Annotated in this window: 205 protein-coding genes, 2 tRNA genes, 2 other RNA genes, 1 pseudogene and 2 riboswitches (2 of these 212 running past the window's edge); of the genes and pseudogenes, 77 read left to right on the forward strand and 133 right to left on the reverse strand. The window is 63.4% G+C overall.

The genetic code is table 11. From position 1 onward, the window contains the following. The 3 genes from cysG to LSG43_RS09085 all read right to left on the reverse strand — a co-directional run. Positions 1-481, reverse strand: partial view of a siroheme synthase CysG gene (cysG, locus tag LSG43_RS09075; protein WP_231803320.1) — the beginning only. 914 nt of this gene lie to the left of the window's left edge; 481 of the gene's 1395 nt are visible here — the first part of the coding sequence; it begins with the start codon at positions 479-481; its stop codon lies beyond the left edge, outside the window. Positions 482-742: 261 nt separating this feature from the next. Continuing rightward, positions 743-1063: a 2Fe-2S iron-sulfur cluster-binding protein gene (locus LSG43_RS09080; protein ID WP_231803322.1), complete on the reverse strand. Its 321-nt coding sequence runs from the start codon at positions 1061-1063 to the stop codon at positions 743-745. A gap of 75 nt (positions 1064-1138) precedes the next feature. After that, on the reverse strand, positions 1139-1519 hold the full coding sequence (locus LSG43_RS09085) for an Hpt domain-containing protein (RefSeq protein ID WP_231803324.1): 381 nt from the start codon (positions 1517-1519) through the stop codon (positions 1139-1141). A gap of 363 nt (positions 1520-1882) precedes the next feature. Between LSG43_RS09085 and LSG43_RS09090 the strand changes: the two genes are divergently transcribed. Beyond that, positions 1883-7072, forward strand: a complete 5190-nt coding sequence (locus LSG43_RS09090; RefSeq protein ID WP_231803326.1) for an apolipoprotein A-IV repeat region-like domain-containing protein — start codon at positions 1883-1885, stop codon at positions 7070-7072. 81 nt (positions 7073-7153) lie between these two features. Here LSG43_RS09090 and LSG43_RS09095 read toward each other — a convergent pair whose 3' ends face one another. The 8 genes from LSG43_RS09095 to acs form a co-directional block, all read right to left on the reverse strand. Next, entirely contained in the window at positions 7154-8179 is a 1026-nt protein-coding gene (locus LSG43_RS09095; RefSeq protein WP_231803328.1) for a glycosyltransferase family 4 protein, read from the reverse strand. 24 nt (positions 8180-8203) lie between these two features. Then, a complete protein-coding gene (locus LSG43_RS09100; protein ID WP_231803330.1) occupies positions 8204-9028 on the reverse strand; it encodes a UDP-2,3-diacylglucosamine diphosphatase in 825 nt (274 codons plus the stop codon). 109 nt (positions 9029-9137) lie between these two features. After that, positions 9138-10328, reverse strand: a complete 1191-nt coding sequence (locus LSG43_RS09105) for an MFS transporter (RefSeq protein WP_231803332.1) — start codon at positions 10326-10328, stop codon at positions 9138-9140. Positions 10329-10409: 81 nt separating this feature from the next. Next, the gene (locus tag LSG43_RS09110) at positions 10410-11228 is read right to left on the reverse strand and encodes a UDP-2,3-diacylglucosamine diphosphatase (RefSeq protein WP_231803334.1); all 819 of its coding nucleotides are present in this window, start codon (positions 11226-11228) and stop codon (positions 10410-10412) included. A 106-nt stretch (positions 11229-11334) separates the two neighbouring features. After that, positions 11335-11871: a DUF1697 domain-containing protein gene (locus LSG43_RS09115; protein ID WP_231803336.1), complete on the reverse strand. Its 537-nt coding sequence runs from the start codon at positions 11869-11871 to the stop codon at positions 11335-11337. Further along, complete coding sequence (locus LSG43_RS09120; protein WP_231803338.1) at positions 11868-12968, reverse strand: glycoside hydrolase family 3 protein; 1101 nt, start codon at positions 12966-12968, stop codon at positions 11868-11870. Before LSG43_RS09120 ends, LSG43_RS09115 begins: the two co-directional genes overlap by 4 nt. Before the next feature lie 133 nt (positions 12969-13101). Further along, positions 13102-15861, reverse strand: coding sequence for an EAL domain-containing protein (locus LSG43_RS09125; RefSeq protein WP_231803339.1), 2760 nt, complete (start codon positions 15859-15861; stop codon positions 13102-13104). Between the two features lie 264 nt (positions 15862-16125). Continuing rightward, a complete protein-coding gene (gene acs, locus LSG43_RS09130) occupies positions 16126-18075 on the reverse strand; it encodes an acetate--CoA ligase (RefSeq protein ID WP_231803341.1) in 1950 nt (649 codons plus the stop codon). A 201-nt stretch (positions 18076-18276) separates the two neighbouring features. On the opposite strand from acs, the gene LSG43_RS09135 reads away from it, so the two are divergent. Beyond that, positions 18277-18843, forward strand: a complete 567-nt coding sequence (locus tag LSG43_RS09135) for a hypothetical protein (RefSeq protein ID WP_231803343.1) — start codon at positions 18277-18279, stop codon at positions 18841-18843. A gap of 14 nt (positions 18844-18857) precedes the next feature. On the opposite strand, the gene LSG43_RS09140 is transcribed toward LSG43_RS09135, so the two are convergent. From LSG43_RS09140 to msrA, 5 genes are all read right to left on the reverse strand, one after another. Next, the gene (locus tag LSG43_RS09140; protein WP_231803345.1) at positions 18858-20162 is read right to left on the reverse strand and encodes a lipopolysaccharide biosynthesis protein; all 1305 of its coding nucleotides are present in this window, start codon (positions 20160-20162) and stop codon (positions 18858-18860) included. Positions 20163-20169: 7 nt separating this feature from the next. Further along, positions 20170-21333 (reverse strand): lipid II:glycine glycyltransferase FemX, encoded by a 1164-nt coding sequence (locus tag LSG43_RS09145; protein ID WP_231803346.1) that lies wholly within the window; start codon positions 21331-21333, stop codon positions 20170-20172. 263 nt (positions 21334-21596) lie between these two features. Next, positions 21597-23540 carry a metallophosphoesterase family protein gene (locus tag LSG43_RS09150; protein ID WP_231803348.1) on the reverse strand — a complete coding sequence of 648 codons (1944 nt, stop codon included), beginning with the start codon at positions 23538-23540 and terminating at the stop codon, positions 21597-21599. 199 nt (positions 23541-23739) lie between these two features. After that, positions 23740-23815, reverse strand: a tRNA-Lys gene (locus LSG43_RS09155). A 108-nt stretch (positions 23816-23923) separates the two neighbouring features. Next, positions 23924-24541, reverse strand: coding sequence for a peptide-methionine (S)-S-oxide reductase MsrA (msrA, locus tag LSG43_RS09160; RefSeq protein WP_231803350.1), 618 nt, complete (start codon positions 24539-24541; stop codon positions 23924-23926). A 227-nt stretch (positions 24542-24768) separates the two neighbouring features. Between msrA and LSG43_RS09165 the strand changes: the two genes are divergently transcribed. Continuing rightward, positions 24769-25140, forward strand: coding sequence for a VOC family protein (locus tag LSG43_RS09165; RefSeq protein ID WP_231803352.1), 372 nt, complete (start codon positions 24769-24771; stop codon positions 25138-25140). A gap of 4 nt (positions 25141-25144) precedes the next feature. Here the strand turns inward: LSG43_RS09165 and LSG43_RS09170 are convergent, their stop codons facing one another. The 5 genes from LSG43_RS09170 to LSG43_RS09190 all read right to left on the reverse strand — a co-directional run bounded on the left by LSG43_RS09170 (position 25145) and on the right by LSG43_RS09190 (position 29405). Then, complete coding sequence (locus LSG43_RS09170) at positions 25145-25594, reverse strand: GNAT family N-acetyltransferase (RefSeq protein ID WP_231803354.1); 450 nt, start codon at positions 25592-25594, stop codon at positions 25145-25147. A gap of 8 nt (positions 25595-25602) precedes the next feature. Continuing rightward, positions 25603-27159 carry a 2-isopropylmalate synthase gene (locus tag LSG43_RS09175; protein WP_231803356.1) on the reverse strand — a complete coding sequence of 519 codons (1557 nt, stop codon included), beginning with the start codon at positions 27157-27159 and terminating at the stop codon, positions 25603-25605. A 359-nt stretch (positions 27160-27518) separates the two neighbouring features. Next, positions 27519-27947, reverse strand: a complete 429-nt coding sequence (locus LSG43_RS09180) for a hypothetical protein (RefSeq protein ID WP_231803358.1) — start codon at positions 27945-27947, stop codon at positions 27519-27521. An 18-nt stretch (positions 27948-27965) separates the two neighbouring features. Next, on the reverse strand, positions 27966-28859 hold the full coding sequence (locus LSG43_RS09185; RefSeq protein WP_231803360.1) for a PhzF family phenazine biosynthesis protein: 894 nt from the start codon (positions 28857-28859) through the stop codon (positions 27966-27968). A 12-nt stretch (positions 28860-28871) separates the two neighbouring features. Next, on the reverse strand, positions 28872-29405 hold the full coding sequence (locus LSG43_RS09190) for a heme-degrading domain-containing protein (protein WP_439652019.1): 534 nt from the start codon (positions 29403-29405) through the stop codon (positions 28872-28874). A gap of 147 nt (positions 29406-29552) precedes the next feature. On the opposite strand from LSG43_RS09190, the gene LSG43_RS09195 reads away from it, so the two are divergent. After that, complete coding sequence (locus tag LSG43_RS09195) at positions 29553-29675, forward strand: hypothetical protein (protein ID WP_439652020.1); 123 nt, start codon at positions 29553-29555, stop codon at positions 29673-29675. Positions 29676-29730: 55 nt separating this feature from the next. Here the strand turns inward: LSG43_RS09195 and ilvC are convergent, their stop codons facing one another. Both ilvC and LSG43_RS09205 read right to left on the reverse strand, forming a co-directional pair. Then, the gene (gene ilvC, locus LSG43_RS09200) at positions 29731-30750 is read right to left on the reverse strand and encodes a ketol-acid reductoisomerase (RefSeq protein WP_231803364.1); all 1020 of its coding nucleotides are present in this window, start codon (positions 30748-30750) and stop codon (positions 29731-29733) included. A 37-nt stretch (positions 30751-30787) separates the two neighbouring features. Continuing rightward, the gene (locus LSG43_RS09205) at positions 30788-31417 is read right to left on the reverse strand and encodes a TetR/AcrR family transcriptional regulator (RefSeq protein WP_231803366.1); all 630 of its coding nucleotides are present in this window, start codon (positions 31415-31417) and stop codon (positions 30788-30790) included. Between the two features lie 291 nt (positions 31418-31708). Between LSG43_RS09205 and LSG43_RS09210 the strand changes: the two genes are divergently transcribed. Then, a complete protein-coding gene (locus LSG43_RS09210; protein WP_231803368.1) occupies positions 31709-32038 on the forward strand; it encodes a hypothetical protein in 330 nt (109 codons plus the stop codon). Here the strand turns inward: LSG43_RS09210 and LSG43_RS09215 are convergent. The 3 genes from LSG43_RS09215 to LSG43_RS09225 form a co-directional block, all read right to left on the reverse strand. Continuing rightward, positions 32035-32556, reverse strand: coding sequence for a hypothetical protein (locus LSG43_RS09215; RefSeq protein WP_231803370.1), 522 nt, complete (start codon positions 32554-32556; stop codon positions 32035-32037). The two genes, LSG43_RS09210 and LSG43_RS09215, sit on opposite strands and share 4 nt — an antisense overlap. A gap of 92 nt (positions 32557-32648) precedes the next feature. Beyond that, positions 32649-33254 (reverse strand): NADPH-dependent FMN reductase, encoded by a 606-nt coding sequence (locus LSG43_RS09220; protein ID WP_231803372.1) that lies wholly within the window; start codon positions 33252-33254, stop codon positions 32649-32651. 302 nt (positions 33255-33556) lie between these two features. After that, complete coding sequence (locus LSG43_RS09225; protein WP_231803374.1) at positions 33557-34756, reverse strand: multidrug effflux MFS transporter; 1200 nt, start codon at positions 34754-34756, stop codon at positions 33557-33559. Positions 34757-34935: 179 nt separating this feature from the next. Here LSG43_RS09225 and LSG43_RS09230 point away from each other — a divergent pair, with 179 nt between their 5' ends. Beyond that, positions 34936-35586 carry a TetR/AcrR family transcriptional regulator gene (locus LSG43_RS09230; RefSeq protein WP_231803376.1) on the forward strand — a complete coding sequence of 217 codons (651 nt, stop codon included), beginning with the start codon at positions 34936-34938 and terminating at the stop codon, positions 35584-35586. Here the strand turns inward: LSG43_RS09230 and LSG43_RS09235 are convergent. The 4 genes from LSG43_RS09235 to LSG43_RS09250 form a co-directional block, all read right to left on the reverse strand. After that, entirely contained in the window at positions 35583-36332 is a 750-nt protein-coding gene (locus LSG43_RS09235) for a pyridoxine 5'-phosphate synthase (RefSeq protein WP_231803378.1), read from the reverse strand. The genes LSG43_RS09230 and LSG43_RS09235 overlap by 4 nt on opposite strands. A 99-nt stretch (positions 36333-36431) precedes the next feature. Beyond that, entirely contained in the window at positions 36432-36986 is a 555-nt protein-coding gene (ilvN, locus tag LSG43_RS09240; protein WP_231803380.1) for an acetolactate synthase small subunit, read from the reverse strand. A 108-nt stretch (positions 36987-37094) separates the two neighbouring features. Next, the gene (locus LSG43_RS09245) at positions 37095-38855 is read right to left on the reverse strand and encodes an acetolactate synthase 3 large subunit (protein ID WP_231803382.1); all 1761 of its coding nucleotides are present in this window, start codon (positions 38853-38855) and stop codon (positions 37095-37097) included. A 300-nt stretch (positions 38856-39155) separates the two neighbouring features. Next, complete coding sequence (locus LSG43_RS09250) at positions 39156-39431, reverse strand: YMGG-like glycine zipper-containing protein (protein WP_231803384.1); 276 nt, start codon at positions 39429-39431, stop codon at positions 39156-39158. 291 nt (positions 39432-39722) lie between these two features. Between LSG43_RS09250 and LSG43_RS09255 the strand changes: the two genes are divergently transcribed. Further along, positions 39723-41123: an MATE family efflux transporter gene (locus tag LSG43_RS09255; RefSeq protein WP_231803386.1), complete on the forward strand. Its 1401-nt coding sequence runs from the start codon at positions 39723-39725 to the stop codon at positions 41121-41123. Between the two features lie 20 nt (positions 41124-41143). Here the strand turns inward: LSG43_RS09255 and pncB are convergent, their stop codons facing one another. Continuing rightward, positions 41144-42457, reverse strand: a complete 1314-nt coding sequence (gene pncB, locus LSG43_RS09260) for a nicotinate phosphoribosyltransferase (protein WP_231803387.1) — start codon at positions 42455-42457, stop codon at positions 41144-41146. Continuing rightward, the gene (gene pncA, locus LSG43_RS09265; RefSeq protein ID WP_231803388.1) at positions 42454-43053 is read right to left on the reverse strand and encodes a bifunctional nicotinamidase/pyrazinamidase; all 600 of its coding nucleotides are present in this window, start codon (positions 43051-43053) and stop codon (positions 42454-42456) included. Before pncA ends, pncB begins: the two co-directional genes overlap by 4 nt. Positions 43054-43173: 120 nt before the next feature. Here pncA and LSG43_RS09270 point away from each other — a divergent pair, with 120 nt between their 5' ends. After that, entirely contained in the window at positions 43174-43656 is a 483-nt protein-coding gene (locus LSG43_RS09270) for a YbaK/EbsC family protein (RefSeq protein WP_231803389.1), read from the forward strand. A 12-nt stretch (positions 43657-43668) separates the two neighbouring features. Next, positions 43669-44616, forward strand: a complete 948-nt coding sequence (locus tag LSG43_RS09275) for a calcium/sodium antiporter (protein ID WP_231803390.1) — start codon at positions 43669-43671, stop codon at positions 44614-44616. On the opposite strand, the gene miaA is transcribed toward LSG43_RS09275, so the two are convergent. Beyond that, positions 44603-45502 carry a tRNA (adenosine(37)-N6)-dimethylallyltransferase MiaA gene (gene miaA / locus LSG43_RS09280; RefSeq protein ID WP_231804642.1) on the reverse strand — a complete coding sequence of 300 codons (900 nt, stop codon included), beginning with the start codon at positions 45500-45502 and terminating at the stop codon, positions 44603-44605. The two genes, LSG43_RS09275 and miaA, sit on opposite strands and share 14 nt — an antisense overlap. A 9-nt stretch (positions 45503-45511) precedes the next feature. Here miaA and serB point away from each other — a divergent pair, with 9 nt between their 5' ends. Both serB and LSG43_RS09290 read left to right on the forward strand, forming a co-directional pair. Next, positions 45512-46387 carry a phosphoserine phosphatase SerB gene (gene serB / locus LSG43_RS09285; RefSeq protein WP_231803391.1) on the forward strand — a complete coding sequence of 292 codons (876 nt, stop codon included), beginning with the start codon at positions 45512-45514 and terminating at the stop codon, positions 46385-46387. Next, positions 46384-46932 carry a GNAT family N-acetyltransferase gene (locus LSG43_RS09290; RefSeq protein WP_231803393.1) on the forward strand — a complete coding sequence of 183 codons (549 nt, stop codon included), beginning with the start codon at positions 46384-46386 and terminating at the stop codon, positions 46930-46932. Before serB ends, LSG43_RS09290 begins: the two co-directional genes overlap by 4 nt. A gap of 40 nt (positions 46933-46972) precedes the next feature. Here LSG43_RS09290 and LSG43_RS09295 read toward each other — a convergent pair whose 3' ends face one another. The 8 genes and pseudogenes from LSG43_RS09295 to LSG43_RS09330 form a co-directional block, all read right to left on the reverse strand. Then, positions 46973-47158 carry a DUF2065 domain-containing protein gene (locus LSG43_RS09295; protein WP_231803395.1) on the reverse strand — a complete coding sequence of 62 codons (186 nt, stop codon included), beginning with the start codon at positions 47156-47158 and terminating at the stop codon, positions 46973-46975. A gap of 260 nt (positions 47159-47418) precedes the next feature. Then, positions 47419-48354: pseudogene (gene hflC / locus LSG43_RS09300) on the reverse strand (protease modulator HflC); the annotation flags it as partial. After that, positions 48351-49475: an FtsH protease activity modulator HflK gene (gene hflK, locus LSG43_RS09305; RefSeq protein ID WP_231803400.1), complete on the reverse strand. Its 1125-nt coding sequence runs from the start codon at positions 49473-49475 to the stop codon at positions 48351-48353. The pseudogene hflC and the gene hflK, both read right to left, overlap by 4 nt. Before the next feature lie 143 nt (positions 49476-49618). Beyond that, entirely contained in the window at positions 49619-50140 is a 522-nt protein-coding gene (locus tag LSG43_RS09310; protein WP_231803402.1) for a dihydrofolate reductase, read from the reverse strand. Next, positions 50137-50616 (reverse strand): GNAT family N-acetyltransferase, encoded by a 480-nt coding sequence (locus tag LSG43_RS09315; RefSeq protein WP_231803404.1) that lies wholly within the window; start codon positions 50614-50616, stop codon positions 50137-50139. The genes LSG43_RS09310 and LSG43_RS09315 overlap by 4 nt, the downstream gene beginning before the upstream one ends. 31 nt (positions 50617-50647) lie before the next feature. Further along, positions 50648-51646, reverse strand: a complete 999-nt coding sequence (locus tag LSG43_RS09320; RefSeq protein WP_231803406.1) for a DUF4424 domain-containing protein — start codon at positions 51644-51646, stop codon at positions 50648-50650. Next, positions 51643-52437, reverse strand: coding sequence for a thymidylate synthase (locus tag LSG43_RS09325; protein WP_231803408.1), 795 nt, complete (start codon positions 52435-52437; stop codon positions 51643-51645). Before LSG43_RS09325 ends, LSG43_RS09320 begins: the two co-directional genes overlap by 4 nt. Before the next feature lie 61 nt (positions 52438-52498). Beyond that, positions 52499-52852 carry a VanZ family protein gene (locus LSG43_RS09330; protein ID WP_231803410.1) on the reverse strand — a complete coding sequence of 118 codons (354 nt, stop codon included), beginning with the start codon at positions 52850-52852 and terminating at the stop codon, positions 52499-52501. A gap of 140 nt (positions 52853-52992) precedes the next feature. On the opposite strand from LSG43_RS09330, the gene ssrA reads away from it, so the two are divergent. The 3 genes from ssrA to LSG43_RS09345 all read left to right on the forward strand — a co-directional run bounded on the left by ssrA (position 52993) and on the right by LSG43_RS09345 (position 54159). Beyond that, positions 52993-53346, forward strand: a transfer-messenger RNA (tmRNA) gene (gene ssrA, locus LSG43_RS09335). 102 nt (positions 53347-53448) lie between these two features. Further along, positions 53449-53940, forward strand: a complete 492-nt coding sequence (locus tag LSG43_RS09340; protein ID WP_231803412.1) for an SspB family protein — start codon at positions 53449-53451, stop codon at positions 53938-53940. Positions 53941-53949: 9 nt separating this feature from the next. Further along, positions 53950-54159, forward strand: a complete 210-nt coding sequence (locus tag LSG43_RS09345) for a ribbon-helix-helix domain-containing protein (RefSeq protein WP_231803414.1) — start codon at positions 53950-53952, stop codon at positions 54157-54159. On the opposite strand, the gene LSG43_RS16620 is transcribed toward LSG43_RS09345, so the two are convergent. After that, the gene (locus LSG43_RS16620) at positions 54154-57912 is read right to left on the reverse strand and encodes an AsmA family protein (RefSeq protein ID WP_231803416.1); all 3759 of its coding nucleotides are present in this window, start codon (positions 57910-57912) and stop codon (positions 54154-54156) included. The two genes, LSG43_RS09345 and LSG43_RS16620, sit on opposite strands and share 6 nt — an antisense overlap. 186 nt (positions 57913-58098) lie before the next feature. On the opposite strand from LSG43_RS16620, the gene LSG43_RS09355 reads away from it, so the two are divergent. After that, positions 58099-59736, forward strand: coding sequence for a chloride channel protein (locus LSG43_RS09355; protein WP_231803418.1), 1638 nt, complete (start codon positions 58099-58101; stop codon positions 59734-59736). A gap of 54 nt (positions 59737-59790) precedes the next feature. Here LSG43_RS09355 and LSG43_RS09360 read toward each other — a convergent pair whose 3' ends face one another. Next, positions 59791-61962 carry an esterase-like activity of phytase family protein gene (locus LSG43_RS09360; RefSeq protein ID WP_231803420.1) on the reverse strand — a complete coding sequence of 724 codons (2172 nt, stop codon included), beginning with the start codon at positions 61960-61962 and terminating at the stop codon, positions 59791-59793. A gap of 204 nt (positions 61963-62166) precedes the next feature. Between LSG43_RS09360 and LSG43_RS09365 the strand changes: the two genes are divergently transcribed. The 5 genes from LSG43_RS09365 (at position 62167) to LSG43_RS09385 (ending at position 67004) form a co-directional block, all read left to right on the forward strand. Next, a complete protein-coding gene (locus LSG43_RS09365; RefSeq protein WP_231803422.1) occupies positions 62167-64527 on the forward strand; it encodes an ATP-dependent helicase in 2361 nt (786 codons plus the stop codon). 197 nt (positions 64528-64724) lie between these two features. Next, positions 64725-65495: an SDR family oxidoreductase gene (locus LSG43_RS09370; protein WP_231803424.1), complete on the forward strand. Its 771-nt coding sequence runs from the start codon at positions 64725-64727 to the stop codon at positions 65493-65495. 123 nt (positions 65496-65618) lie between these two features. Further along, entirely contained in the window at positions 65619-65843 is a 225-nt protein-coding gene (locus LSG43_RS09375) for a DUF3072 domain-containing protein (protein ID WP_231803426.1), read from the forward strand. Between the two features lie 91 nt (positions 65844-65934). After that, positions 65935-66630 carry an HAD family hydrolase gene (locus LSG43_RS09380; RefSeq protein ID WP_231803428.1) on the forward strand — a complete coding sequence of 232 codons (696 nt, stop codon included), beginning with the start codon at positions 65935-65937 and terminating at the stop codon, positions 66628-66630. Positions 66631-66713: 83 nt separating this feature from the next. Then, a complete protein-coding gene (locus tag LSG43_RS09385; RefSeq protein WP_231803430.1) occupies positions 66714-67004 on the forward strand; it encodes a DUF6958 family protein in 291 nt (96 codons plus the stop codon). A gap of 18 nt (positions 67005-67022) precedes the next feature. Here the strand turns inward: LSG43_RS09385 and LSG43_RS09390 are convergent, their stop codons facing one another. The 3 genes from LSG43_RS09390 to LSG43_RS09400 form a co-directional block, all read right to left on the reverse strand. Continuing rightward, positions 67023-67865 (reverse strand): AraC family transcriptional regulator, encoded by an 843-nt coding sequence (locus LSG43_RS09390; RefSeq protein ID WP_231803432.1) that lies wholly within the window; start codon positions 67863-67865, stop codon positions 67023-67025. An 88-nt stretch (positions 67866-67953) separates the two neighbouring features. Further along, the gene (locus LSG43_RS09395; RefSeq protein WP_231803433.1) at positions 67954-68244 is read right to left on the reverse strand and encodes a putative quinol monooxygenase; all 291 of its coding nucleotides are present in this window, start codon (positions 68242-68244) and stop codon (positions 67954-67956) included. A gap of 20 nt (positions 68245-68264) precedes the next feature. After that, positions 68265-68726, reverse strand: coding sequence for a DUF5680 domain-containing protein (locus tag LSG43_RS09400; protein WP_231803435.1), 462 nt, complete (start codon positions 68724-68726; stop codon positions 68265-68267). A gap of 134 nt (positions 68727-68860) precedes the next feature. Between LSG43_RS09400 and LSG43_RS09405 the strand changes: the two genes are divergently transcribed. Further along, a complete protein-coding gene (locus LSG43_RS09405; protein ID WP_231803437.1) occupies positions 68861-69730 on the forward strand; it encodes a 50S ribosomal protein L11 methyltransferase in 870 nt (289 codons plus the stop codon). Positions 69731-69814: 84 nt separating this feature from the next. Here the strand turns inward: LSG43_RS09405 and LSG43_RS09410 are convergent, their stop codons facing one another. Then, a complete protein-coding gene (locus LSG43_RS09410; RefSeq protein ID WP_231803439.1) occupies positions 69815-69958 on the reverse strand; it encodes a hypothetical protein in 144 nt (47 codons plus the stop codon). Positions 69959-70098: 140 nt separating this feature from the next. Between LSG43_RS09410 and LSG43_RS09415 the strand changes: the two genes are divergently transcribed. Next, positions 70099-71928: an aminopeptidase P family protein gene (locus LSG43_RS09415; RefSeq protein WP_231803441.1), complete on the forward strand. Its 1830-nt coding sequence runs from the start codon at positions 70099-70101 to the stop codon at positions 71926-71928. 28 nt (positions 71929-71956) lie between these two features. Here the strand turns inward: LSG43_RS09415 and LSG43_RS09420 are convergent, their stop codons facing one another. The 6 genes from LSG43_RS09420 to ftsZ all read right to left on the reverse strand — a co-directional run bounded on the left by LSG43_RS09420 (position 71957) and on the right by ftsZ (position 81164). Continuing rightward, a complete protein-coding gene (locus tag LSG43_RS09420) occupies positions 71957-73210 on the reverse strand; it encodes a hypothetical protein (protein ID WP_231803443.1) in 1254 nt (417 codons plus the stop codon). Positions 73211-73237: 27 nt separating this feature from the next. After that, complete coding sequence (gene ligA / locus LSG43_RS09425) at positions 73238-75376, reverse strand: NAD-dependent DNA ligase LigA (RefSeq protein WP_231803445.1); 2139 nt, start codon at positions 75374-75376, stop codon at positions 73238-73240. 109 nt (positions 75377-75485) lie between these two features. Further along, positions 75486-77159: a DNA repair protein RecN gene (gene recN, locus LSG43_RS09430; protein ID WP_231803447.1), complete on the reverse strand. Its 1674-nt coding sequence runs from the start codon at positions 77157-77159 to the stop codon at positions 75486-75488. A gap of 211 nt (positions 77160-77370) precedes the next feature. Continuing rightward, positions 77371-78198 carry an outer membrane protein assembly factor BamD gene (locus tag LSG43_RS09435; RefSeq protein WP_231803449.1) on the reverse strand — a complete coding sequence of 276 codons (828 nt, stop codon included), beginning with the start codon at positions 78196-78198 and terminating at the stop codon, positions 77371-77373. A gap of 110 nt (positions 78199-78308) precedes the next feature. Then, positions 78309-79265, reverse strand: a complete 957-nt coding sequence (gene lpxC / locus LSG43_RS09440; RefSeq protein WP_231803451.1) for a UDP-3-O-acyl-N-acetylglucosamine deacetylase — start codon at positions 79263-79265, stop codon at positions 78309-78311. Between the two features lie 222 nt (positions 79266-79487). Then, on the reverse strand, positions 79488-81164 hold the full coding sequence (ftsZ, locus tag LSG43_RS09445; RefSeq protein WP_231803453.1) for a cell division protein FtsZ: 1677 nt from the start codon (positions 81162-81164) through the stop codon (positions 79488-79490). Between the two features lie 232 nt (positions 81165-81396). On the opposite strand from ftsZ, the gene LSG43_RS09450 reads away from it, so the two are divergent. Continuing rightward, positions 81397-81747, forward strand: coding sequence for a DUF2200 domain-containing protein (locus tag LSG43_RS09450; protein ID WP_231803455.1), 351 nt, complete (start codon positions 81397-81399; stop codon positions 81745-81747). 193 nt (positions 81748-81940) lie between these two features. After that, positions 81941-82420 (forward strand): VOC family protein, encoded by a 480-nt coding sequence (locus tag LSG43_RS09455; protein WP_231803457.1) that lies wholly within the window; start codon positions 81941-81943, stop codon positions 82418-82420. Between the two features lie 27 nt (positions 82421-82447). Here the strand turns inward: LSG43_RS09455 and LSG43_RS09460 are convergent, their stop codons facing one another. Both LSG43_RS09460 and LSG43_RS09465 read right to left on the reverse strand, forming a co-directional pair. Next, positions 82448-83665 (reverse strand): PAS domain-containing sensor histidine kinase, encoded by a 1218-nt coding sequence (locus LSG43_RS09460; protein WP_369412472.1) that lies wholly within the window; start codon positions 83663-83665, stop codon positions 82448-82450. Further along, a complete protein-coding gene (locus LSG43_RS09465) occupies positions 83652-84440 on the reverse strand; it encodes an alpha/beta fold hydrolase (RefSeq protein ID WP_231803459.1) in 789 nt (262 codons plus the stop codon). Before LSG43_RS09465 ends, LSG43_RS09460 begins: the two co-directional genes overlap by 14 nt. Positions 84441-84778: 338 nt before the next feature. Between LSG43_RS09465 and LSG43_RS09470 the strand changes: the two genes are divergently transcribed. Beyond that, the gene (locus LSG43_RS09470; protein WP_231803461.1) at positions 84779-85618 is read left to right on the forward strand and encodes an HlyD family secretion protein; all 840 of its coding nucleotides are present in this window, start codon (positions 84779-84781) and stop codon (positions 85616-85618) included. 1 nt (position 85619) lies between these two features. Beyond that, positions 85620-87596, forward strand: coding sequence for a glycosyltransferase (locus tag LSG43_RS09475; protein ID WP_231803463.1), 1977 nt, complete (start codon positions 85620-85622; stop codon positions 87594-87596). A gap of 9 nt (positions 87597-87605) precedes the next feature. On the opposite strand, the gene LSG43_RS09480 is transcribed toward LSG43_RS09475, so the two are convergent. After that, a complete protein-coding gene (locus LSG43_RS09480) occupies positions 87606-88679 on the reverse strand; it encodes a cache domain-containing protein (RefSeq protein ID WP_231803465.1) in 1074 nt (357 codons plus the stop codon). Between the two features lie 757 nt (positions 88680-89436). Between LSG43_RS09480 and LSG43_RS09485 the strand changes: the two genes are divergently transcribed. Continuing rightward, on the forward strand, positions 89437-90462 hold the full coding sequence (locus LSG43_RS09485) for a response regulator (RefSeq protein WP_231803467.1): 1026 nt from the start codon (positions 89437-89439) through the stop codon (positions 90460-90462). A gap of 110 nt (positions 90463-90572) precedes the next feature. Beyond that, positions 90573-92765 (forward strand): ATP-binding response regulator, encoded by a 2193-nt coding sequence (locus tag LSG43_RS09490; RefSeq protein ID WP_231803469.1) that lies wholly within the window; start codon positions 90573-90575, stop codon positions 92763-92765. Between the two features lie 149 nt (positions 92766-92914). On the opposite strand, the gene LSG43_RS09495 is transcribed toward LSG43_RS09490, so the two are convergent. From LSG43_RS09495 to LSG43_RS09590, 20 genes are all read right to left on the reverse strand, one after another. Further along, on the reverse strand, positions 92915-93388 hold the full coding sequence (locus tag LSG43_RS09495; RefSeq protein WP_231804646.1) for a hypothetical protein: 474 nt from the start codon (positions 93386-93388) through the stop codon (positions 92915-92917). 52 nt (positions 93389-93440) lie between these two features. After that, a complete protein-coding gene (gene ftsA / locus LSG43_RS09500) occupies positions 93441-94757 on the reverse strand; it encodes a cell division protein FtsA (RefSeq protein WP_231803471.1) in 1317 nt (438 codons plus the stop codon). Continuing rightward, the gene (locus LSG43_RS09505) at positions 94754-95737 is read right to left on the reverse strand and encodes a cell division protein FtsQ/DivIB (RefSeq protein ID WP_231803473.1); all 984 of its coding nucleotides are present in this window, start codon (positions 95735-95737) and stop codon (positions 94754-94756) included. The genes ftsA and LSG43_RS09505 overlap by 4 nt, the downstream gene beginning before the upstream one ends. Then, on the reverse strand, positions 95725-96645 hold the full coding sequence (locus LSG43_RS09510; RefSeq protein WP_231803475.1) for a D-alanine--D-alanine ligase: 921 nt from the start codon (positions 96643-96645) through the stop codon (positions 95725-95727). The genes LSG43_RS09505 and LSG43_RS09510 overlap by 13 nt, the downstream gene beginning before the upstream one ends. A gap of 160 nt (positions 96646-96805) precedes the next feature. Continuing rightward, positions 96806-97783, reverse strand: a complete 978-nt coding sequence (gene murB / locus LSG43_RS09515) for a UDP-N-acetylmuramate dehydrogenase (protein ID WP_231803477.1) — start codon at positions 97781-97783, stop codon at positions 96806-96808. Further along, positions 97780-99204, reverse strand: a complete 1425-nt coding sequence (murC, locus tag LSG43_RS09520; protein ID WP_231803479.1) for a UDP-N-acetylmuramate--L-alanine ligase — start codon at positions 99202-99204, stop codon at positions 97780-97782. Before murC ends, murB begins: the two co-directional genes overlap by 4 nt. Positions 99205-99376: 172 nt before the next feature. Then, positions 99377-100480, reverse strand: a complete 1104-nt coding sequence (murG, locus tag LSG43_RS09525) for an undecaprenyldiphospho-muramoylpentapeptide beta-N-acetylglucosaminyltransferase (RefSeq protein ID WP_231803481.1) — start codon at positions 100478-100480, stop codon at positions 99377-99379. Beyond that, a complete protein-coding gene (locus LSG43_RS09530; RefSeq protein WP_231803483.1) occupies positions 100477-101652 on the reverse strand; it encodes an FtsW/RodA/SpoVE family cell cycle protein in 1176 nt (391 codons plus the stop codon). Before LSG43_RS09530 ends, murG begins: the two co-directional genes overlap by 4 nt. Before the next feature lie 323 nt (positions 101653-101975). Further along, positions 101976-103061 (reverse strand): phospho-N-acetylmuramoyl-pentapeptide-transferase, encoded by a 1086-nt coding sequence (mraY, locus tag LSG43_RS09535; RefSeq protein WP_231803485.1) that lies wholly within the window; start codon positions 103059-103061, stop codon positions 101976-101978. A gap of 2 nt (positions 103062-103063) precedes the next feature. Beyond that, complete coding sequence (locus LSG43_RS09540; protein WP_231803487.1) at positions 103064-104473, reverse strand: UDP-N-acetylmuramoyl-tripeptide--D-alanyl-D-alanine ligase; 1410 nt, start codon at positions 104471-104473, stop codon at positions 103064-103066. 2 nt (positions 104474-104475) lie between these two features. Next, entirely contained in the window at positions 104476-105927 is a 1452-nt protein-coding gene (locus tag LSG43_RS09545) for a UDP-N-acetylmuramoyl-L-alanyl-D-glutamate--2,6-diaminopimelate ligase (protein ID WP_231803489.1), read from the reverse strand. A gap of 6 nt (positions 105928-105933) precedes the next feature. Then, the gene (locus LSG43_RS09550; RefSeq protein ID WP_369412473.1) at positions 105934-107646 is read right to left on the reverse strand and encodes a peptidoglycan D,D-transpeptidase FtsI family protein; all 1713 of its coding nucleotides are present in this window, start codon (positions 107644-107646) and stop codon (positions 105934-105936) included. Beyond that, entirely contained in the window at positions 107643-108032 is a 390-nt protein-coding gene (ftsL, locus tag LSG43_RS09555; RefSeq protein ID WP_231803491.1) for a cell division protein FtsL, read from the reverse strand. Before ftsL ends, LSG43_RS09550 begins: the two co-directional genes overlap by 4 nt. Beyond that, positions 108029-109027: a 16S rRNA (cytosine(1402)-N(4))-methyltransferase RsmH gene (gene rsmH, locus LSG43_RS09560; protein WP_231803493.1), complete on the reverse strand. Its 999-nt coding sequence runs from the start codon at positions 109025-109027 to the stop codon at positions 108029-108031. The genes ftsL and rsmH overlap by 4 nt, the downstream gene beginning before the upstream one ends. Positions 109028-109195: 168 nt before the next feature. Beyond that, on the reverse strand, positions 109196-110578 hold the full coding sequence (locus tag LSG43_RS09565; protein WP_231803495.1) for an MATE family efflux transporter: 1383 nt from the start codon (positions 110576-110578) through the stop codon (positions 109196-109198). Between the two features lie 351 nt (positions 110579-110929). Beyond that, an RNA gene (gene rnpB, locus LSG43_RS09570) (RNase P RNA component class A) lies at positions 110930-111325 on the reverse strand. A gap of 66 nt (positions 111326-111391) precedes the next feature. After that, positions 111392-112114 (reverse strand): TerB family tellurite resistance protein, encoded by a 723-nt coding sequence (locus LSG43_RS09575; RefSeq protein ID WP_231803497.1) that lies wholly within the window; start codon positions 112112-112114, stop codon positions 111392-111394. A 251-nt stretch (positions 112115-112365) separates the two neighbouring features. After that, a complete protein-coding gene (locus LSG43_RS09580; protein ID WP_231803499.1) occupies positions 112366-113094 on the reverse strand; it encodes a hypothetical protein in 729 nt (242 codons plus the stop codon). Between the two features lie 103 nt (positions 113095-113197). Further along, positions 113198-114118, reverse strand: coding sequence for a methylenetetrahydrofolate reductase [NAD(P)H] (gene metF / locus LSG43_RS09585; RefSeq protein ID WP_231803501.1), 921 nt, complete (start codon positions 114116-114118; stop codon positions 113198-113200). After that, positions 114115-115053, reverse strand: coding sequence for an ArsR/SmtB family transcription factor (locus LSG43_RS09590; protein ID WP_231804650.1), 939 nt, complete (start codon positions 115051-115053; stop codon positions 114115-114117). The genes metF and LSG43_RS09590 overlap by 4 nt, the downstream gene beginning before the upstream one ends. A gap of 291 nt (positions 115054-115344) precedes the next feature. On the opposite strand from LSG43_RS09590, the gene LSG43_RS09595 reads away from it, so the two are divergent. Beyond that, positions 115345-115665 carry an ArsR/SmtB family transcription factor gene (locus tag LSG43_RS09595; protein ID WP_231803503.1) on the forward strand — a complete coding sequence of 107 codons (321 nt, stop codon included), beginning with the start codon at positions 115345-115347 and terminating at the stop codon, positions 115663-115665. Positions 115666-115678: 13 nt separating this feature from the next. On the opposite strand, the gene LSG43_RS09600 is transcribed toward LSG43_RS09595, so the two are convergent. After that, positions 115679-116800 carry a DUF2336 domain-containing protein gene (locus LSG43_RS09600; protein WP_231803505.1) on the reverse strand — a complete coding sequence of 374 codons (1122 nt, stop codon included), beginning with the start codon at positions 116798-116800 and terminating at the stop codon, positions 115679-115681. A gap of 208 nt (positions 116801-117008) precedes the next feature. On the opposite strand from LSG43_RS09600, the gene LSG43_RS09605 reads away from it, so the two are divergent. After that, positions 117009-117368 carry a DUF4260 domain-containing protein gene (locus LSG43_RS09605; protein ID WP_231803507.1) on the forward strand — a complete coding sequence of 120 codons (360 nt, stop codon included), beginning with the start codon at positions 117009-117011 and terminating at the stop codon, positions 117366-117368. Positions 117369-117437: 69 nt separating this feature from the next. Here LSG43_RS09605 and LSG43_RS09610 read toward each other — a convergent pair whose 3' ends face one another. Then, the gene (locus LSG43_RS09610; protein ID WP_231803509.1) at positions 117438-118916 is read right to left on the reverse strand and encodes a catalase; all 1479 of its coding nucleotides are present in this window, start codon (positions 118914-118916) and stop codon (positions 117438-117440) included. A 151-nt stretch (positions 118917-119067) separates the two neighbouring features. Here LSG43_RS09610 and LSG43_RS09615 point away from each other — a divergent pair, with 151 nt between their 5' ends. Further along, the gene (locus tag LSG43_RS09615) at positions 119068-119982 is read left to right on the forward strand and encodes a hydrogen peroxide-inducible genes activator (protein ID WP_231803511.1); all 915 of its coding nucleotides are present in this window, start codon (positions 119068-119070) and stop codon (positions 119980-119982) included. Here LSG43_RS09615 and rarD read toward each other — a convergent pair. From rarD to ettA, 3 genes are all read right to left on the reverse strand, one after another. After that, positions 119979-120938: an EamA family transporter RarD gene (gene rarD, locus LSG43_RS09620; RefSeq protein ID WP_231803513.1), complete on the reverse strand. Its 960-nt coding sequence runs from the start codon at positions 120936-120938 to the stop codon at positions 119979-119981. The two genes, LSG43_RS09615 and rarD, sit on opposite strands and share 4 nt — an antisense overlap. 86 nt (positions 120939-121024) lie before the next feature. Then, on the reverse strand, positions 121025-121858 hold the full coding sequence (locus LSG43_RS09625; protein ID WP_231803515.1) for an alpha/beta fold hydrolase: 834 nt from the start codon (positions 121856-121858) through the stop codon (positions 121025-121027). A gap of 182 nt (positions 121859-122040) precedes the next feature. Further along, positions 122041-123696 (reverse strand): energy-dependent translational throttle protein EttA, encoded by a 1656-nt coding sequence (gene ettA / locus LSG43_RS09630; protein WP_231803517.1) that lies wholly within the window; start codon positions 123694-123696, stop codon positions 122041-122043. Positions 123697-123866: 170 nt separating this feature from the next. On the opposite strand from ettA, the gene LSG43_RS09635 reads away from it, so the two are divergent. Beyond that, positions 123867-124775 carry a TolB family protein gene (locus tag LSG43_RS09635; RefSeq protein WP_231803519.1) on the forward strand — a complete coding sequence of 303 codons (909 nt, stop codon included), beginning with the start codon at positions 123867-123869 and terminating at the stop codon, positions 124773-124775. 32 nt (positions 124776-124807) lie between these two features. Here the strand turns inward: LSG43_RS09635 and LSG43_RS09640 are convergent, their stop codons facing one another. The 5 genes from LSG43_RS09640 to LSG43_RS09660 form a co-directional block, all read right to left on the reverse strand. Then, positions 124808-126988: an FdhF/YdeP family oxidoreductase gene (locus tag LSG43_RS09640; RefSeq protein ID WP_231803521.1), complete on the reverse strand. Its 2181-nt coding sequence runs from the start codon at positions 126986-126988 to the stop codon at positions 124808-124810. Between the two features lie 87 nt (positions 126989-127075). Next, positions 127076-127819 carry an ABC transporter permease gene (locus tag LSG43_RS09645; RefSeq protein WP_439652034.1) on the reverse strand — a complete coding sequence of 248 codons (744 nt, stop codon included), beginning with the start codon at positions 127817-127819 and terminating at the stop codon, positions 127076-127078. A gap of 71 nt (positions 127820-127890) precedes the next feature. Next, the gene (locus LSG43_RS09650) at positions 127891-128646 is read right to left on the reverse strand and encodes an ABC transporter ATP-binding protein (protein WP_439652035.1); all 756 of its coding nucleotides are present in this window, start codon (positions 128644-128646) and stop codon (positions 127891-127893) included. Between the two features lie 112 nt (positions 128647-128758). Next, positions 128759-129787 carry an ABC transporter substrate-binding protein gene (locus tag LSG43_RS09655; protein ID WP_231803527.1) on the reverse strand — a complete coding sequence of 343 codons (1029 nt, stop codon included), beginning with the start codon at positions 129785-129787 and terminating at the stop codon, positions 128759-128761. Positions 129788-129941: 154 nt separating this feature from the next. Further along, positions 129942-130406: an Lrp/AsnC family transcriptional regulator gene (locus LSG43_RS09660; RefSeq protein ID WP_231803529.1), complete on the reverse strand. Its 465-nt coding sequence runs from the start codon at positions 130404-130406 to the stop codon at positions 129942-129944. 127 nt (positions 130407-130533) lie between these two features. Between LSG43_RS09660 and ald the strand changes: the two genes are divergently transcribed. Beyond that, complete coding sequence (gene ald, locus LSG43_RS09665) at positions 130534-131652, forward strand: alanine dehydrogenase (RefSeq protein WP_231803532.1); 1119 nt, start codon at positions 130534-130536, stop codon at positions 131650-131652. Positions 131653-131708: 56 nt separating this feature from the next. Here the strand turns inward: ald and LSG43_RS09670 are convergent, their stop codons facing one another. From LSG43_RS09670 to LSG43_RS09715, 10 genes are all read right to left on the reverse strand, one after another. Continuing rightward, complete coding sequence (locus LSG43_RS09670) at positions 131709-132548, reverse strand: hypothetical protein (RefSeq protein WP_231803534.1); 840 nt, start codon at positions 132546-132548, stop codon at positions 131709-131711. A gap of 433 nt (positions 132549-132981) precedes the next feature. Next, positions 132982-134973, reverse strand: coding sequence for a glycogen debranching protein GlgX (gene glgX, locus LSG43_RS09675; protein ID WP_231803536.1), 1992 nt, complete (start codon positions 134971-134973; stop codon positions 132982-132984). A 218-nt stretch (positions 134974-135191) separates the two neighbouring features. Next, positions 135192-136823, reverse strand: a complete 1632-nt coding sequence (locus LSG43_RS09680; RefSeq protein ID WP_231803538.1) for an alpha-D-glucose phosphate-specific phosphoglucomutase — start codon at positions 136821-136823, stop codon at positions 135192-135194. Continuing rightward, a complete protein-coding gene (gene glgA / locus LSG43_RS09685) occupies positions 136824-138263 on the reverse strand; it encodes a glycogen synthase GlgA (protein WP_231804652.1) in 1440 nt (479 codons plus the stop codon). Then, positions 138263-139534, reverse strand: a complete 1272-nt coding sequence (gene glgC, locus LSG43_RS09690) for a glucose-1-phosphate adenylyltransferase (RefSeq protein ID WP_231803540.1) — start codon at positions 139532-139534, stop codon at positions 138263-138265. The genes glgA and glgC overlap by 1 nt, the downstream gene beginning before the upstream one ends. An 85-nt stretch (positions 139535-139619) precedes the next feature. After that, positions 139620-141815 (reverse strand): 1,4-alpha-glucan branching protein GlgB, encoded by a 2196-nt coding sequence (glgB, locus tag LSG43_RS09695; protein WP_231803542.1) that lies wholly within the window; start codon positions 141813-141815, stop codon positions 139620-139622. 147 nt (positions 141816-141962) lie between these two features. Then, positions 141963-144422 (reverse strand): glycogen/starch/alpha-glucan phosphorylase, encoded by a 2460-nt coding sequence (locus LSG43_RS09700; RefSeq protein WP_231803544.1) that lies wholly within the window; start codon positions 144420-144422, stop codon positions 141963-141965. A gap of 390 nt (positions 144423-144812) precedes the next feature. Further along, complete coding sequence (locus tag LSG43_RS09705; RefSeq protein ID WP_231803546.1) at positions 144813-145745, reverse strand: sensor histidine kinase; 933 nt, start codon at positions 145743-145745, stop codon at positions 144813-144815. 175 nt (positions 145746-145920) lie between these two features. Next, positions 145921-146085: a DUF1328 domain-containing protein gene (locus LSG43_RS09710; RefSeq protein WP_231803548.1), complete on the reverse strand. Its 165-nt coding sequence runs from the start codon at positions 146083-146085 to the stop codon at positions 145921-145923. Positions 146086-146173: 88 nt separating this feature from the next. Beyond that, on the reverse strand, positions 146174-146971 hold the full coding sequence (locus tag LSG43_RS09715) for a response regulator (protein WP_231803550.1): 798 nt from the start codon (positions 146969-146971) through the stop codon (positions 146174-146176). Between the two features lie 16 nt (positions 146972-146987). On the opposite strand from LSG43_RS09715, the gene LSG43_RS09720 reads away from it, so the two are divergent. Together LSG43_RS09720 and LSG43_RS09725 are read left to right on the forward strand one after the other, a co-directional pair. After that, complete coding sequence (locus LSG43_RS09720) at positions 146988-147338, forward strand: NepR family anti-sigma factor (RefSeq protein WP_231803552.1); 351 nt, start codon at positions 146988-146990, stop codon at positions 147336-147338. Positions 147339-147348: 10 nt separating this feature from the next. Then, on the forward strand, positions 147349-147900 hold the full coding sequence (locus LSG43_RS09725) for a sigma-70 family RNA polymerase sigma factor (RefSeq protein ID WP_231803554.1): 552 nt from the start codon (positions 147349-147351) through the stop codon (positions 147898-147900). Positions 147901-147929: 29 nt separating this feature from the next. Here the strand turns inward: LSG43_RS09725 and LSG43_RS09730 are convergent, their stop codons facing one another. Together LSG43_RS09730 and LSG43_RS09735 are read right to left on the reverse strand one after the other, a co-directional pair. Further along, on the reverse strand, positions 147930-148145 hold the full coding sequence (locus LSG43_RS09730; RefSeq protein WP_231803556.1) for a hypothetical protein: 216 nt from the start codon (positions 148143-148145) through the stop codon (positions 147930-147932). Positions 148146-148280: 135 nt separating this feature from the next. After that, entirely contained in the window at positions 148281-148979 is a 699-nt protein-coding gene (locus tag LSG43_RS09735; RefSeq protein WP_231803558.1) for a PRC-barrel domain-containing protein, read from the reverse strand. Between the two features lie 578 nt (positions 148980-149557). Here LSG43_RS09735 and LSG43_RS09740 point away from each other — a divergent pair. After that, entirely contained in the window at positions 149558-150019 is a 462-nt protein-coding gene (locus LSG43_RS09740; protein ID WP_231803560.1) for a DUF805 domain-containing protein, read from the forward strand. A gap of 1 nt (position 150020) precedes the next feature. On the opposite strand, the gene LSG43_RS09745 is transcribed toward LSG43_RS09740, so the two are convergent. From LSG43_RS09745 to LSG43_RS09755, 3 genes are all read right to left on the reverse strand, one after another. Next, positions 150021-151199, reverse strand: coding sequence for a BaiN/RdsA family NAD(P)/FAD-dependent oxidoreductase (locus LSG43_RS09745; RefSeq protein WP_231803562.1), 1179 nt, complete (start codon positions 151197-151199; stop codon positions 150021-150023). 67 nt (positions 151200-151266) lie between these two features. Continuing rightward, the gene (locus LSG43_RS09750) at positions 151267-151935 is read right to left on the reverse strand and encodes a L,D-transpeptidase (protein WP_231803564.1); all 669 of its coding nucleotides are present in this window, start codon (positions 151933-151935) and stop codon (positions 151267-151269) included. A gap of 279 nt (positions 151936-152214) precedes the next feature. Next, positions 152215-154023 (reverse strand): ABC-F family ATP-binding cassette domain-containing protein, encoded by a 1809-nt coding sequence (locus tag LSG43_RS09755; RefSeq protein ID WP_231803566.1) that lies wholly within the window; start codon positions 154021-154023, stop codon positions 152215-152217. Between the two features lie 107 nt (positions 154024-154130). On the opposite strand from LSG43_RS09755, the gene LSG43_RS09760 reads away from it, so the two are divergent. Continuing rightward, on the forward strand, positions 154131-154664 hold the full coding sequence (locus LSG43_RS09760) for a TlpA family protein disulfide reductase (protein WP_231803568.1): 534 nt from the start codon (positions 154131-154133) through the stop codon (positions 154662-154664). Here LSG43_RS09760 and LSG43_RS09765 read toward each other — a convergent pair. Next, positions 154654-155409 carry an endonuclease/exonuclease/phosphatase family protein gene (locus tag LSG43_RS09765; RefSeq protein WP_231803570.1) on the reverse strand — a complete coding sequence of 252 codons (756 nt, stop codon included), beginning with the start codon at positions 155407-155409 and terminating at the stop codon, positions 154654-154656. The two genes, LSG43_RS09760 and LSG43_RS09765, sit on opposite strands and share 11 nt — an antisense overlap. A 127-nt stretch (positions 155410-155536) precedes the next feature. Further along, positions 155537-155648: riboswitch (TPP riboswitch) on the forward strand. On the opposite strand from LSG43_RS09765, the gene LSG43_RS09770 reads away from it, so the two are divergent. The 5 genes from LSG43_RS09770 (at position 155640) to LSG43_RS09790 (ending at position 159546) form a co-directional block, all read left to right on the forward strand. Continuing rightward, entirely contained in the window at positions 155640-156251 is a 612-nt protein-coding gene (locus tag LSG43_RS09770; protein WP_231803572.1) for a YkoF family thiamine/hydroxymethylpyrimidine-binding protein, read from the forward strand. Its footprint overlaps the riboswitch before it by 9 nt. Before the next feature lie 22 nt (positions 156252-156273). Further along, positions 156274-157077, forward strand: a complete 804-nt coding sequence (locus LSG43_RS09775) for an ABC transporter permease (protein ID WP_231803574.1) — start codon at positions 156274-156276, stop codon at positions 157075-157077. After that, complete coding sequence (locus LSG43_RS09780; protein WP_231803576.1) at positions 157074-157829, forward strand: ABC transporter ATP-binding protein; 756 nt, start codon at positions 157074-157076, stop codon at positions 157827-157829. Before LSG43_RS09775 ends, LSG43_RS09780 begins: the two co-directional genes overlap by 4 nt. 11 nt (positions 157830-157840) lie before the next feature. Continuing rightward, positions 157841-158833 carry an ABC transporter substrate-binding protein gene (locus LSG43_RS09785; RefSeq protein ID WP_231803578.1) on the forward strand — a complete coding sequence of 331 codons (993 nt, stop codon included), beginning with the start codon at positions 157841-157843 and terminating at the stop codon, positions 158831-158833. An 83-nt stretch (positions 158834-158916) separates the two neighbouring features. Then, entirely contained in the window at positions 158917-159546 is a 630-nt protein-coding gene (locus LSG43_RS09790; RefSeq protein ID WP_231803580.1) for a nucleoside triphosphate hydrolase, read from the forward strand. On the opposite strand, the gene LSG43_RS09795 is transcribed toward LSG43_RS09790, so the two are convergent. Beyond that, a complete protein-coding gene (locus LSG43_RS09795) occupies positions 159543-160796 on the reverse strand; it encodes an ROK family transcriptional regulator (RefSeq protein WP_231803582.1) in 1254 nt (417 codons plus the stop codon). The two genes, LSG43_RS09790 and LSG43_RS09795, sit on opposite strands and share 4 nt — an antisense overlap. A 377-nt stretch (positions 160797-161173) precedes the next feature. Between LSG43_RS09795 and LSG43_RS09800 the strand changes: the two genes are divergently transcribed. The 4 genes from LSG43_RS09800 (at position 161174) to LSG43_RS09815 (ending at position 165400) form a co-directional block, all read left to right on the forward strand. Further along, complete coding sequence (locus LSG43_RS09800; RefSeq protein WP_231804654.1) at positions 161174-162202, forward strand: sugar ABC transporter substrate-binding protein; 1029 nt, start codon at positions 161174-161176, stop codon at positions 162200-162202. 79 nt (positions 162203-162281) lie between these two features. Beyond that, positions 162282-163355, forward strand: a complete 1074-nt coding sequence (locus tag LSG43_RS09805) for an ABC transporter permease (RefSeq protein WP_231803584.1) — start codon at positions 162282-162284, stop codon at positions 163353-163355. Next, on the forward strand, positions 163352-164146 hold the full coding sequence (locus tag LSG43_RS09810) for an ATP-binding cassette domain-containing protein (protein WP_231803586.1): 795 nt from the start codon (positions 163352-163354) through the stop codon (positions 164144-164146). Before LSG43_RS09805 ends, LSG43_RS09810 begins: the two co-directional genes overlap by 4 nt. A gap of 132 nt (positions 164147-164278) precedes the next feature. Continuing rightward, positions 164279-165400, forward strand: coding sequence for a Gfo/Idh/MocA family protein (locus tag LSG43_RS09815; RefSeq protein ID WP_231803588.1), 1122 nt, complete (start codon positions 164279-164281; stop codon positions 165398-165400). Between the two features lie 41 nt (positions 165401-165441). On the opposite strand, the gene LSG43_RS09820 is transcribed toward LSG43_RS09815, so the two are convergent. Next, positions 165442-166938: a CoA-acylating methylmalonate-semialdehyde dehydrogenase gene (locus LSG43_RS09820; RefSeq protein ID WP_231803590.1), complete on the reverse strand. Its 1497-nt coding sequence runs from the start codon at positions 166936-166938 to the stop codon at positions 165442-165444. Between the two features lie 102 nt (positions 166939-167040). Here LSG43_RS09820 and LSG43_RS09825 point away from each other — a divergent pair, with 102 nt between their 5' ends. The 5 genes from LSG43_RS09825 (at position 167041) to iolB (ending at position 173623) form a co-directional block, all read left to right on the forward strand. Then, positions 167041-167931: a LysR family transcriptional regulator gene (locus LSG43_RS09825; RefSeq protein WP_231803592.1), complete on the forward strand. Its 891-nt coding sequence runs from the start codon at positions 167041-167043 to the stop codon at positions 167929-167931. Between the two features lie 43 nt (positions 167932-167974). Then, positions 167975-168829, forward strand: coding sequence for a MurR/RpiR family transcriptional regulator (locus LSG43_RS09830; RefSeq protein ID WP_231803594.1), 855 nt, complete (start codon positions 167975-167977; stop codon positions 168827-168829). Between the two features lie 136 nt (positions 168830-168965). Continuing rightward, positions 168966-170888, forward strand: coding sequence for a bifunctional 5-dehydro-2-deoxygluconokinase/5-dehydro-2-deoxyphosphogluconate aldolase (locus LSG43_RS09835; protein ID WP_231803596.1), 1923 nt, complete (start codon positions 168966-168968; stop codon positions 170886-170888). Positions 170889-170924: 36 nt separating this feature from the next. Beyond that, positions 170925-172781 carry a 3D-(3,5/4)-trihydroxycyclohexane-1,2-dione acylhydrolase (decyclizing) gene (gene iolD / locus LSG43_RS09840; RefSeq protein WP_231803598.1) on the forward strand — a complete coding sequence of 619 codons (1857 nt, stop codon included), beginning with the start codon at positions 170925-170927 and terminating at the stop codon, positions 172779-172781. 41 nt (positions 172782-172822) lie between these two features. Further along, positions 172823-173623, forward strand: a complete 801-nt coding sequence (iolB, locus tag LSG43_RS09845; RefSeq protein ID WP_231803600.1) for a 5-deoxy-glucuronate isomerase — start codon at positions 172823-172825, stop codon at positions 173621-173623. 33 nt (positions 173624-173656) lie between these two features. Here iolB and folD read toward each other — a convergent pair whose 3' ends face one another. Both folD and purU read right to left on the reverse strand, forming a co-directional pair. After that, positions 173657-174541: a bifunctional methylenetetrahydrofolate dehydrogenase/methenyltetrahydrofolate cyclohydrolase FolD gene (gene folD / locus LSG43_RS09850; protein ID WP_231803602.1), complete on the reverse strand. Its 885-nt coding sequence runs from the start codon at positions 174539-174541 to the stop codon at positions 173657-173659. Between the two features lie 22 nt (positions 174542-174563). Further along, the gene (gene purU, locus LSG43_RS09855) at positions 174564-175412 is read right to left on the reverse strand and encodes a formyltetrahydrofolate deformylase (RefSeq protein WP_231803604.1); all 849 of its coding nucleotides are present in this window, start codon (positions 175410-175412) and stop codon (positions 174564-174566) included. 199 nt (positions 175413-175611) lie between these two features. Further along, positions 175612-175797, forward strand: a riboswitch (cobalamin riboswitch). Positions 175798-175997: 200 nt separating this feature from the next. Between purU and metE the strand changes: the two genes are divergently transcribed. Then, positions 175998-178274 carry a 5-methyltetrahydropteroyltriglutamate--homocysteine S-methyltransferase gene (gene metE, locus LSG43_RS09860; RefSeq protein ID WP_231803606.1) on the forward strand — a complete coding sequence of 759 codons (2277 nt, stop codon included), beginning with the start codon at positions 175998-176000 and terminating at the stop codon, positions 178272-178274. A gap of 46 nt (positions 178275-178320) precedes the next feature. Here metE and LSG43_RS09865 read toward each other — a convergent pair whose 3' ends face one another. The 7 genes from LSG43_RS09865 to LSG43_RS09895 form a co-directional block, all read right to left on the reverse strand. Continuing rightward, a complete protein-coding gene (locus tag LSG43_RS09865; RefSeq protein WP_231803609.1) occupies positions 178321-178923 on the reverse strand; it encodes an SCO family protein in 603 nt (200 codons plus the stop codon). Beyond that, the gene (locus tag LSG43_RS09870) at positions 178923-179909 is read right to left on the reverse strand and encodes a copper chaperone PCu(A)C domain-containing protein (protein WP_231803611.1); all 987 of its coding nucleotides are present in this window, start codon (positions 179907-179909) and stop codon (positions 178923-178925) included. The genes LSG43_RS09865 and LSG43_RS09870 overlap by 1 nt, the downstream gene beginning before the upstream one ends. A 62-nt stretch (positions 179910-179971) precedes the next feature. Further along, positions 179972-180334, reverse strand: a complete 363-nt coding sequence (locus LSG43_RS09875) for a hypothetical protein (protein ID WP_231803613.1) — start codon at positions 180332-180334, stop codon at positions 179972-179974. A 118-nt stretch (positions 180335-180452) separates the two neighbouring features. Next, the gene (locus tag LSG43_RS09880; protein ID WP_231803615.1) at positions 180453-181760 is read right to left on the reverse strand and encodes a TRAP transporter large permease; all 1308 of its coding nucleotides are present in this window, start codon (positions 181758-181760) and stop codon (positions 180453-180455) included. Continuing rightward, entirely contained in the window at positions 181761-182336 is a 576-nt protein-coding gene (locus LSG43_RS09885; RefSeq protein WP_231803617.1) for a TRAP transporter small permease subunit, read from the reverse strand. A gap of 54 nt (positions 182337-182390) precedes the next feature. Then, complete coding sequence (locus LSG43_RS09890; RefSeq protein ID WP_231803619.1) at positions 182391-183410, reverse strand: TRAP transporter substrate-binding protein; 1020 nt, start codon at positions 183408-183410, stop codon at positions 182391-182393. A 16-nt stretch (positions 183411-183426) separates the two neighbouring features. Further along, positions 183427-184005, reverse strand: a complete 579-nt coding sequence (locus tag LSG43_RS09895) for a gluconokinase (protein WP_231803621.1) — start codon at positions 184003-184005, stop codon at positions 183427-183429. 94 nt (positions 184006-184099) lie between these two features. Between LSG43_RS09895 and gntR the strand changes: the two genes are divergently transcribed. Further along, the gene (gene gntR, locus LSG43_RS09900) at positions 184100-185116 is read left to right on the forward strand and encodes an HTH-type transcriptional regulator GntR (RefSeq protein WP_231803623.1); all 1017 of its coding nucleotides are present in this window, start codon (positions 184100-184102) and stop codon (positions 185114-185116) included. Between the two features lie 100 nt (positions 185117-185216). Here gntR and LSG43_RS09905 read toward each other — a convergent pair. Then, positions 185217-185293: transfer RNA gene (locus tag LSG43_RS09905), tRNA-Ile, on the reverse strand. A gap of 195 nt (positions 185294-185488) precedes the next feature. Here LSG43_RS09905 and LSG43_RS09910 point away from each other — a divergent pair. Next, the gene (locus tag LSG43_RS09910) at positions 185489-185764 is read left to right on the forward strand and encodes a DUF2277 domain-containing protein (protein ID WP_231804656.1); all 276 of its coding nucleotides are present in this window, start codon (positions 185489-185491) and stop codon (positions 185762-185764) included. Positions 185765-185879: 115 nt separating this feature from the next. Continuing rightward, on the forward strand, positions 185880-186596 hold the full coding sequence (locus LSG43_RS09915; protein WP_231803625.1) for an SIMPL domain-containing protein: 717 nt from the start codon (positions 185880-185882) through the stop codon (positions 186594-186596). A 24-nt stretch (positions 186597-186620) separates the two neighbouring features. Here the strand turns inward: LSG43_RS09915 and LSG43_RS09920 are convergent, their stop codons facing one another. The 3 genes from LSG43_RS09920 to LSG43_RS09930 form a co-directional block, all read right to left on the reverse strand. After that, entirely contained in the window at positions 186621-187448 is an 828-nt protein-coding gene (locus LSG43_RS09920) for a sulfite exporter TauE/SafE family protein (RefSeq protein ID WP_231803627.1), read from the reverse strand. A gap of 68 nt (positions 187449-187516) precedes the next feature. Then, a complete protein-coding gene (locus tag LSG43_RS09925) occupies positions 187517-187972 on the reverse strand; it encodes an ankyrin repeat domain-containing protein (protein WP_231803629.1) in 456 nt (151 codons plus the stop codon). A 5-nt stretch (positions 187973-187977) separates the two neighbouring features. Then, the gene (locus LSG43_RS09930) at positions 187978-188400 is read right to left on the reverse strand and encodes a secondary thiamine-phosphate synthase enzyme YjbQ (RefSeq protein WP_231803631.1); all 423 of its coding nucleotides are present in this window, start codon (positions 188398-188400) and stop codon (positions 187978-187980) included. 195 nt (positions 188401-188595) lie between these two features. On the opposite strand from LSG43_RS09930, the gene LSG43_RS09935 reads away from it, so the two are divergent. Beyond that, positions 188596-188949: a hypothetical protein gene (locus tag LSG43_RS09935; protein WP_231803633.1), complete on the forward strand. Its 354-nt coding sequence runs from the start codon at positions 188596-188598 to the stop codon at positions 188947-188949. 131 nt (positions 188950-189080) lie between these two features. Then, positions 189081-191330: an OmpA family protein gene (locus LSG43_RS09940; RefSeq protein ID WP_231803635.1), complete on the forward strand. Its 2250-nt coding sequence runs from the start codon at positions 189081-189083 to the stop codon at positions 191328-191330. Positions 191331-191374: 44 nt separating this feature from the next. On the opposite strand, the gene LSG43_RS09945 is transcribed toward LSG43_RS09940, so the two are convergent. Then, a complete protein-coding gene (locus LSG43_RS09945; RefSeq protein ID WP_231803637.1) occupies positions 191375-191989 on the reverse strand; it encodes a GyrI-like domain-containing protein in 615 nt (204 codons plus the stop codon). A 102-nt stretch (positions 191990-192091) separates the two neighbouring features. Here LSG43_RS09945 and LSG43_RS09950 point away from each other — a divergent pair, with 102 nt between their 5' ends. Both LSG43_RS09950 and LSG43_RS09955 read left to right on the forward strand, forming a co-directional pair. Further along, positions 192092-192739 (forward strand): tellurite resistance TerB family protein, encoded by a 648-nt coding sequence (locus LSG43_RS09950; protein ID WP_231803639.1) that lies wholly within the window; start codon positions 192092-192094, stop codon positions 192737-192739. Between the two features lie 74 nt (positions 192740-192813). Beyond that, positions 192814-193029, forward strand: coding sequence for a hypothetical protein (locus LSG43_RS09955; RefSeq protein WP_231803641.1), 216 nt, complete (start codon positions 192814-192816; stop codon positions 193027-193029). Here LSG43_RS09955 and LSG43_RS09960 read toward each other — a convergent pair. Further along, positions 193018-193302 (reverse strand): HlyU family transcriptional regulator, encoded by a 285-nt coding sequence (locus tag LSG43_RS09960; RefSeq protein WP_231803643.1) that lies wholly within the window; start codon positions 193300-193302, stop codon positions 193018-193020. The genes LSG43_RS09955 and LSG43_RS09960 overlap by 12 nt on opposite strands. A 129-nt stretch (positions 193303-193431) precedes the next feature. After that, entirely contained in the window at positions 193432-194007 is a 576-nt protein-coding gene (locus LSG43_RS09965; RefSeq protein ID WP_231803645.1) for a TetR/AcrR family transcriptional regulator, read from the reverse strand. A 78-nt stretch (positions 194008-194085) separates the two neighbouring features. Here LSG43_RS09965 and LSG43_RS09970 point away from each other — a divergent pair, with 78 nt between their 5' ends. Next, complete coding sequence (locus tag LSG43_RS09970; protein ID WP_231803647.1) at positions 194086-194484, forward strand: hypothetical protein; 399 nt, start codon at positions 194086-194088, stop codon at positions 194482-194484. A gap of 43 nt (positions 194485-194527) precedes the next feature. On the opposite strand, the gene rpoD is transcribed toward LSG43_RS09970, so the two are convergent. The 4 genes from rpoD to LSG43_RS09990 form a co-directional block, all read right to left on the reverse strand. Beyond that, positions 194528-196576 (reverse strand): RNA polymerase sigma factor RpoD, encoded by a 2049-nt coding sequence (rpoD, locus tag LSG43_RS09975; RefSeq protein ID WP_231803649.1) that lies wholly within the window; start codon positions 196574-196576, stop codon positions 194528-194530. Between the two features lie 209 nt (positions 196577-196785). Then, a complete protein-coding gene (dnaG, locus tag LSG43_RS09980; protein ID WP_231803651.1) occupies positions 196786-198702 on the reverse strand; it encodes a DNA primase in 1917 nt (638 codons plus the stop codon). A gap of 71 nt (positions 198703-198773) precedes the next feature. Continuing rightward, positions 198774-199376: an HdeD family acid-resistance protein gene (locus tag LSG43_RS09985; RefSeq protein WP_231803653.1), complete on the reverse strand. Its 603-nt coding sequence runs from the start codon at positions 199374-199376 to the stop codon at positions 198774-198776. A gap of 52 nt (positions 199377-199428) precedes the next feature. Next, positions 199429-199881 (reverse strand): GatB/YqeY domain-containing protein, encoded by a 453-nt coding sequence (locus LSG43_RS09990; protein ID WP_231803655.1) that lies wholly within the window; start codon positions 199879-199881, stop codon positions 199429-199431. Between the two features lie 280 nt (positions 199882-200161). Between LSG43_RS09990 and carA the strand changes: the two genes are divergently transcribed. Continuing rightward, positions 200162-201355: a glutamine-hydrolyzing carbamoyl-phosphate synthase small subunit gene (carA, locus tag LSG43_RS09995; protein ID WP_231803657.1), complete on the forward strand. Its 1194-nt coding sequence runs from the start codon at positions 200162-200164 to the stop codon at positions 201353-201355. A 30-nt stretch (positions 201356-201385) separates the two neighbouring features. Here carA and LSG43_RS10000 read toward each other — a convergent pair whose 3' ends face one another. Continuing rightward, positions 201386-201898 (reverse strand): cupin domain-containing protein, encoded by a 513-nt coding sequence (locus LSG43_RS10000; protein WP_231803659.1) that lies wholly within the window; start codon positions 201896-201898, stop codon positions 201386-201388. 239 nt (positions 201899-202137) lie between these two features. Here LSG43_RS10000 and LSG43_RS10005 point away from each other — a divergent pair, with 239 nt between their 5' ends. Then, complete coding sequence (locus LSG43_RS10005; RefSeq protein WP_231803661.1) at positions 202138-204126, forward strand: bifunctional 2',3'-cyclic-nucleotide 2'-phosphodiesterase/3'-nucleotidase; 1989 nt, start codon at positions 202138-202140, stop codon at positions 204124-204126. A gap of 46 nt (positions 204127-204172) precedes the next feature. On the opposite strand, the gene LSG43_RS10010 is transcribed toward LSG43_RS10005, so the two are convergent. Then, entirely contained in the window at positions 204173-205075 is a 903-nt protein-coding gene (locus tag LSG43_RS10010; RefSeq protein ID WP_231803662.1) for an alpha/beta fold hydrolase, read from the reverse strand. 118 nt (positions 205076-205193) lie between these two features. Between LSG43_RS10010 and LSG43_RS10015 the strand changes: the two genes are divergently transcribed. Next, positions 205194-206828, forward strand: a complete 1635-nt coding sequence (locus LSG43_RS10015) for an acyl-CoA dehydrogenase family protein (RefSeq protein WP_231803664.1) — start codon at positions 205194-205196, stop codon at positions 206826-206828. Positions 206829-206897: 69 nt separating this feature from the next. Then, positions 206898-207353: a GNAT family N-acetyltransferase gene (locus LSG43_RS10020; RefSeq protein ID WP_231803666.1), complete on the forward strand. Its 456-nt coding sequence runs from the start codon at positions 206898-206900 to the stop codon at positions 207351-207353. Between the two features lie 9 nt (positions 207354-207362). Here LSG43_RS10020 and LSG43_RS10025 read toward each other — a convergent pair whose 3' ends face one another. After that, entirely contained in the window at positions 207363-208199 is an 837-nt protein-coding gene (locus LSG43_RS10025) for an aldo/keto reductase (protein ID WP_231803668.1), read from the reverse strand. Between the two features lie 269 nt (positions 208200-208468). On the opposite strand from LSG43_RS10025, the gene carB reads away from it, so the two are divergent. The 4 genes from carB (at position 208469) to LSG43_RS10045 (ending at position 215315) form a co-directional block, all read left to right on the forward strand. Continuing rightward, positions 208469-211780 carry a carbamoyl-phosphate synthase large subunit gene (carB, locus tag LSG43_RS10030; protein WP_231803670.1) on the forward strand — a complete coding sequence of 1104 codons (3312 nt, stop codon included), beginning with the start codon at positions 208469-208471 and terminating at the stop codon, positions 211778-211780. 305 nt (positions 211781-212085) lie between these two features. Then, a complete protein-coding gene (locus tag LSG43_RS10035) occupies positions 212086-213273 on the forward strand; it encodes a multidrug effflux MFS transporter (RefSeq protein WP_231803672.1) in 1188 nt (395 codons plus the stop codon). A gap of 382 nt (positions 213274-213655) precedes the next feature. After that, positions 213656-214282 (forward strand): type B chloramphenicol O-acetyltransferase, encoded by a 627-nt coding sequence (gene catB, locus LSG43_RS10040; protein ID WP_231803674.1) that lies wholly within the window; start codon positions 213656-213658, stop codon positions 214280-214282. A gap of 244 nt (positions 214283-214526) precedes the next feature. Further along, positions 214527-215315, forward strand: a complete 789-nt coding sequence (locus LSG43_RS10045; RefSeq protein ID WP_231803676.1) for a phytanoyl-CoA dioxygenase family protein — start codon at positions 214527-214529, stop codon at positions 215313-215315. 40 nt (positions 215316-215355) lie between these two features. Here the strand turns inward: LSG43_RS10045 and LSG43_RS16625 are convergent, their stop codons facing one another. Together LSG43_RS16625 and ltaE are read right to left on the reverse strand one after the other, a co-directional pair. Then, on the reverse strand, positions 215356-216348 hold the full coding sequence (locus LSG43_RS16625; RefSeq protein ID WP_231803678.1) for a methyltransferase domain-containing protein: 993 nt from the start codon (positions 216346-216348) through the stop codon (positions 215356-215358). 85 nt (positions 216349-216433) lie between these two features. Then, complete coding sequence (gene ltaE / locus LSG43_RS10055) at positions 216434-217453, reverse strand: low-specificity L-threonine aldolase (protein ID WP_231803680.1); 1020 nt, start codon at positions 217451-217453, stop codon at positions 216434-216436. A gap of 431 nt (positions 217454-217884) precedes the next feature. On the opposite strand from ltaE, the gene LSG43_RS10060 reads away from it, so the two are divergent. The 4 genes from LSG43_RS10060 (at position 217885) to LSG43_RS10075 (ending at position 221060) form a co-directional block, all read left to right on the forward strand. Then, on the forward strand, positions 217885-218097 hold the full coding sequence (locus tag LSG43_RS10060) for a cold-shock protein (protein ID WP_231803682.1): 213 nt from the start codon (positions 217885-217887) through the stop codon (positions 218095-218097). 342 nt (positions 218098-218439) lie between these two features. Then, the gene (greA, locus tag LSG43_RS10065) at positions 218440-218913 is read left to right on the forward strand and encodes a transcription elongation factor GreA (RefSeq protein ID WP_231803684.1); all 474 of its coding nucleotides are present in this window, start codon (positions 218440-218442) and stop codon (positions 218911-218913) included. Between the two features lie 212 nt (positions 218914-219125). Further along, a complete protein-coding gene (gene trxB, locus LSG43_RS10070; RefSeq protein ID WP_231803686.1) occupies positions 219126-220076 on the forward strand; it encodes a thioredoxin-disulfide reductase in 951 nt (316 codons plus the stop codon). Between the two features lie 90 nt (positions 220077-220166). Further along, positions 220167-221060, forward strand: a complete 894-nt coding sequence (locus tag LSG43_RS10075; RefSeq protein WP_231803688.1) for a LysR family transcriptional regulator — start codon at positions 220167-220169, stop codon at positions 221058-221060. A 22-nt stretch (positions 221061-221082) separates the two neighbouring features. Here LSG43_RS10075 and blaOXA read toward each other — a convergent pair whose 3' ends face one another. Further along, complete coding sequence (gene blaOXA / locus LSG43_RS10080; RefSeq protein ID WP_231803690.1) at positions 221083-221808, reverse strand: class D beta-lactamase; 726 nt, start codon at positions 221806-221808, stop codon at positions 221083-221085. 172 nt (positions 221809-221980) lie between these two features. Then, on the reverse strand, positions 221981-223387 hold the full coding sequence (locus LSG43_RS10085) for an MFS transporter (protein ID WP_231803692.1): 1407 nt from the start codon (positions 223385-223387) through the stop codon (positions 221981-221983). A 71-nt stretch (positions 223388-223458) separates the two neighbouring features. On the opposite strand from LSG43_RS10085, the gene LSG43_RS10090 reads away from it, so the two are divergent. Together LSG43_RS10090 and LSG43_RS10095 are read left to right on the forward strand one after the other, a co-directional pair. Next, positions 223459-223896, forward strand: a complete 438-nt coding sequence (locus tag LSG43_RS10090) for a helix-turn-helix domain-containing protein (RefSeq protein ID WP_231803694.1) — start codon at positions 223459-223461, stop codon at positions 223894-223896. Between the two features lie 1044 nt (positions 223897-224940). Next, entirely contained in the window at positions 224941-225975 is a 1035-nt protein-coding gene (locus LSG43_RS10095; protein WP_231803696.1) for an NAD(P)-dependent alcohol dehydrogenase, read from the forward strand. 54 nt (positions 225976-226029) lie between these two features. Here the strand turns inward: LSG43_RS10095 and LSG43_RS10100 are convergent, their stop codons facing one another. Next, positions 226030-226779, reverse strand: a complete 750-nt coding sequence (locus tag LSG43_RS10100; RefSeq protein ID WP_231803698.1) for a DUF4386 domain-containing protein — start codon at positions 226777-226779, stop codon at positions 226030-226032. Between the two features lie 220 nt (positions 226780-226999). Continuing rightward, the gene (locus LSG43_RS10105) at positions 227000-228202 is read right to left on the reverse strand and encodes a pyridoxal phosphate-dependent aminotransferase (protein WP_231803700.1); all 1203 of its coding nucleotides are present in this window, start codon (positions 228200-228202) and stop codon (positions 227000-227002) included. Positions 228203-228358: 156 nt separating this feature from the next. Between LSG43_RS10105 and LSG43_RS10110 the strand changes: the two genes are divergently transcribed. The 3 genes from LSG43_RS10110 to LSG43_RS10120 form a co-directional block, all read left to right on the forward strand. Beyond that, positions 228359-228787: a CBS domain-containing protein gene (locus LSG43_RS10110; RefSeq protein WP_231803702.1), complete on the forward strand. Its 429-nt coding sequence runs from the start codon at positions 228359-228361 to the stop codon at positions 228785-228787. A gap of 78 nt (positions 228788-228865) precedes the next feature. Further along, positions 228866-230098, forward strand: coding sequence for an aminotransferase class V-fold PLP-dependent enzyme (locus LSG43_RS10115; RefSeq protein ID WP_231803704.1), 1233 nt, complete (start codon positions 228866-228868; stop codon positions 230096-230098). Then, a protein-coding gene (locus LSG43_RS10120) for a DMT family transporter (protein WP_231803706.1) crosses the window boundary here: on the forward strand, positions 230095-230686 show its 5' portion. It continues 329 nt past the right edge of the window; the window shows 592 of its 921 coding nt (coding positions 1-592); the start codon lies at positions 230095-230097; its stop codon lies beyond the right edge, outside the window. The genes LSG43_RS10115 and LSG43_RS10120 overlap by 4 nt, the downstream gene beginning before the upstream one ends.

The following is a 230686-nucleotide window of genomic DNA, read 5'->3' on the forward strand; positions in this document are numbered from 1 at the left end:
CGCGCATCGCGCCGGCGAGCCGGGCGATTGCGCCGAGCCGGGGCGAGAGCAGCGCCTCGATCTGCGCGCGGACGAGCCGCGCAAGAACCGGCGCTGCGCCTTCGGACGATATCGCAATCGAGATCGGCGCGCGGTCGATGATCGCGGGCGTGTAGAAGTCGCACTTTTCGGGAACGTCGACCTCGTTGACGGGAACCCCGGCAACCTTCGCCAGCGCATGCGCACGCTCGCCCTCAGCCCCGTGATCGGCGATAAAGACGAGCGCCGCGTCGGCGAAATCGGCCGCTTCGACCGGCCGCTCGACCATCTCTATCTCCAGTCCGGAGAAATCGGCTTCAACCGTTTCGGCAAAGACCCGCACGCGCGCGCTCGTCTTGACGGCGAGCCGCGCCTTGGCCAGCGCCTCGTCGTCGCCGCCGACGATCAGGATCGCGCGTCCGGCAACCTTGAAAGAAACCGGAAATGTATCGAGCCGTGCCACCGGACAGCTTGCTCCAAATAACCAGAGGTTCAGGGGTCTCGTTGCCGCCGGTTGCAAAGCTGTGCTTTCCACCGACTGCGAAGTTGCTCAAAAATAAGGATTTCCGGGACTTTCAGCAAGCGCGCGGTATCAGCAAAGCCGTTTATTTCCCTCCGCATCATGCCCATAGAACGCCAAAGAACAGCCGCTACGCATAGCGCGAAAAAAATTCCGCGATTGGGCACCCGCCGACAAAGCCGACCGGAACACTCGGGATTACATTTACCCCTGCCGCTTCGGAATCGTGACCACCAGGCCGTCCATCTCGTCGCGGACGCGGATCTGGCACGAGAGCCTGGAGTTTTCCTCCACTTCGAAGGCGAAATCGAGCATGTCCTCTTCCATGGGCGAAGGACCGCCGGTAACCGCCAGCCAGTCCGCATCGACATACACATGGCATGTCGCGCAGGTGCAGGCGCCTCCGCATTCGGCCACGATGCCCCTCACCCCGTTCCGGATGGCAGTCTCCATAAGCGTCGCGCCGGGCACGGCGTCGACCTCGTGGCGCGCGCCATCGGGTTCGATGAAGGTGATAAGGGGCATGGGCGTGAGGCTCCGGGCGGAGGAAGGAAGAATGCGCGCCCGATATAGGGGCACCGCGCCCCCTCCGCAAGCCGGTCAGTCGGTCACGATACTCTGGATATAAGCGCTGACTTCGGCCACGGCCATGGCCATATCGTCGAGCGTCTCGTCCTCGAGGGCGCCGGATTCGCGCAGTTCGGTTTCGGCCGCCTTCGCGATCCCCGCAAGGCTGACCGCGCCGATGCCGGCCGACGCACCCTTGAGCGTGTGCAGGCCCATGGCAAGCTCGTCCGGATCGGTGGTTGCACGCACGCGCTCGAAATAGAGATTGACCTGCCGGTCGAACATTCGCAGCACTTCCCATTCAAGGGCCTTGTCCCCCAGCGTCTGGCGGGCCAGATGCACCAGATCGATCGGCCGGCTCGTGCGGTCGACGCGTCCTTCAGGATGAATGGCCAGCTCGTGCGGCTGTGGCATGTCTTGCCCCTTCGCGGTCTTCTGCCGCCTCTTGGAAAATACCGAAAACCAGTCTAGCGTTGCGGAAATGAAAAGAGGCTTAACCCCACTCGGGAAGGCCCTTGAAGGTGGGGCGTTTCATCTATCTGGGGAAAGCGGCGGCGCGGCATTAACGAATTTTTAATAAAGATTTCAGCAATCGCGCCAAACCGTGTATATGTTCGTGTTACGAGCAGACGAAGATGCGGAATTGCGCCTATATGTGAACGGCATATGGGCATCAGTTCATCCGCGCTGGGGACACGTGCACATGGCCCCAGCCGCCGGCCCCGTTTCGGCGTTCGTTCGTGAAAAGCGGCGCATGAGTAAAGAGTAGTTTCGAGTATGGCGAACAAATCGACCAACCCAAAGGACGATCCGGCAGCACTGGCATTCTCTGCTGTCGAAAACGCACTGAAGGACTCGGTCTTTTCGATGGACGACAAGCCCGCCCGCAAGGTCGAGAGCCAACCGGCCAAGCGGGAAACACCGACATCGAACGAACGCCTGCGCGCCGCCGACAAGATCGCCGCACAAGCGACGACCGTCGCCAACGACGACCGCTCCAGCTTCGGCTTCGCCCCGCTTTCGCGCGCATCCAACGCGCCCATATGGGTCGCCATCGGCGCCTCGGCGCTCTGGATCGCCGGCGTCGCGCTCATCGCGTGGCTGCGCTACGGCAGCCAGTTCGCGGATGGGCTCTCCCCGGTCGAATTTACCCAGACCCTCGACTTCGCCGCGCTCGCCGCCATTATCGCCCTGCCCGTTCTGGCGATGATCGCCATCGCTTTTCTCGTCCGGCGCGCTCAGGATCTCCGCCTTGCCGCCAACTCGATGACCCAGGCGGCCATGCGCCTGCACGAGCCCGAATCCGCTGCAGCACACAAGATCGCCACCGTCGGCCAGGCCGTCCGCCGCGAGGTGAACGCCATCGGCGACGGGCTCGAACGCGCGCTCTCGCGCGCCAGCGAACTCGAAGTGATGGTCCACAACGAGGTGACCGCGCTCGAACGCACCTATTCGGACAACGAAACGCGCATGCGCCAGCTCATCGAAGAGCTCGCCAGCCAGCGCGACGCGGTCGTGACCAATGCCGAACGCATGCGCGACGCCATCACCGCGGTCCACGGCAATATCTCGTCCGACATTGATCAGATCAGCAACAGCCTCACCGACCGCCTGCGCACCGCCGGCTCGCAGATCACCGGCGACCTCTCGCAGCGCGGCAACGACATTGCCGGCGCCATCGAATCAGCAGGCGCCGCCATCGAGATGGCCTTCGACAGCCGCAGCCAGTCCTTCACCGAGACGGTTCAGAGCCGCACGTCGGACCTGATGATGGCGCTCGAAGACAGCGCCAGCCGCCTCGACGGCACGCTGAGCGATCGCGCAAGTACCCTCACCAGCGCACTCGACAGCTCGACCGAACGGCTGGATTCGACGCTCACCGCCAGCGCCTCGCTGGTGAAATCGGCGCTCGATGGGCACGCCGAGCGCGTGGAAACGGCCCTTGCCGACACGTCAGGCCGCATCAACAGCGCGCTCGAGGAAAGCACGTCCTCGCTCGGCGCAACCCTTGAATCCCGCACCTCGCTGCTCACCGAGGCGCTCGACGAGCGCACTTCGACGCTCACGCGGACGATCGAGGAAAAGACCGGTGGGCTCGCCTCGGCGCTGGACGAGCGGTCCGCCCTGTTCGCAACCTCCATCGATGAGAAGGCCGCTGCCCTCACCACAGCGCTCGACGAGCGCGCCGACCGCATCGACTCGATCTTCACCAACCGCAGCGAAGCCATCGCAGAAGCGCTCGACGCGGGCGCCAGCCGCGTCGACAACACTTTCGCGGAGCGCACCGACAAGCTCGCCGCAGCACTCGACGACCGGGCCAATTCGATCGCCCAGACGGTCGACCGCCGCGTCGACGGGCTGGTCAACGCGCTCGACAGCCATACCATCGCGATTTCGACGGCCATCGAGGACAAGGCCTCCTCGCTCGGCGAAGTGCTGCGCGATTCCGCCGATTCCATCCTCGTGGACTTCTCGCGCCGTTCCGACGCGCTGGGCACGGCCTTCGCCGCGCTTGGCGAGCGCGTCTCCGGCGACATAACGGCCCGCGCAGATGAGGCGCAGGCCAGCCTTAACCGGATCACCGACCGGCTCGACGAAACCTTCGCGATCCAGTCCAATGCCATCGACAGCCAGATCCAGTCCCTGAGCCTGCAGCTCGACGGCGCGCTGGCCGAATCTGCTGAGCAGACGCGCGAGGCCCTCAGCCGCGCCGGTGCCGATACTATCGCCCAGCTCAACGCACGGGTGGATGAGATCTCGGTCATCCTCGACAGCCGGATTTCCAGCGTCGACGCGGTCGTGGGCGAAAAGGGCGAACGGCTCATTTCGGCCCTCGACCATCATTCGCAGACCTTCGAAGGCAATGCGGACCGGCTCGGCGCCACCATCGAGGAGAAGGCCGGCGCCCTTACCGCCGCTCTCGAAAGCCGCGCCGGAGCGTTCGCCGACCTCGTCGATGGCAAGACCACCTTCCTCGGCAACGCGCTCGACGGTCGCGCCCAGGCCTTCGTCGAAGCCATCGATGCCCGCTCGAACGAACTGGCGGGCGCGCTCGATGAGCGCACCGGTCGCTTCTCGACGACGCTCGAAGCCCGCACTGCGGCGCTTTCGCAGGCGCTCGACGAACGCGCGGATGCGCTTGGCGAGAACATCAGCACCCGCGCGGGCGAGTTGAACGCTGCGCTCGAAAACGGTGCCACGGCATTCTCCAACGCTATCGAGGGCCGTTCGAGCGAGCTCTCCGAAGCGCTCGAGCGCCGCACCGAGCAGTTCGACACGACCCTGGCCGCGCGCACCACGCAGTTGCACGATACGCTTGCCGAACGCACCAGCGCGGTCAATTCGATGCTCGACATCACCGCCAGCCACCTTGCCGAAACGCTCACCGAGCGCACGCGCGTCCTCGGCAACACCGTTGACGAGGCGACCGAGAAGTTCGACACCCAAATCCGCGAGCGCTCTGGCGCCCTCGAGGCTTCGCTTGACGAACGCGCGGAAAAGATCGGGCAGATTATTTCCGAGCGCACCGGCGAACTGACCGGTGCCGTCGAGGCCTCGGGCGAGAGCTTCCGCACTGCGGTCGATACCAGCCTCGCCAGTGTCAACCAGACGATCGACAGCCGCACGAGCCAGGTTTCGAGCCTCATCAAGGGCAAGATCGCAGAGATCAACGCCAATATCGGCCGCGAGATCGACAGTGCCGTTCTGCGCATCGCAGACGCCGAGACAGGTGTCACTGCACGCATCGACAAGGCCGCCGAGAGCGTTGGCCAGAGCGCGCGCGACGCGGCTGACCTCGTGGAATCGCGCCTCGTCGAGGCCCGCGACGCGATCACCGAGATGGTGGACGACCGCCTGGGCACCCTGCCCGAAGCCATCACCACCCGCGCCGAGATCACCGCCGAGCGGCTGTCCGGCCTCAACGAAGCGATCCACGGCACGATCTCGGACACCATGCGCGACCTCGAGTCGGGCGCCGACCGGATCGAATCGACACTTACCAGCTCGATCCACACGGCAATCGGGCGCTCGATGGAAGACCTCGAATCCGGCGCGACACGGATCGAGGGTGTGCTCAACGACAAGCTCGCCAATATCACCGCCAACATCTCCGCCGATGTCGAGCAGACCGCCATGCGCATGGACGCAGTGGTCCGCAAGGCGATGGAAGAGTTCAAGACCGCCGCGGTGCAGATTGAGGATCTCGTTGAGGTTCGCGCCGTCCACACCGCCGACGAACTCGGCCGCAAGGCTTCGGAAATCAACCGCATCGTTTCCGAGCACACCGACAATTTCGCCGAACTCATCGACGCCAAGCAGAACCAGCTCACCAGCGCCCTGGGCAACCAGACCAACCTGCTGCGCGCCGCCCTCGAAACCAATGCGCGCGAAGCCGAAGAGCTCATGGCCACCTCTTCGAGCCGGATCGAGCACGACGTCACGGAATCGCTGCGCAAGCTCAACGACGCCAACCTCTTGCTCCAGCGGGTCCTCGAAAGCTCCGCCGGAAACCTGGCGCGGCTGCAGGGCGACGTCACCGAGCAGACCTCGAGCTACTCCAACGCGGTGCGCGACGCGCTCGCGGGCACCGAGCAGGCCGGCGAAGTCATGGGCCGCCACGTCGGGGCGCTGCAATCCACGATTGCTTCGATGCTCGACGAGTTCGGCCAGATGTCCGGCAAACTGTCGGCCGAGACCGACAGCTTCACCTCCGCGGCCGCAAACCTTGCCGAGGTCTCCAATTCCACCATGGATACGCTCGACAGCCGGCGCGGCGCGATGGAAGCACTGGCCGAAGGTTTCGCCACGCGCACCGACGAAATCGATGCCCGCCTGCGCGGCTTCGCCCAGTCGATCGCCGATACGGTCAACCAGACCGAGCGCCGCCTGATCGAAGCCCGCCGTGCCATGGAAGAAGCGCTGAACTCGACCTCCGACGCCGTCTCGGGCCAGATCGCCACGATCGGCGACATGGCCTCGGGCGAGGGCGAGCGCGCCAGCCAGGCGCTACGCCAGACCCAGAGCGAACTGCTCGCCGACATCGAGCGCGCCTACGCCGACGCGACCCGTCGCTTCTCCGATACCGCCGATGCCATGCGCACGACCGCAAGCCAGCTCGGTCAGGAACTCGAAGCCACGCGCAACGAACTGCAGCGCTCGGTGCTCGACCTGCCAGAGGAAACCCGCGCCAGCGCCGCGGCCATGCGCCGGGTCGTCGCCGAACAGATCGAAGCGCTTTCCGAGCTCAACGCCATCGTCCGCGCCCAGCCGGGTACGCACGAGGTTTCGGGCCGTTCCGCGCCGAGCCGTCTGACGCCCGCTCCGGCGCCGCGTGCCCAGAGCTTCGAGGCGCCCCGCCGCGCCGAACCGGCCCCGCAGCCGCGCCGTGAGCCCGAGCCGCCGCGCCAGCCCGAACCCGCGCCGCGTCAGCCCGAGCCGGCAGCCGCCGCGGTCGAGCAGCGTCCGACACCCAAATCGCCGTCCGAGCGTCTCAACGAAGCGCTGTCCCAGTCGCGCAACACGCGCGAAACCCGGCCTGCACAGACCCCCGCCCCGGCTTCCGAGGAAGATGGCGGTTGGCTGCGCGACGTCTTGCGCAATGCCTCGGCCAGCCAGGAAACCCGGCGGCCACTGAACCTCTCGAGCCTCACAGAGGACATCGCGCGCGCCATCGACGACCGCGCCCTCTCGACGGCCTGGAACCGATATCAGGACGGGGAGTCGGGCGCGTTCAACCGTCGGCTCTATACCATCACCGGCCAGGCGACCTTCGACGAGGTCCGCCGCAAGTTCCAGCGTGATGCCGAATTCAGCCGTACGGCCAACGCCTATATGAGCGAGTTCGAACAATTGCTCCGTGAGGCCGGCAATGGCCCCAATGGCGGCGATGCAATGATGGACCAGCTCGTTTCCAACCGCGGCAAGGTTTATACCATGCTCGCACACGCGAGCGGCCGGCTTGGCTAATCGGCGGTAAATTGTAAGACCTGAAAAGCGCGGTGAATGTCCACCGCGCTTTTTCTTTGCAGGGCGGGGCTTGAAGCGCGCCTACGCCGCGTGGCGTATGGCTGCCCGTGCTGATACGAGGTGCCCGGAGAACTGATCGGCGGCATTTGCCCAGGTGAAGCGCAAGGCATGCGCCCGCGCTGCCTCCCGTGACAAGGTCAGCGCCTTGAGGACCGCACCGCCCAGATCCTCGTCCATGACGCCACTGGCAGGATCGGTCAAGACGTCAACCGGCCCGGTCACCGGATAGGCGGCAACCGGCGTGCCGCAGGCCATCGCCTCGATCATGACGTTGCCGAAAGTATCGGTGCGCGAGGGGAATACGAACACGTCGGCACTCCGATAGGCCGCGCTCAAGGCCTCGCCCGTCAAACGGCCTGTAAAAATCACCTCGGGATAGGCGCGGCGCAAATCTTCGAGCTGCGGACCGTCTCCAACGACAATCTTCGTTCCCGGCACATCAAGATCGAGGAATGCCGAAACGTTTTTTTCGACCGCCACACGGCCGACGCAGACAAGGTGGGGCCCGGGCAGGCTCGTGAACATCGACTTGGGTCCCGGCGCGAACCGGTCCGCGTCGACCCCGCGCGACCAGAGCGCCAGATGCCGGAACTTGTGCCGGCGCAGATCCTTGAGCACGCTGCGCGTCGGCACCATCGTAACGGCCGCCGGACCGTGGAACCAACGCAAATAGTTGTAGCTCCATTCGGCAGGAACGGGCAGCCGCGCCGCCAGATACTCGGGGAACCGGGTGTGGTAGCTCGTCGAAAACGCCAGCCCGCGCGCCAGGCAAATGCGCCGGGCGACATGCCCGAGCGGCCCTTCGGTTGCGATGTGAATGTAGTCGGGATCGATCGCGTCGAGCTGCGCGCTGACAGCGCCTTGACCGGCCAGCGAGAGCCGGATCTCGGGATAGGTTGGCAGCGGCATGGTCCAGAACCGCTCGGGCGTGAGGTAATGGACGTCCATCCCCCGCGCACGCAATTCGTCGCCAACGCGCTCGAGCGAGCGCACGACGCCATTGACCTGGGGGTGCCAGGCATCCGTGACGATCAAAAGCTTGTCCATACCTGCCCCCAGACCCGATTGCGTCTATTCGCGCGTCGACAGGAGGCGGTTGAAAACAGTCTGCCGCTTTCGCCGCCGCGACGGGACTGGCTGCGTTTTCGCAGCTGTCCAACGTATTAATTCGAAACTCCCCTCAAAAGTTTCAATGACAGCGGTGCAACTTTCGACCCAATCGCCGCAATTTATGTAGTGCACACCGTAGGTTTCGTGCATCGTGGCGTTGTGGATGTGCCCGCAGATGACCCCGTCCACCCCCGCCACTTTCGCATCATGCGACAGTGCTTCCTCGAACCGTCCGATAAAACTCGCCGCGTTCTTGACGTTGCGCTTGGCCCACGCGGAGAGCGACCAGTACGGCATTCCGAGCCGCCGGCGCACCCAGTTCAGCACCACATTGGCGCGCAGCATGGTGTTGTAGGCCCAGTCCCCGATATGGGCGAGCCACTTCGCGTGCCGCACCACCATGTCGAACTGGTCACCATGGATGACCAGGTAGGTACGCCCGTCCGCCGCGATATGGATCTCGCGGTCGCGCAGTTCGACATCGCCGTAATTGGTGTTGAAATGATCGCGCAGGAATTCGTCGTGATTGCCCGGCAGATAAACCACGCGGCACCCCTGTCGCGCGCGCTCCAGGATCGACTGAACCAGAAGGTTGTATTGCGGCGGCCAGTGCCAGCTCTTTTTCAGCCGCCACCCGTCGATAATGTCGCCAACAAGGTAAATCGTGTCCGCTTCAATCGTCGCGAGAAATTCGATAAGCGCGTCCGCCCGGATACTGCGCATTCCCAGATGCACGTCCGAGATAAACAGCGCGCGTACGCGCCTGACATCGGTGGTGGTCCGCATCGCCCAAATCCAGCGTTGATCATCCAATGCGATTTGAGCTGATGCCTGATTTGCACAACTGTTTCGTGACACCCCGCGAAATAAGGCGGCGTGCCACAACCGTTCGCGGTTAGCGCTTCGTCTCCTTGATAACGAGCGAAATGCCGACAAGGACCGCCCCCAGCGCCGCGGCGGCTGCCGCCGCCAGGAACGCACGCAAGCCAAATGCGGCAACCAGCGGTCCGAAACTCACAAGCGCGACCACATTGGCCGCCTGGCGAAGGACGACGTAGAAGCTCTGCGCCTGCGCGGCGATCTCCTCGCGCGTCCAGTTGGCGATGAAGTTGACGATACCCAGATAGGAAACGGCAAAGGTCACCATGTGCAGCGTCTGGAGGATCGCGATCTGCCAGGCCTCCGTGGCGAACGCGACACCCGTCCAGCGCACCACCCCGGCAAGGCATGCGATGAGCAACAGGTGCCGCGCGGAGAACCGCCGCGCGATCCGTGCGAAAAAAAACATCGTCAGCAGTTCGCACGCAGGCCCGATCGCCCAGATCACGCCGATCGAAGCCTCCGGCACGCCGATACGGACCCACATCAGCGCCCCGAAAGCCATAAGCACGAAATGGCTCGCCTGCAGGATCGCCGTGCCGATCATGGTGAGCATGAACCAAGGCTTGAGCACTTGCCGCATCGTCGCCGCCGCATCGGTGTTGACGGTCTGTGCCACCGTGGCTTCCTCGCCCGCGGGCGCCCGGAAGAACGGCAGTTGCAGTGAGACCACGCCGCGCAAAAGGCTTACGATGACGACCAGCGGAACGAAAACGACGATCCCCAGCCAGCCATAGACAAAGCCGGCGATGGCCGTAAGCGCTATAAACCCGATGCTGCCCCAGATCCGCACGCGGGCGAAATCGCTGCCGCGCCGCCGTGTCATCCGCGTCGCCGCCGCATCGATGACCGGCTCGAGCGACAGGAACGGCACCATGCACAACGTCCAGACGATAAGGCTGCCCCAGAAGTCGGTAACGAAGAACAGCCCGAAGGGCACGACCGCCGCAGCAACCGAAAGCACGATGATGACGCTGCGCCAGTCATTGGCCTTGTCGGCGATCCGCCCGACCACGAGATTCAGCACGATCATCAAAAAGATGGGCGCGGCGTTGATGACGCCGATTTCCGCTTCGGAAATCCCGCGCGAATCCAGCCAGATCGGCAAAAGCAGCGTGGCCGTTGCCGGGGTCATGAACATCGAGAAGTAGAAAAGCGCAGTCCGCATCTCGGGAGATGCGAAACGCGCCGGCATGGCAAATGTCATCGCGGCGGATCCGGTTGAGGCGAACGTCCGGGTTCCCCGCGATCATTGCGGCGCACTCGTGCGGCTGGCAAGCCTGAAATGTTAGTTTTCCGGGTTTTGTGCCGCGTCCCGGCGGCGTCCGAAGCGGCGGCGCTTTTTGGGTGGCGCGGAAATCTCGCCCCAGCGGATCAGCTCGAATTCACCCTCATGGGTCTCCACGATGGCCGTGCAGCTTTCCACCCAGTCGCCCGAATTGAGATAGTGGATACCGAACTTGTGGTGCATCGCAGCATTGTGGATGTGGCCGCAGATAACCCCGTCCACCTCGCTGTTACGCGCTTCGAGCGAGAGCGCCTCCTCGAACCGGCCCATGATGCTCACAGCATTCTTGACCTTCTGCTTGGCCCACGCCGAAAGCGACCAATAGGCAAGCCCCAGCCGCCGCCGCACCCAATTGACAAGGACGTTGACCCTCAGCGCAAGATTGTAGGCCCAGTCGCCTATATGGGCGAGCCATTTGGCGTTGGCGACGACGACGTCGAACTGATCGCCGTGAATAACGAGATAGCGCCGGCCGGCCGCCGTCTCGTGAATGGCCCGGTCGACGATCTCGACGCCGCCGAAATACGTGCCGAGATAGTCGCGCAGGAACTCGTCGTGATTGCCTGCCAGATACACCATCCGCGTCCCGCGCGCGGCCTTGTCCAAAAGCAGGGAGGCGAGTTCGTCGTAGAGCGGCGGCCAATGCCACTCTTTCTGCAGCCGCCAGCCGTCGATCAGATCGCCTACGATGTAAATGGTGTCGGCTTCGTAAAGCGGCAGGAACTGGACAAGCTCGGCGACGCGGATGTTCTTCATGCCCAGATGCACGTCGGAAATAAAGAGCGCCCGCACGTGCCGTACGCTTTGGGGTTCTTCCATACGGGGGACCGCCCTCATGCTCTTGTCGACGTGCCGCGATTCGCCAACGGCCTTATCGGGGCACTATAGGGGTCACCGCCCGGATAAGAAACCAGCGCCGCCGGGTTCACACCAGCCGTTCGGCGATTTTCCGCACAGTGTTCCAATTGCGCGACGTGCCCACCCCGATCCGCGCGTTGGTCATGACTGACGCCAGTGCAGACGTGCTGATCCCATCCGGAATATGCACCCAGATATCGCCGTCGACGAACCGCAGGCTTTCCCCGGGCCGCACCCGGGCTTCGAGCAGCGCCCGGGCATCTTTCGAAACCGGCGCGCGCATCACGCGCACGGCGACCTGCGCCGGGCTGGCCGCCGAAGCCTCCGGCAGCGGGTTGCCTTCGGCGAGCCGCTGCCAGTCAGCGTCCGAGCGGACAATGAAGGCGACGGCCTTGCCGAACCGCCCGGCAAACGCGGTCTCGAGCCGTGCTTCGATCGCTCGCGGATCAGCCTCGGCGCTCTCGAAAATCACGTTGCCCGTCGCCAGCAGCGTCTCGGCACTGGAATATCCGAGCTCGGCGAACATCTCGCGCAACGGCGCCATAGTGAGGCGTTTGCCCTCGCCCAGAACGATCGAATAAAGGAGCGCGACGTACCGGGTCACCGCCCCGCTCCGAGGCCCTGGCGCAAGGCGACGATCCGCCTGTAACTTTCAGCGACGCGGCCGGCGAATTCCGCGTTCTCCCGCGCCTCGTTCACGATGATCGCATGGATTTGCGCCCCCAGGTCGGGCGTGTAGTCGGCGGTGTTGGAAAAAAGCAGGATGTCGTTGCCCGCCATGACGGCCCGAACAACCGTTTCGCGCAAATCGAACCGTGCGGTGATCGCGCCCATCTGCAGATCGTCGCTGATCACAACGCCGTCAAACCCCAGATCGCCGCGCAAGACGCCGTCGATCCAGGCGGGCGACAGGCTGGCGGGAAGCTGCTCGCCCGGATCGCGGGCATAGTTCGCGTTAAAAAGGTGCGCGACCATGACCATGTCCGCAAGGTCGTCGTCGATCAGACGCGCGAAGGGCTCGAGCTCGATCTCCCGCCAGTCTGCGGTGACATCCACAAACCCCTCATGCGTGTCCCCCGTGCTCGAGCCGTGACCGGGGAAGTGCTTGAGCGCCGTCGCAAGCCCCGCCGCGCGATGACCCTCGACGAACGCCGCGCCGAACCGCGCGACCTCGAACGGATCGGCGCCGAAAGCCCGCTCGTACCGCGCGATGATCGGATTGGCCGGGTTGAGGTTGAGATCGACGACGGGGCCGAAATTGACCGAAAACCCGAGCTCCGCGAGCCGCTCGGCAAGATCGGTATAAACGGCCTGCGCCTGCGCGACGCTCCCCTGCCCAAGCGCGGCCGCCGAGGGGATTTGCGTGAACCCCACCGCCCGCGTCAGCCGCCGGATCTGCCCGCCTTCCTGGTCTAGCGCGATAAGCGGCGTCAGCCACGGGCTTGCGGCTGCGAGCGCCTGGTTCATGGCGCGCACGTCGGCAAGGCTTTCGACATTGGTGCGCAAATACATGACCCCGCCGATCTGCCGCGCCGCCAGTTGCGCGCGAACGGCACGGAACCCCGCGTCCTCGGTGGATGTCCCCTGAAAGCCCACCATCACCATTTGCCCGGCCATATCCGAAAGCGTCTGAGCTGGTGCGCCCGTCGCCGCGGCGACCGGGAAGATCAGGGCGAAAAGCGATAAAAAGAACTGCCGCATACTGTCTCCTGCTACAGGCGGGCCTGGGCGCTTCACCACGAAGGTGCCAAAGCACGGCCCCCGCAAGAACCGGAGCATCTATGATTCCCGCAACCGGTGCCGCATCTTATCTGGAATGGATTTGCGGCGGCAATCAGCCGAACGTCGTCGTGCCGAGCCTGTCGTCCACCGGCTCGGCGATCGCCGCAAGCGTATCGGCCGCCGGTGCGGGGCGCCCGAAGAAATAGCCCTGCCCCGTACGGCACCCCGCAAGGCGCAGCAGCCAGGCCTGATCGACGCTTTCGATGCCCTCGGCCACGACCTCTTTGCCCAGCGAGTCCGACAGCATGAGCACCGCGCGAACGATTGCTGTGGCTTCGGGATCGTCGGGAAGTCCGCGAACGAAGCTTTGGTCGATTTTAAGGGTATCGACCGGCAGCCGCCCCAGATAGCTCAGCGACGAATAGCCGGTGCCGAAATCGTCGAGCGCGATCTTTACCCCGTCCCCGCGCAGCGTGTTGAGCTTGTCGATGACGTGTCCGGTTTCGGTCACCAGAAGCCCTTCGGTGATCTCGATATCGAGACGTTCGGGCGCCAGTCCGGAGCTTGTCAACGCGTCGCGGACGTCGGCAACGATATCGCCGTACTCGAACTGCATCGGTGAGACGTTGACCGAGAGCCGCACGGGGTGCGCCCAGCCCGCGACCTCCGCACATGCGGTCTTGAGCACCCAGCGGCCCAGGTCGATGATCAACCCCGTCTCCTCGGCGGCCGGAATGAACTCGCCGGGCGAAACGTTGCCAAGCTGCGGATGCGTCCAGCGCACCAGCGCCTCGACCCCTACGACCGCGCTGGTATCGAGGTCGACCTGGGTCTGGTAGTGGACCGAGAACTCGCCCCGCGCGAGCGCGGCACGAAGCGCGACTTCCATGTCCTGCTTATGGCGGATGCGCTCGGTCATTTCGCGCGCGAAGGGCACGACGGCATCGCCATGACGGTCGGCTGCCGCCGAGAGCGCCATGCTCGCATGCCGGATGATGGTATCCGGGTCAAAGCCCGACAGCTCCGAATCCGTCATGCCGACACTCGCTCCGACGATGGCGTGGTGCCCGGCCATCGCATAGGGCCTTGAAACCTGCGCGATGATCTCTTCGGCGAAGTCTTGCGCGCCTTCGGGCAAAAGACCCTCGCGCAGCACCGCGAAATTATTGCCCTCGAGCCGCGCCACTGTCGCGGCTCCCGCCAGTTGCAGCCGCGCGACGACCTGCTGAAGCAGGCGATTGCCATAGCCGTACCCCAGCGTATCGTTGACGATCTTGAGCCGGTCGATCCCGATGAGGAACACCGTGACACCGCGCTTGCGGTAGTCCGGCGTGGAGAGCATGTCCGTCAGCGTTTCCACGAAGGCGATACGCGAAAGCGCGCCCGTCTGCGGATCGTGCCGCGCCAGATAGTTGAGCCGCTCTTCGGAATGCCGGCGCTCGGTGACGTCGCGGAAGGTCAGGCACGCGACACGCCCGGAGCCGGCGCCGTTGACCTCGTCCGAAACCGCCTCGGACGTTGTCACCACATACTCGATGATGCGCTCGTCGCCGGCGCGCGGCGTAATCCTGATTTCGGCGGCCTCTTCGACCGTCTTGCTGCGGTTGAGCGCGTCGCTGAGCGCGGCGACGAAGGCGTTGGGCAAGGTGGCTTCGATCGGCTTGCCGATCAGTTCGCTTTCCATCATCTCGCACGCGAACCGGCTGGCAGCGCGGATGCGGTGACGGTGATCGACCACGACCACGCCGTCGAAATTGTCCGCCACGACGCGCGCAAGAATGCCGCGCATGGAATCGCGCTCCTGCGCGGCGCTCATAGTCGAGAGCCCGCGCGCCTCGAGTTCGCGAACGAGCGCGATCACGAGCATGCCCGCAAGGGCCACATGCACGGCAGCGGTATCGAGGACGATGCCCGAATGAATCTGTAGCGCCAGGGCGAGCAGTTCGAGCACCACCGCACAGCCCACGCACCCGAGGACGAGGGGCACCAACGGTATCCGCGCACAACCGAAAAGGAACGCAAGGACGACGGCCACGATAAGCCCGATCTGGGCCCAGATGCCAAGCTCGACGAGCGGCCGCCCCTGCTTGAGCGTTTCCGCGGCAAGGATCTGCACAAGGCTCCCCGAAACCACACCGAAGCGCGGAACGAGGACCGATTGCTGCAGCGTGGCCCCGCTCAACCCGACAAGAACCTGCTTGCCGGCCAGTCTGCCGACATCCGCGCGCCCCGTAAGTACGTCCCTGACCTCAATGACCGGGATCGTCGCGGCGTCGATCGAAAAGTCGATAGCGAAGCGCTCCTGATCCGGCAAGCTGCCCGGATTGAGCGCCGCGGCCAGCGAGGGTACGAACTTGCCATTGATAATCGTGCCGTTCCGATAGTGGCGCACCCGGCCATCGGCTTCCGGATAGACGGACGTGGTGACCGGAGGAGCGACGGCCGAGAACCGGTTGAGAGGCAACTGAAAACTCAGGGACTCGTCGCTCTGTCCGGCGACCGGCATCGCGTAGGCAACGGTTCTGACCTTACCCGCCCCGCGTGCGAGTGCGTCGGCAAGCAGGTCGTCGCCGGAGAGCCCGGTCGCTCCGCCCAGCCGCGTCTCCACAACGATATCGGTCGCACCCGCGCCCAGCGCAATGTCGACGACGCTGGCATACATACCCCGTACCGCCGATGCGCTCTGGAGCTGCATGATATCGGCTGGATCGACGTCTATGAGGACGATCTCGCCGCTCGCGGGTCTGCTGCCGGCCGCAAACCGCAGGTTCCGAAGCGCTTCGTCGATGAGCTGAAACGTCCCCAGAGCCGCTCCGCCCACGGCGAAAATGCAAACTGCAATGATCGCGAGCAGATGCCGAGACTGCGTCACCGGTTCCCCCAAACCGTTCGCGCAGTACAGCCGGCCCCTCCAGCCCGATACCGCACCACACAATATTCACCGGCCCGGATCTCGCCTCAACGGATCACCGGGCGTTTCCGCAGCGCGCCAGGAATATGCAGAAAAGCCAATGCTTTGGCACATCCTTGCCGCACAGCGCGGGCACGACTGTTTCACGGCTTGTTTAACGAAAAACAAAAATGGGGGCGCCGGCGACGCGGCGCACCCAACTTTGACTAATGGGAGGTTGATAGCTCAGCGATTTTTGCGGTTTTCGATCAGGTCGTCCACAACGCTCGGATCGGCCAGCGTCGAGGTGTCCCCCAGCGATCCGTAATCGTCCTCGGCGACCTTGCGCAGGATACGCCGCATGATCTTGCCCGAGCGTGTCTTGGGTAACCCCGGAGCGAACTGGATATGGTCCGGTGACGCGATCGGCCCGATTTCCTTGCGCACCCAGTTCCGCAACTCCCTCGCGAGGTCGTCCGAGCCGTCTTCCCCCGCCATCAGCGTCACATAGCAGTAAATGCCCTGCCCCTTGATGTCGTGCGGGAACCCGACCACGGCGGCTTCCGAAACCTTGGGATGCGCGACAAGCGCGCTCTCGACTTCCGCCGTCCCCAGCCGGTGGCCGGAAACGTTGAGCACGTCGTCCACCCGGCCGGTGATCCAGTAATATCCGTCGGCGTCCCGCCGGCAGCCGTCACCCGAAAAGTAATAGCCCCTGTACTGCTGGAAATAGGTATCCCTGAACCGTTCATGGTCGCCATAGACCGTGCGCATCTGCCCAGGCCAGCTGTCAGCGATGGCAAGGACGCCCGCCGCCTCGGTCTCGCTGATCTCCCTGCCGCTTTCAGGATCGAGCACAACCGGCTTGACCCCGAAGAACGGCTTGCTCGCCGACCCGGGCTTCAGTGGCGTCGCCCCGGGGAGCGGCGTAATCATGAACCCGCCGGTTTCGGTTTGCCACCACGTATCGACAATGCCGCAACGCCCGCGGCCCACCTGCTCATGATACCACCGCCAGGCCTCGGGATTGATCGGCTCGCCGACCGTCCCCAGAAGCCGCAGGCTGGAAAGGTCGGCGCCCTCGACGAACTGGTTGCCCGCGCCCATGAGCGCGCGGATTGCGGTCGGCGCTGTATAGTAGATGTTGACCTTGTGCTTATCGACAACCTGCCAGTGCCGGGAGGCATCCGGCCAGGTCGGCACGCCCTCGAACATAAGAGTCGTCGCGCCATTGGCGAGCGGGCCGTAGACGATGTAGCTGTGCCCGGTCACCCATCCGACATCCGCCGTGCACCAATAGACCTCGCCGTCGCGATAATCGAAGGTGAGCTGGTGGGTCAAAGAGACGTAAACCAGATACCCGCCTGAAGTGTGAAGCACCCCCTTGGGTTTGCCCGTCGAACCCGAGGTATAGAGGATAAAAAGCGGGTCCTCAGCATTCATCGGCTCGGGCTCGCAGAACGGTTCGACGCCCGCCGCCGCCTCGTGCCACCAGACGTCGCGCGCGCCCTCCATGGGAACGGAATTACCCGTATTCTCAACAACGAGCACCTTCTCGACACCCGGACAGTCCTTGAGCGCAGTATCCACATTGGCCTTTAAAGGCACCGTCTTGCCGCCGCGCCGGCCCTCGTCCGCCGTAATCACCACGGCGCTGTCGCAGTCGTTGATCCGGCCCGCCAGCGCATCGGGCGAAAACCCGCCGAAGACCACCGAATGAATCGCCCCGATCCGCGCGCAGGCGAGCATCGCATATGCCGCCTCGGGGATCATAGGCATATAGATCGTCACCCGGTCCCCTTTCTTGACGCCGAGCGATTTGAACACGTTGGCCATGCGGCACACGCGCTCATGGAGCTGGTTGTATGTGATGTGCTGGACTGCGCCGTTCGGATCGTCCGGTTCGAAAATGATCGCCGTCTGCTCGCCACGCGTTGCCAGATGCCGGTCGATGCAATTGGCCGAGACGTTCAGAACCCCGTCCTCGAACCATTTGATCGAGATGTTGTCGTAATCGAACGAGGTGTTCTTGACCGAGGTAAAAGGTTTGATCCAGTCGAGCCGCTTGCCCTGCTCGCCCCAGAACCCCTCGGGATCCGCGAGCGAGCGGGCATACATCTGCTCGTACTGCTCGGCCGTGGTGTAGGTCCGCGCGATCGCGTCGGTGGACGGGGCGTAGATGGCCTCCGAACTCATGGCTGGCTCCTCCTGAACTTGCTTCGATCTTCTTAACCCGGCACACGAAGCGCCATCAAGGCACACATGTGCCGCGCCCGCATGCCACGGCTCCCACCGCGCCGGGCATGTCGAAAAGCGGGCATCGGGCGGCAAGGTGACGCTTTTTAAAGGCCGCCCGCGATATCTTCGTCCCCCCGGGACGCTTGGAGAAAAAGGCAAATGGCAGATTTCTCGCACCGCGCGGCAACCTCCGCCGACATCGGTCTGATTCACCGCGAGTTGATGGATCTCATCGACTCGATGCCCTACTACAACGAGCGCTTCAAGACCCACGAGAAAGCGCGGTTCGACAAGCGATTCCTGCGCACCCTGCTCGCCATCGACCCGTGGCACATCCTGATACTCGAGGTCGACAACGCGCCCGGAGGCTTCTCGATTTCCGGTCCCGACTGCGGCACCATCTTCCAGTACTGGTCCTGCGTCTTTCCGGCCCACCGCAAGACCATGCTCGGCATGTACGGCATGCGCGCCTTCATCGAGCACTGGGACAACTCCCGCTTCCACAAAGCCTCGACCTATGTGCGCACGGACAACAAGATCGCGCTGAGGCTCCTCGAGCGCTACGACTACGAATGTGTCGCCGTTCTCGAACAGCACATTTTCGGGCAGGACTATTGCGTCATGGAACGCAAGTTCACCAAAGCGACCGGGGACTACGACCGGGGCGTCTGGCTACCCTTCGGCGAGCGCATCAAAATTCGCCTCCAGGACCTGTTCGACCGCTAGCACGCTTCCGGCATCTAAGCTGGCAAGGCCCTGAAACGCGCGAAGATCGAGACGTCCACGCCGGTCCGCCGCCACGCCGTGGCCCACAGCGCCGCCGACCAGAGCGTGATTGCGATGAAGGCTGAAATCGCCGCGCCCGACAGGCCGTAAGGCGGCACCAGCAATGCGTTGCCCGCAACCAGTGCGACGAGCCCCAGCCCCACGGCCGGCAGACTATCGAACGGCTTGTCGCGCATCGAGAGCACCATCGAGGCGGGCCCGAACGCGGCCCGCACCACAAGCGCCAGGCACAAGATGCTCATCGGCCACGCACCCGCCACAAACTCCTCGCCGAACAACAGCAACAGATAACGTCCGAACAGCGCGACGCCGACGAAAAGCGCGCCTGAAAGCAGGATCGCGACGATGTTGGCCTCGCTCAGCCGGCGCGAGAGCGCCTCGGCGTCTTTTTTACTTTCCGCCTCGAACATCTCGGGCAGGGTCATGGCATAGACGGCGACGACGCCGAACGACACGAGCGCGAAGATGCGCGTACTCACCCCGAATATCGCCAGCTCCGCCCGCGGCAGCAATTCGGCCAGCATCAGAAGATTGATGTCGAAAAAATAATCGGCAGCCAGTGTGATCAGCACCCATGGCGCGGCGAAGCGCCACCAGCGCCGGGAGGGCGCCGGGGCGTATTCGTCCGAAACCGGCACCTGCCGCACCGCACGATAAAGCAGGAAGAAATGCCCCAATTCCAGCGCAAGGAGCGAGAGCGCAAACAGCCACAGCATCGCGTTGAGGTCCGCCCGGCCGGCGGTCAACGCAATGATGGCGAAGCTCGTGATCACCAGCGCCGGGCGCAGGACCATGTCGGGCAGGTAGCCCATCAGCGGACGCTTGAGCCCCACAAGTGCGGTCGTATTGACGAAGGTAAACGCGGTTCCCATCGCAATGAGCGCGGTCGGCACCCACAGCGCCAGAAGGTGTTCGCCCGTCTCGCCCATGAAATAGGTCACCGGCCAACCCAGTGCCGTGATCGCGGTTCCCACGATCCCCACATGCGCGAACGAGCGCGTCAGGAACCGCCGCAGGTTGCGCCCGTCGCCCTTGGCGCCGTATTCGGCCGCGAAATAGGTGCCGACCGTCTGGAACCCCAGCGGCATGACCACGGCCAGGAGGTTGGCAGCCGCGATGGCCAGAAGATAGTCGCCCAGTGCCTCCGCGCCCCAGGCCCGGGCGATGGCGGCCTGAACGAGGAATATGAACCCGGCCCCGCCGACCCGCAGGCCGAACATGATAACCGAGCGCGATGCCAGTCTTTTACCGATGGACATTCGTTTTTCAGGCCCTGCGCAGGCGGCGCATCAGCGCCAACCGTGCGGCATTGATGGAATCGCGCGTGCGCGTCGCCTTCGAGCGCGCCTCGTATGCGAGCGTTCCGAAAAGGCGCGCCCGCATGGACGTGGCGTAGTTGGCCACCGGCGGCAGGTCCGCCATGTAACCCGCGCTGCCTACCATGCCGCTCTTGAACTGGTGCAGCCCCTGAAACCCGTCGGTGCCGCCAAGATCGTAGAGCTTGGCCCGCGTGTTGTCGCGCAGCCAGCGGATGATGTTCCAGTGCAGAAAATAGCCCGCCCGCAGATCGAGCGCCGCGTCGTTGGTCGCGCCGTAAAGGTAGGTTGCCGTATCCCCGGCGGTGAAAATCATCGCGCCGGCCACCGTCTCGCCCTCATGCGTGACAAAAAACATCTCCGGCCGCGCCGTGCCATCGGGCATCGCCATCAGCGCATCGACGGAATCGATCGCCGAATAGTCGGGAAACTGCTTGCGGTCGCTCATGGCCTTGTAAAGCACCATGAAGCGCTCGAGTTCATCCGCCCCCCCCTCCTCGAAGCCGAGCCCGGCCTTGAACGATTTGCGCAGGTGGTAGCGCCATTTCTGCGCGAACGCAGCAAGCCGGGCGTCGTCGTCCAGCCGGACGTCGACCACATAGCGCTTGGGAAATTTCACCCCCACGCCCGGGGTGAATCCGCGCGCCAGCAGCGCCGCAAGCCGGGCATTGTCGTCGGTCGGTTCGACCTTGGGCATGATCGACACCATCATCCCGCGTTTGTCCGCATATTCGGCGATGAGCGCCTCGACCATCCCGTCCATGACCGTATCGGCATCGGGCCGCGTATTGTCGGCGAGGAAGGGTCCCCACTTGACGAGCGCGATCGTCGCAAGGCCGAGCGGCAACCGCTGCAGCATGACGAGCGCACCGCCCACCGGCCCGTTCTCGTGGGAAAACAACACCGGCTCGAGCGTCAGCCCCGGCCAGCGCGTGCTGGCATAGGCATAAAGCTGCTCCTGGCAGACCCCGTCGAAGTCCGCGATCGCCCTATCCCATGCCTCCGGCCCCAGCAGCGTCTTGCGCAACGCCGGCGTTGCCGCACCACGCGCGGCATCACGCCCACCGCTTCGCGCGTTAGCCCCCACGGGCAGCGAATTGGCTGAAAGACTCATGATCGTGTGCGTCCCGTCATTGATCGGTACGCGGACCATACGCCAGCCGGCCTTCCCAAAAGTTTTCGCGTAAGGGACAATTTTTCCGATGGTGAACGGGACGTTACGACGGCAGCTTGAATGCCCTTTTTCGGCGCTGTGCGGCGGCGTCTCCCGGCGCTCCCGGTAGACCCGAACAGGTTCCGGCCACAGATCGATCGCCCGCACAACCCGGATAAGCTATGCCCACTTATCCGGGTTGCATACGATCCGCGCGCGACCGGCTACTGCCCGGTCGAAACGAGCGCCAGTTCCGCGTCGGTGGTCAGCACGGTCCACCAGCGATGGGCCTCCTGGCCCGCGTCATATCCGACCAGGGGCGCGCTTTCGCAGGTTTCGCTCCGGGCCGGGGGGCTCTGGATATAGGCCGCGTCAAAAGCGCCCTCGATTACGCACTGGTTCGGGGCCAGGGCCTGCCAGCCGTCATCTCCCCGCATGCCGAGAGTCAGGCCGGCTACGTCACCGCCTTGCGAGGCGGTGAACTGAACCGCGTAGGCATCCGAAACCGCGTTTGAAATATCCCAGGATTTGGTTGCCCCTTGCGGCAGAACGACGGGCGCTTTGGGTTCGCCGTCCGTTTGGGACATCGGCAGTCCTGCATCGGTTTCGATGTCTTTTTGCACGCCATAGCCGTCCTGATAGGTTCCGGTCTGGTTCTGCGTACCGCTGATGATGACGATGTCGCTGGCCGTCCCGGCTTCGGCGGGAAGCCAACTCGTGGTCACGTGCTCTTTGAGATCGATCGTGGTTGCGGGAACGATCAACTCGTCGGCCTCGGGATCGAGGACGACGCGCTGGGCGCTGTTGAGGTTGGGGCTCCACCGCTCATGGACCTGGAACAGCCACTGATAGGACAGGCGCATCAGGTCGTTCAGCGATTCCGCGCGGCTCAGGCCGGGCGTATAACCCATGGTGCGGGTGGTGGAGTCGGTGCGGTTGAACGTGTCGTTGACCCCGCCGACCAAGCTGACGCGGCTGCCGTCGTCGGCCAGGCAATCGGCGGTTTCGTAGCGCGGGTTCAGCACGAGAACCGGCCGCGTCTCGGGCAGCATCGAATTGGGATAGACAATGGTTTCGCACCGGTTGGTGGTGCGCGAGAACGCGTCCATCAGGACCCAATCGGCATCGAAATCCTCCGCCGGATCGTTGCTGGTGGCCGTATGTTCGGCAAGATAAGACGCGTAGTCGACCCTGTCCCCGGTAAAGGTCAGAAGCGAGGCATTGACGTCGAGATAGGGGACGCCCTCTTGCAGGGTTGCGTTGCGGTGGGCGACCACGGCCTGCACCAGATCGCGTTCGCCATAGCGGTATTCATAGCCCTTGTACGACGCATTGCCGATGATGATCTGGGTAAACACATTCATGCGGTAATTGCCGGTGGCGGGGGTGGACCCCGAGGGCATGGTCTGAAGAATGGTCGTGTCGGAGATCACCGAGCGCTGATACTGATGCTCATGGCCGGAAACGAAAATGACGTCGTGATCGGCAAAGAAGCTACGGATATCTTGCTGGACGCCGAAAACCCAATCGTCGTCCTTCGTGCCGTCGACGATCTGCTCGCGCGTCTGGCCATACTTGGCGCCGATAAGGCTGTCATGGCTCGCGACCACGATATGGTCCGTCTCCGATCCCACGGTCTCGATCGTCTGTTTGATCCAATCGAAAGCGATGGGGAGATTGTAGTAGGAGATGCCGAAAATCAGCACATTGTCGCGCACGACGTAGTAATTCACCCATTCATAGCCCGGCATGTGAACGGCATCCGCGGGTATGAAGTCGCTCATATACGACACCCAGTCCTGCATGGTGGCATAGCTGGTTTCGTGATTGCCCATAATGGGCAGGAATTCGATGCCCTGGTCCCGATACTCGGCAGCCAGCTGCGTCCATTCCTCAAATTCGACCGGAGAGCCATGATCGGTCATGTCGCCCACATGGATGATCGTGTCTGCGCCATTGGCCGCGAGCTGCGCGAGGACTTCTTCCATCGGGTGCAGCGAAACGTGCGCCTGCCCCTGTTCGTCGGTGCCACCCTGCGTGTCGGGCAGAAGGCCGAGCACAAAGGAATCCGGTCCGGCCTGGGCGAACACGGCCTGCGTAAACGCGCCGCCGAAAAGCGCAAGCAGCAGCGTAGCGCCCGCAGCGAGCGCCGGTTGACGTTTTTTCATCTGGGAGGACCCTTCCGCGTTGTCGTATGCGACGACGCACTAGGTCCACTCGATTGCAGTTTAATGTCGGCTCTATGATAGTTTGATGGAGCGCGCGTCCCGATTCATACAGTGGCGCTGCGCATACCGGTCTGGGCAAACCGAGGTGGCATGTCCAACGGAAAACCCGCATAAAGCGCTGAAATCGGAGGAAAGGTTTTGGTGGGTGTACAAGGACTCGAACCTTGGACCCGCTGATTAAGAGTCAGCTGCTCTACCAACTGAGCTATACACCCAAACACAACGAGCGGCGCGCGGGGCACGCCGCTGAGGTGGCGCTTCTCTAGCAAACGCGTTCCGGCCTGTCCACTCCCCTTTTCCGTGAAAATGATCAGGCCGGAGACTTATTGCGGCAAGGGGTTCTCGACGGTACCTAAAAGCGCCATGTCGCCCCAGACCTGCTCGAGCCGCGCGTCGCGGCGGCAGCCGATGCGGTAGGCGTTGTAGCGGTCCGGGTTGTTCGCGGCGAAATCCTGGTGATAATCCTCGGCGGCATAGAACGTCGCCGCCGGCAGGATTTCCGTCGCGATTTCGTAGCCCGATTGTGCGGCCAGCGCGGCCTTGCTCGCCTCGGCGATCTGCCGCTGCTCGTCGGTGAGCGCGAAGATCGCGGGCAGGTAGTTGTCGCCCCGGTCGCAGAATTGCCCCGCGCCGTCGGTGGGGTCGGTCGAATACCAGTAGATCGTCAAAAGCGTCTCGTAGTCGATCACGTCCGGGTCGTAGGTGATCTCGACAACCTCGTAATGCCCGGTGTCCGAATAGATCACGTCGTTGTAGCTGGGGTTTTCGACATGCCCGCCGGCAAACCCGGAGACCGCGTTGGTGACCCCCTCGACCTTCTCGAAGTTCGATTCGACACTCCAGAAACACCCTCCGGCAAAAAGCGCCGTCGCCCCCATCGCCTGCCCCGACATCATGCTGGCCGCGACGACGCACGCGCCAACGGCAATCTTCCGGTTCATCGGTTTCTCCTCTTTGAAAGCCGGTTCACATTCGAACGCCGCCGGTCTCACCCGCAAGTCAATCCGGCGTGAGCGCGGCGCTCCTACCGCCCAATACGGGTGCCGCCCCGCACGTGTTACGCCCGCGCAGGTCACGAAGCCATGAGGCAAGCGTGAGCGCCGCGATTGCACGCGCGTCCTGGCCGCCGTAAGCTCCGGGTCCAGCTTTGGACCGGGAGGCTCATCCGATGAGCATGGGTGCGTTTTCGCTCAGCCTCAATGTCAGGAATATTGAAACGTCCTTCGCCTTCTACCGGAAGCTCGGCTTCCGCCAGCTGGGCGGCAGGATCGAGGACAAATGGCTCATCCTCACCAACGGCGACACCGTCATCGGCCTGTTCGAGGGGATGTTCGAAAAGAACATGCTCATCTTCACCCCCGGCTGGGACAAGGAGGGCAGGAACGTCGATCCGTTCGAGGATGTCCGCGATATCCAGAAACGCTTGAAGGCCCAGGGTATCGCACTCGATGCCGAAGCGGACCCCGGCACCAGCGGCCCGGCCCACGTCATGCTGACCGATCCGGACGGCAACCCGATCCTCATCGATCAGCACAGGTAGGCCGCTAAAGCGCCTTGCGCATCTGGACGCAGTCCGCAGCGAGCCCATCGAGCTCCGATGCATCCCACGCGTGGCGCGACCACCCCGTCTTTTCATAATAGCCGACGGCCTCGGGGGCGGCATTGACGAACAGCGTCGTCATTCCGCTCGAGTGTGCGCGTTCCGTAATCAGTCGATCGAGGGCACGCCCGTGGCCCCGCCGCTGCTCGTCGGCAACCACCGCGACAAGGCGCACCACGCCCGAACCGTCACCACGGTCGTCAAACCTTACGCACCCGACAGGCCGCCCGTCAGCCGTCAGCAAATAAGGCTGATTGCCGGGCGTACGGTCATCGTGATGGTTTTCATCGTAGACCACATCCGCGTGCCGGCCTTCGAACAGCACGGCTCTGCGTATGCTGTGCAGTATGGCCCACTGCTCCGGTGTTTCCACCGGAGCCAGTTCATGCCGCATGGTCTGTCCTAACCCGCCAATGCCCCCTGCGCCGGCGCACCGCGCTCGACGAGCAACCGGTTGTACGCGTTGAGATAGGCGCGCGCCGAAGCCATGAGCGTGTCGGGCTCCGCCGCGTTGCCCGAGGAAATCCGGCCGTTCATTTCGAGCCGGACATGCGCGTTGGCCTGCGCATCGGTACCCCCGGTCACGCCGTCAACCGCGTAGAGCACCAGATGCGGGTCGGCGCCGACCGCCGCCTTGATCGCGTTGAAGATGGCGTCCACGGATCCCGTGCCGTCAAAGGCCACCTCGACCGGAGCGCCGTCGACAGAGACCTTGAGTTCGCAGCGGTGAATGCCCCCGGTCTTGGAGGTGACGCTCATGTCGACGAGCTTGATCCGATCCGCCGCCGAGCCGATTTCGTCGTCGACCAGCGCGATGATGTCGTCGTCGTAAACGTTCTTCTTGCGGTCCGCGAGGTCCTTGAAGCGCTGGAAGGTTTCCTGGAACTGGTTGTCGGCCAGATCATACCCCAGATCGAGCAGCTTCTGCTTGAACGCATGGCGCCCCGAATGCTTGCCCATCACCAGCGAGGTGGATTTGATCCCGACGCTCTCGGGCGTCATGATCTCGTACGTCGAGGCGTTCTTGAGCATGCCGTCCTGATGGATGCCGCTCTCATGCGCGAACGCGTTCTTGCCCACGATGGCCTTGTTGTACTGCACCGGGAAGTTCGCTGCCGCCGCGACAACCTTCGAGGCGCGCGACAGATGCGTCGTCTCGATATCGGTATGGTACGGCAGCGCGTCCGCCCGCGTGCGGATCGCCATCACGACTTCTTCGAGCGCAGCATTGCCAGCGCGTTCGCCCAGCCCGTTGATCGTGCACTCGACCTGCCGCGCACCCGCGCGCACACCGGCCAGCGAATTGGCGACGGCCATGCCTAAATCGTTGTGGCAGTGGGTGGAGAAGATCGCCTGGTCCGAATTCGGCACCATCTCGATCAGCTGCTTGATGAGCTGATAATAGTCCTCGGGCGTCGAATACCCTACCGTATCGGGCACGTTGATCGTCGTCGCCCCGGCCTTGATCGCCGCTTCGGTGCAGCGCGCGAGAAATTCGATCGGCGTGCGGGTCGCGTCCATCCCCGACCATTCGACGTCGTCGATAAGGTTGCGTGCCTGCGTCACCGTCTTGGTGACGATCTCGAGCACCTCGTCCTCGGACTTTTTCATCTGGTGCGCCAGATGGATCGGCGAGGTGGAAACGAAGGTGTGGATGCGCCCGCGCCTGGCATGTCGCACAGCCTCGCCGGCCCTGTCGATATCGGCGGAAATGGCGCGCGCGAGCCCCGCGATCACTGCGTTCTTGGCGCGCTTGGCAATCGTTGCGACCGCCTCGAAGTCGCCGTTCGAGGCAATGGGGAACCCTGCCTCGATAATGTCGACGCCCATGGTGTCGAGAATTTCGGCGACCTGGAGCTTTTCTTCCAGCGTCATCGTCGCGCCCGGGCTCTGCTCGCCGTCGCGCAAGGTCGTATCGAAGATAAAGACCTTGTCGGTGTTGGGTGTATCGGTCGTCATGCTCGTTTGTCCTCAAAATCGGCCGCCTGCGCAAAAAAGTTTGGGTGCAGCAGGAATTGGGCCGGACACATTTTCGTTGTTCGGCGTGTGGCATACTCCCCTGACGACCCGTTCGCGCTTTTGGCGAACCGCCGGTGGTCAGGGGCTGATAAGGAGGAGTAGGAGAGCGGCAGGCAGAAGAAGTGCCGTACCCAAAAGGATACGGGCCCGCAAGGCATCCTGCCTGCGAGCAGCTATGGCGACGGCGGCGCTTTGACTTTTGCGGCGCATCGTTGGCGGCCTGACCTTTCTTCCAAGTCTTTGGCTAAGAATGAGCCAAGTGCGCCCCGGATGCAACCCTCGACAGCGGCAAAAGCGCCTTAGTTGAACGCAAAGACAGCCGAGAAGATGGCCAGCAGCCCGAATATGCCGCTTCCCATTCCCGCCAGCTTCACGCGCTTCATCGCATCCGCGTCGCCCGTTTTGGCCTTGGGGTAGGACGCCGCGCCCACCGCGATCGAAATCGTGAGCGCCACGACAAACGCCATCTTGACCCAGAACCAGGCCCCGAGCCCGCCGGCCCCACCATATCGCAGCCAGACGATGAGCGGCCCGGTAATCCACAAAAGCGCGATGCCGGCATAGCTGTTGACGCGCAGCATTTCACCAAAGCGCAGCAACCCCGTCCGCAGTTCCGGCCCCGCGCTTGCCATCAACCGCCCCTGCATCGAAAGCGCAATCCCCGCGCCCATGCCCAGAACCAGCGCAAATAAATGCAGAAACAACAATATATTGGCGAGAATTTCCATGCCAGCCTCCCCTGTCGCCTATTCGCTCAGATCGAGCACCCCTTCGCCAAGAACGACAGCCGATCCTCCGATACCCGGATGCCTGAGCCTGCCGTTCTCGATATTGATCTGCAATTCGATAAGGCTCGGCCGCCCCATCTCCCGCCCCTGCCGCAGACGGACCGTGTGGAAGCCGTCATCATAGCGGCCGCTTTCGGCCAGAAGCCCGATGAGCGCGGCAGCGGCAGAGCCGGTAGCCGGATCCTCGTCGACACCTGACCCCACCCCGAACATGCGTGCGGCATACGCGTTGCCGCGCTCCTCCGGCGTCTCGGTAAAAACGTAGGCGTTGTTATGGTCGCCCGGAAACGTCGCGTCCCAGCCGCGCCGGTCGAGCGCAATCGCCTCGAGCACGCGGGTATCCCGCACCGGGATGAGATAGAACGGCAGCCCCGCCGAATATTGCGCGGGCTGCAGTCCGCCGCACCCGATATCGCTTTCGCCAATGCCCAGCCGCTTGGCGATATCCGCTGCGCAGGGCGCCTCGCCGATCCTTTCGGGAAGCTGCGGCAGGCTGAATTTCGCGTCGCCCGTGCGCTTGTCGACCCGCTCCATCACGGCGGTCACCAGCCCCACGCCGAGTTCGAGCCGCACGGCGCTGAGCCTGTTCTGAAGCCCTAATAGCACCGACGTCCCGATTGTCGGATGGCCAGCGAACGGCAATTCGGTCCGCGCGGTGAAGATCCGCAGCGCCGCCGTATGCCGCTCGTTCCTGGGCTCGCGGACGAATACGGTCTCCGAAAGATTGAACTCTCCTGCAATCGCCTGCATGCGCGCGGTGGAAAGCCCGTCTGCCTTGAGCACCACGGCCAGCGGATTGCCGCACAGCCGATCGCGTGTGAACACGTCGAGCAGGAAATAACTCAGCTTCATGGGGGCCCTCGGCTATTGGACGCGGGGGAGCGCCATCGAATCCGGATCGATGCCAAGGTGCCCGCAAATGCCTTTGACCACAAGCATGTGATCGACATCTTCTGGCGCGCCCGAAACGATGATCGCGCCCACGACGCCCACCCCATCGATCCGCACCGGAAACCCGCCCCCGGCGAGCACGTACTCGGCCGGCGCAAGCCCGCTATCGGCGGCAAACGCCCGATTGCCCTCGCCCGCGCCCCGTTCGAGCACCATTCTGTAGGTACTCTTGCCGAACCGCCTGACGACATTGGCCTTGCGACGCACCCAATCGGGATTGTCCGCGCTCGTACCGGGCAGCGCCATATAAAAGAGTGGCCGGTCCCAAAGCCGGATATCGCAAACGATCGAATGCCCCTCTGCAATGGCCGCGTCGCGGATGGCGGTACCGATTGCAAAAGCCGTGCTCTCGTCGAAGCGCTCGAAAACAAGCGCTTCCTCCTGCGCAACAATGCGGTCGAGCGTATTCACTGCCGTTCCCCCTCTCCGTATTCCCGCGCCCGTCATACCGCACCATGCGGCGCGACAACAACCGGGTGTTTCAGTTGGAAACGGACAAATGAAGCGGGTCCGGATCGGGTATCGGGTGCGAAACGAAGACTCCGCATCCGATCGGCCTCACCGGCCGAATCGTCCGACAATCACGAGGCTCCGATGTGGCCTCGGGTCGAGTACGATCTGACCCCCGACGCCCAGCGGCTCGTGCCCCTGATCGACGCGCTTGGGGATTGGTGGGCCGAAACGTCCACCCCCGCGCTCGCCCAAGCGCCCCGGTAACAAAAAAGGGAGGCATGCGCCCCCCTTTCTGCATATCGGAAATCCTTGGGCCGGATCAGTTCCGGCTCTTGTCCACCAGCGCACCGGCCTTGATCCAAGGCATCATATCGCGCAGCTTGGTGCCGACTTCCTCGATCTGATGGTTGTCGTTGTTGCGGCGGGTGGCCTTGAAGCGCGCCGCGCCCGAATGCCACTCCTGCATCCACTCGGAGGTGAACCGGCCCGACTGGATGTCGCCCAGAACCCTCTTCATCTCGGCCTTGGTTTCCGGGGTGATGATGCGCGGGCCGGTGACGTATTCGCCCCACTCGGCGGTGTTCGAGATCGAGTAGTTCATGTTCGCGATGCCGCCCTGATAGATCAGGTCGACGATCAGCTTCACCTCGTGCAGGCACTCGAAATAGGCCATTTCCGGCGCATACCCGGCTTCGACCAGCGTCTCGAACCCGGCGCGGATCAGTTCCACGAGACCGCCGCAAAGAACGGCCTGCTCCCCGAACAGGTCGGTCTCGCATTCTTCGCGGAACGTCGTCTCGATAATGCCCGAACGCCCGCCGCCGACGCCCGAGGCGTAGGCGAGACCGATGTCGTGCGCGTTGCCCGTCGCGTCGTGATGGATGGCGATCAGGCACGGCACCCCGCCGCCCTTCTCGTATTCGCCGCGCACCGTGTGACCCGGCCCCTTGGGCGCGATCATCAGCACATCGACGGTATCCTTGGGCTCGATGAGCCCGAAATGCACGTTAAGCCCGTGCGCGAACGCCAGCGCGGCGCCGTCGCGGATGTTGGGCGCGATCTCGTCCTTGTAAATGTCGGCCTGCAACTCGTCAGGCGTCGCCATCATCATCATGTCGGCCCAGGCCGCCGCTTCGGCCACGGTCATCGCCTTGAGCCCGTCGGCCTCGACCTTCTTGACCGTCGAGGAGCCCGCGCGCAGGCCGACCGCGATGTCCGTCACACCGGAATCGCGCAGGTTAAGCGCGTGCGCGCGCCCCTGGCTGCCATAGCCGATAATGGCGATCTTCTTGGATTTGAGAAGGTTGAGATCGGCATCCCGATCGTAATAAACGCGCATTGGTTTCTCCCACTTATCGCATTGTCTTGAAGTGATTTCACGCCCCGTAGAGCGTAAAGAACTGCTCCCGCGCCCGTTTGACGTCGGCCGCGATTTCGGTCTCGCCCAGCTCCAGATGCTCGCCGAGCAGCAGTCGCAGCTGCACGTCGCGCACCACGAGCCCGTAATAGGTCCGGAACGCCGTTTCGCTCTCTTCGAAGCTCAGCAGCCCGGCATCCCGCCCGGCCTCGAGCACCGGCTTGAGCCGCTTGCCCATCGCGAACCGCCCGTTTTCGAGCACGATGGCCCCGAGATTGCGCTTTTCCTGCCCGGCATGGCTGATCGCCAGCCGGTTGAGCGCCACCGAAACATCCCCCGCAAGAACGCTCAAGAGATTGCGTCCGAACTTTTCGAGCGCCAGCGCCAGCGTCCGCTTGTCGAGCGTCTCGCGGTCGACCGCCACCATGCGCACCTTGGCCGCCTGCCACTGCACGGTCGCGGTCAGGAGCCCGTCGCGGTCGCCGAACCATTTGTAGAGCGTTTCCTTCGAGCAGCTTGCCCGCCGCGCGACACCCGTCATCGTAAGGCCGTCCCCGCCCTCGACGAGCAGCGACAGGGCCGCGTTGAGCACGTCCTTCTGACGGTCCGAAAGCGTGTCGTCGCTGATGGTCAGTGCCAATGGGGTCATGGCAGTGTCGGTGTCTCTCTGGTATCGGAGGAAGCCGCGCCGCACCGGCAACGCACTGTGCGCCTTCCGCGCGCACGAGCGCACCCCCGGAGGATCTCTCAGCCTCTGAAAGCAGACCGTACCGTACGGTACGGTTCGGCAAAATGCAAGCCGGAATTATGCCGCTTTTTCGGCTAGGCTAGGCCTCGTTTCACTACCGCCCTGCCGGTTCGAAGGACCCTCTATATGCGCGCCCTTTCCACTCTTTGCCTTGTACTTGCCTCTGCCCTCCCCGTCTGTGCGCAGGAAGGTATGACCTCCGCCCCGATGGTCGGCGTTTCGTTGACCGAAAAGGTGTGGGTGCGGACGGATCGCCCGGACATGCCCGGCACGATGCAGCTGTTTTTGAGCGACGGCACGCTGATCTCCGATTCATGCTGGGAAACCTACAGGCTCTCGACCTGGCGCATGCTCGACGAGGACCATATCGTCTGGCACGAAGACACCGCCGAGATCGCGGCCACCATCGTATCGCTCGACGAGGCGCAATTGACGCTCGAACTCGATCTGGCCGAAGGTCCCCGGATCCGGCAATTCGAGGTCGCGCCGGTGCCCTTCGTCTGCCCCGACATGCCGCGCTAGGTCGAGAAATCGCAGTAGTACTGCGTGATCCCGTTGAACGTTCCGAAATCGGTCGTGAACGCGACTAGGTTGTCAGGATCGGCCGCCATTGCCGCGCTCGAGGCCTCCGCCAGCGGCCCGAACGTCGCCGCGAGTGCGGGCTGGCCGGGCGCGAAATGCACGCTGAACGAACTGATGCCGTTGTCGTTCCCGGCGACCACGGTCAGCGCGTTGACCGCGTAGTCCTTCCAAAGTCCCCGTACCGGCAGCCGGATCTCCCGGTAGTCCTCCGCGATGCGAACTTCGGCCGCGTCGAAATACTCAGCCCCGTCAGCCGGCAGTACAGGCGTCTCCCCGTGCGCCATCGATGCCCAGAGCGATTCGAGATCGGGCGAGATCGCGCAGGCCGTCTCGAACCCCGCCAGCATGCCGTCGAGCGGATAGTAGGCCGGCGGCTCCTCGCCGATACCGACCGCGCCGAGCGCAGCCACGGCGGCGCCCTTGACGAAACTGCCCGCCTCGCCGATCCATTCGAACATCAGTGCCACCCCTGCACAAAAAGAAAGGGCCGCCGGATGGCGACCCCATTAATCAGTGTCACGAGAATGGCCAAATAGAGGCCGCGCCCTGATTACTCGGCGGCGACGCGCGCCTCGTCCTCACGGGCGACCTTCAGCGCGTTGGCCCACCAGACAAGATTGTCGAGCATGTCCTTGGCGCCGGGCAGGATGGCGGCTTCGATGTCCGAGATCGGACCGTTGGCGCCCAGCGGATGCACCTTGAAGAAATCGGACCCGCCGATATGCACGCCCGCGCGCACCGGCGCCATCTGCGTTTCGACGTTGATCAGCCGCAGGTGCTCGATCGCGCGTGCCGCGCCGACCGCACCATAGCCGACATAGGCGGCAGGCTTGCGGTTCCACTCGTTGTACGCCTGATCGATCGCGTTCTTCAGAACGCCGGTGATCGAGCGGTTGTACTCGGCGACAACGAAGATGAAGCCGTCATATTCGGCAATCTTGTTCTGCCACGCGACAGCACGCTCGTCAGTGCTCGGCATCCAGAGGTTCGACGCGGCCTCGTTGAAGAACGGCAGGTCATAGTCGCGCAGGTCGATGAGTTCGGCATCGAGATCGTCGCGCTGCTGCGCGAGGTCGAGAATCCACTGCGCCGGCTTGTCGGCAAAGCGCGTGTCGCGCGTGGAAGAGATGATGATACCGATCTTTGGCTTGGACATTTCGAAGTTCCCTAATGCCTGGTTACGAATAGTAAGTAACGCTGCATATGAAACTTTATCGGCGCCACTCAAGTAGGCACATTGGTGTGCCCAAAGCACACAATCTTGCCTTCCTATTCCCGATGTGATTTCCCCACATGGGGTGCAAACAACTGCAATATAGGGATATTTCCCGCATCGGAACCGGATCGAATGCCCATTCGTTCGCAATAAAGAAACAATGTGATCGCCCATCCCGAACCACAAAAAGGGGGCGGCTCGCATGCGAGCCGCCCCCGGCAGCGGTCGGTCGATCGGGTATCTTATTCGGCGGCAGGCACCGGCTCGCGCCGGCGCACGGTGACGACCGCCAGCCCGTAGGCAATGATCGAGCACGCGGCAATGCCTGCGATCATCGGCGTGGACGTTCCGTTAAAGAAGAACCCGATAATGCCCATCATCACCGCCGCGGTCAGGAACTGCAGCGTGCCCATGAGCGCCGATGCCATCCCCGCGATCTCGCCGTATTCCTCGAGCGCGAGCACCGCCGAGCTCGGCACGACGAGCCCGAGGCACGCATACCCGGCAAACAGCATCACGATCATGACTTCGAGCTGCCCGACGCCGGCAAGGGTCAGCGCCAGAAGCGCGAGCACGATGATCACATTGGCCGTCATCGCCGTGCGCATGGCCCGGCGCAGCCCGACCCGCCGTCCGACAAAGCCGGCGAACTGGGAGACCCCGATGAACCCCACTGCATTGACCGAGAAGGCGAGGCTGTAGAGCGTCGGGTTGAGCCCGTAATAGTCGATCAGAATGAACGATGAATTGGCGAGATAGACCATGAAGCTCGACATGGCGAAGGCTCCGATGAAGACGATGCCGAGATATTTCGGCTGCCCCATCAGATACCGGTAGCCCTTGAGCGCGGCCCCGAGGCTGCCTTCGGTGCGGATTTCGCGCGGCCGCGTTTCCTTGAGCCCGAAGGCCAGAAGCACCGCACCGGCGACGGCGGCGGCGGTCATGACCCAGAAGATGGTGCGCCAGTCGCCCGCAAGCAGGATCAGGCTGCCCGCCAGCGGCGCGAGGATGGGCGAAACGCTGAAGACAAGCATCAATAGACCCATCAGTTGCGCTGCATCGGGCCCGGTATGCAGATCACGCACCACAGCCCGCGAGATCACCATGCCCGAGGCCGCGCCGAGCCCCTGCAGCACGCGCGCCGCGATCAGCCATTCGACGCTGGGCGCCAGCGCGCAGCCGATACTGCCCAGCCCGTAGAGCGCGAGGCCGAGATAGATCGGCCCCTTGCGGCCGTACATGTCGGCAAGCGGCCCGTAGACCACCTGCGAGAGCGCCATGGCGATGAAGAAAGCCAAAAGGCTGAACTGGGCCGTTGCGGTATCGGTCGCAAGGTTCTCTTCAATGGTTGGCAGCGCTGGAAGATACATATCGATCGCGAACGGCCCGATTGCCGTCAGCAATCCAAGAACGATTGCCAGAAAAATGAAATTCGTACGCACGGGGAGGACCTTTCCGGGCGGACGCGCAACCCGGAAAATGACCAAGGGCGACGCGCCAGGAGTTGATGGTGGCTGCGATGAGTCCCATCTGCTGAATAGGAAGAACGGGGGGGTGACTCATCTGTCCACAAATTTGGACACTATTGTCCAATCTGTCAATGGGCACTACATTGGGTAAAATGGATTCACCGCACATGCTCTCCCATCCCGAAGCGCCATCCGACGAACCGCGCTCCAAGCGCGCGGCCATTCTCGACGCTGCGGCGGCAACGTTCTGCAAGGAGGGATATGCGGGCGCCTCGATAGACGCGATCGCCAACACCGCCGGGGTTTCGCGCCAGACGATCTACAATCAGATCGGCGACAAGGAGAAGCTCTTCAAGGCCGTCGTGGCCCAGCTCACCGAGTATTCGAGCGCACGCTTCTTCGCCATTCTCGAGACCTTCCCCACCGAACCCCGAAATCTCGAACAAGAGCTTACGGCCTTCGCCAAACGGCTCCTCGAAATGTCGTGCTGCGACCAGCACGGCAAGTGGCTCCTGCGCCTTGCGAACATGGAAGGCCAGCGCCATCCGGATCTCTTCGCCGCCTGGCGGCAATACGGCCCCGGCCGCAAATACCCCGCCATCGCCGCGCGCTTCGCCCAGCTTGCCCATGCGGGTTATCTCGAGGTCGACGATCCGACCCTTGCCGCGCGCCAGTTCATGGCCCTGGTCAGTGCGGACATCCGCTTCGACATGCAGTTCGGCACGCGCCCGAGCCAGGCGGAGGTCGAGGCCAACGCCGAAAGCGCGGTCAGAACCTTCCTGCGCGCCTTCGCCCCGCGCTAACCGGCCGCACCGAGCGCCGCCTTATACTGCCGCACCGCATCGGCGAACCCGTAAATCAGCGCATCCGCCGTGATCCCGTGCCCGATGGACACCTCGTCGACCCCCGGCACCGCGGCCTGGAATGCCGGCAGGTTGGCCAGCGTCAGATCGTGCCCGGCATTGACGCCGAGCCCGGCCGCCCGGGCCGCCTTCGCAGTCTGTGCGAGCACCATGAGTTCGACCTCCGCCTGCGCCGGATCATCGTGGCACGCGCCGTAGGGCCCGGTGTAAAGCTCCACCCGGTCCGCACCCGTCGCACGGGCGGCAGCAACGCCCACCTCACCCGCGTCCGGATCACAAAAAAGCGACACCCGCCGCCCGGCCCCCTTAAGCCGCCCGACCACATCGGTGAGGAAATTGCCCTTCCCCACGAAATCCCAACCATGGTCCGACGTCGCCTGGCCGGGATCGTCGGGCACGAGCGTCACCTGCTCGGGGTCGACCGCCTCGATCAGCGCGATAAAATCTTCCGTCGGATAGCCCTCGATATTGAACTCGACCTCGGGCGCTTCCTCCGCGAGCAGCTTTGCGAGGTCGTAAACGTCGCTGCGCCGGACATGCCGCTCGTCGGGCCGCGGATGCACGGTCACCCCCTCGGCCCCGGCTTCGATCACGATCCGCGCCATCCCCGTAACGCTCGGCCAGGGCAGATCCCTGCGGTTGCGCAGCTGGGCGACGGCGTTGAGATTGACGGAAAGCTTGGTCATTGCGGAGAGGCCTTGGATGAAAAAGGACCGCGCGAAACACGCGCGCGGCCCTTCATCTATCGCGAATTAAGCCGCGGGCAAACCGCAACTTTCAGCCCACTACATTCCCTCTTCGCCGCGAGTGATCGCCGCAAGACCGGTGCGCACCACCTCGACGAGCCCGAGCGGTGCCATGAGCGTAATGAACTGCTCGATTTTCGAGGTCTTCCCCGTCACTTCGAAAACGAAGCTTTCCGTCGTCGCATCGATCACCTGCGCCCGGAACGCATCGGCAAGCCGCAACGCCTCGACCCGGTTTTCGCCGGTCCCCGCGACCTTGACGAGCGCCAGTTCGCGCTCGATCGCGTTCCCCTCGGCGGTGAGGTCGTGCACCTTGTGCACCGGCACCAGCCGCTCGAGCTGCAGCTTGATCTGCGCGAGCACCTTCGGCGTCGCCACCGTCACCACGGTAATGCGCGAGCGGTGCTTGTCGTGCTCGGTCTCGCTGACAGTGAGCGAATCGATATTGAACCCGCGCGCGGAAAACAGCCCCACGACCCGCGCGAGGACGCCCGGCTCGTTATCGACGAGAACCGTCAGCGTATGGCGCTCGGCTTCCTGGGTTTGGGGGGCGAGAAAATAGGCCGACCCCGTCGGCAGAAGATTGGCGTTCATGTTCATTGTCCTAACCGGCCTTTAGGGGTGTTGAGATTCGCGCGAGGATGGGCCGGAAATGGTGGTTGAAGCCATTTTCAGGCCACCCTCGGGTGAATATCGACGCCCTTAAACGAGCACCTTCCCTTTCTCATCGATGATCGATCCGATATTGGCCGTATCGGGCAGGATCATCTCGTTATGCGGCTTGCCCGACGGGATCATCGGGAAGCAGTTCTCTTCCTTGGAGACCCGGCAATCGAAAATCACCGGCTTTTTGACGTTGATCATCTCGTCGATGGCGTCGTCGAGCTTCGCGGGGTCCTCGCAGCGGATACCGACACCGCCATAGGCCTCGGCAAGCTTGACGAAATCGGGCAGCGATTCCGAATACGAATGCGAATACCGCCCGCCATGCAGCAATTCCTGCCACTGGCGCACCATGCCCATATATTCGTTGTTGAGGATGAAGATCTTGACCGGCAGTTCGTACTGCATCGCGGTCGACATCTCCTGCATCGTCATCTGCACGCTGGCTTCGCCCGCAATATCGATCACGAGCGCATCCGGATGCGCCACCTGCACCCCGATCGCCGCAGGCAGCCCATACCCCATGGTCCCGAGCCCGCCCGACGTCATCCAGCGATTGGGTTCCTCGAAGTGGAAGTGCTGGGCGGCCCACATCTGGTGCTGACCGACCTCGGTCGTGATGTAGACGTCGCGCCCCTTGGTTGCCTCGTAGAGCCGCCGGATCGCGTGCTGGGGCTTGATCACCGTATCGGAGTTCGTAAAGACAAGCGAATTGACCGCGCGCCACTTGTCGATCGCGGTCCACCAGGGCGCGATGGCCTCCGTGCGCGGCTGGTTGGTCTTCGTCCGCCATATGCGGATCATCTCTTCCATCACCGCGTTGACGTCTCCGACAATGGGGATGTCGACAAGGATGTTCTTGTTGATCGAGGACGCGTCGATATCGACGTGAATCTTCCGGCTGCCCGGCGAGAACGCATCGATCCGGCCCGTAATCCGGTCGTCGAACCGCGCGCCGAGACAGATCATCAGATCGCAGTCGTGCATCGCCATATTGGCTTCGTAGGTCCCGTGCATGCCCAGCATGCCGAGCCACTGGCTGCCCGAGGCCGGAAACGCCCCCAGCCCCATCAGCGTCGAGGTGATCGGAAAGCCCGTCAGCTCGACCAGTTCGCGCAGATTGCGGCTGGCCTCGGGTCCCGAATTGACGATGCCGCCCCCGGTGTAGAACACGGGCCGCTCCGCCTTGAGCATCAGATCGACGGCGACCTGGATGGCCTCGAGATCGCCCTCGATCTGCGGCTTGTAGGTCGGATGGCTCATCTTGGCCTGGGGCTTGTGATACGTCCCGAGCGCAAACTGAACATCCTTGGGAATGTCGATGACGACAGGCCCCGGCCGCCCCGAGGTCGCGATATAGAACGCCTCGTGCAGGATGCGCGGCAAGTCCTTGATGTCCTTGACCAGGTAGTTGTGCTTGGTGCAGTTGCGCGTGATCCCGACCGTGTCGCACTCCTGGAATGCATCCGATCCGATGAGCGGAGTGGGAACCTGCCCTGAAATGCAAACGAGCGGAATGGAATCGAGCAGCGCGTCGGTCAATCCGGTCACCGCGTTGGTCGCGCCGGGCCCCGACGTCACCAGAACCACACCGCACTTCCCCGTCGAACGCGCATAGCCCTCGGCCATGTGGGTTGCACCCTGCTCGTGCCGGACGAGAACGTGCTGGAGTTTCTCCTGCTGGAAAATCGCGTCGTAGATCGGCAGTACCGCGCCGCCCGGGTACCCGAATATGTGTTCGACACCCTGATCGATCAGCGCCTGGACCACCATCTCCGCGCCGGTTATCTGCTCGGCCATCTTGAGCCACTCCCTTGATACAATCCCGTCGTCGCCGGGGCTTAGATAATAAAAAAGGCCCCGTTTGGGACCCTGTGTTGCGCACCGCAAATCGCACGAGAACCCTAGGTCCTCATGTTGCGATGCGCCTGCCTACTACGAGAATGTTGCCTGCCCGCATTGGGGAACACGCTCCAGTCAAATACGAAAAACGACGCTATAGGTATTCCGGGCGGCCCGAAGGGTCAACCCCAAAAAACGCATGGAAAAGGGCCCGCCCCGTTTCACCGGTACGAGCCCTTGAAAGTCCGGATCGGTAGCTTAGACGCCCGGGGGGCAGTCGTCGATGTAGAGGCTGCCGTCCGAAGCACGGAAGTAGCACTGCTCGGGCTGGCCAGCGACCTGTCCGACGAGAGCGCCGGCAACGCCACCGACCGCTGCACCGACAGCAGCACCCGCGACCGAGTTCGTCGCAACGCCGCCGATGACTGCACCGGCACCGGCGCCGACAGCCGCGGTCTTTTCGGTCGTGGTACAGGCCGTAACGGCCATAAGCGTGGTCAGCGCAACGCCGACGATGGTGAGTTTTTTCTTCATGTCAAAAAGCCTCCATTTGACAAAGTCTTGAAATCGCTCCCCGTAAATGCAGCTAACCGCCCTTTGTTCCGCATTGGCGAGCTACGACGTCAACGCCCCTTTCGTCCTGAGGTTCCGACGCCGCTGTAATGTGCTCACTCTGCGCGATTTCATTGTCATACTCAAGAGTTAGGCGGCAATCGGGCCGCCGGCGGGAAATAAAACAGCGCCCGGGCCTGACACGAGCGCGATTCGCGTGTATTCAGATCGGCTCCCCGGCAATACCGGGGCCGGGCTCGGAGAGGCCATCCCATGTCACATGCATTGACCGACCGCCCAGCGCAGAGCTGGTTCGAAGAATTCCGCGCGACATTCCTGCTCGCCTGGCCGCTCGTCGTGGCGCAGGTGGCCCAGAACGCGCTGTTCACCACCGACGTCATCATGATGGGCTGGCTCGGACCGGAATTCCTCGCCGGCGGCACGCTGGCGACGGCCTTCTTCATGCCCTTCCTGCTTTTGGGCGGTGGCATTGTGTCCGCCGTTGCACCGCTCGCCGCGCAGGCCATCGGCGCGCGCAAGATCAAGAACGTCCGCCGCTCGGTGCGCCAGGGCTTCTGGGCCGCCATCGTCGTCGCCGTCATTCTGCTGCCGCTCATCTGGCAGATCGAAGCGATCCTCCTTATGACCGGCCAGGCCCCGGACCTCGCCGCGCTCGCCGGCCTCTACATGCAGATCGCCGTCTTCGTGCTCTTCCCCGGTCTCGGGATTTTCGTCCTGCGCTCGTTTCTTTCGGCGCTCGGCTCGACCCAGGTCATCCTCTATACGACCATTGCCGGCGTCGTCGTCAACGCCATCGGCAACTATGCGCTGATGTTCGGCAATTTCGGGTTCCCGCGCCTCGAACTGCAGGGCGCGGCGATCACCACGGTTGTGACCAACACGGTAATGTTCGTCCTGCTGCTCGCCTACGCGCTCCTCCATCGGCGCTACCGGCGCTTCTATATCCTTGTGCGCTTCTGGAAGCCCGACTGGCCGCGTTTTATCGAGATTTTCCGGATCGGCACGCCGATCGGGCTGACCATCATGGCCGAAGTCGGCATGTTCGGCGTCGCGGCCATATTCGTGGGTTGGCTGGGCACCGATGCGCTCGCAGCGCACGCCGTCGCGCTCCAGTGCGCATCCTTTGCCTTCATGGTGCCGCTGGGCGTCGGCATGGCCTCGACCGTCCGCGTCGGGCTCGCCTATGGCGCGGGCAGCGATGAAGCCGTTGGCAGGGCTGGCTGGACTTCGCTCATGATCGGGGTGGGCTTCATGTGCGTTTCCTGCGCGCTCTTTCTCACCGTGCCCGGATTTTTCGTGCGCTTCTTCCTCGACCCCACTGATCCGAACAATGCCAACGCGCTGGCCCTGGCAGGCACGTTCCTGGCAATGGCCGGCCTCTTCCAGATCGTCGACGGCGCGCAGGTTGTCGCCGCACACGCGCTGCGTGGGCTTTCGGACACGACGATCCCGATGATCGTCGCGCTCGTCGGCTATTGGCTCGTGGGCATGCCGGTCGCCTATTGGCTGGGCAGCGCAGACCGCCTCGGCGGCGTCGGCGTGTGGACAGGTCTGGCAGCAGGGCTCGGTTTTGTCGCTATCGTCCTCACGGCCCGGTTCGCCCTGCGCGAACGGCTCGGCCTTCTCGCCCGCGAGCATATGGTCGCCGCATAGGGTCTTCCGGACAGCAAGGCCTAGACCAGCACGTCCTGCTCGACCATATCCTCGGCACCGAAGACCTTGAGGTACCGCGCAATCTCGCGCGCGTCGCCGACGGCCTTGGCGGGATTGTCCGACAGCTTGACCGCCGGACGGCCATTGGCGCTCGAAACCTTGATCACCATCGAGATCGGCTTGAGCTGCGGCGTATAGTTGGGCGCCACGCCCGCGAAATCGTTGGTGAGGTTGGTGCCCCAGCCGAACGTCATGCGCACCCGGCCCTGGAAATGGTGATAGGCCTCCTCGATCGCATCGACGTCCAGACCGTCCGAAAAGATCAAAAGCTTCTCGCGCGGATCGCGCCCCTTTTCCTGCCAGAAATCGATGATCTTTTCCCCGCCCTCGATGGCGGGCGCGCTGTCGGGTCGGAACCCCGTCCAGTCCGCCACCCAGTCGGGTGCGTTCTTGAGAAACGACGCCGTCCCGAATGCGTCGGGCAGGACGATCAGAAGATTGCCGCCATAATAGCTCTGCCAGTCCCGCAGCACCCGGTAGGGCGCCTTTTTCAGCGCTTCGTCGTTCTCGGCCAGCGCCGCGGCGACCATGGGCAATTCATGCGCATTGGTGCCCAGCGCCTCAAGGTCGGTGTCCATCGCCAACAGCACGTTCGAGGTCCCCGAAAGCGCATCCCCGAGCCCTTCCTTCAGCGCCTCCACGCACCAGCGCTGCCACAAAAAACTGTGCCTCCGGCGCGTACCGAAGTCGGAAATCTTAAGATTGGGCAGCTTCTTGAGCCGTTCGACCTTCTCCCACGTCTTGGCCTTGGCGCGCGCGTAGAGCACGTCGAGCGCAAATCGCCCCATCCCCCGCATCGCGTTGCGCGACCGCAACTCGTTGATGATCGCGAGCGCCGGGATCTCCCACATCGTGGTTTCGACCCATTTGCCGTGGAAGTGGAGTTCGAACTGCCCGTCCCGTGCGGAAAGCTCGTATTCGGGCAGCGAGAAGCCCTCGAGCCAGCTGAGAAAATCGGGCGTGAAGATCTGCTTGGTGCCGTAAAACGAGTTACCCGCGAGCCAGATCATCTCCTTTTTGGTGAACCTGAGCGTCCGCGCGTGATCGAGCTGTTCGCGCAACTCCCCGATATCCACCTCTTCGGCGAGCCTGACGCGGGTCGTCCTGTTGGTGAGCGAGAACGTCGCATCGACGTCCCGGTAGAGCCCCCAGATCATCTGCAGCATCAGGAGCTTGTAAAAATCCGTATCGAGCAGCGACCGCACGATCGGGTCGAGCTTGAAAGTGTGGTTGAAGACCCGCCGCGCGATGTCCGTCCTGCTGACCGAGCTCACCTGAGCGCTACTCCCGCTTCCCGCATCCGGCCCAGCATGTCGTCCACCGATCCTTCGATATCGATCCCCCGGCAGCCATCCAGCAGCACTTCGGCCTTGAACCCCTGCCCGACCGCATCGAGCGCGGAAAAAGCGACGCAGAAATCGGTCGCAAGCCCGACAAGCGTCAGTTCGGTAATCCCGCGCTCGCGCAGATAGCCGGTAAGCCCGGTCGGCGTCGTATGATCGTTCTCGAAGAACGCCGAATAGCTGTCGATTGCCGAACGGAATCCCTTGCGGATGACCAGTTCGGCTTTCGTCCAATCGAGGTCGGGATGGAAGTCCGCCCCGACCGTGCCCTGCACGCAATGATCCGGCCAGAGCCGCTGCGGGCCATAGGGCATCTCGATATCCTCGAACGGCGCCTTGCCCGGGTGGCTCGAGGCAAAGCTCGAATGCCCGGCGGGGTGCCAGTCCTGGGTGAGCACAACATGATCGTATTGACCGATCAGCCCGTTGACGACCGGCACGATTTCGTCGCCACCCTCTACGGCCAGCGCGCCGCCCGGGCAGAAGTCGTTTTGCAGGTCGATGACGAGGAGTGCATTCTGGCTCATCGGGGGCCTCCCATGGTTCGCGTGCCACTTCTGCAATCCTCGCCGAGTTCGTCAACTCCCCATTTGCATTCCGCTTGACCGCGCGCCCGGTCGCTGTATCCATTTGCATCCATGACACAAATGCCCACGCCAGACTTGCGCGCTTCCGAACGGCGTGTCGCCGAAGCGCTCGCCCGCCACGGCCTGCCGGGCCGTGTGACCGTGCTGACCGAGCTCGCCACCACGGCCCAGATGGCTGCCGACGCTCTGGGCGTCGAGCTCGGCCGCATCGTCAAATCGCTCCTTTTTGCCGGCGCGGAAACCGGAACGCCCTATATGGTCCTCGTCTCCGGCGCCAACCGCGTCCACGAAAGACGTGTCGGCCGCCTGATCGGCGAAAAGCTCGCCCGTGCCGATGCTGACCTCGTGCGCAAGGCCACCGGCTTTGCCATCGGCGGCGTTTCGCCCTTCGGCCACCCCCAACCGCTGCCGGTCTATCTCGACGAGGACCTGTTCAATTATGCCACTGTGTGGGCGGCGGCCGGGGATCCGCGATCGGTCTTCGAAATCACCCCCGAGGCGCTTGAGACGGCAACAGGCGCCACGCGCATCACCGTCACCTAGGAAGGCGTATCCATGGTCTATGTGTTCCTGATCCTTGGCCTCGTTCTGCTTGTCGCCGGGGGCGAAAGCTTCGTGCGCGGCTCGGTCGCCATCGCCCGCCGGCTCGGCATGTCTCCGCTGCTGATCGGCTTGACGCTCATGGGCTTCGGCACCTCCCTGCCCGAAATGGTGACCTCGGTTCAGGCCGCCCTCGATGGCGCGCCGGGCATCGCGATGGGCAACGTCGTGGGCTCGAACATCGCGAACATCCTCCTGATCCTCGGCGTCGCCGCGGTCCTCTATCCCGTCGCGGTGGACCGGGGCGTATTGCGCCGCGATGGCGGAGTGCTTGTCCTCTCTGCCCTCGTCACGCTCGCGATCGTCCTGATCGGCGCGCTCGGGCGCATCGCCGGCATCGTGCTGATAGCCATGCTCGCCGCCTACATCACCCGCAGCTATCTTGCAGAGCGCCAGAGCAACATCGCGCGCGATGCGGAAGAAGAAAGCGCCCACACAGCCGTCAGAAACGGCGTGGCCGTTTCGCTCATCCTTGCCGCGGTCGGTCTGGGACTGACGCTCCTGGGCGCACGCTTCCTCGTTTCGAGCGCCATCGAGCTGGCCACCGCCTTCGGCATTTCCGAAACCGTAATCGGGCTGACGGTCGTCGCCGTCGGCACCTCCCTCCCCGAACTCGTGACCTCAGTCATCGCCGCCGTCCGCAAGCACACGGACCTCGCGCTCGGCAACATCATTGGCTCGAACATCTTCAACACCTTCGCCATCCTCGGCGTCACCGCGCTCGTTCAGCCGATCCCGGTGCCCGCGGAAATCATAAGGCTCGACATCTGGATCATGCTCGCCGCCACCGTCGGGCTGATCGCCTTCGCCTATACCGCCAGACGCATCGAGCGCTGGGAGGGCGCGGTCTTCCTCCTCGCCTACGCCGGATATATCGGCTGGCTGGGCCTCAGCGCGCTCTGAACGGATCGACGAATTGCCAATCCCCCATCCGGTTGCGGAACCAGGTCGACTGCCGCTTGGCGTATTGCCGCGTCGCCGTCACCGCCTGCGCAACCGCCGCCTCGCGCGTCACGTCACCGGCAAGGTACGCCCCGATCTCCCGCACGCCGATCGCCTTCATTGCCGGCAGGCCCGGATCGAGATTGCGCGCGAGCAGCGCCTCGACCTCCTCGACCGCCCCCGCCTCCATCATCGCATCAAACCGCTCCGCGATCCGCCGCCGCAATACCGCCCGCTCGGGCATGAGCACAATTCTTTCCAGCGCGTAGCCCGCCAGTAACCCACCGCCTGTATCGCGCTGAAACGCGCTCAGCGTCCTCCCCGTGGCGCGTTTCACCGACACCGCGCGAACGACACGCTGCGGATCGGCAGCCACCAGACGCTCGGCCAGCTCCGGGTCGTATTCGCCCAAAAAAGCACGCCGCTTTTCGCCATCCATGCCTTGAATCAGTTTCTCAACCGCTTGAATCTCTTTGTCGGGGATGGGGGGAACTTCGGCGAATCCGTTTGTCAGCGCATCGAAATAAAGCCCTGTCCCGCCAACGAAAATCGGCTCCCGATTCTCTTTGTGAGCCTCTTGAATCACTTTCTCCGCATCCGCCAGCCACGCCCCGGTCGAATACCGCACCCCCGGATCGACGTGCCCGAACAGAAAATGCGGCGCGGCCGCCAGTTCCGCAGCATTCGGACGCGCTGTGAGCCTGTCGAGAACGCCATAAACCTGCATGGAATCGGTGTTGATAACGACGCCGCCCGAGGCGCGCGCCATCTCGATCGCGAGCGCCGTCTTGCCGCTCGCGGTCGGACCCGCTATCAAAACCGCTCGCCGAGAGTTGCCAGCATCCATGGTAGGTTTATGTCTGTCCTGTGCCTGATCGCCAATCCCGCCGAACCGGTCCTGACGCCCGAAGTCGTCGACGCGGTGCATAAGGAAACGCATGGCGAAATCAACTGGCTTGCGCAAGGCGTCGCCTGCGAAATCGTCGCCCCGCGTGCGGCCAGGCCCACCCAGATGGCCCGCGAGGTGATCGGCAACGCTCCCATCGACGCAGCCCTCGTCCCGCGCGCCAATCGCCGCAAGAAGCTCCTGGTCGCCGACATGGACTCCACCATGATCGAGCAGGAATGCATAGACGAACTCGCCGATGCGCTCGGCATCAAGCCGCAGGTCGCCGAGATCACCGACCGCGCCATGCGCGGCGAGCTCGATTTCGCCCAGGCGCTCGATACCCGCGTCGCGCTCTTGAAGGGCCTTGAAAAGAAGGTCGTCGAGGAGGTCCGCCGCGAGCGCATCACCCTTGCCCCGGGCGGGCGCGCGCTCATCCAGACCATGCGCGCCTATGGCGCCCATACCGCGCTTGTATCGGGCGGCTTCACGCTCTTTGCGGAATACTTCGCCAAACGCATCGGCTTCGATGAATTCCGCGCCAACGTCCTCGAATTCGACGCCGAGGGCAAACTCACCGGCACGGTCGAAAAGCCCATCGTCGACAAGGACGTGAAGCGCGCGACCCTCACCGCGCTCGCGGAAGCCCGCGGCATCATCCCGGCCCTCACCATGGCCGTGGGCGATGGCGCCAATGACCTCGACATGCTCAACGCCGCCGGTCTCGGCGTTGCCATACACGCCAAACCCACGGTCGCCGAACAGGCCGAAGTGCGTATCGACCATGGCGATCTGACGGCCCTCCTCTACCTCCAGGGCTATGCCGAAGATGATTTCGTACGATGAGGCTGGAAACCGAACGGCTCCTCCTGCGCCCATGGCGCAAAACCGATCTCGACGCCTATAGCGCGCTCATGGGCGACCCGACCGTCCGGCGCTTTTACCCCTCCACGCTCACCCGCGAAGACGCCGCGCGGAGCCTCGACCGCACGATCTCCGCGCACCGCGAAAACGGCTTCCACTTCCTCGCCGCCGAGCTGCGTGAAACCGGCGAGATCGCCGGCCTCATCGGCCTTGGCCGCATTCCCGACGCGACGAAAAAGGCCATTCCCTCCCACCCCGAGATCGAGATCGGCTGGCTCCTCCATCACCGGTTGTGGGGCCAGGGCCTGGCCCCCGAAGGTGCGAAAGCCTGTCTCGCTTACGGCTGGGACACGCTCGAGGCGCCCGAAATCGTCGCGTTCACCGCCAAGGTGAACCACCCTTCCCAACGCGTCATGGAAAAAATCGGGATGGCGCGCGCGCCCGAAGATGACTTCATCCACCCCAGCGTCCCCGATGGCCACGTTCTGCAGCCCCATACTCTGTATAGGATAGTCCGGCCCTGCTGACACCGGCTCGAGACCGTGGACGTGCAGATCCAGTGGTAGGCTAAAGCCGCACGAATGCAAGAAAAACCAGCCCTACCGCGGCTATCGCCAGCGCGTACCAGCGCAGATGCCCCGAGGGAATGTCGAGCACCTGCGTGATCATCCGCTTCATCTGGTCGGGAAACGCCGCATAGAGCAGCCCTTCGATGACGATGGCCAGCGCGAGCGCGGCAAACAGGTCACTCATATCGTCTCATCCCCTGAAAGCAAAAAAGGCGCGCCGGCTGGCGCGCCTTCCCAAATGCTGTAGGCGGCCTACTGTGCCGGCTCGGCTTCCGGCGCGACCGGGGCGGTCTCGCTCCCCTCGGGCTGGGCACCGAGGTTCTCGGTCTCGAGCAATTGCTCGAGATCCTCGATCCCCTGCTGGGCGTCGGCATCCGGGGCTCCGCCCTGATCGTCGACCAGCGTTTCGGTCGAGAGCAGCTCCTCGATATCCTGGGTCTCGACCGGTTCTTCGGTCGGCCCTTCAACGCCGATATCGATCGGCCCGGCGGTCGGCTCGCCCAGCTGGGGCAATGAACCGCCCGAACCGAACTGGCTGAAGAACGCCGAGTTGGGCGAAAGCAGCATGGTCGTCGAACCATCGCCGAGCGCCGTGCGATAGGCTTCCATCGCGCGGTAGAACTCGAAGAACGACTGGTCCTGCCCGAACGCTTCGGCAAAGATGCGGTTGCGCTCGGCATCGCCCTCACCGCGGATGATTTCGGAATCGCGGTTGGCTGCCGAAACGATTTCCACCGCCTGACGGTCGGCGATCGCCCGCAGGATCTGCGCCTGCTCCTGACCGCGTGCCCGGATAAGCGCCGCTTCCGCAAGACGCTCCGCCTGCATGCGCTCGAAGGTCTGGGCGGAGACTTCCGGCGTCAGATCGGTGACGAGAATACGAACGTCGACCACTTCGATCCCCAGCTCCACCATATCGGCGGCCACCAGATCCCGCGCCTCACGCATCATTTCCGTCCGCTGCTCGGAAAGAGCGGCGTCGAATTCGCGCAAACCGTAAACGGTACGCAGCGCGGCTTCGAAACGGGTCGCGATACGCTGTTCTGCCAGCTGCTCGGACCCCAGAACCGACTGACGGAACGCGATGGGGTCAACGATCCTGTAGGTGATGAACGCGTCCACGATGTAGAACTGACCGCCCGACACCTGCAGCCGGATGCGCTCGAGGTCGTACCGCAAGAGGCGCTTGTCGATATACTGCACCTGCTCGACGAAATCGGTCGGGATCTTGAAATACAGCCCCGGGTCGCGGATTTCCCGCGTGATCTCGCCGAACCGCGTCACGATGGCCTGTTCGCGCTCGTTGACGACGAAAAGCGAGGAGATCAGCACATAGGCGGCGATGACCAGGGCGACAATGACGATTACAAGCCGGTTCATAGCTGGTCACCTCCAGTCGTCGTTGTCGATGAGGTGGTACTGCCGCCACCTGACCGTAGCTCCGGCAGGGGCAGATAGGGCAGGACCCCGCTTCCCGATACGCCGTCCTCGACCACGAGTTTGTTGGTTCCCCCCAGCACCTCTTCCATCGTCTCGAGGAAGATGCGGTGCCGCGTGACTTCCGGCGCATTGCGGTATTCGTTGTAGACCGCCACGAAACGCGCCGCCTGGCCCTGGGCCTCGTTGATCACCCGGTCGCGATACGCCGCGGCGCTTTCGCGAATGGATGCGGCCTGCCCGCGGGCGCTACCCAGAAGCGTATTGGCGTATTGCCGGGCTTCTTCCTGGAAGCGGTCCTCGTCCTGCAGGGCGCGCTGGACTTCGTCGAACGCGTCGGCCACCTCCGCCGGCGGCGCGACGTTCTCGATCGAAATGTTCGAGATCGTAACCCCGACGCCGTAGCTGTTGAGAATACCCTGGGTGATTTCCTGAACCTCGACGGCAATACCGGCACGATCGTCGCGGAAGACGTCCTGCGCCGTGCGGCGCCCGACGACCTCGCGCATCGCGCTTTCGGCGGCCTGCCGTACCATTTCGTCCGGCTGACGGACATTGAACAGGTACTGCCGCGGGTCGGCAATGCGCCAGAGAATCGAGAAGTTCATGTTGACGATGTTCTGGTCGCCCGAAAGCATCAGCCCCTCGTCGCTCGTCGAGGAACCGCCGCTGCCGACGCGGGTCTGGTTTTCCGTCGTGCTCACCAGTTCGACCCGCTCAATCGGCCACCAGTGGAAATGCAGCCCCGGGGTCGAGAACTCGTCCTTGGGCTCCCCGAACAGCATCTCGACGCCGAGCTCCTGCGGAGCCACGGTGTAGATCGACTGGCTCGCCCAGAAAATGATGAGCGCCGCGATACCCCCGATGATGGCCCAGCGTCCGCCGGGAAGACCACCCCCGAACTGCTGACGTCCACGCGCCAGGATGTCTTCGAGGTTTGGCGTATTGTTGCCGCCGCTTGGCCGGCGCGGCCCACCGCCGCCACCGCCACCGCCGCCCGGCGTCTGACCCCAGGGCCCGCCACTGCGGGTCTTGAGGCCGCCCCTATTGTCTTCCCACGGCATTTCGTCCCTTTCGGTTTGTCGTGAAAGTCTTTTGCGCGTGCCGGTCTATATAGGAAACCCTATGCGCCCGATCAATGAAAACCGGATGGCGGGAATGTGAACGCACAAAAGTGGTTAGCGCGGTTTTCACCGCCGCAATGCGGTCATGCACGGGGTTTGCGGTCATAGATTTTGACGACAAACGGTGCGGTATCCCGTTCTCCCGCCACAATCTCCTCGCAAACCCCGACATCCCAGTCCCCCGCCGCGATCTCGGGAAAGAACGTATCGCCCTCGGGCGAAAGCGCGACGTGCGTGAGATACAGCCGGTCCGCCAGCGGCAACGCCTGACGGTAGATTTCGGCCCCGCCATTGATGAAGATCTCATCCATGCCGTCGCGCTGCGCGATCGCTTTGGCCTGCGCAATGCCGTCTTCGAGCGTGCCGACGACAATAACGCCCTCCGGCGCGAAATCCTTGCTGCGCGTCACCACGATATTGGTCCGCCCCGGCAGCGGCTTGCCGATGCTTTCGAACGTCTTGCGTCCCACGACAAGCGGCTTGCCCATCGTCACGGCCTTGTAATGCTTGAAATCGGTCGGCAGATACCACGGCATCGCGCCATCGGACCCGATAACGCCATTGGCCGCGACCGCCGCGATCATCGAGATGCGAATACCGCTCATTGCCCCGCCAGCGCCTCGAGTTCCGGCCCGCTCACCCGGCAGGTCGTCCACTCGTCATGCAGCACGGCCCCCTGCGCGCGGTAAAAATCGATGGCGCTCTCGTTCCAGTTGAGCACCCACCAGCTCAGCCGCCCCAGCCCCTCGTCCTTGCAGCGCTTGGCGAGATTGACGAGCAGCGCCTTGCCGATCCCGTTCCCGCGTGCATGCGGCTCGACGTAAAGATCCTCGAGCCAGATCCCGTGCCGGCCCTGGAACGTCGAAAATGTGTAAAACCACAGCGCGAACCCGACGGGCCGGCCTTCGAGCTCGGCGATCTCGCAAAACACCCGCGGCTCGTCGCAAAACAGCGAATTGACGATATCGCCCTCGGTCGCGCTCACTTCGTCATTGAGCTTCTCGAAGTCGGCCAGTTTAACGATGAACTCAAGCACAAGCGCCGCATCGTCTTTTCCGGCGCGTCTGATCGTCAGGGACATCGGTCCTCTTAAACTCTTATTCTGGAACGCCTTAAGCGCCCTGGTTCAACTCGTACCGCACCAGGAACAGGATCTCGATATCCTCCCAGGGATAAAAGTCCTCATAAACGACCTCGAACGTCGTCGGACCGGTCTTCTCTATCCCCTCGCCGCAGAACGAGACGAGATTTTCCGGGCGTCCCTTGTCGACGATCAGGCGAAACGTCCCGATCGGCCCGGCCCAGTTGCGGCCAGTGGAAAGCACGTATTCGAGCCAGGCCTCGGTATAGGGCGCCGACCACGGCTCCTCGGGCGACACCATATTGCGCCGCACCGCGTCGATCACCGGCGGATCGAGACAATAGCGCCGCTCGTAATCGGCCAGCGTCTGCCCGCCATCGTCGTAAAGGAATGAAACCGCCGCCGTCCCGCCTGTCCCTGGCGTATAGCGGTGTTCGACCGTCACGGTCTCGCCGGCCGGAAACACAGCCGTCCACGTATAGGCCGATTTGAGCGTCCAGGCGGGAAAATAGTAGGGCGCGTCGCCGCCAAACCCTGGATCCGATATCAATCCCAGCGCCACGAGATGGTCCTGTTCGGCAGCGGACAGCGCGTTGATCGCGTTCTCGGCAGCGCTGACATGCGGCGCGAGCGGCACACCGAGCTTGACCAGTTCCTTGGTCCGATCAACCCCAAGGGCAAAGACGCTCTGGTGCAGTTCGGCATCGACCGGCCGGCACTCGAACGTGGTTGAGAATTCGAAGACATTTTCGGGATTGTCCGACGGGTATCCGACCATGCCCTCGAATTCGCCGGTGATATCGGGCATCGGAAACGCGACGAGCACCTCCTGGTCCTCGGCCGTGAGGTTCTCAAATTTGTAGGTCACCCGCACTTCATCGAGCGAGAGATAAAGGTCCTCGCTGACCATGGCGATGTTGTCGTTCTGCGCAAAGGCCAGCCCCCCGGCCCCGAGCGTCGCCGCCGTATCGTTCCCGAGCGCGGCGCCAGCCAGCCCGGCCATAACCGCAAAACCGGCTATCCCTCTCACACCGAAACCTCCGCCTTGATGTGCGGGTGCGGATCATAGTCGATAATCTCGAAATCCTCGAACGCGAAATCGAAGATGGAGTCGCGCTTTGTCCTGATGGCAAGTTTCGGCAAAGGCCGCGGCGCGCGCGAAAGCTGCTCGCGGGTCTGGTCGAAATGGTTGGAATAGATATGCGCATCCCCGAGCGTGTGGACGAATTCCCCCACACCGAGCCCGGTCACCTCCGCAATCATATGCGTCAAAAGCGCGTAGGAGGCGATGTTGAACGGCACGCCCAGGAAGATATCCGCCGAGCGCTGGTAGAGCTGACACGAGAGCTTGCCGTTCGCCACATAGAACTGGAACAGGCAGTGGCACGGCGGCAGCGCCATGTCCTCGATCTCGGCCGGGTTCCAGGCCGTAACGATGTGGCGCCGCGAGTCCGGCTTGGTCCTGATCTGTTCGACAACCCCGGCGATCTGGTCGATATGCCCGCCATCGGGCGTCGGCCAGCTTCGCCACTGGCTGCCGTAAACCGGCCCGAGATCGCCGTGCTCGTCGGCCCACTCGTCCCAGATCTTGACCTTGCGCTCCTGCAGCCAGCGTACATTGGTCTCCCCGCGCAGGAACCACAAAAGCTCATAGATGATCGAGCGGATATGCAGCTTCTTGGTCGTCAGAAGCGGAAAGCCCTCATCAAGGTCGAACCGCATCTGATACCCGAACACTGAACGCGTTCCCGTGCCCGTCCGGTCCGCCTTGTCGACGCCGGTCTCCATCACATGCCGCAAAAGGTCGAGATATTGTTTCATGCGCCGAACGATACCCGATTCTGCATCCCCGCAACCGAACTTCGGTGGCCGGCCGCCAGATTTACCCGCTGCGCCTGAGGCCCGAAAGCCGCACCGCAACCCAGCCCGACGCGACGCCCAGCGTCATGCCGGCAAATTTGTAAACCACGTCCATCACGGCGCCATGCCGGTCGGGCCGCAGCAATTGCAAAGCCTCGAGCCCGACAATAATCGCCGCAAGGCCTGTTAAAATCAGCACGATCCGCCTGGGGTAAGCGAGGACAAATACGAACGCTGCGACCGCGAATCCCATGAACCGCTCAAGGTTGGCGTACCCGTGGATATGGGGCCGCCAGCCTACCGGACCGAGCGTAAGCAATAGAAAGGCGGCAAGAACCGTCCAGGCGAGAACTTTGGCGAAGCGGGACCCTGTCATAATGTTGTCATATGGCCTTCAGGGCCTATGGGAAAGGCATCATCCGCGATATTCCCCGCCGCGGTGGCGGATTTCGGTCGCAAGGACGGGAAGCTTTTGGCGCACGCATGACCGCTGCGCGGAATTCAAAAACCCGCGCCCCCCTTTCCATCCCCTTTCGGCCCGCCTATATTGGACCTGCCGGCAACGGCTATGGCGATAAATGGCCATCGTAATAAACCCATCGGACCCGGGGGCAGTACCCGGCGCCTCCACCATTACCCTTTTCTATAGGGCACTTATGGGGGCGAAACAGGATCGACGAGGGCGTAAAGGATGTTGCTTTCGCTCGGCATGGTACCGCCGTTATCGGACCGAACTTATAGTTGCCAACGACAACTATGCTGAGGCCCGTCTCGCTGCGTAATGCGGCGCGACAGCTTCGAATAAAAGCCCTGCACCTCTAGCAAGGTGTAGGCGGGGTCCGCAGGCACCTGGCAACAGAAGCCTGCATTTTCCTTTTGCTTGAATTTTTTGCCGCTTTTGGGTCTGTATGGGAGCCGACAGATTCTCCGCGCCAAAGCGCGGACGGCAAGCACCAGGGAGCCCAGTTCACCATGGCCGAAGACCATATCCGCTACGACATTCTGGCCCAGGAGGCCCTGCGCGGTGTCGTGCGGAAAGTCTTGACCGAGGTCTCCCGCACCGGGCTCCCCGGCGAGCACCACTTCTTCATTTCCTTCGTTACCCGCGCACCCGGCGTGCGCATCTCCCAGCGGCTGCTCGAGCAATACGACAAGGAAATGACCATCGTCCTCCAGAACCAGTTCTGGGACCTGAAAGTCACCGACACCGGTTTCGAGGTCGGCCTGTCTTTCGACGGCATCAACGAGATGCTGTTTGTCCCCTTCTCGGCCATCAAGGGTTTCTTCGACCCGTCCGTCCAGTTCGGCCTCCAGTTCGAGGTCGCCAATGCCGGCGAAGCGGACGCAAGCGAGGATGCGGCCGACGACGCCGGCATCGTGGATGCCGAAACGCCCGACGCGGCGGAACCCGAAGGCGACACCGAGGAAAAGGTCGTCAGCCTCGACTCCTTCCGCAAAAAGTAGGGCAGCAGGGTGCAAAAGCGCTCCCTGACAATTGCCGGCCACCGCACCTCGATCGCGCTCGAACCCGAATTCTGGAACGCCCTCGAGGCCATGGCCGCCACCCGCGGCCTGCCGCTGGCACACCTCATCCAGGACATCGACGAAAGCCGCGAGACCACCAATCTCTCCTCGGCCATCCGGGTGACCGTGCTCGAATGGTACCGCACCCGCGCCTCATAGCTGCGGAAAGGCGAAATTCCCTTCCGGCAGCGTCAGGATCGAAGGTGTAGCAGGAACCTCCATCGGCTCCTCGGGCAAGCTCAGATCGAGGGGCCCGAGAACCGGCGCGGAATTCACCTCTCCCGCCGGCGCCGCGTCGATGGCTTCCTGCGGCGTGTCGATGGCCTCTTCGGCGGCGGCCCCAGCCTCGTCCTCGGAAGCAGGCGCACCCTCGGCATCCGGTTCCGACGCGCCGGCTCCGAGTTCACCTTCGATCTCCTCGAGCGCCTGCTGCTGCTCGGCAGCCAGCCGCTCGGCCTCCTCCTGCTGCTGACGCAGGAGTTCTTCGGCTTGCCGCCGCGCTTCTTCTTCCATGAGCCGCGCCTGCTCCTCGGCCAGCGCCTGCTGCCGCGCCTCCTGTTCGGCCCTCAGCGCCTCGAGTTCGTCGAGTTCGACCTCCAGGGCCCGCATCTGGATGGCGTCCACCATCTGCGTGAGATCGAGCGTACGCTCGGGCGCCCCGAGCGGCCCGTCGAGCAGAACGCCGATCCGCCCCGTCGTCTCGGTGATCAGCCCGTTACCGCCGGGATTTTCCGTCGCCGCCAGCGTCACGGCCGTATCGAGCGCAAGCGTCTCGAGGTCGAGCACACCGCCGCCCAGCAGCCGCGCCTCCTCCCCGTCGATGGCAAAATTGCTCACGCGGATACTGCCCCCCACAAGCGAGAACAGCCCCCCGACCTCGTCGGCGGTAAAGCTGCCCGCATCGAGCGCCGCAACGACGATATCTTCGAGCGCCTGCGGCTCCATCTCGACGAGATTGTCGAGCCCCGCCGCGGTCTCGAAAACCCCTGGCGAAAGCCGTCCCACCGAAAGCCCGGACACCGAAAAACTCCCCTCCCCGTTGAGCGACCCGATCAGCCCCCGATAGCTGTCCCCGCTCCCCTGGAAAGTCCCGCCCGCCGTCAGCGTGCCCGAAAGCACCGCCGAAGGCGTTTCAGGCAAGAGGGCGTCAAGCGTCACCCCGTTAAGCGTGAACCGCCCCGAAAGGCTCTTGTCGGGCAATGCCGAAGCGCAGCACAGCGCCGCGTCGAGCTGGATCGTGCCGCCGCCGAATTCCCCAAAGAGCCCTCGTAGCCGGATATTCTCCGCTTCCCAGGAATAGTCGAACGCCAGCGCCTCGATGAGTGCGTCCTCACCCGCATAAAGCGCCGGCGCGGACACAGCGATGCGCCCGCGCGCCTGCCGTGGCGCCTGTCCGATCGCAACCGGCCCGTCCGGCCAGGCCCCCGGCACGCCGGAAACCAGCGCCGCGGGCCCGCCAAGCATCGCCGCGAGCGTCTCGATATCCAGCGCCTCGAACCGCAACGCCCCGCTCAAAAGCGCCGAATTGGCCTGCGTGGCATAAGTGAGATGCCCCGAAAGCCCGCGCTCGCCCGCAAGCGCGTCGATGCCCTCGAGTGTCACGCTGTCGGCACCCACGAACCCGATCTGCGCGGTCCCCTCGATGCGCGGGAACCACACGCCGTTCGCACCCGCCAGCTCCATAAGCGCCGCCGTATCCTCGAAGAGGAAGGAAACCTGCCCCTGCCCCCGCACCTCGGCGGGATCCGAAACCATGAGCGAACCGGCATAGTCGATCCGCTCGCCCCCGCCCTCGAGTGTGATCTCGGCGTCGAGCCGGTCCCGCGGGTCGCCCGAAGCGTTGACCGAAAGGATCGCACCGTCCACGCCCGCGATCACCGGTGCCAGCCCGAACTGCTCGAGCAGGACCGCGCCGCTCTGCGCCGTCGCATCGAGCGTCAGCGTAACCCTGCCCGTATCGAACGCCGCAATGCCCGCCGCAAGCCCTGCCGTCACGTCGATGTCGGCGGCACCGGCTTGCCCGGTGACGCTGATCGTCTGCGCTCCGTCCGCATCCGGCGGATCGAGCACGACGTCGAGTTCCGCGGGCAGGCTCGCAAGGGCGGCCCGGCGCAGAGGATCGTCCGGTGCGTCGCCGAAAACGGTACCGACCACGCGCGCATTGCGCACCAGACCGACATGCCCGCTCCCCGCAATCGCGGGCGCGGCAAGCGTGCCGGTCACCCGGCCCGACCCCTCGAACGCCATGCCGCCGAAGTCCTCGACCTGCAGCCCCTCGACCGTCAGCCCGTCCGCCCCCCAGCGTGAGGTGAGCGCCAGGTCGGAAAAATCCTGGCCCGCAAACGCCCCCGCCTCGGCGCGGATATCGATCCGCCCTTCGGGAAAGCTGACCCCGAACGCTCCCGCCGGATCGATGGACGGCATAAGCGCGATGAGCGCGGCACTCTGGCGCGCGTCGAGCGCGGAAAGGTCCGCATTGACCTCGAGCCGCGGCGCATCCCCGAACCGCATTTGCGCAACGACCTCGTGCGTGGTGCCCCCGAGCGCAAAAAGCCCGTCCTCGAGCCACAATCCGTCATTGGCGAGCCGGAACCGCGCGTTGAGCGACCCCGGCATGCCGAAAAGCGCCTCGGCATCCTCGGCCCGCTTCCACATGAGCGAGAGCGAATCCAGTCGCTGCGACGCCACCGCCAGCGTGCCGTCGAAGACCGGCCACCCGGCGGCGCGTCCGAGCGTTCCCGTCAGTTTGACGGTCGTTTCCCCCGGGAGCCGGCCGGAAAGCTCCTCGACATTCCAGGCTTCCCCGTCGCTCGATGCATAAAACCGCAGATCGCGCACGCCGATCCCGCGCAGCCCCAATTCCCCCACCTCGACGCTCACCTGCCCCGGCAGTTCCGGTATCAAGGGCTGCGGCATCGCGCGCAGGAGCCGCACCAGCCCGTACGGCTGCGGCCCGGTCTCCTCTTCGACGACCGGTGGCAACAGCGTCACGACGCCTCCTGAAATCTCCGCGTCGAACCCGGGGTCCGCACCGAGCGTCATCGACGCCGTCCCCGTGAGCCGCGTTGTCGCCTGGTTTTCGTCGGGCAGGTAGACGAATTCGTCGAGCACAATTGAGTCTGGCCCTGCGATGATCGGACTTTGCAACACTGCGGCCCCGGAAACCGCCTCGCCCGTGTCCACCGCCGCCTGCCGGTAGCGCAGCGTGCCGTCGAAGCGCGGCACCGTGCCGGTTTCAAGAAGCCCCTCCGCCGTTATCGAAAACGCACCCGACACCGGCCGCAGCGATGCGGTCACCTGCATGGCCCCTTCCGCGTTCATCGTCGACGTCCCGAACTGGACGCCGTAGGATGCCCCCTCGAACTCCGCCTGCGCCCGCATGGTGAAGGGGCCGCGCAGCCCCGTCATACCGAGTTCGCCGTTGAACGCGCCGGCCTGCCAGCTTTGCCCCGACCGCATGTCGCTGACCCGCACGACGCCGTCCTCGATCCGCGCGTTCTCGATCGAGACGTTCGACGCGGTCGCGGTTTCCGCCAGCGTGATCGGTGTCTCGAGCGCGCCTTGCGCGTTGACGGTGAGGTTGAGCTGCGGCCCGGTCAGCGACAGCTCGGTCACGTGGAACCGGTCGCGCAGGAAATCCATCAACGAGAAATCTGCCTCGACAAGGCGCGCTTGGGCCAGCGGCGCCGCTTCGGGCCCCAGCCGCACCTCCCGCATGCGCAAGCGCGGCTGCGGCAGCAGCACGAAGTCCATGTCGCCGGCGATCGAGACCTCGATTCCGAGCGCCTCGGCGGCCATGGCCTCCATCCGGCCCTTGTAGTCGTTCCAGGGAATGAACAGTGGAACGACGAACGCGGCCGCCAGGATCAGGATCGCCAGGGAACCGATTGCGATGTAGATGCGATTGGCCACCGGGAGCTGGCTTCCTAGAAAAGACGTTCGGCTCCGGGACTTTAGAATATAGACCCTGCACGTGGGAACCGGTTTCGGGGCGATATGCCGCTATTTTAATACCCCGGCGCGCCGGACCGCGGCCACGCCCTTGAGATCGCACCGCGACCGCCTTATCAGGGACAGGAAACAAGGCGGGACGCTTTAATGGCGCAATTGGGAAAGACAACGCGGCAGGTCCTCGGCGTCGTGCGCCGGTGGGTGCGCCCGCACTTCGCCGGCTTTCTCATGTTCAACCAGCCCCGCCTCTGGGCGCTCGCAATCGGACTCGGGCTCGCGGGCGGGCTCCTGGGCATCGCGTTCCGGCTCGCCATCGGCCTTGTCCAGTCCCTCTGGCTGGGCAGCGCTACAGAAACCGTCGTCACCGCACTGGCCGCGTTCCCCTGGTGGTGGCCCGTCGTGGGGCCGCTCGGAGGCGGCATCGTCGTTGGTATAGTCCTTTATTTCTGGCGCCCGCCGGGCCGTTCGGGCGGCGTCGCCGACGTGATCGAACTGCGCGCGCGCGAGCAGGAAAATTTCAGCTCGAAAGACGCGGCCATCGCCACCGCGATCTCCGCCATAACGCTGGGTTCGGGCGGCAGCGCGGGCCGCGAGGGTCCGGTCGTTTACGCCGCCGCCGCGGTGTCGCGCGTCTTTGCGCGTGCCTTCAACCTCTCGGCCGCCGCGCGCCGCATTGTTCTCGCCTGCGGCGTGGCCGCGGTGATTTCGTCTTCGTTCAACGCGCCGATCGCCGGCGTGCTCTTTGCCCACGAGGTCATCCTCGGGCACTTCGCCATGAGCGCATTCGTGCCCCTGGTCATCGGCGCGGTCGTCGCCGCCGTCATTTCCCGTGCCTGGTTCGGCGAAGACCCCGCCTTCGTCATCAGCGACTACCACATCACCTCGTACTTCGAGATCCCCGCATTCGCGCTCCTGGGCATCACCTGCGCCGCCGTCGCCATCCTGTTCCAGACCGCGCTCATCGGCGGCGACTGGCTCTCCAAGCGCACCGCGCTGCCCATCTGGGTCCGCCCGATGATCGGCGGACTTCTCGTGGGGATGATCGCGCTTGGCTTCCCGCACGTCCTGGGCGTCGGCTACGAGGCGACGACCATCGCCCTGGCGGGCTCCATGGAGCTCTGGCTGATGATCGCGCTCATTTTCGCAAAAACCCTCGCAACCGCGATAACGCTCTCCTCACGCGCCGGCGGCGGCGTGGTTTCGCCCACGCTCTATCTCGGCGCCATGACCGGCGGCGCCTTCGGCATCATCGCCACCTCCGTCTTCCCCCAATACGCCTCTTCGGTGGGCCTTTACGCCGTTATCGGCATGGGCGCCGTCGCCGCCGCCGTTCTCGGCGCTCCGATCTCCACCGCGGTCATGATCTTCGAATTGACCGGCGGCTTCGCCTTCTCGCTCGCCCTGCTGCTCGCCGTCGCCATTTCGACCGGCCTCTGCCAGGCGGTCATGGGCCGCTCGTTCTTTCACTGGCAGCTCTATACGCGCGGCCTGATCCTCGACGAAGGCCCGCACAAACAGTCCGCCCGCTTCATCCGCGTCCGCGATTTCATGATCCCGCCCGCCGAGGACGAAGACGGCGACTTCGACACCTCCGGCGACGCCCCCTGGCTCCGCCCCGGCGACACCCTCGAAGCCGCCCTGAAGGCCTTCGATACAACCTCGCAATCCCGCCTCCCCGTCGTCGACGGCACCTCGGGAAAACTCGTCGGCCACGCCCGCCACCTCGACGCCCTCGCCCGCTTCAACGCGGTCCTGGTCGCCCATTCGCGCGAGGAGCACAGCTGAACGAGAAAGGCCCGGGATCGCTCCCGGGCCTCAAATCGTGCACTGGCGCGGGGCTTATTCGACCGAGCCGATCGACCAGAAGAAGGTCTCGCCCGAGCTGTCGTCGACACCGTCATTGTCCGTCACGACGAACCCTTCGCCCGAGGGCGAAATCGCGAAACCTTCGACCTTGTCGACGACGTAGCCCCTGAAGCCCTGGAGGTCGGGGATGAAGTCGCGTACTTCTTCCTTTGCGACCACCGGCAACTCCCCGCCGAGTTCACCCGGCACCAGATCGGCAATCGCCACCCGGTAGAGCTTCTTGATCGCCGCGTTCTGGGCAATCTGGTTGTCGCGCTCGACGATATAGACATGGTCGCCGAAGGCCGTGATTTCGGAAAGCCCGACCCAGCCGCCATTGACAGGGGCATCGAGCGGGTAGCTCACAGCGCCCCATTCTTCGCTCTCGGGATTGTACGAGACGAGCTTGACGAACCCGTCCTCGTCGTCACGCCATTCGCGCTGCACCGCCATCCAGAGCGTCGCATCGTCGCCTTCGCCGACAACCGTCACGCCCTCGAAGCCGAAGCGGATCTCCGCATCCAGCAGTTCGGCCGGCAGCGCAATTTCGTCCTCGATCTCGCCATCGGCGTTGACGTGGTAGATCGCGTGCGGGATCAGCCGGTCGGACCGGCCTTCCGAGGCCAGCCAGAACCCGCCCTCACCGTCGAGCGCAATGCCCTCGAGGTCGAGCTTCTGTGCCGGGTTGCCGTCACGGGTGACGATCGTCTTTGCGGTGATCACCGCCGGGTGCGCCGTCGCATCGATGGTGTAGATCGCCGGTTCGGCGCCGTAGATGCTGTCCGAGACCGCATAAAGCGTGCCCTCTTCACCGGCGGCGAGGCCCGAAAGCGCACCCCAGCCGATCGGCAGCCCGTCGACCATTTCCGAAACGATGGTCGGATACGCCGCTTCACCTTCGCCGTATTCGTAGATCATCACGTGGCTGCCGCCGAGCCCGTCTTCACGCAGGTCTTCCTCATTGGCCGACACCAGAAGGTTGCGCGAAGGGATCGCCACCGCGCTCTCCGGCCCGATCCCCGATGGGATCGACTGGAGATACTCGGGCTCACCGCCCGTATCGCGATAGACCGCAATCAGCGAGGACCGCTCCTGCATGACGAAGATCAGCGTATCGTCGCCGAAATTCGCCACTTCCATGCCCTCGGGCTCGACGCCCTTGGCATCCGACCGCCCCTCGGGGTAGTGCCCGAGCGTCACCGTGATGTATTCCATCGCCGGCCCGGATTCGAACGCAACCGATCCGTCCTTGTTGTAAATGGTGAACCCGCGCGAACCGCCATTGTAGTCGCCCTCGTTGGCGGCGACGAAACGCTCGGTATCGATCCACCGAACCCCGTCAGGCTCGCGCAGGCGGCCCTCCTGGCTATCGGTAAACCGCAGCGCGCCGTCTTCCTCGGTATCGATATTGGCGAGATCGACAGCACCGGCGGAGAAATTCGAGATGATCTCGCCGGTTTCCCCGTTGATCACGACGAAATGGTTGTTCTCCTGCATGGAGACGACCAGTTCGTTGTTGGCATTGAAATCGGTGAATTCCGGCTCCGGATCGCTCGGCGCGACCTCGGCGAGCCCCGTCACATCGACTTCGATCGCGGAATCGCAGTCGGCCATGCCGTCGGCGACCGAAAAGATCGTGACATTGCCCGCCGGCATCTGCGGGATTTCGCCGTCATTGAGATCCTCGTCGCGTTCGTTCTCGATGGCGACCGCCAGCAGCGACCCGTCCGGCGACGCGGCCACCGAGTCCGGCTGCCCCGAAACCGCGCACGTGCCGAGGATCTCCTGGCTCGCGATGTCGATGATCGCGATATGCCCCGAGGGCTCGACATAGCTCTCGGACGTGTTGACGCCCGCATAAACGTTATTGCCGATCACGGTCACCGAGGTCGGCTCACCGTCCATGGCGACATAGCCGGCGGCCCTAGGATTGGCCGGATCGCTGATGTCGACGAAACCGATCCCGCCGCCCGGACTATCGGAATAGACAACCGTCATCCCGTCCTCGGACGCGGCGATGATTTCCGAAGACGTCGCCTCGGCATCCGGCGCATTGAGCGCGACCTCGAAGCTGGCGATACGATTGAAAACCTGCGCATTGGCCGGCATGGCGACCGAGGCCAGAAGGCCCGCGGCGACAGCCGTCAACAAAGTGGCTTTGGACATAGAAGGGTCCCCCGTCCATAAAATTCATGTGGATCACGGGGATGTCTCTATTGAGCCCACGCTACACTCTTGTGACAGCGTGAACCGCGCCTGTGCATATACTTTTGCGCCCAACGGGCCTATATATGTGCGGTGAGAACAAAATGAGATTCGGCGCAAGCTGTTTTTCGCATCGCCCCCCGAAAACGGACAAACCCGCCCCGCATGACAGCCGCCCCGCCACACCGTCCCTCCGGCCCCATCACGAGCCAGCTCCAGCCCAGGGAGCCTGGCTACCTCAAGGGGCTCAACGCCGAGCAGCGCGAGGCGGTGGAAACGACCGAAGGCCCGCTGCTCGTTCTCGCGGGCGCGGGCACCGGCAAGACGCGCGTTCTGACCACCCGCATCGCCCATATCCTCGCCACCCGCAAGGCGCGCGGCGGGCAGATCCTCGCCGTCACCTTCACCAACAAGGCCGCCCGCGAGATGAAGGAGCGCATCGGCCAACTGGTCGGCGCTTCGGTCGAAGGCATGCCGTGGCTCGGCACCTTCCACTCCATCGGCGCCCGCATTCTCCGCCGCCACGCCGAACTCGTCGGCCTGCGCCCAGATTTCACCATCCTCGACACCGACGACCAGATCCGCTTGATCAAGCAGCTCCTCGCCGCCGAGAACATCGACGAAAAGCGTTGGCCCGCCCGCCAGTTCGCCGGCATGCTCGACGCCTGGAAGAACCGTGGCCTCCTTCCCAGGGACATTTCCCCCGCCGATGCGGGCTTTTTCGCCAACGGCAAGGGCCAGAAGATCTACGCTGGCTACCAGGCGCGGCTCAAAACATTGAACGCCGCCGATTTCGGCGATCTCCTGCTCGAAGGCATCCGCCTGTTCCGCGAGAACCCCGAAGTCCTCGCCGAATTCCACGACCGCTTCCGCTACATGCTGGTCGACGAATACCAGGACAGCAACACCGCCCAGTACATCTGGCTCCAGCTTCTCGCCAAGGGCCCCAACAGCGGCGGTGCCCGGCCCGCCGTGGACGAGAACGGCGTCAGCACCTCCAACATCTGCGTCGTGGGCGACGACGACCAGTCGATCTATGGCTGGCGCGGCGCCGAGGTCGACAACATCCTGCGCTTCGAGAAGGATTTCCCCGGCGCGAAAACCATCAAGCTCGAACGCAACTACCGTTCGACCTCCAACATCCTCTCCGCCGCCTCCCACCTGATCGCCCACAACGAATCCCGCCTGGGCAAGACGCTCCAGACCGACGTCGGCGAGGAAGGCGAAAAGATCGCCGTCACCTCGGTCTGGGACAGTGAGGAAGAAGCCCGCCAGATCGGCGAGGAAATCGAGCAATACCAGCGCCAGGGCGAAAGCCTCAACGACATGGCGATCCTCGTGCGCGCCTCCTTTCAGATGCGCGAGTTCGAAGAGCGCTTCATCACCCTTGGCCTCAACTATCGCGTCATCGGCGGCCCGCGCTTTTACGAGCGCCGCGAAATCCGCGACGCGCTCGCTTACCTCCGCATCGTCGCCCAGCCCGCCGACGACCTCGCGCTCGAGCGCATCATCAACGTCCCCAAGCGCGGCCTGGGCGACGCGACCGTCCAGACGATCCACGACACCGCCCGCGCCGCCAATATCCCGCTTCTGGCCGCCATCCGCGACCTCGTCGCCACCGAGGAGCTCAAACCCAAGCAGCGCTCCACCCTGCGCGAACTCGTCGCCTCGATCGACGACTGGGCCGACCGCACCCGCACCATCCCCCATTTCGAGCTCGCCGAGCAGATCCTCGACGAATCCGGCTACACCGCGATGTGGCAGAACGACAAATCCGCCGACGCGCCGGGCCGGCTCGAAAACCTCAAGGAACTCATCCGCTCGATGGAGGAATTCGAAAACCTCGGCGGCTTCCTCGAGCACATTGCCCTCGTCATGGACCGCGACAGCGGCGAAGGCGCCGAAGACGCCGTCTCCATCATGACGCTCCACTCCGCCAAGGGCCTCGAATTCGACACTGTCTTCCTCCCCGGTTGGGAAGAAGGCCTCTTCCCCCACCAGCGCGCCCTCGACGAGAGCGGCCTCGCAGGGCTCGAGGAAGAACGCCGCCTCGCCTATGTCGGCATCACCCGCGCCAAAAAGCGCGCCCGCATCTCGCTGGCGCAAAACCGCCGTATCCACGGCCTCTGGCAGTCCGCCATCCCCACCCGCTTTTTGGACGAACTCCCCGCCGAAGCCGTCGAAGTCACCGACACGGGCTCCTCCTACGGCGGCTACACCTATGGCGGCCGCGCCGCCACCCGCTTCGACGCCCGCGACCCCTTCGACAGCGTCTACGAAACCCCTGGCTGGCAACGCGCCCAACGCCAGCAATCCGCCCGCAAAAGCCCCGGCCCGCTCACCATAGACGGCGACCTCGTCGCCCGCTCCTCCGGCCCCTCATCCGCCTACGCCATCGGCGAGCGCGTGTTTCACCTGAAGTTCGGATATGGGACGGTTACGGCAGTCGAGGGCAACAAGCTCTCAATTGATTTCGAAAAGGCCGGGCCGAAGAAGGTATTGGACAGTTTTGTGAAGCGGGGTTGAGCCCCCCCTTCTAGATAAACCGCTCCCCTCCCCTCGTCATCGCCGGGCTGGACCCGGCGACGTTTACGTCTTCGGGTCATCCGGAAGCGCGCTGGCGAATGCGGAGAGCCGCAAAAACCGGGCCCCAAAACCGGGTCGCGCCACCCGGCCCCATTCTGACATCCCTCCCTCCGTTCCAAACCAACGGAGGACAGAAAATGTCTCGGCTCAACGAAAAGACCGCCATCGTCACCGGCGCCACCTCGGGCATAGGCGAGGCGGCCGCCCTGCTCTTTGCCCAAGAGGGCGCCAACCTCGTCCTGTCGGGCCGCCGGCAGGAGAAGCTTGGCGAACTCGTCGCCCGGATCGAGGCCCTTGGCGCCCGTGCGATCGCGGTCGCCGGCGATGTGCGCGACGAGCGCCACGCCCAGGCCTGCGTCACGACGGCCATAAAGCAGTTTGGCGGCCTCGATGTCGCTTTCAACAATGCCGGCGCCGCCACGGTCATGGGCTCGGTCACCCGGATCGATCCCTTCGGCTGGCAGGAAACCATCGATACCTGCCTCACCAGCGCCTATCTCGGCGCCCGCCATCAGGTCCCCGCCATGCTCGAAAATGGCGGCGGGTCGCTGATCTTCACCTCGAGCTTCGTTGGCAACACGGTCGGCTTTCCCGGCATGGCCGCCTATGCCGCCGCCAAGGCCGGCCTTGTCGGCCTCGTCCAGACGCTCGCGGCTGAATACGGCGCCCGGGGCGTCCGCGCCAACGCGCTCCTGCCCGGTGGCGTCGATACCCCCTCGAACGCCGCCAACCTCCCCGACGCGGCGCCTGAAACCCGCGGCTTCATCGAAGGTCTGCACGCCCTCAAGCGCCTGGGCACCCCCGAGGAACTGGCCGAGGCCGCCCTGTTTCTCGCCTCGGACGCCTCGCGCTTCATGACCGGCGCCTCCATGCTGGTCGATGGCGGCGTCTCGATCACTCGCACGTAAGCGCCCGCCCGGCCGGATCGCCCCGGCCGGGCCCCCAAAAAGCCGCAATATTGCCCCGGCCCGGGAGGGAACTCGCGAGGATGCGCAGGTGTTTATCGTCTACCTGTGCAACGGAGCGCTCCCATGTCAGACATTCATCCCGGCATCGCCACCGCCAACCCCGACGCCAATCGCATCAACGCCCACGAGGACTACCTCACCGGCGGCGGCGTGATGACGTCCGAACAGCGCCGCGAACTGATCTACCTCGCCCAGAAAGCCGAGGAACCCGACGCCTATCGGGACGACCTGACCGCGCTCGAAGCCGAAAACCGGATCAAACTCCTGCGCAGGAAACTCGACGGATAGGCCGCCCCCCGGAGGCTCTTGTCCCACCGCCGGCACGCCCCTTGCAAGCCAGGGGGGCCCGGAGTAGCTGTGGGACAAAAGGAGCCTGCCAATGCCCACCCTCACCACGATCGGTTTCGACGCTGACGATACGCTCTGGGAAAACGAACACTTCTTCCGCCTCACCCAGCAGCACTTCACCGAACTGCTCGCCGATCATGCCGATCCCGAGCACCTCGCCGAACGCCTGCTCGCCGCCGAAAAGGCCAACCTCGCCCATTACGGCTTCGGCATCAAAGGCTTCACCCTCTCGATGATCGAAACCGCCATTGAGGTGACGGACGGCCAGGTGCCCGCCGAACTGATCGGTCGCATCCTCGACGCCGGCCGCGAAATGCTCTCGCACCCCATCGAAACCCTGCCCCACGTCCACGACACCCTCGAAGCGCTGACAGGGAGGTTCATCCTCGTCCTCATCACCAAGGGCGACCTCTTCGACCAGGAGCGCAAGCTCGCCCAATCCGGTCTGGGCGAGTTTTTCAACGCCGTCGAAATCGTCTCGGACAAGTCCCCCACGACCTACGCCACCACCTTCGCCCGCCACGGCGACGGGCCGGAAAAGGCCATGATGGTCGGCAATTCCCTGCGCTCAGACGTCCTGCCGGCCATCGAGGCGGGCGGCTGGGGCACCTATGTGCCCCACACCCTGACCTGGGACTACGAGCGCGCCGACGAACCAGCCGCCACGCCCCGGTTTGCAAAAATCGACTCGCTCGCCGAACTCAAGCCGCTGATCGACAACCTCTAGCCGCGCGCAACACTCGGGCGAAACTTGCCTGCGCTTGCGCGTGCGCAGTAGGGTCGATGCGACAAACAAAGGGGAAGTGCGCGATGGGCGATAAGATAGCGGTCGAAAACGTCAATCATCCCGGCAAGACAACGAATGTCGATGCCGAAAAATACAACGCGACCAAAGCCGCCTTTCTCAAGGGCCTGCCCAAGGCGCCTCCGGGCCTGACGCAGGCCGAGGTCAGGGAAGCCATCCGCCCGCACATGCCCGAACACCTGTTTCCCGGCGGCGACAAGATCGGCTGGTGGCAGAAATGCGTGCAGCTCGATCTTGAAGCCAAGGGCATCCTGGTGCGCGAGAACGCCAAGCCGCTGCGCTGGCACCTCGCCTGACGCCGAAACGACCAGGGGCTAGGATTTGATCGGGATCCAGATCTCCAGCCCGCCATGCCCCGAAACCGGGTCGAACGCCTCGCTGTAAAGCTCGAACAGCGCCTGACCGCCATCGGCCTCCTCTGCGCTATTGGGCATGTAATCGCTCCAAATGGCGTTCATGGTGTGCCGCAGCTCTGAAATATGGCCCTTGTGGGTGAAGGCCAGATAGCTTTGCGCCGGCAGCCTGATGACAGTGAGCGCCTCGGGCACGTCGCCCGGATCGTCCACCCTCACCCCGCTGGTGTACCGGAATGTGCCTTCGGCCTCATCGAAGCTGTCGCACAGTCCGTACCAGAGCCCGGAGCGCTCACCGAGCGTCCCTTCATACGCCTGGAACTCGGTCCATTGGGCCGGAATGCCGCCCACATCGAGATATTTATAGCGCCGGGCCAGGCCAACAATTGTTAGTCCTTCGGTCCTTTCGCGACGCGGTTCGGGGAGATCGATCGATTTTTCAGCTGCTCTTTCCATTCTTATGGGCTCCACAAGCAAGGTTTGATCCACCGCGTTTCCGTCCCGTACCGCTTCGGGGGTCATCCCGAACCGGTCGCGAAAAGCGCGGGTGAAGGCCTCGTGGGATCCGTATCCGGCCTCGAGCGCCACATGCAGGATCGATGGCGCGCCCGCCGCAAGTTGCCGCGCAGCTTCCGTGAGCCGCCGCCCCCGCAGATAATCCATCACCGAATAGCCGGTCGCCGAGATGAACCCCCGGCACATATGGAACCGCGATACGCCGCAGGCCCGTGCAATCCGGTCCAGGTCGATATCCTTGCGAAAGTGACTTTCGACGAACCACAGAACCTTGCCGACAAACCGCACCGGTCGCTCCCTTGTTGCCTTCACGCCGGCGACTATGGCGCCGCCCGCACCCCCCGGCTTGATAGGGCTTGCGCTTTTGTGCCCTGGCCTAAAGTCCGATCCCGCCGACCGGCTCGGTTTCGAACCGCTGGCCGAACCCTGCAATGATCGGCCGCGCTTTCGCGATCGCCATTTTGACGCTCTCGAGTTCGAGCGAGGCCCTATGGCTTTGCGCGCTGTCCCACACCTCGCTCACCCAGATCGCGTCATTGTTCTCGGTGTCCCGCGCGATCACATAGCTCAGGCACCCGGGCATCCCGCCCTCATTCTCTCGCAGAATGCCGATCAGCTCCTCGCGCTTGCCCGGCGCCGCCAGCATCTGCCCAATCAGCCCATACATGGAATATCCCTCCTTCCGCATCACGGCCTGATCAGGCCGCCGCAATAATCCAGCCCGTAGAGCACCACGCCGCCAATAGCGATCGTCTCGCGCCCGTGAAACTGCGCCACCGTCCCGCGCGAGACGTCGCGATAAACCCCGTGCGGCCCGTCCCATTCGAACCCGCCGAGAAACCGCCCCTCCGCATACATCGCGCAAAGCGCCGCCTTCGTCGTCTCACCCGCACGCCGGGCATCGAACATGTGCGGCCGCACGATATAGCCGTAATAGTTCATTGCCCAGACCGGCTCGCCATCGTGCCAGACGGTCTCCTGCCCCAGAAAGTCCGTGCCCCCGAAATAGCTGTCCCGGTAGGACCAGCGTCCACGGGCGTGACACATATCGTGCGCACCGGGCCGGCTCGACTCCGCCGGCGCTCCAGTGCCGACATACGTTGCCCGCTTGGCCTCCACGACAAAGCCCTCAAGCTCCGACAGGTCCATCCTCGCCCCCGAAAATGCCTTGGAACAAATAGAGAACAGGATGAACGGCTTGTCAAGCACGTCCCCGCCATTCGTGTTGACTTCCCCACCGCCCGCTTGCACAACCGCAGCCAAACGATCAGCCGAGCCCCCCGATGTCCCACGATCAGATTTCCACGCCCCTCACCAAGGATCAGGCATACGCCCTGGTCGACGCGGTCATGGAGCGCGACGATCTCGCGCTCACCGCCTCGGCGCACGAAGACGAAAAGACCGGCGAGTGGGTGTTCGAGGCGACCTGCGCTTCCCCGCCCGATCTCGACGCCTTCAAGGCCATCGCCCGTTCCGTTCTGGGCGGCGAGGTTGGCTTTGCGGTCGCCCCGCTCGACGAGGAGACCGATTGGGTCGCCCGCTCGCTCGAAGGCCTGCACCCGGTCACCGCCGGCGGCTTTTATATCTATGGCAGCCACGAGCTGAATGCGCCGCCCGCTGGCGCCATCCCCATCCGCATCGACGCCGCCCAGGCCTTCGGCACCGGCCATCACGACACCACCACCGGCTGTCTGCAGGCGATCGAGAAGATATTGAAACGCAAGCGCCCCATGCGCCCGATCGATATCGGCACGGGAACCGGCGTCCTGGCCATCGCCATCGCCAAGCGCCGCCGCGTACCCGTCGTCGCCTCCGACATCGATCCCGTCGCGGTAAAGATCGCCCGCGAGAACGCCCATATCAACGGGGTCGGGCAGTTGATCGTCGATGTCTACGCCGCCGGCCTCGACCACACGACAATCCAGGGCAATGCGCCCTACGACCTGATCGTCGCCAACATCCTCGCCGGCCCGCTCGTCGCGCTCGCGCCGGGCATCGGCCGCATTGCCGAACGCGGCTGCGCCATCGTCCTTTCAGGGCTGTTGAACACCCAGGCCCAGCGCGTCATTGCCGCCTACCGCCAGCAGGGCATGATCCTGCGCGATCGCATCGTGCGCAACGAGTGGACCACGCTCACGCTCGAAAAGGCATAACAAAAAGCCCCGACGGCGCATGCCGTTGGGGCTCTTTTTTCTCACGACCCGGGGCGCTAGCCCCAGGCAATGCGGTTTTTCAGCTTACTTCGCCACGCTCTTCTTGGACGTGCCGAAGTCGCACCCGTAAATCCGTGTGTAGCGGTCGACCTGGCGTGCAGCTTCGCGGCCGCGCGCCTCGATCATTGCGTCGAGTGCCTTGCGAAAGAAGCTCTTGTCTTCAACCATGGTCCGTCTCCGAAATCTGATCGGGTTTTCTATTTAGCGTTCGAGGCTATAGATAGACCCGTTCGCGATTGTTGGTTAGACCTTCTGGGTCAACCCAGCCATGCCAAAACCGCATGCCAATCCAGGGTCAGGAACGCCTCATGCATCAAAATCTTGCCATCCCCGACGCGGTCTTCCAGACCTTCGATGTCCGCTCCGACCCGGCCCAGGTCGCGCCCCGCCTTGCCGCGCTGCGCGCGCAGATCGCCGAGCAGGGTCTCGATGGCTTCCTTGTCCCCCGCGCCGACGTGCACCAGGGCGAATACGTCCCCGATTGCGATGCGCGGCTCGAATACGTCACGGGTTTCACCGGCTCGGCCGGCCTCGCCGCCATCGGAACCAGAACCGCCGCGCTCTTCGTCGACAGCCGCTACACCATCCAGGCGCCCCAGCAGACCGACACCGCGCTGCTGACCGTCGTCGACACCACCGACACCAGGCCCGGCCAATGGATCGCCGACCACTTCTCCACCGGCGCCCGCATCGGCTTCGACCCGTGGCTCCACACCCACGGCCAGATCACCGAACTCGAAAAGCCGCTCGCCGCCGTCGGCATCACCCTCGTCCCCTCGAAAAACCCCGTCGACGCCATCTGGCAGGACCGCCCGAAGCCGCCCCAGGGTCCGATCGAGGTGCTCGGCCACAACCGCACCGGCCTTTCGAGCGCCGACAAGCTCGCCCAGCTGCGCGAGACCATGCAGGCCGAAGGCGCCGACGCGGTCGTCCTCACCCTGCCCGAATCCTTGTGCTGGCTCTTCAACATCCGCGGCCGCGACGTGCCCCACAGCCCGTTCGTGCTCGGCTTCGCCATCGTTACGGAGAAGGGCACGCCGACGCTCTTCGTCGACGCCTCGAAACTTGTCGAAGACCACCGCGCCGCGCTCGCAGGCGTCGCCGAGCTCGCCGACAAATCCACCTTCGAAGTCGCGCTCTCGGCCCTCGCAGCGCAGGGCAAGTCCGTCTGGTTCGATCCCGCGACCGCACCCAGCCAGGTCCGCACGCTCCTTGCCGAAGGCGGTGCCAGCCTCGTCGAAAAGCGCGATCCGGTCCTCCTGCCCAAGGCCAAAAAGAACGCCGTCGAACTTTCGGGCATGCGCGAGGCCCAGCGCCACGACGCCGTCGCGCTCGCGCGCTTCCTCGCCTGGTTCGAAAAGACCGCACCCGGCGGCGCGCTCACCGAGATCGACATCGTCAAGAAGCTCGAAGCCTTCCGCCGCGACGCCGGCGCGCTCGACGTCAGCTTCGACACCATCTCGGGCTCCGGCCCCAACGGCGCCATCGTGCACTATCGCGTGTCGGAAAAGTCCAACCGCACCCTCGTGCCCGGCGAACTGATGCTCGTCGATTCAGGCGCCCAATACGCGACCGGCACCACCGACATCACGAGAACCCTCTCCACCGGCCCGGTCACTCCGGCCCAGCAGGACCATTTCACCCGCGTCCTGAAGGGCATGATCGCCATCTCCCGCGCCCGCTTCCCGGTGGGCACCACAGGCGCCCAGATCGACATCCTCGCGCGCCAGTTCCTCTGGCAGGCCGGCCTTACCTACAATCACGGCACCGGCCACGGCGTCGGCGCCTACCTTTCGGTACACGAGGGCCCCGCCGGCATCTCCCCGCGCTACGCCATCGCGCTCGAAGAGGGCATGGTGCTCTCCAACGAGCCGGGCTTTTACCTCGAAGGCCAGTACGGCATTCGCATCGAAAACCTCGTCGCGGTCAAAAAAAGCGGGATCGGCGAAGGCAGATATCTCGACTTCGAGACCCTCACCCTCACCCCCATCGATACCCGCCTGATCGACCTCTCCCTTCTCGAACAGGCCGAGCGCGACTGGCTCAACGCCTACCACACCCGCACCCGCGACGAGATCGGCTCGCTGCTCGATGGCGAGGACAGGGTCTGGCTCGAAAAGGCGACTGAAGCGATCTGAAGCGCTTAAGGCCGTCCGGCGCGCGCGTTCAGTTGAACCAGAACGCATAGCCCCAGATCGCATTCCCGAAGACCGCGTTGGCCGCTTCGAAATGCTCGGGCCCCGCCACCGTGCCCTCGCGCATGAACGGCAGCGCGCCATACCCGGTGAGGATCATCACAGCGTCGGTTCTCTCGGCCTCGGTGAAATACGCGTCGAGGTCGAAGCCGCGCTCCGGGAACCGCCAGTGCGGCAGCAGCAATTCGCCCGAAACGATCGCCTCGAAGGCATCGAGCGTTTCGAGCCAGGCGCTCACCATCGGCTTGGTGATCCGCATATCCTCGTGAACCGGCGTTTGCGCCGGCGCCGGCATGAATTCGAGATGATCGTCGGTCTCCGCAATGATCGCCTCCCAGTTCCGCCGCGACAGCGATACGATCTCGAAAAGCCGGTCCTGCACCCCCGTAAGCCGCGCGCGATCGACGACCGGCCAGTTGAGCGTATGGACCCCGGCAATGGCATCGGCCATGAGCATGTCCGTTTCGGGGTCCGACATGATGCTGCCGCGTCCGGCATTGTCCATGGGCAGCCCCGCACCGGGGAAAACCCGGTGCATAGCCGCGTTGAACGTCATCTCGAAATCGTGCGCGAGCAGAAAATCCGCCTGCGCCGCGAGCACCTGGCTGTAACCGGCCAGCCAGATCGCATCGGCCGCATCGAACGCAAAGACCGCCTCGGGCAGCTCGGCCGGCGCATCCGCGCCCAGCGCGCCGCCCAGGCTCGCGGCCTGGTTGAGGATCGCGCCCACGGTTCCCTGATCGTCGCCCACGCCGTCCCCGTCGAGGTCGAACCGGATTCGCATCACGTCGATCTCGACCGGCGCCCCGTCCTGCACCGCCGCATCGACGAGTTGCTCGTGCGCGCTGTCCATCGCCGCAACGAACGCATCGAGATGGCTTCTCAACTGCGCGTAATCGAGCGGCGCGGCCGGACGCTGCGGCGCCTCGGGCGGCGAAAATGCCCCCATGAACGGCGAAACGACAATACCGCGCTCGGGATCGAACCCGTGCCGCAGCATCGCCTGCGCGAAATCCTCGACACCGGTCAGAAAGATCAGAAACCCGGCCCCGAACGCGGCCTCCGCATCACCCTCCGCCGCCCGCGCCTCCATCTCGGCCAGCCCGTCCGCGAGCGAACCGGCGTAAAGGTCCGCCCGCAACACCGCCGCCGTATCGCTTTCCTGCGCCATCCCGGCCGAATGCAGCGCCAGGATCAGGCCAAGAACGAAAGCTATAGTCCGCATCGCGTCCTCCCATACGGCTTGCGCCGCCTATTGCACCAGATCGAACCAGTCGTCTTCCGATATTACCTGGACGCCGAGGCTTTCGGCCTGCTTGAGCTTGCTGCCCGCCCCCGGCCCGGCAACCACGAGATCGGTCTTGGCCGACACCGAGCCCGAAACCTTGGCGCCCAGCCGCTCGGCCATCGCCTTGGCTTCCGACCGCGTCATCCGTTCCAGCGAGCCGGTGAACACCACCGTCTTGCCCGCCACCGCGCTATCGGCCGCCGCCGCGACCGCGTAAACCTGCGGGGTCACCTCGGCAAGAAGATCGTCGATGGCTTTCTCGTTGCGCTCATTGGCAAAGAACGCGCCGACCGATTGCACGACCGTTTCCCCGATCCCGTCAATCCCCAGAAGCGCCGCTCGCGCCTCCTCCTCGCCATGGCCTGCCGCCTGCGCCGTCTCGCGGAACGCCGCAAAAGTCCCGAACGTCTTGGCAAAGAGCGTCGCTGTCGTTTCCCCCACGTGACGAATACCCAGCGCGAAGATAAACCGGTCGAGCTCCGGCTCCCGCCGCGCATCGATCGCGTCGAAGAGCTTTTTGACCGAGGTCTCCCCCCAACCCTCCTGGTCCTTGAGTTTTTTAAGGCTGCGCGCGTCCCGCTCCCTGAGCGTAAAGATGTCCGCCGCCTGCATGACGCGTCCGTCCGCATGGAAGGCCGCAATCTGCTTGTCCCCGAGCCCGTCGATATCGAGCGCGTCGCGCGAGACGAAATGCTTGAGCTGCTCGACAGCCTGCGCCGGACAGATCAATTCGCCGGTGCACCGCCGCCGCGCATCGAGCTTTCCGGTCTTGGGATGCGCCTCGCGCACGGCCTCGGACCCGCATTCGGGGCACTGATGCGGAAATGCGTAGGGCACCGAATCCGCCGGCCGTTTCTCGGGCACGATCGCGACAATCTGCGGGATCACGTCCCCCGCCCGCTGCACGATCACCGTGTCGCCCACCCGGATATCGTACCCGTCGCGGATCGGTGCCCCGGTACTGTCGCGCCCGGCAATATAGTCCTCGTTATGCAGCGTCGCATTTTCGACGACCACTCCGCCCACGGTCACCGGCTGCAATCGCGCCACCGGCGTCAGCGTACCAGTCCGCCCCACCTGGATATCGATGCCGGTGAGGATCGTCGTGGCCTGCTCGGCCGGGAACTTGTGCGCGATCGCCCAGCGCGGCGCCCGCGCGACGAACCCCCAGCGCTCCTGCAGCCTCAGATTGTCGAGCTTGTAGACGACCCCGTCGATATCGTACCCCAGCGTCGCCCGCTGCGCCTCGATCCGCCGGTAGTGCTCCAGCATCTCCTCGGTCGATGTCGTCCGGATCATCAGCGGATTGACGACGAAGCCGAACGCGCCCAGCTTCTGCACCGCCTCATACTGGGTTTCCGCCAGCGGCGCGCTCAGTTCGCCCCAGCCATAGGCGAAGAATTTCAGGTTCCGCTTGGCCGTGACCGCGGGGTCCTTCTGGCGCAGCGATCCCGCCGCCGTATTGCGCGGATTGACGTAGTCCTGCCCCCCCTCCGCCGCCGAGCGCGCCTTGAGCGCCGCGAAATCGGCGTGGGTCATATAGACCTCGCCGCGCACCTCCAGAACGTCCGGCCAGCCCGATCCCGCAAGCTTTTTGGGAATATCCCCGATCGTCCTGAGATTTTCGGTGATGTCCTCGCCCTCGGTTCCGTCCCCGCGCGTCGCCCCGCGCACGAAGACCCCGTTCTCGTACCGCAGCGACGCGGAAAGCCCGTCGATCTTGGGCTCGGCGGTAAAGGCCAGCTCGAGCCCCTGCTCGCGCTCGAAGAATTTCCGCCCCCGCGCAACGAAGTCCGCGACGTCATCGTCGTCGAACGCATTGCCAAGGCTGAGCATCGGCACCGCGTGGCGCACCTTGGCAAAGCCTTCGGCGGGCGCCGCGCCCACCTTCTCGGACAGCGAATCCGCCCGCCGGATCTCGGGGAATTTCGCCTCGATCTCGAGATACCGCCGCTTGGCCGCGTCGTATTCCGCATCGGTGATTTCCGGCGCATCCTCCTGGAAATACGCCTTGTCGGCGCGCTCCAGAACCGCGTGCAGCCGGTCGAGCTCGGCCCTGGCCGCCTCGGGCGTCAGATCGGTGATCGCGGTATCGGCACTCATCGTAACTCCGGACCTGGATTAATCCCGGCCGCCGCCGGAAACACAACACGCGCGCCGGCGAAAGGGCCCGCGGCAGGCAGCCCGCCGGTCGCCCCCGAACGCCGCGCCCTCACGCCGAAACCTCGCTCATCAGCCGCCTTGCCGCCGCGCGCGCTTCTTCGGTGATCGTCGCACCGGCGAGCATCCGAGCCACTTCCTCGCCACGCGCGTCCGCGTCGAGCGGTTTGACATGCGTACGCATGAACGCCCCCTCCTCGATTGCCTGCTTTTCGATCAGGAGATGCGTCCTGGCCCGCGCCGCCACCTGTGGCGCGTGCGTCACCGACAGAACCTGCACCGCATCGGCCAGCCGCGCCAGCCGTTTCCCGATCGCATCGGCAACCGCCCCGCCGACACCTGTATCGATTTCGTCGAAAATCAGCACCGGCACCGATCCCTTGTCGGCAAGCACCACCTTGAGCGCCAGCAAAAACCGCGAGAGCTCGCCCCCCGACGCCACCTTCATCATCGGCCCCGGGCTCGTGCCCGGATTGGTCTGCACGTGGAATTCGATCTGATCGTACCCGCTCGCCGCGATCTTGTTCTCGTCCACCTGCCGGTCGACGATGAACCGGGCGGATCCCAGCTTGAGGTCGGGCAGTTCCTTGCCCACTGCCTTTGAAAGCGCCGCCGCCGCCTTTTCCCGCGCCTTGCTCAGCGCCGCGGCGGCCTTGTGATACGCCGCTTCCGCCGCCTTCATCTCCGCTTCGAGTGCGGCCAGCGTCTCCTCCCCGCTTTCGAGCGCGGCCAGATCCGCCTCGAACTGCGCCAGGATATCGGGCAGCGCGTCGCACTCGACCTGATGCTTGCGCGCCGCCGCACGCAGCGCGAACAGCCGCTCTTCGACCTGTTCGAGTTCGCGCGGGTCGAACGCCATCTCCCGCCGGATGCCGTCAAGCGCCTCGTTCGCGCCATCGAGCGCCACCAGCGCCGCATCGAGCGCCTCCGCCATCGGCTCGAACAGCTTGGCTTCCGCCTCGCTCTTGCGCGTCAGCCGCCGCAACAGCATCGCCAGGGCCGGTCCCGGCGCATTGGTCCCGTTGAGAATTTCGTCCGCATCGTTGACCTCGCCGGCGGCCTTCTCCAGTCCCATCAGCCAGCCGCGCCGTTCCGAAAGCGTCTCCTCTTCCCCCGGCTCGGCCTTGAGTGCGCTCAATTCCTCGACGACGTGGCGCGCATAGTCTTCTTCCTGCGCCGCCTTTTCCACCCGCGCCCGCTGCGCCTCCACCGCACGCTGCGCCTCGGCGAACGCCGCATGGGCCGCCCGCACCGCCTCGCGTTCCATGCCCAGTCCGCCGAATGCGTCCAGCAGCGCCCGGTGCGTCGCCGCGTCGATCAGCGCGCGGTCGTCATGCTGCCCGTGCACCTCCACAAGCAGCCCGCCGACCGACCGCAGCAACCCCGCCGACACCGGCTGGTCGTTGACGAAGGCCCGCGTGCGCCCGTCCGCGTGCTGCACGCGCCGCAAGATGATATCCGCATCGTCCGCGATCTCGTTTTCGCGCAGCAGCATCCGCGCCGGATGGTCATGCTCGAGCGAGAGGACGGCGACCACCTGCCCGCTATCGGCACCCTCGCGCACCAGCGCCGCGTCGCCGCGCCCCCCGAGCGCCAGCGTCAGCGCGTCGAGCAGGATCGACTTGCCCGCGCCGGTCTCACCGGTCAGCACCGTCAGGCCCTGCTCGAAGCTGAGATCGAGCTGGTCGATAAGAACGATATTGCGGACCGAAAGCGTGCTCAGCATCGCCCAACCGGCTCCCTATCTTTCGCGGACAGGTGAGTCATATCCCCTTCGTCCCCCGCTCGGCAAACGCCCGAACGCCTCTTCCACGCCTTTCGCGCAATGAGAATAAAACAAGAACATTTATCGCAATCCGTCAAGCCGGACCAATCGACAAAAAAGCCCCGACACACATGCATCGGGGCTTGATCTTGCGAGAATGCGGTCTGGCCGGCTAGCGCGACAGCCAGTTCCCCGCCACCATCTGCGGGCTCAGGCCCCGGTCCTGCAACAGGCTGAACGCGCGGCCATACCATTCGCTCGCCGGATAGTTCGTACCCAGCACCGCCGCAGCCGTCTGCGCCTCGCTGGCCAGCCCGAGCGACAGATACGCCTCAACCAGCCGGTAGAGCGCTTCTTCCACATGGGTGGACTGCTGATGGTCCTCCACCACCGCGCGGAAGCGGTTGATCGCGGCGGCATAGTCCTGGTGCCCCAGATAATAGCGGCCCACCGACATTTCCTTGGCGGCAAGCTGGTCGCGCGCCACCACCATCATCGGCTTGGCTTCCTCGGCATACCGGCTGGTGGGATAGCTCGAAATGAGAAGCTCGAAGGTATCGATCGTATCGGCCGCGAAGGTCTGGTCGCGCGTCGCGTCCGGGATCTGCTGGAAATACGAACTGCCCTTCAAAAAGATGATATAGGGCGCCTCGGAGGACTGCGGATAGAGCGCCAGGAACCGGTCCGCCGCGAGCGCCGCCTCCTCATACCGGCCGAGCCGGAAATTGGCGAAGGTGATCATCACCTTGGCGCGCTCGTTATAGTCCGAATAAGGATGCTGCCGCTCGAGCTTTTCGAGATCCTCGATCGCCGAGATATAGCGGTTGGCCTCCATATGCCCCACCGCGTCGGAATAAAGCTCGTCCGCCGGGATGATCGGCTCTTCGGGCTTGGAAAAGAACCCGCCCCCCGAGCACGCCGCAACGATGGTCACAAGCGCCGCCGCCAGACCGAGGCGAAGACTGGCCACAAGGGTTTTCGACCTGGCTGAAATGCTCACGAAACGCTCCGTCCTCAATGCGCAACAACAATGATGCGGGGCGATTGGCCGCCCCGCGATCCCCCTGCTAGGGGCAGATATGATCAAAACTGTGACGGTTTATGGCCTATTCAGCCGATCGAACGCAAGTAAGGCTTCAAAACCATTGCCTCGGGCAGGTCCTCGAGCGCTTCCATTTCGAGTGGCAGGGCGTCGGCCTCCACCACCTCGAAATTCTGCTCGCTGGCAAAGAGCGACTGCAGCACCAGCGCATTGAGCCCGTGCCCGCCCTTGTAGGACCGGAACCGCCCGTAGATCGGTTTGCCCGCGAGAGCGAGGTCGCCGATGGCGTCGAGCAGCTTGTGGCGCACGAACTCGTCCTCGTAGCGCAGCCCGTCCGGGTTGACGATCCGCTCGTCCTCGATGGCGATGGAATTCTCCATGCTCGAGCCCAGCGCATAGCCCGCCTGCCGGAGCACCTTGGCCTGCGAGACGAACCCGAAGGTCCGCGCCGAAGCGACGTTCTCGATGAACTGGCGCGGCGACCAGTCTAGGATCATCCGCTGCCGGCCGATAACGTTGGAATTGAAATCGATCTCCACGTCGAACGCCCGCCCGTTATAGGGCTCGAGCGTTGCGAACGCATCGTTCTGGCGCACCGTGACGGTCCGCAATATTCTGATGAAGCTCTTGCGCGCCGGCTGCACGGAGATCCCCGCCGCCATGATCGCCGACGCAAACGGCGCCGCGCTGCCGTCGAGGATCGGGCATTCCTCGCCCTCGACCGTGATCAGGGCATTGTCGATCCCCAGCCCGTTGAGCGCGGAAAGAACGTGCTCGACCGTCGCGACCGATGCCGAATCGCCAAGGTCGACGACCGTGCATAGCGACGTCCGCGTCACGCGCGAATGACCGATGTTGACCGGTCCGATCTTCCGTCCGTCCGCCAGCACGCGCTCGATCCTGTAGCCGCTGTCGGCGCCGGCCGGGGATAGGGTTAATTTGGCGGGCTTGCCATTGTGGACGCCGATGCCGGCGAACTCGACGGGTGCATTGAGCGTGCTTTGGCGCACGACATAGTTCTTCATAAAAACTCCCGGGCAATGAGGTAGGGCCGCCCGCACATTTGAACGTGTCCGGAAAACGTGGGTACCACTCCATCGGTTTCCAACACGTGACCGTTCGAGAACTACAGCATGTTGTGACGGATCCAGCGCAACGCAACATGCCCCTATCAAATGCTCTTTAACGAAAAACGATCCGACGGGGAACCCCGCCGGATCGTCAACACCTGACCGATGCTTTACAAACTAGCCGTGGCGGCGCAAAAACGCCGGAATTTCAAGCTGTTCCGATGCCGCCGGCCGCGACGCGGGTTGCCGCCCGTGCGCATCCGCCTGCCCCGTCGCACCCTCGGTGTGACGCGGTGCCGCAGGACGCGAGGGCGCGGCCTCGATGGCGCTGCGCGCTGCCGCATCGTCGAACTCGGGCTGGCGCCTGTCCATTTCGTGCTCGTGCTCGCCGTCACCGCCCAGATTGAGCCCGACATTGGAGGCGAGCCGGCGGAAAAGCGCCCGCGCGTTGCGCGGTTCTTCGGTTTTCGGCTGCTCCATCTGCCGGCGGGCGACATTGGGCATTTCCTCTGCGCGCGGCATGCGCCGCTGCGGCGCCGGACGCTCGGCGCCCGAAGGCACATACGGCCGGGGGGCCTCGGCTTCGGCGGCACGCGGCGTCTCATCGACGGCATGCTGCGGCGCCGGAGCGCTCGGCACATAAGGTTCGATCGTAACCCCGCTGTCGTCCTCGGCCTGCATCTTGGGCGCAGCCCGGCCTTCGCGGATGGCACTGGCGACGGCGGCTTCGAACTGCTCGTCGCTCATATGCGCGGCGACTTCCGGACGCGGCGCCTGCTGCGGCTCGGCCGGTTTGGGGGCCGCGGCAGGGGCTTCGGCCGCCGGACGGCGGGCCTGGAGCGCGGCACGGTTGGCGTTCGGCTTGACCGGGTCGAGCGCCTGGACCATCAGCGCATCGGTGCCTGTTGCCACAACCGACACCCGGATCTTGCCCTCGAGGGAATCGTCGAAGGTCGCGCCGAGAATGATGTTGGCGTCCGAATCCACTTCCTCGCGGATGCGGCTTGCGGCCTCGTCCACCTCGTAAAGCGTCATGTCCTTGCCGCCGGTAATCGAGATGAGCAGCCCCCGCGCGCCCTGCATCGAAACGTCGTCCAGGAGCGGATTGGCGATCGCCGCCTCGGCGGCGTGCCGTGCGCGATCCTCGCCCTCGGCCTCGCCGGTGCCCATCATCGCCTTGCCCATGCCGCGCATCACGGCGCGCACGTCGGCGAAGTCGAGGTTGATGAGCCCTTCCTTGACCATCAGGTCGGTGATGCACGCAACGCCAGAGAACAGCACCTCGTCGGCCATCGCGAACGCGTCGGCGAACGTGGTCTTCTCGTTGGCGACCCGGAAGAGGTTCTGGTTGGGTATGACGATGAGCGTATCGACGTGCCGGTGCAGTTCGTCGATGCCCTCTTCGGCAAGCTTGAGCCGCCGATTGCCCTCGAACTGGAACGGCTTGGTCACCACGCCCACAGTCAGGATGCCCTGCTCGCGCGCGGCGCGTGCCACCACCGGTGCCGCGCCGGTCCCGGTGCCGCCGCCCATGCCCGCGGTGATGAACACCATGTGCGAGCCCGAAAGGTGGTCGTTCAATTCGTCGAAACTTTCCTCGGCCGCCGCGCGTCCGACTTCCGGATGCGAGCCGGCACCGAGCCCCTCGGTAACGCCCACGCCAAGCTGTATGACGCGCTGCGCGCGCGAAAGCGCCAAGGCCTGCGCATCGGTATTGGCGACAACGAACTCGACCCCCTCGAGCCCGGAATTAATCATGTTGTTGACGGCGTTACCGCCCGCGCCCCCAACGCCGAACACCGTTATTCTCGGCTTGAGTTCCTGGATTCCCGGGATCTGAAGGTTGATGGTCATATTTGGCCCCATAGTGGCTGTGTGACCAAGATTTAGCCCCCAATTCGTTAACCGGGCCCTAACAAATCTACCGATTTCATTAACTACACTGCAATTTGCGAGCCTTGACAGCCGCAAAGTCACCATCGGTTAACCCTGATTTGTTCCCGTAGGCAAACGCCCCCGCCGAGCCGCGGATTGATGCGGGCCGCATTTTGTCGGATGCTCCCCTGGAGAGACTGAGGAACGGGTTATGACCGGGCACCGCATCTATGCCATGAGCTTTGCAAGCGTCTATCCCCTCTACGTTGCCAAAGCCGAGAAAAAAGGGCGCACCAGGGCCGAGGTCGACGAGATCGTCCAGTGGCTGACCGGGTACGACGCGCAGGGCCTCGACCGCAGTCTCGCCGATGGCGTCAGCTTCGAGGATTTCTTCGCCCACGCGCCGCACCTGAATCCCGCACGCGTGCACATCACGGGCGTCATCTGTGGCGTACGCGTCGAAGAGATCGAGGAGCCCCTCATGCGGGAAATCCGGTACCTCGACAAACTGGTCGACGAGCTCGCACGCGGCAAGTCGATGGAAAAAATCCTCCGCAAATAGCCCGCTTTACGCGCCTCGCCTCCCCGCGCGCCGCCCCGTGGCCCGCCGCGCCCTGTGTCGTTCCGGGGGGGCGTCGCCGGAATTCAGCCACGCGCGCTGTCCGGCGCGTGAAATGCCGTCCTTCCCCACCCATTGACTCCATTCAAAACCTATTTATTATATAACCTATTCGATATCTAAAGGAGCATGCATCATGTCCAGGATCACGCCGAGCCTCTGGTTCGACAACAACCTCGAGGAAGCCATCGAGTTCTACGCCTCGGTCTTCCCCGGCACCAAGATCCACGGCACCACCCGCTACGCCGAAGGCGGCATGGGCGAGCCCGGCGCGATCATGACCGGCGATTTCGAAATCCTCGGCCAGCGCTTCAACGCCATCAACGGCGGCCCGCACTTCAAATTCTCCGAGGCCATCTCCTTCATCGTCTCCTGTGAGGATCAGGCTGAGGTCGACTATTACTGGGACAAGCTCACGCAGGGCGACGGCGCCGAAAGCCAGTGCGGCTGGGTCAAGGACAAGTTCGGCGTCTCATGGCAGATCGTCCCCCGCGCCCTCTACCGCACGGTGACCGGATCGGACCCCGAAGGCGCAAAACGCGCGACCGCAGCCATGCTCAAAATGAACAAGCTCATCGTCGCCGATCTCGAAGCTGCTTATGAGGGACGGGCCTGACCCACGCTCATGGGCCGGCAAGAGCCCCTAGTCGATGCGTGCGCGCTCCTGCGCCGCGTCGGCGGCCTGGGCGGGCAGGCGGAAGATGAAACGGGTCTCATCGGGCTCGGAAACCACATCGATCCAGCCGCCATGAGCCTTGGCGATTTCCGAAGCGATATAAAGCCCCAGGCCCAGCCCCCGCGCATTGTTGCGGACCTGTCCGCGATGGAAGGGCTGAAACAGCAGTTCGACCATCTCGGGGGGGATGGGGTCGGCGGCATTGGCGACCGAAAGCTCCAGCGCGCCCGTTTCATCGACCATACACGAAACCTTGATGGTCGTATCCGCCATACCGTGGGTGATCGCATTGCCTAAAAGGTTGGAAAACATCTGCGCAATGCGGTCGTGATCCACCCGCACGGGCGCCACGATGTCGAAACAAACATCGATCGTTCTGTCCGGATTGACCGACTTGATCTCCTCGATCACCAGTTCCAGCGTCAGCTGAAGGGGGCGATTGTCCGCAAGATCGAGCGCGATGCCGCCGCCCAGCCGGCTGCGCGCCAGATCGAGCACATTGTCGATCAGCCCACCCATGCGCGAGACGCTGTTCTTCATCAGGTGCAAAATGGTCGGCGTGCTTTCGGTCCAGCCCCCGTCGCGCAGCAGCTTGCTTGCGCCCGCATCGATCGCCGCCAGCGGGTTGCGCAGATCGTGGCCGAGCACGGCGACGAACTGCTCCTTGAGCTCGGAGTTCCGCTTCTCCTCCATGAGGATGGCGACCTGCTCGGACATACCCTCGCGCAGCGAGGAGACCATATCCTCAAGGCGCTGCCGTGCTGCGCGCTCGGCCGCCCGTGCCTCGACCAGTTCGCGTTCATACTGGCGCCGCTCCGTCGCCTTGAACACCGTCAGGCGTGTGAACTGGAGATTGCCTTCGGCGTCCCGGCGCTCGGCGGCATTGGCCAGCACAGGCATGTGCGATCCGTCCGCCCTCACCATTTCAAGCGCGACTTCGTGGAAGAACCCCTGCATGCGCAGCATCGGCGCGAAATGCGTCTCAAAGAAAATGCTGCCCGCGACATTGAGCAGGTCGCGCAGGCGCTTGCCGATAATGTCTTCCCGCGAGCGGCCAAGCCAGTCGCACAGCGTTGCGTTCACCTTGACGATGCGCCCATCCGGCCACATCGAAAGGTACCCGCACGGCGCGTTCTCGAAGAGATCTTCGAAATCTTCGGCCTGTATCTTGTCAAACGAATTCACGTATCGCCAATACCACTTCTTCAGGTGCGCTCAAATTCGGGCAGTGACCGCTTGCCTTAAGGTATTTGATCCGGCTCCGGGGCACTGAACGGTGCACATATTCGCCCACAGGTTCCGAAGCAATGATGTCGTTGCTGCACTGGAGCACAAGCGTCTCCGCTTCGATTTCCGCCAGATCGTCCCGGTTGTCGGACATGAACGTCACGCGCGCGAACTGCTTGGCGATCTCGGGGTCCGTGCGGCAGAAGCTGTTTGTCAGCTCCTCGCCGAGTTCGGGCCGCTCGGGGTTTCCCATGATCGCCGGCGCCATGGTGGCCGACCAGCCCATATGGTTATCGTCCAGCGAGACCAGCAATTCCTCGATCTGCGCGGCGTTGAACCCGCCCACATAGTCCCCGTCGTCGATATAGCGCGGCGAGGGCCCCACCATCACCAGCTTGGAGAACATGCCGGGCGCCTGAATGGACGCCAGCGCGCCGATCATCGCGCTCACCGAGTGCCCCACGAAAATCCCGTCCTCGATGTCGAGCGCATGCCCGATCTCGACGATATCGGAGGCATAGCCCTCGAGCCGCGAATACTTGTCCGGATCATACGCCGAAAGATCCGACTGCCCCGAGCCGACAAGATCGAACAGCACGGTCCGAAACCCGTCGCGAAACTCGGGCTCGACAAACCGCCACATGTTCTGGTCACACCCGAACCCGTGCGAGAACATCATCGTCCTCGTGCCGGAGCCGTTGACGTGAATATTGTTTCGTTCCGCTATGCCCATTCCGTTCCTCTGCGCACTGGTGTCCCACGAGGAACAACAAAAGATCCATCACACCGGCCGTGATTTTCGGATCGTCGAGCCGCTGCGGGACTTCGTCATCCGTGTGTACCACCGGTTCCCCTATATAAGCCAGCACCGATTACCTCCCCGCGCCCCGCCGCTCCTGATACCACCGCCCCAATCTGCCCCGGCACGACCGTCACATCCGCGTTGTGGAAAAGCCGGCCTCGCAGCGTCGGGATATTCGCGAAGCTTTAAACCTCTGGCTGTCTGCACTAAAGTTGTACCAGGGACGCGGGTGCCGCATGAATTTCATGCAGCCGGCGAGAGGTTGTAGTATGAAGTACCTTGCCCGCATCGCAGGTCTCATTGCCATTATTGTTGCCCTTTATATCCTGGTTGGCGAACAGCTCGTGGGCACGAGCTCGAGGTCCTTCGTCAATGCTGAACTCAAGACGCTCCGGGCGCCGGTCGCGGGCCAGTTGGCTCTCAGGGCGTTGCCTATGGGCGCTCGTGTCCAGAGCAACGAAACCGTAGGGTCCATCGCCACAAACCGACAGACACCCTCGACCATTTCAGGCCTTTACAGCGCGCTTGCGCTCGAAAGCGCCGAACTGGCGGCGCTGACGCAGCGGGCCGGGGATTCAAGCGAGATCGACTCATTCGACCTGCAGTATGAAATCCTCCGCCGGCAGGAACGCATTGACGCTTTGGAGGAGGAAAGGCGAAGGCTCGAGTCCAAACGGGCTCAGGCTTTGTCCACCGTACTGCGCACCCCATCGTCCGGTATCGTTTGGTCGACGCCCGCCAATACAGGCGAGTTCGTTGCGGCGGGCGATCCAGTCGCCCACTTTGTCGACTGCTCGACCGCCTTTGTGCACGCCAGCGTTGACCAGCGTCTATACAATCGCCTGTCCCTGGGAGAAGTGGCCCAGTTCCGCCTGAACAACGGGCCAACCTTGGAAGCCACGATTGCTTTGTTGGGCGGGATGGGTACGCGCGAAAACACTGAAACTCTGGCGATCGCGCCGCCACAGGAAATGGATGAAGCCTTTACGGTACTGCTGTCCGCCCCGGGATTGGCACAAGAGTGCGCGCTCGGGCGCACCGGCCGCGTGATCTTCAGCGAAGGCCCTCTGAGCTTTCTCGCCGACTGGTGGGACGCGCTGGGAGGCTAGGATGTACGCCTTCTCCGAAACGCTCTCCGCCTGGGCACCGGCACTTGTGGTGCTCGGCATCGCCTACACCTTTCTCCCGCTCCTTGACCGCGAGCGCACCTTGCCGCGCGTGGTCCTCGCGACGTTTGCCGCCATCCTGAGCCTGAGGTATCTCATCTGGAGATATACCGAAACGCTCGCCCCGCTGGCGCCGACCTGGGACGCATTGGCAAGCTGGAGCTTCTTTTTCCTTGAAGCCTTCGCGATGCTGTCCAGCCTTTCCGCCTTTGCCTTGCTCGCGCGGTACAGGAACCGTTCGCGCGATGCGGACGAGGCGTTGGGATGGTGGGGCAAAGACCCTCCAAAAGTCGCTGTCTTCATAGCGACCTACAATGAAGAATGGCAGATCCTCGAACGCACGATTGCAGGCGTACGTGCGTTGCGCTGGCCGAACAAACACGTCTATGTTCTCGACGACGGGCAACGCCCGTGGCTGGCCGATGCGTGCAAGGCTCTCGATGTGTCCTACATCGCCCGCGCCGACAATACCCACGGCAAGGCCGGCAATCTCAACCACGCCCGTGAGGCGCTCAAGGCCTCCGGCGCCGTTCCCGACTATGTCGCCGTTCTGGATGCCGACTTCGTCCCGCACCAGGGCTTCATCTCACGCTCGCTGAGCCTGTTTTCCGATCCAACCATCGGCCTGGTGCAGACGCCCCAGCACTTCTTCAACCCTGATCCGATCCAGCATAATCTCGGGATCAGCCGCGCCTATCCCGACGAGCAGCGCTTCTTTTTCGATCACCAGCAACCCTCCCGGGATGCCTGGGGCGTGGCTGTCTGCTGTGGCACGTCTTCCATAGTGCGTTGGGAGGCTCTCGAAGCGATCGGCGGTTTTCCGACCGCCAGCGTGACCGAGGACTATCTCCTTTCCGTGCGGCTGCAGGAACAGCGCTATTCCACCGCCTACCTCAACGAACCCCTCAGCGAGGGCCTCGCCCCCGAGGGCCTGCGCGAGTACATAACCCAGCGGGCCCGTTGGGGCATGGGGTTGATGCAGATCGTCCGCAGTGCCTCCGGCCCGCTCAGACCGAACAGCCTGCGCATCCGCGACCGCTGGAGCATGATCGATTCCTTTGTCTATTGGGCGTCCATCTTCCCGTTCAAGCTCGCCTGCATCATCTACCCTCTGCTCTTCTGGTATTTCGGGGTCGTCGTTCTTGACGCGCAGCTTGACGACATCATCAGCCACTTCGCGCCCTACTATCTGATGTCGATGTTCTTCATAAACTTCGTCTCGGGGGGCCTGTTCGTACCGATCGTCCACGACGTCAGCCAGATCGTCGGCGCATGGGAAATCAGCCGTGGCGTCTATACCGGACTCCTCCGCCCCAAGGGCCAGAAGTTCAAAGTGACGGTAAAGGGCGGCGACCGCTCGAGGATGCTCGTGCAATGGCCGCTCCTCTGGCGCTTCATGACCCTTTTTGTGGTGACCTTCGTCGGTTTGGCCTTCGGCCTTGTTACCGACTATCAGATTGGCTCCAACGCCGCCGACGCCAAGATCGTGATCCTCTTTTGGACACTCTATAACCTGGCCGTGCTGGCCCTTGTCATGCTCGTCTGCTTCGAGGCGCCCCGGACATCGGCCGTCCTGCGCCGCTCGCCCGAGCGCGTGAGAATCGAACTCGAGGGTCAGGAACACCATGTCTGGCTGGTCGATCTCAATGAAGACGCCCTGCGCCTGAGGGGCATAGCCCTTCCCAGGGGCACGCGGTTTGTGGCCCATATCGACCAGATGGGACCTGTCGAGGCGGTCGTCTTCCAGTCGCTCGAGGGCACCACCGAGGCCAATCTGACGCTCTCGCCGGCGATCCGCCTGGCCATGCATGAAAAGCTCCATACGCGGGAAGGGGAGCCCGGCACCGGCATCGTGGCGACGGCAGCGCTCCTCGCCGGCATCGGCCGGCGGATCGTTTCGGGAGGGTTTCGGTCCCACTGACCTGTCGAATTACTTGCGCCGCGCCTGCAACCGGGCCATGGCGTCCGAGAGAATGCGGACCTCGCGATAGGCTCGCGTTTCCCCCGCATACCCGACATCCTCGCCTCTCGCGAGCGCTCCGACCGCATGCACGAGCCGTGTCAAAGGCGAGAACGCAAAGGAAATGACAAGCCCGAACGCCAACAGCCCGCCAAGGGCAAACAGCCCGCCCGTCAGCAGCATCTGACGCCCGAATTCACGCTCCGCCCGCGCGAGGAAAGCCGCGTTGAGCCGTGCGACGAGGGCCCAGCCGAACGGGGGCACGTCGCCCGACATCGCCTCGGGAATTGCGAAACTGAAATACTCCTCGCCATCCGGCCATTCGCCCCGGAATATGCCGGGCACGCCCAGGGCTGCGGAACGGAGCGCAGGAATGGACTGGATCGACACCCCCGTTTCGTCCTCGAACGTCGTATAGAGCACATCGCCGCTGCGATTGGTCAGGATCACGTCGAGATAGAGAGTGTCCGCGGCGTCCTCGAGCAGCGTCTGCACCCAGTGCCAGTTGATCTGCACCCCGAATACGCCCCCAACTTCGCCGTTCGCGAGCATCACCGGCGCCGAAAAATCGATGAACTGCGACGCATGTCCGGCCTCGCCTCCGGGCGCGTCGGGCAACAACACCGCCTCGTGGACGTCACCGGCGAATGGGCCGTTGAGCCCGTTCTGAAACCATGGAAGTCCCGCGACGCTCTCGTCCACCAGCAACTCTTGTGTCGCCGCGAGAACCCGGCCATCCTGCCCCGCAACCCCTGCCCATGACAGATGGTCGCCCGTGCTGGAAAACCCGTCCACCCGGGCCTGAAGGATCTCCGGGGCGTCGCTGAGATCGAGCCCGCTGGCGAACCGTTGCACCCCTTCCCATTCCGCCGCGAGCGCGCTTGCGAAATAGTCCGCAAAAGCCTCACCGCGACTTTGCACCGCCCGCACGGACGTTGCCTGCGTATGGTCCGAAAGACCGCGCATAAAGAACACCGCGCCGGCCGCAAACGTGGCAACAACAACAAGTGCCGCCAGGCCGAGCACCAAACTCCGCAAAGACATCGTCGCGCTCTGTGAATCGCCAGAAAGGAGAATGCTACTAGACCACCCCTCACCAACCGAAACAAGCCACCGCCAGCCACAGCCCCCACGCCAACACCGAAGCCACAGCCCCCGCACCACAACCACCGGCCCGCAACCCGGCCGCCCCCTGCCCCGCAGACGGCACCCTCCAATGCACGGTCCCCCACCCCTGCGACGCTATTGGCCGTGGCGTCGAGCAGGTGACGGCCCCACCGCCACGCTCGAATTCACCCCACAAGGGTCACAACAAAGGAGGAAACGGCGCCACGCCCGCCCCCGCCACCACGACCGCTACCACTACTGAGACACGAGCCAAAAACCCGTCCCCGGCCACCAATCCCCAACACTGCGGCCCGCTAGCTACCCCTGGCCGCCGCGCTCCCACCTTCGCCGCAATGGACCTCACAACCGCCATCCTCAACACCAGCCAGCCCACGTTGCTGTGAGGCCCGACGCAAGGCGCGCTGGCGCCGAACGGGATGGTGGCGGTGAATCTCCTGATGATGGCGTCTCGCGCTGTGACTGGGTAGGGCGGGGCGGGGAGCGCGGTTGAGCCGAGCAGCTACCTCCCCTCAGTCCGGACCATGCGAAAATCTTGTTCAGTACGGGGCAATCGGCCAACGTTCCTCAGAAGGACCAATGTATCAAAATCTGACAGCCTTGAACCGCTAGAAATCACAGCCCCTTAAAGTTATGCTCGCCGTAGGTTGGATGGACTTAGGATCGGCAGTCACGTATGGCAAAGACCCGCGTATTGATGGTGTCAGCAAATCCGATAAGCACGCAAAGAATAATGCTAGACGAAGAGGTTCGATCAATAGAAAGTCGCATACTACTGTCAGAACACCGTGATTCTATTGAGTTAATTCCGAAATTCGCCGCCCGCCCTCAAGATCTTCTCGAGCACCTCAACCGATTTAGGCCTCACGTTCTGCACTTTAGTGGGCATGGGAGCGAAACGGAAGAAATCGTGCTTACCAATGAGGTTGGAGATACTCAACCAGTCAGCAAGGCGGCACTCATCGGACTCTTTAAGGCGCTGAAGGATGACATCCGCGTAGTTGTGCTTAACGCCTGTTTTTCGCAGCGCCAAGCTGAGGCGATCACCGAACACATCGATTGCGCGATCGGAATGAGCCAGGCTATTGGCGACCGCGCAGCAATTACGTTTGCCGCGGCTTTCTACAGCGCACTCGGTTTCGGGCGATCGATTGGGCAGGCGTTCGAGCAGGGTGCATTGGCGCTAATGCTGGAGGGGATCGCAGAGGAAAACACCCCTTGCCTGGTAACCCGACCGGGAATTGACGCTAGTAAGCTACACCTTTTTTCTATCCCACCCATTACACCACCGCATGTCAATGTCAGAGCCGAAACAGGCCAGCCGATGACCGCGCTGATAGTGGAAGATGACGGCTCCATACAAGCGTTGCTCGGGTCACTGCTCAGACGCGAGGGGTTTGCCGTGTTGCGAGCAGGGACGACCGAAGAGGCGGCACGGTTACTCACGTCATCGAGTGTAGACCTTGTGCTGCTGGATATGGAATTGCCCGATGGCAATGGTTTAGATTTCGCGCGAGAGATTAGGAAAGATAGGAAGCCTGGCATTATCTTTCTTACCCGGCGGTCCGGACCTGCCGACAAGATCGCCGGACTCGAAGGTGGTGGTGACGACTACATCACCAAGCCTTTCGACCCGGAGGAATTGTTGGCGAGGATCGGAAGTGTCATGCGACGAACCGCCGGTCACCGAGCCACTAATTAATCTCACGGCGCAACTGCGACAGGTAGCGGGGAATGCCCCTCCAACAACCTAATCTAGAGGTGCGCTCCAACGCGACGCGACAGTTGCACCGAGATGTGCAGCGGACGGTCTTGGATGCCCGCCAGCGCCTGACGTCGAGTTCCGGAACGCGGGTCGAATTCGACTTCGACCTCCTCGACGACTACGCATCGGCCCGCATTGCCGGGCTTTTGCCCATGATCCTGGTGCTCGCCATCCTGCTGGCGTTCGCCAGCCTTTGGGTGCCTATCGAGATTGCCGCGGCGTGGGCGGGTCTCGTGGCGCTGGCCAATATCGCAGTCGGCTTTGCCTGCCGGCAGTTCCGGCGCGAAAACAGGCAGAAGTTCAACGCCCGGAAATGGACCGCCACCTTCATTGTCGGGGAGACCATCTACGGGCTTGCCTGGGCCGCGTTGCCGATCCTCACCATCGGTGGCGGCGGGCAGGATATCCTCATTATCATCTTTTCCATGCTGCTGGTCGGTATGGCGGCCAACGCGATGTCCACGCGTACCCTGCCGCAAGCCACGCTCGTTTCCACCCTCCCCGCCTGCCTTTCGGTCGGTACGACGCTGATCATAGCTGCCGGCACGCTGAATTTCGCGCTTGCGGCGGTTGCTTGCGGTGCCTTTTTCTTTTTCCTCTTTCTTGCCTACCAGCTCCACAAATCCGAGCTCGGTAATCTCGAGCACCAGCTCGAAAAGGACGGCCTGATCCTCGATCTCGAGGAAGCGCGGATCATGTCTGATGAGGCGCGGCACCATGCCGAGCAAGCGAACTTGGCCAAGTCACGCTTCCTGGCGACGATGAGCCATGAGTTAAGAACACCACTCACGAGCATCATTGGCAACGCAGAGCTGATGGAATTGGTGCCACAGGACGACAATGATCGTCACCAATCTCTTCGAACGATCAAAGACTCGGGTCGCCACCTCCTGAATCTCATCAACGAACTTCTCGACCTCTCGCGCTTCGAGGCCGGCCGGTACGATCTCAACGAGGAGGCCATCGGCCTTGCGGACATCGCCGCGGACTGCAAGCGCATGCTGGAAATCCGTGCCCGGGCCAAGAACATCGACCTCGTTTTCGACAGCGACGAAGATATGCCCAAACTCTGGGCCGACGAGCGCAGCGTGCGTCAGGTCGTGCTCAATCTGCTCTCGAACGCCATCAAGTTCACCCCGCAGGCGGGCAAGGTCACTGTAACGGTCGGCCGTAGCACGGATGGCGGGCAGTTCGTGTCGGTCACCGACAACGGCCCCGGTATTCCCGAAGAGGAAATCGAGACGGTGCTCTCGTTCTTCGGCCAGGGTTCCCTGGCGCAAAAGACGGCCGAGCAGGGTGCCGGGCTCGGACTGCCCATCGTCCAGAAGATCATGGACCTGCATCAGGGCCGGTTCGACCTCTTCTCCAAGCTGCGGTTCGGCACCAAGGTGATCGCCACCTTCCCGCGCGCCCGCACAGGCGTGCCGTCTGCCAGCCCTAGCGTGCCCCCACACGACATTGCCGATAGCCCAAATCGGTCAAACGCGGACGAACTGATGCCGTTGAAAAATGCCGACCTGGCACCGAAATCCGACAATAGGTTTCATTTCGCCGCAGAAAGAATTCCGCTCAACGTGCTCGTTGTAGAAGATGACATGTCAATTTTACACATAATTAGAAGTATTGGACAAATCGCCGGTCACAATATATCTACAACAACAAATGGTGAGGAGGCAATTTTACGCATTAAAGAGAGAAATTTTGACTGTATTCTTTTGGATATGAATCTTCCTGGGATTCAAGGCACTGAAGTAAAGGGGGAATTCGACGCCGAGAACGGTAAATCTGTATCTCCACCACTTTTCTTCGCTGTAACCGCAGATGTTTCGCCCAAACAGCGCACTATGTACAAAGCGGCGGGGTTCCACGATGTGATAGAGAAGCCTTTCGATAGCAGGGACATCCTCGCTGCGTTCTCGGAAACACAGCGAACGCGGGCCGAAAAGGCCTACAAGCTGGATTACCCCCACGAGATCGATCCTAGGCGCATGGCCGCGCTCGAGCGCAGCCTCGAAAGGAACGACTTCATAGAGAGCTTGCTACACGCAGAAGCCTCTCTCGTTAGCCGTCGGGCGGCCTTATCCGAGGCCATGCAGAGCGGCAACCTGCCGAGCGCACGCAAGATTTGCCACACGATCGCTGGCACAGCTAGCCAGTACGGCCTCATAGCCCTGCTTGACCAAACGGAACGGGTCGAGATGAGCTCGAAACCGCCAGCGCAGAGTCTATGGAGGCTGTAACCGCCCCACTGTTCGCACTAATACGGCAATCTTCCGAAGCACTATCCAAGATTCGCGCATCAAGGTCTATTTGACCGAACTATCTCGCGAAATAGATTGAGAAGCCCAACCGGTGAGCCTGCTCATGCTCTGCAGCCCCCCACCCCCGCCTAAATCCCCCGGCTATCATACCCCCACTGCAGAAGCGCCTGCCGCTGTCGCGGCCTGCACGCCCAGTCGCACGGGTCGCAATTGCGTCGAACCTGCGCCACGTGCCGCTTCATGGCTTTCCAGCGCCCGATCTGCCGCGCGTCCTCGTCGGGCATCCGGCGGCCGAGATAGTAGCGGCAATACCACTGGAACCAGCCGCGCGGATCGTCCGGGTGGATCCAGCCCTTGGCGCGCCAGACGCTCAGCGGCTGGCTGGCTTCGATCCCGAAGAAGTTGAGCTGCGCGTCGCGCGTTTTCGAGAGCTTGGCATCGGCAAACCACTTCGCGGGGAATTCGTCCGTGCAATCGGTCATGTATTTGCCGCCGAACACCCCTAGCGCCAGCATTTCCGCCGGTGTCAGGTCCGGGGTGAAGTCGGGGTCAAAATTCTGCCCTTCCGGCTCGGTGAGGACGTAGACATACCCCTGCTGCATCCGGTCGTTCACTTCGACCTCTTGAGGCCGTTTGTCCGGACCGGCGGGCACCTCAGACGAACCCGGATTTGAGCCAGCTTCCCACCCGCGCGAAATACCCGTCGCTGCCGGTGAGTTTGCGCGCCGGCTTGGGCTGCACATATTCGCTGCCGCACACCTGCGGATAAACCAGCATCCCCGCCACCGTCGCAAAGCCGGGCCCCTTGGCCATCTCCGGCAGCCCGGAAATCCCCAGGGGCCGCCCGTTGCGCACGTTGCGCGCCAGCATGCGCCGCGCCAGTTCGGGCAGCCCGGTCAGTTCCGAGGCCCCGCCGGTCAGAACGAACCGCCGCCCCGAAACGTCCATCATCCCCGTCGCCTGCATCCGCTCCTTGATCGCGGTGAGGATTTCCTCCACCCGCGGCCGGATGATCCGCGTCAGCACCTCGCGCGGGATCGAATTGGGCGTCTCGTGCGAGCTCGCGCCGATGGGCATGATGGTGATGACGTCGCTCTCGTCCCCCTGCCCGGGCAGCGCCGAGCCGTAAAGCGTCTTCAGCCGCTCCGCGTCCGCCACCGAAATCGAAAGCTGCCGCGCGATGTCGAGCGTGATGTGATGCCCCCCGATCGCCAGCGCGTCCGCATAAACCAGATGCCCCTCGTTAAAGACCGAAACCGACGTCGTCGCCCCGCCCATGTCGACGCACGCCACCCCCAGCTCCGCCTCGTCGTCGACCAGCGTCGCCAGCCCGCTCGCATAGGGTGTCGCCATCAGCGCCTCGACCTCGAGATGGCATTTGTTGAGCGCCAGCTCGATATTGCGCATCGCGAGCGTCTCCGCGCTCACCACCGCAACGTCGACCCCCAGCGTCTCCCCCACCATCCCGCGCGGATCGCGCACGCCTTTCGCCCCATCGAGCGCATACCCGATCGGCAGCGCGTGGATGATCGAGCGCTCGTCGCGCACGCTGCGCTCGTTGACCGCGATCAGGACCCGCGAGATATCCGCCGCCTCGACCTCGTGCCCGTCGAGCGACACGCTCGCCGAAAACGTCTCCGACCCCAGCCGCCCCGCGGTGACGTTGACGATCACCGACTGCACCGTGATCCCCGCCGCGCGCTCGGCCATCCCCACCACCGACCGGATGGCGAATTCCGCCTTGTCGAGGTCCGTCACCACCCCGCTCTTGACCCCCGCCGAGGGCCCGTATCCGAACCCGATGATCTCCGCGGTATGCGTCCGCCCCCGCAGGCTCCGCCCCTCGCCCCGCGGCACCAGCCGCGCGATCACGCAGCAGATCTTCGTCGAGCCGATATCGAGCACCGTCACCAGCGTCGAACGCCCCGGCTGGACAGGTTTGAGCCGCGAAGTCATCGCATCGGTCATCATGATGAGGGGTCTTCTTCTTCTCTTTGCGTCGGCCGCACCGCGACATATTCGGGCACCCGCATATCGATCAGATCGAGATCGCGGTCCAAAAGCTGATAATCCGCCTGATACGTCCCGAGGCGCTCGAGCGCCGGCACCACCCCGCTCTCGGGCAACTGAACCCGCAATCCGGTGAAGTAGACCAGGTCCCACCGCCGGTCCGCGATCCGCACCAGCGCCGCCAGGTCGCCCGTCACCGCCGGGAACCGCTCGATCAGATTGACCATCGCCAGCGCATCGTCCCCCGCGCCCGCGCCGATCACCAGCGGCAAATCCCCGTTCTCGAACCGCGCGCGCGCGATTGGCGCCCCCGTCGCGTCGATCAGATACGTCTCCCCGTCGATCCGCCACCGCGCCACCGGCGTCTTCTCGGTGACCATGACGTCGAGCGTATCGGGATAGATCTTGCGGATCGTCGCGCTCTCGACCGAGGCGATCTTCTCGATCCGCTGGCGCGCCGCCTCCGCATCGAAGGTGAATGTCGTCGTGAAATCGTCGACATCGAGCGCCGCGATGATATCGGCCTCCCGCGTCAGCGCCTGCCCGGTCATCGAGATCTGCGCGACCCCCAGCCCCGCCTGCGCCGCCCGGCCCGAAACGATGTCCGCGCCATACATCGCCCCCTGGCCGATCTCGTCGCGGAACACATATGCCCCGAGCAGCCCCGCCGCGACGATCACCAGCGCGGCCGCACGCAGCACGAGCGTGCGGTGCAGCACCCAAAGATGCCCCAGCCCCACGAGCACGCCCCGCCGCCGCTTGAGCGAGACGGGCAAATTCCTGCGCGCAACGGCCGGCGAGCGCTCCCGCGCAAGCGGCACCATGGGCGCGACGGGCTTGATCGAGGGGCGGCTCACCTTTGGTGCTGGCGAATGGGGCCGCGTGGCGGTCTCTATGCCTGGCGCATCGTCAGGGACGTAAGCGCGCCTTACCTGTTGCAACTCGCGTCCTCCACCATCCAGCGAACCAGCTCTTCGAAACTATGCCCTGCATGCGCTGCCAGCTCGGGGACCAGGGAGGTCTTGGTCATGCCTGGCTGGGTGTTGATTTCCAGGCATACGAGTTCACCGTCGTCACCGCCGCGCGGGTCGTAGCGGAAGTCGCTTCGCGTCACACCCCGGCAGCCGAGCGCAGCATGCGCTTTGAGCGACATTTTCTGTACTTTTTCGTAAATTTTCGATGAAACAGGCGCCGGAAGAATGTGCTGCGACCCGCCATCGGCGTATTTCGCCTCGTAATTGTAAAAGGCGATGTCGGTCACGATCTCCGTCACCCCCAGCGCCACGTCCCCCATCACCGCGCAGGTGAGCTCCTTGCCGGGGATATACCGCTCCACCATCAGCTCCTCGTCCCCGTCCCAGTCGGCCCGGAGGATTTCCTGGGGAGGATGCTCCTGGCCTTCCTTGACGATAAAGACGTTGACGCTCGATCCGTCATTATAGGGTTTGACCACATAGGGCGGGCTCATCACATGCGCCCTCGCGATGTCCTCGCGCGACGCGATCACGTGATCGGTCACCGAAATCCCCGCCGCCTTGAACATTACCTTGGCCTGGTGCTTGTCCATCGCCAGCGCCGAGGGCAGCACGCCCGAATGCGTATAGGGCAGGCCCAGCACCTCGAGCATCCCCTGGATCGTCCCGTCCTCCCCGAACCGCCCGTGCAGCGCGTTGAAGACGACATCGGGATTGAGGTCCTTGAGCACCTGCGCGACGTCGCGCCCCGCATCGATCTCTGTGACGTGATACCCCCCGTTGCGCAACGCCTGCGCGCACGCCGCCCCGGAGGCGAGCGAAACCTCCCGCTCATGCGACCACCCGCCCTTGAGTACCGCTACGTGCTTGGTCATGCGCTATTCGTCCTGTTCTCGTTCATTTTCCGCGGACGGCCCCTACCCCCTCCCCACAAGAGGAGGGCGATTGGGCCGTACCGATCCACACCAGTGCCACAGGCACTGCTTGGTCCCCCTCCCCCTTGCGGGGAGGGGCTAGGGATGGGGCTACGCCGCCCTAGGCGGCGCCTTGGAAAACCTCGCCGTCCAGAAATTCCCGCACCTCTTTGCCCGGCGAGAAATACCCCATCCGCCGGATCTCCCACGAAAGCGAAATCCCGGACGTCTCCCGCACCCTCTTGCGCACGGTCTCCCCCAGCGTTTCGATGTCGTGCGCCGAGGCCCCATCGAGGTTCAGCAGGAAATTCGTATGCAGTTCGGAAACCTGCGCGTCCCCGATCCGCAAGCCCCGGCACCCGGCCTCATCGACCAGCTTCCACGCCGAATGCCCCTCGGGGTTCTTGAACGTCGATCCGCCCGTCCGCCCCCGCGTGGGCTGGCTCGCTTCGCGCTTTTCGGTGATCTCCCGCATCCGGGCGAGGATCGTGTCCTTGTCCCCCGGCACGCCCTCATAGACCGCCGAGGTGAAAATCACGCCGCTCGGCCCGTTCGACTTGCGGTATTTGTACCCCATCTCGGCATTGGTGAGCGTCACCACCTCGCCTTGCCGCGTCACCCCGCGCAATTCGACAACCCGCTCGTTCGTCTCGGTGCCATAGCACCCGGCGTTCATATAAAGCGCCCCGCCGATGGCCCCCGGGATACCCCGGTAAAAGCTCAACCCGTCGATCCCCGCCTGTGCCGCCGCCGTCGCAACCTTAACGTCCGGAAGGCCCGCGCCCACGCGCAGCCTGGTTCCCTCGAAAACCTCGATCTCGCCGAACCCTTTGGAGGGCAACCGGATCACGACCCCGTCGATCCCCCCGTCCCGGATCAAGAGGTTCGATCCCGACCCGATGACCGTCACACGGATCTCTTGGGGCAGGTTTTTCAGGAAGAAGACGAGGTCGTCTTCATCGGCCGGCTGGAAATAGAGCTGCGCCGGCCCGCCCACGCGGAACCAGCTCACCTTGGCAAGCTCCTGGTTCGGCGTCAGCGATCCCCGAACCTCGGAGATCCAGGGCCCAAGTTCCGGCAAAAGATCGGGAAAGCTCATGCCCGCGCCTTCGTCTTCCCCATGACGGCCTCGAGCTCACCGGGCAGCGCCGCCGCCCATTGCGTGATATTCCCGGCCCCGAGGCACACCACGTAGTCGCCTTCAGCCGCCCGCTCCGCGACGATCTCCGCAAGCCGCTCCGGCCCGTCGATCGCCCGCGCGTCGCGATGTCCCCGGGCCCGCATGCGGTAAACCAGCTCCTCGGCCGAAACGCCCTCCATCGGCGCTTCCCCCGCCGCATAGACCGGCGCCACCAGAACCGTATCGGCATCGTTGAAACAGCCGGCGAATTCCTCGAACAGGTCATGCAGCCGCGAATACCGGTGCGGCTGCACCACCGCGATCACGTCGCGTTTGGTCGATTGCCGCGCCGCGCGCAGAACCGAGGTGATCTCCACAGGGTGATGCCCGTAATCGTCGACCACCGTGACCCCGTTGACCACCCCTGTCACCGTGAACCGGCGCTTGACCCCGCCAAATGCCTTGAGCCCCGACCGGATCGCGTCGATGGAGACGCCAAGCTGATCGGCCACGGCAACCGCCGCCGTCGCGTTGAGCGCATTGTGCAGCCCCGGCATCGGCATCTCCAGCCCTTCGACCAGCCGCCCGACGCCCGTCACCTTGTCGCGCAGCGCGACCGAGAAATGCGACACCCCGTCGATTGTATCGATATCCATCAGCCGCACGTCCGACTGCGGGTTCTGCCCATAGGTTATGACCCGCCGGTCCTCGATCTGCCCCACAAGCGACTGCACCACCGGATGATCGAGGCACATCACCGCAAAACCATAGAATGGCACGTTCTCGACGAACTGCCGGAACGCCTTCTTGACCCCGTCAAAATCCTTGTAGTGGTCGAGATGTTCGGGATCGATATTGGTGACGATGGCCACGTCGGCGGGGAGCTTGACGAACGTCCCGTCGCTCTCGTCGGCCTCCACCACCATCCACTCGCCCTGCCCCAGTCGCGCATTGGTGCCATAGGCATTGATGATCCCGCCATTGATGACCGTGGGGTCCATGTCCCCCTCATCGAGCAGCGCCGCGACCATCGAGGTCGTCGTCGTCTTGCCATGCGTGCCCCCGATGGCGATGGCGTTCTTGAACCGCATGATCTCGGCCAGCATCTCCGCCCGCCGGACTACCGGCAACCCCCGCGCCCGCGCCGCGTCGAGCTCGGGATTGCCCTTCTTGATCGCCGACGAGATTACGACCACCGCCGCATCGTCGAGGTTTTCGGCCTTCTGCCCGATGGCGACGGGAATGCCCATCTCCTGGAGCCGCTGCACATTCGCGTTGGCGGCCATGTCGGACCCGCGCACGGGATAGCCCTGCGTATGCAGCACTTCGGCGATCCCGCTCATCCCGATCCCGCCGATCCCGACAAAATGCACCGGCCCGATTTCGCGTGGCATCTTCATGAAACTGGTATGTCCTTGATGTTTTGGCTCACGTGGCGCCGCCCCACCTGCGCTTGAGACTGGGCAGTGCCCCGATTCCCCTCCCCCTTGTGGGGAGGGGTTAGGGGTGGGGGTATCCGGCGCAAGCCGGACCCATACACGATTTCTCTGGTACCGTGCCCCATAGCGTAGCTCACGCCCCCTTGAGCTTCCCCGCCGCTGCCTCTTCCACAAGATCGGCAAGGCGCTCGACCGCGTCGGCATGGCCCACGCCCCGCGCCGCGATCGCGGCGGCATCGAGCCGGCTGGGACTGGAAAAAAGTTCGGTAAGCTGGGTGGCAAGAGATTGCGGTGAAAGCGTGGCCTGATCCACCACCCACGCCCCACCCGCCTTCTCCATGACGAGCCCGTTGGCCCGCTGGTCCTGATCGAGCGATCCCGGCAATGGCACCAGGATGGCCGGACGCCCGATCACCGCCAGTTCGGTCACCGTCGAAGCCCCCGCCCGCCCGATCACCAGATGCGCATGGGCGATCCGCTCGGGCATGTCCTCGAAGAAGGTGGAAAGCTCCACATTGACCCGGGCAGCGCGATACGCCTCGGTTACGCGTTCGAGGTCTTCTTCGCGGCACTGCTGGACCACTTCGAGCCTGCGCTTGAGCCCCTCACCGAGCGCCGCGATCGCTGGCGGCACGAGATCGGAAAAGGCCCGAGCGCCCTGGCTCCCGCCGAAAACCAGCAGGCGGACCGGTCCGGCCGCGGTCAACTCGGGATATGGGATTTCCGCAACCTCCCGCACCCGGTCGCGCACCGGATTGCCCGTCAGCCGCCGCACGCCGTTGAATTTTTCCCCATGGGTCGTTTCGGCAAAGCTCATCGCCAAAGCGTCGGCAAACCGCGTCAGCGCCCGGTTGGCACGTCCGAGCACCGCGTTCTGCTCGTGCAATATCCCCGGAATGCCCATGAGCGACGCCGCGACGAAGGGCGGGAAGCACGGATACCCGCCGAACCCGACGGCGACTTCGGCGTCGATCTTGCGCAGGATACGCCACGACGCAGCAATCCCCCGGCTGATCGTCAATCCCGCCTGAATGAACTTGACCGGATTGCGGATCGACGGCGTCGCCGCGGGAACCACGTGGATTTCCCGCGCCGGAAACGCGCCCCCGTGCCGGGTCACCCGCTTGTCGGTAAAAAGATGCACCGAATGGTCCCGCCGCCGCAATTCCTGCGCCAGCGCAAGTGCGGGAAACAGATGCCCGCCGGTACCGCCCGCCATCAATGCGATTGTGCTCATAGAGCCTCGTGTTTCACCGCACTGCGGATAGGCAGCCCGGTCGCAAAGGTTTCCTCCGGCTTGCGCCGCGTGAGCGCGAGCAATAACCCCATCCCGAAGGCAATCGCAATCATCGATGTGCCGCCATAAGAGACGAACGGCAGCGTCATCCCCTTGGGCGGGATGAGGTTGAGGTTCACTGTCAGATTGATCGCGGACTGTACGCCGAACTGGATCGCAAGCGCGCTCGCGGCGAGGCGGTTGAAGAGCGAATGCTGGCTCTGCGCCAGAATAAGCGCGCGGATGACGATAAAGCAGATCAGCCCCACCAGCATCAGGCAGAACAGAATCCCGAACTCGCTTGCCCCCGCCGCAAAGACAAAGTCCGCATGCGCGTCCGGGAGGTACCGTTTGGCGATCCCCTCGCCCGGCCCCTTGCCGAACCACCCGCCCTCGAGCAGCGATTCAAGCGCGCGCTCGGCCTGGTAGTTGTCGCCGGTTTCGGGATTGATGAACGCGTCGACGCGCCGCGCCACGTGCGGGAAGAAAATGTAGGCGAGCCCCGCCAGCCCCATCGCCGCGCCTCCCAGAACGCCGATCAGCCACCACGAAATGCCCGTGAGAAACAAGAGCGCTCCGTATGTCGCGACCATCAGCGCGGTTTGCCCCACGTCCGGCTGCAGCAAAAGCAGCGTGACAATCGCGGCGAAAAACACCGCCGCGAACGCCTGCCCCGGCACGTCCCCGCGCTTCATCTGCTCGGACATGAACCATGCCGCCATCACAGCATAGGCGGGCTTGACGAATTCGGACGGCTGGATGGTCTGCCCGAAGAGCGAAATCCACCGGTGCGCGCCCTTCACTTCGGTCCCGTAGCGCAGCACGAGGACAAGTAGCCCGATCCCGCCGATGAGCGAAACAAGCGCACTGATCCGGATCCACTTGGCGGGCAGGAACGACGCCCCGATCAGAACCCCGATCGCCGGAACGCAGAACAGCGCATGCCGCGCCACGAAGTGCCACGCCCCGAGCCCCAATCGCTCCGCCACCGGCGGGCTGGCTGCAAAGCTCAACAGCATCCCGAATGCCATCAGCGCGATGAGCGCGAACAGAAGCTCGCGGTCGATCGTCCACCACCATTCGGCAATCGGCGTTTTTCGCTCGCGGGAAAACCAGGCATTGATCGCGGTCAAGGGGGATACTCCGGATACGCGGGGCACTGTGGGCAACGGCGCAGCCGTTGCAGAATGCAAAACTTACCCGAAATGGGTTACCATTTCGCAACCATGCCCCCACCCCGGACACCGGGCAGAGTTATCCCCGCGCCCCCCCGAAACCCCTATCATCTGCCCTGCGCAGGGACTCTCAGCGGACCGAAAACCGCCCCACGATGACACCTCGACACACGAAAAGCCCGGAATCGTGCCGATTCCGGGCCGTCACGATGCACCCATCGTGGTCAGCGTAGGCCGTTATAGTGTCAGCGATTGTTTCATTGTCGCGCGACGATGAAATCCTAGCGCAGCTTGAGCGACGAAAGCCCGATCAGCGCCAGCACCATCGCGATGATCCAGAACCGGATCACGATCTGGCTCTCCGTCCACCCCAGATGCTCGAAATGGTGATGGATCGGCGCCATCTTGAAAACCCGTTTCCCCGTAAGGCGATACGAGGTCACCTGCACGATCACCGACACCGCCTCGAGGACGAACAACCCCCCCACGATCGCCATGACGATCTCATGCTTGGTCGCAACCGCAATGGTCCCCAAAGCCCCGCCCAGCGAGAGCGAGCCGGTATCGCCCATGATGATCTGCGCCGGCGGCGCATTGAACCACAGGAACCCCAGTCCCGCACCGATCAGCGCGCCACAGACGATCGACAGCTCACCCGTGCCAGGCACTTGATTCAAAAGAAGATATTCCGAGTAAACGGTATTTCCGACCACATAGGCGATCAGCCCGAACGCCGACGCCGCGATCATCACCGGCACGATGGCCAGCCCGTCGAGCCCATCGGTCAGATTGACCGCATTGCCGGCGCCCACAATGACGAAGGCCCCGAAAACAAAGAAGAAAATCCCAAGATCGAGCGCGAGATCCTTAAAGAACGGAAACAGCAGCGACGTCCCATACGTCTCACCGGTCTGCGCCGCGATCATGATGCACGCGACGACCGCAATCGCAGCCTCGATCGCAAGCCGCTGTCGGCCGCCAAAACCCTTATGATTCTGATGCTTAACCTTCAGATAGTCGTCATAGAACCCCACCAGCCCGAAGCCCGTGGTGACCAGCAGAACCGCCCAGACATAGACGTTGGTAAGGTCGGCCCACAAGAGGATCGAGACCAGCGCCCCCGAGAGGATCATAAGCCCGCCCATGGTGGGCTTGCCCTTCTTGGTGAGGAGGTGGCTGGCGGGCCCATCCTCCCGGATTGGCTGGCCTTTTCCCTGCCGCACGCGCAGCGAATTCACCATGCCGGGGCCGAACAGGAAGACGAAAAAAAGCGCCGTGATAATGGCGCCGCCGGTACGGAAGGAAAGGTAACGGAACACGTTGAACACCTGATAGGTGTCCGCGAACTGTTCCAGGAAATACAGCATTATTATCTCTCGTTTTCTAGCCCGAAAGCCCCGTGAATCCGGGCCACCAGCGCCCCCAGCCGCACCCCGTTGGACCCTTTGAGCATAACCGTATCGCCATAGGCAAGGCTCTCGATAACGCGCTCCGCCATCTCGTCGGCGCTCTGTGCCCAGCCGGCAACAAGCGCCTTGGGCAGTTCGCGCGCAAGCGCCCGCATATGGTCACCCACAAGAAACACCAGATCGGGCCCGGCAGCTTCGACATCGAGCGCCAATTCGGCGTGCAGCGCATCCGACGTACTGCCCAATTCCCGCATGTCCCCAAGCACCAGCACCTTGCGCCCCGCACCCTTGGGCATCTGCCCGAACACCTCGAGCGCCGCCCGCATCGAGACCGGATTGGCGTTGTAGCTCTCGTCGACCAGCGTCAGCGGATTGTCCGGCGGCCCCAGCCTGTAAGCCGCTCCGCGCCCCTCGGGCGCCCCGTGTGCCGCCAGCGCATGCGCAGCAACACCGGGTTCCACCCCGAACGCCCGCGCCACAAGCAGCGCCGCCAGCCCATTGGCCAGCGTATGCCGCCCCGGCGTCGGCACGGCGAGGGCAAGGTCGAGCCCGTCCCCCACGATCCGCCCGCGGCCCATGGCCCCGTCCCATGTGTAATCCTCGATCCGCACGTCGGCAGCCTCGTCAAAACCATAGGTAAGAACCGTGGCCTCGGCGTCCTGCGCATGTCGGATGAGCCGCTGGACACGGGCATGGTCGTGACACAGAAGTGCCAGTCCGTCCGGCTCCAGCCCGGCGAAAATCTCAGCCTTGGCATCGGCGATTTGCTCAACGGAATCAAAGAATTCCAGATGCGCCGCGGCAACCGACGTGATCAGCGCCACATGCGGCCGCACCAGCCGCGATAAAGGCGTGATCTCACCCGCATGGTTCATCCCGATCTCGAAAACCCCATACGCGGCATCCCGGTCCATCCGCGCCAGCATCAACGGCACGCCCCAGTGATTGTTGAAGCTTCTGATCGAGGCATGTGTCGGCCCGGCAGCGCTCAAAACGGCCCGGATCGCTTCCTTGGTCGACGTTTTCCCGACGCTCCCGGTCACCGCCGCGAACCGCGCGCTGCTGCGCTCGCGCGCGAAATGCGCCAGCCCGTATAGCCCTTCGAGCGCATTGGGCACAACGACGAGCGGCAGCCCCGCCAACCCGCCGGCTTTGGCTTCGCTCACCAGCGCCGCAACGGCACCGGCTTCGACGGCCTTGGCCACGAAATCGTGCCCATCGAAATTTTCGCCCCTGATGGCGACAAACAGGGCCCCCGGCATGATCTCGCGCGAATCGATGGAAATCGAGCTAACCGCCTGCACGCCAACGTTTTCCGCCCGCCCGCCGGTCGCCTCGAGAATGTCCGCAATGGTGTGGAGCGCGGCCAAGGCTAGCCTTTCGCGATCGCCTCCGCGACCACCTCGTGGTCGGAGAAGTGATGCTTGGTTTTGCCGATGATCTGATAGTCCTCGTGGCCCTTGCCCGCGACAAGAACCACGTCGCCCTTTTCCATCATCCCCACGGCCTCTGCAATCGCATCGGCCCTGTTACCGATCTCCCGGGCACCGGGCGCGGCGGCCAGGATTTCCGCACGGATCGTCGCGGCGTCCTCGGTGCGTGGATTGTCGTCGGTGACAATTGTGACGTCGGCCAGATCGCTCGCGATCTTGCCCATCTCGGGCCGCTTGCCCTTGTCCCGGTCACCGCCGCAGCCGAACACCACGATCAGCCGGTTTTCCGCGACCGGACGCAGTGTTTCGAGTACGACCTTCAACGCCTCGGGCTTGTGCGAATAATCGATAAAGACGTTCCCGCCATTGCGGGAGCCGGCGAACTCCAGCCGCCCCTTGGCGCCCTCAAGGTGCGCGAGCGCGGCCATCGCAACCTTGGGTTCAACCCCGGTTGCCATCGCCAGCCCCGCAGCCACGACGGCATTGGACACCTGGAAGCGTCCCACGAGCGGCAGGAAAACCTCGAACGGCTCGCCAACGAGTTTGCCCTTGATCCGTTGCCCGCGGCCTTCGGAGATCACCTCCTCGACTGCGATATGGGCCCCGCCCTCACCCACGGTAAACACCGTCGAGCCGTGGTCGAGCGCCGCGAACATGAACGCCATGCCCTCGTCGCTGTCGGAGTTGACGACAGCCGTCGCATTCTTGTCGATGAGGTCCCGGAACAGCCGCAGCTTGGCGTCGCGATAGCTTTCGATGTCGTTGTGATAGTCGAGATGGTCGCGATAGAGATTGGTGAAGGCGACTGCCGAAAACCGGATACCGTCGAGCCGCCGCTGATCGATCCCGTGGCTCGACGCCTCGAGCGCAACGTGCTCGACGCCCTGCTTTTTGAGGTCCGCGAGGGTACGGTGCAGCGAGAGCGCGTCGGGCGTCGTCAGTTCGCCGGGCACATGCTTGTCGCCCACCATAAGCCCCAGCGTGCCCAGGCTGGCGCCCTTGATACCCGCATGCTCCCAGATCTGGCGCAGGAAGGAGACCACCGAGGTCTTGCCGTTGGTTCCCGTAACCGCCACGCAATGCTCCGGCTGTGGTCCGGCAATGCAAGCCGCCGCCTTGGCATAGGCTGCCCGCACGTCCTCGACCACCACCACCGGAACCCCCGGATTGCCGTCCGGCACCGCGTCGCTGACCAGCGCCTTGGCACCGCGCCCCACGGCATCTCGCGTATAAACCGCACCGTGGCTGCGAGAGCCCGGCAAGGCAAAAAACAGGTCGCCCTCCCCGATCAGGCGGCTGTCCGCGTTGATGCCGTTCACCTCAAGAGCAGGTTCAACCTGGCCTTTGGCGGCGGGACCGAGCAGTTCGGCAATCGAATAAGGCAACGTCATTCGTCCTCAAAAGCGCAGTTGGACCGGTATGAGTCTATCGTCGACCGCAGGGTCTGTATTGGGCTGAATCCCGAGCATGGGCGCGATCCTGGCGACAATGCGGCCGGAAACCTCGCCGGCGTTCCAGCCCGCGGTCCGACCTGTTTGTTCGTTCTCCCGCTTGGGTTCGTCGACAAGAATGATCATGGCGTATTGGGGATTATCCAGGGGGAAAGCGGAAGCGAAGAGTGCGAGGCTCTTTTCGCTCGAATAGCGCCCGTCGACAACCTTTTCTGCAGTACCGGTCTTGCCTCCCCAACGATAACCGTCCGCAATCGCATTGCCACGACTACCTGAGCCCTCAAGTGCATTGAGCCGCATCAGGTAGCGAATATAGTCGCTTGTCTGTGCGGAAATCACCTGCGTTGCCCGCGCGTTGGCCTCTGCCTCTGTGCGCATGAGCAACGTCGGTTCAATAAGCCGTCCGCCGTTTACAAGCGCACTGACTGCCCGAAGCATATGCATCGGCGTTACGCTCAACCCGTGTCCGAACGACGCGGTTGCCGCGCCGACTTCCGAAAAATTCGATGGGATGGCCGACGCCGTGACTTCGGGCAATTCAACCACCGGCGTGCCCTCAAAGCCAAGGCGAGTGAGAAACGCGCGGAAATTTTCTTTCCCCATCGCCTGCATCATTTTGATCGTGCCGATATTGGACGAATACTTATAAACCTCCGGCACCGAGAGAATGCGGTATTTGCCGTGGAAATCCTCGATCGTATAGCGCCCGAACCGCACGCCGAACCGCGCATCGATCTGATCTGTGATCTGCACCGCACCGCTATCGAGCGTCGCGGCAAAGGTTATGGTCTTGAAAGTCGAACCGAGCTCGTATTTCGCTGCGGTAATCCGGTTGTAGCGCCCCTCTTCGAGCATGCCGGCGGGATTGTTGGGGTCGAAATCGGGCAGCGATGCCAGCGCGATGACCTCGCCGGTATGCACATCCATGATCGCCCCGGCCGCGGCAATCGCCTGGTAGCGTTCCATGGCATCGACGAGTTGGTCGTAAAGCACGTGCTGTACACGCAGATCGATCGCAAGATTGACCGGATTGAGTTCGCTGTCGCGCGCCAGCCCCAACTCTTGCAGCAACCCCAGATCGGTGCTGTCGTCGAGGTACATCTCCATGCCGGCGATCCCGACATTGTCGATATTGACAGCCCCCATCACATGCGCCGCCACCGGTCCGCCGGGATAGAACCGCTTGGTCTCGGTCAGGAACCCTATCCCCGGAATGCCAAGGTGCATGACGCGATCGCGCTGGGCAGGCGTTAATTCGCGTGCGATCCAGACGAAACCCTCATCGCCGGTCAGCCGGTCGCGCAACCATGCGGGATCGAGATTGGGCAGCACTGTGCGCAGCGCCTCGGCGGCTTCATCGACGTCGAGAATGCGGCGCGGCTCGGCATAGAGCGAGGGCACCTGGATATCGACGGCCATCTCGATGCCATTCCTGTCCAGAATGGGGGGGCGCGACGCCATGATGGCCGCGCGGGCCTGACCTTCAATGGCCGTGTCGAGGTCCATATTGCCCAGCCAGACAAGACGTCCGCCCATCACCACGAACACCGCCAGCACAAACGCCATGGCCCAACGGATACGCGCACTCGTGAGATTACCGCGCGCCTTCCGCGTACCATCGAGGGCAATCGTCGGTTCCTTGGACGAAATGGCGCTCACAGAATGCCCTCCAGCAGGGATCCGATCGGATCGGATTCGGTTTCAATCGACTCGAACAGCGCGTCGAGGGCATCCGTATCGAGCCGCATCTCGGGGCGCATCGGCAATTCGGCGAACGTCCCGAACTGCTCGATCTCGGGAACGTGCAGGTTGAGCGTTTCATTGTGCCGGTCGACGATCGCCTGAAGCTGCGTCGGCTGGTTAAGATACGCCCAGTCCGCCTTGAGGATCGAAAGCGTCGCCTGCTGACGCGCAATGTCGCTCTCTATGGAACGGACCTCGTCTGCGGTCATTTCGGCCATGTGCTTTTGTGCATAAACGCCGACCAGCATCAACGCGGCCATGATCGCCAGGATGAAATTGATGTTTCGCAGGCTCCGGATCATGCCGCACCCCGCGCAAACCCCGGAACGCCCAACCCTTCGCGGCTAAAGGGGCGCGCCGGCGCACCGGTCCGCACCGCGCTGCGCAAGGTGGCCGACCGTGCCCGCGGATTGCGCGCGAGTTCAGGTACGCCAGCCTTGATCGCCTTGCGGATCGGCGCCCAGCGCGCTTCGATCTGGTTCGTTACCGGCATGTGGCGCGATTGCGGTCCGGCCGTCTTCTGGGCATCGAAGAAGCGCTTTACGATGCGATCCTCAAGCGAATGAAAGGTCACCACGGCCAGCCGTCCGCCTTCGGACAGCGCGCGCTCGGCCGCGAACAAACCTTCGACGAGTTCGTCGAACTCGCGGTTGACCGCGATGCGCAACGCCTGGAACGTCCGCGTCGCGGGATGCTGCGCGCCCGGCTTGCGGCCGACGGTCTTCTCGATCACTTGCGCCAGCCGCAGCGTGTCCTCGATCCGCTCTTCGGACCGCGCGTCCACGATCGCCTTGGCAATCCGCCGCGACGCGCGCTCTTCCCCGTAGGCGAAAATGAGGTTCGCCAGGTCTTTCTCGCCCAGCTCGTTGACCAGATCGGCCGCGGTTGTGCCGTCCTGGCTCATTCGCATATCGAGGGGACCGGCCTTCTGAAACGAAAATCCCCGTTGGCCCTGATCGAGCTGCATCGAAGAGACACCGATATCGAGCACCACTGCATCGATGTGGGTACCGGAAACAAGCGCATCGAGTTCGGCGAACCGTCCGGCGACGAAGGTGAAACGCTCCGGAAAGTCATCAGATACAGCGTCGGCGAAGCCTTTTACACCAGGGTCCCTGTCGATCCCGACCACCGCCGCCCCAGCATTGAGCAATGCCCGCGAATAGCCACCTGCGCCGAACGTCCCATCGACAACGCGCGCGCCCTCGAGCGGACCAAGTGCGTCGAGCACTTCGGCCAGCAACACCGATTCATGGGATGATTTCGAACCGGCCCCGGTTCCTGACAGCTCGCCCATAACCTCTTGATACTCAAAGCGGTCCGGCCCGCACGGCCAAACTGGTACTGACCCTGTTACGCAACGAAAGTGGCGAATGTGCACTTTGAACCAGATTGCACGGCAGACTTTAAGATTCTGTTTCCCAAACGTGGCGGGCCGGACGCTTCCGCCCGGCCCGGAAATCATCTAGCGCGCCATGAAAAGCCCCAGGCGCGGCCCGTCCGCCCGTGCGGCACGTGCCAGGACGACGGCCGTCAGTCCCGCCAGCAGGACTTCCGCGACGGGGCTCGCGATCCAGATCCCGGTTTCCCCGAAGACCCAGGGAAGCGCCAGGGTAAGAGGCAGGGCAAACGCGTAGGATCGCGCAAGCCCGAGGAGAGCGGTTCGTCTCGCATTCCCGATGGCCTGGAAATACCCGACGATCATCACTTGTGGACCAACAAGGAGGTAGGCGGCCGTCATTATCGGCAATATCCGCCCGACTTCCGCGGCAATCAGCGGATCATCGACAAAAAGATACCCCCAACTATCCCTGAAGACGAACAGCAGGGCCTGCGCCGTGAGCGAGAACGCCAGCGCTACGCCGATCGACAAGCGAAGCGCCGCATCCGAGCGTTCAAAGAGCCCGGCGCCGTAGTTATTGCCTGCGATAGCCTGCAACGTCTGGCTTAGGCCAAGCAGGACTAAAAAGCTCAGCGACAGAGTACGGTTTATGACGCCATAGGCGGCCACCGTCGTTTCGTAATTTTCGCTTCCGAACCGCTGAACCATCGCGATGACAACGCCGCTGCCCAGTGCCAGTCCGATGAAGGTAAGGCTCTGCGGCGCCCCCAGCGCAAGATACCGCGTCCACCCGACCCCAAGGCTATCCATACTGAACGTATCGAGCCGCAGCCGCGTCCGCCCCGCAATGCGAAAGCCAAGCACCACAAGGAGCGCGCACGCTTGCGCCGCGATCGTGCCGAGCGCCGATCCGGCAACGCCAAGCCCGAACACGGCGATCAGCACATAGTTGAACCCGATATTGCCGAGCGACGTCAAAAGGCTCAGGCCCGCCATGAATCCGACGCGCCCCTCGACCCTCAACGCATCCGAATTGAGGCCCAGCACCATGGCAACCGGCGAAAAGGCAATCGTTATCGCAAGATAGATGTTCGCCATATCTGCAAGGTCCGCCTGCCCATTGGCAGCCGCCATGATGATCGGTCGCCCCAAGGCGACGAAGATGACGATCACCAGGGCGCAAACGGCAAGTCCCAACCCGTGAGCACCCCAGAAGGTGTCTCGCGCCTCCTTGATGAGTCCACCGCCGAACTGGCGCGCCAGCACGCTCGCCATGCCCGCAGAAACCAACGTCGCCAGCGCGACGAGAAGCATCACGATCGGGAAAATGACAGTGACGGCACCAAGCGCCGCCGGGCCGACGAAAAACCCCAGAAAGATCGCATCCGCGATCGTCAGCAACCCGTTCGTCGCCATAACGGCGATAATCGGCAGCGCCGTGACGACGTAAATGCGGCCGATCGGGCCATGAGTATAGGGATTATGATCCAATTCGTTCGAAGTCATGATTTGCGTTCCCCACGCGCGAGCGCACCCGCCCGGCGCGCAATACGCAACGGGTCTTCAAAAGCGCTCGGATAACGGAAAACCGGAAAACACCGGCCAATGAACCTGGCACGCTATGCGCGCTCAAGCGTTCGCTATGCTGTCGAGGAAAGGTCTGACATCCACCATCTCTCGCTGGGCTGGTTCGGAAGGCGAGGATGGGGCCCGCATTGCCATCGCACCGAACACAAGCGTGATCTGGATGCGGAAAACCGGAACTTCACCAGGACGGGGACCGTCCGCGGGCGGCAGGTGTCCGGAACCGGAGAATCTCGTAAGCCAATCGCGGAAAAGCGTCAAGCGGAGGGTGAGGTCACCAGTTGACCTGTAAGCCGGGTTCTGTAGGGCGGCGCCCCGAAGGACGCCGCGTGGCGGCCATTCATCTAGGGGACCTGTTGCCAGGGCCCTCGTGCAACCAACCCGGACGACAAGCCGCGGAAACCCGGCCGGAGCTAAAGCTCCCATCGTCCCTATTCGGTTTTGCTCCCGGTGGGGTTTACCATGCCGTCCCCGTTGCCGGGTCCGCGGTGCGCTCTTACCGCACCCTTTCACCCTTACCCGCCTTCGCCGAGGCTCCGGAGGGCGGTTTGCTTTCTGTGGCACTTTCCCTGGGGTCACCCCCGCCGGGCGTTACCCGGCACCGTGTTTCCATGGAGCCCGGACTTTCCTCCCCGCGAATAGTCGCGCGGCGGCCGCCCGGTCAACTGGTGACGCGCTGAAATAGGGTGCGGTGGTACGAAGCGTCAAGCCTTCAAGCCAGGAACGGGCTTGCGATCAACCAATCAGGGCCGGCTTGAGCCCGCGCGCCTGCTGGATTTCCCGGTAAGCGGTGTTGATCGACGCCATCTTGGCCGACGCAAGGCCCATCAGTTCCTCAGGTACACCCTTGGCAACCATCCGGTCGGGGTGGTGCTCTGCAACAAGCTGGCGATAAGTCCGCTTGAGTTCGTCATTGGTCGCGTCGGGCACCAGCCCAAGCACCGCGTAGGGGTCGCGCCGCCCGTTGGGCATGAGCACATGCTGCGATGCGATCTGCTCGAAGCGGACGTCGTCGAACCCGAAGATGTCGCTGATCGACTTGAGGTAGCTCAACTCGTCCTCGTGCACGAGCCCGTCCGCCGTCGCGATCTCGAAGAGTGCATCGAGCACGTGCTCGAGCGTCGCGGGGCTGTCGAGGAAAAGCTTGCGCACCTTGCGCGCATAGGTGTCGAACCCCGCAATGTCTTGTTGGGCGAGCGCAAAGAACCGCTCGACATGCGCATCCGCGCCCTGCGGAATGTCGACGAGTTTATGAAAGGTCGAGATTTCCCGCAGGCTGACAATGCCGTCGGCTTTGGCCATCTTGGCCGAAAGTGCAATGATCGACATCGTGAAGGCCGCATCCCGGCCGCCCGGCATCCAGTTGTCCGGATCGAGCACGGACGCGATCCCGCCGGCAAGCCCGGTGCCTTCGGAAAACGATCCGAGAAATGCTGCAATGCGCTGCCAGATGGACATGGTGCGACTCCGCCTCACCAGGGACATTACCCGGCATACGAGAGATTGGAACAGGACATCGAGCCGCAGCGAGAACGGCGGGCAGCCCGGCATGGACGCCGCGCAAGAGCACATGCATGTCATGGAACCGTGCCTTTCATCTCCACCAAAGGCGTCTCAGGCTCGGTCGGACCCAACCCGATCGGTCCATTATGCCTCAAATCGAATGATATCCAAGCCCGGGCTAGGTAAAATATGTCTATCAAATGCCGCTACCAGCGGAAATCATAGTCGTCATAGACAAAACCGTAGGGGTTGCCCGGATTGGCAACAGGACGCCCCGGATAGACCGTGGCGCCGCGTGTCTGCTCCTCGTAGACCCAGATGACCTCGCCATTGGCGCCCACGACCGCAACGAGCTCATCCTGGCCCTGATGGACCGGCATGGGCTGGGGTTCGCCCGAAAGCGGCGCCAGCGCAAGCCGCTCTTCGTAGCTCATGAACCCGGCATCCGGAGCCGACCGCACGGCGGCGTTTCCGGCCGACGCCGTAACAGTCTCGTAGTCGACGGCCTGACCGGACGGTACACTTAATCCTTCCGGGCGCGGCAGAGGCTTCGGCGGCTCGACCGACGCGACCGTCTCAGCGCCTTGTGCGGTCTGCGCGCTGATCTCTTTATTCGAATCCACCGCCGCGACCGCCGGTGCATTGGCAGGCGAACTTCCATCAAGCGGCCGCCCGTTCACGGTCACGATCGGCCCGGTCGATGCAGTTTCCGTCACATCGGCGCCGGGCCCGCTAACGATCCGCGCCGGCGCCGCAGCGGCGCGTTCGGCTTGGGGCACCTGGGGAACCCCGGGGCGCGCCACCTCTTGGGCTTGCTGCACGTCAGGGCCCGTCGTGAGCCAGGCAAACGCATCGCGCTGCATCCAGCCGCCGGCAAAAGCCACGGCCGCCGCCAGAACAAAGATACCCGTTGTAGTAGGTTGGGAGAGCATCATCGATCCGTCCTATCTGCCCCGCATGACGCCTAAAGAGTATGCGCGATGATGGCACGAGTATGATGAATCGAGAATGAACCGATTGTGGCGGCGCGCAGCAGACCTAAGGCCGGATGCCCAGAAGCCGTGCGAGCGCGAGGACCAGGCTGGAGCGGTTGAGCGTATAGAAGTGGAACTCCGTCACGCCCGAATCCAGAAGCTCGGTCACCTGTTCCGCAGCCACCGCCGCTGCGACGAGCGCGTGCGTCTCCGGGTCGTCCTCGAGGCCTTCGAACCGCTCCGCCAGCCAATGCGGAATCGATGCGCCGCATTTTCCGGCGAACCCGGAGATCTGCTTGAAGCTGTGGATCGGCTGGATTCCCGGCACGATCGGTGCCTCGATCCCTGCGTTGCGGGCCCGTTCGACAAAGCGCCAATAGTCGGCATTTTCGAAGAACATTTGCGTGATCGCCCTGTCGGCCCCGGCATCGATCTTGCGTTTGAGATTGTCGATATCGGCATCCCAGTCCGGGCTTTGAGGATGCTTTTCGGGATAGGCGGCAACGGAAATGTCGAAATCGCCGAGCTTGCGAATTCCGGCCACAAGATCGGCCGCGTTTTCATAGCCGTCAGGATGGGGCGTAAAAGGGTGTCCGACGCCTTCGGGCGGATCGCCGCGCAACGCGACGATTCTGCTGATGCCCGCCTGGGCATATCCCTTCACCACTTCATCGACTTCGGCTCTGCTCGCGCCGACACAGGTCAAATGCGCGGCGGCGGGAACTCCGCTGTCCTTGGTGATCTGGGAAACCATCCGCAAAGTGCGTTCACGCGTCGATCCACCGGCGCCATAAGTCACAGAGACGAAGCGCGGCTTGAGCGGAGCCAGACGCGCAATCGAATCCCAGAACCGGGCTTCCATCGCATCCGTCTTGGGTGGGAAAAACTCAAAACTCACCTTGAGGTCGGGACGCTCGGTCTCGGGTTGGCGGCTGAGCCGGGTGATGCCTTCGGTCTGTAGCACGTTCGTCTGTTCCTCTTTCATGCGTGTTGGCCCGTCGTCTCAGCGTGCTCAAGCACCCACAGACACACGGTCAGGCCGATTTCAGTCTCTGGCGGGATTGCCTTGCGGCTTGCGACCGACAGCCCCGCCGCTTGCGCCCAATTGCCCATCTGCGCGTCGGACAGACCGAGCCGGCGATGCGCCTGTTCGTCGCGCAGAAATTCCATCTCGTGTGGAGCGAAATCGACCACGATCATCTGCCCCTCCGCCCTCAGGCACCGGGCGGCGCTCGATACCGCGGCACCCGGATCGTCGAAATAATGCAGCACCTGATGGAGCACCACGCGGTCCGCCGCGCCTGCGAAATCCTCCAGCGCGCCGATGTCGCCCAACCGCACCTGCCCGTTGGATATGCCCTCGGCCTCCAGCTTGGAGCGCGCGACGCGAAGCATTTCGCGGCTGGAATCGATGCCGATGCCTTGTCGGTAATGGCCGGCCAGAAGCTCCAACATGCGTCCGGTCCCCGTCCCCAGATCGAGGAGCGTATCGACCTTTATGCCATCAAACAGCGAGAGAATTTCCGCTTCGACCGCCGAATCCGGAGCATGCAGGCTGCGCAGCTTGTCCCAACTCCCTGCGATCGTCGCAAAGAACTCTTCGGCTTCCTCGCGCCTGGCTTTACGGACGGCGTCAAGTTTTTCGCGGTCTTGCCGCAATTGCTGCGCGTTCCGGTCGATCTGGGTTTTGAGCCAGTCGGCAAAAGCGCTCCCCGGGCCGGATTCGCACAATCGGTAGTACGCCCACGCCCCCTCGGCGTACCGGCTCACGAGATTGGCATCCGCAAGCAGCTTGAGATGCCGGGAAATCCGGGGCTGGCTCTGGTCGAGAATCTCGGTAAAGTCCTTGACGCTGAGTTCGCCTTCGGCCAGCAACGCAATAAGCCGCAACCGGGTAGCCTCCCCGGCCGCTTTGAGCATGTTCACGATGTCGTCCGGCTGATACACCCGCCTTCCCTCGATTTCCGGCGCTGAACGGCACCTTTCAGGGGACATAAAGATATCTTTATATCACTTGTGTCAAGGGTCTCGCCAGCCGGCACTGCCGCATCGCGAAAACGGCCACACCTGTGGGAAACCTCTATGACAGCGCGTGCAAGCCGTTCAAATTTTGCCATCAGCCGCCGCTAGGGTTGAAAACCGCCCGCGCACGTGCAATCCACTTTCTGGAAATAGACGGCAAGACTCGTTATTTCCGGGGACGAAGAAAGAATGACAGCCGCAGGCGCTATCGAGGCGAGGCCGCCTTCCATTGCGACCGAAGCCCAATCCTTAGTCTTTACTGCACTGTCCGATGCCACTCGTCGAGCGATCATCGAACGGCTGGCGAGCAACGGACCGATGACGGTGGGTCGCCTGAGCGAACCGTTCGCCGTCAGCGCTCCAGCGATTTCACGCCATCTGCGGGTTCTGGAAATGGCCGGCCTGGTGACGCGGTCGGTGGATCGCCAATGGCGTATATGCACCCTCGAGCTCGACAATCTCAAGGCCGCACGAGCCTGGCTCGACCGCGTCGTTCACACGGGCACCTGACACCACGCTTGCCTTAGGCGACGGCCTCGTCCCTGGCAGCGCGCCGGCGAAAGGAATGTGAGCGCCAAAGCTCGAAGATCCCGGCCGCCTCGTCCTCGCTCAGCGCTTCGTAGCGTTTACGGACGTTCTCGATATCCGCCTTGGACGGCAGGTCGCGCCAAGGGAGAACCGCAATGATCATCCCGAAAAGCTCTGGCGAGATTTTCGCAGCACGGGCCGCGACAGTCAGCGCAACATAGTCCTGCAGCGCCAACCACTTGACCATGATCTCGGGCCGAACCTGCAAAAGCATGGTCAACCCGGCAGCGGTGTGGTGGCCATAGCCGAAGCGCGCGAAACGGTGCAGAGCCTTGAGATCGAACCGCCGGCGGTCCGCAAGCGCCTTGACCTGATTCCAGGCAAGCTTCCACTCCTGAGAAGAGAACCCCGCGCGGTTCTTGATCCGATTGTAGACAACCGCCTGGACCCGATTGGCAGTCTCGCGGTTGTGACTTTCGCTGACGAGCCCGAGCCGTTCGAGCGCCTTGGCGCCGGCGGCGGAAACCTCTGTGCGAACCTCTGCCCAGTCGATCCCCTGGCGGCCACGCAGATCCCCGGCGAGCGACGCGTTGCTCGTAGCCCGGAATGCGACTTTCTCCAGCGTCTCGGTGCTCAGTTCCGCATCCGTATTGCGCAAAAGCCGCGCAACCGACGGTTCGCCGCCGAAGGTCACGATTGCGTCGCCGACGCGGTCTTTGAGCCCCTTGCGGCTGGCAATCGCGACGCGGTGCGCCTCGCTCTGGCGTTCTGCGATTTCGATCAGGTCATCGTCCGATAGGACGTTGGAGAATTCGAGAAGCGGCGCGGCAACTTCGATGACATCGTTCGCCAGCCGAACCACTGCGGTGCCCGGTGCCCGATCGAGCGGAGCGAGTAGCTTTGCGACATGCGCACGCGCTTCGACTTCCACAATATCGGCGAGTTGGCAAAGCACCTCGTCATACTGGGCGACCTGCTCGTCATCGCACCGGTCGGACACATACGAAAAGAGCTGAGCCAGATTGCGGATGAGGTGATCCCGTTCGGCAGCGTCGGCTTCGCCGTTAAGTACTCTGAAATTTGCGAAGGCGCGAACGCTCTCAGTCGCCTCATTCATCTCGCATCTCCCCGGCCCAATGCCGCATGTTCGCTGCACCCTGCACCAGAGGGATTTTCGGCGCGCTGAATGGAGCAGATTGCATTTTGTTAAAATGCCGATCATCGGCATTGGCCTGCCTCAAGAGCCGGCCGCGGTCGCTTTACAGGGCATCCTATTGACTTTCGCCCACACGCCCACAATGCTTCGGCGATCCAGCGGGGGCGTCATGGTGAGCGTGGTACTTTGGCAGCGAATAGAGGGGGCCCTGGTCTTCGCCGCGGCCATCCTGATTTTCATCGCGCTCGCCTCGGACCTGCCATGGTGGCTGGCGCTCATCCTGTTTTTCGCGCCGGACATAACCTTCGCCGCCTACCTCGCCGGCCCACGCGTCGGCGCGCTCATTTACAATACGGCGCATGTCTATGCGTTGGGCGCGATGGTCCTTGCTGCCGGCCTTGCGCTTGATACCCCCCTCGCCTCGGCGCTCGGTGCATTGTGGCTCGCACATTCGGGCTTTGACCGCTTACTCGGCTACGGCCTGAAATTTCCCGAAAGCTTCAAGAAGACCCATTTGGGCGATTTGTAGCGGCCCACCGAACGGCACAAAAAAGCCCGGCTCTTGCGAGCCGGACCCGGTGAGCTTGGAGGGCGCTCCCTATTCGGCTGCCGAAATTGCTGCGGGACGGTTCGGATTGCTCTTGGCAATCGCAGCGCGCACGCCAGCTCCATAGTCGGGATGAACCTGGTCGAAGAGCTTGCACTGACGCTGGACGATCTGATCGGGCACACCGCTCATCGCCGCGGCGATGTTGGAGAAGAGCCGCTTTCTCTGTGCGTCGTCGAACAGGTTGAACAGCGCCCGGGGCTGACTGAAATCATCGTTGCCATCGCGATGATTGTACCGGTCGACGTCGCCGGAAATCTTGAGCGGCGGCTCCTTGACCGAGGGATCCTCGGCCGGGCCGTTGACGGAGTTCGGCTCGTAATAGGCATCCGGGTGACCGCTCTTGCTGCCGAAGAAATTCATCTGCCCGTCTTTGTGGTAGTGATGAACCGGGCATTTCGGTGCGTTGACCGGCAGCGCCTCGTAATGCGTGCCGAGGCGGTAGCGATGCGCATCGGCATAAGAGAAGACACGGGCCTGGAGCATCTTGTCAGGCGAGTGTCCGATACCGGGCACGATGTTGGACGGTGAAAACGCGACCTGTTCGATCTCGGCGAAATAATTCTCGGGATTGCGGTTGAGTTCGAGCACACCAATCTCGATCGGCGGGTAGTCCGCATGCGGCCACACCTTGGTAAGGTCGAACGGATTGTAGGGCGTCTTTTCCGCATCGGCTTCGGGCATGATCTGAACCTGAACCGTCCACTGGGGATATTCGCCCCTTTCGATCGCGCCGAAGAGTTCCTCCTGATAGCTTTCGCGCGACCTGCCGACGACTTCAGCCGCCTCTTCGTTCGTATAAAATTTGTGGCCCTGCCGGGTCTTGAAGTGAAACTTCACCCAGAACCGCTCGCCGTTGTCGTTCCAGAACGAATAGGTGTGCGAGCCATACCCGTTCATGTACATCGGCGCGACCGGCAGACCGCGATCACTCATCAGGATAGTGACCTGATGCAGGCTCTCGGGGGAAAGCGACCAGAAATCCCACATCGCCGTTGCCGAACGCAGATTGGTCTTGGGGTGCCGCTTCTGGGTATGGATGAAGTCCGGGAACTTCAGCGGGTCGCGCACGAAGAATACCGGCGTATTGTTGCCCACAAGGTCCCAATTGCCCTCTTCGGTATAGAACTTGATGGCAAAGCCGCGCACGTCGCGCTCCGCGTCCGCCGCGCCGAGTTCGCCGGCAACCGTGGAGAACCGCAGAATGAGCGGCGTCTCGGCTCCCGGACTCAACGCCTTGGCGCGCGTATACTTCGTAATGTCGCCGGTGATCTTCAATGTACCGTACGCACCCCAGCCCTTGGCATGCACCACGCGCTCCGGAATGCGCTCGCGGTTCTGATGCGCCAGTTTTTCGACAAGTTGGTAGTCCTGCATGAGGACCGGACCGCGCGGCCCCGCCGTGATCGAATTCTGGTTGTCACCGACCGGTGCACCGGCACTCGTTGTCAATGTCGGTTTGTCGGACATGAGGCCTCGTACTTTCTAGAGATTCTAAACTGCCGGTGTTTCTATCGTGCGGGCTGCGGTCGTGCAAATTTATAAAACTGACAAAACCCATAAGGTATGCTAATCGTCAGGCGCAGAACCCGAGCCTTTGCTTGTTGTGTGCGCGACCCCGATGTTCACCATATCCCTGCGACAGCTTCACTACGCCCAGATCATTGCCGAAGAAGGCCATTTCGGCCGCGCAGCGGCGCGCTGTCACGTAACCCAGCCCGCCCTCAGCCAGCAGATTCGCCTGCTCGAAGAACGCTGCAATGCCCCGATCTTCGACCGCATGGGCAAGTCGGTCCGCTTGACACCATTCGGACGTGACTTTCTTACCCAGGCCACGCGCGTCTTGAGCGCAGCGCAGGACCTTGAGACGCTCGCAGACGTGTCGGCGGGCCATCCCGGACGTCCGCTGCGCTTTGGCTTGATCCCCACGGTCGCACCTTACCTGCTGCCGGACATGCTGCCGGCGCTTGCTACCGAACTGCCCGACATCCAGCTTGCCGTCAGCGAGGGCAAGACAGACAGACTCGTCTCCGGGCTGGCTGACGGCGACATCGACATGGCTCTGATCGCAACGGAAAACCCGCACCCGGGGCTCGCCGAAACCGTATTGTTCGCCGATCCCTTTGTGCTCGCCGCCCCTTGCGACAGCCCCCTTTCCGATCCCGTCGATCTCGCCCGCCTGCCGCGCGAAACCTTTCTCCTGCTCGAGGAGGGTCATTGTCTGCGCGACCAGATGGTGGACGCCTGCGCGCTCAAGCCGGAGCTTCAGGGTCGTACATTCGCCGCGACCTCGCTCACAACCATCCTCGAACTCGTCGCCAACGGTTATGGCGTCACGCTGCTGCCCGCGATCAGCCTCAAGCGCGAACAGGCCAACGCCCGCATCAAGATCCTGAGCCTCGCCGCGCCCGGCGCCGCGCGTACCTTACGGCTGGTGTGGCGCAAAGGCTCGCCCCACGAGGCGCTCTTCAGAACCATCGCTGCAATTATTGCCCAAACGGGCGAACGCCACCTCGCCTCGGAAATCGCCGCCTAGCCGACGGGTCGTGCAGCCGCCCTTTTTCTGCGCTGTTGCCAGGAATCCCAGGTGAATACGCCAAGCGAGCACCAGATCAGCACGAAACTCAAGAGGCTCGTGGGATTGAGGGGCTCGCCCAGGATGAACACGGCTGAGAGAAAATGCAGCGATGGCGCCAGGTATTGGAACATCCCGATGGTCGTAAGCCGCAATTGCCGCGCGGCATAGGCGAAGAAAATCAACGCCATGGCCGTCAGCGGCCCCGAAACGACAAGCGCAGTGACGTCGAGTGGATCGGCATAGGAAACCGGCCCCCACGAGACGAGCACCCATGCAATATAGCCCAGCGCGACCGGAGTCATCAGCAATGTCTCAACGAAAAGACCAGGTGCCGAACCGACCGAAACGGTCTTGCGGCAGTATCCGTAGAGCCCGAACGAGCAAGCGAGCGTGAGCGCAACATAGGGAATGGTCCCCAGCCCGAACGATTGCACGATGACCGCCACGATGGCGATCACGATGGCAGCCGTTTGCAAGCGGTTCTGGCGCTCGCCCAGAAACACCATGCCGATCGCGATGCTCACGAGCGGGTTGATGAAATATCCGAAGCTGATCTGCAATACCTGCGCGGTTTCCACCGCCCAGACGAAGACGAGCCAGTTGATCGCGAGCAATACGGTGGAAACGGCCATCACCAGTACTGTCCGGCGATCGCGCAACGCGGCGAACACCTCGGAAAACCGGCGACGGAAATAAAGCACGATCCCCACAAAGATGAGCGCGAACACAGTCCTGTGCGCGACGATCGACGCCGAGTCGACGCCTTCGAGGAGCTTGAAGAACAGCGGAAAGCCGCCCCACATGCCGTAAGCGCCCAGCGCGGCGAGGACCCCGGCGCGGATGTTGGGCTCGGGCATTGCCGGACGGACGGGAGTTGCGCCGCGGGCAGCGGGCGCGCCTTCGATCGATGTCATGGGGAAAGGCCTTGCACGGTCGGTCGCTTACCGAACAATAGCGGGGCACTAGGGCGTCCGCCAACCACAGTTTTTGATCGACGCGATCAATCCGGGTTCGTTTCGTCTCCAATAAGCGCATCGAGAAATTCGAGCAGGAGAGGATTGAAAAGGTCCGGACGCTCGAGGCTGGGCAGGTGCGCGGTGCCCTCGATCACGGCGGCGAACGCATTCTCTATGTCCTCGGAGAGATCGTCGTGCCGATGAATGATATGGGGAAAATCGAGATCGCCCGCGACCAGCAATGTCGGCGCCCCGATGCCGCCAACCTCATCGACCGCGGATTCGCCAGGTTCCTCGCGCGTGAGCTGAGGCTTGCGCAGGATCGCCCCGTTCATCGCATGAAACAGTGTCCGGACGTCGCCCTTCACCCGGCCGCTCTCCGACAGCGGCCCGTCAAGCCAGGCGTGCGCTTCGACTGCATTGATCGCGTCGATATCGCCGCTCTCTTCCACGGCCTCCATCGCGTTGACGATCCGCATGACGTCCGGCGGAAAATGCGGTGCCTTCGCGCCGGTGACCGAAGTGCCAACGAGCACGAGCCCGGCAACGCGTTCCGGCGACGCCAGCGCAAAATCTATCGCCAGCGCTCCGCCCCGCGACGCTCCCACGACGACAGCGGCATGAATCCCCAAAGCCTCGAGCACCGCCTCTAGGTCTTCGAGATGCGAGAAGCTCTCGTCGGGTGAAACGGTCTGCCCAAAGCCCCGGCGGTCATACGCCACGCCCCAATACCCCGCCGCAGCCACCGCCTCGATCTGGCTCTGCCACATCCGGCTATCGCAGACCCCGGCGTGCAGAAAAACGACAGGAACCCCCTCCCCGGCTTCGAGCCCCGCGAACGTGACGCCGTCGATATCGAGAGTGAAGGGGTGAGGCATCTGGCGAAAACTCCGACTTCGCAATTATCCCTGCGCTACCCAGTCGCTCTGGATGCTGTGCCCGGATCGAGGGCAATGCGGGCGACTTGCGGCCCGCAGACTTTGCTGCGGTAACCAACGCAAACCGGTAAGCCAAAGCCCAGCTTTGACACCTCGAATACCTGGCACAAGCTCGCGCTATTCTACCGCGTCAACGGCTTATACGTCACCCGTCGCGGATTGACGGCATCGGGGCCCAGCCTCCGCACCTTGTCGGCTTCATAGTCTTCGAAGTTCCCTTCGAACCACTCGACATGACTGTCGCCCTCAAAAGCCAGAATATGGGTCGCAAGGCGATCGAGGAACATCCGGTCGTGGCTGATGATAACGGCGCAGCCGGCGAACTCCTCGAGCGCCTCTTCAAGTGCCGCGAGGGTTTCCGTATCGAGGTCGTTCGTCGGTTCGTCGAGCAGCAGCACGTTTGCACCCGATTTGAGCATCTTGGCCAGATGCACACGGTTGCGCTGGCCGCCCGAGAGCGTGCCGACCGGTTGTTGCTGATCGCCGCCTTTGAAGTTGAACGACGACGTATAGGCGCGCGAATTCACCTCACGCTTGCCGAGCTTGATGATGTCGTTGCCGCCCGAGATCTCTTCCCAGACGGTCTTCTTGGCGTCCAGCGCATCGCGGCTCTGGTCGACATAGCCCAGATGCACGGTCTCACCGACAGTAATCGTGCCGCTGTCGGGTGTCTCCTGCCCGGTAAGCATCTTGAAAAGTGTCGACTTGCCCGCGCCGTTCGGCCCGATGACGCCAACGATGCCACCGGGAGGCAGCTTGAACGTCAGATCGTCGATCAGCAGCCGCCCGTCGAAGCCTTTGGACAGACCTTCGACGTCGATAACATTCTGCCCCAACCGTTCACCCGGCGGGATGATGATCTGCGCCGTCGAGGATTGCGTACGCGCTTCGTTGATCTTGACCAGTTCGTCGTAGGCCCGGATACGCGCCTTGGACTTGGTCTGGCGGGCCTGCGGCGACTGGCCGAGCCACTCCTTCTCGCGCTCGAGCACCTTGGTACGGGCTTCGTCCTCGCGGGACTCCTGCGCCATACGCTTGGCCTTCTTTTCGAGATAGGCCGAATAATTGCCCTCATAGGGAATGCCGCGACCGCGGTCGAGCTCGAGAATCCAGCCCGTGACGTTATCGAGGAAGTAGCGGTCGTGAGTGATGATCAGGACGGCGCCAGGATATTCGCGCAGGTGCTTTTCAAGCCACGCGGTCGTCTCGGCGTCCAGATGGTTGGTGGGTTCGTCGAGCAGCAACAGGTCCGGCTGGCTCAAAAGGAGCTGGCACAGCGCGACGCGGCGTTTTTCACCGCCCGAGAGGTTCGTGACATTGGCATCCGCCGGTGGGCAGCGCAGCGCTTCCATCGCCATTTCGACCTTGGAATCGAGGTCCCACAGGTCCTCGGCATCGATCTTGTCCTGAAGCTTTGCGGCCTCTTCCGCGGTCTCGTCGGAATAGTCCATCATCAGTTCGTTGTACCGGTCGAGGATCGCCTGCTTGTCCTTGACGCCGATCATGACGTTACCGCGGACGTCCAACTGCTCGTCGAGTTGGGGCTCCTGCGGCAGGTAGCCGACCGTGGCACCATCGGCGGCCCAAGCCTCGCCGGTAAACTCGGTATCGATCCCGGCCATGATTTTCAGGAGCGTCGACTTACCCGCGCCGTTCGGTCCCAGGATGCCGATCTTGGCGTCGGGGTAGAACGAGAGGTTGATGTTGTCGAGCACCTTCTTGCCCCCGGAGTAGGCCTTGGACATTCCGTGCATGTGATAGATGAACTGGCGGGCCATAAAGGTAACTTGCCTCTGGGTCGTCTGAGTGTTTGCGGGATGAAACGTGCCCCGTATGTAGGGCATGGTAGCGCCGACGGCAATTGCCGTTTTTCTTCGAACGCAGCGTGACCTTGAAGGCCAAATGGTTCACGTTTGGCCCCTGACGCATATAGGGGAGAGGCAAGCGAATGACGATAACACTCAAGAACCGTTTCGCCCGAAGCGACAGGGTGCTCGCGCCCGGCCAGCGCGCCGAACTGCGAACGATCGATATAAACGGAACCGATGAAGCCACGCTGATCGTCGCCGATCAAGTCATCGAAGCCCCCAACTGGACGCCCGATGGGCAGACGCTGATCTTCAACGCTGGCGGCGAGCTCTGGGCCATACCGGCAGACGGAAGCGCAGAGCCCGAGCGGATCGAGACCGGCGACATTTGCCGGCTCAACAACGATCATGTGCTTTCACCGGATGGCCGGACGATCTACATGAGCAATGGCGACGGGCATATCTACGCGGTACCGGTCGAGGGCGGCACCCCCAACAAGGTCTCCAACGACCACGACACGCCGTTCTCCTACTATCTGCACGGGATTTCCCCCGACGGGAAGACCCTGTCCTACGTGGCCATTGAAGGCGCCGGTAGCACGCGCCGGATCAATATCTTCACGATCCCCGCCAAGGGCGGGCCCGACACGCGGCTTTCCGATATCGCGGAGCCCAATGACGGGCCGGAATATTCCCCGGACGGGGAATGGATCTACTTCAACTCCGAACGCGGAGCGCTGACGCCGGGTCACGCGCAGATATTCCGCATGCGCCCCGACGGCACTGGCGTCGAACAGCTGACCGACGACCGGCGCGTCAACTGGTTCCCGCATGTATCGCCCGACAACGACTGGGTCGTCTATCTCAGTTATCCCGAGGGCACCGAAGGCCACCCGCCGGACAAGGACGTGATTCTGCGCAGGATGCGGCCCGACGGCTCCCAGAAGGCCGACATCGCAGCCTTCTTCGGTGGCCAGGGCACAATTAACGTCAATTCCTGGGCGCCCGACAGCCAGCGTTTTGCCTATGTGGCCTATCCGCTTGGCTGAGGGCCACACGGGCACGAGCCGCTCTTGGCAGATCAGCCGATCCACACCGGCACGGATTTGAAAGCCGGCGTTTTCGACCGCGGGTCGACGTCCGTCCCGACCAGCAAGTTGGCCTCTGGATAGTATGCAAGCGCCGAGCCGCGAGGAACGTCATAGCCCAATGCCACGACCTGCCTCATCGTACCCCGCTCGGAGGAAAGATCGACTTTGCCGCCCTCCGCAATGCCCATCTCGTCCATATCGTCCCGGTTGAGCAGCACGCTCCACCGCGGCGCGTTGTTGCGGTACGTGTCTTTGTCTTCATAGACGATCGTATTGAACTGCCCCTCGCTGCGGATCGTCGCCAGCGTCAACGCTCTCCGGCCGGTCGTGACCCGCTTTGGCGCAGGCATAGCCACAACGCGGAACCGCGCCTTGCCGTCCGGCGTCCCGAATTGCGGCGCGTGCAGAACCCGGTTGCGAATATGGAACTCGCGCTTGGCGACGTCGATGTCCGCGAGTTCCTCGAGCCCCGGCACGATTTGAGCGATCGCTTCGCGTACCCGCGCGTGCTTCTTGAACGCCGCGAAGTCGATCGGGCTGGCGGGTAGCACGGTCCGGGCCAAATCCGCCAGGATCACGCTTTCGGGCCGCACATTGGCCAGCCGGTCGATCCCGCCATCCGAAAGCCGGACGAAATTGAACATCGATTCCTGAGTTGTCGGTTCCCATTCCTCGTCGCGGGCGGCAACCGGCAGGATGAGGCTTTCGGAACTGTCGTGTCCGTGGACGTGCCCGAGATTGAGCGTCGTTGTTAGGTGGAGCTTGAAGCCGATCCCGTCGAGCGCATCGCGCGCCCATCTCGTGTCCGGCGACGCACCATAGAGGTTACCGCCCATCAGGACCGCCGCATCCATCTCGCCGCGATGCGCCGCTTCGAGACACGCCATCGTGTCCATGCCCTTGTCGCGGCCCAGTGTGACGCCGAAGGCCTTCTCCATGCCGGAAAAGACGTCCTCGGTAACCATCGGCTTGACGCCGATGGTGCCGACGCCCTGAACGTTCGAATGTCCGCGCAGCGGCAAAAGCCCCGCGAACCGGCGTCCGATCATGCCGCGCAGCAGCGCGAGATTGGCAATCATTTCAACGTTCTCGACACCGTGGACGTGGTGCGTCATGCCCATGCCCCAGGCGAAGACAGTGTTCTTTGCGCGCCCATATGCCGCCGCCACGCGCTCGATATCGGATTTCGAGACGCCGGTGGCTTCGGTGATCGTGGCCCAATCGCAGGACTCGAGGTCGGCCCGGAACGGCTCGAAGCCGGCGCCATACGCGGCGATAAACCTGGCGTCTTCCCGGCCCGCTTCAAGCACCGCCTTGGCGATCCCCTTCATCAGCGCAATGTCGGAACCAATGCGCGGCTGAAGATAGTCCGACGCAATCTCATCCCCGCCCTTGAGCATCGATGAGGGTGACTTCGGCACCGCAAATCTGACCAGCCCGGGTTCTTTCGCCGGATTGATGACGATCACCTGCCCGCCCCGGTCGCGGCAGGCCTTGAGCATGTGAATGAAGCGCGGATGGTTCGAGGAGGGGTTGGCGCCGATGACGAAAATCAGGTCCGCGCCATTGAGATCGGCGAGTTCGACCGTCGCTGTGCCTTTGCCGATCGTCGTCGCCAGACCTTCGCTCGTCGCCTGATGACAGAAATACGAGCAATTGTTGACGTTGTTGGTGCCGTAGGCGCGCGCGAAAAGCTGGAAGATGAAGCCCGCTTCGTTTGACGAACGGCCGGACGAGTAGAAAAAGGTCCGTCGCGGATCGGTCGATCTGAGCCGATCTGCGGCGTGCGCCATGGCCCAGTCCCACGTGACAACCTTGTATCTGTCGCCACCGGCAGCCTTGTAGACAGGATCGCCCAGCCGCCCCAGATGCTCCATCTCGCGGCCCGTCAGTTCCTTGAGTTCATCGAGCGGATGCTGAAAGATCGCATGGGGAATGGCAGGCTGGACGTCGGTCGATTGCGCCTGCACGGACTTGTTGCAGACGGATGGAAATTCCCCCAATTCGTTGGTCATTCCGCCCATCTGGCCGCCCATGCCGTAGGCGCAGGCTTTGCAGGTGTTTTTCGACGAAAGCGCCTTTGCCGCCTTGCCTACACCCATGCGCCCGACGGTCTGCAGCGTATACAGAACCTTCTTGGGTCCACCCCCGACGACCTGGCGCTGGCTCATGGCTTCCTCCTCACCCCCATTTGCCACCCGGACACCGGCGCTGGCAAGCAGAACAGGCAATGCCGACGGCAGCCGTGATGCCCGCCTCTAGCCTGCCATGGTTGTTGAGCGGTGTGCCCAGCCCGTCGTTCGTTTCTCGATCCAGGCCATCAGCGCATACATCGCAATACCCTCGACGGCGAGCATGACGAGCCCTGCGAAGACCAGCGGCACATTGAACTGGCTCTGGGCCGCGCTCATCATGTAACCAAGCCCTGAATTGGCCGCGACGGTTTCCGAAATCACCGATCCGACAAAGGCCAGCGTAATGGAAACCTTGAGCGAGCCGAAGAAATACGGCATCGAGCGCGGTATGCCGACCTTGAGCATGATGTCCATTTTCTTCGCACCGAGCGCCCGCAGCACGTCCTCGGTTTCCGGCTCGATGGTGGCAAGACCGGTCGCCACATTGACGACGATCGGAAAGAACGCGATCAGAAACGCCGTCAGGATGGCTGGAATCGTGCCGATGCCGAACCAGATCACCATGACGGGCACGACAGCCACTTTGGGGATGGCGTTGAACCCGACCATGATTGGATAGAGCCCCGCGTAAATCGCGCGCGACCAGCCGATCAAAAGCCCCAGCGCCAGCCCGCCAACCACTGCAAGGATAAAGCCGGCGCTGGTGGTATAGAGCGTCTGGATCGAGTGGCGCTGGATCGCGCCCCAGTATTGGACGATGGCCTCGAAGATCCGGGTCGGCGCTGGCAGAATGGTGTGCGGCACGCCGCTGATCTGGACCGCGGCCTCCCAGATCGCAAAAAGCGCGATGGTATAGATCCAGGGCATCAACGGCAGCCAGTTGAAAGGCTTGCGTTCAACCGGAAGATCGGCGACGGGCGTTACGGTGTCACTCGTGCTCATGCTGCCTCCCGCGCGTCCGCGATCTCGCCGCGCAGCGTGTGCACGACATCGTTGAACCTGTTCTCGTACATGAGCGCGATGTCGCGCGGGCGCTCGAAATCGATCTCGTGCACCTTGAGGACCCGCCCCGGGCGCGCGCTCATGACGTGGACCGTATCCGCGAGAAAAACCGCCTCGCGCAGGTCGTGCGTGACGAGCACGATGGTCACGTCCCAACTGGCATGAAGATCGCGGATCACCTGCCAGAGTTCCTCGCGCGTAAACGCGTCGAGCGCTCCGAAAGGCTCGTCCAGCATAAGCAGTTCGGGTTCATGGATGAGGGCACGGCACAGATTGGCCCGCTGCTGCATGCCACCTGAGAGCTGCCAAGGATATTTTGAACCGAACCCCTGCAAGCCAACGGTTTCAAGGAGCTGCTCGGCCTTCTCGACATATTCCTTCTTGTGCGCCCGCAGCCGTTTTCGGTGCCGCTCGACGATCTCGAGCGGCAGCAGCACGTTGTCGAGCGTCGTTCGCCAGGGCAGCATGGTGGGGTTCTGAAACGCCATACCAACGATCGAAACAGGTTTGGTGACCTCTGTACCCGATACCGTCACCACCCCGCGTTGCGGGATGTGAAGCCCGGTTACCAGCTTCATCAATGTGGATTTCCCACACCCCGAAGGCCCGACAACGGCAGCGAATTCTCCGCGCCGCACCGTCATGTTGAGCCCCGACACCGCCAGCGTGCCGCCCGGCCCGCCATAGCGCATGTCGACATCTTCGATTGTTACAAGATCGCCGCCACTCATGGTTTCGCCCCTTCTTCAAAAGAATGGGGCCGGGCACCCCTCGCGCCCGGCCCCGGCTGCTGCACGCCTCCCCTTAGGGCAGCATACGCTCTTCCTGAGGGGGCAGATAACTTGCGTCGAACACTTGTTCGGCAGCGATAGCGTCAGAAAGACCGATGGACAGCTTGAGGAACTCGATGGACCGCGCGAGCCGCTCCATGTCCACCCCGCCAATTCCGTTCTCCTGAACGTAGGCGGTATTGATATTCATGGCATTCGCCATCTCCAGCCGCTCGGTCTCGACATCGACGTCGAGAATGTCGTTCCAGGCCACAACGGCGGCCGCGCCCGCTGCCGGATCGGCGACCGCGTCCGCAAAGCCCTTGGTGAGCGCACGGAGCATGCCCTCGACGACGTCGGGATTTGCTTCGGCGAAGTCGGTGTTGACCAAAATGGCATTGCCATAAAGATCGAGCCCGTGCTCGGCCATCAGAATGGTCGCGATATCTTCGTCCGGCACGCCCTGGGCCTTGAGGTTGAGGATCACCGAGAACGCGAAGCCAAATACGGCATCCACTTCACCCTGGGCGAGCATCGGCTCACGCACCGGAAAGCCGATGGACTCGATCGTAATCTCCGAGGTATCGATCCCAGCGACTTCAACAAAGGCGGGCCACTGAGCGAAGGCGCCATCGGGCGGCGGCGCGCCAAGCGTCTTGCCTTCGAGCGACGCGGGATCCTCGGTGACGCCCAGCGATTTCCGGCCAACCACGGCGAAAGTTGGCGTTTCATAGATCATCATGACGGCCTTGACCGGCTGGCTTGGATCCTCGTCGAGGAATTTGATCAGCGAGTTGATATCGCCAAAACCCATGTCATAGGTGCCGGTCGCTACGCGCGGAATGGCCTCGACCGAGCCGTTGCCGGTGTCGATTGTGACGTCCAGCCCTTCCTCGGCGAAATAGCCGTTCTCCTCGGCAAGGATAAAGCCCGCCGCAGGCCCCTCGAAGCGCCAGTCGAGCGTAAAGCGCACAGGCGTCGTCTGTGCAAGGACGGGCGCGGCGAAACTCGCGCCGAACAACGTAATACCGGCCACTGCACTAAACAGTTTGCGGTTGAGCATGATGGATTCCCCTTGGTTTTGCAGGAACCAATTCAAGCGCTCAAATTTTTGACTGTAAAGTCAAAAATGGCAGTTTGTGTGCAGAATGATGTATCTGCTTATCTGACAGGCACCGTGCATACAACTGAAGGCTATCGAAGAGGCAAAATGCGCGCTAAACCGGCAACCCGGCCAACGCCTTAACCTCACGAATGCACATGTTCGAGTGAACGCGCGCAACGCCGGGCAGCTTGGCGACGAGTTCCCGGTGCAGGCTTTCAAACGCCGCCGCGTCCTCGCAAACAATCCGCAGGATATAATCGGACTGGCCTGCCATCAGGTAGCACTCGAGAATTTCCGGGATCGCACGGACCGCCGTCTCGAACGCCTCGAGCACCTTTTCGCTCTGGCTCACCAGCGAAACCTCGATGAAAAACTGCATTGAAAAGCCAAGCTGCTCCCTGTCGAGCGCAGCTCGGTACCCGGTCACCATGCCCCGCTCCTCGAGAGTCTTGAGACGCCGGTGACACGCTGACGCGCTCAATCCCACCCGCGCGCCGAGCTCCGCCATACTGAGATTGGAATCCCGCTGTATGGCACGGAGGATTTTGCGATCGATATCGGCAATTTGCAGTTTCATCCGGGTAATTTCTCAATTTCTCGAATGTTGTCTCGCAATCTGCCGCAGCATCCACCGAGAAAGCAACCGAAATGCGCGCTTCAATTGTTAAACTCATACATTCACCAAGCATGAGGGGAGCTTTGCGATGCGTATCGGTGTACCCAGAGAAATCAAAAACCATGAATATCGGGTTGGCCTGACCCCGGAAAGCGTCGACGAACTCGTCGCGCACGGCCATGAACTCCTGATCGAAACCGGAGCCGGAGACGGCGTCGGAGCCTCGGACGAAGCCTACCAGGCCGCCGGTGCAAAAATCGCCCCGGATGCGGGGAGCGTCTTCGCGGGCTCGGAGATGATCGTCAAGGTCAAGGAACCGCAGACGGTCGAGCGCGCCATGCTGCGCGAGGGACAAGTGTTGTTCACCTATCTCCATCTCGCCCCTGACCCCGATCAAACCCGCGACCTCGTCAATTCCGGCGCCACCTGTATCGCCTACGAGACGGTGACTGACCCGTCCGGTGCCTTGCCGCTGCTAAAGCCCATGAGCCAGGTCGCCGGCCGCATGTCGGTGCACGCGGGCGCCAACGCGCTCGAAAAGGCCCATGGCGGCCGCGGCGTGTTGCTTGGCGGTGTGCCCGGCGTGCACCCTGGCAAGGTCACAATCATCGGCGGTGGTGTCGTCGGGTTCCATGCAGCGCAAATGGCCGTCGGCATGCAGGCGGATGTGACGGTTCTCGACAGGAGCCCAACGGCCCTCGAGCGGCTATCGGGGCACTTCGGCGCGCAGGCGCGCGTGCTATATGCGAATAGCGCTGCGATCGCCGCGAGCGTTGCCGAGGCCGATCTCGTGATTGGCGCCGTTCTCGTTCCGGGCGCCGCCGCGCCAAAACTTGTGACACGCGACATGCTCGGGACCATGCAGCAAGGTGCCGTGCTCGTCGACGTCGCCATCGACCAGGGCGGTTGTTTCGAGACCTCGAAGCCCACAACCCACGCCGATCCGACCTACGTCATTGACGGTATCGTGCACTACTGCGTGGCCAACATGCCGGGTGCAGTCGCACGGACCTCGACCTATGCGCTCAACAACGTGACCCTGCCCTTCACGCTGGCCCTCGCCAACAAGGGATGGAAACAGGCTCTGGCCGACGATATGCACCTGCGCAACGGGCTCAATGTTTCGGCCGGCAAGATCACCTGCGCCCCGGTTGCCCAGGTTCTCGGCTACGACTATGTGCCCGCTGAATCGATGATCGCAGCCTGAAACGCAAGAAAGGCGCGCCCGGCAAGCGCGCCTTCCAAATTGATTTGCAGTACGCTTTAGCGCGTAAAGATCTTCAGCGTACGCCCTTCCACGCCGAAAGCGAGGATGTCGCTGGGCGAACGGCCGCTCTGCAAGAGAGCGGCATTGACCACCGGATTGCGAGCCGCCGCACCCTGCGCGGCTCCAACACCGTTGGCCTGGGCGAGCCCCATTGCCTGATTGCGCAGGGATTCGCAAAGCCCCACAATCGTAACGTCGACTGCGGAGGACCAGCCCGCGATGAGGTTCTGGTACGAGCGGTTCTGTGCAATCATGTTGAGCACCGGCCCGGCATCCTGATTGGCGCAGGATGCGGAGTAACCGAGCGGAACCGGGGAACGTGAACTCGCGACGCCTGTGTCATCGGAACCATCACCGGAGCCGCCACCACCAGAGCCGCCGCCCCCGCCGGAACCGCCGCCGCCACCGGAGCCACCGCCTCCGCCGGAGCCACCGCCGCCATTGCCATCATCGTCGTCGCCACCGAGGCCGACTTCGACGTCGAGTACGTCGTCGCCCCCGACGCTCACACGAGCCCTGGCTGTGTCATTGAGCAAACCGACATCCGCGTCGACGAGACTGTCGCGCCCCGTGCCAACATTGGCCGTAGCGGTCCCGCTTAGGACACCGGCGTCCACGAGACTGTCCTCACCACCGACCCTGACGTTCGCCGCTCCACCCAGAACGTCTACGTTCAGGCCGTCGTCGGTGTCGACATCCACAATCCCCGACAGACCACCACCGAGTAGCCCGCCGCCGTCTCCGCCGCCGCCACGGAGGAGTTGTGCCGAAACCGGGGTTGTCATTGCGCTCACCGAAAGCAGTCCGGCTGCGGCCATTCCTAACGTCCATTTCATTTTGGCCTCCAAGTACTCGAAAAACCACCCTCACAATCGAGGGCAGGCCTAATCTTAGTTTGAGTAAATAGATACGTAAGCACCGACTGGAATGCTGGTTCATCCCGCATTAACCGTCTCATGCATAGTTTACTATTAATAAGAAAAAGATTTAATTTATTTAAAGTAACTTGCAGTGATAAACCGTATGTGGTTGCACCTACAGGCTTTTATTCCAAAAATTCAGTTTCTCGTAGGCCTTGGAACTAATTCCGATAGCCAGAGTTACTGTTAAGGGAAAGTGCGTAATTGCGCATAGGTGCGACTCCCCGTCGCACTCTGAGGGATTTATCGTAAATACGGATCGGGGATGGTGTCCCGTTATAGGACGAGGAGCCGACGTATTGCGTAGGCCGAAACCGCTAACTGCGGACTGAACGCACCGGCATGTCGCCTACGCGACCGACCCGGCCAGCACCACCACCGTGCGCGGCGGCAGCGTGATTTGCCCCTCGGCAATCGCAGCGTCCGAGTGCTGGTCGGAAACCAGCACGACACTGAAAGCGATACCGCTCTCTTGCGGTATGACCGCCTGGACCGGCTCGGTCCGTCGGTTGAACCACACAAGCATGGTTTCACCGGCCTCGTGCATGAACATGCCGAGCACGGACGCATCGGCGGCATTCCAGTCCGCCTCTTCCATTTCCCGACCGTCGGGATGGAGCCAGGCGACATCCTTGTGCCCGTCCCGAACTTCGCCGGTCAGAAATGTATCGGCGTTCAGCGCTGGGTGGTCCTTCCGAAACCGCGATAGCACCGCAACGAAGTCGATAAGATCGCCATCGGCTGCCGCCCAGTCGAGCCAGGTGATCTCATTGTCCTGTGCATAGGCGTTGTTGTTGCCATCCTGCGTGCGGCCGAACTCGTCACCCGCGGTCAGCATTGGCGTGCCGTGCGAAACAAACAGCGTCGCCAGCAGCGCCCGGACATCCCGATTGCGCGCAGCCAGAACGCCGGGATCGTCTGTCGGTCCCTCGACGCCATTGTTCCACGAATAGTTGGCGCCGTGCCCGTCGCGGTTGTCTTCGCCATTGGCCGCGTTGTGTTTTTCGGCAAACGAGACAAGATCGCGCAGCGTGAACCCGTCGTGTGCGGCGAGGAAATTGACGCTGGCCGACGGCTTGCGATCGTCATGGTTGAACTGATCGGCCGAACCGGCCAGCCGGGTCGCAAGCCCGCTTAGCGTGTGCGCCTCGCCCTTCCAGAACCGGCGCACCTTGTCACGGTAGCGATCGTTCCATTCGAGAAACGGCTCACCGAACTGACCCACATGATATCCACCCGGCCCCGGATCCCAGGGCTCTGCGATCAGCAAACATTCGCTCAGGACATCGTCTGTCCGAATGCGCTCCAGCAGTTCCGCATCCCGCGAAAACCCGTTGAGCGAGCGCCCGAGAATGGTGGCAAGATCGAACCGGAAGCCCGCCACACCGAACTCGCGCACCCAGTATCTAAGGCTGTCGATAACGAGATTCTGGACCGCCGGATGATCGCATTGCAGAGTGTTGCCTGTCCCCGTGTCGTTGACCATGACCAGACGCCCGTCTGCCTCCACATGGCGGTAGTAGGTCCGCGCATCGAGGCCGCGCATGGATAGAACGGGGCCCTCCGCCGACCCTTCACCGGTGTGGTTGTAGACGACGTCGAGAATGACCCTGATGCCGTGCTCGCGGTAGCGGTCGGTCAGCGCGCGCAATTCCTGCGGCCCGCGGGGCATGATGCGCGGATCGGGCGCGAAATAGGTAACCGGGTTGTAACCCCACACATTGGTGAGCCCCAGCGCGGGCAGATGCCCGTCGTCGATCCAGCCGGCAACCGGCATCAGTTCCACGACGTCGACGCCGATATGCTTGAGATGCTCGATAACTTCGCGTGTCATGAGCCCGCCGACGGTGCCCCTGAGCGGTCCCTGCACGGCGGAATGCCGCATCGTGAAGGGTCGGACGTTGAGCTCGTAAATGAGGTTGGGCCGTGATGTGTTGTGGATCTCGACCGGTTCGCGCCGCTCGCCCTGAATAATCGCCTTTGGGATGAGGGGCGCCGTATCGACGCTCTCGGACCGTGGCAAACGCAGTTTGGGGCTGAGCACGAAGGTGCGGTCTATCTGCCGGGCGTAAGGATCGACGAGAAGCTTGTTGGGATCGAAATGATAGCCCTGCGCCGGATCGAACGGTCCGTCCGCGCGCAAGCCATACCGGACGCCGGCATCCAGGCCTTGCACATGTTTGTGCCAGACAGCCCCATCCTGTCGCGTAAGTTCGATCCTGTCGGTTTCCTCGTCGAAATCGTTGAAGAGGCAGACCCAGATTTTATCGGCTGTCTCGCTATATACGGCGAAATCGACTCCGGTCTCCGTCGCAGTAGCACCAAGGGTTCTGGATCTCACCGATCCAGGACGCCCGTCCTGGCCTTTGGCCCTGCTTCCCTCCAACGCCGTTCCCTTTCCCGCCGCCTGCATTGTGGCGCGCGCGTGACGCATAGACAACGTACCTTGCGACTCACGTCTAGTGAGTCTCCGGAATAATCTGAGCAAGGTATGTGGCATGTCGACGGCAAGTCGGATGCCCCAGGCGCTTCTCCCCTGCTTTCACCGGGGAGCCGCCTTCAGGTAACGACAGTGGGTCCGTCCCGTTCCGTGCGAGCCTTGATTTGCGCAATCCGGTCGGCCAGCGCGATCAGGTCCGAGAGCGCCTCCTGGGTATCCCTGTCATGCGCACCGCCGGCAGGTTCGTACCGTTCTATATAGACGCGCAGAGTCGCCCCCACGGTACCGGTGCCCGAAAGTCTGAAGACGATACGCGTGCCGTCCGAAAACCCGATCCGAACACCCTGCTTGGACGCCGTCGAACCGTCCACGGGGTCGAGATAAGAGAAATCGTCGGCCAGTATGATCTCGCGGCCATCAATTCCGGTCTCGCGCAGTTCGGGCAACTTGGCACGCAGGTCGTCCATCAGCCGGTTGGCAACCGCCGTATCGATTTCCTCATAATCGTGACGCGAATAATAATTCCGGCCGTACGTCGCCCAGTGCTCGCGCACGATCTCGTCGACGCCCTGCTTGCGCGCCGCGAGGATGTTGAGCCACAGCAGCACGGCCCAGAGCCCGTCCTTTTCGCGGACGTGGTCAGACCCTGTCCCCGCGCTTTCCTCACCACAGATCGTGACGCGGCCCGCATCGAGCAAATTGCCGAAGAACTTCCAGCCCGTCGGCGTTTCGTGCATTTCGATGCCCAGCTTTTCAGCCACCCGGTCTGCCGCCGCACTCGTGGGCATGGAGCGCGCGATCCCGGCGATACCCTTCGCATAGCCGGGAGCAAGGTGCGCATTGGCGGCAAGCAACGCAAGCGAGTCCGATGGCGTAACGAACCGGTTACGGCCGATGATGAGGTTACGGTCCCCGTCCCCGTCCGAAGCGGCGCCGAAATCCGGCGCATCCGGTCCCATCAGGAGGTCATAGAGATCCTTGGCGTAAACGAGGTTGGGATCCGGGTGCCCGTCGCCGAAATCCGGCAGCGGTACCGCGTTGATCACCGTCCCCTCAGGCGCGCCGAGCCGGCCTTCGATGATCGCCTTGGCGTAGGGGCCGGTCACCGCATGCATCGCGTCGAACCGCATGCGGAAGCCTGACGCGAACATGTCCGCGATCGCGTCGAAATCGAAAAGCGTTTCCATGAGCGCGGCATAGTCCGCGACCGGGTCGATAACTTCGACTGCCATCCCGGCGACCTCATGTACGCCGAGCGCCGAGAGATCGACATCCGGGGTATCGACGACTTTGTATTCGGTGATCTGCCTGGACCGCTCGTAGACCGCATTTGTGATCTTCTCGGGCGCCGGACCACCATTCGAAGCATTGTACTTGATGCCGAAATCGCCCTCCGGCCCGCCTGGATTATGGCTCGCCGACAGAACGATGCCGCCGAAGGCCGCGTAGTGCCGGATGATATGCGAGGCGCCGGGCGTCGAGAGGATGCCGCCTTGCCCCACCATCACTTTTCCGAACCCGTTGGCCGCCGCCATCCGGATGGCAATCTGGATCACCGTATCGTTGAAATAGCGGCCATCGCCGCCGATCACCAGCGTCTGCCCCTCATGCCCCGGCAGGCTGTCAAACAGGGACTGGATGAAGTTCTCGACGTAGTTGGGCTGCTGAAAATGCGTAACGCGCTTCCTCAGACCCGAGGTGCCGGGCTTCTGATCGTCATAGGGCGTGGTGGCGATGGTCCTGATCGTCATCTATTCCTGCCTCAAAAGGGATGTGTAGAGCCCGGCGTACTTCTCCGCACTCCTGTTCCAAGAAACGTCGGTTTTCATGCCCTTGCGCTGCATGCGGCTCCAGACCGCCGGCTGCCCGTAAAGGTTCATCGCGCGCATGATGGCTTCTCCCAAAGCGCCCGATTCGACTGGCGAGAACTGGACGCCGGTCGCGACACCGGCTTCGACGGCGGCCGTATTGGCATCGATAACGGTATCGGCCAACCCGCCAACGCGGGAAACCAGCGGGACCGCACCATAGCGCAGGCCGTAAAGCTGGGTGAGCCCGCACGGCTCGAAGCGAGAGGGTACGAAAATAATATCGGCGCCGCCCTGGATCAGATGCGACAGCTCTTCATCGTAAGCCGATACAAACCCGACTCGCCCCGGATGCCGTGCGGCAGCTTCGCTCAACGCAGCCTCGAGCTGCGGCTCGCCCGATCCCAGAACGGCCAGCTGGCCGCCAAGCGTCACGAGCCAATCGACATTGTCCGCCACTAGGTCAATCCCCTTCTGCCAGGTGAGCCGGCTGACGATGCCGAACAGCGGACCGTCGGACTGATCGAGCCCGAAACGCTGTGCAAGCGCGAGTTTGTTGACGCCGCGCTTGGAAATCGTGCTCGCGCCGTAGCCCGCGGCCAAAGCCGTATCCGTCTGCGGGTTCCAGGCGTCGGTATCGATGCCATTGAGAATGCCGTGCAGATCGAAGCCGCGCTGATTGAGCAATCCCTCGAGCCCCATGCCATATTCGGGGGTCCGAATTTCGCGGGCATAGGTTGGCGAGACCGTCGTGATCGCGTGGGCGCATTGAAGCCCTGCTTTGAGGAATCCGACCCCCCCGTAATACTCCACCCCGTGCATGGTAAAGGCCGCATCCGGCAGCCTGAGATGCGGAAAGACTTCGGCACCGAACTGCCCCTGGAACGCAAGGTTGTGAATTGTGACCACCACCTGCGTTTGGCTGTCGCCGCCGAACGCCACATAGGCCGCCGCCATGGCGCCCTGCCAGTCATGGGCGTGAATGATCCGGGGCTCATAGCCATCGACCAGGCCCTTGGCCAGTTCGGCTGCCACCCAGCCGAGCGCCGCAAAACGGGCCCAATTGTCCGTCCAGTCCTTGCCGAGTTCATTGACGTATATTCCGCCGGGACGTTCATAAAGGTGCGGCGCGGCAATTACGATGAGGTCGAGCCCTTCGGCCCGGCCTGCGATCAGTTGTGCAGGGCCGCCGAAAAGATCGTCGAATTCGGCGACCTGCCGCCCCTTCTTGAGCGCCGAAAGCACCTGCGGGTAGCCCGGCACCAGTGTCCTCATGGAAACGTCGTGCGCAGCCAGCGCTCCCGGCAGAGCGCCGGCCACGTCCGCAAGTCCCCCGGTCTTTACGAGCGGATAGACCTCCGAAGCGACCGAAAGAACGTCCATCATTGGCTGGCCAGATAGCGGTTGATCATGGGCTGGGTGATGAGCACGACGCCATTCTCGGTCCGCCGGAACCACTTTGCATCGAATTCGGGGTCTTCGCCCACGACGAGCCCTTCGGGCAGGTCGCACCGCGCATCGACGACGACCTTGGTGAGCCGCACGCCGCGATTGACGGTGCAGTGGGGCAAGACCACACTGTCGTTGAGTTCGGAATACGAATTAACACGCGCACCGGTAGACAAGAGCGTCCGCTTCAATTGCGCGCCCGAGACAATGCAATCGCCCGAAACCAGCGACGAGATCGCCTGCCCGCGCCGCCCTTCGATATCGTGCACGAATTTTGCGGGCGGCGTGATCTCGGCATTGGTCCAGATCGGCCACTCACGATCGTAAAGATCGAGCTGAGGGGTCACGTCGGTCAAATCGACATTGGCCTCCCAATAGGCGTCGATCGTGCCGACGTCCTTCCAGTACGAGACCGGCTCGTTTTCCGAGCGCACGCACGAGCGCGGGAAGCGGTGCGCCCAGGCCGAGCCGTTTTTGACGATATAAGGAATGATGTCCTTGCCGAAGTCCCGGTTCGACCCTTCAGTTGCGGCGTCGCGGCGAAGCTGCTCCATGAGGAAGCTGGTCTCGAAAACGTAAATGCCCATCGAAGCCAGCGACACGCCCGGCTTGTCGGGGATAGATGGAGGATCCTTCGGTTTCTCGACGAAATCGATGATGCGGTCGCGCCCATCAACATGCATGACGCCGAAGGCCGACGCCTCCGAAGTGGGCACCTCCAGGCAACCGACCGTCACATCCGCACCGGTATCCACGTGCTGGCGCAGCATCACCTCATAGTCCATCTTGTAGACGTGGTCGCCTGCAAGCACGACGATATATTTGGCGTTGTAGTCCTCGATGATATCGATGTTCTGATACACCGCGTCCGCGGTCCCCGCATACCAGAGGTCTTCGGCGACGCGCTGGCTGGCGGGCAGGATATCGAAGCTCTCGTTCCGCTCGGTCCGCAGGAAGTTCCAACCCCGCTGCAGATGGCGGATCAGGCTGTGCGCCTGATACTGCGTGGCGACCGAAATCCGCCGAATGCCCGAATTGATGGCATTCGATAGCGCGAAATCGATAATACGCGATTTCCCCCCGAAATAGACCGCCGGCTTGGCCCGTCGGTCGGTCAATTCCATAAGCCGCGTGCCGCGCCCTCCCGCCAGAACATACGCCATCGCGTCGCGCGCCAGTGGGGCCGGATTACTCTTTTGCACCATGTTCCTCTCCTTTTTACGCGCCCTTCAAGGCGTCCCTCTTGCCTTATTGTACCGGGCATTCTTGGTTTATTGTCCTGGCCGGCTCCTACCCCGAATCGTGTTGCAGGATCAGCGTCGAAAGCGGCGGCAGGACAACATCGGCGGTCGCCGGAAATCCGTAGTCATTCCCCGATGTCGCGGTGATGACGCCCTGATTGCCCATGTTCGAGCCGTGATACCATCCGGCGTCGGTATTGATCCGCTCGATCCAGCGCCCCGCCGCCGGCATCGGCATGCGGTAGGGCTCACGCGGTACGGGTGTGAAATTGGAGACCACGACGACGGGCGGGCTATCCGGCGCCTTGCGGACCCAGGCAAAGACCGAATTGCCGTGGTCGTTGCCGATGAGCCATTCGAACCCTTCGGGCTCGCAATCGCGCGCATGGAGCGCCGGCAATTCGCGGTAGACGGTATTGAGGTCTCCGATAAGCCGGCGTACGCCCTCGTGCGCCGGCGCATCGAGGAGCCACCAGTCCAGCGCCTTGTCTTCAGTCCACTCGTCTCGCTGGGCGAATTCCTGCCCCATGAACAGGAGCTTCTTGCCTGGGTGCCCCCACATAAATGCGTAGTAGGCCCTGAGGTTTGCGAACTTCTGCCAGTCATCGCCCGACATTTTCGACAGGAGCGAGCCTTTGCCGTGCACGACCTCGTCATGGCTCAGGGGCAGAATGAAGTTTTCCGAAAACGCATAGAGCAGCCCGAAAGTCATGTCGCTGTGATGGAACTGGCGATGCACGGCATCGCGCTGCATATAGCGCAGCGTGTCGTTCATGAACCCCATATTCCACTTGAACCCGAACCCGAGCCCGTTCGCATAGGTCGGGGCTGTAACCCCGGGCCAGCTCGTCGACTCTTCGGCAACCGTGAAACTGCCAGGGTGCTGACCGTAGGTTTCGGCATTCACGCGCTTCAGGAAGGCCACGGACTCGATATTCTCGTTGCCCCCGAACTGGTTGGGGATCCATTGCCCCGGCTCGCGCGAATAATCGCGATAGAGCATCGAGGCGACGGCATCGACGCGCAGGCCGTCGATGTGGAAATTCTCCAGCCAGTAGAGCGCGCTGTTGGTGAGAAAGGCTGAAACCTCGCGGCGGCCGAAATTGTAGATCGCCGTATTCCAGTCCGGGTGATACCCGATGCGCGGGTCCTCGTGCTCGTAAAGCGCCGTACCGTCGAAGCGGGCGAGCCCGTGCTCGTCGGTGGGAAAATGCGCCGGCACCCAGTCCGCGATCACGCCCAGTCCGGCCGCATGCGCAGCATCGACGAACCGCGCGAACCCGGCGGGATCGCCGAACCGCGCCGTCGGCGAGAACAGCCCGGTCGGTTGATACCCCCAGCTCGGATCGTAGGGGTGCTCGGTGATGGGGAGAAGCTCGATATGGGTGAACCCCATGTCGACAACATAGGGCACCAATTGTTCGGCCAACTGGTCATACGAAAGGAACGACCCGTCCGGCTTGCGCCGCCATGACCCCAGATGGACCTCGTAGATCGCCATGGGCTCACGACGGTAATCCCGCTGATGCCGCTCGGCCATGTAATCCCCGTCGGTCCAGCTGTACGGCGTAGGGTCTTTGACGACCGACGCGGTACGGGGGCGCAGCTCCGACTGCTGCGCAAAAGGGTCGGCCTTAAGCGGCAGCCTGTCCCCGTTCTTGCCGATGATCTCGTACTTGTACTGCGCGCCGGGACTTACGCCGGGAACGAAGATTTCCCAGATGCCGTTGCGGTTGCGCATCGGATGGCGCCGACCATCCCAGGCATTGAACGACCCAACGACGCTCACCCGCTGCGCGTTCGGCGCCCAGACCGCGAAATGCGTGCCCTCAACCCCCTCGAAGGTCATGAAATGCGAGCCGAGCTTGTCGAAGAGCCGCAAATGCGACCCCTCGCCGATGAAGTAGTCGTCCATCGGACCGAGGATCGGCCCGAACGAATAGGGGTCGACGACATCCCATTGGCCATCGGCATTCGCCGCGTGGAGAAGGAGCGGCTGCCGCCCGGTGACGCTCACCCGGCCCTCGAAAAAACCTTCGGGATGGCGTTGCTCGAGTTGACCGAGCGCCTTACCCGCGAGATTGCGCGCTTCAACCGTCTCGGCGCCGGGAACATAGGCGCGCTCGATCCAGTCCTTGCCGGCCTCGTGGAGTCCCAGAACAGAGAAAGGGTCGGTGTGCTGGCCCGCCACGATCCGTGCGATTGCGGTCTCGTCTGTTTGCCAGTGTGTCTGCGCCTTGGCCAATTGGTCTCTCTCCCCTGCGATGCCGTTCCATCGTTTTCCTGCGTGATTGAAAACGGGCGGTGTGGAAGACCGGAAACCGGCTCCACTCCTCGCTCAGAGTGAGAATCTGCCCCACCGCCCGGCGCTGTGCCGCAACCTCCGTTCCTCCTAAGCCCCCCAAATATCTTGCGAGTATTCCCTGATCGTACGATCGGACGAGAACCAGGCCATCCGCGCAGTATTGCGGATTGCCATCGCGTTCCATCGCTTGCGGTCTTCCCAGATCGCATCCACGTCGCGCTGCGCTTTGAGATAGGCATCGAAATCGCGCGCGACCATGAACCAGTCGTGATCGTAAAGTCCGTCCATGAGCGCGCGATACCGGCCCCGATCGTCAGGCGAAAAGACGCCACCCGAAATCGCCTCAAGGACCTCGCGCAACCGCTGGCACGTCTCAATGACCTCGCGCGGCGTACTGTTGCGTGCACGCTCCTCGGCCACCTCCTCCGCGGTCATGCCGAAGATGATGATGTTCTCCGGGCCAAGCCGCTCGCGCATCTCGACGTTTGCCCCGTCGAGGGTGCCGATCGTCAACGCTCCGTTGAGCGCGAACTTCATGTTCCCTGTGCCCGAAGCCTCCATCCCCGCCGTTGAAATCTGCTCGGAAAGATCGGCAGCGGGTATGATGGTTTCCGCAAGGCTCACATTGTAATTGGGCAGATAGACAATCTTCAAAAGTCCGCGCACGGCCGGGTCGTGATTGACCACCTTGGCGACGTCGTTGATGAGCTTGATGATGAGCTTGGCGTTCCAGTAGCTCGGCGCTGCCTTGCCCGCGAAAATCTTCACCCGCGGCACCCAGTTCTTTTCCGGATGTGCGCGGATCATGTTGTACTGGGCGACAGCCTCCATGACGTTGAGAAGCTGGCGCTTGTACTCGTGGATGCGCTTGATCTGGACGTCAAAGAGGGCGTCCGGGGAAACCGAAATCCCCAGGCGGTCTTTGATGACCGCGCCCAATCGCTCCTTGTTCGCGCGCTTGACGGCCGAAAACTGCTCCTGAAAGCCCTTGTCTTCAGCATGGGCGTCCAGCTTGATGATCTGCTCGATATCATCCTTGAAGTCCGGCCCGATGCGATCCGAGATGAGCTTGGTCAGCCCCGGATTGCACTGCATGAGCCAACGCCGGGGCGTGACCCCGTTGGTCTTGTTGTTGATCCGGTCCGGATAGAGCGCGTGCAGGTTCGCAAAGACCGTCTTTTTCATCAGCTCGGTGTGAAGCGCAGAGACGCCATTGATCGAGTGAGAACCGACAAAGGCCAACTGCCCCATGCGCAGCCGCCGTCCCCCATTCTCGTCGATCAGCGAGATGGACGCGATCCGGTCGTCGCCAATCCCCTTCTCCCGCGCCTCTTCAAGCACCATGGCGTTGATCGCATAGGCGATCTGCATCTGCCGGGGCAACAAGCGCTCAAGGAGCGCTACCGGCCAGGTCTCGAGCGCCTCGGGCAACAGCGTATGGTTGGTATACGCAAACGTGCCCTTGGTTATCCGCCACGCTTCGTTCCACCCCAATCCCTGGACGTCGATCAGCAGCCGCATCATCTCGGCGATGGAAATCGCCGGATGCGTGTCGTTCAATTGTATCGCGACCTTGTCCGGGATGGTTCCCAGGTCGCCATATTGCTGTAAGTGCCTGCGAATGATGTCCTGCAGCGATGCCGAGGAGAAGAAGAATTCCTGTCGCAGCCGTAATTCCTGCCCCGCCGGATTGGAGTCCGCCGGATAGAGCACGCGTGTGATCGCCTCTGCCTTGGCGCTTTCCTCGAGCGCTCCGATGTGGTCACCCGAATTGAAGCGGTCCAGCAGGATCGGGTCGATCGGTTGCGCGCTCCAGAGCCGCAAGGTATTCACGCGCGCGCCGCGCCAGCCTACGACCGGCGTATCATAAGCGACAGCGTGGACGTGCTCGGCTGGATGCCAAACCTGCCGTACAGAACCGTCGGGCTGCTGAACCGGCTCAACGTGACCGCCAAAACCGATTTCGTATGCGCTTTCGCGGCGCTCGAATTCCCAGGGGTTGCCGTGCGCGAGCCATTCCTCGGGAAGCTCCACCTGCCAGCCATCGGACATTTCCTGCCGGAACAGGCCGTGCACGTAGCGGATACCGTAGCCATAGGCCGGCACCTTGATCGACGACATGGATTCGAGAAAACACGCAGCAAGCCGGCCAAGGCCGCCATTGCCCAGCGCCGCATCAGGCTCGCGTTCGATCAATTCATCGATATCGACGTCGAACGAAGCGAGGGCCTCGCGCATCTCGTCCATCAGATTGAGGTTCGAGATCGCATCTCGCATCAGCCGGCCGATCAGGAATTCGAGGCTGAGGTAATAGACGCGCTTCTTCGAGTGCCGCCAGGTGTCGCGGGTCGACTCCATCCACTGGTCGATGATGCGGTCGCGCACGGTCAGGATTGTGGCGGTGAGCCAGTCCGTACGGCGCGCGACGATCGGATCCTTGCCAACCGAATAGGTCAGCTTTTCAAGGATTTCGTTCCGGAGGCTTTGCGCGTCATGCGCACGAGGCTGAGGTGTGGGGGCATCGAAGACGATAGGCTTTTGCGGCATGTCGCAACCCGTGGTTCATGACCTAGTCCTCCCCTCAGAGAAGGTTAGTCTTGCACGAGTATGAAAGACTTTCCAGCGCCTTTTGTCGCAGCCGCAGCGCCCGGGACGCCGGCGGCATGGGCCAATCGGATTTTTTCGCCTCCTCGGGAACCAACCGACCAGATGCCGCGTTTAGTTCAAGCCGATGAAGGCGCCCCTATCTTCATCGTGCCCAAGCCCTAGCTAGAGGATTGCCACTCAGGTGATCCTCTTTTTTTTTGCCGCGCGGCGGAACACAAAGCGCCAGGCTGCATTTATCCAGCGAACGAAGGCGTATCCCCCAACCCTTCGTCAGCAGAAAGGCCGGCTGCCTGAAGGCAGACCGGCCTTTCACATTGGGTCCGCCTGAATTCAGGTGAGATGACCCCCGTCAATCTCGAGACTGTAGCGCAGCGCGCCTTCATTGCGCACGACAGTTCCCTCACCCTCTACTGCCAGCGGCACCACATTTTCGAGAAAGGCAAGCGTCAGCGGCTCGAGTTCGGTCCCGTCCTTGCCGTCGCTTTCAATCCAGTCGAGCTTGAGGCTGCGCGCGCCCTCCGCATTGGAGACAAGCCGTGCTTCAACGTCGATGTGCCCGTTCACCGACACAAGTTGCCCGTGTTTGACCGCGTTGGCCGCAAGCTCGTGGATCGCGAGCCCGACATAAAGCGCCGCGTTGGGCGATATGACGATGTCGTCCCCCGATACGGAGACCGGGAGGGCCTTGTCCCCACGAAACAGCGCGACCTGCCGCGCGACGAGATCGCTGAGCAGGGCCCCGTGCCAGTCGCGGTCCGTGACAAGATCCTGCGCCCGCGCGATCGCCTGCAGGCGCCCCGAGAATGCCGCCACAAACCCCGAAAGGCTCGTCGAACTGCGCGCCGTCTGCGACGCAAGGCTCAAGATGATCGCCAGAAGGTTCTTGGAGCGATGGCTGACCTCGCGCAAAAGGCTTTTGAGCTGAACTTCGCGCCGCTTCTGATCGGTCATTTCAATAAGCGTAGAGAAGATACCGATCACCGCGCCCTCGGCATTGCGGTCAGGATCAACCCAAACGTCGAACCAGCGCACCTCGCCACCGAGATTGACCGGCAACTCGAAGCGTTGCGGCTCGGCGGTTTCGAGCACCCTGTTCTTTGCGGCGGTCAGCCGGTCCGCAGCGAGCCGCGGCAGGAAGTCGCTGTCGCTGTTGCCCAGGACCTGCGCATCGTCGAGCCCACGCGGCAGGTTCTCGGCCCACTGATAGATAAGGCCGGTGGACTGGTAGAAGACCGAAACCGGCGTACGCCCCAAAGCGCGCATCACAAAAGCAAATCGGCGGGAGCGGTCAAGCTCGCTCCCACCGGCCGTTCCGTCTGAACGGGTATCGCCCTGCGCAGCCTTTGTTTCGTTCTGACTCGCAGACTTTGCTTTTGACCGCCCCTCAGGCGAACCGTCGTCCCAAACCTCGGCGTGCATTAATCCCCAGCATCCATTCCTAGGTCCGCCGCCCCAGACCAAAAATCAAACCGATCACCATCGCGATCAGGAACACGAAGAACAGTATTTGCGCAATCGTCGACGCCGCACCGGCGATACCGCTAAATCCGAGCACACCGGCGATAATTGCGATGACGAGAAATGTCAAAGCCCAACCGAGCATGGGAGCACCTCCATTGTTTTCTAATGTTGACTTCCAAGAAGACAACGGAGCAGTCAGCCAGCCGGTTCCATTATCTGTGAACTGATGTTCACGCCGCCTGTTCGATTTGGTCCGAAAAGAAAAGTACTTGGCTAATCAAAGCCTTGACCATATCCGGCTGAAAGGGCTTGGTGACAAGGAACGCCGGCTCCGGACGCTCGCCGGTCAGAAGGCGCTCGGGAAAGGCCGTGATGAAGATGACCGGCACGTTGACACTCTTGAGAATGTCGTTGACCGCATCGATACCCGAACTGCCGTCGGCGAGTTGGATGTCAGCGAGGACCAGCCCCGGCCGCCGTTCATTGAAGAGTTTGACCGCCTCGCTATGGGTTCGGGCCACGCCGGTCACGGTATGGCCGAGCGTTTCCACCATCTGCTCGATATCCATCGCAATGAGCGGCTCGTCCTCGATGATCATGACATCGGTGGCAACCTGTTCGGCCATCTCGACCGCCGCCTCGTCGATCAAAGCCGAGAATTCTTCTTCGCTCACGCCGAGAATTTCAGCGCCTTCGGCCTGCGAAAATCGCTCGACGGCAAGAAGCAGGAACGCCTGGCGCGGCAACGGCGCGATCGCCGTGAGGCTGCGGCGAGCCTGCTCTTCCCAGTGATCGATGGGTGCGGGAAGGTCGGCGAGATTGATATCGACCGACTGCCAAAGCTGCGCAAAAACCTTATAAAGCCCAACCTTGGGATCGAGATGCTCCGGGAACAGAGCCCGATCGGCAATCAGTGCCTCCAATGTGGCACCGACATAGGCATCGCCGCCCGCCTGTGTCCCCGTCAATGAGCGCGCAAACCGGCGCAAATACGGAACATGGGGCGCAATCACTTCTGCAAGATTCATAAAAGAACTCCCTGGTATGCCTATCGCCCGCCTGGCGCTGGACGGGTTACAGTCGACCATTAACGATATGGACACACAAAAGTTCCCAACGGTCTGGGAACTTTTTTCTATTGACCTCGTTACCGCCCCACGAAACGATATCGTAAATGGGATGAATTACGTGACTCAAGCCAACCAGAGCAGAAAGCCGGAAAGCGCGCCGGCCGAAGAGTCCGCGCGCGAAAAACCCCGACTGGGCGACGATTCGCAGGCCTTTATCGGCTCCAAGCTGCGGGAGTTCTACGACGACGTCGTAGCCGAACCCGTGCCGGATCGTTTCGTCGAGCTGCTCAAGAAGCTCGGAGACGACGAAAAAGCGTCCAAGTAAGGGGGCCGTCATGTCCAGCTACGATTTCCGTGGCGAGTTGCTCGCCGTCATCCCCAACCTTCGCGCCTTCGCCATGTCCCTGGTCGGCACAGCCGACAAGGCGGACGATCTGGTGCAGGAAACCCTCGTACGGGCCTGGGACAAACGCGACAGCTTTACCCCGGGCACCAATTTGAAGGGTTGGCTCTTCACCATTCTGCGCAACGAATTCTACAGCCAAATGCGCAAGCGCAAGCGCGAGGTGTCGGACCCCGAAGGCGCGATGGCCGAAAAGCTCTCGGTGCATCCCGAGCAGGTCGGACGCCTCGACATGGACGATTTCAAAAAGGCGATCGGCACGCTGCCTGACGATCAGCGCGAGGCTCTGATCCTCGTGGGTGCCTCCGGCTTTTCCTACGAGGAGGCTGCCGAGATCTGCGGCTGTGCCGTGGGCACGATCAAAAGCCGGGTCAGCCGCGCCCGCGGCCAACTCTCGAAAATCCTGAAGCTTGAAGGCGACGGCGAATACGGTCCGGACGCCGTCGCGGTGGGGGTGATGAACCTCAACTCGCCCGCGGCCTGATTACGGTCGGGCCGCGGCACGGCTGGCACTCATTGGTGCCGGCTGAAGCGAAGCATCTCTTCAAGGGCGAGATCGGCGTCCCGGATGATCGCCGGATCCTTTGCCCCGGCATTGTGTTCCTTGATGCTTTTCAAGAGCTCGATCTTGCGCGCGTTCGAAAGCGTGGGATCGTGCGCGATCTCTGCGGGAGTACGGCGTACGCGCGTGACTTGAGACGGAATGCTGGTGCTATGATGCTGGGTCATTTTTGACAGGCCTCCTCTACCTGACCACCAAAAGTCGTCGCGAGCCTATCAGTTCCGTATGACGCCAATATTGATCCAGCGCAAAAAGGGCCGGCGGCAGCCGACCCTCTTCGGTATTGCAGCGGATGCGCCGCGTTATTGCTGGACGATCTCGCCTTCGACCTCAACCTCGGGCGACATGGCGTCGTCGCCTTCAGGGGCCATTGCGTCGCCGCCTTCAGGGGCCATTGCGTCGCCGCCTTCAGGCGCCATCACATCGCCACCTTCGGGTGCAGGGGCCATCGCGTCACCACCTTCGGGAGCCGGAGCCATTACGTCGCCCCCCGCCGGCGCGGCCGCGTTACCACCCTGCTCGCTGGCCAGCCATTCCTCGCGATTGAACTCCTGGGCGTTTTCCAGTTGCTCACGCGTCATGGAGGAAATCAACCGCTGCTCGCCGTTGGGGTCGGTGCCGAGCTGGAGGTCGGACCAGTTGATGGCCACGTTTTTCTGGCCGATACCGAGGAAGCCGCCGACGCCGACGACAACCGCCGCGATCTCGCCGTTCTGACCGAGCACGAAATCGTTCACCTCACCGATAACCTCGGCATCTTCAGCGGCGGCGGTGAAGATTTCCGCCCCGATGATTTCCGTTGCGAGCCAGCCATCGGCGTTGATACCCGCATCCTGCGCCTCAACAAGCGGCTCCTGCGGAGTTTCTGCAGGCATTTCCGCGCCGCCAGCCGGAGGCTGGACCGCGGGATCGGCGGGAGCCGGAGCCACGGCGTCCTGGGCAAAGGTGCTGCCAGCCATGGCAAGGGCGAGAGCGGTAGAAGCAAGAAGCTTGCTGTACATCTTTATTCTCCTTTAGTCGTTTCCTCCGGTCCCGTTTCACGCCTTGCGCGAGTGCATGACCGGTGTCCCTAACCAACGGCGGATCTCTGCACCAGTTCCGCAAGAACGGCCGAAATTCTCCTCTTTCTGAGCCCTGGGAACCCCGCAGAAGGCATGCGCGTTGGAAACGGGTTGAGCTTGCAGAATTTGTGGCTCAACAAAGGCGAAAATGCCCTGGGTTCGGCACACAGACGCCCAGCCCCCTGCACAATTTCACGCCATTTCTGCCGAGCTCCACACCCAAAGCGAGGCTGAATTGGCAAACGCCCCCATAAGAACCCACTCCCGCAGAGGCTTCGTCATCGGATGGATTTCCATCGTGGTCGTCGGCGTCCTCGCGTTCACGCTTGCATCCCTGCCGATGCGCCATTCTCACGCGGACGCAAGGCTCGCAAGCACCCCATATGCCGACCATTCCGCCCCGTACCGCGGGTGATACGGACGGTTTGCCTCGACTCGCAAGACCCGCTAGGCTCCGGCGCGAGGGCGCCCCCAGGGGGAGCGGGGCGTCGGCAGATGCATTTGGGGGGATCTGGCTTATGGCACTTTTCACCACATTCGAAGGGCGTATCAACCGCCAGCGGTTCTGGCTGGGCGTTATTGCGATTATCGCCGTGAGCATCCTGGGCGGTATCGTCTTCACGATGATTGCAGGCAGCAATACAGGGCTGCTCGTGCTGCTCTCTTCGATTCTAAGCCTCGTGTTGCTCTATCCTGGCCTCGCCATCGGCATCAAACGACTGCACGACCGCAACAAATCGGCGACGCCCTGGGCCTATATATTCTTCGGTCCCGGCATACTGGTTCAGGTAATGCAAGTGTTCGGCATCGGGTTTTCGGCACAGACCTCGAACGGCATGTCGGTCGTAATGCCGAATGCCCTTGGAGCCATCGTCCTCGCCCTTGCCGCCATCGTAGGCATCTGGGCACTGATCGAGCTTGGCTTTCTGAAGGGCACGACCGGAACCAACCATTACGGCCCCGATCCGCTGCAGCAATAGCCTAGACGGCCTGGGCCGCGCTCCACGCCGACGCCCAGGCCCACTGGAAATTGTAGCCGCCGAGCCAGCCGGTAACGTCAACGGCCTCACCGACGAAATAGAGCCCTGGCACAGCTTTGACCCCCATGGTCTTGGCATCGAGGGCGTTCGTATCGATGCCGCCGAGAGTGACTTCGGCGGTCCTGTAGCCCTCAGACCCGACCGGCTTGACGCGCCAGTCCGCGACCGCAGCGACAAGCCGTGCCGACTGCGTCTTGGAGAGATCGGCCAGATTGCCGCAAATTCCGCAGTCATCGACAATCTTCTGCGCCACGCGCCGCGGCAGGATTTCGGCCAGCGCGTTCAAGACCGATTGCTTGCCGCGCGATCCGCGCGCCGCCTGCAGCCAATCGGCCATGTTCCTGCCCGGTGCCATATCGATAGCCATCTCGTCCCCCTCCCGCCAATAGGACGATATCTGCAGGATGGCAGGACCGCTCAGCCCGCGATGCGTAAATAGCATCGCCTCGTCGAACCGGGTCTTGCCGCGGGCGACACGCACGTCGAGGCCAATACCTGCAAGCGGCTTGATGGTTTCGAGCAGTCCGGCTTCGAATGTCATGGGAACGAGCGCGGGACGAGTCTCGACAACAGGCACGCCGAATTGCTCGGCAACCTGATAGGCGAAGCCCGTCGCTCCCATTTTCGGGATCGACTTGCCGCCGGTAGCGACGACCAGCGAAGCGCAGCGCACAGGACCGGTGCTCAATGCGACAAGAAACCCGCCCTCCTCGCGTGCGACCGAAATCGCTTGCGTCTCGAGTTCCAGAACGGCCCCGCCCGCCTCCATCTCGTTGCGCAGCATGTCGATGATCTGTTGCGACGAGCCGTCGCAAAACAGCTGCCCGAGCGTTTTTTCGTGGTAGGCAATGCCATACCGTTCCACCAAAGCGATAAAATCGGTCGCCGTGTATCGCTTGAGCGCGGAAATCGCAAAGCGCGGATTGGCTGACAGAAACCGGTCGGGCGTCGTGTGGATATTCGTGAAATTGCACCGTCCGCCGCCGGAAATCCGGATCTTCTTCCCCGGCGCGTCGGCATGATCGGTCACCAGCACGCTGCGGCCGCGTTGCCCGGCGACCGCTGCGCACATCATCCCCGCCGCCCCGGCGCCGATCACCACAACGTCGAATTCCCGCATCGTCTCCCCACGAAAAGGCCTGCCAGGCGGCACCCGCAGCGCCTTCTACACGTTTGACGGCGAAATGTCAGATCACGCGAATGGGTGATCCCGGCGCGACGCGATCATAAAGATCGATGACGTCCTGGTTCATGAGCCGCACACAACCCGAAGAAACCGCCTTGCCGATTGTCCAGGGCTCGGGGGTTCCATGCAGCCTGTAGAGCGTGTCCCGACCGTCCTCGAAAATGTAAAGCGCGCGCGCACCGAGCGGATTATCGATTCCCGGCGGCTGGCCGTTGCGCCATTTTTCGAGCTCGGGCTCTCGGGCGATCATTTCCGACGGCGGCGTCCAGGTCGGCCACCGTTTCTTGTGATTGATATAGCCGCCGCCCGACCATGAGAACCCTTCACGCCCGATCCCCACGCCATAGCGCATGGCCTGTCCGCCATCGCGAACGAGATAGAGATAGCGCTGAGCCGTATCGACCACGATCGTCCCCGGCCGCTCCGTCGTCGGATAGTCGACGACGCGACGGTAGTAGGCCGGATCCACATAGCGCAGATCCACCGCCGGTATCGGATAGGGCTCGCTGTAGATCGGGCCGTACATATCGACATAGAACGGATCGAACTGCGGCAGGCTGGGATTGGGTTGGGTCGGCGCGGTCGTCGTGCACCCCGCCAGCGTGAGCGCGGAGAGGCTGCCGGCGCCCAAAAGGAAATCCCGGCGAAGTATCGTTTTGGCTTTCGTCATCACTTCAACTGTTTTTTGCTGAACGCCGCGGAGGGAGGACCGCGACAAGGCACGGACAGACAAGGCAGAATTATGGCTCACGGTTCCAGCCGGCATGCGTGAACAAACCCGGTCATCGTCAGCAACCGTCCCGCGTCACAGCACGATATCCCATGGTAATTGCCCAAAATTACGACGCACAGCCAACGACTTAGACCACTGGCACGCGTCGTCGGAACACTGGTCCCGAAATGGTTTATTTTTTGGAAACCTGGACTTGGCTCGCAAACATGTGACCGGTCAGCCCTCGATCTCCTCGCGCAGCAATTCGAGTTCGAGCCACCGGTCTTCATATTCGGCAAGCTTGTCCTGCGCCGCAACGAAGGCCGCCGTCGTCTTTTCAAAGAGCGCCGGGTCCCGGTTATAGAGCGCCGGATCGTCGAGCGTCTTTTGCAGCCCATCCATTTCGGCCTTGAGCGCATCCATCTCCTTGGGCAGCGTTTCAAGCGCATGTTTGTCCTTGAAGCTGAGCTTGCGCTTGGGCTGCACCGGTGCCGGCTTTGAGGGCTGTTTCGGGGCAGGCGCGCTTTGCGGCTTCTCGACAGTCCGCGCCCTGACGCCTTCCCCGCGCTGGGCAACCATGTCCGAGTACCCGCCCGCATATTCCGCCCAGCGCCCGTCACCTTCAGCAACGATCACCGAAGACGCGACCTTGTCGAGAAAGTCGCGGTCGTGGCTCACGACGATGACCGTACCCTTGTAATCCGCGATCATCTCTTCGAGCAGGTCGAGCGTTTCGAGATCGAGGTCGTTGGTCGGCTCGTCGAGCACCAGCACATTGGACGGCAGCGCGAGCGCCCGCGCCAGCGTCACCCTGTTGCGTTCGCCGCCCGAGAGCTTGCCCACGGCTGTGCGCGCCTGCTCGGGCGTGAAGAGGAATTCCTTCATATAACCGATGACGTGCTTGCTCTGCCCATTGATGGTGAGCGTATCGCTGCCTCCGCCTGTCAGGACGTCCTTGAGCGCCATATCCGGGTCGAGCGAGGCCCGGCGCTGGTCGAGCACCGCCAGTTCGAGCCGTGTACCCAACCGCACGGTGCCGCTATCGGGCGAAAGTTCTCCGGTCAGCATACGGATGAGCGTCGTCTTCCCTGCCCCGTTCGGCCCGACGATGCCGACCCGCGCACCGCGAAGGATACGCGTCGAGAAATTCGCCACAACCGCGCGTTCCCCAAAGGATTTCCAGACATCCTCGGCCTCGACCACCATCGCGCCGGATTGCTCGCCCTCCGCGACAGTCATCCTCACATTGCCCTGCGGCCCGCGATAGTCCCGAACCTTCTTGCGCAAATCGGACAGCTCGTTCATGCGCCGGACATTGCGTTTACGCCGTGCGGTGACGCCATAGCGCACCCAATGTTCCTCGGCGACGATCTTGCGGGCGAGCTTGTGCTGTTCTTTTTCCTCCTGCTCGAGGAAGTCGTCGCGCCACGCCTCGAAACCGGCAAAGCCCTGATCGATCCGCCGCGTCTCACCGCGGTCGATCCAGACCGTGACCCGCGTAAGGTCGGACAAGAACCGCCGGTCATGGCTGATGAGCACCAGCGCCGATTTCATCGATTTGAGCTCGCTTTCGAGCCATTCGATCACCGGCAGGTCGAGGTGATTGGTCGGCTCGTCGAGCAGCAGGATGTCCGGCTCCGGCGCCAGCACACGCGCCAGCGCCGCCCGCCGCGCCTCACCGCCCGAAAGCGCCTTGGGATGTTCCGTGCCCGTCAGCCCCAGCTGCTCGAGGAGGTATTGCGCGCGGAACGGGTTGTCCGCGCCCTCGAGCCCGTCTTCGACATAGGCGAGCGTTGTTTCATAGCCCGAAAGGTCCGGCTCCTGCGCCAGATAGCGGACGGTCGCGCCCGGCTGCACGAAGCGCTCGCCGCCATCAGGCTCGATCTCACCCGCCGCGATCTTCAAGAGCGTCGACTTGCCCGACCCGTTCCGCCCCACGAGCGCGATCTTGTCGCCCGGCAACACGGAAAGGTCGGCGCTCGTGAGCAATTCGGTGCTGCCGAGTACGAGGCGGATCGATTGCAGGGCGAGAAGCGGTGGAGCCATGATGATTGCGGGCGTTTCCGGTCCGGCGCGATAGGGCCGGTCATGAAGGTGACATATCGACCCGCGAGATATGACGCTGGCGGCGGGAACACAAGAGCGATTGCGAAATGTGCCGAAGGTACGCGACGATCGGCAATCTTCTGGCGGCGTACATCGCGCTCGGTGCGACGCTGTTGCCTGGCCTCGCTATAGCGCAGGATCGCGCTGACCTTGGCGCGCTCACCGTGATTGATGCTGCCGGCCGCCAGACAAGCCTCGCCGAACGCATCCCGGACGCTCCCGCCATCGTGCACTTCTGGGCCACATGGTGTATCCCTTGCCGCGAAGAACTGCCGCAGATCGACGCCTTCCACCAGGTGCTGGAGCGGGAGGGGCTCTCAAACCGTTTCGTCGTCGTATCCGTCGACAAGCTGGCATTCTACCAGGTCGCTGCGTTTCTCGAAGACGACCTCGGCATCGGCCTCGAAACGATTCTCGTCACCAACGGCAATCCCGGCGCGACACTTGGCCTGTTCGGCTATCCATATACGCTGACGCTCAACGCCGATGGCAGGATCGCCGAACGCTTCCCTGGCCCTCTCCAATGGGCCGACTCCGGGGTCTCGGCGCAGTTGCGCGCTCACGTAGCGCCTACCCGGTAGGCTCCGCAGCACCTTCGGCCGCCGAGTGCTCACGCTCGGGACGGCCATGCGCGCCCACCGTCAGCCTTGCCCAGATCGGCAGGTGATCGGACCCCCTGCGCGCCAGCTCCGACATGTGCACCCCGGCGTCCTCGACATCGATATCCGTGGTCGTGATGATCCTGTCGAACGCGACCACGGGCCGGGAAGCATGAAAGCTCGGTCCGGGCGCGATGATGTTGTGGTCCTCGGCAAAATGCGCGAGGCACCCGCCCTCTGTCGTCCATTCGTTGAGATCGCCCATGATCACCGTCGGCAGGCTCTCATCGAGCACGTCGAGCTGGTGAAGCACCGACTGCGCCTGCCGCCTGCGCCACAGATCGACGAGCCCCAGATGCAACCCGATTACCCGCAACTTGACCGTCCCGACCCTCAAATCCGCCAGAACCGCGCCGCGCGGCTCGAGCGCCGGCAAGGTAAGCGTCGATTGGTCCAGAACCTCGATCCCCCGCCGCACGAGGATCGTGTTGCCGTGCCAGCCGAGGCTCTGCTGGCGCACGCCGAACGATATCGGCTCATAGTCCGTCGTTTGCCGGATCATCTCCGGCGAAAGAGACGTTTCCCGGCTTCCAAACCGCCGGTCCACCTCCTGGACCGCGACGATATCCGCGTCAATTTCGGTGATGATCTCAAGTATGCGCTGCGGGTCGCGCCGCCAGTCCAGCCCGACACTTTTGCGGATATTGTACGAAGCGACGCTGATCATGCCGATATCATTGTCCGCGCATCATGGCAGGTCAATGAAGCCGTGCCGTTTCCGGTTGCTCAAATCTTCGAAATCGATCGACGCGAATTACCCCCTTTCCCATCCTCTAAAGTTCTGCTACCCCTCCCGCCATCCACAGGGGTGCTCCGTATTGCCGGGGCTGAGATGCAGGCGACAAGTCTGCGGACCCTAAAGCTGATCTGGATAATACCAGCGGAGCGAGAGGGACCATGTATTCTGGCGTCCAGTTTTCCCTATACCCAATGTCCGGCGATTTCGTCGGCGTCATCACTAACGCGCTCGGCGCGCTCGATCCCCACCGCGAGCGTTTGAAGATCGAGACCGACGACGTTTCCACCCTGCTCGTCGGCCCGCCCGAGACGCTCTTCCCCGCCATGCGCGATATCTTCGTGGCAGCCGCCAGTTCCGGCGTCCATTGCGTCTTATCCGCAACGGTCTCGCGCGGCTGCCCCGGCGGAGAAGACCAGTCGATCTGCGACACCGAGGAGACAGTCGGCGCCGTTGCAGACCTTAAGGATCGCATCGCCTCGGCGACAAAAAAGGTGGCCGACGCGCCCCGGACCGGCCAACCGGTCAACGGTCAGTTTGCCCTCTATGTGCTCGGCTCGGACACCCACATGCCCGAGGTTTATGGATGCATCGAGCTGTTGGAGAACGCCGGAATCCTCGAAAAGCCGAAACACTTCGTCACCAAGGTCGAGGGTGACGCCGGCGCGGTCTTCGAGGGCCTGAGCGAGGTCTTCCTGCGCTTCGGACCATCCGAAGGTCACGTCACGCTCGACGTGACGATCTCGGCCAACAGCCCCAGCAAAACCGCCTAGCCCCGAGCCGGAACCTCCGATCATGTCCGCCCGGTCAGCGGCGCCCCTGGCGCGCGCCACACATCTTGCGATCCATGCTCTGCCTGCGTTCCTCGCAGTCGGCGGGTTGATCCTTGCGTGGGAAGCCTACGTTCACCTCTCAGGCGTCGCCCCGGGGACGCTCCCGGCCCCCAGCCGTGTTGTGATCCAGGGCTTCGCACAGCGTGAAGCGCTTTGGCAAAACACGGTTCCCACACTCCAGGCTACCCTCTTCGGCTTCGCCTTGTCGCTTTCGAGCGCCTTCGTCTTTTCGGTTCTGATCGACTTCATACCCTTCATGCGCCGGGCGCTCTTTCCCGTGTTCATCATCAGCCAGACGCTGCCCATGGTCGCCATCGCGCCGCTGGTGGTCCTGTGGTTCGGCTTCGGGCTCATGCCCAAGATAGGGCTCGTGGCGCTCGTCACCTTTTTTCCGATCCTCGTGGCCCTCGTTCAGGGCTACGCGGCCACCGAGAAGGAACTCGAAACGCTTCTGCGCGCCATGGGGGCAAACGCGGCCCGTGTCTTTCTCACCGCGCGCCTGCCCTCGGCCCTGCCCTATTTCTTCGCCGGACTGCGGATCGCCATCACCTACGCCGTCGTCGCCGCGATCTTTGCTGAATATTCCGGCGCGGCACGCGGGCTCGGCATCTACATCCTCAACGCGAAAAACAGCTTCCGTCCCGATCTCGTCCTTGCCGCAGTGCTCGTCAGTTCGGCACTGACGCTCTGCCTTTTTGCGGTCGCCGCAGCGATCGAATACGCCGCAACGCCCTGGCGCCACGCCGGGAAGGCATCGCGCCGATGAAGCCCCTGCTCTCCATCGATTCGGTTGGCATGCGTTTCGATGCGCTCCAAGTGCTCAACGATATCTCCCTGCGCGTTGCCGAGGGCGAATTCGTCACGATCCTCGGCCCCTCGGGCGCGGGCAAGTCGACCCTCTTCCAACTGCTCCTGGGCGAGCACCGGCCAACCTCGGGCGCCATCACCTTTCGCTGCGCGCCGCTCGAGCGCAAGACCAACGCTTTCGCCTACATGCCCCAGCGCGATGCGCTGATGCCCTGGCGCAGGATCATCGACAATCTCACGCTCGGCCTCGAAGTCCAGGGCATGCCCCGCAAGGCGGCCCGCGAAAAGGTCCGCCCGCTTCTGCCCGAATTCGGTCTCGAGGGTTTCGAGCGGCACTATCCAAGCCAGCTCTCGGGCGGCATGCGCCAGCGCGCCGCGCTCCTGCGCACGGTCGTCCAGGACCGCCCCATGCTGCTGCTCGATGAACCCTTCGGCGCGCTGGACGCGCTCACCCGCACGCGGATGCAGGCGTGGCTCGAAACGCTCTGGGCGCACCATAGCTGGACGGCGATGCTGATCACCCACGACGTCCGCGAAGCCGTCCACCTCTCGGACCGCATCTATGTGCTTTCCGCGCGCCCGGGCCGTGTCTTGAGGGAAATCCCCGTCGCTCTCCCGCGTCCGCGGACCGCCGACCCCGCAACCGCGCGCAGAGCCCAGGCTATCGAGGCCGACATTCTCGACTTTCTACTCAAGCACACGACACCGTAAAGGAGACAACGATGCAGCCAGCAACCCGAGCCCTGCCCCTGATCGCCGCCGCAGCTCTGGCCCTTCCCGCCCAGGCGCAAACCCCCGTCACGGTCGCTCTCGACTGGACGCCCAACACCAACCACGTCGGGCTCTATGTTGCCCGGGAGCTTGGCTACTACGAGGACGCGGGCCTCGACGTCGAGATTCTCCCCTATTCGGACACCAGCGCCGGTACGCTGATCGCCAACGGCATCGCCGATTTCGGCATTACCAGCACTCTGACGGTCTACAACCAGCGCGCCGCCGGTTCGGACATTCTGGGTGTCTTCGCCGTCGTCCAGAAAGAGACCGGACGTCTGGTTTTCGATGCCGGCCGCGACGACATCCAGACCCCGGCCGACCTCGACGGGCTGACCTATGGCGGCTTCGGAACGGCCTGGGAGGGGACGCTGATCGAAACGATCGTCCGCAATGGCGGCGGCGAGGGCGACTTCGAAATGGTAACCCTGGGCACCTCGGCTTATGAGGCGCTCGCGAACGGCGCCATCGATTTCACGCTCGAAGTCTACACCTGGGAGGGCGTCCAGGCCGAAATCGAAGGTCGCGCGCAGCGCGCGTTCGCCTATGCGGACTACGGCGTGCCCGAGGAGCACACGACGCTCCTGGCGGCAAGCGAGGCCTGGCTCGAAGCCAACCCGGAAACGGCTGAGGCGTTCCTTCAGGCCACGCAGCAAGGCTATGCCTATTCTGCGGAAAATCCGGAGGACGCGGCCGAAATCCTCATCGCCGCCAACGCCGCAACGCTCACCAACACGGATCTGGTCCACGCCTCGATGGACGTTCTCGCCAACGAGAATTACCTTTCGACCGAAGACGGCACCGTAGGCGTGATGAACCCCAAGATGATGGACGACATGGGCCGCTTCATGTTCGAGGCCGGTCTCCTGCGCAATGGAGATGGAAACCCGCTGGACGCGATGCCCGACTTCTCGACCTATTACACCAACGCCTATCTCGACTGACGAAAGACTGTACTTTCGCCACCAGGAATGGCACTTGGCAAAGGTCCCGGCGCAACCGCCGGGACCTCGATTCGCGAGGTGCCATGGGCAAGGATCAAATTGCATCGTTGGTCGATAGCCTGCTCGCCCGACCGACCGGGCCGCGCACGCTCGTCGCTCTGGCCGGACCTCCAGGCGTCGGCAAATCGACGCTCGTGGAACAGCTGCGTGATGCGCTCAATGCACAGACGCCGGGCGTCGCGCAAATCGTCCCCATGGACGGCTTTCACCTCGACAACGCCGTGCTGGCGGAGAAGGGCCTGATGCCGCGCAAAGGCGCGCCTGAAACCTTCGACCGGGCCGGTCTTTTCCACCTGCTCACGCGTCTGAGGTCCGACACGGAAGACGACGTCTTCATCCCCGTCTTCGACCGCGAGATGGAGCTCTCCCGCGCGGCCGGCGCCTCCGTCCCCAGCACGTGCCGCATCGTCCTCGTCGAAGGCAACTACCTGCTGCTCGACCGCCCGGGATGGCGCGATCTGCACGACCTTTTCGATGTGAAGGTGCTGATCAGGACCGACGAGCTGACGCTCCAGCACCGGCTCGTCCGGCGCTGGAAGGGCTACGGCCTCACCACCGAGGCCATAAGCGCCAAGGTGGAGGGCAATGACCTCCCCAACGCGCGCCTCGTGCTCAACGAAAGCGTCAAAGCGGACGTCGAGCTCGATAACTAGCGTACGTCCTTGAACAACACTTCGCGATCGAGTGTAAAGCTCGCAAGCAGCGGTAGGCACGCGCCGCCCATGGCCCGTGCATCCGATCCGAACTGCCCCTCCGCAAGGTGCACCGGAACGAGCCCTTGCCGGTCGAACCCTTCAAGCTCTGCCGCCACTCCCGCGACGATCCGCGCCCTGATGTCGGGCGGAAACCCGCCATCGACGATCACCGCCTCGAAGTCGATGATCGACGTGGCCGAAAGAATGACAACGGCAAGGCTATGACATAGCTCCGCGATCCACTCGTCGAGCAACGGGCCGATCGCCTCCCAATTGTCAGGCTCGCGCCACAAGGTTTCCGGGTTCTGGCCGGCCTTCTCCATCCGTTCCGCCAGCACGTATAGCGACGCGTGTTTGAGAATCTGCTCATAGCCGCGCTTGGCCCCACCCCGTCCAACGGGCATCGGAGCGATGGCACCGGCATATCCGGTGCGCCCTGGAAAAAGGCTGCCGTTGAGCACGACGCCGCCGCCAAGAAACGAGCCGACGAAGATATAGAGAAAGTCGAGATAGTGGTGGGAGTTGCCAAGCATCAGCTCCGCCGCGCAGGCCGACGTCGCATCATTGTAGAAATAGACAGGCCACGCCGTCCGGCGCGCCACTTCGGCCTGAATGTCGGTGCTGCGCCAGGCATCGAGCACCGCCCGGGGCGCTCCCATCTGATGCTCCCAATTCCAGAGCTCGAACGGCGATGCGATACCGATACCCGCAATTCTCTGCCTCTGCCCTTCGGTGAGCGCCGCCGTCAACTCGGCAAGCCCGGTTTCGAGAAATGCCAGGATCTCGGCCGGATCGGGATAGCGATATGTCCTGTGCAGCTTGCCGCGCACCCGCCCGACGAGATCCATCATTATCAGATCGACGCTCCGCCGCCCGATCTTTAGCCCGAACGAAAGCGCTCCCTCTGGCGAAAGCGAATAGGGTACGGAAGGCTGGCCGACGCGCCCGCGCTGCGGCGCCTCTCGCTGGAGCAGCCCGTCCCCCTCGAGCTGATTGACGATGATTGTAATGGTCTGGGGCGAAAGCCCGGTCTGCCGGGCGATCTCCGCCTTGGGCAGCGCGCCGTTGCGCCGGATCAGCGAAAGCACCAGCCGTTCGTTGTAAAGCCGCACGCCTGCCTGGTTCGTCCCCCGGCTGAGCCCCGTGTAGCCGTTCGTGGACCGGGCGGGCTCATCTCCACGCGCGCCGCCGTTCCCGGTCAATGCCATGCTCGTTTCCAATCCCAATCGTGCCCTGCCGCTCTTGTAAACGAATAGTTACTCCGGATGGAAGCGTTGCGAGCCGTACGCTTTCATTATCCGGCTCTGCGGAGCCTGCGGCAGGCCAAAACGAAACGCTCCGCCGACAGCGTTGCCGCGATATCCGGTATACGTTGACTAAAGCATTCCAGGACCTTCCTCCTCATCCTCAGCAAACCGCCCATCCGCACATCTGTCAATAAATAAATCCACTGGATAAATTTATTGACAGGCGCACGATTGTGCGTTTTGGATAGGAACAGGCGGTGCCGTTCCGGTTGGAGGACCCGGGCATCGTCAACCATCACCACTGCGTATTGGGCGCCGAGCGCGCCCGGGAGGAATTTATGAAAAAGAGCCTTTTGGCGCCCGCTTGCGGCGCACTCATTGCTGCGATCTGTGCAACCACGCCAGCCGCCGCGCAGGACACGCCGCTCGCGTGTCTGATCACCAAAACCGACACCAACCCCTTCTTCGTCAAGATGAAGGAAGGTGCCGAAGCCAAGGCCGCCGAACTCGGCGTCGAGTTGAAGTCTTATGCCGGCCGTATCGACGGCGACCATGAGAGCCAGGTTCAGGCGATTGAAACCTGCATCGCCGACGGCGCCGACGGTATCCTTCTGACCGCTTCGGACACCTCGTCCATCGTCTCTTCGGTCCAGCAGGCCCGCGACGCCGGCATTCTCGTGATCGCGCTCGACACCCCGCTCGACCCCATCGACGCCGCGGACGCAACCTTCGCGACCGACAACTTCCGCGCCGGCGAACTGATCGGCATGTGGGCCCGCGCATCGCTCGGCGATGAGGCCGAAAACGCCCGCATCGCGTTCCTGAACCTCACGCCTGCGCAACCCACCGTCGACGTCCTGCGCAATCAGGGCTTCATGAGCGGCTTCGGCATCGAGCTCAACAACCCCGGCGTGATCGGCGATGAAGAGGACCCGCGCATCGTCGGTCACGACATCACCAACGGCAACGAGGAAGGTGGCCGCACGGCCATGGAAAACCTCCTCCAGCGCGACCCGACCATCAACGTCGTGCACACCATCAACGAACCCGCCGCTGCCGGTGCCTATGAGGCCCTGCGCGCCGTCGGACGTGAAAACGACGTGCTCATTGTTTCCGTCGACGGCGGTTGCCCGGGCGTTCAGAACGTCGCGGAGGGCGTTATTGGCGCCACCTCGCAGCAATACCCGCTGCAGATGGCCTCGCTTGGCATCGAGGCTATCGCGGCATACGCTGCCGATGGGACACTGCCCGAGCCGACGCCGGGCAAGGACTTCTTCGACACAGGCGTTCAGCTCGTGACAGACAATCCCGCCGCGGGCGTGCCCTCGATTGGGACCGAGGAAGGCATGGATATCTGCTGGGGCTGACCCAGGGTCACTGCATAATTCGAGCCGGGACGTGCCTCGCCACGCCCCGGCATCGAGGCGCAATGAGGAGTTGCCGTCCATGAGCGATAACAACACCCAATCACAGGATTTCGAGAGCGGGCTGCAAGGCAGTCACAGCGAGGTTGCGTCCTTTGAGGACACGGATCGCTCGCTGCTCAAACGCATACAGCACGCGCTGCATGTGAACCCGGCGCTGATCCCGCTGTTTATCCTGCTCCTTTCGATCATCATCTTCGGCGTCATTCTGGGCGACCGGTTCTTTTCACCTTTCTCGCTGACGCTGATCCTGCAGCAGGTTTCGATCGTCGGTATCGTCGCCGCCGCGCAGACGCTGGTGATCTTGACCGCCGGTATCGACCTTTCTGTCGGCGCCATCATGGTGCTGAGCTCGGTCGTGATGGGCCAGTTCGCCTTCCGCTACGGACTGCCCCCTGAAATCGCGGTGCTCTGCGGCTTCCTCGTCGGAGGACTGTGCGGCATGATCAACGGACTGCTCGTCGCTTTCGTGCGCCTGCCGCCCTTTATCGTGACGCTGGGCATGTGGCAGATCGTTCTGGCCACCAATTTCCTTTACTCCGCGAACGAAACCATCCGCTCCCAGGACATCGAGGCGCAAGCGCCGATCCTGCAATTCTTCGGCGAAAGCATCCGCTTCGGCGGCGCGGTATTCACTTACGGCGTCATCGCAATGGTCGCGCTGGTCTTCATTCTCAACTACGTGCTCAACAACACGGCCTGGGGTCGGCACGTCTACGCCATCGGGGACGACGCCGAAGCCGCGAAGCTCTCGGGCGTGCGCGTGCGCAGGATGCAGGTCTCGGTCTACACCCTCGGCGGCCTGATCTGCGCGCTCGCCGGCTGGGTCCTGATCGGCCGTATCGGTTCGGTCTCCCCGACCGCCGGGCAATTCACCAATATCGAATCGATCACCGCTGTAGTGATCGGTGGTATCTCGCTCTTCGGCGGCCGCGGTTCCATTCTCGGCACGCTGTTCGGAGCGTTGATCGTGGGTGTTTTCGGGCTCGGTCTGCGCCTGATCGGCACCGACCCGCAATGGACCTATCTGCTGATTGGCGTCCTCATCATCGGCGCTGTTGCACTCGACCAGTGGATCAGGAGGGTTTCAGCATGAGCTCAGCAACCGTCACTCCCATCCTCGCTGCAAAAGGCCTCGTGAAACGCTTTGGCCGCGTGGTGGCGCTCGACAACGCCGATTTCGAGCTCAATCCCGGCGAAATCCTCGCCGTGATCGGCGACAACGGGGCGGGCAAATCGACGCTGATCAAGACGCTCTCGGGCGCCATGATCCCCGACGCCGGCGAAATTACCCTCGAGGGCAAGCCGGTTCACTTCCATTCGCCCATGGCGGCGCGGGCGGCGGGGATCGAAACCGTCTACCAGACGCTCGCCCTCTCCCCCGCCCTCTCGATCGCGGACAACATGTTCATGGGTCGCGAGCGCCGGCGCGCCGGCATCCTGGGCAAATACTTCCGCGCCCTCGACAAGAAGGCGATGGAGGATTTCGCCCGCCAGAAGCTGTCCGACCTCGGCCTCCTGACCATTCAGAACATCAAGCAGCCGGTCGAAACGCTCTCGGGCGGCCAGCGCCAGGGCGTTGCCGTCGCGCGGGCCGCGGCCTTCGGCTCACGGGTCGTCATCCTCGATGAACCCACGGCGGCGCTGGGCGTCAAGGAATCGCGCAAGGTGCTCGACCTGATCCTCGAATTGCGCGGCCGCGGCCTGCCCATCGTGCTGATCAGCCATAACATGCCGCACGTCTTCGAGGTTGCAGATCGCATCCACATCCATCGCCTGGGGCGGCGCGCTGCGCTGATCAACCCCAAGGACTACACAATGTCCGATGCGGTCGCGATCATGACCGGCGCCATGGCCCCGCCCGCCGACGCCGGACGCGCCGCCTAGCCGCATTCCCCGACGCGTAGGAACGCGGCGCGCACCCCCGTGCGCGCCGCGCTTGCGTATGCATTTCAGAAATTGAGAGGCTTGGAACAAATGTTCTATGCTAACGGAATCGCCGTCTGGAGGAGGCAGGCAATGGAGCATATTGGCGTCGGGCTGATCGGCACCGGCTATATGGGCAAGTGCCACACCCTGGCCTGGGCCAACGTCCGGCCGGTCTTCGGTGAAGGTCCGGCTACGCGGCTGGTGCATGTAGCGGAGACGAGCGCGGAACTCGCCGCAGAGCGCGCGGAGGCTCTGGGCTTCGAAAAGGCAACCGGCGACTGGCGCCAACTGATCGCCGACCCGGAGGTGGACGTCGTCTCGATCACAACGCCCAACGCCTTCCACCCCGAAATGGCCATCGCCGCCCTCAAGGCGGGCAAACACGTATGGTGTGAAAAGCCCATGGCGCCCGCTCTGGCCGATGCCGAGGCAATGGCGAAGACCGCCCGCGCCTCAGGCCGGGTCGCCATACTGGGCTACAACTACATCCAGAACCCCATCATCCGCCACATCGGATCGCTCCTCGACCTCGGCACCATCGGCCCCGTCAACCACATCCGCCTCGAGATGGACGAGGACTTCATGGCGTCGGCCAAAACGCCCTTCTCCTGGAAGAACGAGGCCGCTGCAGGCTATGGCGCGCTCGACGACTTCGCCGTTCATCCGCTTTCGCTCATTACGACGCTCTTCGGCCCGCTCGCCCGTGTCTTCGCCCACATGAGCAAGCCCTACCCCGACCGTCCGACATTTGACGGCGGGCGGCGCACAGTCGAGAATTTCGATATCGCCAGCATCCTGTTCGAGTTGGCGTCCGGCATACCCGGCACGCTTGCGGTCAACCGCGCCGCCTGGGGGCGGAAGGGTCGCCTCGCAATCCAGATTTTCGGATCGTTGGGCTCGATCCTTTTCGATCAGGAGCGCATGAATGAAGTGCAGCTTTATACGACCACCGACGAGTGCGCCAATCAGGGCTTCCGCACGGTTCTTGCAGCGCCCCCGCACGCGCCTTATGACCGGTTCGTCCCTGCGCCGGGACATGGCCTCGGCTTTAACGATCTCAAGACGATCGAATGCCGCGAACTTCTCAACGCCATTGCCGGAGCGCCCGCGCGCGTCATTGACTTTGATCGCGGATTGCAGATCGAGCACGCGGTTCACGCCATGGCGGCCTCGCACGAGGGCCAGAAATGGATCGAGGTCGGCACGCCGTAGCGCACCGGCCCCGCGGGAGGAGAGGGGAGGAAATGCAACCCTTACTTCATCGTGGGCATCGAGAACTCGGCGCCATCCTTGATCCCCGACGGCCAGCGCGAGGTGACGGTCTTGGTGCGGGTCCAGAACTTGATCGAGTCTGTACCGTGCTGGTTGAGATCGCCGAAGCTCGAGGCCTTCCAGCCGCCGAAGCTGTGATAGGCGAGCGGGGTCGGGATCGGCACATTGATGCCGACCATCCCCACATTGATCCGGCTCGCAAAGTCCCGCGCCGCATCGCCGTCACGCGTGAAGATCGCTACGCCGTTGCCGTATTCGTGCTTCATGGGCAGGTCGATAGCCTCTTCATAGGTCTTGACCCGCACCACCGAGAGCACCGGCCCGAAAATCTCCTCGCGGTAGATATCCATGTCCGGGGTCACCCGGTCAAAGAGCGTACCGCCTACGAAGTACCCGTTCTCATAACCCTGGAGCTTGAACCCGCGCCCATCGACGACAAGGTCCGCGCCCTGCTCGATACCCTTTTCGACAAGTCCGTTGATCCGCTCCTGGGCCGCCTTTGTGACGACGGGCCCCATATCGGTCGCCGGGTCGGTATAAGGCCCGATCTTGAGGCTTTCGATCTTGGGCGCGAGCGCGGCGACCAGGCGGTCCGCCGTTTCCTCGCCCACCGGCACCGCCACGGAAATCGCCATACAGCGCTCGCCGGCCGAACCGTAGCCCGCGCCCATCAGCGCGTCGGCGGCCTTCGCCATATCGGCGTCCGGCATGACGATCATGTGGTTCTTCGCACCGCCGAAGCTCTGCACCCGCTTGCCGTTGTTGGCGCCCCGGCCATAGACGTAGCGCGCGATCGGGGTCGACCCTACGAAGGAGACACCCGAAATATCCGGATGGTCGAGAATACCGTCCACCGCTTCCTTGTCGCCGTTGACGACGTTGAGGATACCGGCCGGAAGGCCCGCCTCCATCATCAGTTCCGCCAACCGCATCGGCACCGACGGGTCGCGTTCCGACGGCTTGAGAATGAACGCATTGCCGGCGGCAATCGCGGGCGCGAACATCCACATCGGGATCATCGCCGGGAAGTTAAACGGCGTGATACCGGCGCCGATCCCCAGCGGCTGGCGCATCGAATACATGTCGATGCCCGGCCCGGCCCCCTCGGTGAACTCGCCCTTCTGCAGATGCGGAATGCCGCAGACGAACTCGGCGACCTCCATACCGCGCACGATATCGCCCTTGGAGTCCTCGACGGTCTTGCCATGTTCGGACGAGAGCAGTTCGGCAAGATCGTCCATATGCGTGTTGATCAGCTCGACGAACTTGAAAAAGACGCGCGCGCGCCGCTGCGGGTTCGTTGCTGCCCACTTGGGCTGCGCCTCGCGCGCGGCATCGACCGCGGCCTGAAGGTCCGCAGCGTTCGCAAGGGCAAGTTTCGCGCTGACGTCGCCCGTCGCAGGATTGAACACATCCGCCGTCCGGCCCGACTGGCTGGCAACGCGTTTGCCGTTGATGAAATGTCCGATGGTATCCATGGTAACCTCCCATGCTGTGTTGCCGGGAAGATGCGCTTTCAAAAATCGACATTCAATGCGATAGTTTCCGCATCTGTTGTGCAAAAACTAAAGTCATCCGAAATGAATTGGGACGACATCCGCATTTTCCTCGCCATCGCCCGCACAGGCCAGATCCTCGCCGCGGCGCGCAGCCTCGGGCTCAACCATGCGACGGTCGCACGGCGGCTGTCGGCGCTCGAGGCCGCGCTCGGGTCCAAGCTCTTCATCCGCCGCACAAACGGCTGCGACCTGACCGCCGAGGGTGAAGCCATGCTGAGCCACGCAGAAACCGTCGAAAGCGCGATTTTCGCCGCCCGCGCCGAAACCGGCCGCACCGACGAGACGCTTTCAGGCACGGTGCGGGTCGGCGCTCCTGATGGGTTTGGCGTCGCATTCCTCGCCCCGAGGCTCGGACAATTGACCGAGCGCCATCCCGACCTCACGATCCAACTCGTCCCGATCCCCCGCAGCTTTTCCCTCTCGCGCCGTGAAGCCGATATCGCCATCACCCTCGAGCGTCCGACCCAGGGCCGCCTCGTCGCCCGCAAGCTGATCGACTACACGCTCGCGCTCTATGCATCCCGGGCCTATCTCGACGCGCACGGCACGCCGACATCGGTCGCCGGCCTCAGGGACCACCAACGCGTGGGTTATGTGGAAGACCTCATTTTCACGCCCTCGCTCAATTTCGCCCGCCAGATCTACCCCGATTGGCGCTCGCATTTCGAAATCTCGAGCGCCATCGGCCAGACCGAGGCGGTACGAGCCGGCGCGGGAATCGGCATTCTGCACAGCTTCATCGCCCGCCAGTACGCCGAACTCGTACCCGTCTTGCCCGAAGCGACTATAGAGCGGTCCTACTGGCTGGTGGTCCATGAGGATTTGCGGGCCATCCGGCGCGTCGGCCAGGTCGCCGACTTCATCGTTCGTCAGGTGCGGCAGGCAAACGCGATCTTCGCACCCGCCCAATAGCGCCACAATGGACAAGAGCGAACCGACAAGGAGCATACGAAATTTGAGCCAGGATACCGACCATACCAGACATGGTGCCCCGCCCCGCGATTTCGATGGCCTCCAGCGTCTTATCGTGGAGCGGCGCCCGGCCCTGCCAAAGCGCCTCGCGCAGGTTGCCGAGTTCGCGCTCGTCAATCCCGACGAAATCGCCTTCGGCACAGCCGCCTCGATTGCCGCCCACGCCAACGTGCAGCCCTCGACCCTGGTGCGGTTTTCCCAGGCGCTCGGCTATCAGGGCTTTTCCGAAATGCAGGAGGTATTCCGCGCTCGCCTGCGCGATCCCCTGCCCAATTACGACCAACGGCTCGCCCAATTGCGCGAGCACGGCCTTACCGCCTCGAGCGCGAACATGATCATGGAAGGCTTCGCCAACGCCGCCGAGCGGTCCCTGGTACAGCTCAAGGCCAAGCTCGATCCCGAAACGCTCGATAGCGCTGTGACGCTTCTGGCCAACGCCGAGACGATCTACCTGATCGGCCTCCGCCGTTCGTTCCCCGTCACTTCTTACATGGCCTATGCTCTGGGCAAGCTGGGCGTCCCCAATGTGTTGATCAACGCCGTCGCCGGGCTCGCGCCCGAGCAAACGGCCTTTATCTCGCCGCGCGACGCCGCCCTCGTCGTCAGCTTTGCCCCCTATGCGAGCGAAACCGTCTCCCTCGCCCAGTTGGCGCACGACAAAGGCGCAAGGATCGTTTCGATCACCGATTCCCTCCTGTCTCCCATCGCCACCATGGCCGACGCATGGTTCGAAGTGGCCGAATCCGATTTCGAAGGCTTCCGAACAATGGGCGCCACAATGATCCTCGCCATGACACTCGCTGTCGCCGTCGCCGACAAGCGTAAGGCTGGCTCGTGAATGGAACGCAGCAGGCACACTTAGAATGAACGTTCTGAATTACGGGATTTCAGAATTGACGTTGCAAAGCCAGGAAGGTAGAAAACGGCCATCGGCTCGCTGAGCGCATACTGCGCCGCACCGGGAGGACCTCACCATGGCGCCATCCGCCACCGACCTCGACGTCATCACCATTGGCCGCTCGTCGATCGACCTCTACGGTCAGCAGATCGGCGCCCGTCTCGAAGATACGGCCGGTTTCGCCAAATCGGTCGGCGGCTGCCCTGCGAATATCGCCATTGGCACCGCACGGCTCGGGCTGAGATCCGCGATTTTCACCCGCGTCGGCGACGAGCAGTTCGGCAGCTTCATTCGCGAACAGATGACGCGCGAGGGCGTCGAAACCGCGGGCATCGTCACCGATCCCGAACGCCTCACCGCGCTCGCCATCCTCGGCATCGAGGACGACAAGACCTTCCCACTCCTGTTCTATCGGGAAAACTGCGCCGACATGGCCCTTTGCCCCGACGACATCTCCGAGGATCTCATCGCCCGCGCCAGGGCCGTGCTCGTCAGCGGCACGCATTTCTCCAAGCCGAACACCGATGCGGCCCAGGAAAAGGCCATGGCGCTCGCCAAATCGCATGGCAGAAAGGTTATCTTCGACATCGACTATCGCCCCAACCTCTGGGGTCTCGCCGGCCACGCCCAGGGCGAGGAACGCTATATCGCCTCCGACATCGTTTCGGACCGCATGAAAAAGGTCCTCGCCCATTGCGACCTGATCGTGGGCACCGAAGAAGAGGTACTCATCGCATCGGGTGAAACCGATCTCCTCTCCGCGCTCAGGACGGTCCGTCGCCTTTCCTCCGCGACGATCGTCCTGAAGCGTGGACCCCAGGGGTGCATCGTTTACGAAGGCGCGATCAGCGACGACCTCGAAGACGGGATCGTCGGCAAGGGTTTCGCCGTCGAGGTCTACAATACGCTCGGCGCGGGCGATGCGTTCATGTCGGGATTCCTGCGCGGCTATCTGCGGGACGAGCCGCTCGAGACCTGCGCGACCTGGGCCAATGCCTGCGGCGCCTTTGCCGTCTCGCGGCTCTTGTGCTCACCCGAAATCCCGACTTTCGCCGAGCTTGAATATTTTCTCTCGAACGGCTCCAAACATAAGGCGCTGCGCCGGGACGAAGCCCTCAACCATATCCATTGGGCGACCACCCGGCGCCGCGAATACCCTTCGCTGATGGCCCTTGCCATAGATCACCGCTCGCAGCTTGAGGACGTTGCCGGGCGGACCGGCGCATCCCTCGAAAGGATCGGTGCCTTCAAGGAACTCGCGGTCAAGGCTGCGATCCGCGTCGCCGGCGATGACGACGGCTATGGCATGCTGCTCGACGACAAATACGGCCGCGACGCGATCTTCGCCGCTTCCAGGATGGAAAAGTTCTGGATCTCCAGGCCGGTTGAGTTGCCCGGGTCGCGCCCGCTCCAGTTCGAATTCTCACAGGATCTGGGCAGCCGGCTGATCGAATGGCCGGTCGATCACTGCATCAAATGCCTGTGCTTCTACCACCCCGACGACGATCCCGAACTCAAGGAAGCTCAGGCGCAAAAGCTCGATACGCTTTACGAGGCCGCCCGCAAAGTCGGCCGCGAACTCCTGATCGAGATCATCGCGGGCAAACACGGCCCGCTTGAGGATGACACCATCGCCCGCGCGCTCGGCGAGCTCTACGCCCGCGGCATCAAGCCCGACTGGTGGAAGCTCGAGCCCCAGGCCTCATCGGCCGCATGGTCGAACATCGACGCTGTGATCGAGCGAGAGGATCCCTATTGCCGCGGCGTGGTGCTGCTCGGGCTCGAAGCGCCGGCCGAAGAGCTTGAAAAAGCTTTTGCCGCCACCGCGCAATCGCGCACCGTCAAGGGCTTTGCCGTCGGCCGCACGATCTTCGCTGAGGCCGCGGAAAAGTGGCTTTCGGGCATAATCGATGATGAAACGGCCATAGCCGATATGGCACAACGGTTTGGAACGCTGACAAAAGCATGGCAGCGTCTGCGGGGCGCCAGGGCGGCGTGACCGCCCGGGTCCCGGGAATTTAAGGGAAGAGATCTCATGAGCAGTAAGACTGTGCGGCTGACCATGGCCCAGGCAGTGGCGCGGTTCCTCTCGCGCCAGATGACCGTTATCGACGGCAAAAAGCTGCCGATCTTCGCAGGTGTCTGGGCCATTTTCGGCCACGGCAACGTGTCGGGCATGGGCGAAGCGCTCTACGGCGTGCGCGACGTACTGCCCACCTATCGCGCGCACAACGAACAGGGTATGACTCACGCCGCGGCCGCCTATACCAAGGCAATGTTCCGCCGCCGCTTCATGGCGTGCACCACATCGATCGGCCCCGGCGCGCTCAACATGGTAACGGCTGCCGCTGTCGCCCACGTCAATCGCCTGCCGCTTTTGCTTTTGCCCGGCGATGTCTTCGCCAACCGCTTCCCCGACCCCGTGCTCCAGCAGGTCGAGGATTTCGGGGACGGCACGATTTCGGCCAACGACGCGTTCAAATCGGTCTCGCGCTATTTCGACAGGATCACCCGACCCGAGCAGATCATCCCCGCCCTCCGCAGGGCTATGCAGGTTATGACCGACCCCGCCGAATGCGGCCCGGTCACCCTCGCGCTCTGCCAGGACGTGCAAGCCGAGGCCTTCGACTATCCCGAAAGCTTTTTCGAGGAAAAAGTCTGGACCTTCCGCCGCCCGCGCGCCGACGTCGATGAAATCGCCGCCGCGGTTGCGACGCTCAAGAGTGCGAAAAAGCCGGTCATCATCGCCGGCGGCGGCGTGCTTTATTCGCAAGCGACCGAAGACCTCAGGGCCTTCGCCGAGAAATACGGCATTCCGGTTCTCGAAACCCAGGCTGGTAAATCCGCCCTGCCTCACACGCATCCCCTCGCCATGGGTTCGGTCGGCGTGACGGGCACGTCCGCCTCCAACGACCTCGCGACCCAGGCCGACGCGGTCTTTGCTGTCGGCACGCGCATGCAGGACTTCACCACCGGCTCATGGGCACTCTTCCGCAATCCGGACATGAAGATCGTCGCGCTCAACACGCAAGCCTTCGACGCTGGAAAGCACAACGCGGTGCCCGTCGTCGGCGATGCGAAAATGGGCCTTTCGGAGATCGACGCCCAGCTTTCCGGCTGGTCGGCGCCCGCCGCTTGGACCGATGAAGCCAAGGCCGGCAAGATCAAATGGCAGAACGCTTCGGACACCGTGAGAGCGGCAGGCAATACCGACCTGCCCTCGGACGCCCAGGTTATCGGCGCTGTCCAGCGCACGCTCACAAGCGCCGCCACTGTCGTCTGTGCGGCGGGCGGGTTGCCGGGCGAACTGCACAAGCTCTGGGAAGCCGGCGCGCCGGGCAGCTATCACCTTGAATACGGTTTCTCCTGCATGGGCTATGAAATCGCCGGCGGCCTCGGCGTCAAGCTCGCCAAGCCGGACGAGGAGGTTGTCGTCATGGTGGGCGACGGCTCGTACATGATGCTCAATTCCGAGCTCGCGACCTCGGTCATGCTCGGCAAGGACGCGCGCATCACCGTCGTCCTGCTCGACAATCGCGGCTATGGCTGCATCAACCGCCTGCAGATGGCAACCGGCGGCGCCAACTTCAATAACCTCCTAAAGGACAGCAAATACGAGGTCGCCCCCGACATCGACTTCGTCAAACACGCCCAATCCATGGGCGCTATCGCGACCAAGGCCGCCTCGATTGCTGAACTCGAAGCCGAGCTCGAAAAGGCCGGGACCAACGACCGCTCCACCGTCATCGTCATCGATACGCATCCGCTCATCGCGACCCAAGCCGGAGGTCATTGGTGGGACGTCGTCGTCCCCGAAGTCAGCGACCGCAAGGAAGTCCAGGACGCGCGCAGGGCCTACGAAGAACACCTGAAGGACCAGCGCATCGTCTAACGGCTGCGTTGGTCTGTCATACCGAACCAAGGGAGGCGAAATTGGCCGAACTTCTCGTCAAACCGACCGGTGAAACCGGTCAGGTCATCTCCGTAACACCGCAAAACGCCGGATGGACCTATGTCGGCTTCGACCTGCACAAGCTTACCTCCGGTAAGGTTGTGAGCGGGGAAACCGGAAGCCGCGAAGTTTGCCTCGTCTTCGTTGCGGGCAAGGGCAACGTCGTCGCCAATGGCGAGGCGCTTGGCGAATTGGGAGAGCGCATGAGCCCCTTTGACGGCAAGCCCCATTCGGTCTACCTGCCCGGAGGCAGCCGATGGAGCGTCGAGGCGACAACCGATCTTGAACTCGCCGTCTGCTCGGCCCCCGACACCACCGGCTCGAAAACGGCCCGCGTCATCGCGCCGGACGGTCTCGGCCAGGAAACCCGCGGCAAGGGCACCAATATCCGCTACGTCACCAACATCCTGCCTGAAACCGACGATACCGCCGACTCCCTTCTCGTCGTCGAGGTCATCACCCCCGGCGGCCACACCTCATCCTACCCGCCGCACAAGCACGACGAGGACAACCTTCCGGCCGAATCCGCGCTTGAAGAAACCTACTATCACCGCCTCAACCCGCCCCAGGGCTACGCCTTCCAGCGCGTCTACACCGACGACCGTACGCTGGACGAAACCATGCTGGTGGAAGACGGCGTCGTGACGCTGGTGCCCAAGGGTTACCACCCCTGCGCGGCCATCCATGGCTACGACCTCTATTACTTGAACGTGATGGCAGGCCCCAAACGCATCTGGCGCTTCCACAACCAGAAGGAGCACGAGTGGTTGCTGAACGCGTAATCGAAAAGGCCGCCCCGAAGGCGGCCTTTCTTATTATCCCACGCTGCGCTCAGCCGCGTTCAGCGTGTTGGCCATCAGCATGGCAATCGTCATCGGCCCGACCCCGCCGGGCACAGGCGTGATCGCTGCCGCCCGTTCGGCGGCCGACGCGAATTCCACATCCCCCACAAGCCGCGTCTTGCCCTCGCCGCGTTCGGGCGCGGGGATTCGGTTGATCCCTACATCGATCACCGTCGCACCAGGCTTGATCCATTCGCCCTTGATGAACTCCGGCCGCCCGATCGCCGCGACCAGAACGTCCGCGCGCCGGCAAAGTTCGGGAAGCTCGCGCGTACGCGAATGCGCAATCGTCACCGTCGCATTCGCGTGCTGCAAAAGCGCCGCAACCGGCCGTCCCACAAGGTTCGAGCGCCCGACCACAACCGCGTCCAGCCCCGAAATCCCGTCAGGATAGACGCTTTCGAGCAGCACCATGCACCCCTTGGGCGTGCACGGCACCAGCGTCTTGTCCATTTGTCCCGAAGCCAGCCGCCCGATACTGATGTCGTGCAACCCGTCGACGTCCTTGGCTGGATCGATCGCCGCGATCGTCGTGCGCTCATCAAGACCGGCAGGCAGCGGCAGTTGTACGAGTATGCCGTGGACGGCCGGATCGGCGTTGAGCGACGCGATCAGCGCAAGCAGGTCGTCCTGCGTCGTATCGGCAGGCAGCGTATGCTGCACCGAATGAAACCCGCACTCCTTCGCCATCCGCCCTTTGGACGCGACATAAACCTGGCTCGCCGGGTCCTCGCCGACGAGCACCACCGCCAGCCCCGGCACAATGCCATGCGCTTCGGCAAGCGCCTCGGCCCCTGCCTTGACCTTTGCGATAGCGTCCTGCGCGACGGCTTTCCCGTCGATGATCTGAGCGCTCATGTCCCGAATATCCAATCCCTGGCTAGGCAAAAACCACCGTCTTGTGCCCGTTGAGCATAACCCGGTTCTCAAGATGCGATTTGACCGCGCGCGCGAGTACCCGGCTCTCGATGTCGCGCCCCACCGCGATCAGATCGTCCGGGCTCATCGCATGGGTCACCCGCGCGGTTTCCTGTTCGATGATCGGCCCTTCGTCAAGGTCGGGCGTCACATAGTGCGCCGTCGCACCGATGATCTTCACGCCCCGCTCATGTGCCTGATGATAGGGCTTCGCCCCCTTGAACGAGGGTAGGAACGAGTGGTGGATGTTGATGGCCTTGCCGTAGAGCCGCGTCGCGAGTGTGTCGGAGAGGATTTGCATGTACCGCGCCAGAACCACGAGGTCCGCGCCGGTCTCCTTGACCACCGCGAGCACCTTCTCTTCCTGTTCGGCCTTCCGCCCTTTCTCCAGCGCAAAGTGATAGAAGGGAACCCCCTCGGCTTCCGCGATCCCGCGCGCGTCCTCATGATTGGAAATGATCGCCGCGACCTCTGCGCGCATCCACCCCACCTTGATCTGATAGAGCAGATGCAGGAGCGTGTGGTCGAATTTCGAGACCATGATGACCACCCGCGGCACGCGCGCGGCATCGGCAATTGCAGTCTTCATCTCGAATCGTTCGACCACCGGCGTCAGCGCCCGCTCGACGGCCTCCTTGCCCACTGCGTCGGGGGCCGCGAAGGCGATACGCATGAAGAATTTGCCCGTGTCCCGGTCCCAGAACTGATTGCTTTCGGCAATGTTGGCACCGAGCCCGAAAAGCTCGGTCGTAACCCCCGCTACGATACCCGGCCGGTCGGCACACGAAAGGGTGAGGACGAAATCGCTCATAACAAATCTCAAAGTTCGGACGGGCAGGTCATATGCGCTCCAGGCGCCGACGTAAAGCGCGGGCGATCGAAACATCCCAACTCACCCACCCGAAAGGAATATGGAGGAGCCGGCCGGCTTCACCCCCGTCAATCCAGCTCGACTATAGGATATAAAGATATCTTTATATCCCACATTGACTTACAGCCAGACTTGCGGCATCGTCCATGCTGTCCACGGTCCCCGCGAGGGGATAACAGGGAATTCGGTGCAAGTCCGAAGCTGCCCCCGCAACTGTAAGCGGCGTTGGATGTCCGATGAAAAGCCACTGGGGCTCAGGCTCTGGGAAGGCGGACATCCGCAACAAGCCGCAAGCCAGGAGACCTACCGCGGATTTTGGTTCCACACGAAAAACCGATCGGGCGGATCGGCAGAGGATAGACCGATGACCAAGCCTTTCGCGGCCTTTGCACAAATAGGACTGAGCGCGCATCGAATGCGCACCGCCTGAGGCGTCGCCTCGGGCTGATTCAGCCGACATCACATCAACCGCACGGCAACCCGGCGCGTCCGCCGGGCAGTGAATTCTATTGCAAAGGCACACCCATGACCGTCTCAGCCAACCTCGGCTTTCCGCGTATCGGCGCGCACCGCGAACTCAAAAAGGCCCTCGAAACCTACTGGAAGGGCGAAACCGGTATCAGCGACCTTTCGGCGACGGCGGCGCAGCTGCGCGCCCGCCACTGGCACCTTCAGAAAGAAGCAGGGATCGACGTGATCCCCTCGAACGACTTTTCGCTCTACGACCACGTGCTCGACACCTCGGTCCTTTTCGGCGCCATCCCCCGGCGCTTCGAGCCGCTCAGGGACGGCGACCCGCTCACCCTCTATTTCGCCTGCGCCCGCGGCACCGCCGACGCGCCGGCCATGGAGATGACCAAGTGGTTCGACACCAACTACCATTACATCGTTCCCGAATTCACCCGCGACCAGGATTTCGCGCTCGCCTCGCGCAAGCCGATCGATGAGTACCTCGAAGCCAGGGCGCAAGGCATCGAAACCCGCCCGGTCGTCCTCGGACCGGTGACCTGGCTGTCGCTGGGCAAGTCCAGGGACGACGGGCTCGACCCCATCGACCTCCTCGACAAGGCCCTCCCCGCCTACGCCGAACTCCTCGCCGCTCTCAAGGCCACCGGCGCGCAATCGGTGCAGATCGACGAGCCTGTGCTCTCGCTCGACCTCACAGACAAGCAGCGCGCCGCCTTCGTCAAAGCCTATGAAGTGTTTGCTGCCGTCGCGCCGGACATCATGCTCGCGACCTACTTCGGCCCTCTTGGCGATAATCTCCCGCTCGCCGTGAACCTCCCCGTTGCCGGCCTGCACATAGACCTCGCCCGCGCGCCGGAACAGCTCGAAGACGTGCTCGCGGCAACCAGAACCAGGAACACCGTCCTGTCCCTCGGCCTCATCGACGGGCGCAATATCTGGCGCGCCGATCTTGCCGAAAAATTCAGGCTGGTCCGCCGCGCCTGGGACCTCGTCGGCCCGGACCGCCTGCAGATCGCGCCCTCGTGCTCTCTGCTCCATTCCCCGGTCGATCTCGAGCTCGAAACCGCGCTCGACGACGAATTCAGATCCTGGCTCGCATTCGCCAAGCAGAAGCTCGGCGAGGTCCAGGCCCTCACTCTTGCCATTCAGCGTGGCGAGAGCGCGGCTCGCGAAGCCTTTTCGGCAAGCAAGTCGGCTATCGCGAGCCGCACCGCGTCCCCGCGCACGACAAACCAGTCCGTGCGCCGACGCGTCGCCGCCATCCGCCCCGACGACTTGAGACGCGACAACCCCTACGCCATACGCCAGCAAAAGCAGGCCGACCGCTTCGGTCTTCCGCTCTTTCCCACCACGACGATCGGCTCGTTCCCGCAAACCCAAGAAGTCCGCAAAGCCCGCGCGGCCCATAAGCGCGGCGAACTCGACACCGCCGGCTACGATGCATTCCTCAAACAGGAAACCGAGCGCAGCGTTCGCATCCAGGAAGAGCTCGGCCTCGACGTCCTCGTCCACGGCGAATTCGAACGCAACGACATGGTGGAGTATTTCGGCGAGCAACTCGACGGCTTCGCCTTCACCAAAAACGGCTGGGTTCAGTCCTATGGCTCGCGCTGCGTCAAACCGCCGGTGATTTACGGCGACGTCTCGCGCCCGGGCCCGATGACCGTCACCTGGTCCGCCTACGCCCAGTCGCTCACCAAAAAGCCCATGAAAGGCATGCTCACCGGCCCGGTGACCATCCTGCAATGGAGCTTCGTGCGCGACGACCAGCCCCGGTCCGAGACCTGCCGCCAGATCGGCCTTGCGATCCGCGACGAAGTCCTCGACCTCGAAGAAGCCGGCATCGGTATGATCCAGATCGACGAACCCGCCCTGCGCGAAGGCCTCCCTCTGCGCCGCAAGGACTGGCAGGCCTATCTCGACTGGGCCGTCGACTGCTTCCGTCTCGCGGCGTCCGGGGTCGCCGACCGGACCCAGATCCACACGCATATGTGCTACGCCGAATTCAACGACATCATGGAAGCCATAGCCGCGCTCGATGCGGACGTGATCTCCATCGAAACCTCGCGCTCGGACATGGAGCTCCTCGACGCCTTCCGCGTCTTCGCCTATCCCAACGAGATCGGCCCGGGCGTCTGGGACATCCATTCCCCCCGCGTTCCCGGCCAGACCGATATGGAAGCGCTCCTTAAGAAGGCCCTCGCGGCCATCCCCGCCCGCCGGCTCTGGGTCAACCCCGACTGCGGCCTCAAGACCCGCGACTGGCCGGAGGTCAAAGCCTCGCTCGAACATCTCGTCGCCGCCGCGGCAACGCTGCGTGCATCTGCGGCCTAGGCATCGGGCCGGGCGCCGGGGATCGACCGATCCCCGGCGTCTGTTCTCACGACTCGGCGATCAACCGCCGCAACTTGCCGATCGCCGTCTCGCTGGCTTCGCCATAAGCGATCGTCCCCTCGAACTCCCCTCTCGCATTGAGCAGGAACACCGAGGCGGTATGGTCCATATTGTACCCGCCGCCGTCGAGCGGCACCCTCTGGGCATAGACCGACCACGCGGATACGATCTTGTCGATATTCTCCTGCGTGCCCGTCAGCCCCGTAATCCGGTCCGACACCCAGCTGACATAATCGCCGAGAACCTCGGGCGTATCGCGCTCGGGGTCCACGGTAACGAAGAACGCCCGTAGCTTATCGGCTTCGGGCCCAAGCTCGGCGAACCAGTGCGACATGTCCGCCATGGTCGTCGGGCACACTTCGGGGCAATGGGTGAACCCGAAAAACACCGCCGAGGGCTGGCCGACAAAGACCATGTCGTCGACCGTCTCCCCCGCATCGGTCACGAGCTCATAGTCGCCCGTCCCATAGCGCTCGGCGCTGGCGCTGGGTGCCGCCCCGAGGTAGGTCGTCGCGACCGCCACAATGGCGAGCGCCCCGACCGCGCCCCAGAGTAGCCAGCGGATCGTGGAAAGCCGCGCGTTCGCCATCAGTGCCCCCCGTGTCCGGCATGCGGATCGGCCACCGCCCCGAACCCGCCAACGCTGAGCATCACCTCGACCTCACCGGCATTTTCGAACGTCAGCGTCACCGGCACCTGCGTACCCTCTTCAAACGGTGCATTGAGCTGCATGAACATCAGATGCAATCCACCCGGCGCCAACGTTACCGCGCCGCCGGCGGGAATTTCGATCCCGTCTTCGAGCTTGCGCATTTCCATCACGTCGTTGACCATGCTCATCTCATGGATCTGCACATCGCCCGCAGCCGGTGACGCCGCCGCGACCAGCCGATCTGCCGCCTCGCCGGTATTGGTGACCGTGAGATACCCGCCACCCACGGGAGCATTCGGCAGCGTCGCCCGCGTAAACGCCCCGGAGATTTCGAGATCGCCGGCACGCGCGCTCCCGGCCATAGCGCCGGCCGCGTCCACCGCGCCATGATCGTGTCCGCCGTGCCCTCCGGACGCATCGCCCGCAACGAGCGTCACGCTCGGTGCCGGCCCGTCCTCGGTCTCTGCGCCCGGCATGCTCGTCCACGCGGCAACGCCGTTGGCGCATTCCTGCACCGCCGGTATATGGAACGCCCCCGGCGCGAGCGTGTCGGCGAAGGTACCGCGGAAGACGAATTCGTCATACCACCCATCGGGCAGATCACCGCCCGACCAGACGATTTCTCTGACCCCCTCGGTAACTTCCGTGCCGTGATTGACATAGGTGTTCGCATAGGCGCCGGTCACCGTCTCGAGCGTCCACCCCGCTTTGGGCATCGGCTTGACGTTGAACAGACCCTCGGGGATTTCAATGCGGACGGTATGCGTTGCCTCCCCGTCGCACCCGTGGGGTACGCGCAAGACGCCCGTGAACGCCTGCCCCAGCACTGCCTCCTGAACCTCGAAAGTGGCGTGAGCGAAAGCGGGGGCGGAAAGGCTAAAGGTTGCGGCAACGGCGGCCGCGCACAGATAAGTGCGGATCATTGTGTGTCTCCAGCAAAAGTCTTGGTCTCGAGAAGAACGCCACGAGGCGTTCGGTACATCGATCAGACCAGTGCTGGCGGCGCGCGCGGATTGGCCGGCCCGTCCGCGGCCTCGTAAACGGGGTTTTCGCTCTCGTGAACGAACGCAATCCGCGCGAACCCCGAATAGGCAGGATCGGCGCTGCAGGGCGGAGCGGGCAAATCGGCAATACCGGCACGGCAGGCATGGCACGGTCCGTGGCCGGCACCATCGTCTTCCGGACCCTGCCCGCAATACGTCACCGCCGAATATGCCGAAACCGCATAGGCTCCGTCGTCGCCGAAATCCGACGACTGGGCGGGCGTATGGGCAAATGAAAGGAATATTAGCGCCAGCACTGCCAGCGCCTTGATGGCCTCACCTGCGATTTGCCGCGCCAACGTCATTCCCGAGACCGGTTCCACCCCATTTCTGCGCCGCACCATACCCCAAACCCCGCCCAGGCCAATGCGGCAATTTGCACGCCGCCGCTGGCGCCTTGCCCCCTCCGTCCCCGACTGAAGGTTACCCGCCCGCCAGCGCCGGGAAGATGATCAGCATGGCCACACCGAGTATCTGCAGGCCGATGAAGGGCAACAGCGCCTTGAAGATATCGCCCAACGAGATATCTGGCGGCGCGACGCTCTTGAGGTAGAACGCGGCCGGGCCGAAGGGCGGGGACAGGAACGAGACCTGCATGTTCATACAAAACAGCACACCGAACCAGACCGGATCGTAACCCAGCTCCGTGATGATCGGCACGAAAATCGGCATGGTCAGAAGGGCGATACCGACCCAGTCGAGAAACATCCCCAGCACGAAGAGAATCGCCATCATGAACAGCAGGACGATCACCGGGTTGTCGGAAATGCCGGTGATGAGCGCGCTCACGAAGTCGATGCCGCCCATAAGGTTGAAGACGCCCACAAGCGCGCTGGCGCCGATGCCGATCCACACGATCATGCCGCAGGTCGAAAGCGTCTGAAGCGTCGCGTCGCGCAGGAGCTTGATGCTCAGCTCTCCACGGATCGCGGTGGACAGGATAACGCCAGCGACGCCCACCGCGGATGCCTCGGTCACCGACGCGATACCGCCATAGATCGATCCGAGGACGAAAACGACGACCATGATCGGCAGGATCAGCCCTTTGAGCAGCCGCAGCTTTTCCGCCGTCGTTTTTTGCGTCTCCTCGGCAATCGGTGCGAGCGCGGGGTTGAGATAGGCGCGGATCAGCACATAGGCGACGTAAAAGCTCGCCAGCATCAGCCCCGGTATGAAAGCCGAAGTGAAGAGGTCGCCGATCGATACATTTGCGGTGAGCCCGTAGATGATCAGGACGATCGAGGGCGGGACCATTGTCCCCAGCGCGCCGCCCGCGCACACCACGCCGATCGCCAGGTTCTTGTCGTACCCCAGCCGCAGCATCTGCGGCAGGGCCAGGAGCCCGAGCAGGACGATCTCGCCCCCGACGATACCGCTCATGGCTGCGAGAATGACGGCCACGAAAATCGTCTGGACGGCGACGCCGCCGCGCAGTCGCCCGCCCACGAGCCGCATGGCGTCGAAGAGGTCCCGCGCGATACCCGACCGGTCGAGTATCGCCGCCATCAGAACGAACATCGGTACCGATACGAAAACGAAGGACGAAACGAACGAATAGACGCGGCTGGTGATGAGCGGCACCGACATCGGACCGAACCAGCCCAAAGCAAAAAAGAGCGCCACGAACAGGGTGACGAACGCCAGCGGCATGCCGGTCAGCAGCATACCCAAGAGCATGGCGAACATCAAAAGTGTGCCGTACTCGATCCCGAGAATGGAAAGGTCAAACATCTAGCGCCCGATCCGACGTGCGTAGTTGAAGGAAATAACGATGAACTGGACGCAGAGAACGAGCAGCATGACGAACAGGAACAGCTTGAGCAGCCCCGGAGTCGGCGGGTTCCACGCACTGCCCGTGCGCTCGATGCGGAAGGAACCGTCCGGTGCCCAGAGCGAGCGCTGCACCATGAGCCAGGCCGCATAGGCAAAAAAGGCCGCCGAGAACAGGCAGATGAGGGAAATAACGACGTTGAGCGCCTTGCGGACGCGGACCGGGACGGCGCTATAGATCAGAACGACACGGATGTGCCGGTCATGGGCGGCGCAATAGACACCCCCGAATATGAAGGCGATCGCGCACAGGAAGATCGTCGTTTCGTGTGCCCAGAGCGTCGGCGCATTGAGCACGTAGCGCATGAAAATCTCGAGGATCAGCACCGCCATCGAGACAAGGAAGCAGGCGGCAAAAACGATGGCCGCCCGATCGATCCATTTGCCGAGAAGTCCGGCCTCCGCGATCGGGCCTGTGGGCCGGCCCATCTCGAGGGCCTCGTCCGGAGCGTTGGGATGTTCGTCGTTCGTCGTCATTGGCAGCCCCTTGGTTCCGCCGGCGGGACAGGCCCCGCCGGCGGCCATGCCCGGTTATTCGAGCAACCCTTCTTCGCGCAGATAGGCGGTCAGCGCTTCATAAACCCGCTGCGCGTTCTGCGACTGCTCGGCCACGCTCTCCCATTCGCCCATGGCGATGGCGCGGAACTTGGCGCGTTCCTCGTCGGACCAGTTGTGCACCGTAACATCGCCGCTCGCCTCGGCTTCGGCAACCGCCTCCTCGTCCGCCGCGGCCAGGGCATCGACCTGATGCTGGGCGAAATCGCGCACGGTCTGCTCCAGCGCTTCCTGGATATCGGCGGGCAATTCATCCCATGCCTGCTTGTTCATCGAAATCTCGACAAGCGGCATCGAATGGAAGCCCGGGTAGACCGGATGGGGCGCCACGTCGTGCAGGCCCTGGGCCTGGTTGGTGGAAAAGACGCTATAGTCGGCGGCGTCGATCACGCCCTTGTCGAGCGAGGTGAAGACCTCCGAACCCGGCAGGTTGACCGGCGCCGCGCCGGCGGCTGCGAACACCTGCTGCACAAGCCCTTCGGGCGCACGCATCTTGAGGCCCTGCAGATCGTCGACACCATCGAGCGGTACCGCGGAAACGAAGGCCTCAAGACCCGGCGTCGTCGCACCGATGAAGTGCAGACCGTAGGGCTCGAGAATGTCGTTCATGAGCTCCTTGCCGCCGCCTTCGTTGATGAAGTCGAACATCTGCTGGGGCGCCGACCACGCGCCAACGGGGTTCGCGATCAGCCCGAAGGCGGCGTCGCGGCCCGCGAAGTATGACGTATCGGTGATGTGCCCGTCCAAAATACCCGCGGCAATCGCGTCCTGGGTTTCGTTGTGCTCGACGATGGAGCCCACCGGCAGCAACTCGATTTCCACGCGGCCGCCGGTCGCCTCGGCGACGCTTTCGGTCCAGCCCTGCTGGAGCACGAAGTTCGGATTGCCGGCGGGATCGCTCGACTGGAACGTGAAGGAATATTCCTGGCCAAGCGCCGTGCCTGCGAGCAGGCTTGCGACGCCGAAGGCGCCGGTTAGCATGAGTGATTTCGTCATAGGATCCTCCATTTGGTTATATGTTCAGGGTGTTCCCGGTTCCGCCTGCTTCGGCGCAACCGCTCTCTCGCCGCGCTGTTGCGACGGCCTGGGCAAGAAGCCGGTCCGGTGCCTGGCGGATATCGAGACCATGGCAGTCGGGCTCGTCAGTTGGCAATTCCAGCACGGATAGCTGGCTCTCAAGCAGAGCCAACGGCATGAAGTGGTCTTTCCGGCGGGCCATGCGGTCGCGAATGACGTCCTCGGGGCCGTGTAGATGAAAGAATGCAACATCGGCGAGGTTCCCCCGCAGGAAGTCGCGATAAGGCTTTCTCAACGCCGAACAGGCTATTGCGGCAGGCCGATCGGACGCCTGTGCGAGCGCATGATCGCAAACCGCCTTGAGCCATGGCCAGCGTTCGGCATCCGTCAAAGGCCGTCCGGCGGCCATCGCTTCGACATTTTCACGGGGGTGCAATGCGTCCGCCTCGATGAACACGCCGCCGAGCGCATCGGCAAAGGCTTTCGCCATTGTCGATTTACCGACGCCGCAAACGCCCATGAAGACGAAGAAGTGCGCTGGACGCCCGGTGCTGTCGTGGCCCGTTACCCGCATGACTGGAACTCCTCCCGCCGCGCAGGAAACAAGACAGCGCTATCATTGTCAACAAGTTTGAAAATGGTGTTATGATGATTCCCGGAGAAGAAGCATGAAAAAGTCCAGAAGATCCGGGAAAGTTACGCTTTCAGATGTGGCCGCGGCGGCCGGTGTGAGCGCTATCACGGTCTCGCGCGCGTTGCGGGACTCCTCGACGGTGTCGGAGGGGGCGCTGGCGCGCATAGAGCGGGCAGTTGCCGATCTGGGATATGTTCCCAATGTTGCCGCGCAGGCTCTGGCGTCCAACCGCACCAATATCATCGGCGCGATCATCCCCTCCGTCACCAACAACGTCTTTTCCGATGTCCTCAAGGGCATATACAACGCCATCGAAGGCACGCCCTATCAGCTCCAGCTCGGCAATACGCGCTACACGGTGCTCGAAGAGGAACGGCTGGTGCGGACGTTTCTGAGCCAGCGCCCGGCCGGGCTGATCGTATCGGGTATCGATCAGTCTCCGGCGACGCGGGAGCTGCTGAAGACCTCGGGCGTACCGGTCGTTCAGATCATGGAAACCGGGCCGGATCCCATCGACCTCATGGTCGGATTTTCGCACCGGCTTGCCGCCCGTGCCGCCGTCGAACACCTGATCGAGGCGGGATATCGCCGAATCGCGTTTCTGGGTGCCCGCATGGATCCCAGAACGCAGCGGCGTCTGCTGGGTTATCGCGATGCCTTGGGCGATGCGAAGATCGACGAAGACCTGATCATGACCACGCCCCGGCCCTCTTCGGTCATTCTCGGCGGGCACCTGCTGGGCGACCTTCTTGCAAGACGTCCGGATGTCGACGCGGTATTTTGCAACAACGATGACATCGCGCTGGGCGCCCTGTTCGAGGCGCAGCGCCGCAATATCGCGGTGCCGTCCGGGCTCGGCATCTGCGGCTTCAACGATCTCGAATATATGGAAGCCGCAACGCCGTCCCTCACCAGCGTGCGCACCCACCGCCTGCAGATGGGCGCGACCGCCGTCGAGCTTCTGGCGCGCGCCATCGAGGGAAACCGGCCCGAAGCAGACGTCGTTGATCTCGGCTTTGACGTAACCCCTCGGGAAAGTACAAGACGCTAGCCATGCCCGAGCGATCGGGAAACCGCAAACAAGGCCGCGACGGCCCGGGGCTTTCCTCAAGCCGCCAGCGAGCGAATCGGATTTGGCGCGTGTGAAAAAATGGTGGGCCCGGAGGGACTCGAACCCCCAACCAGACCGTTATGAGCGGTCGGCTCTAACCAGTTGAGCTACAGGCCCACGGGGATTTCCTATGGTTTCCGGCCGCTCGTGGCAAGCGCGTTGTGACCGAAAATCGGCCTCTGTGCACGGCTATCCCCGGCACAAAGCCTTTGCCCGGCGGGCTGCCGCCCCAGGCCGCAAAGCTTGCGATCGGCGCTGAAGCGCGCGAACCTCGGGGACCGCTACCTGCAAGCCAACACGGAGGACCGTCCGATGTGCCGGAACATCAGAACCCTGTTCAATTTCGAGCCGCCGGCGACGCGCAACGAGGTCCATGAGGCCGCGCTGCAGTTCGTACGCAAGGTCTCGGGCTACACGCACCCGTCAAAGACCAACGAGGCGGCCTTTCATGAAGCGGTCGAGGACATAGAAGCGTCCGTCAGAAAGCTCCTCGCCGCACTCGAAACCAGTGCGCCACCCAAAAACCGGGAGGCGGTTGCTGCAAAGGCACGCGCCAGGGCCCGCGAACGTTACGGCACTGCCGGCTAGCGCCTCCGTCTGTGGTTGGACTGTCTGCGCTCCATCCATCGGGTCCCGCCGCAAAACTGTCGCAATGGGCAAGGACAAAGACAACTTTGAATGCCCACCGAGGAGATTTCGCAAAATGCGCATTTCAAGCCTGCTCGCCGCCACTGGCCTGGCGTTGGCTCCCGCCCTTCCCGCTCTCGCCGACGATCCGCAAATGGTTCTCTCGGGGACGGGAACCGTCCTCGCCACCCCGGACATGGCGACCATCACCACCGGCGTGACCACGCAGGCCGAAACCGCACGCGCGGCCCTCGACGCCAATACCGCGGCAATGGACGAACTGATCGGCGTCCTTCAGAGCGCCGGCCTCGCTCCGCGCGATATCCAGACCTCGGATTTTTCTGTCTCCCCGCAATACGTCTATTCGGATCGGCGCGACGAAAGCGGCTTCACTCCGCCCCCGGAAATCGCCGGCTATCAGGTCTCCAACGCGGTCACCATCACGGTACGCGATCTCGATTCGCTCGGCGCCGTGCTCGACCAGGCCGTGACGGTGGGCGCCAACACGATCAACGGGATTTCATTCAGCGTTGCCGATACCGCCGAGATCATGGCGCAGGCCCGCCGCCGCGCCGTCGAAGATGCAATCAAAAAAGCCGACATCTACGCCGACGCCGCCGGCATCACCCTCGGCGATATCGTTTCGATCACCGAACAGCCCCAGGGCGGTGCCCCTCAGCCCATGATGGCGCGCGCCGAGATGGCTTTCGATAGCGCCGTCCCCGTCCAGGCGGGTGAAATGAGCTACGAGGTCACCGCCACGCTCACCTGGGAGATCGAAGACGCCCAATGACCGGTCTTCGGGGCTGACCCCGCGTCAGCCCCAGATCGCCTGAAAGAGCATCCGCGCCCCGACGACAACGAGGAAGACCGCAAAGACCACGCGCAGCGCCTGCCCGTTGAGCCGGTGCGCGATGGCGACGCCCAAAGGCGCCGTCAGCGTCGCCAGCCCGCCGATAAGGACAAGCGACGGAATATTGATGAACCCGAGGCTCAGAGGCGGGGTGCCGCGGGCCGTCCAGCCGGAAACGACAAAGCCCAGGACCGCCGGGATCGCCAGCATCACCCCGAGCGCCGAACTCGTCCCCACAGCCTTGTGCACCGGCGTGCCGAACGCCACCAGCGTCGGCACGCTCAGCGAGCCACCCCCGATCCCCATGAGTGCCGAGATGTACCCGATGACCGCACCGGCGATCCGGTTCGCCATGGGGACGCCCGCGAGTTTTTCCATCAGCCGCCGCTGCACCGGCAACGCCATGTTGAGCGCGATGAACAGCGCCATCACGCCGAAAATGATCTTGAGCGCGGCGGCCGAATAAAGCCCCGCCATCAACCCGCCGATCAGCGAGGCGGCGACGATCCACGGCCCCCAGAGCCGCAATACGGAAACCTCGACCGCGCCGCGACGGCGATGCGCAAGCGCACTGCGCAGTCCTGTCGGCACGATCACCGCGAGCGAGGTGCCCACAGCGACGTGCATGATGACCTCGGGATTGTACCCCAGAAGCTGATAGGCGAGCACCATGGCGGGCACCATGATGATTCCTCCGCCAATCCCCAAAAGCCCCGCCATGACCCCCGAGGCAGCACCGGTCAGCGCAAGGCCGAGGGCAAAGGGAAGATAAAGCGCGACGATATCGGACAAGGCGGGAGACTCTGGAACGGGAGGGCTATTGCCCTTGTGCGGGCCGGTCCGGGCCCTGTCAAGCCGGACTACAGCATGGCGTCGATGAGATTGAGGACCTCTGCCCGCCGGTCGAGCGGCCCCGCGCAGACTGCATCGCGCACCGTATCGCCCTCAGGCGTTGCATGGCGCACGTCGGCACCCGCAGCGATTAGCATGCGCACCATAGGCGCGTCACACCAGCCTGCCGCATTCATCAGCGCCGTCCGTCCGTTGTCCGATTGCCGTTCGAGATCGGCGCCACCGGCGATCAGGACGCTCAGGACCTCGACCCCTCCGCGCGGTCCTGTCGCAAGATAGATGAGCGGATGTCCGTCGCGGTTGACCGCATCCGGATCGCCGCCCGCATCGAGGTAGCGCTGCACCGCCGCGGCATCGTCATCCCGGACCGCGTCCACGGTTTCGAGCTCCTCGGCATGACGCGGCTGACACGCCCAAAGCGCCATCATCGCCACACCCACAGCGACAGTGCGCGCCGGACCCATTGCCCTCAATCCTCCCCCAGAACGTGCAGCACGACCGAGCGGCTGTGCGGCGCGCGGCGATGCTCGAAAAGGTAAAGTCCCTGCCAGGTGCCCAGAACCATACGCCCCGCGCTGATCGGCACGCCAATCGATGTCTGGGTGAGTGCCGCCTTGATATGTGCGGGCATGTCGTCCGGTCCCTCGGTGGTGTGCACCAGCCAATCCATGCCCTCGGGCACAAGGCGCCGGAAAAACCCCCGCAGATCGGTCTGCACGTCCGGGTCGGCATTTTCCTGGATGATGACCGACGCCGAGGTATGGCGGACAAAAACCGTCAAAAGGCCCGTCGCGATCGCGCTGTCGGCAACCGCACGCGCCGCCTCGCGCGTGAACTCGTAAAGCCCCTCCCCGCGCGTTTCGATGCTGATCCGGTGCTGAGTCTGCCGCATGCGGCGCATCCTACCAGAATCTCTCCGGCCTCCCCAACGGGAACTCAAGGCCACGATTAACGTTTTGAGCACATACGGGGTCTGGCGCAAGCGATCTGCAAAAAAGCTGCCCGCCGGCTCCCGCGATGCCGAAGCAATAGCTTGCCCTTCGAAACCAACGGAAAACGCTTCGGCAAACCCACGAGGAGACCAGAGATGGCTGATATCGATCGCGATTTGCACGACCGCCGGTACGAAGAGAAACGCGTTTATTCGACCGGCGGTAGCGCAGCCGGATGGTGGATCGCCGGCGTTCTTGCGCTTGCGGTGCTCATCATCGGGTTCATTGCCTTGAGCGGCGGGAACCCCGCACCGGTTGAAGGGACGGCGGACCCTGCGGCAGGCACTGCGCCCATAACGGAAACCGCGCCCATGACCGAAACCGCTCCGATGACGGAACAGGCCCCCGCTGCCGAACCGGCACCGATGACCGAGACTGCACCTGTCGAAGCCGCTCCGGCTGAAAGCTCGGCGGTACCGGCGACCGAAGAGGCGGTTCCGGCGCAGTAACGACCGTCCGATGGCGCGCGGCTCGGACATGAACCGCGCGTTCACTTTGCGCTCATGCGCACATCTCTATGACCGGGCAAACTGAAAGCTCGGCGAAAATCCGACCGCCGGGGGGCCAAGGAGACATTCAAATGAATATAAGGAACTTGCTGTTGGCCGGCACGGCGGCGACCGCGCTTGCCGCGCCGATCCCGTTTGCGTACGCCCAATCGGGCAGTACCGGGGCTTTGCTCCCCGAACAATGCCAGAACCTCGCGCCTGAAGAAATCGAAGCCTGCTTGGCAGAGCTCGGCCTGACCCTTCAGGACAGCGAGGAAGACCCCGCATCCCAAGAGACGGAGCAGGCTCCCCAGGAGGCCGAGGAGTCTCCAGCCGAAGCGGAGCAGACCATGCCGGAGATGCTCCAGGAAGAGCCTGCCGAAGAGGAGGCAGAGGCAGAGGCTGAAGCAGAAGCTGATGTCGAAGCAGAGGCGGAAGCTGAGGCCGAATTGGAACCCGAGGCCGGGTCGTCCGGGCAGATGCTCCTTCCCGAACAGTGTCAGAATGTAGCGCCCGAAAACGTTCAGGCCTGCATCGAAGGCCTCCTAAGCGACGAAGACGCGCAAGCGTCAGACGCAGAGGCGGAAGCAGAGGCAGAGGCGGAGGCAGAGGCAGAGGCAGATCCCGCCCCCGAAGCCGCGCCTGATGAAGAAGCCCAGCCGGAAGACCTGCCAGAAATGCTTATGGAGCCTGAAGCTGGCGCGCCCGACGAAGAGCCGGCTGAGGAAGCTCCTGAACCTCGGGAACGTCCCGAATCCTTGGAAGCGCCCGACAGCGACGAAATGCAGGTTCTCGAACCAGAGGCCGAAGCCCCGGCAGACAACGGTGCCCCTCAGGGGCTCGCAGCCGCTGCTGACGCATACGCATCCGCGGCGTCCGAATTCCGTGCCGCCGTCGAAACCGGCGGCGATGTCGCCGCAGCACGGGAAAACCTCCTCGCAGCGCAATCAGAGCTTGAATCCGTCTGCGCCGCGGTCGGCATGGACGATCTCGAGGTATGCCTTGCGACCTTCGGCATTCGCGCCGACATCGTCTCATCGTCCGAAATCGAGGCCGCGGCGGACGTCGAGGCCGAGGCGGAAGGCCGCGCTGACGCGGAATCCGAGGCGCAGCCCGCCGAAGAAACCGAAGCCGGCCCTCTTGAGGAGGGCATACTTGGTGAGGTCCTGCCCGAAGGCGTCGAATCCGATGCGGTCGCGCCGCTCCTCGACAGCGCGAAAGATGCGCTGACCGGCGGGGAGGAACCCACCCCCGAAACACCGGCCGAACCCCAAACGGAAGAGCAGGCCCAGGAGCCGGCGCCCGCGCCCCAATCGGACGCCGAGGCCCAGTCGTTCCTTGGGGATATCGACATTGAGCCCATCACGGCCGAGGAGGGCACCCGCCGCGAGGAAACGGTGGTGATCGAGGACGATGACGCCGAGGCCGACGCGGAGGTAGTCGGACGGGTACAAAGCGACGTTCCGCAAAACCTCAACGTCATCGAACAGCGCGGTCTTTCGCTCGTCTTCGAATTCAACAACCACCTTTATATCGATACGCCCGATACCGACCGGCTCTACTACGAGAATGACGAGGACTACTATATCGAGGATCTGCCCAACGGCCGCACGCGCGAGGTCATTGTGCGCGCGGACGGCAGCCGGATCGTCACCGTCCGCGACCGCTACGGCGAGATCGTCCGCCGCTCGCGCATCGAGCCGGACGGCACGGAAATCCTCCTCGTTTACGTCGACGAGCGCTACAACCGCTATGACGAGCGGGGCTATTGGATCGATCCGGGCAGCCAGCTGCCACCGCTGGTGCTCACCATCCCGCCGCAGGACTATGTGCTCGATGCGAGCGCTGCGGACGCCGAACGGGTGGAGCAATTCCTCTACCAGCCGCCCGTCGAGCAGATTCAGCGCTCCTACACCCTCGACGAGGTCAAGCGTTCCGCCCGTATCCGCGACATGGTGCGCCGGCTTGAGATCGGCGATCTGACGTTCGCGACCGACAGCGCCGCGATCCCGCCCGACCAGGTCCAGGCGCTCTCGGCGGTCGCCAACGCCATGCTCGACCTTCTGGAGCAGAACCCGGGGGAAACCTTCCTCATCGAAGGGCATACCGACGCGGTCGGCAACGATCTTTACAATCTCGAATTGTCCGATCGCCGCGCCGAATCCGTGGCCTACGCCCTGACCCGGGTCTACGGCATTCCCGCCGAGAACCTTGCGACCCAGGGCTATGGCGAGCGTTACCTCAAGGTGAACACGCCTTTCGAGGAGCGCGTCAACCGCCGCGTCACGATCCGCCGCATCACGCCGCTGATCACCCCGGTCGCTCAGGCCCCGGCGGGCTGACGTCCAAATAAGCAAGAAGAAGAGGCGGGCCGGTGCCCGCCTTTTCATTTCACCGGCTGGCGCAGGATCGTCCTGAGCTTTTCCGGCGCCACCCGGCGCGGGTCGGAAAGATAGATCTCGTGATGCTTTCCTGTGAGCGAAAACCCGTGCCGTTCGATGGCCTCTTCATGCATCTTTGCAATCAGCGGTCCTTCCTCGTCATAACTGCCCGTATGAAGCGCCTGGATCGCCCGCCCCTCCTCGAAGAGTTCCACCCTGAGTTTATCGAGTGCCGCAGGCGCCTTTTTCTCCCGCGTCCTGGTGATGGCGTCATCGATCATGCGCGGCCCCACCCATTCGGGCACCATCAGCATCATCGTCCAGGGCCATTTGTCCTTGTCCCGCGCCGCAAAGGCCGTCATGTCCCGGCTCCACCAGAGCCCCTCGAGCGGCGGCACCGCATAGTCCTTGTCGAGCTGCGTCTTGCTTGCAAACTTGAGCGCATAGGCGACAGCGTAGAGCGTTGCGACCGCATCGGCATAGCTTGACGCGGTGTTGGGATCGCCTTGCCCGTCGATCATCAAAAAACGCATGGGCGGGACGTCGACCAGATGGATACCCCTGGCCTTCGTTGGGCCATAGAAGGCCTTCAAACTCTTCTTGAAATCGACCTTGTCCATACGCGACTCCGATACGCACAGGGCCGATTTTACGAAGCGCGTTAAATCTTCGAAAGGTGCGTTGCGGCCCGTCCCCGCATTTCCTATCTGCAGGGAACCGCAATGAAAAAAGCTGGAGCCCAGGGCAAAATGTTCGACATCGACAAGATCGTGACGGCACTCAGGACCGATCCCAACATGCAACGTACCGCCGGGGCCGGCGCGGCTGGGCTTGCCGCGGGCATGCTTCTGGGCGGCGGCGGTCTGGGCAAACTCGCCAAATACGGCGCCCTCGCCGCTGTGGGCGGTCTGGCCTATAGCGCCTGGCAGAAAAGCCAGCAGAACAAAACGCCGCAAGGCGACACCCCGCCCACCGACGAGCGCTTCATTCCGCAGGCCCCGAGCGAGCGGGAAGCCCTGGGCAGAACCCTCGTCCGCGCCATGATCGCCGCGGCAAAGGCCGACGGCCGCGTCGATGCGGACGAAAAAGAGCGTATTTTCGGACGCCTCGAAGCCATGGATCTGTCGGCGGAGGAAAAAGCCTTCGTTTTCGACGAACTCGCCACCCCGCTTGACCTCGACGCCGTCGTCCGAGGCGCCGATACGCCTGAGCATGCCGCCGAAATCTACGCCGCTTCGCTGGTTGCGATCACCGCCGACACCGCAAGCGAGCGCGCCTATCTCGAAACCCTGGCAAACCGGCTCAAGCTGCCCGCGGCGCTGGTTACGGAAATCCACGCGGCCGCCGACGCGGAAAAAGCCGCGCCCTGATTTCACCGCCCCGAAGGAACCCGACACCGCCCTTGGCGGTTATTCCGACATCGCCAGAATCAGGATTAGCGGGAATGACCTATCTCGACCCCAATCAGACTCGCTCCGAGCGGGTCGATATCGGCAAATGGATCGTGCGCGTCCTTGCCGGGCTCATCCTTGTCTTTTTGGGCTGGTATGCGTTCACCGTGGGAACGGACCGCCACGGCAGCCCCGAGATCGTCTCCAATCCGGGCGACGTGCAGACGACCGAGTCCCCGCTCGTCGACGCCCCGCCTTTAGCGGAATAGTCCCGCACCCTGTTCCTTGATGAGCTGGCGGCCCTTGCCCAGGGTCGCCACGATCGCGTCTTCCTTGGACGCGAACTTGTCCGCGCGGATGAACTTGTAGATCTTGAGCTCGCCATCGACCTCCTTTTCGATGGTGCCGGCGATCTGATACTCCCCGCCGGCCTGCATCAGCACGGCCTTTATGGTGTACCCTTCATGCTCCTCATGCGCGTCGACCTTGGGCGTTGCGGGCTTCTTGTCTCCACCCCCGAACAGCGATTTGAGAAACGACATCGCGCGCCTCCTTCTTGCAAAGTCTTGGTCCCGACACAGTCCGCTCAGGGTGTGCAGGGGAATTTTGACATAACGATAGAGGCTTTGGCCACGATCCGATAGGGGCGCGCATATTTTTGGAAGTGCCCTTCAGCGTTTTTGTGAGCCGGGCGTCTGCAACAGGGTCTCTAGCAGCCGTTTCAGTCGGGGTTCGATAGGCATGCCGCTTTGGCTGGCAAGCTGTTCCAGTCCAATCAGGGCTGCGTAAAAGATTTCAGCGCACGCAGTGGCAGCATCACGCTCGAACCCTTCTCGCACAAAGCATTTGGCAACAAAGGCGATTCGCTCGACATCTGCGCGCCGCAAGGTATCGCGTGCCACAGGGTCGAACCGCGCCCATTCTCGCAAAGCGCCCTCAGCTCCGGCACCCCCATAGGCATCAGGTGTGGCGCTGGCCTTAACAAGATATTCGAGCGCGTGCGCGCCACTGAGCCCCTTTTGCTCAATGATGTCGACGACCCGCAGTGTCGCCGCCTCGTGCCAATGCTCGAGCATGGCGCGTTTGAAAGCGGGAACATCCTGAAAATGCCAATAAAACGACCCCTTCGAAATACCTAGGGACCGCGCCAGCGCTTCGGCCCGCAATCCCGTGACACCCTCGGCCACAAGCGCGCGAAATCCCGCCTTGATCCAGTCTTCCGCCCCGAGTGCGTCCTTTTTGCTCATACCCTTCCATACGCCAGCGTATTGACATTGAAAAGGGCCCCTTGCACATACGGTGCCGTATGGACTGGAGAAACCACCATGAAGACCAACCCCTTCTTTGCTTTGACCGCCATTCTCTGCGGGCTCGTTGTTCCCATGCATGTGTTTGGCGGAGGCCCGGAATTTCCCGATATCGTCATCGCCAGTGGCCTCGATGGGAAACAATCAGCGATGTACATGATCCTCTGGCACGCGGTAACGGTGCTTCTCATTGGCAGCACAATCGTCTATGCCGCGGCGGCGCGGTCCGCACGGTTCAGGGCGGCAGTCCTCGTGGTCAACGGGCAGTTCTGCGCCATCGCCGTCCTGTTTCTGGCCTATGGAATGATGGATCTGGGAAGCATCTGGGTGCTCCCGCAATGGGTGTTGTTTTTCGCGCTTGCCGCCATCAGTGCACCCGGCTTCATTGCGCGCCGGAAAACAGGCGCTCTCGCCTGACCGAAACACAAAAAAGGCGGCTTCCAAGCCGCCTTTTTTGCCATCAGTTATCCAGGAAGCTGCGCAGCTTGCGGCTGCGGCTCGGATGCTTGAGCTTTCGCAGCGCCTTGGCCTCGATCTGCCGGATACGCTCGCGGGTCACCGAGAACTGCTGACCGACCTCCTCGAGCGTGTGGTCGGTGTTCATCCCGATGCCGAAGCGCATGCGCAGCACGCGCTCTTCGCGCGGCGTAAGCGAGGCGAGCACGCGCGTCGTCGTCTCGCGCAGGTTCGACTGGATCGCCGCATCGATGGGCTGAACCGCATTGGAATCCGGAATGAAATCCCCAAGGTTCGAATCTTCCTCGTCGCCGATCGGCGTTTCGAGCGAGATCGGCTCCTTGGCGATCTTGAGAACCTTGCGCACCTTGTCGAGCGGCATCTGCAGCTTTTCGGAAAGCTCTTCCGGCGTCGGCTCGCGGCCGATCTCATGCAGCATCTGACGCGAGGTGCGTACGATCTTGTTGATCGTCTCGATCATATGCACCGGAATACGGATGGTGCGCGCCTGATCGGCGATCGAGCGCGTGATCGCCTGCCGGATCCACCACGTGGCATAGGTCGAGAACTTGTAGCCGCGGCGGTATTCGAATTTGTCTACCGCCTTCATCAGCCCGATATTGCCTTCCTGGATGAGGTCCAGGAACTGCAGCCCGCGGTTGGTGTACTTTTTCGCAATCGAGATCACGAGCCGCAGATTGGCCTCCACCATCTCCTTTTTGGCGATGGCGGCTTCCTTCTCGCCCTTCTGCACCTTGTTCACGATACGGCGGAATTCCGCGATATCGAGGCCCGTCTCGGTGGCCAGGGTCTGAATCTCGCTACGCAGATCGTCGATTGTCGCGCGTTCCTTGGCGACGAAATCCGACCAGCCCTTCTCGGGCCGCTGGATCACTTTGTCGGTCCAGTCCGGATCGAGCTCCGAGCCGTAATAGGCGTTCAGGAACTCGTCGCGCTTGACCTTGTAGCTCTCGGCAAGCCGCAGCAGGCGGCCTTCATTGCGCACCAGGCGCTTGTTAATGTCGTAAAGCTGCTCGACGAGGCTTTCGATACGCGAATTGTTGAGGGCCAGCGACTTGACGTCGACAATGACCTCGTTGCGCCATTCTTCGAGCTTCTTGACTTCCTTGCTGTCGAGCGACTTGGCAGCGAGCTGCTCTTCGACGTGCTGGTCCTGCAGCTTGCGCATCTTGCCGTAGGTCTCGGCGATACGGTCGAAAGTCTCGACGACCTGCGGCTTAAGCTCAGCCTCCATGGCCGAAAGCGAGAGATTGTTCTCGTATTCGTCCTCGTCGTCGTCCTCTTCGCTCGAACCGGTCTCGCCCTCGGCGTTCTCTTCACCGTCCTTTTCAGCGGACTGCGTCCGGCCTGCTGCCGGCGCCGCGCGCTCTTCGGCTTCCTCTTCGTCCTCATTGGCGCCCGCGGACGGCTCTGCCATCTTGGCGTCCGGTCCGGCATAAGTCGCTTCGAGATCGATAATGTCGCGCAGCAGAATCTCGCCCTCCGCGAGCTGGTCGCGCCAGATGATGATGGCCTGGAACGTCAGCGGGCTCTCGCACAGCCCCGCGATCATCGTTTCGCGTCCGGCTTCGATCCGCTTGGCGATGGCGATTTCGCCCTCGCGGCTCAGAAGCTCGACCGAGCCCATCTCGCGCAGATACATGCGCACCGGGTCGTCGGTGCGATCCGAACCCGACTTCGCGTTCGAGGTGTTCGCCACCGCCGTGCCGGTCGTTGTGGCAATCTCGCCGGGCTCGTCATCGCTGGAATCGGCTTCGGCCTCTTCGACCTCGTCCTCGTCGATCACATTGATGCCCATATCCGAGAACATGGACATGATGTCTTCGATCTGCTCGGAGCTGACTTCCTCCGAAGGCAAGACCGAGTTGATCTCTTCATACGTCACATATCCGCGCTTCTTGGCGGTCTTGATCAGCTTCTTGACCGCGGCATCGGAAAGGTCGAGAAGAGGACCGTCGGGACCTTCCGCGCTGGATTCGGTCTTGGGATCGGCGTCTTGCTTGGTCTGGTTGGCTGCTGCCTTAATGGCCATGTATGCTCTCCTGAGCCGTGCCGCGTGCGGCACCGGTATCGTCACCCCGAGATGGTGCTTTGGGCTTTGCGCTCCAAGGGAATCGATTACGGTTAACAAAGAATGTTGTGTTCAATATCTTTGCACCGTTTAGGCCCGCTTCCGGCCTTCGCATATTGGCCCCGCATTGCCAACACGCAAAAACGCGCGGACACGAATCGCCTCGTTTTTTAGAGGCTCCGCGTCGCACGCCCGGATAGCGAACCAAATCCCTCGATCAATGCCTCTGTACCATCGACACTGGAAATCTGATTCTGGATGTCCCGCAGCCGTTCGAAAGCGTTTTCGCTCAGGTCTTCGCCTAGCGCCAATTCGGCTGCTTTGAGCTCCCTATTTAGTTGAACCGATTTGTAATGCAAGGCCAGCGCGTGTTTTAAACCGGTCTCTGCGTCACTTTGTGCGCTGTCGGCCTCGATCTGCCATACCCCCTGCCGCGCCAGAATCATCCGCATCTTTTCGAGAACCGGCCCGAAACCCCGCGCAATCAGCGCCTCATGGACCGCATTGGGCCCCAGATCCGGCTGCACCATGACGAGGTCGAGAAACGCCGCCATCGCCTGCCGCGCCGGCAGCGACTGGAACTCGATCTCCGCCAGCGCCTCGAAGCGCGATTGCGCCAGTTCGGGATGATTGACGAGGCTCATGACGATCACGGCCTCGCGCGGCATGATGTCCGGCGCCGCCGCCGATTGCTGCAGCCGTTTGCGCAGGGATTCGCTCACCAGCGTCCGCGGCGTCCCGCGCTGGCCGCCGCGCCGCTCGTAGTTCCCGCCCCGTCCGCGTCCCTGATAGGGCCTGCGCTGGTGGGAAAAGAGCGCCGAAAGCTTCTCGTCGAACGCCTGGCTATAGTGCCTGCGCACCGAAACGTCGCCGATCCGCCCGGCCCGGTCGCGCAGTCGCGCCTCGAGCGCCGCCCGCGCCTCCGGCGCCTCGGGAATGCCCCCCGCCGTCTCGAAGCCCCAGACCGCGTCCGCCAAAGGCCGCGCCCCGGCAATGAGGTCCTCGAACGCCTGCCGCCCACGCTGCTTGATGAGGTCGTCGGGGTCGAGCCCGTCCGGCAAGGTACAGATCGCCACCGATTTCCCCGGCTTGAGCATGGGCAGCGCGATATCGGCCGACCGCTCCGCCGCCCGCATCCCCGCGCTGTCCCCGTCAAAGCAGAGCACCGGAATGTCCGTCATCCGCCACAAAAGCGTCAGGTGATCCTCGGTCAGTGCCGTTCCCAACGGCGCCACCGCGCCTTCGAACCCCGCCGCAACCGCCGCGATCACGTCGAGATACCCCTCGACCACCACGATCGGCTTGCCGTCATATCCCGCCTGCCGCGCCGCCTGACCGTTATAGAGCGTCTGCCGCTTGTGAAAGAGTTCGGTTTCGGGCGAATTGAGATATTTCGCCGCCACATCCGCCGAAAGCGCCCGCCCGCCAAAGGCGATCACCCGTCCCCTGAAGTCCGTGATCGGAAACATCAGCCGGTTACGGAACCGGTCGTAAGGTACGGCGATATCCTCCCCGTGAACGAGCAATCCCGCCGCGATCATCTGCTCGAGCGTCACCCCGTTGGCGGCCAGGAACTCCTTGAGCCCGTTCCGGCTGTCGGGCGCGAACCCGATCCGGAACCGCTGCTGCATCGCCCCGGAGACACCGCGCTCCATCAGGTACCCGCGCGCCCGCGCGCCGACATTGTGCGCCAGCGCTTCGGTAAAATAGGTCGCGGCCATATCCATGACGTCGTAGAGCGACCGCCGCTCCGCGTCCCGCTTTTCCGCCCGCGCGTCCCGCTCAGGCATCGGCACGCCTGCCCGCCCCGCGAGCAATTCCACCGCCTCGGGAAAACTCATCCCCGTTTTTTCGGTCAGAAACCGGAAATGATCCCCGCTCGCCCCGCACCCGAAGCAGTGGTACCGCCCGCGCCGGTCGTCGGCATGAAAGCTGGGGCTTTTCTCGCCGTGAAACGGGCAGCACGCCCACATGTCGCCCTTGCCGGGCTGGGACTTGCGCTTGTCCCACACCACATGCTCGCCCACCACCTGCGTAATCGGCAGGCGGTTCCGGATCTCATCGAGAAAACTGTCGGAAAAGCGCATGACCTCTAAGTAGGAACGGCCCTACGCTTTGTCACGCGCCAATCCGTTGTCCACAGCTTATCCCCAGAGGATCAATGCCCGGTCTTGTAAAGCCGCCACGCCAGTCCGAACAGGCCGATGGCGAAAACCATCAACAGAATGCCGCCCACCATGACGAGCGCAGCCGCAGCCTCCAGCGGCCAGAAGATCAGCAAGAGCCCGAAGAGCACGTATAGCGTACCCGAGAGCAGCACAGGCCAGATCTTGGCGTAATGCTCGCGCTCGCGAACGATGACCACGATTTCCATCGCCCCGACCAGGATAGCCTGGAACGCCACGAGAAAGACGAGGAACGTCGCTGTGATCAGCGTTCCGAGCAGCGGGCTGATCAGAATGAGCACGCCCACGAGGATCGAGAGCGCGTTGCGGATGACGTCGAACCAGAAATTCCCGGTCTTGCCGCCCCCGAAAGTGATCGACCACAGCCCCAGAACCCCGTCCACCACGAACAGCGCCGCGGCGACCGTGGTGAGGATGAGAAGTGCCATGCCCGGGAAAAACAGGGCATAAAGCCCGGCAAGCAGCATCAGAACGCCGCGCAGCCCGGTCAGGATCGACGGCATACGCGAGGAGGATTTGGTGTCCGGCATAAGAGTGGCCCCCAACAGCCCGTTATCGACAACAGGGAGCATCATAGGCGAGCACACCACGCTCGCCAATGCAAAAATACTTACACTTTTCAGAGCATTAGGCGCCGAGCTGCGCCTTCACCTGCTTGGAGGCCTTCCCGAAATCGATCTGTCCGGGATATTTCGCCTTGAGCACGCCCACGACCTTGCCCATATCCCGCAGCCCTTCCGCTCCGGTTTCCGCGATCGCCGCCTTGATCGCCGCATCGACCTCTTCCTCGCTCAGGGGCTTGGGCAGGAATTCCTTGATGATCTCCATTTCCTCGCGTTCCTGGGCCTCGAGCTCGGCGCGTCCGGCCTCCGCGTAGATCCCCGCGGATTCCTCGCGCTGCTTCACCATCTTCTGGAGCAGCGCCATAATGTCTTCATCGCTGATCCCGTCCTTGCCCTCGCCGCGCGCGGCGATTTCCCGGTCCTTGATGGCCGCGTTGATGAGGCGAAGCGTCGTCGTCCGGCGCGCATCGCGGGCCTTGATCGCATCCTTCATGGCTGCGTTGATCTTCTCGCGCATGCTCTGGTCCTTCCGCGTGAAATTTCGTGGCGCGAGCATATACCCAAGCGCGATAGCTATGCCAACCTCTGCATCACTGGCGCGTGATTTTCTCTAACTCATTGAAAAACATGGGTTTCCATTTTCATATCGCCTGTTGACCGGCGCCCGGCCTTCCCTTAGTTTCCGCCGGACTCACGTTGACCGGGTTGAACACGCGCGCGAGAGGCATATTTGCCGCTTCGGTTGCACCCGCGCGCCCGGCGTCGGCGACGTGCCTTACACCATAGGAGAAGATCCCGTGTCCGGTTGGCAAGAAACCCCCTCCACCGCTGTCCTCATCCTGCGCGACGGAACGCGCCTCGAGGGGCGCGGCATCGGTGCCGTGGGCGCATCGGCCGGCGAGGTCTGCTTCAACACTGCGATGACGGGCTATCAGGAAATCCTGACCGACCCCTCATACGCGGGCCAGATCATCACCTTCACCTTCCCCCATATCGGCAATGTCGGCGCCAACGACGAGGATATCGAGACCGTCAACATGGCGGGCGCCTCCGGCGTCCGCGGCGCGGTCCTCAAGGCCGATATCACCAACCCGTCCAACTACCGCGCAGCCGAAAAGCTCGACGCCTGGCTCAAGAAGCGCGGCATCATCGGCATTGCGGGGCTCGATACCCGTGCGCTCACCGCGCTCATCCGTGAAAAAGGCATGGCCGACGCGGTCATCGCCCACGCCCCCGACGGTCGGTTCGACGACGCCGCGCTCAAGGCCGAACTCGATGCATTCCCCGGCCTCGAAGGGCTTGATCTCGCCAAGGAAGTCTCGACCACTCAGACCTACAAGTGGGACGAAACCCGCTGGCGCCACGGCGAAGGCTACGGCCGCGTCGAAGACCCCCAGTTCCACGTCGTCGCCATCGATTTCGGCGCCAAGCGCAACATCCTGCGCTGCATCGCCGACCAGGGCGTGCGCGTCACAGTCGTCCCGGCAACCGCGACCGCCGAGGACGTCCTCGCACACAATCCCGACGGCATCTTCCTCTCCAACGGCCCCGGCGACCCCGCCGCAACCGGCGACTACGCCGTGCCGACCATCAAGGCGCTCATCGAAACCGGCAAGCCGGTCTTCGGCATCTGCCTGGGCCATCAGCTCCTCGCCCTCGCCCTCGGTGGCCAGACCGTCAAGATGCACCAGGGTCACCACGGCGCCAACCATCCGGTCAAGGACCTCACCACCGGCAAGGTCGAGATCACCTCGATGAACCACGGTTTCGCGGTCGACAGCGACAGCTTGCCCGCGGGCATAACGCAGACCCACGTCTCGCTCTTCGACGGCTCCAACGCCGGCCTCGCGGTCGAGGGCAAGCCGATCTTCTCGGTGCAGTACCACCCCGAGGCCAGCCCCGGTCCCCACGACGCCCACTACCTCTTCACGCGGTTCCTCAACCACGTCCGAGAGCAGAAGGGCATCGAGAAGGCAGCCGAGCACGCATAGCGCATTCAGGCAGGGGCGCTGCCCCTGCCGCTAAACCCACGCCTCGAGCATGGGCCCTTTTTCTCCGGAAACCGGATCGGTGATCGGCGTCGCGACCTCGGCGATCCGCGCGTCCGCCGCCGGGCGCTCGCCGGCCTCGCCGCGCATCATGTCCCATTGCTGCCCCGGGGGATAGGCGCCGACAACGAGGAAATCGGCGCTCGATTCCTCCCGCTTGTGTGCAACACCGGCAGGAATGATCACCACATCCCCGGCCGCAACCGTCAGCGTTTCCCCCTTCGGCCCGCCAAACGTAACCCGTGCGCTGCCGGACGCCACGCCCAGCACCTCATGCGCCGTCGAATGATAATGATGGTAGGTGAAGATCGATGCCCGCCACTGCGGCGGCCATCCGTTCTCCCCGAAAAGCTGCTCGAACGCCTCCGGCGAGACGGTGCGCTCAGCCAATGCCTTGCGATAGACCATCAGCGGAAACCGGCTGTTGGGAAATCGCCCGTCATCGGCAAGGCTGATCTCGGTCACGTCCTCAATACGTCCCGGCATGGCGTACTCCCCCATTTCCTGTGCTTGGCATCGAAACAGGCAACGGCACCCGCAGCGAACCGTTCCTTGTTCTGAACGCCGAACCGAAATTTGACCAATCGATAAAAAAGGCGCTTACTTCGCGCCGGCGCGTCATCCTGCCGTCACGCAACTGCGGCATGGGGAGCGAATTCCGCGCCGGACCGCCGCACCTCGGCGATCCCAGCAAAAAAACCGATACGTCCATCAGGAGGGACATCATGAACTTCTTTTCCTCCATCTCGCGCCGGGCATTTCTCGCCGGCAGCGCCAGCGTCGGCGCAGCTGCCGTCGTCATGCACCCGTTCGCGGTCATGGCACAATCGCGCCAGGCCCATCTGCGCATCATGGAAACGACCGACATCCACGTCGCCATCATGCCCTATGACTACTACGCCGATGCCCCCAATGACACGCTCGGCCTCGCGCGTACCGCTTCGATCGTCGAAGGCATCCGCGCCGAAGCCGGCAACGCCATCCTTCTCGACAATGGCGACACCATTCAAGGCAACCCCTTGGGCGACTACGTCGCCTATGAGCGCGGCGTCGACGGTTCCGACCTGCACCCCACCATCGCGGCCATGAACACCCTGGGCTACGACGCGGGCACCATCGGCAACCACGAATTCAACTACGGCCTTGAGTTCCTCGACGCCTCGCTGGCCGGCGCGCAGTTCCCGGTCGTCCTTGCGAACGTCGTCAAGGGCACCGAACTCGGCGACGATCCGCTCGCCGACGACACACTCTATACCCCCTATGTCATCCTCGAGCGCGAACTCACCGACGGCGCTGGTGAAACCCACCCGATCAAGATCGGCGTCATCGGCTTCACCCCGCCCCAGATCCTGACCTGGGACGGCGCACACCTCAATGGCAAGGTCGTTGTGCGCGACATCGTGGAAACCGCCGAGGCCTATGTCCCCAAAATGAAGGAAGAAGGCGCCGATATCGTCATCGCGCTTTCCCACTCCGGCATTAACGGCGAAGGCTACGTGCCGGGCATGGAAAACGCCTCGCTCTACCTCGGCGGCGTCGAGGGCATCGACGCGATCCTCACCGGCCACCACCACCTCGTCTTCCCCGGCCCCGACTATGCCGACGTCGAAGGCGCCGATATCGAGAATGGCACCCTCATGGGCACGCCCGCCGTCATGGCCGGCTTCTGGGGCAGCCATATGGGCCTTATCGACCTGCTGCTCGAAAAGGGTGACGACGATACCTGGTCGGTGCTCTCGCACACCTCGGAAGCCCGCCCGATCTTCGAGCGTGTCGATCGTGAGGTGAACCCGCTGGTGGAATCCGACGCCGACGTCGTCGCCTCGGTCGAAACCGCGCACCAGGAAACCCTCGACTACATCCGCCGCGCCGTGGGTGAAACCGCCGCGCCGCTCCACTCCTATTTCGCGCTCGTCGCCGACGACCCGTCCGTCCAGATCGTCAACATTGCTCAGAAATGGTACATGGAGCAGATGGCGCCCGGTACCGAGATGGAGGGTTTGCCGATCCTCTCCGCTGCCGCACCCTTCAAGGCCGGCGGCCGTGGCGGCCCGACCTATTATACCGACGTCCCCGTCGGCCCGGTCGCCATCAAGAACGTCGCCGATCTCTACCTCTATCCCAACACCATCCAGGCGGTGAAAATCACCGGCGCCGACGTCAAGAACTGGCTCGAGCGCTCGGCCGGGATTTTCAACCAGGTCGAGCCCGGCGCTACCGACGCCCCGCTCATCAACCCCGAATTCCCGTCCTATAATTTCGACGTGATTGACGGGGTGACCTACAAGATCGATCTCACCCAGCCGTCCAAATATTCCTCGGACGGATCTGAGGAGATCAATCCGGACGCAAACCGCATCGTCGATCTGATGTTTGATGGCGCGCCGATCGATCCTGACCAGGAATTCCTCGTCGCCACCAACAACTACCGCGCCGGCGGCGGCGGTTCCTTCCCGGGCATCGGCCCGGACAAGGTCGTCTTCATCGGCCCGGACACCAATCGCGACATCATCGTGCGCTATATCGTCGAGCAGGGCACCATCAACCCGGCCGCCGACAGCAACTGGTCGCTCGCGGAAATCGGTGACACCTCCGTCCTGTTCGAAACCGGCCCCGCCGCCGAACAGCACGTCGCCGACGTCACCGCCATCGCGATCGAGCCGACGGGCGAAACCACCGAACTCGGCTTCGGCGTCTACCGCATCGCGCTGTAAGCGCTGCGTTTGAGCCGACACACAAAGGCGGGCCCCGGCCCGCCTTTTACACCGCGCCGGCCCCGGCCAGAAACGCCTTGGCATACCCGGTAACGGCATCGGTGGCTTCGAGCATCAGGTTGTAGTGGTTGGTGCCCGGAATGATCGCCAGCTGGTTCTGCGTCGGGCGCAACGAACCATCGATCCCCGCATCGCGCGTGCCGCCGCCGAAGAGCTTGTAGATTTCGGCGATGTGCCCGGGGTCCATCATGTCGGCATCCGCAAAGATCAACAGGGTCGGCGCCTGTATGCCGGCCACGTCCTCGGACCAGTCATAAGGTCCCTGGTTCATCTCGCCGGTCTTGCGGAACATCCTTTCCCAGTCGACATCGGGATACATCTCGGCGAGAGGCGACTGGGCCACGTTCTGTCCGATCTGCGCCGCCATTTCCGGCATGGCATCGAACTGGTGCTGAACCTCGGGATAATTGCCCCTGTCGTGCACGTTTTTCGAAATGACGACAAGCTTGCCGACGAGGTCGGGATGACGGATGGCCGTCTGAAGGGCAACGCCGCCGCCGGCCGACATTCCCATGAAATCGACCTTTTCGATGCCGATTTCCTCGAGCAGGGCGGCAACGTCATCGGCCATCAGCTCATAACTCCAGGGCGTGTCGGCGTCGGTGCTGAAGCCATGTCCACGCAAGTGTATTGCGATCACCTGCCGCTCCTCGGCCATCGCCGCCAGCGGCGCGCCGAAAAAATCCGAGGGATTGACGCCGCCATGCAGCATGACCAGCGGCTCCCCTGCCCCGTGGATCTCGTAATAGAGTTCGACCCCGTTGACGGGGACATGCGCGGCGGTCGTCGGTGCGCTCATGGCGGATGGTCCTTGTGCCTGGGTTGTCATGGGGACTGCGGCAGCGAGGGTCGCCGCGACGGTAAGGGTGGTTGTCAGGTGCTTGAACACGATAGCCTCCTTATTCGTAACCAAACAGCTATATAACTAATTGGCTATAGTCAAGCATCGTGTTGACACTCCCGCCCCACAGGCGTCCACTCATGGATAAAGTCCGGGAGGACCGACCATGTGCGCCTTTCGCCCACAGACCGACCTTGCGACCCACGCGGTTGAAAACCAGCCCGCCCTCCGCGGCGATCTCCCGCTCTGGGAGGCCGATGCCCCGCTCAAGGCCGCGCTCGAAGGCGCCGCGCCCGAGACGGGTTTCGCCCCGGAATCGCTCGCCGGCGTCATCGGCATGGCAGATAGGGTTGCCGCCGGGCACCGCCTCGCCACGGGCCCCGGGCCCGAATTGCACACCTTCGATACCGCTGGCCGCCGCATAGACACCGTCCTTTACCCCGACGGCTACCACGCCCTCATGCGCGAAGGCATGGGCGCCGGCTACGCCGCACTTCCCTGGACCACCAACGCCTCCGGCGGCCACCCGGCCCACGCGGCGATGGTCTACCTGATGGCCCAGGTCGAGCCCGGCGTCTGCTGCCCCATGACCATGACCTACGCCGCCATCCCCGCGCTTTCGAAGGGCGACGGTCTCGCGGCGATCCTCAAATCCCTCGCCCTCAACCGCGCCTACGACGAAACCGACGAACCGCTTGAGCACAAGCACGGCGCCACCGTCGGCATGGCCATGACCGAAAAACAGGGCGGCTCCGATGTCCGCGCCAACGCAACCCGCGCCGAACCCGCCAATGGCGCCTACCGGCTCACCGGCCACAAATGGTTCTGCTCGGCCCCCATGTCCGACGCCTTCCTGACCCTCGCACAGCTCCCCGAAGGCCTCACCTGCTTCCTCGCCCCGCGCTGGCGCCCCGACGGTACCCGTAACGCCATCCATCTGATGCGGCTCAAGAACAAGCTCGGTAACCGCGCCAATGCGTCGGCCGAAATCGAATACGCCGGCGCCTACGCCGAAATACTCGGCGAGCCCGGCGACGGCGTCCGCACCATTCTCGAAATGGTCCACCACACCCGCCTCGATACCGCCATTGCCCCCGCGGGGCTCATGCGCCGCGCTTTGAGCGAAGCCAGATACTGGACAGAGAACCGCTCCGCCTTCGGCAAACGGCTCATCGACCAGCCCCTGATGCAGACGCTTCTCGCCGACCTTGCGCTCGAATGGCTCGGCGCCCTCGCCGCCGGCATGCGCACCGCCTGGGCGTTCGACCGTTCGGGCACCGACGAAACCGAACGCGCCTTCGCCCGCCTTGCGGTGGCGCTCACCAAATACTGGAACAACAAGCGCTGCCCGCTTGTCACAGTCGAAGCCATGGAGGTGATCGGTGGCATGGGATTCATCGAAGACACCCCCATGCCCCTCCTTTACCGCGAGGCGCCGCTCAACGGCATCTGGGAAGGCTCGGGCAACGTCATCTGCCTCGACGTCCTGCGCACCCTCGCCAAGGCCCCCGAAGCCTTCGAGGCCCTGCGCGCCGAACTCGAGGCCGCCCGCGGCATATCCACCGCCTACGACGCCGCGCTCGATGGTGCCTACGCCGAACTCAAATCCGCCACCGAATCCGCCGCCCGCCGCATAACCGAGCGCCTCGCCCTCCTCCTCCAGGCCGCGATTCTCTTAAAGCAACCCGACCCCTTCCCCGGCGAAATCTTCGCCCGGACCCGCCTCGGCGGCGATTGGGGCCACACCCTGGGCACCCTCCCCGCCGGCACCGACGCCGCACGGCTCGCCGCGATGATCTGACCCAGCGTCTCGTCAAGACCGCCCAACAGCGCTAGGAGAGATCGTCACAGTTTCCAAAAGCGCCTTCCCATGACAGATCTCGCCTTCCGCCCCGCCGCCCTCGACGACCTCCCATTCATCGTCGGCCTCATCCACGAAGACAGCGTCGTCGACTCCGGCGAAGACCCGGACCCCATGGCAAGGCCTTACCGCAACGCCTTCGCCACAATCGCTGCCGACCCCAACCAGCTCCTCGTGATCGCCGAGATCGACGGCACGCCGGTCGGCACCTTCCAATTGACCTTCACCCCCGGCATCGCCCGCCAGGGCCAATGGCGCTGCACCATCGAAGCGGTCCACGTCGCCCCGTCCCACCGCAACAAGGGCATCGGCGCGGCGATGATGGAGTGGGCCTGCGAAACCGCAAAGGCCCGCGGCTGCGGCCTCGCTCAGCTCACCTCCAACAAGCTGCGCAAGGACGCCCACCGCTTTTACACCCGCATCGGCTTCGCCCAGACCCACGAGGGCTTCAAGCGCGCCCTCTAGGGCGCCAGACTAAAAGAGGTTGCTCATCTCCGCTGGCTCCGGCAGCGTCTTGCCGTCCGCCGAATCCAGCGCCCCGATCCGCGCCATCTCCTCGCTGCTCAATTCGAAATCGAACACCGCGATGTTTTCCCGGATACGCGACGGCGTCACCGATTTGGGCAGAACGATCAGCCCCTGCTGAACGTGCCAGCGGATAATCACCTGCGCGATCGACTTCCCGTGCGCCGCAGCGATCGCCCCGATCTCGGCGTCCGCCAACACCGCGCCGCTCCCTAGCGGGCTGTAGCTCTGGATCGCCACATTGTGCCGCGTGTGGAAGTCCCGCACGTCGCGCTGCTGGTAATAGGGGTGCAGTTCAAGCTGATTGACCGCCGGCAGCACGCCCGTCTCCGCCGCGAGCCGCTCGATATGCTCGGGCAGGAAGTTCGAGACCCCGATCGACCGCACCCGGCCCTGCTTCTGCAGCTCGACGAACGCCTTCCACGTATCCACGTACCGGTCGTGCATGGGGACCGGCCAGTGGATGAGGAACAGGTCGAGATAGTCGAGCCCCAGCCGCCCCATCGATTCGTCGAACGAGCGCATGGTGCTGTCATAGCCCTGATGGCTGGTGCGCTCCTTGGTGGTGATGAACAGCTCCTCGCGCGGCACCGCCGCCTCGCGCACCGCCCGTCCGACGCCTTCCTCGTTGCCATAGGCCTGCGCGGTATCGATATGCCGGTACCCCGCCGCAATCGCCTCGGCGATTACGCGCGGCGTATCCGCATCCTCGGTCCGCCAGACGCCCAGCCCGATCTGCGGAATGGTGTTGCCATCATTGAGTTCGATAAGCGGTTGCTGCGTCATGCCGCCCTCCATATGCGTTCGCGATGTCATGAAAATCCGGCGCGCCGCACCGGAAGAAAATGGTTTCCCGTACTCTATCGCATGGGCGTCAGATTGCCACCCCCGGCGCCGCCCGAACCGGGAAGCGGCACAATCGAACAAAGAATCCGCCCTGGACGCTGGAAATCCCCGATTGCTTGGTCTAAGGAGACCGCCTAGCCGAGAGAGTCACTGACCCTTCCCGCGCGGCACACCCGTGCCGCCGCGCTAGGTCCCGCACGAGAACCAAGATGCCCAAACGCACAGACATCAAATCCATCCTCATCATCGGGGCTGGACCGATCATTATCGGCCAGGCCTGCGAGTTCGATTATTCCGGCACCCAGGCCTGCAAGGCGCTGCGCGAGGAAGGGTACCGCATCATCCTGGTCAACTCGAACCCCGCGACGATCATGACCGACCCGGACATGGCCGACGCGACCTATGTCGAGCCCATCACCCCCGAGGTCGTCGCCAAGATCATCGAAAAGGAGCGCCCGGACGCGCTCCTGCCCACGATGGGCGGCCAGACCGCGCTCAACTGCGCGCTCTCGCTCAACAAGATGGGCGTCCTCGAAAAATTCGGCGTCGAAATGATCGGCGCCAACGCCGAAGCCATCGACAAGGCGGAAGACCGCGAGCTGTTCCGCACCGCCATGCACAAGATCGGCCTCGCGACCCCGGCGTCCGAACTCGCCCATTCGCTTCCCGAGGCCCTCGCCGCGCTTGAGAAGGTCGGCCTGCCCTGCATCATCCGCCCGTCCTTCACCCTTGGCGGCACCGGCGGCGGCATCGCCTATAACCGCGAAGAATTCATCGACATCATCGAATCCGGCATCGACGCATCGCCCACCAACGAAGTGCTGATCGAGGAATCCGTCCTCGGCTGGAAAGAGTACGAAATGGAGGTTGTCCGCGACAAGAAGGACAACTGCATCATCGTCTGCTCGATCGAGAACATCGACCCGATGGGCGTCCACACCGGCGATTCGATCACCGTTGCCCCCGCGCTGACGCTGACCGACAAGGAATACCAGATCATGCGCGACGCCTCGCTGGCCGTCCTGCGCGAGATCGGTGTCGAAACCGGCGGGTCCAACGTCCAGTTCGCCATCAATCCCGAGGACGGCCGCATGATCGTCATCGAGATGAACCCGCGCGTGTCGCGCTCCTCGGCCCTTGCCTCGAAGGCCACCGGCTTCCCCATCGCCAAGGTCGCCGCGCGGCTCGCGGTCGGCTATACGCTCGATGAGCTCGAGAACGACATCACCGGCGGCGCCACCCCGGCCTCGTTCGAACCGACCATCGACTACGTCGTCACCAAGATCCCCCGTTTCGCCTTCGAGAAATTCCCCGGCGCCGACAGCCGCCTGACCACCTCGATGAAATCGGTCGGCGAAGCCATGGCCATTGGCCGTTCCTTCCCCGAATCCTTCCAGAAGGCCCTGCGCTCGCTCGAAACCGGCCTCACCGGTTTGAACGAGATCGGCATCCCCGGCCTGGGCGAAGGCGACGACAAGAACGCCGTTCGCGCCGCGCTCGGCACCCCGACGCCCGACCGCATCCTGTGGGTCGCCGAAGCCATGCGGCTTGGCTACGACCATAAGATGATCCACGAGGCCTGCCGCATCGACCCGTGGTTCCTCGAGCAGTTCCAGGCCATCGTCGACACCGAAGCGAAGGTCCGCGAGTTCGGCCTGCCCGAAACCGCCGGCGCCATGCGCCAGTTGAAGGCCATGGGCTTTTCCGACGCGCGCCTCGCCGAACTGACCGGCAAGACCGCCAAGGAGGTGCTCAACCACCGCACCGGCCTCGGCGTCCGGCCCGTTTATAAGCGCATCGACACCTGCGCCGCCGAGTTCGCTTCGCCCACCGCCTACATGTATTCGACCTATGAGACGCCCTTCGCGGGCGCCCCCGCCGACGAGGCCCGGCCGTCCGACAGGAAGAAAGTCGTCATCCTCGGCGGCGGCCCCAACCGCATCGGCCAGGGCATCGAGTTCGACTATTGCTGTTGCCATGCCGCCTTCGCGCTGTCGGAGGCCGGCTACGAGACCATCATGGTCAACTGCAACCCCGAAACCGTCTCGACCGACTACGACACCTCCGACCGGCTCTATTTCGAGCCGCTCACCGAAGAGGATGTCATTGAAATCCTCACCACCGAAAAGGACAACGGCACGCTCCACGGCGTCATCGTCCAGTTCGGCGGCCAGACGCCGCTAAAGCTCGCTTCCGCCGTCGAGCGCGCCGGCGTACCCATCCTTGGGACCCAGCCCGAAAAGATCGACCTCGCCGAAGACCGCGACCAGTTCATGAAGCTCCTGAACCGGCTCGATCTGACCCAGCCGAAAAACGGCATCGCCTATTCGCTCGAACAGGCGCGTCTCGTGGCCGACGGCCTGGGCTTCCCGCTCGTCATCCGCCCCTCCAACGTGCTCGGTGGCCGCGCAATGGTCATCTGCCATTCCTCCGAGGAGTTCGAGCGCTACGTCCAGTCGACCCTCACCGAGCTCGTGCCCCCCGAAATCCGGCACAGATACCCCAACGACAAGACCGGCCAGATCAACTCGGTGCTCGCCAACAATCCGCTGCTCTTTGACAGCTACCTCGAAGGCGCCGTCGAAATCGACGTCGATTGCCTCTGCGACGGCACGGACGTCTTCGTCGCAGGGATCATGGAACACATCGAGGAGGCCGGCATCCACTCGGGCGACAGCGCCTGTTCGCTGCCTCCGCGGTCGCTGAGCCCCGGGATTATCGAAGAGCTCAAGCGCCAGGCGGCCGCCATGGCCCGTGGCCTCAACGTCGGCGGGCTGATGAACGTCCAGTTCGCTTTGAAGGACAACACCCTCTACGTCCTCGAAGTGAACCCCCGCGCCTCGCGCACGGTGCCGTTCGTCGCCAAGGTCATCGGCCACCCCATCGCCAAGATCGCCTCGCGCATCATGGCCGGAGAGCCGCTTGCCGCCTTCAACCTCGTCGAACGCGACATCAGGCACATCGGCATCAAGGAAGCCGTCTTCCCCTTCTCGCGCTTCCCCGGCGTCGATACCGTGCTCGGCCCGGAAATGAAGTCGACCGGCGAAGTCATCGGCCTCGATACCGACTTTGCCATCGCCTTTGCCAAGTCCCAGCTCGGCGCGGGCTCCAAGGTCCCCAAGGAGGGCACGGTCTTCGTCTCGGTCCGCGACGACGACAAGCCCGGCATGATCGAGCCTGTCCGCCAGCTCGCCCAGGCGGGCTTCAAAATCATCGCCACCGGCGGCACCCAGCGTTACCTCGCTGAAAACGGCATCGAGTGCACCAAGATCAACAAGGTCCTCGAAGGCCGCCCGCACATTGTCGACGCCATCAAGAACGGCGAGGTGCAACTGGTCATCAACACCACCGACGGCATCAAGGCGGTCTCCGACAGCCGCGACATCCGCCGCGCCGCACTGCTTTCCAAGGTGCCCTATTACACCACCATCCCCGGCGCCACCGCCGCGGTCGAGGGCATCGTCGCCTATAGCGGCGGCAACCTGACCGTCAAACCGCTGCAGGACTATTTCGCCGCGTAAGGCTGGGCCGAGGCGGCATTGAGTACGCATCTTGCGGTCCGCAGGCCCGGCTTGCGGACCGGCGGGCGCCGGCGTTTCGGCTGCGTTGGGGCGTGTAGACCGTCGACTTGGTTGACGAAAACGGCTCCGCGCCGTAACAAGTGTTGCATGATGATCGCAATCGACATGGTCGTAGTAGGCAGGCGCATGGGCACGGCAGCATAGCTGCCAGGTGAATGCACCCATGCGCGGAAAAACCAGCCCCTCACAGGGGCTTTTTTATTGCCTCGTTCCCTACACACAAGCGATTGGCTTTGATCATGCCGATGTCCTCGACGTCTCCGCGCCTCTCCACGTTGGTCTTTCTGTCGGCACTTGCCATCCTGCCGATCAATTTCTTTCTCCCGTCTCTCCCTCAAATGGCCGCCGAGTTTGGCGTGGACTATGGGATAATCGGGCTTTCACTGGCGGCCTATGCCGTAAGCTCGGCATGCCTGCAGCTCATTCTGGGTCCGCTCTCGGACCGTTTTGGTCGCCGGCCGGTGATCCTCTGGGCGCTGGGGATATTTATCGCTGCGACGATCGGGTGCGCCATCGCGCCGGATGCCTGGACCTTCCTCGCCTGCCGCATGGTGCAGGCGGTGATCGGGCCAACCTATGCGGTGTCGCTCGCGGTGATCCGTGACACGACCAGCCGGGAACAGGCCGCGGGCCAGTTTGGCTATCTGGCCATGGCCTGGGCTGTGGCCCCCATGCTCGGCCCCACGGCAGGTGGCCTGCTCGATCAGGTATTCGGCTGGAGAGCCAGCTTCTACGTTCTGGCGCTCTTGGGAACCGCGGTCCTCGCCTTGTGCTGGATCGACCTGCGCGAAACGAACAATTCGCGCTCCACCACAATGCTGGAGCAATACAAGGCCTACCCCGAACTTCTGGGTTCCAAGCGGTTCCTGGCCTATTGCCTGTGCATGGCCTTCTCGGTCGGCGCCTTCTATGCCTTCCTGGCCGGTGCCCCGCTGGCCGCTTCGGCCTTCGATGTGTCGCCGGCGATTTTAGGTCTTTACATGGGCTCGATAACGGGCGGCTTCATGCTCGGCAGTTTTCTGGCCGGGCGGCTCGCCGGCACGCTGCCGCAGGCCACCATACTGATTGCCGGAAGGACCTTGGCCTGCGCGGGCCTGTTGGCGGGAATAGCCCTGTATGCCGCCGGCATCGGCCATGTGCTGGCACTGTTCGGACCGTGCGTGTTCGTTGGCATATCGAACGGCCTTACTCAGCCCGGCGCGAGTGCGGCGGCAATTTCGGTTCGCCCGACACATACGGGAAGCGCCGCCAGCCTCGCCGGCGCATTCACAGTCGCCGGCGCTTCTATAGTGGCCGCGCTCGCGGGCGCCGTTCTAACCGAAGAAAACGCTCGGCCCGGCCTGTTGGTGGTGATGCTGGCCTCAGCCAGCGTCGCCCTGGGCGCAGCCGTGGTCGCTCGCCATCTCGAAAGCAACACGCCCAAGACAAAGTGATCGAATGAGAACGTGCCTGCCTGTACCGTTCTCCGCATCATCCGTTGCTTCTAGCGCGCCGATCAGAAATGGAAATTGAGCCCGGCACGAACGAGGTGAGCGTTGCTTTTCATAGTCCACCCCATGATGTCGAACGGGCTGTCACCCGGACCCACGAAAACGACACCTTGGCGCCCTTCCCCCAACCGCCGCCCACTGCTAGAAATCGCGCCATGACAACCGAAAAGTCCGCAGACTGTACCACCTCCATCGCGCGTTCCGCGGCCTGACACGCCCGCCGGACGCGCCGCTCGCCGGGCGGGGCGCCGCCATCCCTTTGTCGCGCGCACCTGCCTGAACGGTACGGCCGCACCCTGCGGCAAGACTTTACGGTTTCACATCAATGGACAATGTTTTCGAAAGCCCCTTCAGGGGCAAGCTGCTCAGCGAGCAGGTCACCCATCCCAACATTTCGGTCGGGCGCTACAGCTATTATTCGGGTTATTACCACGGCCACGGCTTTGACGATTGCGCCCGGTTCCTTCTGCCAGACCCCGACGCCGACAAGCTGATCGTGGGCAGCTTCTGCTCGATCGGCTCGGGCGCGGCCTTCATCATGGCGGGCAATCAGGGCCATCGGAACGACTGGGTTTCCACCTTCCCGTTCCATTTCATGTCCGAAGTGCCCCATTTCGCCGGGGCCGCCAACGGCTATGAACCGGCGGGCGATACAGTGATCGGATCGGATGTCTGGATCGGCTCGGAGGCCATCGTCATGCCCGGTGTCACAATCGGTCATGGCGCCATCATCGGCACGCGCGCGCTCGTCACCCGGAACGTCGAGCCCTACACGATCGTCGGTGGCAACCCCGCCAAACCGATCCGCAAGCGGTTTCCCGACGAGCATATCGCCATGCTTCTGGAAGTGGCCTGGTGGGACTGGGATGACACCGCTCTTGAAGCCGCCATGCCGATCATGACCAGCGCGGACGTTCCCGCTCTCCACGCCTTCTGGCGCGCGCGCCAATAGCCTCTGCGGCGAAAGGGGGCGGGCCCACTCGCTCCCTGCTTCCTCTACCCCACCGTCGTCCGACAACGGCCACGCCCGGTTACCGGAACCCTTGCGCGGTCACCCCGAAACCGGCTAATGCTGTCACCATGATGATGACAATTATTCGATAAGCGACCGTCCTCGCCCCGAGGAGAAACACCGCGCCGGCGTAGCGAGCGCCCTGGCCGCGCATGCGGCTTTCCGCATATCGAAAGTTCATCTTATGCCCAATCAGCTCACTGCGCTCTCAGAAGCGCAAATCGACGCGTTCATCGCCGATGGCTTCGTCCGCATCGACAACGCCTTTTCCTCAGAAACCGCCGCTGCCGCCCGCGCCATCCTCTGGCGCGACACCGGCTGCGATCCGAGCGACCGTACGACCTGGACACGCCCTGTCGTAAGGCTCGGCAGCTATCACGATGCACCCTTCCGCGAAGCGGCCAATACCCCCATCGTTCATGCCGCCTATGACCAGATCGCCGGCGAAGGCCGCTGGCTCCCGCCCCAGGGCCTCGGCACCTTCCCGGTGCGCTTTCCCTCCGATGAGGACCCGGGCGATGCCGGCTGGCACGTCGATGTCAGCTTCGGTTTGGAAAATCCCGATTTCATGGAATGGCGCGCCAACGTTAAAAGCTCGGGTCGCGCGCTCCTGATGCTCTTCCTCTTCTCCGACGTCGGCCCCGACGACGCGCCCACCCGCATCCGTATCGGCTCGCATGGAGAAATCGCACGGCAATTGCTCCCTTATGGCGATCTCGGCGCAACGCTCCGGCAGCTTTCCGCCGACGGCTATGCGGCGACTTCCGATTGCGAGGAAACCCTCGCGACGGGCCCGGCCGGCACCGTCTACCTGTGCCACCCCTTCCTCGTCCACGCGGCCCAGCCGCACCGCGGAACCGAGCCGCGCTTCATGGCCCAGCCCCCTCTGGTGCCCACCGGCGAGTTCGACCCCGCCCTGCCGCCTTCCCCGGTCCAGATCGCCATCCGCAAGGCCTGCGGACTGGCTTTCTGACCGCCACGGCCACCCCGGGGGGCGCCACGCCCCCCGTTTTTCAGTTGAGAACCGGCGCGCCCTCGCCCGTGCCGGACGCGTCTCCGACGACAACCTCAAAGCTATCCCCGGCCGGGCGCCGCGCGACGAAGAGCAACCCCGTCACCGGCTGCCCCCGGTCGGTACGAATGGTGTCCTCCGCAATTTGCAGACAGTCGAACCCGGCGGACCTCAGCCCCTCCTCGACCGCCCCGCGCCCATGCGCATACCGCAACGACGCTTGCAGCACGCACGCCTCGGCCCCCGCGTGTTTTTCGAGCGAAAAGACCAGCAGCCCGCCCGGCGCCAGTACCCCAAACGCCGCAGCGAAGATCGGCGCCAGATCGCCGCAGTACAAAAACACGTCCGCCGCCGTGATCAGGTCCACCCCGCCCCGCACCGTGCCCAGATACGACAGCAGTTCCCCCTGCCTGACGGCATCGTAAATCCCCTTCCGCGCCGTTTCGGCCACCATGCCGGCGGCAAGATCGACCCCCTCGAGATGCGAGACATGCTTGCGCACCCGCTCCCCCATCAGCCCGGTGCCGCAGCCCAGATCGAGCGCCCGCGCAAACCCCGATATCCCCAGTTCGCCCATCGTCGCCGCGATGAGACCGGCCAGCCGCCCGGGCACGACATAATCGAGCTTTTCGACAAGCGCCTGCTCGAAGCTCTTCGCATACGCATCGAACAGCGCCTCGACATAGGCGTTCTGCGCGCCAGTCTCGACCTCGGCAATCCCGTGCGCCGCCAGTCTCATCTGCGCCCCAAGCGTCCCCGCCGGATCGAGCGCGGCCGCCCGCTGCCAGGCCTTGATCGCCGCCCCGGTATCGCCCGCTTCGTGCCAATACCCGCCCAGCATCATCCAGCCCGCCGCCCAGTCCGGCGCGCTTTCGAGCGCCTGGGCCATAAGCTCCGCCGCCGCGGCGAACGCCCCGCCCCCGGCCAGCATTTGCGCATAGTGAGACCGGCGATCGGCAATCAGATCGCCCGAAGAAAGAAAGACGGCATCCACTCTGGGTCATTGTCCGAAAAAAACCGGCATCACGTGCCGGCGGACGGCAAATGTCTTCGTTCGCGCCAAAACGCAAGCGGAAAAATCACCCCTTGAAAAACGCGTCTACCACCGCGAGCGCCCGCTCGACATCCGCATCCGAAATATCCAGATGCGTCACCCAGCGCTGCGCGCCGTAGCGCCCGGAGACCCTGATCCCCTCCGCCTCCAGATGCCCCGAAAACGCCTCGGCGACGGCCGGATCGACCTTGAGGAAGACGATATTGGTCTGCGGCATCTCAACCGCGATCGCCTGATGCGCCCCCAGCCCCTCGGCCAGCCGCCGCGCCCGCGCGTGATCGTCGGCGAGCCGCGCGACATTGTTCTTGAGCGCATAAAGCCCCGCCGCCGCGACGATCCCCGCCTGCCGCATGCCCCCACCGAGCATCTTGCGCCACCGTTTCGCTTCTTCGATAAGCTCCGGCGTCCCCACGAGCACCGATCCCACGGGCGCGCCAAGCCCTTTGGAAAGGCACACCGAAACGCTGTCGAACGGCGCCGCCAAGGCCAGCGCCTCGACCCCGCTCGCCACCGCCGCGTTGAAGATCCGCGCCCCGTCGAGATGCGTCGAAAGTCCGTGCGCCCGCGCCAGATCCGTCGCCGCGGCCACGAAGTCCGCCGGCAGCACCTTCCCTCCGATGGTATTTTCCAGCGCCAATAGCCGCGTACGCGCGAAATGCACATCCTCCGGCTTGATCGCCGCCGCGATCGCCGCCAGCGCCATTGTCCCGTCGCTCAGGTTCTCCACCGGCTGCGGCTGGATCGATCCCAGCACCGCCGCGCCGCCGCCCTCGTATTTATAACAATGCGCCTCCTGCCCCGCGATAAACTCCTCCCCCCGCGCGCAATGGCTCAAAAGCGCAACCAGGTTCGACTGCGTCCCCGACGGCAGGTAGATGCCCGCCGCCTTGCCCATCATTCCGGCAACCTGCGCCTCGAGCGCCGCGACGCTGGGGTCCTCGCCATAGACGTCGTCTCCCACGGGCGCCTCGGCCATAGCCGCGCGCATGCCGGCGCTCGGGCGGGTGACGGTATCAGACCGGAAATCTATGGACATGTCGCTCATCGCTGCACTCGAACAAGGGATGCGCACCCTCTTACGCGCACCGGGCCACCTTGACCACCGCCGCGCCGACCCGCCCCAACCGGACTGAACGGCAACCGGCACCGGCGACAAACGTCATGGTTACTGTCTAAATTCCCCGGCCACCCGAAACCGCGCGCCGAATACTGACATGTTAGAGCGCGGGAAAGGCATTTTCCAACCCTTCTATTGTTTTTCGGCTTTTCTAAAATTTTGCCGACATCCCAAAACTCGACTCCACTTGAATAGAACGCGCATTTCTTTTAAAAAAAGCGGATCGAAGGTGCGGCCGACTGATCTAGCCAAGCGAATTTTCGCGACTGCTGACGTCTAGAACCCATACTCGATATACCCCGGACCGTGAAAACAAAGGCGGTCCAAGAACGACAGCAAATACGCGAAAGGGCACGCCAATGGCTACCGGCACTGTCAAATGGTTCAACACGCAGAAGGGCTACGGCTTCATCCAGCCCGACGAGGGCGGGGCGGACGTTTTCGTCCACATTTCCGCGGTTCAGAATTCCGGCATGGCCGGTCTCGATGAAGGCCAGAAGATCTCCTACGAGATCGTCAAGGACAAGCGCACCGGCAAATCCGCTGCCGGCAACCTTGCCGCTGCCGACTAACAACGCCAGTTGAGCGAGTGCCCGGCTCAATTGGCCGGGCAGAGAAAGGGCGCGAACCGCCGGACCCGGCGGTTCGCGCCTTTGGTTTTTATAAAGCGTGACGCCTCTTGCACGCCACAAACCAGAGGCCATATCACGGGCGGGGTCGTTCGGTTGCCCCTTGACCGCATGCGCGGGGCGATGCAACCTGAACGTCAAGCTTCCCCCCAATAGTGAATCGCTTTCCGCTGATTGTGGTCGGCGCAAGAGCGATTTGCGTAGAACTTTATAAGCGGTGCGCGAGGAAGCCCCAGAATGCTCTCGCCCGCCGTTGTGCAGAATGAAGGGATTGGATGTAAGAGAATGGAAAAGGTCCCGATGACGGTGGCAGGACATGCCGCCCTTCAGGAAGAATTGCGCCGCCGCACGTCCGAGGATCGCCGCGCCATCATCGAGGCGATCTCCGAGGCACGCGCGCATGGCGATCTTTCCGAGAACGCCGAGTACCACGCCGCCAAGGAGCAGCAGAGCCACAACGAGGGCCGCATCATGGAGCTCGAAACCATGCTGGCGAAGGCGGATGTCATCGACGTCTCCAAGCTCTCTGGCACGACCGTGAAGTTCGGCGCGACCGTGACGCTCGTCGATGAGGACACCGACGAGGAAAAGACCTATCAGATCGTGGGCGATGCCGAGGCCGATGCCACGAACGGCAAGATCTCCGTCTCCTCTCCGATCGCCCGTGCGTTGATCGGCAAGGAAGTCGGCGAATCCATCGAAGTCTCCGCCCCCGGCGGCTCGCGCGCCTACGAAGTCCTCAAGATCGTCTTCAAGTAGGCCCCCCGCACCGGGCCGGCGGCACGCCCCCTCCCCCAGGAACGGGAGGGATCGCCAGCCGCCGGCCCCCGAAGGGCGAGGCGAACGCACGATATTGTGCCCTTAACGCCGCAGCGCCCACAGCTTTTGCCCCCGCATGGGTGCTCTGCGCTTGTAACATGCGCCCCGCGTGCCATATTTGGTCCAACTTCAATATTCAGCGGCCCACCACGATGCACGCGAAAGTCATTATCATTGGATCCGGCCCCGCCGGATACACCGCGGCGATCTACGCCGCCCGCGCCATGCTCGAGCCGGTCATCATTTCCGGCACCGAACCGGGCGGGCAATTGACCATCACCACCGACGTCGAGAACTATCCCGGCTTCGCCGATCCCATCCAGGGCCCCTGGCTGGTCGAGCAGATGCGCGCCCAGGCCGAAAACATGGGGACCCGGATCGAGAACGACATGATCGTCGACGTCGATTTCAACACCCGTCCTTTCAAGCTCACCGGCGATAGCGGCACGGTCTACACCTGCGACAGCGTCATCATCGCCACCGGCGCCCAGGCCAAATGGCTCGGCCTGCCTTCGGAAGAAAAGTTCAAGGGCTTCGGCGTCTCCGCCTGCGCGACGTGCGACGGGTTCTTCTACCGCGACAAGGAAGTCCTGGTCGTCGGCGGCGGCAATACGGCGGTTGAGGAAGCGCTGTTCCTCACCAATTTCGCCTCCAAGGTCACCGTCATTCACCGCCGCGACGAATTCCGGGCCGAAAAGATCCTCCAGCAGCGGCTGTTCAAGCACCCCAAGATCGAGGTGCGCTGGAACACCGTGCTCGAAGAGGTCCACGGCGACAACATGCCCCCCTCGGTCAAGTCCGCTGTCCTCAAGGACATCGCCACGGGCGAAACCCACGAAATCGAGGTCGACGGTATTTTCGTCGCCATCGGCCATGCTCCGGCCACGGACGTCTTCAAGGGTAAGCTCGAAATGAAGCACGGTGGCTATATCGTCACCGCGCCCGATTCGACGGCGACCAACATTCCGGGCGTCTATGCCGCCGGCGACGTTACCGACGACATTTACCGCCAGGCCGTGACCGCTGCGGGCATGGGCTGCATGGCCGCGCTCGAGGCCGAGCGCTACCTTGCCGAAAACGAAATAGCCGAAGCCGCCGAATAACGGCGCGGCTCCAAGGATCGGCGCCGCGATGGACAAAAGTTCAAAGCGGCGCCCCGAACCGACCGGATCAAAGAGGGGACACCGGGCGCAATGTTGGACTGGGACAAGCTGCGCATATTCCATGTCGCCGCGGAATCGGGAAGTTTCACCCATTCGGCGGAGAAGCTGGGCATGTCGCAATCCGCCGTTTCCCGGCAGATTTCCGCGCTCGAGGAGGATCTGGGGCTGAAACTCTTCATCCGCCACGCGCGCGGACTGGTCCTGACCGAAGTAGGCGAGCAGCTCTTCCGCACCGCCCACCGCATGGCCTGGGAGCTGCAGTCGGTGCAGGCGCAGATGACCGAAAGCCAGGACGTTCCCACCGGCCCGTTGATCGTCACCACGACCGTCGGTTTCGGCTCGACCTGGCTCACCAAGCGCATTCACGAATTCGTCGAGCTCTATCCGACCATTCAGCTCGAAATAAAGCTCAATGACGCCGAACTCGACCTCGCCATGCGCGAGGCCGACGTGGCGATCCGCCTGCACCGGCCCAATCAGTCCGAAATGATCCAGCGCAAGCTGTTCACGGTGCACTTCCATATCTATGCCGCCGCAAGCTACATCGAACGCTTCGGTGCCCCGGCCTCGATCGAAGAGCTCGACGCGCACCAGATCATCTCCTTCGGCGAGCCGTCCCCGTCATATCTGGGCGACGTCAACTTTCTTGAACGCGTCGGCCGCCCCGATTCGAGCCCGCGCCGCACGGCTTTGAAAGTCAACGCGATCTACGGCATGATGCAGGCCTGCCGTCAGGGCATCGGCATCGCCATGCTGCCGGACTATATCAGCGAGGAGGAACCGAGCCTCCAGCGCGTCCTCCCCGACATCGACCTGCCGGCCTTCGAGACCTATTTCGTCTACCCCCCTGCGCTCAAGAACTCCAAACGCGTCGGCGTCTTCCGCGACTTCCTCGTCTCCAAGGCCCGCGACTGGGAATTTTAGGGAGTCGACAGTCCGGCGAGTGTCAGTGGACCAGGTCGGGCCACTCCCTCAACAGAGCGTCCCGGGTCAATATGCCCGGAAAACCATTGGTACGTTCGCTGGCCTGCGTCAACCTGGCGAAAACCAGCGTTTTGGCACCACTTTGGGCCCAGCCGACAAACCAGCCCCAACCGCGCGAATAGTCGAAGGAGCGATCCGCACGTCTGGGATAGGCAGCACCGGTCTTGCCGTAGATGATCCACTCCCCGATCTGACGGCGATCGACGATCGCCCGCGTGTTCCGCAAGGCCTGTGAAGAAATGGGCAGCGCATCCATAGCTAGAGCACGCATGAAGGCGACCTGCTCACGCGGAGAAATCCGGAGTGAGGAGGCAACCCATGCGCGCTCCAGCCCGTTTCCAAAGCCGGGGTCTCCGGAAAAATCGGCATTTCCGTATCCGAAGTCCTGTGCGTATCGTGTCAGGGCTTCGGCTCCCATCAAATGGGTGATCCTTTGGGAGTACCAGAGCACTGAATAGCGCAACCAGTCCGCCGGATCGGTGTCCTTTGTCCAGTTGGGACCGCCCCAATCCGGATCGCCGGCCCGATAGGCCATCACCGGATGGGCCTCGTCAGTCAAAATCCCCGCATCAAATGCCATTGCCGCAAGCGGCACTTTGAACGTCGAGGATGGCGTCACGCGCGAATCGCAGTCACCCTCCTCAACCAGAACCGTCCCGGTATGCGCGTCCGCTATGAGCGTGCACACAGTACCCCCCTGCGCCGGGAGAGCGAGTAGAGACCAGAACATGAGGGCGGTAGAGATGACCAAGGCGCGCAAGACAACCTCCCGAAACTGCAGACACATCGACCTCACTCTCCTTTAACCGCAAACTCTGAACGGGCCGGAAACGCGTCCGCCGAATGCGCGACCTCGAACATCATCTCGACCTGCCGCCGAGCGCGAGCGCGAGCATAAGCGCCACCCCGGTCAGCCCGCCCGCGACGAGAAACGTCACCCGCATCCCCGCCGCGATGGCGTCCGGCGCCGCCTCGGCAATCTCGCGCGTTCCCGCCGCGGCCACAAACACCGCCCCCATGACCGACGCTCCGGTGAGAAGCCCCAGATTCCGCGACAGATTGAGCATCCCCGATGTCACCCCGCGCCGCGTCTCCGGCGCCGCATCCATGACCTCGGTATTGTTGGCCGCAAGAAAGAGCTGGTAACCGGGCGTGAGAATACCGAGTGCCGCGACATACCCCGCAACGCCCAGCATGGGCGGCAACGCCGCGAGCGCCAGGCTTCCCGCCACCGTTGCTGTCAGCCCGGCGATAACGGCCAGCCCGGCCCCGGTCCGGTCCACGATCCTGCCGGCGGGAACACCGCTGAGCGCCGAAACGAACGGGCCGAACGCCATCACCAGCCCCACCGCCGCCGCGTCGAGCCCCAGCGTACCCGAAAGATAAAACGGCCCCACCACGAGCGTGGCCATCATCACGGTGGCAACGAGCGCATTCGTTGCAAGCCCCGCGCGCAGCGCCCCGTCGCGCAGCATCGCCGGGTCGACAAGCGGCACGGTCGTCCGCGCTTCAATGCGCAAAAACACCGCCGCCAGCAGGACCGCTGCAATCGCAAGCGCTCCGTTGAGCGCACCGAACACACTGCCCCCGAGCGTCACCGCAAGGGCATAAGCGGCCAACGTCGCGGCGAGCAGAACCGTGCCGGGAACATCGGCCCGCCGCAGACGGTGCCACGCCGGCGCCGTGTCGCAACGGAGATAGCGACCGGCCAAAAACAGCGCGAGGACCGCCGGCGGTACCATCACGAGAAAAATCGCCCGCCACCCCGGCCCGCTCACCAGCAGGCCGCCCAGCGCCGGCCCGGACGCCGTACCGATCGCCGACATCGAGCCCAGAAGCCCCATGGCGCGCCCGGTGCGTCCGGCGGCTACCGTCTTGCGCACCAGCGCCATGGAAAGGGCCATCATGATGGCCGCGCCCAGCCCTTGCACACCGCGCGCGCCAATGAGCATCCAAAGCGTCGGGGCCGCCGCGCAGAGCAGCGAGCCGATAGCGAAAACCCCGATCCCGGCCAGGAGAACCCTGCGGTGCCCCAGCTTGTCCCCGAGCCGCCCCGCCCCGACAATGACGACCGTCATCGTCAGCAGATAGGTGATGACGACCCACTGCACGGCGGGAAACGCCGCCGCAAAGGCGTCTGCCAGCGTCGGTAACGCCACGTTGGGAATGCTCACGCCGAGCGCCGCAAGCAACACCGGAAGCGCGAGAGACGCAACCGCCCCCAACCCGCGATAAGCGCTGCTTTGTTCCCTTCTAGAGCCATCCATATCGCTGTGCGCCCTTGTCGCCGAATTCAGAAGCGGCGATGCTACGAATTCAAGTCAACTTGAGGTCAAGCATGAAAACGCTCGATATCAGCGAAGTCTCCGAACGCACCGGGATCGCGCCCTCCACCTTGCGCTATTACGAGGAAATCGGCCTCATCGCCTCAGTCGCCCGCCACGGCCTGCGGCGCCAGTTCGATGACGGCGTGTTGGCCCGGCTGTCCCTCATTGCCCTGGGCAAGGCCGCCGGCTTCCCCCTCTCGGAAATATCGCGAATGGTCCGCGAGGACGGAACGCCGGCTCTCCCCCGCGCCAGCCTGCACGCCAAAGCGGACGATCTCGACCGCCGGATTCGCGAATTGACCGCCCTGCGCAATCTCATGCGGCACGTGGCCGAATGCCCTGCACCCTCCCATATGGAATGCGACTCGTTTCGCCGCCTGCTCTCAATCGCGCACCGCCGTGCCCGTTCCTCAGTTTCGCGCACCCGAAAGCACCCCAACCGCGCATGACAACCTGTCGCACCCTGACGTTTCGCGCCCTGCAGCGCCCCGATTGCATACGAAAAAATGCATGAAATTCAGGCGCTTTGCCCATCCTTCTGGCAATGCCATGCAAATACTGCATGGCTGGCATGACCCTGGCGGGGTTGAAACGCCCCGCCCATAACTCTACCTACCAGCCAGACATTGCGCGCTTTTCCTCCTCCTCCCTTTGGGCGCGTTTGATGTTCCCTCCTTGCAAGAGGCTTGTCCTCTTGTTCTTGGCCCCGCTCTCCCCTCGAGCGGGGCTATTTTTTTGCGCCATCGGGAAAGATCGCCTCGGCACCGTCATTTCACCCTTGGTGATGCAATGCACATTACGGAGGCGCCGTGCCCAAAATCGCTGATTTGCCTTGCTTTTGACCATCCGGTCCAAACTTGCGCTCAGCGCATAGCTGCCATGCCATAAGACGACTTCTCAAGTCGTGATTAGAAGCGCATATAGGGCGGGTCAACGACGCAGCGCGCTTTCCTCCTCCTCCCTAAGCCCCCTGCACGTTGGCATCAGAGCGGGAAAGGTTCCTCCTCCTCCCTCCCGACCCGCTCCAACGGCCGGCTATCGAATCCTCCTCCCTCGATATCGGCCGCCAGTTTAAGGCTCCATCCGACCTCCTCCCCGGATGGAGCCTTTTTCTTGCTCATTTTTTGACCAGACTTCGAACGCTGCCTAATGCATAGCAGCTATGCGGTATTGCGCATTGTTCGCATCACGGTCATCACGCATATTCGTCTTGTCACTGAGCGACGCGCCTTCTCCTCCTCCCTAGGCCCCTCGCTCCTGACACCCGAGCGGGCGACGTATCCTCCTCCCACGGACCCCGCTCTCCCGATCGTTGCCGTCTCCTCCTCCCTCGGCGCGGTCGTAAACTGTGAGATTAGGGCGTAGCCCTCGATCAAGGCTCGGTCTTTTGACCGAGCCTCTTTTTTTGCCCCGCCGCCTTCCCCCGGGCCCCGATCTGCCGTAATCCCATCGGTCTGAGGGGCAGTTTGGGATCAATAAGGAAAGGCGTGGCCATGAAGGCTCTCGTTCTCGAACGCGTGCGCGATCTCTCGCTCCGCGACATCGACATCCCGACCGAGCTCGGCCCCGGGGATGTCCGCATCGCCATCGACACGGTCGGCATTTGCGGCTCGGACGTCCATTACTATACCCATGGCCGCATCGGCCCCTATGTCGTTGAGGAGCCCATGGTCCTCGGCCACGAGGCCGCCGGCACGGTGATCGAGACCGGCAGCGCCGTCACCACGCTCAAGCCCGGCGACCGCGTCTGCATGGAGCCCGGCATCCCCGACCCCGGCTCCCGCGCCGCCCGACTCGGCATCTACAACGTCGACCCCGCGGTGCGGTTCTGGGCCACCCCGCCCGTCCACGGCTGCCTCACCCCCGAGGTCGTCCACCCCGCCGCCTACACCTTCAAGCTCCCCGAAAACGTTTCCTTCGCCGAAGGCGCGATGATCGAGCCGCTCGCGGTCGGCATGCAGGCCGCCGTCAAGGCCGGCATCACCCCCGGCGACACCGCGCTCGTCACCGGGGCCGGCCCGATCGGCATCATGACCGCCCTTGCCGCGCTGGCGGGCGGCTGTGCCAAGGTCTTCATCTCGGACCTGCAGCCCGAAAAGCTCGAGATCGCCGGCCGCTACCCCGGCATCATCCCGGTCAACATCAAGAACGAGGACCTCAAGCAAACCATCGACGAGGCCACCGGCCACTGGGGCGTCGACGTCATCTTCGAAGCCAGCGGCAGCCCCAAGGCCTTCGAAGGCCTCTTTACCCTCGTCCGCCCCGCCGGCGTCGTCGTTCTCGTGGGCATGCCGGTCGCGCCCGTCACGCTCGACGTCGTCGGCGCCCAGGCCCGCGAGATCCGCATCGAAACCGTCTTCCGTTACGCTCACGTCTTCGACCGCGCCCTCGACCTCATCGCCTCGGGCAAGATCGACCTGAAACCCCTGATCTCGGAAACCTTCCCCTTCGAAGACGCCATAGCCGCCTTCGAACGCGCCGCCGAAGGCCGCCCCGGGGACGTGAAGCTGCAGATCAGGCTGCCCTGAACAAAAACAGGGCGCCGCAATGGCGCCCTGCTCCCGACCAGCCGGCCTGTCCGCCTACGCCGCCACCGGCCCGGCCTCCAAGGCACGCGCGCCATCCCGGTGCGTGAACGTGCCCGGTCCCCGGATCAGGAGCCACAAGCCAAAGCCAATCTCGCCGAGCGCCACGAGGCCAAGGAGCCCGTAACTCGCATAGGTGAGCGCCACACTGTCCGCGATCCCCGAAACGACGGCGCTATCCAGCAGATAGCCGAACGCCCCGACCGTCATCGCGAAGCCCAATATCTTCGGGAACGCTCCGGACCGCAGCACGAGATAGCCCAGCAGCACAAGGTGCAGCGCAAAGAAGAGCTGCCAGATGACCACACCGAAATCGTGTGCGTCCAGGAAAAGCAGCGCCAGCGCCTCCCGTTGGGCGACGTCGAAGACCCCCAGATACACGGCCCCGCCCATCGTATCGAGCGCCAATGCGGTAAAGAACAGCATCGCAGCCATCACCGTTACCATGGTGAGCCGCGCGAATGCGGCCGCGAGGGCCAGCGCCGGACTGACCGGACGGAACATGAAATAGAGCATGGCGGTAAGCATGATTTCGGACAGCATCACGACGGCATCGCCGACGACCCCGAGGCCGAAGAGCCCCGCATTGGCGTCAATCGCGGCAACGGTCGCCGCCGGATCGCCGGGCACCACGACCACCGAGGGCACATAGGCGATGCTGAACACGCCGGCAACCGCGATGACGATATAGAACAGGCCGGCGATCCGGCCATAGGATTTCGATTGAGGATGGTTGAAAACGGTCACGGCAATATCCTTCCGTCGCCGGGCGGCGCCCGGCCAGGCGCGTCGCGCATGAGCACGACACGACGATCTGTTGGGTAAATATCCGGCACGGCCAACCGCGCCGGATGCGCATGAACACGCTATAGCCCCGCGCAACCCAAACGGAAATTAACCAATTCCGTCCCTTTAGTATGCGAAAATGCATGGGACAGACGCCGGCCGGCGCCCGTCCCTGTCGAGCTTAGCGCACTCCCGCGCAAAACGCCTCGATCCGGTCCATTGCCGCAATCAGCTCCGCGTCCGAAGCCGCGTAGGAAATCCGGAAATGCCCCGCGAGCCCGAACGCCGAGCCGTGCACCAGCGCCACGCCGTTCTCTTCGAGCAGCGCCATCACCACGTCCTCGTCGGTCGCAAGCGCCCGTCCGCCGGCGCTCGTTTTCCCGATCAGCGCCTTGCATGAGGGAAACGCGTAAAACGCCCCCTCCGGCACGAGGCAGTCGAGCCCTTCGCACGCCCGCAGCCGCGCGACCACCATGTCGCGCCGCTCCTGGAACACCTCGCGCCACCCGGTAAGAAACCCCTGCGGCCCGTTGAGCGCCTCGACCGCCGCCCATTGCGAGATCGAGCACGCATTGGTCGTCGACTGCCCCTGGAGCTTGGTCATCGCCTTCAAGATCTCGCGCGGCCCCGTGCAATACCCGATCCGCCACCCGGTCATCGCATGCGATTTCGAGACCCCGTTCATCGTCAGCGTCCGGCCCGCAAGCCCCGGCTCGACCTGCGCGATAGTCGCGAATTCGCGCCCGTCGTAAACCAGCACCTCATAGATGTCGTCCGTGAGGATATGCACGTTCGGATACCGCATCAGCACCGCCGCGAGCCCGCGCAGCTCGTCCGCCGAATAGGCCGCACCCGACGGGTTCGACGGGGTGTTGAGCATCACCCATTTGGTCCGCTCGGAAATCGCCGCCTCGAGCGCTTCGGGCGTCAGCTTGAACCCCGTCTCCTGGCTCGCCTGCGCGAAGACAGGCTCAGCCCCGGCCAGCCGCACGATCTCGGGGTAGGAAACCCAATAGGGCACCGGCACCACCACCTCGTCGCCCGGATTGAGCGTCGCAAGAAGCGCATTGAAGATGATCTGCTTCCCCCCGGCGGCGACGAAACAATCGTCTTCGGTGACGTCCAGCCCGTTGTCGCGCCTGAATTTCGCCGCCACCGCGCGCTTGAGTTCGACGATCCCGTCGACATTGGTATAGCGCGTCTTGCCCGCCCCGATCGCCGCCACCGCGGCGGCGCGCACGTGCTCGGGGGTGTCGAAATCCGGCTCCCCCGCCGAAAGCGCGATAACGTCGGTCCCCGCCTGCGCCATCTGCCGCGCGAGCTGGCTGATCCCGACCGTCGCCGAGGGTTGGACGCGCAACAGCGCGTCGGACAAGAGCTGCATGGTGCGTCCCCGCCTTTGTTCCGAAATGTCTCTCCGCCGCAAAGCTATAGCGCCGGCCAGCGGTTCCCGCCACCGGGAAAGCCCGAACTTTCGTAGCGCTTGCGAATTTGCCTGCGCCAAGGCAAGCTAACAGGGCTTGCACGAAGAGGTAGACCAATGTTTGTCGAAAACATTCTCGCGGAAAAAGGCCACGACGCTTTTACGGTTCCGGCGCGTTCGACGGTGGCCGAGCTCGTCGCCACCCTGGCCAAACACAATATCGGCGCGGTCCTCGTCGTCGATGACACCGGCTCTCTCTCGGGCATCATTTCCGAACGCGATGTTGTCCGCCAGCTCGCCCGGACCGAAGAGGGCCTCATGGCCAGGACCGTGGCCTCGATCATGACGAAAAATCCCCAGACCTGCGCCCCGACCGACACCCTCGATACAGTCATGGCCAAGATGACCCACGGCCGCTTCCGTCACCTGCCGGTGATGGATAACGGCAAGCTCGTCGGCGTCGTGTCCATCGGCGACGTGGTCAAGCGCAAGATCGAGGAAGCCGAGCAGGAAGCCGGCGCCCTGCGCGAATACATCGCGAGTTGAGGCCGTCCATCAGGCTGCTCTTGCCCGTGCTCCGGCGAATGGCTAGTACTGGCTGGAAACGTTCCAGCCGGTGCCCCCATGACATCCGCAAACCTGCCGCTCGATCCGCGAGCCGTCCGCGCGCTCTTTCCCGCTTTCGCCGAGCCGGACCTCGAAGGCTGGGCATTCTTTGAAAACGCCGGCGGTTCCTACACCGCACAGCCCGTTCTCGACCGGCTGAACGCCTTTTATACCCGCACCAAGGTCCAGCCCTACGCACCCTACCCGGCATCCGAAGCCGGCGGCGCGGCGATGGATCTGGCCCATGAGCGCCTCGCCCTGGCCCTCGGCGTCACCGCCGACTGGATCCATTTCGGCCCCTCGACGACGGCCAATACCTATGTGCTCGCCACCGCCGTCGGCGAATGGCTCTCTGCTGGCGATGCCGTCATCGTCACCGATCAGGATCACGAGGCCAATTCCGGCGCCTGGCGCAAGCTCGCCGCGCGTGGCATCGCCGTGCGCGAATGGAGCGCCGACCCGCAGACCGGCCACCTCGACCCTGAAGACCTCTACGCGCTCATCGACGACACCGTCCGCCTCGTCGCCTTCCCGCACTGTTCGAATATCGTAGGCGAGATCAACCCGGTCGCCGACATCGCCGCAAGACTGCGCGCGCAAAACATCGTTTCGGTCGTCGACGGCGTCTCCTATGCGCCCCACGGCCTCCCGGACGTCGCGGCGCTGGGCACCGACATCTACCTCTTTTCCGCCTACAAGACCTACGGCCCCCACCAGGGCGTCATGGTCATCCGTCCCGAAATCAACGCCACGCTCCCCAATCAGGGCCATTTCTTCAATGCCGGCCTGCCGCGCAAGCGCATGACCCCCGCGGGCCCCGATCACGCCCAGATCGCGGCGAGCGCCGGTATCGCGGATTATCTCGAAGCCGTCGCCGCCCTCGCCCCCAAGACCGGCGAGACCAACCCCTTCCGCCGCGCCGCGCAAGCCATGCACGACCAGGAGCAGGTCCTCCTCGCCCCGCTCATGGACTATCTCAAAGCCCGCACCGACCTGCGCCTCATCGGCCCCACCGATCCGTCCCGCCGCGCACCCACCGTTTCCATTGCGCTCGACGAACCCGGCGTTGCCGCCGCAAAGCGTCTCGCACGCCACAGGATCATGGCCTCGGGCGGCGATTTTTACGCCTACCGCCTCATGCAGCGCTTGGGGCTCGCGCCGGAAACCGGCGTCCTCCGCGTGAGCTTCGTGCATTATACGACACCCGGGGAAGTTGACCGCCTCATCGCCGCGCTGGACGCCGAACTATGACCGCCACGACCGCCCCCGCGCCCATGTCCCGTCCCGTCGCCCTGGGCTGTTTGCTGCTCGCCACAATCGTCTGGGGCCTCGCCTTCATCGCGCAGAAATCCGCCATGGGCGTGATGGGTCCGCTGACCTTCCTCGCCGCGCGATATCTCCTCGGCGGCCTGCTCATCGTCCCGCTCGCCCTGCGCGAGGACCGCCGCCAGCCACAACGCCTGACGCGCCGCCAATGGCTCCTGATCGGCTTTCTAAGTTTCAACTTCTTCATGGGCTCGTGGCTGCAACAGGCGGGGCTCGCCCACACCACCGTCACCAACGGGGGCTTCCTCACGGGCCTTTACGTCTTCTTCGTGCCCCTGATCCTCCTCGTCGTGTTCCGTACCCCGCCGCACAAGATCGTCTGGCTCTGCGCACCCGTCGCGTTGATCGGGCTTTACCTCCTGAACGGCGCGCGGCTCGACGGCCTCAACCCCGGCGACGGGCTCGTCATCGGCAGCGCCGTCTTCTGGGCGCTGCACGTCCTGATGCTGGGTTTTCTCGCTAAGGAAACCGGGCGCCCGATCTTCGTTTCTTCGGCCAGCTTCCTCATCGCCG

Origin of the sequence: Pelagibacterium xiamenense, assembly GCF_021166475.1 — a bacterium.
Classification (GTDB): Bacteria; Pseudomonadota; Alphaproteobacteria; order Rhizobiales; family Devosiaceae; genus Pelagibacterium; species Pelagibacterium xiamenense.

Excerpts from the sequence above, each read along its gene's own strand:
- LSG43_RS09730 (WP_231803556.1), bottom strand. The coding sequence starts at position 148,145 with ATGACCCAGCATCATAGCACCAGCATTCCGTCTCAAGTCACGCGCGTA.
- LSG43_RS10075 (WP_231803688.1), top strand. The coding sequence starts at position 220,167 with ATGTTGGACTGGGACAAGCTGCGCATATTCCATGTCGCCGCGGAATCG.
- ligA (WP_231803445.1), bottom strand. The coding sequence starts at position 75,376 with ATGAGTGCCGATACCGCGATCACCGATCTGACGCCCGAGGCGGCCAGG.
- rsmH (WP_231803493.1), bottom strand. The coding sequence starts at position 109,027 with ATGGGCGAGCTGTCAGGAACCGGGGCCGGTTCGAAATCATCCCATGAA.
- LSG43_RS09140 (WP_231803345.1), bottom strand. The coding sequence starts at position 20,162 with ATGTCCATCGGTAAAAGACTGGCATCGCGCTCGGTTATCATGTTCGGC.
- LSG43_RS09785 (WP_231803578.1), top strand. The coding sequence starts at position 157,841 with ATGCAGCCAGCAACCCGAGCCCTGCCCCTGATCGCCGCCGCAGCTCTG.
- LSG43_RS09775 (WP_231803574.1), top strand. The coding sequence starts at position 156,274 with ATGTCCGCCCGGTCAGCGGCGCCCCTGGCGCGCGCCACACATCTTGCG.
- LSG43_RS09235 (WP_231803378.1), bottom strand. The coding sequence starts at position 36,332 with ATGACCAAGCTTTCCGTCAATCTCAACGCCGTCGCCCAGCTGCGCAAC.
- LSG43_RS09215 (WP_231803370.1), bottom strand. The coding sequence starts at position 32,556 with ATGTTCGAATGGATCGGCGAGGCGGGCAGTTTCGTCAAGGGCGCCGCC.
- carB (WP_231803670.1), top strand. The coding sequence starts at position 208,469 with ATGCCCAAACGCACAGACATCAAATCCATCCTCATCATCGGGGCTGGA.
- LSG43_RS09245 (WP_231803382.1), bottom strand. The coding sequence starts at position 38,855 with ATGGCCGAGCAGATAACCGGCGCGGAGATGGTGGTCCAGGCGCTGATC.
- LSG43_RS09950 (WP_231803639.1), top strand. The coding sequence starts at position 192,092 with ATGAAAAAAGCTGGAGCCCAGGGCAAAATGTTCGACATCGACAAGATC.
- LSG43_RS09880 (WP_231803615.1), bottom strand. The coding sequence starts at position 181,760 with ATGTTTGACCTTTCCATTCTCGGGATCGAGTACGGCACACTTTTGATG.
- ftsA (WP_231803471.1), bottom strand. The coding sequence starts at position 94,757 with ATGATGACCGATGCGATGACTTCGCGGCTCAAACCTGTCCAGCCGGGG.
- LSG43_RS09580 (WP_231803499.1), bottom strand. The coding sequence starts at position 113,094 with ATGATGCTCTCCCAACCTACTACAACGGGTATCTTTGTTCTGGCGGCG.
- LSG43_RS09715 (WP_231803550.1), bottom strand. The coding sequence starts at position 146,971 with ATGAATCTTGCAGAAGTGATTGCGCCCCATGTTCCGTATTTGCGCCGG.
- LSG43_RS09475 (WP_231803463.1), top strand. The coding sequence starts at position 85,620 with ATGTACGCCTTCTCCGAAACGCTCTCCGCCTGGGCACCGGCACTTGTG.
- rpoD (WP_231803649.1), bottom strand. The coding sequence starts at position 196,576 with ATGGCCATTAAGGCAGCAGCCAACCAGACCAAGCAAGACGCCGATCCC.
- LSG43_RS09645 (WP_439652034.1), bottom strand. The coding sequence starts at position 127,819 with ATGCCCTGGATCTATACCATCGCGCTTTTTGCGATCTGGGAGGCCGCG.
- LSG43_RS09545 (WP_231803489.1), bottom strand. The coding sequence starts at position 105,927 with ATGACGTTGCCTTATTCGATTGCCGAACTGCTCGGTCCCGCCGCCAAA.
- LSG43_RS09795 (WP_231803582.1), bottom strand. The coding sequence starts at position 160,796 with ATGGCATTGACCGGGAACGGCGGCGCGCGTGGAGATGAGCCCGCCCGG.
- LSG43_RS09495 (WP_231804646.1), bottom strand. The coding sequence starts at position 93,388 with ATGCAGCAGGGGTATGTCTACGTCCTCACCGAGCCGGAAGGGCAGAAT.
- LSG43_RS09895 (WP_231803621.1), bottom strand. The coding sequence starts at position 184,005 with ATGCGGGTAACGGGCCACGACAGCACCGGGCGTCCAGCGCACTTCTTC.
- LSG43_RS09405 (WP_231803437.1), top strand. The coding sequence starts at position 68,861 with ATGTCCCACGATCAGATTTCCACGCCCCTCACCAAGGATCAGGCATAC.
- trxB (WP_231803686.1), top strand. The coding sequence starts at position 219,126 with ATGCACGCGAAAGTCATTATCATTGGATCCGGCCCCGCCGGATACACC.
- serB (WP_231803391.1), top strand. The coding sequence starts at position 45,512 with ATGTCTGTCCTGTGCCTGATCGCCAATCCCGCCGAACCGGTCCTGACG.
- LSG43_RS09725 (WP_231803554.1), top strand. The coding sequence starts at position 147,349 with ATGTCCAGCTACGATTTCCGTGGCGAGTTGCTCGCCGTCATCCCCAAC.
- rarD (WP_231803513.1), bottom strand. The coding sequence starts at position 120,938 with ATGACATCGATCGAAGGCGCGCCCGCTGCCCGCGGCGCAACTCCCGTC.
- LSG43_RS09770 (WP_231803572.1), top strand. The coding sequence starts at position 155,640 with ATGTATTCTGGCGTCCAGTTTTCCCTATACCCAATGTCCGGCGATTTC.
- LSG43_RS10060 (WP_231803682.1), top strand. The coding sequence starts at position 217,885 with ATGGCTACCGGCACTGTCAAATGGTTCAACACGCAGAAGGGCTACGGC.
- LSG43_RS09355 (WP_231803418.1), top strand. The coding sequence starts at position 58,099 with ATGGCGCAATTGGGAAAGACAACGCGGCAGGTCCTCGGCGTCGTGCGC.
- LSG43_RS09805 (WP_231803584.1), top strand. The coding sequence starts at position 162,282 with ATGAGCGATAACAACACCCAATCACAGGATTTCGAGAGCGGGCTGCAA.
- LSG43_RS09915 (WP_231803625.1), top strand. The coding sequence starts at position 185,880 with ATGCGCATTTCAAGCCTGCTCGCCGCCACTGGCCTGGCGTTGGCTCCC.
- LSG43_RS09150 (WP_231803348.1), bottom strand. The coding sequence starts at position 23,540 with ATGAAAAAACGTCAACCGGCGCTCGCTGCGGGCGCTACGCTGCTGCTT.
- LSG43_RS09925 (WP_231803629.1), bottom strand. The coding sequence starts at position 187,972 with ATGGGTCCGGCGCGCACTGTCGCTGTGGGTGTGGCGATGATGGCGCTT.
- LSG43_RS09090 (WP_231803326.1), top strand. The coding sequence starts at position 1,883 with ATGGCGAACAAATCGACCAACCCAAAGGACGATCCGGCAGCACTGGCA.
- mraY (WP_231803485.1), bottom strand. The coding sequence starts at position 103,061 with ATGCTGTATTTCCTGGAACAGTTCGCGGACACCTATCAGGTGTTCAAC.
- LSG43_RS09595 (WP_231803503.1), top strand. The coding sequence starts at position 115,345 with ATGACAGCCGCAGGCGCTATCGAGGCGAGGCCGCCTTCCATTGCGACC.
- LSG43_RS09480 (WP_231803465.1), bottom strand. The coding sequence starts at position 88,679 with ATGTCTTTGCGGAGTTTGGTGCTCGGCCTGGCGGCACTTGTTGTTGTT.
- LSG43_RS09415 (WP_231803441.1), top strand. The coding sequence starts at position 70,099 with ATGCATCAAAATCTTGCCATCCCCGACGCGGTCTTCCAGACCTTCGAT.
- LSG43_RS09945 (WP_231803637.1), bottom strand. The coding sequence starts at position 191,989 with ATGGACAAGGTCGATTTCAAGAAGAGTTTGAAGGCCTTCTATGGCCCA.
- LSG43_RS09340 (WP_231803412.1), top strand. The coding sequence starts at position 53,449 with ATGGCCGAAGACCATATCCGCTACGACATTCTGGCCCAGGAGGCCCTG.
- LSG43_RS09110 (WP_231803334.1), bottom strand. The coding sequence starts at position 11,228 with ATGGAAGAACCCCAAAGCGTACGGCACGTGCGGGCGCTCTTTATTTCC.
- LSG43_RS09965 (WP_231803645.1), bottom strand. The coding sequence starts at position 194,007 with ATGAGCAAAAAGGACGCACTCGGGGCGGAAGACTGGATCAAGGCGGGA.
- LSG43_RS09655 (WP_231803527.1), bottom strand. The coding sequence starts at position 129,787 with ATGCTCAACCGCAAACTGTTTAGTGCAGTGGCCGGTATTACGTTGTTC.
- catB (WP_231803674.1), top strand. The coding sequence starts at position 213,656 with ATGGACAATGTTTTCGAAAGCCCCTTCAGGGGCAAGCTGCTCAGCGAG.
- LSG43_RS09165 (WP_231803352.1), top strand. The coding sequence starts at position 24,769 with ATGAGCATGGGTGCGTTTTCGCTCAGCCTCAATGTCAGGAATATTGAA.
- LSG43_RS09210 (WP_231803368.1), top strand. The coding sequence starts at position 31,709 with ATGACCTCCGCCCCGATGGTCGGCGTTTCGTTGACCGAAAAGGTGTGG.
- LSG43_RS09380 (WP_231803428.1), top strand. The coding sequence starts at position 65,935 with ATGCCCACCCTCACCACGATCGGTTTCGACGCTGACGATACGCTCTGG.
- LSG43_RS09835 (WP_231803596.1), top strand. The coding sequence starts at position 168,966 with ATGGCGCCATCCGCCACCGACCTCGACGTCATCACCATTGGCCGCTCG.
- LSG43_RS10025 (WP_231803668.1), bottom strand. The coding sequence starts at position 208,199 with ATGACGCAGCAACCGCTTATCGAACTCAATGATGGCAACACCATTCCG.
- LSG43_RS09800 (WP_231804654.1), top strand. The coding sequence starts at position 161,174 with ATGAAAAAGAGCCTTTTGGCGCCCGCTTGCGGCGCACTCATTGCTGCG.
- metF (WP_231803501.1), bottom strand. The coding sequence starts at position 114,118 with ATGAAAGAGGAACAGACGAACGTGCTACAGACCGAAGGCATCACCCGG.
- LSG43_RS09940 (WP_231803635.1), top strand. The coding sequence starts at position 189,081 with ATGAATATAAGGAACTTGCTGTTGGCCGGCACGGCGGCGACCGCGCTT.
- LSG43_RS09370 (WP_231803424.1), top strand. The coding sequence starts at position 64,725 with ATGTCTCGGCTCAACGAAAAGACCGCCATCGTCACCGGCGCCACCTCG.
- LSG43_RS09360 (WP_231803420.1), bottom strand. The coding sequence starts at position 61,962 with ATGTCCAAAGCCACTTTGTTGACGGCTGTCGCCGCGGGCCTTCTGGCC.
- LSG43_RS09385 (WP_231803430.1), top strand. The coding sequence starts at position 66,714 with ATGGGCGATAAGATAGCGGTCGAAAACGTCAATCATCCCGGCAAGACA.
- ilvN (WP_231803380.1), bottom strand. The coding sequence starts at position 36,986 with ATGAACGCCAATCTTCTGCCGACGGGGTCGGCCTATTTTCTCGCCCCC.
- LSG43_RS09865 (WP_231803609.1), bottom strand. The coding sequence starts at position 178,923 with ATGGCGAACGCGCGGCTTTCCACGATCCGCTGGCTACTCTGGGGCGCG.
- LSG43_RS09450 (WP_231803455.1), top strand. The coding sequence starts at position 81,397 with ATGACCGGGCACCGCATCTATGCCATGAGCTTTGCAAGCGTCTATCCC.
- glgA (WP_231804652.1), bottom strand. The coding sequence starts at position 138,263 with ATGGACGTTCTTTCGGTCGCTTCGGAGGTCTATCCGCTCGTAAAGACC.
- LSG43_RS09815 (WP_231803588.1), top strand. The coding sequence starts at position 164,279 with ATGGAGCATATTGGCGTCGGGCTGATCGGCACCGGCTATATGGGCAAG.
- miaA (WP_231804642.1), bottom strand. The coding sequence starts at position 45,502 with ATGGATGCTGGCAACTCTCGGCGAGCGGTTTTGATAGCGGGTCCGACC.
- LSG43_RS09700 (WP_231803544.1), bottom strand. The coding sequence starts at position 144,422 with ATGCCGCAAAAGCCTATCGTCTTCGATGCCCCCACACCTCAGCCTCGT.
- ilvC (WP_231803364.1), bottom strand. The coding sequence starts at position 30,750 with ATGCGCGTTTATTACGATCGGGATGCCGATCTCAACCTTCTCAAATCC.
- LSG43_RS09750 (WP_231803564.1), bottom strand. The coding sequence starts at position 151,935 with ATGACGAAAGCCAAAACGATACTTCGCCGGGATTTCCTTTTGGGCGCC.
- LSG43_RS09640 (WP_231803521.1), bottom strand. The coding sequence starts at position 126,988 with ATGAGCCAGCGCCAGGTCGTCGGGGGTGGACCCAAGAAGGTTCTGTAT.
- LSG43_RS09250 (WP_231803384.1), bottom strand. The coding sequence starts at position 39,431 with ATGAAGAAAAAACTCACCATCGTCGGCGTTGCGCTGACCACGCTTATG.
- iolD (WP_231803598.1), top strand. The coding sequence starts at position 170,925 with ATGAGCAGTAAGACTGTGCGGCTGACCATGGCCCAGGCAGTGGCGCGG.
- LSG43_RS09410 (WP_231803439.1), bottom strand. The coding sequence starts at position 69,958 with ATGGTTGAAGACAAGAGCTTCTTTCGCAAGGCACTCGACGCAATGATC.
- LSG43_RS09610 (WP_231803509.1), bottom strand. The coding sequence starts at position 118,916 with ATGTCCGACAAACCGACATTGACAACGAGTGCCGGTGCACCGGTCGGT.
- pncA (WP_231803388.1), bottom strand. The coding sequence starts at position 43,053 with ATGAGCCAGAATGCACTCCTCGTCATCGACCTGCAAAACGACTTCTGC.
- LSG43_RS09100 (WP_231803330.1), bottom strand. The coding sequence starts at position 9,028 with ATGCGGACCACCACCGATGTCAGGCGCGTACGCGCGCTGTTTATCTCG.
- glgC (WP_231803540.1), bottom strand. The coding sequence starts at position 139,534 with ATGGTGCAAAAGAGTAATCCGGCCCCACTGGCGCGCGACGCGATGGCG.
- LSG43_RS09760 (WP_231803568.1), top strand. The coding sequence starts at position 154,131 with ATGTGCCGAAGGTACGCGACGATCGGCAATCTTCTGGCGGCGTACATC.
- LSG43_RS09810 (WP_231803586.1), top strand. The coding sequence starts at position 163,352 with ATGAGCTCAGCAACCGTCACTCCCATCCTCGCTGCAAAAGGCCTCGTG.
- LSG43_RS09680 (WP_231803538.1), bottom strand. The coding sequence starts at position 136,823 with ATGACGATCAGGACCATCGCCACCACGCCCTATGACGATCAGAAGCCC.
- LSG43_RS09615 (WP_231803511.1), top strand. The coding sequence starts at position 119,068 with ATGTTCACCATATCCCTGCGACAGCTTCACTACGCCCAGATCATTGCC.
- LSG43_RS09740 (WP_231803560.1), top strand. The coding sequence starts at position 149,558 with ATGGCACTTTTCACCACATTCGAAGGGCGTATCAACCGCCAGCGGTTC.
- murG (WP_231803481.1), bottom strand. The coding sequence starts at position 100,480 with ATGAGCACAATCGCATTGATGGCGGGCGGTACCGGCGGGCATCTGTTT.
- LSG43_RS09720 (WP_231803552.1), top strand. The coding sequence starts at position 146,988 with ATGCCTATCGCCCGCCTGGCGCTGGACGGGTTACAGTCGACCATTAAC.
- recN (WP_231803447.1), bottom strand. The coding sequence starts at position 77,159 with ATGCTGAGCACGCTTTCGGTCCGCAATATCGTTCTTATCGACCAGCTC.
- LSG43_RS09635 (WP_231803519.1), top strand. The coding sequence starts at position 123,867 with ATGACGATAACACTCAAGAACCGTTTCGCCCGAAGCGACAGGGTGCTC.
- LSG43_RS09970 (WP_231803647.1), top strand. The coding sequence starts at position 194,086 with ATGAAGACCAACCCCTTCTTTGCTTTGACCGCCATTCTCTGCGGGCTC.
- LSG43_RS09745 (WP_231803562.1), bottom strand. The coding sequence starts at position 151,199 with ATGCGGGAATTCGACGTTGTGGTGATCGGCGCCGGGGCGGCGGGGATG.
- gntR (WP_231803623.1), top strand. The coding sequence starts at position 184,100 with ATGAAAAAGTCCAGAAGATCCGGGAAAGTTACGCTTTCAGATGTGGCC.
- LSG43_RS09295 (WP_231803395.1), bottom strand. The coding sequence starts at position 47,158 with ATGAGTGACCTGTTTGCCGCGCTCGCGCTGGCCATCGTCATCGAAGGG.
- LSG43_RS09485 (WP_231803467.1), top strand. The coding sequence starts at position 89,437 with ATGGCAAAGACCCGCGTATTGATGGTGTCAGCAAATCCGATAAGCACG.
- LSG43_RS09670 (WP_231803534.1), bottom strand. The coding sequence starts at position 132,548 with ATGAAATGGACGTTAGGAATGGCCGCAGCCGGACTGCTTTCGGTGAGC.
- LSG43_RS09955 (WP_231803641.1), top strand. The coding sequence starts at position 192,814 with ATGACCTATCTCGACCCCAATCAGACTCGCTCCGAGCGGGTCGATATC.
- LSG43_RS10045 (WP_231803676.1), top strand. The coding sequence starts at position 214,527 with ATGCCCAATCAGCTCACTGCGCTCTCAGAAGCGCAAATCGACGCGTTC.
- LSG43_RS09935 (WP_231803633.1), top strand. The coding sequence starts at position 188,596 with ATGGCTGATATCGATCGCGATTTGCACGACCGCCGGTACGAAGAGAAA.
- LSG43_RS09170 (WP_231803354.1), bottom strand. The coding sequence starts at position 25,594 with ATGCGGCATGAACTGGCTCCGGTGGAAACACCGGAGCAGTGGGCCATA.
- LSG43_RS09660 (WP_231803529.1), bottom strand. The coding sequence starts at position 130,406 with ATGAAACTGCAAATTGCCGATATCGATCGCAAAATCCTCCGTGCCATA.
- LSG43_RS10085 (WP_231803692.1), bottom strand. The coding sequence starts at position 223,387 with ATGGATGGCTCTAGAAGGGAACAAAGCAGCGCTTATCGCGGGTTGGGG.
- LSG43_RS09825 (WP_231803592.1), top strand. The coding sequence starts at position 167,041 with ATGAATTGGGACGACATCCGCATTTTCCTCGCCATCGCCCGCACAGGC.
- LSG43_RS10035 (WP_231803672.1), top strand. The coding sequence starts at position 212,086 with ATGTCCTCGACGTCTCCGCGCCTCTCCACGTTGGTCTTTCTGTCGGCA.
- LSG43_RS09195 (WP_439652020.1), top strand. The coding sequence starts at position 29,553 with ATGTGGCCTCGGGTCGAGTACGATCTGACCCCCGACGCCCAGCGGCTC.
- LSG43_RS09230 (WP_231803376.1), top strand. The coding sequence starts at position 34,936 with ATGGATTCACCGCACATGCTCTCCCATCCCGAAGCGCCATCCGACGAA.
- LSG43_RS09510 (WP_231803475.1), bottom strand. The coding sequence starts at position 96,645 with ATGACCAAGCACGTAGCGGTACTCAAGGGCGGGTGGTCGCATGAGCGG.
- LSG43_RS09420 (WP_231803443.1), bottom strand. The coding sequence starts at position 73,210 with ATGCGGACTATAGCTTTCGTTCTTGGCCTGATCCTGGCGCTGCATTCG.
- ltaE (WP_231803680.1), bottom strand. The coding sequence starts at position 217,453 with ATGAGCGACATGTCCATAGATTTCCGGTCTGATACCGTCACCCGCCCG.
- LSG43_RS09455 (WP_231803457.1), top strand. The coding sequence starts at position 81,941 with ATGTCCAGGATCACGCCGAGCCTCTGGTTCGACAACAACCTCGAGGAA.
- LSG43_RS09395 (WP_231803433.1), bottom strand. The coding sequence starts at position 68,244 with ATGTATGGGCTGATTGGGCAGATGCTGGCGGCGCCGGGCAAGCGCGAG.
- LSG43_RS09190 (WP_439652019.1), bottom strand. The coding sequence starts at position 29,405 with ATGACGGGCGCGGGAATACGGAGAGGGGGAACGGCAGTGAATACGCTC.
- LSG43_RS09205 (WP_231803366.1), bottom strand. The coding sequence starts at position 31,417 with ATGACCCCATTGGCACTGACCATCAGCGACGACACGCTTTCGGACCGT.
- LSG43_RS09710 (WP_231803548.1), bottom strand. The coding sequence starts at position 146,085 with ATGCTCGGTTGGGCTTTGACATTTCTCGTCATCGCAATTATCGCCGGT.
- LSG43_RS09185 (WP_231803360.1), bottom strand. The coding sequence starts at position 28,859 with ATGAAGCTGAGTTATTTCCTGCTCGACGTGTTCACACGCGATCGGCTG.
- LSG43_RS09255 (WP_231803386.1), top strand. The coding sequence starts at position 39,723 with ATGTCACATGCATTGACCGACCGCCCAGCGCAGAGCTGGTTCGAAGAA.
- LSG43_RS09875 (WP_231803613.1), bottom strand. The coding sequence starts at position 180,334 with ATGACGTTGGCGCGGCAAATCGCAGGTGAGGCCATCAAGGCGCTGGCA.
- LSG43_RS09325 (WP_231803408.1), bottom strand. The coding sequence starts at position 52,437 with ATGAAACAATATCTCGACCTTTTGCGGCATGTGATGGAGACCGGCGTC.
- LSG43_RS09400 (WP_231803435.1), bottom strand. The coding sequence starts at position 68,726 with ATGGACCTGTCGGAGCTTGAGGGCTTTGTCGTGGAGGCCAAGCGGGCA.
- LSG43_RS09465 (WP_231803459.1), bottom strand. The coding sequence starts at position 84,440 with ATGGGCATAGCGGAACGAAACAATATTCACGTCAACGGCTCCGGCACG.
- LSG43_RS10110 (WP_231803702.1), top strand. The coding sequence starts at position 228,359 with ATGTTTGTCGAAAACATTCTCGCGGAAAAAGGCCACGACGCTTTTACG.
- ald (WP_231803532.1), top strand. The coding sequence starts at position 130,534 with ATGCGTATCGGTGTACCCAGAGAAATCAAAAACCATGAATATCGGGTT.
- LSG43_RS09625 (WP_231803515.1), bottom strand. The coding sequence starts at position 121,858 with ATGCCTCACCCCTTCACTCTCGATATCGACGGCGTCACGTTCGCGGGG.
- LSG43_RS09870 (WP_231803611.1), bottom strand. The coding sequence starts at position 179,909 with ATGATCCGCACTTATCTGTGCGCGGCCGCCGTTGCCGCAACCTTTAGC.
- purU (WP_231803604.1), bottom strand. The coding sequence starts at position 175,412 with ATGAGCGATTTCGTCCTCACCCTTTCGTGTGCCGACCGGCCGGGTATC.
- LSG43_RS09105 (WP_231803332.1), bottom strand. The coding sequence starts at position 10,328 with ATGACATTTGCCATGCCGGCGCGTTTCGCATCTCCCGAGATGCGGACT.
- LSG43_RS09790 (WP_231803580.1), top strand. The coding sequence starts at position 158,917 with ATGGGCAAGGATCAAATTGCATCGTTGGTCGATAGCCTGCTCGCCCGA.
- greA (WP_231803684.1), top strand. The coding sequence starts at position 218,440 with ATGGAAAAGGTCCCGATGACGGTGGCAGGACATGCCGCCCTTCAGGAA.
- LSG43_RS09765 (WP_231803570.1), bottom strand. The coding sequence starts at position 155,409 with ATGATCAGCGTCGCTTCGTACAATATCCGCAAAAGTGTCGGGCTGGAC.
- murC (WP_231803479.1), bottom strand. The coding sequence starts at position 99,204 with ATGAAGATGCCACGCGAAATCGGGCCGGTGCATTTTGTCGGGATCGGC.
- ftsL (WP_231803491.1), bottom strand. The coding sequence starts at position 108,032 with ATGATCCGGAGCCTGCGAAACATCAATTTCATCCTGGCGATCATGGCC.
- LSG43_RS09650 (WP_439652035.1), bottom strand. The coding sequence starts at position 128,646 with ATGCGCTATGGCGGGCCGGGCGGCACGCTGGCGGTGTCGGGGCTCAAC.
- LSG43_RS09960 (WP_231803643.1), bottom strand. The coding sequence starts at position 193,302 with ATGTCGTTTCTCAAATCGCTGTTCGGGGGTGGAGACAAGAAGCCCGCA.
- LSG43_RS09310 (WP_231803402.1), bottom strand. The coding sequence starts at position 50,140 with ATGAGCGGTATTCGCATCTCGATGATCGCGGCGGTCGCGGCCAATGGC.
- LSG43_RS10005 (WP_231803661.1), top strand. The coding sequence starts at position 202,138 with ATGAACTTCTTTTCCTCCATCTCGCGCCGGGCATTTCTCGCCGGCAGC.
- lpxC (WP_231803451.1), bottom strand. The coding sequence starts at position 79,265 with ATGAAGAACTATGTCGTGCGCCAAAGCACGCTCAATGCACCCGTCGAG.
- LSG43_RS09930 (WP_231803631.1), bottom strand. The coding sequence starts at position 188,400 with ATGCGGCAGACTCAGCACCGGATCAGCATCGAAACGCGCGGGGAGGGG.
- LSG43_RS09275 (WP_231803390.1), top strand. The coding sequence starts at position 43,669 with ATGGTCTATGTGTTCCTGATCCTTGGCCTCGTTCTGCTTGTCGCCGGG.
- murB (WP_231803477.1), bottom strand. The coding sequence starts at position 97,783 with ATGAGCTTTCCCGATCTTTTGCCGGAACTTGGGCCCTGGATCTCCGAG.
- LSG43_RS09820 (WP_231803590.1), bottom strand. The coding sequence starts at position 166,938 with ATGGATACCATCGGACATTTCATCAACGGCAAACGCGTTGCCAGCCAG.
- LSG43_RS09605 (WP_231803507.1), top strand. The coding sequence starts at position 117,009 with ATGGTGAGCGTGGTACTTTGGCAGCGAATAGAGGGGGCCCTGGTCTTC.
- dnaG (WP_231803651.1), bottom strand. The coding sequence starts at position 198,702 with ATGCGCTTTTCCGACAGTTTTCTCGATGAGATCCGGAACCGCCTGCCG.
- LSG43_RS09375 (WP_231803426.1), top strand. The coding sequence starts at position 65,619 with ATGTCAGACATTCATCCCGGCATCGCCACCGCCAACCCCGACGCCAAT.
- LSG43_RS10000 (WP_231803659.1), bottom strand. The coding sequence starts at position 201,898 with ATGCCGGGACGTATTGAGGACGTGACCGAGATCAGCCTTGCCGATGAC.
- LSG43_RS09220 (WP_231803372.1), bottom strand. The coding sequence starts at position 33,254 with ATGTCCAAGCCAAAGATCGGTATCATCATCTCTTCCACGCGCGACACG.
- LSG43_RS09175 (WP_231803356.1), bottom strand. The coding sequence starts at position 27,159 with ATGACGACCGATACACCCAACACCGACAAGGTCTTTATCTTCGATACG.
- LSG43_RS09080 (WP_231803322.1), bottom strand. The coding sequence starts at position 1,063 with ATGCCCCTTATCACCTTCATCGAACCCGATGGCGCGCGCCACGAGGTC.
- LSG43_RS09590 (WP_231804650.1), bottom strand. The coding sequence starts at position 115,053 with ATGCTCAAAGCGGCCGGGGAGGCTACCCGGTTGCGGCTTATTGCGTTG.
- LSG43_RS09780 (WP_231803576.1), top strand. The coding sequence starts at position 157,074 with ATGAAGCCCCTGCTCTCCATCGATTCGGTTGGCATGCGTTTCGATGCG.
- LSG43_RS09705 (WP_231803546.1), bottom strand. The coding sequence starts at position 145,745 with ATGCGCGCTTTGGGGCGTACGCCGGTTTCGGTCTTCTACCAGTCCACC.
- LSG43_RS10115 (WP_231803704.1), top strand. The coding sequence starts at position 228,866 with ATGACATCCGCAAACCTGCCGCTCGATCCGCGAGCCGTCCGCGCGCTC.
- LSG43_RS09365 (WP_231803422.1), top strand. The coding sequence starts at position 62,167 with ATGACAGCCGCCCCGCCACACCGTCCCTCCGGCCCCATCACGAGCCAG.
- LSG43_RS09885 (WP_231803617.1), bottom strand. The coding sequence starts at position 182,336 with ATGACGACGAACGACGAACATCCCAACGCTCCGGACGAGGCCCTCGAG.
- LSG43_RS09180 (WP_231803358.1), bottom strand. The coding sequence starts at position 27,947 with ATGGAAATTCTCGCCAATATATTGTTGTTTCTGCATTTATTTGCGCTG.
- ftsZ (WP_231803453.1), bottom strand. The coding sequence starts at position 81,164 with ATGACCATCAACCTTCAGATCCCGGGAATCCAGGAACTCAAGCCGAGA.
- LSG43_RS09910 (WP_231804656.1), top strand. The coding sequence starts at position 185,489 with ATGTGCCGGAACATCAGAACCCTGTTCAATTTCGAGCCGCCGGCGACG.
- hflK (WP_231803400.1), bottom strand. The coding sequence starts at position 49,475 with ATGCCGTGGGAAGACAATAGGGGCGGCCTCAAGACCCGCAGTGGCGGG.
- LSG43_RS10020 (WP_231803666.1), top strand. The coding sequence starts at position 206,898 with ATGACAGATCTCGCCTTCCGCCCCGCCGCCCTCGACGACCTCCCATTC.
- acs (WP_231803341.1), bottom strand. The coding sequence starts at position 18,075 with ATGAGTTCGGAGGCCATCTACGCCCCGTCCACCGACGCGATCGCGCGG.
- LSG43_RS09135 (WP_231803343.1), top strand. The coding sequence starts at position 18,277 with ATGGCAGATTTCTCGCACCGCGCGGCAACCTCCGCCGACATCGGTCTG.
- LSG43_RS10090 (WP_231803694.1), top strand. The coding sequence starts at position 223,459 with ATGAAAACGCTCGATATCAGCGAAGTCTCCGAACGCACCGGGATCGCG.
- LSG43_RS09315 (WP_231803404.1), bottom strand. The coding sequence starts at position 50,616 with ATGTCCCTGACGATCAGACGCGCCGGAAAAGACGATGCGGCGCTTGTG.
- ettA (WP_231803517.1), bottom strand. The coding sequence starts at position 123,696 with ATGGCCCGCCAGTTCATCTATCACATGCACGGAATGTCCAAGGCCTAC.
- LSG43_RS09755 (WP_231803566.1), bottom strand. The coding sequence starts at position 154,023 with ATGGCTCCACCGCTTCTCGCCCTGCAATCGATCCGCCTCGTACTCGGC.
- LSG43_RS09095 (WP_231803328.1), bottom strand. The coding sequence starts at position 8,179 with ATGGACAAGCTTTTGATCGTCACGGATGCCTGGCACCCCCAGGTCAAT.
- msrA (WP_231803350.1), bottom strand. The coding sequence starts at position 24,541 with ATGAACCGGAAGATTGCCGTTGGCGCGTGCGTCGTCGCGGCCAGCATG.
- LSG43_RS09985 (WP_231803653.1), bottom strand. The coding sequence starts at position 199,376 with ATGATGCTCCCTGTTGTCGATAACGGGCTGTTGGGGGCCACTCTTATG.
- LSG43_RS09990 (WP_231803655.1), bottom strand. The coding sequence starts at position 199,881 with ATGCGCGAGAAGATCAACGCAGCCATGAAGGATGCGATCAAGGCCCGC.
- LSG43_RS09120 (WP_231803338.1), bottom strand. The coding sequence starts at position 12,968 with ATGCGGCAGTTCTTTTTATCGCTTTTCGCCCTGATCTTCCCGGTCGCC.
- LSG43_RS09470 (WP_231803461.1), top strand. The coding sequence starts at position 84,779 with ATGAAGTACCTTGCCCGCATCGCAGGTCTCATTGCCATTATTGTTGCC.
- LSG43_RS09890 (WP_231803619.1), bottom strand. The coding sequence starts at position 183,410 with ATGACGAAATCACTCATGCTAACCGGCGCCTTCGGCGTCGCAAGCCTG.
- LSG43_RS09565 (WP_231803495.1), bottom strand. The coding sequence starts at position 110,578 with ATGACTTCGAACGAATTGGATCATAATCCCTATACTCATGGCCCGATC.
- LSG43_RS09085 (WP_231803324.1), bottom strand. The coding sequence starts at position 1,519 with ATGCCACAGCCGCACGAGCTGGCCATTCATCCTGAAGGACGCGTCGAC.
- LSG43_RS10105 (WP_231803700.1), bottom strand. The coding sequence starts at position 228,202 with ATGCAGCTCTTGTCCGACGCGCTGTTGCGCGTCCAACCCTCGGCGACG.
- LSG43_RS09270 (WP_231803389.1), top strand. The coding sequence starts at position 43,174 with ATGCCCACGCCAGACTTGCGCGCTTCCGAACGGCGTGTCGCCGAAGCG.
- LSG43_RS09600 (WP_231803505.1), bottom strand. The coding sequence starts at position 116,800 with ATGAATGAGGCGACTGAGAGCGTTCGCGCCTTCGCAAATTTCAGAGTA.
- LSG43_RS09735 (WP_231803558.1), bottom strand. The coding sequence starts at position 148,979 with ATGTACAGCAAGCTTCTTGCTTCTACCGCTCTCGCCCTTGCCATGGCT.
- LSG43_RS09145 (WP_231803346.1), bottom strand. The coding sequence starts at position 21,333 with ATGAGTCTTTCAGCCAATTCGCTGCCCGTGGGGGCTAACGCGCGAAGC.
- folD (WP_231803602.1), bottom strand. The coding sequence starts at position 174,541 with ATGAGCGCTCAGATCATCGACGGGAAAGCCGTCGCGCAGGACGCTATC.
- LSG43_RS09290 (WP_231803393.1), top strand. The coding sequence starts at position 46,384 with ATGAGGCTGGAAACCGAACGGCTCCTCCTGCGCCCATGGCGCAAAACC.
- LSG43_RS09575 (WP_231803497.1), bottom strand. The coding sequence starts at position 112,114 with ATGTCCATCTGGCAGCGCATTGCAGCATTTCTCGGATCGTTTTCCGAA.
- LSG43_RS09330 (WP_231803410.1), bottom strand. The coding sequence starts at position 52,852 with ATGACAGGGTCCCGCTTCGCCAAAGTTCTCGCCTGGACGGTTCTTGCC.
- LSG43_RS10015 (WP_231803664.1), top strand. The coding sequence starts at position 205,194 with ATGTGCGCCTTTCGCCCACAGACCGACCTTGCGACCCACGCGGTTGAA.
- LSG43_RS10095 (WP_231803696.1), top strand. The coding sequence starts at position 224,941 with ATGAAGGCTCTCGTTCTCGAACGCGTGCGCGATCTCTCGCTCCGCGAC.
- metE (WP_231803606.1), top strand. The coding sequence starts at position 175,998 with ATGACCGTCTCAGCCAACCTCGGCTTTCCGCGTATCGGCGCGCACCGC.